At 70.2% G+C, this 223084-nt stretch carries 215 protein-coding genes, 1 tRNA gene and 1 other annotated feature (2 of these 217 cut by a window edge); of the genes, 97 read left to right on the top strand and 119 right to left on the bottom strand.

Annotated elements, in window-relative coordinates:
- Both ACO07H_RS00515 and ACO07H_RS00520 read left to right on the top strand, forming a co-directional pair.
- Nucleotides 1-143 carry the 3' portion of a TlpA disulfide reductase family protein gene (locus ACO07H_RS00515; RefSeq protein WP_422010003.1) on the top strand. The gene continues 346 nt to the left of window position 1, outside the view, so 143 of the gene's 489 nt are visible here — the last part of the coding sequence; its start codon lies off the left edge, out of view; the stop codon is at nt 141-143.
- 92 nt (nt 144-235) lie between these two features.
- On the top strand, nt 236-1231 hold the full coding sequence (locus tag ACO07H_RS00520; protein WP_422010004.1) for an N-acetylmuramoyl-L-alanine amidase-like domain-containing protein: 996 nt from the start codon (nt 236-238) through the stop codon (nt 1229-1231).
- A gap of 12 nt (nt 1232-1243) precedes the next feature.
- Here ACO07H_RS00520 and lipA read toward each other — a convergent pair whose 3' ends face one another.
- Nucleotides 1244-2227 carry a lipoyl synthase gene (gene lipA / locus ACO07H_RS00525; protein ID WP_422010006.1) on the bottom strand — a complete coding sequence of 328 codons (984 nt, stop codon included), beginning with the start codon at nt 2225-2227 and terminating at the stop codon, nt 1244-1246.
- Nucleotides 2224-2892 (bottom strand): lipoyl(octanoyl) transferase LipB, encoded by a 669-nt coding sequence (lipB, locus tag ACO07H_RS00530; protein ID WP_422010008.1) that lies wholly within the window; start codon nt 2890-2892, stop codon nt 2224-2226. The genes lipA and lipB overlap by 4 nt, the downstream gene beginning before the upstream one ends.
- A 56-nt stretch (nt 2893-2948) precedes the next feature.
- Between lipB and ACO07H_RS00535 the strand changes: the two genes are divergently transcribed.
- A complete protein-coding gene (locus ACO07H_RS00535) occupies nt 2949-3578 on the top strand; it encodes a tetratricopeptide repeat protein (protein WP_422010010.1) in 630 nt (209 codons plus the stop codon).
- Nucleotides 3579-3582: 4 nt separating this feature from the next.
- On the opposite strand, the gene ACO07H_RS00540 is transcribed toward ACO07H_RS00535, so the two are convergent.
- Genes ACO07H_RS00540 through ACO07H_RS00565 form a run of 6 tightly spaced genes read right to left on the bottom strand, consistent with a single transcriptional unit; the run spans nt 3583 to nt 7598 of the window.
- Nucleotides 3583-3885 carry a YbeD family protein gene (locus ACO07H_RS00540; protein WP_422010012.1) on the bottom strand — a complete coding sequence of 101 codons (303 nt, stop codon included), beginning with the start codon at nt 3883-3885 and terminating at the stop codon, nt 3583-3585.
- Between the two features lie 23 nt (nt 3886-3908).
- Nucleotides 3909-5066, bottom strand: coding sequence for a D-alanyl-D-alanine carboxypeptidase family protein (locus tag ACO07H_RS00545; protein ID WP_422010014.1), 1158 nt, complete (start codon nt 5064-5066; stop codon nt 3909-3911).
- Between the two features lie 21 nt (nt 5067-5087).
- Nucleotides 5088-5711 (bottom strand): alpha/beta hydrolase, encoded by a 624-nt coding sequence (locus tag ACO07H_RS00550; protein ID WP_422010016.1) that lies wholly within the window; start codon nt 5709-5711, stop codon nt 5088-5090.
- Complete coding sequence (locus ACO07H_RS00555) at nt 5708-6034, bottom strand: (2Fe-2S) ferredoxin domain-containing protein (protein ID WP_422010018.1); 327 nt, start codon at nt 6032-6034, stop codon at nt 5708-5710. Before ACO07H_RS00555 ends, ACO07H_RS00550 begins: the two co-directional genes overlap by 4 nt.
- Before the next feature lie 14 nt (nt 6035-6048).
- Nucleotides 6049-7149 (bottom strand): VanZ family protein, encoded by a 1101-nt coding sequence (locus ACO07H_RS00560; RefSeq protein WP_422010020.1) that lies wholly within the window; start codon nt 7147-7149, stop codon nt 6049-6051.
- 20 nt (nt 7150-7169) lie between these two features.
- Nucleotides 7170-7598, bottom strand: a complete 429-nt coding sequence (locus ACO07H_RS00565; RefSeq protein WP_422010022.1) for a CopD family protein — start codon at nt 7596-7598, stop codon at nt 7170-7172.
- A gap of 385 nt (nt 7599-7983) precedes the next feature.
- Between ACO07H_RS00565 and hemB the strand changes: the two genes are divergently transcribed.
- Together hemB and ACO07H_RS00575 are read left to right on the top strand one after the other, a co-directional pair.
- Nucleotides 7984-9000 carry a porphobilinogen synthase gene (gene hemB, locus ACO07H_RS00570; protein ID WP_422010024.1) on the top strand — a complete coding sequence of 339 codons (1017 nt, stop codon included), beginning with the start codon at nt 7984-7986 and terminating at the stop codon, nt 8998-9000.
- Between the two features lie 4 nt (nt 9001-9004).
- A complete protein-coding gene (locus ACO07H_RS00575) occupies nt 9005-10108 on the top strand; it encodes a magnesium transporter CorA family protein (protein WP_422010026.1) in 1104 nt (367 codons plus the stop codon).
- Between the two features lie 8 nt (nt 10109-10116).
- Here the strand turns inward: ACO07H_RS00575 and ybeY are convergent, their stop codons facing one another.
- Both ybeY and ACO07H_RS00585 read right to left on the bottom strand, forming a co-directional pair.
- The gene (gene ybeY, locus ACO07H_RS00580) at nt 10117-10560 is read right to left on the bottom strand and encodes an rRNA maturation RNase YbeY (RefSeq protein ID WP_422010028.1); all 444 of its coding nucleotides are present in this window, start codon (nt 10558-10560) and stop codon (nt 10117-10119) included.
- Nucleotides 10557-11525, bottom strand: a complete 969-nt coding sequence (locus ACO07H_RS00585) for a PhoH family protein (protein WP_422010030.1) — start codon at nt 11523-11525, stop codon at nt 10557-10559. Before ACO07H_RS00585 ends, ybeY begins: the two co-directional genes overlap by 4 nt.
- A gap of 89 nt (nt 11526-11614) precedes the next feature.
- On the opposite strand from ACO07H_RS00585, the gene ACO07H_RS00590 reads away from it, so the two are divergent.
- The 4 genes from ACO07H_RS00590 (at nt 11615) to ruvB (ending at nt 15428) form a co-directional block, all read left to right on the top strand.
- Nucleotides 11615-13027 (top strand): sensor histidine kinase, encoded by a 1413-nt coding sequence (locus tag ACO07H_RS00590; RefSeq protein ID WP_422010032.1) that lies wholly within the window; start codon nt 11615-11617, stop codon nt 13025-13027.
- A 25-nt stretch (nt 13028-13052) separates the two neighbouring features.
- A complete protein-coding gene (locus tag ACO07H_RS00595; protein WP_422010034.1) occupies nt 13053-13706 on the top strand; it encodes a response regulator in 654 nt (217 codons plus the stop codon).
- An 83-nt stretch (nt 13707-13789) separates the two neighbouring features.
- The gene (gene ruvA / locus ACO07H_RS00600; protein ID WP_422010036.1) at nt 13790-14359 is read left to right on the top strand and encodes a Holliday junction branch migration protein RuvA; all 570 of its coding nucleotides are present in this window, start codon (nt 13790-13792) and stop codon (nt 14357-14359) included.
- 10 nt (nt 14360-14369) lie between these two features.
- Complete coding sequence (ruvB, locus tag ACO07H_RS00605; RefSeq protein ID WP_422010038.1) at nt 14370-15428, top strand: Holliday junction branch migration DNA helicase RuvB; 1059 nt, start codon at nt 14370-14372, stop codon at nt 15426-15428.
- Between the two features lie 84 nt (nt 15429-15512).
- Here the strand turns inward: ruvB and ACO07H_RS00610 are convergent, their stop codons facing one another.
- The 10 genes from ACO07H_RS00610 to ACO07H_RS00655 form a co-directional block, all read right to left on the bottom strand.
- Nucleotides 15513-16526 (bottom strand): porin, encoded by a 1014-nt coding sequence (locus ACO07H_RS00610; RefSeq protein WP_422010040.1) that lies wholly within the window; start codon nt 16524-16526, stop codon nt 15513-15515.
- Nucleotides 16527-16679: 153 nt separating this feature from the next.
- Entirely contained in the window at nt 16680-17321 is a 642-nt protein-coding gene (locus ACO07H_RS00615; protein ID WP_422011633.1) for a histidine phosphatase family protein, read from the bottom strand.
- 2 nt (nt 17322-17323) lie between these two features.
- Entirely contained in the window at nt 17324-17647 is a 324-nt protein-coding gene (locus ACO07H_RS00620; RefSeq protein ID WP_422010042.1) for a DUF1840 domain-containing protein, read from the bottom strand.
- A gap of 32 nt (nt 17648-17679) precedes the next feature.
- Nucleotides 17680-19818, bottom strand: a complete 2139-nt coding sequence (locus ACO07H_RS00625) for a putative bifunctional diguanylate cyclase/phosphodiesterase (RefSeq protein ID WP_422010044.1) — start codon at nt 19816-19818, stop codon at nt 17680-17682.
- On the bottom strand, nt 19815-21110 hold the full coding sequence (locus tag ACO07H_RS00630) for an HD-GYP domain-containing protein (protein WP_422010046.1): 1296 nt from the start codon (nt 21108-21110) through the stop codon (nt 19815-19817). The genes ACO07H_RS00625 and ACO07H_RS00630 overlap by 4 nt, the downstream gene beginning before the upstream one ends.
- A gap of 255 nt (nt 21111-21365) precedes the next feature.
- Nucleotides 21366-22733, bottom strand: a complete 1368-nt coding sequence (locus ACO07H_RS00635) for a GH1 family beta-glucosidase (protein ID WP_422010048.1) — start codon at nt 22731-22733, stop codon at nt 21366-21368.
- Nucleotides 22734-22741: 8 nt separating this feature from the next.
- Nucleotides 22742-23560 carry a carbohydrate ABC transporter permease gene (locus tag ACO07H_RS00640; protein WP_422010050.1) on the bottom strand — a complete coding sequence of 273 codons (819 nt, stop codon included), beginning with the start codon at nt 23558-23560 and terminating at the stop codon, nt 22742-22744.
- Nucleotides 23553-24470: a carbohydrate ABC transporter permease gene (locus ACO07H_RS00645; protein ID WP_422010052.1), complete on the bottom strand. Its 918-nt coding sequence runs from the start codon at nt 24468-24470 to the stop codon at nt 23553-23555. The genes ACO07H_RS00640 and ACO07H_RS00645 overlap by 8 nt, the downstream gene beginning before the upstream one ends.
- Nucleotides 24467-25717: an ABC transporter substrate-binding protein gene (locus tag ACO07H_RS00650; protein ID WP_422010054.1), complete on the bottom strand. Its 1251-nt coding sequence runs from the start codon at nt 25715-25717 to the stop codon at nt 24467-24469. Before ACO07H_RS00650 ends, ACO07H_RS00645 begins: the two co-directional genes overlap by 4 nt.
- An 88-nt stretch (nt 25718-25805) precedes the next feature.
- A complete protein-coding gene (locus ACO07H_RS00655) occupies nt 25806-28295 on the bottom strand; it encodes a TonB-dependent receptor (RefSeq protein WP_422010056.1) in 2490 nt (829 codons plus the stop codon).
- 182 nt (nt 28296-28477) lie between these two features.
- Between ACO07H_RS00655 and ACO07H_RS00660 the strand changes: the two genes are divergently transcribed.
- On the top strand, nt 28478-30013 hold the full coding sequence (locus tag ACO07H_RS00660; protein ID WP_422010058.1) for a tryptophan halogenase family protein: 1536 nt from the start codon (nt 28478-28480) through the stop codon (nt 30011-30013).
- Here ACO07H_RS00660 and ACO07H_RS00665 read toward each other — a convergent pair.
- The 4 genes from ACO07H_RS00665 to ACO07H_RS00680 all read right to left on the bottom strand — a co-directional run bounded on the left by ACO07H_RS00665 (nt 30010) and on the right by ACO07H_RS00680 (nt 33000).
- A complete protein-coding gene (locus ACO07H_RS00665; protein WP_422010060.1) occupies nt 30010-30309 on the bottom strand; it encodes a chaperone modulator CbpM in 300 nt (99 codons plus the stop codon). The two genes, ACO07H_RS00660 and ACO07H_RS00665, sit on opposite strands and share 4 nt — an antisense overlap.
- Nucleotides 30299-31306 carry a DnaJ C-terminal domain-containing protein gene (locus ACO07H_RS00670; RefSeq protein WP_422010062.1) on the bottom strand — a complete coding sequence of 336 codons (1008 nt, stop codon included), beginning with the start codon at nt 31304-31306 and terminating at the stop codon, nt 30299-30301. Before ACO07H_RS00670 ends, ACO07H_RS00665 begins: the two co-directional genes overlap by 11 nt.
- Before the next feature lie 169 nt (nt 31307-31475).
- Nucleotides 31476-32504: a LacI family DNA-binding transcriptional regulator gene (locus ACO07H_RS00675; RefSeq protein ID WP_422010064.1), complete on the bottom strand. Its 1029-nt coding sequence runs from the start codon at nt 32502-32504 to the stop codon at nt 31476-31478.
- A 142-nt stretch (nt 32505-32646) separates the two neighbouring features.
- Nucleotides 32647-33000 carry an HU family DNA-binding protein gene (locus tag ACO07H_RS00680; protein WP_422010066.1) on the bottom strand — a complete coding sequence of 118 codons (354 nt, stop codon included), beginning with the start codon at nt 32998-33000 and terminating at the stop codon, nt 32647-32649.
- A gap of 102 nt (nt 33001-33102) precedes the next feature.
- On the opposite strand from ACO07H_RS00680, the gene ACO07H_RS00685 reads away from it, so the two are divergent.
- Entirely contained in the window at nt 33103-35130 is a 2028-nt protein-coding gene (locus tag ACO07H_RS00685; RefSeq protein ID WP_422010068.1) for a putative bifunctional diguanylate cyclase/phosphodiesterase, read from the top strand.
- Between the two features lie 132 nt (nt 35131-35262).
- On the opposite strand, the gene ACO07H_RS00690 is transcribed toward ACO07H_RS00685, so the two are convergent.
- From ACO07H_RS00690 to ACO07H_RS00700, 3 genes are all read right to left on the bottom strand, one after another.
- A tRNA-Leu gene (locus ACO07H_RS00690) sits at nt 35263-35347 on the bottom strand.
- Between the two features lie 54 nt (nt 35348-35401).
- On the bottom strand, nt 35402-36913 hold the full coding sequence (locus tag ACO07H_RS00695; protein ID WP_422010070.1) for an aldehyde dehydrogenase family protein: 1512 nt from the start codon (nt 36911-36913) through the stop codon (nt 35402-35404).
- 15 nt (nt 36914-36928) lie between these two features.
- On the bottom strand, nt 36929-38023 hold the full coding sequence (locus ACO07H_RS00700; RefSeq protein ID WP_422010072.1) for a saccharopine dehydrogenase NADP-binding domain-containing protein: 1095 nt from the start codon (nt 38021-38023) through the stop codon (nt 36929-36931).
- Between the two features lie 120 nt (nt 38024-38143).
- Here ACO07H_RS00700 and ACO07H_RS00705 point away from each other — a divergent pair, with 120 nt between their 5' ends.
- From ACO07H_RS00705 to ACO07H_RS00720, 4 genes are read left to right on the top strand one after another with little or no spacing between them, the layout of a single operon-like run.
- Entirely contained in the window at nt 38144-38608 is a 465-nt protein-coding gene (locus ACO07H_RS00705; RefSeq protein WP_422010074.1) for an Lrp/AsnC family transcriptional regulator, read from the top strand.
- A gap of 14 nt (nt 38609-38622) precedes the next feature.
- The gene (locus tag ACO07H_RS00710; protein WP_422010076.1) at nt 38623-39198 is read left to right on the top strand and encodes an NnrU family protein; all 576 of its coding nucleotides are present in this window, start codon (nt 38623-38625) and stop codon (nt 39196-39198) included.
- 8 nt (nt 39199-39206) lie between these two features.
- A complete protein-coding gene (locus tag ACO07H_RS00715) occupies nt 39207-39689 on the top strand; it encodes a GNAT family N-acetyltransferase (RefSeq protein ID WP_422010078.1) in 483 nt (160 codons plus the stop codon).
- 31 nt (nt 39690-39720) lie between these two features.
- Nucleotides 39721-40518: a substrate-binding periplasmic protein gene (locus ACO07H_RS00720; RefSeq protein WP_422010080.1), complete on the top strand. Its 798-nt coding sequence runs from the start codon at nt 39721-39723 to the stop codon at nt 40516-40518.
- 6 nt (nt 40519-40524) lie between these two features.
- Here the strand turns inward: ACO07H_RS00720 and ACO07H_RS00725 are convergent, their stop codons facing one another.
- Nucleotides 40525-41496, bottom strand: a complete 972-nt coding sequence (locus ACO07H_RS00725) for a 2-dehydropantoate 2-reductase (RefSeq protein WP_422010082.1) — start codon at nt 41494-41496, stop codon at nt 40525-40527.
- A 76-nt stretch (nt 41497-41572) separates the two neighbouring features.
- On the opposite strand from ACO07H_RS00725, the gene ACO07H_RS00730 reads away from it, so the two are divergent.
- Genes ACO07H_RS00730 through ACO07H_RS00740 form a run of 3 tightly spaced genes read left to right on the top strand, consistent with a single transcriptional unit; the run spans nt 41573 to nt 46958 of the window.
- Nucleotides 41573-43834 (top strand): C1 family peptidase, encoded by a 2262-nt coding sequence (locus tag ACO07H_RS00730; RefSeq protein ID WP_422010084.1) that lies wholly within the window; start codon nt 41573-41575, stop codon nt 43832-43834.
- 46 nt (nt 43835-43880) lie between these two features.
- Entirely contained in the window at nt 43881-44315 is a 435-nt protein-coding gene (locus ACO07H_RS00735) for a VOC family protein (RefSeq protein ID WP_422010086.1), read from the top strand.
- 42 nt (nt 44316-44357) lie between these two features.
- Entirely contained in the window at nt 44358-46958 is a 2601-nt protein-coding gene (locus ACO07H_RS00740; RefSeq protein WP_422010088.1) for a protein kinase domain-containing protein, read from the top strand.
- A gap of 13 nt (nt 46959-46971) precedes the next feature.
- Here the strand turns inward: ACO07H_RS00740 and ACO07H_RS00745 are convergent, their stop codons facing one another.
- The 9 genes from ACO07H_RS00745 to ACO07H_RS00785 all read right to left on the bottom strand — a co-directional run bounded on the left by ACO07H_RS00745 (nt 46972) and on the right by ACO07H_RS00785 (nt 55204).
- Nucleotides 46972-48225 (bottom strand): FCSD flavin-binding domain-containing protein, encoded by a 1254-nt coding sequence (locus ACO07H_RS00745; RefSeq protein WP_422010090.1) that lies wholly within the window; start codon nt 48223-48225, stop codon nt 46972-46974.
- Nucleotides 48222-48530, bottom strand: a complete 309-nt coding sequence (locus ACO07H_RS00750) for a c-type cytochrome (protein ID WP_422010092.1) — start codon at nt 48528-48530, stop codon at nt 48222-48224. The genes ACO07H_RS00745 and ACO07H_RS00750 overlap by 4 nt, the downstream gene beginning before the upstream one ends.
- Before the next feature lie 11 nt (nt 48531-48541).
- Complete coding sequence (locus ACO07H_RS00755; RefSeq protein ID WP_422010094.1) at nt 48542-49633, bottom strand: class I SAM-dependent methyltransferase; 1092 nt, start codon at nt 49631-49633, stop codon at nt 48542-48544.
- The gene (locus tag ACO07H_RS00760) at nt 49630-51705 is read right to left on the bottom strand and encodes a putative bifunctional diguanylate cyclase/phosphodiesterase (protein ID WP_422010096.1); all 2076 of its coding nucleotides are present in this window, start codon (nt 51703-51705) and stop codon (nt 49630-49632) included. The genes ACO07H_RS00755 and ACO07H_RS00760 overlap by 4 nt, the downstream gene beginning before the upstream one ends.
- The gene (locus ACO07H_RS00765) at nt 51702-52496 is read right to left on the bottom strand and encodes a uracil-DNA glycosylase (RefSeq protein WP_422010098.1); all 795 of its coding nucleotides are present in this window, start codon (nt 52494-52496) and stop codon (nt 51702-51704) included. The genes ACO07H_RS00760 and ACO07H_RS00765 overlap by 4 nt, the downstream gene beginning before the upstream one ends.
- Nucleotides 52493-52975: a ribosomal protein S18-alanine N-acetyltransferase gene (gene rimI, locus ACO07H_RS00770; RefSeq protein ID WP_422010100.1), complete on the bottom strand. Its 483-nt coding sequence runs from the start codon at nt 52973-52975 to the stop codon at nt 52493-52495. Before rimI ends, ACO07H_RS00765 begins: the two co-directional genes overlap by 4 nt.
- Nucleotides 52972-53664, bottom strand: coding sequence for a tRNA (adenosine(37)-N6)-threonylcarbamoyltransferase complex dimerization subunit type 1 TsaB (gene tsaB, locus ACO07H_RS00775; RefSeq protein ID WP_422010102.1), 693 nt, complete (start codon nt 53662-53664; stop codon nt 52972-52974). The genes rimI and tsaB overlap by 4 nt, the downstream gene beginning before the upstream one ends.
- A 96-nt stretch (nt 53665-53760) precedes the next feature.
- On the bottom strand, nt 53761-54270 hold the full coding sequence (locus ACO07H_RS00780) for a TspO/MBR family protein (protein WP_422010104.1): 510 nt from the start codon (nt 54268-54270) through the stop codon (nt 53761-53763).
- 127 nt (nt 54271-54397) lie between these two features.
- Complete coding sequence (locus tag ACO07H_RS00785; RefSeq protein ID WP_422010106.1) at nt 54398-55204, bottom strand: acyl-CoA thioesterase; 807 nt, start codon at nt 55202-55204, stop codon at nt 54398-54400.
- Between the two features lie 146 nt (nt 55205-55350).
- Here ACO07H_RS00785 and lepB point away from each other — a divergent pair, with 146 nt between their 5' ends.
- The 4 genes from lepB to ACO07H_RS00805 all read left to right on the top strand — a co-directional run bounded on the left by lepB (nt 55351) and on the right by ACO07H_RS00805 (nt 61121).
- Complete coding sequence (gene lepB / locus ACO07H_RS00790; RefSeq protein WP_422010108.1) at nt 55351-56037, top strand: signal peptidase I; 687 nt, start codon at nt 55351-55353, stop codon at nt 56035-56037.
- Between the two features lie 78 nt (nt 56038-56115).
- Entirely contained in the window at nt 56116-58860 is a 2745-nt protein-coding gene (locus ACO07H_RS00795; RefSeq protein WP_422010110.1) for a PAS domain-containing protein, read from the top strand.
- A 280-nt stretch (nt 58861-59140) separates the two neighbouring features.
- Nucleotides 59141-59746: a DUF4145 domain-containing protein gene (locus tag ACO07H_RS00800; RefSeq protein ID WP_422010112.1), complete on the top strand. Its 606-nt coding sequence runs from the start codon at nt 59141-59143 to the stop codon at nt 59744-59746.
- A 149-nt stretch (nt 59747-59895) separates the two neighbouring features.
- Nucleotides 59896-61121 (top strand): IS3 family transposase gene (locus tag ACO07H_RS00805; RefSeq protein WP_422010114.1). Its coding sequence is split into 2 segments (ribosomal slippage): nt 59896-60184 and nt 60184-61121, totalling 1227 coding nucleotides; the frame shifts between segments, so codons are not numbered across the junction.
- Nucleotides 60174-60290 (top strand) — a sequence feature (AL1L pseudoknot). Its footprint overlaps the gene before it by 117 nt.
- 188 nt (nt 61122-61309) lie before the next feature.
- On the opposite strand, the gene ACO07H_RS00810 is transcribed toward ACO07H_RS00805, so the two are convergent.
- Nucleotides 61310-62608 (bottom strand): ABC transporter permease, encoded by a 1299-nt coding sequence (locus ACO07H_RS00810; RefSeq protein WP_422010116.1) that lies wholly within the window; start codon nt 62606-62608, stop codon nt 61310-61312.
- Nucleotides 62609-62727: 119 nt separating this feature from the next.
- Entirely contained in the window at nt 62728-63663 is a 936-nt protein-coding gene (locus ACO07H_RS00815; protein ID WP_422010118.1) for an ATP-binding cassette domain-containing protein, read from the bottom strand.
- A gap of 137 nt (nt 63664-63800) precedes the next feature.
- Between ACO07H_RS00815 and ACO07H_RS00820 the strand changes: the two genes are divergently transcribed.
- Nucleotides 63801-64715 carry a lactate/malate family dehydrogenase gene (locus tag ACO07H_RS00820; RefSeq protein ID WP_422010120.1) on the top strand — a complete coding sequence of 305 codons (915 nt, stop codon included), beginning with the start codon at nt 63801-63803 and terminating at the stop codon, nt 64713-64715.
- A 21-nt stretch (nt 64716-64736) separates the two neighbouring features.
- Here the strand turns inward: ACO07H_RS00820 and ACO07H_RS00825 are convergent, their stop codons facing one another.
- The 6 genes from ACO07H_RS00825 to ACO07H_RS00850 form a co-directional block, all read right to left on the bottom strand.
- Nucleotides 64737-65873, bottom strand: coding sequence for an acyl-CoA dehydrogenase family protein (locus tag ACO07H_RS00825; RefSeq protein ID WP_422010122.1), 1137 nt, complete (start codon nt 65871-65873; stop codon nt 64737-64739).
- A 78-nt stretch (nt 65874-65951) separates the two neighbouring features.
- The gene (locus ACO07H_RS00830) at nt 65952-66428 is read right to left on the bottom strand and encodes a MaoC family dehydratase (RefSeq protein WP_422010124.1); all 477 of its coding nucleotides are present in this window, start codon (nt 66426-66428) and stop codon (nt 65952-65954) included.
- A 113-nt stretch (nt 66429-66541) separates the two neighbouring features.
- Nucleotides 66542-67207 carry an SDR family oxidoreductase gene (locus ACO07H_RS00835; protein WP_422010126.1) on the bottom strand — a complete coding sequence of 222 codons (666 nt, stop codon included), beginning with the start codon at nt 67205-67207 and terminating at the stop codon, nt 66542-66544.
- On the bottom strand, nt 67204-67833 hold the full coding sequence (locus tag ACO07H_RS00840; protein WP_422010128.1) for a LysE family translocator: 630 nt from the start codon (nt 67831-67833) through the stop codon (nt 67204-67206). The genes ACO07H_RS00835 and ACO07H_RS00840 overlap by 4 nt, the downstream gene beginning before the upstream one ends.
- Nucleotides 67834-67914: 81 nt before the next feature.
- Nucleotides 67915-69093 carry an acetyl-CoA C-acyltransferase gene (locus tag ACO07H_RS00845; RefSeq protein WP_422010130.1) on the bottom strand — a complete coding sequence of 393 codons (1179 nt, stop codon included), beginning with the start codon at nt 69091-69093 and terminating at the stop codon, nt 67915-67917.
- A 119-nt stretch (nt 69094-69212) separates the two neighbouring features.
- Nucleotides 69213-69455, bottom strand: coding sequence for a DUF3297 family protein (locus tag ACO07H_RS00850; protein ID WP_422010132.1), 243 nt, complete (start codon nt 69453-69455; stop codon nt 69213-69215).
- A 120-nt stretch (nt 69456-69575) separates the two neighbouring features.
- On the opposite strand from ACO07H_RS00850, the gene ACO07H_RS00855 reads away from it, so the two are divergent.
- The 4 genes from ACO07H_RS00855 (at nt 69576) to ACO07H_RS00870 (ending at nt 73114) form a co-directional block, all read left to right on the top strand.
- A complete protein-coding gene (locus ACO07H_RS00855) occupies nt 69576-71030 on the top strand; it encodes a M16 family metallopeptidase (RefSeq protein WP_422010134.1) in 1455 nt (484 codons plus the stop codon).
- 19 nt (nt 71031-71049) lie between these two features.
- Entirely contained in the window at nt 71050-72474 is a 1425-nt protein-coding gene (locus ACO07H_RS00860) for a M16 family metallopeptidase (protein ID WP_422010136.1), read from the top strand.
- Between the two features lie 77 nt (nt 72475-72551).
- Nucleotides 72552-72911, top strand: a complete 360-nt coding sequence (locus ACO07H_RS00865; RefSeq protein WP_422010138.1) for a hypothetical protein — start codon at nt 72552-72554, stop codon at nt 72909-72911.
- A 41-nt stretch (nt 72912-72952) separates the two neighbouring features.
- The gene (locus tag ACO07H_RS00870; RefSeq protein ID WP_422010140.1) at nt 72953-73114 is read left to right on the top strand and encodes a hypothetical protein; all 162 of its coding nucleotides are present in this window, start codon (nt 72953-72955) and stop codon (nt 73112-73114) included.
- On the opposite strand, the gene ACO07H_RS00875 is transcribed toward ACO07H_RS00870, so the two are convergent.
- From ACO07H_RS00875 to ACO07H_RS00895, 5 genes are all read right to left on the bottom strand, one after another.
- Nucleotides 73111-73695, bottom strand: coding sequence for a hemerythrin domain-containing protein (locus ACO07H_RS00875; RefSeq protein ID WP_422010142.1), 585 nt, complete (start codon nt 73693-73695; stop codon nt 73111-73113). The two genes, ACO07H_RS00870 and ACO07H_RS00875, sit on opposite strands and share 4 nt — an antisense overlap.
- An 85-nt stretch (nt 73696-73780) precedes the next feature.
- Entirely contained in the window at nt 73781-74455 is a 675-nt protein-coding gene (gene can, locus ACO07H_RS00880; RefSeq protein WP_422010144.1) for a carbonate dehydratase, read from the bottom strand.
- A complete protein-coding gene (locus tag ACO07H_RS00885) occupies nt 74452-75375 on the bottom strand; it encodes a pyridoxal-phosphate dependent enzyme (protein WP_422010146.1) in 924 nt (307 codons plus the stop codon). Before ACO07H_RS00885 ends, can begins: the two co-directional genes overlap by 4 nt.
- Nucleotides 75376-75377: 2 nt before the next feature.
- Entirely contained in the window at nt 75378-76568 is a 1191-nt protein-coding gene (locus tag ACO07H_RS00890) for an isovaleryl-CoA dehydrogenase (RefSeq protein WP_422010148.1), read from the bottom strand.
- A 107-nt stretch (nt 76569-76675) separates the two neighbouring features.
- Entirely contained in the window at nt 76676-77578 is a 903-nt protein-coding gene (locus tag ACO07H_RS00895; protein ID WP_422010150.1) for a LysR family transcriptional regulator, read from the bottom strand.
- A 105-nt stretch (nt 77579-77683) separates the two neighbouring features.
- Here ACO07H_RS00895 and ACO07H_RS00900 point away from each other — a divergent pair, with 105 nt between their 5' ends.
- Together ACO07H_RS00900 and ACO07H_RS00905 are read left to right on the top strand one after the other, a co-directional pair.
- Complete coding sequence (locus ACO07H_RS00900; protein WP_422010152.1) at nt 77684-78361, top strand: Bax inhibitor-1/YccA family protein; 678 nt, start codon at nt 77684-77686, stop codon at nt 78359-78361.
- 162 nt (nt 78362-78523) lie between these two features.
- Nucleotides 78524-79018 (top strand): exopolysaccharide biosynthesis protein, encoded by a 495-nt coding sequence (locus ACO07H_RS00905; RefSeq protein WP_422011635.1) that lies wholly within the window; start codon nt 78524-78526, stop codon nt 79016-79018.
- A 110-nt stretch (nt 79019-79128) separates the two neighbouring features.
- Here ACO07H_RS00905 and ACO07H_RS00910 read toward each other — a convergent pair whose 3' ends face one another.
- Complete coding sequence (locus ACO07H_RS00910) at nt 79129-81141, bottom strand: OPT family oligopeptide transporter (RefSeq protein WP_422010154.1); 2013 nt, start codon at nt 81139-81141, stop codon at nt 79129-79131.
- Nucleotides 81142-81238: 97 nt separating this feature from the next.
- Here ACO07H_RS00910 and icmF point away from each other — a divergent pair, with 97 nt between their 5' ends.
- The gene (icmF, locus tag ACO07H_RS00915; protein WP_422010156.1) at nt 81239-84529 is read left to right on the top strand and encodes a fused isobutyryl-CoA mutase/GTPase IcmF; all 3291 of its coding nucleotides are present in this window, start codon (nt 81239-81241) and stop codon (nt 84527-84529) included.
- A gap of 49 nt (nt 84530-84578) precedes the next feature.
- On the opposite strand, the gene ACO07H_RS00920 is transcribed toward icmF, so the two are convergent.
- A complete protein-coding gene (locus tag ACO07H_RS00920; protein ID WP_422010158.1) occupies nt 84579-85550 on the bottom strand; it encodes a transglycosylase SLT domain-containing protein in 972 nt (323 codons plus the stop codon).
- A gap of 61 nt (nt 85551-85611) precedes the next feature.
- On the opposite strand from ACO07H_RS00920, the gene ACO07H_RS00925 reads away from it, so the two are divergent.
- Nucleotides 85612-86208 carry a YdeI/OmpD-associated family protein gene (locus ACO07H_RS00925; protein ID WP_422010160.1) on the top strand — a complete coding sequence of 199 codons (597 nt, stop codon included), beginning with the start codon at nt 85612-85614 and terminating at the stop codon, nt 86206-86208.
- A gap of 36 nt (nt 86209-86244) precedes the next feature.
- Here ACO07H_RS00925 and ACO07H_RS00930 read toward each other — a convergent pair whose 3' ends face one another.
- A complete protein-coding gene (locus ACO07H_RS00930; protein WP_422010162.1) occupies nt 86245-87432 on the bottom strand; it encodes a GGDEF domain-containing protein in 1188 nt (395 codons plus the stop codon).
- A gap of 331 nt (nt 87433-87763) precedes the next feature.
- On the opposite strand from ACO07H_RS00930, the gene ACO07H_RS00935 reads away from it, so the two are divergent.
- Both ACO07H_RS00935 and ACO07H_RS00940 read left to right on the top strand, forming a co-directional pair.
- On the top strand, nt 87764-88231 hold the full coding sequence (locus ACO07H_RS00935) for a CreA family protein (protein WP_422010164.1): 468 nt from the start codon (nt 87764-87766) through the stop codon (nt 88229-88231).
- A 100-nt stretch (nt 88232-88331) separates the two neighbouring features.
- Nucleotides 88332-89489: a GGDEF domain-containing protein gene (locus ACO07H_RS00940; RefSeq protein ID WP_422010166.1), complete on the top strand. Its 1158-nt coding sequence runs from the start codon at nt 88332-88334 to the stop codon at nt 89487-89489.
- 7 nt (nt 89490-89496) lie between these two features.
- Here the strand turns inward: ACO07H_RS00940 and ACO07H_RS00945 are convergent, their stop codons facing one another.
- Nucleotides 89497-90336, bottom strand: a complete 840-nt coding sequence (locus ACO07H_RS00945; RefSeq protein WP_422010168.1) for a M15 family metallopeptidase — start codon at nt 90334-90336, stop codon at nt 89497-89499.
- Nucleotides 90337-90478: 142 nt separating this feature from the next.
- Between ACO07H_RS00945 and ACO07H_RS00950 the strand changes: the two genes are divergently transcribed.
- Nucleotides 90479-92080: an acyl-CoA dehydrogenase family protein gene (locus ACO07H_RS00950; RefSeq protein ID WP_422010170.1), complete on the top strand. Its 1602-nt coding sequence runs from the start codon at nt 90479-90481 to the stop codon at nt 92078-92080.
- A gap of 123 nt (nt 92081-92203) precedes the next feature.
- On the top strand, nt 92204-92380 hold the full coding sequence (locus ACO07H_RS00955; protein ID WP_422010172.1) for a hypothetical protein: 177 nt from the start codon (nt 92204-92206) through the stop codon (nt 92378-92380).
- A gap of 111 nt (nt 92381-92491) precedes the next feature.
- Here the strand turns inward: ACO07H_RS00955 and ACO07H_RS00960 are convergent, their stop codons facing one another.
- A complete protein-coding gene (locus ACO07H_RS00960) occupies nt 92492-93142 on the bottom strand; it encodes a response regulator (protein ID WP_422010174.1) in 651 nt (216 codons plus the stop codon).
- Between the two features lie 199 nt (nt 93143-93341).
- Here ACO07H_RS00960 and ACO07H_RS00965 point away from each other — a divergent pair, with 199 nt between their 5' ends.
- From ACO07H_RS00965 to ACO07H_RS00980, 4 genes are all read left to right on the top strand, one after another.
- Nucleotides 93342-93665: a BON domain-containing protein gene (locus ACO07H_RS00965; RefSeq protein WP_422010176.1), complete on the top strand. Its 324-nt coding sequence runs from the start codon at nt 93342-93344 to the stop codon at nt 93663-93665.
- A 127-nt stretch (nt 93666-93792) separates the two neighbouring features.
- Nucleotides 93793-94200: a response regulator transcription factor gene (locus ACO07H_RS00970; protein ID WP_422010178.1), complete on the top strand. Its 408-nt coding sequence runs from the start codon at nt 93793-93795 to the stop codon at nt 94198-94200.
- An 8-nt stretch (nt 94201-94208) separates the two neighbouring features.
- Nucleotides 94209-95639 carry a CHASE3 domain-containing protein gene (locus ACO07H_RS00975; RefSeq protein WP_422010180.1) on the top strand — a complete coding sequence of 477 codons (1431 nt, stop codon included), beginning with the start codon at nt 94209-94211 and terminating at the stop codon, nt 95637-95639.
- 111 nt (nt 95640-95750) lie between these two features.
- A complete protein-coding gene (locus ACO07H_RS00980) occupies nt 95751-96206 on the top strand; it encodes a hypothetical protein (protein ID WP_422010182.1) in 456 nt (151 codons plus the stop codon).
- Here the strand turns inward: ACO07H_RS00980 and ACO07H_RS00985 are convergent.
- Nucleotides 96203-98740 carry an EAL domain-containing protein gene (locus tag ACO07H_RS00985; RefSeq protein WP_422010184.1) on the bottom strand — a complete coding sequence of 846 codons (2538 nt, stop codon included), beginning with the start codon at nt 98738-98740 and terminating at the stop codon, nt 96203-96205. The genes ACO07H_RS00980 and ACO07H_RS00985 overlap by 4 nt on opposite strands.
- A gap of 209 nt (nt 98741-98949) precedes the next feature.
- On the opposite strand from ACO07H_RS00985, the gene ACO07H_RS00990 reads away from it, so the two are divergent.
- Complete coding sequence (locus ACO07H_RS00990) at nt 98950-99414, top strand: hypothetical protein (protein WP_422010186.1); 465 nt, start codon at nt 98950-98952, stop codon at nt 99412-99414.
- 9 nt (nt 99415-99423) lie between these two features.
- Here the strand turns inward: ACO07H_RS00990 and ACO07H_RS00995 are convergent, their stop codons facing one another.
- Entirely contained in the window at nt 99424-100836 is a 1413-nt protein-coding gene (locus ACO07H_RS00995) for a M28 family metallopeptidase (protein WP_422010188.1), read from the bottom strand.
- A gap of 70 nt (nt 100837-100906) precedes the next feature.
- Here ACO07H_RS00995 and fusA point away from each other — a divergent pair, with 70 nt between their 5' ends.
- Entirely contained in the window at nt 100907-102985 is a 2079-nt protein-coding gene (gene fusA / locus ACO07H_RS01000) for an elongation factor G (RefSeq protein WP_422010190.1), read from the top strand.
- Between the two features lie 48 nt (nt 102986-103033).
- Here fusA and ACO07H_RS01005 read toward each other — a convergent pair whose 3' ends face one another.
- Both ACO07H_RS01005 and ACO07H_RS01010 read right to left on the bottom strand, forming a co-directional pair.
- Nucleotides 103034-103198, bottom strand: a complete 165-nt coding sequence (locus ACO07H_RS01005; RefSeq protein ID WP_422010192.1) for a hypothetical protein — start codon at nt 103196-103198, stop codon at nt 103034-103036.
- A 63-nt stretch (nt 103199-103261) separates the two neighbouring features.
- Nucleotides 103262-103642 (bottom strand): glutaredoxin family protein, encoded by a 381-nt coding sequence (locus ACO07H_RS01010; RefSeq protein WP_422010194.1) that lies wholly within the window; start codon nt 103640-103642, stop codon nt 103262-103264.
- A 217-nt stretch (nt 103643-103859) separates the two neighbouring features.
- On the opposite strand from ACO07H_RS01010, the gene ACO07H_RS01015 reads away from it, so the two are divergent.
- From ACO07H_RS01015 to ACO07H_RS01030, 4 genes are all read left to right on the top strand, one after another.
- A complete protein-coding gene (locus ACO07H_RS01015; RefSeq protein ID WP_422010196.1) occupies nt 103860-104483 on the top strand; it encodes a hypothetical protein in 624 nt (207 codons plus the stop codon).
- 316 nt (nt 104484-104799) lie between these two features.
- Complete coding sequence (locus ACO07H_RS01020) at nt 104800-104991, top strand: hypothetical protein (protein ID WP_422010198.1); 192 nt, start codon at nt 104800-104802, stop codon at nt 104989-104991.
- A gap of 65 nt (nt 104992-105056) precedes the next feature.
- Nucleotides 105057-105293, top strand: a complete 237-nt coding sequence (locus tag ACO07H_RS01025) for a hypothetical protein (RefSeq protein WP_422010200.1) — start codon at nt 105057-105059, stop codon at nt 105291-105293.
- Nucleotides 105294-105361: 68 nt separating this feature from the next.
- Entirely contained in the window at nt 105362-106195 is an 834-nt protein-coding gene (locus ACO07H_RS01030) for an HDOD domain-containing protein (RefSeq protein WP_422010202.1), read from the top strand.
- Nucleotides 106196-106203: 8 nt separating this feature from the next.
- Here the strand turns inward: ACO07H_RS01030 and ACO07H_RS01035 are convergent, their stop codons facing one another.
- From ACO07H_RS01035 to ACO07H_RS01050, 4 genes are all read right to left on the bottom strand, one after another.
- Nucleotides 106204-107328, bottom strand: a complete 1125-nt coding sequence (locus ACO07H_RS01035) for a chitosanase (protein ID WP_422010203.1) — start codon at nt 107326-107328, stop codon at nt 106204-106206.
- A gap of 13 nt (nt 107329-107341) precedes the next feature.
- Entirely contained in the window at nt 107342-108292 is a 951-nt protein-coding gene (locus ACO07H_RS01040) for a hypothetical protein (protein WP_422010205.1), read from the bottom strand.
- Between the two features lie 4 nt (nt 108293-108296).
- The gene (locus tag ACO07H_RS01045) at nt 108297-108629 is read right to left on the bottom strand and encodes a hypothetical protein (protein ID WP_422010207.1); all 333 of its coding nucleotides are present in this window, start codon (nt 108627-108629) and stop codon (nt 108297-108299) included.
- Between the two features lie 99 nt (nt 108630-108728).
- Complete coding sequence (locus ACO07H_RS01050) at nt 108729-109397, bottom strand: TetR/AcrR family transcriptional regulator (RefSeq protein WP_422010209.1); 669 nt, start codon at nt 109395-109397, stop codon at nt 108729-108731.
- Nucleotides 109398-109521: 124 nt separating this feature from the next.
- Here ACO07H_RS01050 and ACO07H_RS01055 point away from each other — a divergent pair, with 124 nt between their 5' ends.
- The 8 genes from ACO07H_RS01055 to ACO07H_RS01090 are packed head-to-tail and all read left to right on the top strand — an operon-like array spanning nt 109522 to nt 116466.
- Nucleotides 109522-110838 (top strand): NAD(P)/FAD-dependent oxidoreductase, encoded by a 1317-nt coding sequence (locus tag ACO07H_RS01055; protein WP_422010211.1) that lies wholly within the window; start codon nt 109522-109524, stop codon nt 110836-110838.
- On the top strand, nt 110835-111611 hold the full coding sequence (locus tag ACO07H_RS01060) for a DUF1365 domain-containing protein (protein WP_422010213.1): 777 nt from the start codon (nt 110835-110837) through the stop codon (nt 111609-111611). Before ACO07H_RS01055 ends, ACO07H_RS01060 begins: the two co-directional genes overlap by 4 nt.
- A 2-nt stretch (nt 111612-111613) precedes the next feature.
- Nucleotides 111614-112870 (top strand): class I SAM-dependent methyltransferase, encoded by a 1257-nt coding sequence (locus ACO07H_RS01065; protein ID WP_422010215.1) that lies wholly within the window; start codon nt 111614-111616, stop codon nt 112868-112870.
- Nucleotides 112867-113427 (top strand): chalcone isomerase family protein, encoded by a 561-nt coding sequence (locus ACO07H_RS01070; protein WP_422010217.1) that lies wholly within the window; start codon nt 112867-112869, stop codon nt 113425-113427. Before ACO07H_RS01065 ends, ACO07H_RS01070 begins: the two co-directional genes overlap by 4 nt.
- Nucleotides 113428-113440: 13 nt before the next feature.
- A complete protein-coding gene (locus tag ACO07H_RS01075) occupies nt 113441-114712 on the top strand; it encodes an MFS transporter (RefSeq protein WP_422010219.1) in 1272 nt (423 codons plus the stop codon).
- Nucleotides 114709-115245, top strand: a complete 537-nt coding sequence (locus tag ACO07H_RS01080; RefSeq protein ID WP_422010221.1) for a DUF3833 domain-containing protein — start codon at nt 114709-114711, stop codon at nt 115243-115245. The genes ACO07H_RS01075 and ACO07H_RS01080 overlap by 4 nt, the downstream gene beginning before the upstream one ends.
- Before the next feature lie 5 nt (nt 115246-115250).
- Nucleotides 115251-116027, top strand: coding sequence for an SDR family NAD(P)-dependent oxidoreductase (locus tag ACO07H_RS01085; RefSeq protein ID WP_422010223.1), 777 nt, complete (start codon nt 115251-115253; stop codon nt 116025-116027).
- Nucleotides 116028-116031: 4 nt separating this feature from the next.
- Nucleotides 116032-116466 carry a nuclear transport factor 2 family protein gene (locus tag ACO07H_RS01090; RefSeq protein WP_422010225.1) on the top strand — a complete coding sequence of 145 codons (435 nt, stop codon included), beginning with the start codon at nt 116032-116034 and terminating at the stop codon, nt 116464-116466.
- Here ACO07H_RS01090 and ACO07H_RS01095 read toward each other — a convergent pair.
- Nucleotides 116463-116696 carry a DUF1653 domain-containing protein gene (locus tag ACO07H_RS01095; protein WP_422010227.1) on the bottom strand — a complete coding sequence of 78 codons (234 nt, stop codon included), beginning with the start codon at nt 116694-116696 and terminating at the stop codon, nt 116463-116465. The genes ACO07H_RS01090 and ACO07H_RS01095 overlap by 4 nt on opposite strands.
- Before the next feature lie 167 nt (nt 116697-116863).
- Here ACO07H_RS01095 and ACO07H_RS01100 point away from each other — a divergent pair, with 167 nt between their 5' ends.
- The 4 genes from ACO07H_RS01100 to ACO07H_RS01115 all read left to right on the top strand — a co-directional run bounded on the left by ACO07H_RS01100 (nt 116864) and on the right by ACO07H_RS01115 (nt 121318).
- On the top strand, nt 116864-117913 hold the full coding sequence (locus ACO07H_RS01100; protein WP_422010229.1) for a S66 peptidase family protein: 1050 nt from the start codon (nt 116864-116866) through the stop codon (nt 117911-117913).
- Between the two features lie 448 nt (nt 117914-118361).
- On the top strand, nt 118362-119249 hold the full coding sequence (locus tag ACO07H_RS01105; protein ID WP_422010231.1) for a tyrosine-type recombinase/integrase: 888 nt from the start codon (nt 118362-118364) through the stop codon (nt 119247-119249).
- Between the two features lie 22 nt (nt 119250-119271).
- Nucleotides 119272-120474, top strand: a complete 1203-nt coding sequence (locus ACO07H_RS01110) for an IS91 family transposase (protein ID WP_422010233.1) — start codon at nt 119272-119274, stop codon at nt 120472-120474.
- 211 nt (nt 120475-120685) lie between these two features.
- On the top strand, nt 120686-121318 hold the full coding sequence (locus ACO07H_RS01115; RefSeq protein ID WP_422010235.1) for a hypothetical protein: 633 nt from the start codon (nt 120686-120688) through the stop codon (nt 121316-121318).
- 130 nt (nt 121319-121448) lie between these two features.
- On the opposite strand, the gene dacB is transcribed toward ACO07H_RS01115, so the two are convergent.
- The 9 genes from dacB to ACO07H_RS01160 all read right to left on the bottom strand — a co-directional run bounded on the left by dacB (nt 121449) and on the right by ACO07H_RS01160 (nt 133256).
- A complete protein-coding gene (gene dacB, locus ACO07H_RS01120; protein ID WP_422010237.1) occupies nt 121449-122879 on the bottom strand; it encodes a D-alanyl-D-alanine carboxypeptidase/D-alanyl-D-alanine endopeptidase in 1431 nt (476 codons plus the stop codon).
- A 151-nt stretch (nt 122880-123030) separates the two neighbouring features.
- On the bottom strand, nt 123031-123975 hold the full coding sequence (locus ACO07H_RS01125; protein WP_422010239.1) for an ornithine cyclodeaminase family protein: 945 nt from the start codon (nt 123973-123975) through the stop codon (nt 123031-123033).
- A gap of 90 nt (nt 123976-124065) precedes the next feature.
- Nucleotides 124066-126957, bottom strand: coding sequence for a TonB-dependent receptor domain-containing protein (locus ACO07H_RS01130; protein WP_422010241.1), 2892 nt, complete (start codon nt 126955-126957; stop codon nt 124066-124068).
- A 234-nt stretch (nt 126958-127191) separates the two neighbouring features.
- Nucleotides 127192-128106: a S66 peptidase family protein gene (locus tag ACO07H_RS01135; protein WP_422010243.1), complete on the bottom strand. Its 915-nt coding sequence runs from the start codon at nt 128104-128106 to the stop codon at nt 127192-127194.
- Nucleotides 128085-129176 carry a serine hydrolase gene (locus ACO07H_RS01140; protein WP_422010245.1) on the bottom strand — a complete coding sequence of 364 codons (1092 nt, stop codon included), beginning with the start codon at nt 129174-129176 and terminating at the stop codon, nt 128085-128087. Before ACO07H_RS01140 ends, ACO07H_RS01135 begins: the two co-directional genes overlap by 22 nt.
- Before the next feature lie 73 nt (nt 129177-129249).
- The gene (locus ACO07H_RS01145; protein ID WP_422010247.1) at nt 129250-130494 is read right to left on the bottom strand and encodes a D-amino acid dehydrogenase; all 1245 of its coding nucleotides are present in this window, start codon (nt 130492-130494) and stop codon (nt 129250-129252) included.
- Between the two features lie 120 nt (nt 130495-130614).
- Nucleotides 130615-130767 (bottom strand): hypothetical protein, encoded by a 153-nt coding sequence (locus tag ACO07H_RS01150; protein WP_422010249.1) that lies wholly within the window; start codon nt 130765-130767, stop codon nt 130615-130617.
- A 135-nt stretch (nt 130768-130902) separates the two neighbouring features.
- On the bottom strand, nt 130903-132099 hold the full coding sequence (locus ACO07H_RS01155) for an aromatic amino acid transaminase (RefSeq protein ID WP_422010251.1): 1197 nt from the start codon (nt 132097-132099) through the stop codon (nt 130903-130905).
- A gap of 47 nt (nt 132100-132146) precedes the next feature.
- Nucleotides 132147-133256 (bottom strand): DUF2332 family protein, encoded by a 1110-nt coding sequence (locus tag ACO07H_RS01160; protein ID WP_422010253.1) that lies wholly within the window; start codon nt 133254-133256, stop codon nt 132147-132149.
- A 56-nt stretch (nt 133257-133312) separates the two neighbouring features.
- On the opposite strand from ACO07H_RS01160, the gene ACO07H_RS01165 reads away from it, so the two are divergent.
- Nucleotides 133313-133996 (top strand): Crp/Fnr family transcriptional regulator, encoded by a 684-nt coding sequence (locus ACO07H_RS01165; RefSeq protein ID WP_422010255.1) that lies wholly within the window; start codon nt 133313-133315, stop codon nt 133994-133996.
- 236 nt (nt 133997-134232) lie between these two features.
- On the opposite strand, the gene ACO07H_RS01170 is transcribed toward ACO07H_RS01165, so the two are convergent.
- A complete protein-coding gene (locus tag ACO07H_RS01170) occupies nt 134233-134721 on the bottom strand; it encodes a glutathione peroxidase (RefSeq protein WP_422010257.1) in 489 nt (162 codons plus the stop codon).
- A 162-nt stretch (nt 134722-134883) separates the two neighbouring features.
- Between ACO07H_RS01170 and ACO07H_RS01175 the strand changes: the two genes are divergently transcribed.
- Nucleotides 134884-135846, top strand: coding sequence for a hypothetical protein (locus ACO07H_RS01175; protein WP_422010259.1), 963 nt, complete (start codon nt 134884-134886; stop codon nt 135844-135846).
- A gap of 33 nt (nt 135847-135879) precedes the next feature.
- On the opposite strand, the gene lplT is transcribed toward ACO07H_RS01175, so the two are convergent.
- Nucleotides 135880-137172 (bottom strand): lysophospholipid transporter LplT, encoded by a 1293-nt coding sequence (gene lplT, locus ACO07H_RS01180; RefSeq protein ID WP_422010261.1) that lies wholly within the window; start codon nt 137170-137172, stop codon nt 135880-135882.
- A gap of 119 nt (nt 137173-137291) precedes the next feature.
- Here lplT and alr point away from each other — a divergent pair, with 119 nt between their 5' ends.
- Nucleotides 137292-138392 carry an alanine racemase gene (gene alr / locus ACO07H_RS01185; RefSeq protein WP_422010263.1) on the top strand — a complete coding sequence of 367 codons (1101 nt, stop codon included), beginning with the start codon at nt 137292-137294 and terminating at the stop codon, nt 138390-138392.
- Nucleotides 138393-138806, top strand: a complete 414-nt coding sequence (arfB, locus tag ACO07H_RS01190; protein WP_422010265.1) for an alternative ribosome rescue aminoacyl-tRNA hydrolase ArfB — start codon at nt 138393-138395, stop codon at nt 138804-138806. It begins immediately after the preceding gene.
- Here the strand turns inward: arfB and tet are convergent.
- Nucleotides 138803-139978, bottom strand: coding sequence for a Tet(A)/Tet(B)/Tet(C) family tetracycline efflux MFS transporter (gene tet, locus ACO07H_RS01195; protein ID WP_422010267.1), 1176 nt, complete (start codon nt 139976-139978; stop codon nt 138803-138805). The genes arfB and tet overlap by 4 nt on opposite strands.
- 62 nt (nt 139979-140040) lie before the next feature.
- Here tet and ACO07H_RS01200 point away from each other — a divergent pair, with 62 nt between their 5' ends.
- Nucleotides 140041-140679: a TetR/AcrR family transcriptional regulator C-terminal domain-containing protein gene (locus ACO07H_RS01200; protein WP_422010269.1), complete on the top strand. Its 639-nt coding sequence runs from the start codon at nt 140041-140043 to the stop codon at nt 140677-140679.
- 49 nt (nt 140680-140728) lie between these two features.
- Here ACO07H_RS01200 and ACO07H_RS01205 read toward each other — a convergent pair whose 3' ends face one another.
- Nucleotides 140729-141412 (bottom strand): DUF4197 domain-containing protein, encoded by a 684-nt coding sequence (locus tag ACO07H_RS01205; RefSeq protein WP_422010271.1) that lies wholly within the window; start codon nt 141410-141412, stop codon nt 140729-140731.
- Nucleotides 141413-141675: 263 nt separating this feature from the next.
- On the opposite strand from ACO07H_RS01205, the gene ACO07H_RS01210 reads away from it, so the two are divergent.
- Complete coding sequence (locus ACO07H_RS01210) at nt 141676-144375, top strand: GNAT family N-acetyltransferase (RefSeq protein ID WP_422010273.1); 2700 nt, start codon at nt 141676-141678, stop codon at nt 144373-144375.
- Here the strand turns inward: ACO07H_RS01210 and ACO07H_RS01215 are convergent.
- Nucleotides 144372-145310 (bottom strand): nucleoside hydrolase, encoded by a 939-nt coding sequence (locus ACO07H_RS01215; protein ID WP_422010275.1) that lies wholly within the window; start codon nt 145308-145310, stop codon nt 144372-144374. The genes ACO07H_RS01210 and ACO07H_RS01215 overlap by 4 nt on opposite strands.
- Entirely contained in the window at nt 145307-146083 is a 777-nt protein-coding gene (locus ACO07H_RS01220) for a fumarylacetoacetate hydrolase (RefSeq protein WP_422010277.1), read from the bottom strand. Before ACO07H_RS01220 ends, ACO07H_RS01215 begins: the two co-directional genes overlap by 4 nt.
- Nucleotides 146084-146117: 34 nt before the next feature.
- On the opposite strand from ACO07H_RS01220, the gene ACO07H_RS01225 reads away from it, so the two are divergent.
- From ACO07H_RS01225 to ACO07H_RS01235, 3 genes are all read left to right on the top strand, one after another.
- Nucleotides 146118-147125 (top strand): hypothetical protein, encoded by a 1008-nt coding sequence (locus tag ACO07H_RS01225; RefSeq protein ID WP_422010279.1) that lies wholly within the window; start codon nt 146118-146120, stop codon nt 147123-147125.
- Between the two features lie 43 nt (nt 147126-147168).
- The gene (locus tag ACO07H_RS01230; protein WP_422010281.1) at nt 147169-147441 is read left to right on the top strand and encodes a DUF3567 domain-containing protein; all 273 of its coding nucleotides are present in this window, start codon (nt 147169-147171) and stop codon (nt 147439-147441) included.
- 104 nt (nt 147442-147545) lie between these two features.
- The gene (locus ACO07H_RS01235; RefSeq protein ID WP_422010283.1) at nt 147546-149858 is read left to right on the top strand and encodes an ATP-binding protein; all 2313 of its coding nucleotides are present in this window, start codon (nt 147546-147548) and stop codon (nt 149856-149858) included.
- On the opposite strand, the gene ACO07H_RS01240 is transcribed toward ACO07H_RS01235, so the two are convergent.
- From ACO07H_RS01240 to ACO07H_RS01250, 3 genes are read right to left on the bottom strand one after another with little or no spacing between them, the layout of a single operon-like run.
- On the bottom strand, nt 149845-150363 hold the full coding sequence (locus ACO07H_RS01240; protein ID WP_422010285.1) for a GNAT family N-acetyltransferase: 519 nt from the start codon (nt 150361-150363) through the stop codon (nt 149845-149847). The two genes, ACO07H_RS01235 and ACO07H_RS01240, sit on opposite strands and share 14 nt — an antisense overlap.
- A complete protein-coding gene (locus ACO07H_RS01245; RefSeq protein WP_422010287.1) occupies nt 150360-150926 on the bottom strand; it encodes a helix-turn-helix domain-containing protein in 567 nt (188 codons plus the stop codon). The genes ACO07H_RS01240 and ACO07H_RS01245 overlap by 4 nt, the downstream gene beginning before the upstream one ends.
- Nucleotides 150927-150955: 29 nt before the next feature.
- On the bottom strand, nt 150956-151948 hold the full coding sequence (locus tag ACO07H_RS01250; RefSeq protein ID WP_422010289.1) for a questin oxidase family protein: 993 nt from the start codon (nt 151946-151948) through the stop codon (nt 150956-150958).
- Nucleotides 151949-151994: 46 nt separating this feature from the next.
- On the opposite strand from ACO07H_RS01250, the gene soxR reads away from it, so the two are divergent.
- The gene (gene soxR / locus ACO07H_RS01255; protein ID WP_422010291.1) at nt 151995-152450 is read left to right on the top strand and encodes a redox-sensitive transcriptional activator SoxR; all 456 of its coding nucleotides are present in this window, start codon (nt 151995-151997) and stop codon (nt 152448-152450) included.
- A gap of 77 nt (nt 152451-152527) precedes the next feature.
- Nucleotides 152528-153304 carry a ferredoxin--NADP reductase gene (locus tag ACO07H_RS01260; RefSeq protein WP_422010293.1) on the top strand — a complete coding sequence of 259 codons (777 nt, stop codon included), beginning with the start codon at nt 152528-152530 and terminating at the stop codon, nt 153302-153304.
- Nucleotides 153305-153693: 389 nt separating this feature from the next.
- Here the strand turns inward: ACO07H_RS01260 and ACO07H_RS01265 are convergent, their stop codons facing one another.
- From ACO07H_RS01265 to ACO07H_RS01275, 3 genes are all read right to left on the bottom strand, one after another.
- Nucleotides 153694-154869, bottom strand: a complete 1176-nt coding sequence (locus ACO07H_RS01265; protein ID WP_422010295.1) for a 2OG-Fe(II) oxygenase — start codon at nt 154867-154869, stop codon at nt 153694-153696.
- 254 nt (nt 154870-155123) lie between these two features.
- A complete protein-coding gene (locus tag ACO07H_RS01270) occupies nt 155124-156521 on the bottom strand; it encodes a putative 2OG-Fe(II) oxygenase (RefSeq protein WP_422010297.1) in 1398 nt (465 codons plus the stop codon).
- A gap of 200 nt (nt 156522-156721) precedes the next feature.
- The gene (locus tag ACO07H_RS01275; protein ID WP_422010299.1) at nt 156722-159595 is read right to left on the bottom strand and encodes a TonB-dependent receptor domain-containing protein; all 2874 of its coding nucleotides are present in this window, start codon (nt 159593-159595) and stop codon (nt 156722-156724) included.
- 343 nt (nt 159596-159938) lie between these two features.
- On the opposite strand from ACO07H_RS01275, the gene ACO07H_RS01280 reads away from it, so the two are divergent.
- Complete coding sequence (locus ACO07H_RS01280; protein WP_422010301.1) at nt 159939-161162, top strand: NAD(P)/FAD-dependent oxidoreductase; 1224 nt, start codon at nt 159939-159941, stop codon at nt 161160-161162.
- Nucleotides 161163-161387: 225 nt separating this feature from the next.
- Here ACO07H_RS01280 and pcaF read toward each other — a convergent pair whose 3' ends face one another.
- The 3 genes from pcaF to ACO07H_RS01295 form a co-directional block, all read right to left on the bottom strand.
- Nucleotides 161388-162593: a 3-oxoadipyl-CoA thiolase gene (pcaF, locus tag ACO07H_RS01285; RefSeq protein ID WP_422010303.1), complete on the bottom strand. Its 1206-nt coding sequence runs from the start codon at nt 162591-162593 to the stop codon at nt 161388-161390.
- 83 nt (nt 162594-162676) lie between these two features.
- Nucleotides 162677-164089 carry a 3-hydroxyacyl-CoA dehydrogenase gene (locus ACO07H_RS01290; RefSeq protein WP_422010305.1) on the bottom strand — a complete coding sequence of 471 codons (1413 nt, stop codon included), beginning with the start codon at nt 164087-164089 and terminating at the stop codon, nt 162677-162679.
- Nucleotides 164086-164883: an enoyl-CoA hydratase-related protein gene (locus ACO07H_RS01295; protein ID WP_422010307.1), complete on the bottom strand. Its 798-nt coding sequence runs from the start codon at nt 164881-164883 to the stop codon at nt 164086-164088. Before ACO07H_RS01295 ends, ACO07H_RS01290 begins: the two co-directional genes overlap by 4 nt.
- 117 nt (nt 164884-165000) lie before the next feature.
- Between ACO07H_RS01295 and ACO07H_RS01300 the strand changes: the two genes are divergently transcribed.
- The 3 genes from ACO07H_RS01300 (at nt 165001) to ACO07H_RS01310 (ending at nt 168647) form a co-directional block, all read left to right on the top strand.
- Nucleotides 165001-166062, top strand: a complete 1062-nt coding sequence (locus tag ACO07H_RS01300) for a sensor histidine kinase (RefSeq protein WP_422010309.1) — start codon at nt 165001-165003, stop codon at nt 166060-166062.
- Entirely contained in the window at nt 166059-166817 is a 759-nt protein-coding gene (locus ACO07H_RS01305; protein ID WP_422010312.1) for a LytR/AlgR family response regulator transcription factor, read from the top strand. The genes ACO07H_RS01300 and ACO07H_RS01305 overlap by 4 nt, the downstream gene beginning before the upstream one ends.
- Nucleotides 166818-166928: 111 nt before the next feature.
- Entirely contained in the window at nt 166929-168647 is a 1719-nt protein-coding gene (locus tag ACO07H_RS01310) for a M14 family metallopeptidase (RefSeq protein WP_422010314.1), read from the top strand.
- Nucleotides 168648-168666: 19 nt separating this feature from the next.
- Here ACO07H_RS01310 and ACO07H_RS01315 read toward each other — a convergent pair whose 3' ends face one another.
- A complete protein-coding gene (locus ACO07H_RS01315) occupies nt 168667-169533 on the bottom strand; it encodes a 23S rRNA (adenine(2030)-N(6))-methyltransferase RlmJ (protein WP_422010316.1) in 867 nt (288 codons plus the stop codon).
- Nucleotides 169534-169635: 102 nt separating this feature from the next.
- On the opposite strand from ACO07H_RS01315, the gene ACO07H_RS01320 reads away from it, so the two are divergent.
- Complete coding sequence (locus tag ACO07H_RS01320; RefSeq protein WP_422010318.1) at nt 169636-170721, top strand: alkene reductase; 1086 nt, start codon at nt 169636-169638, stop codon at nt 170719-170721.
- A 6-nt stretch (nt 170722-170727) separates the two neighbouring features.
- Here ACO07H_RS01320 and ACO07H_RS01325 read toward each other — a convergent pair whose 3' ends face one another.
- Complete coding sequence (locus ACO07H_RS01325; RefSeq protein ID WP_422010320.1) at nt 170728-172071, bottom strand: hypothetical protein; 1344 nt, start codon at nt 172069-172071, stop codon at nt 170728-170730.
- A 98-nt stretch (nt 172072-172169) separates the two neighbouring features.
- Between ACO07H_RS01325 and ACO07H_RS01330 the strand changes: the two genes are divergently transcribed.
- The 3 genes from ACO07H_RS01330 (at nt 172170) to ACO07H_RS01340 (ending at nt 175472) form a co-directional block, all read left to right on the top strand.
- A complete protein-coding gene (locus ACO07H_RS01330; RefSeq protein ID WP_422010322.1) occupies nt 172170-173090 on the top strand; it encodes a LysR family transcriptional regulator in 921 nt (306 codons plus the stop codon).
- A gap of 8 nt (nt 173091-173098) precedes the next feature.
- Nucleotides 173099-174061 (top strand): tripartite tricarboxylate transporter substrate binding protein, encoded by a 963-nt coding sequence (locus ACO07H_RS01335; protein ID WP_422010324.1) that lies wholly within the window; start codon nt 173099-173101, stop codon nt 174059-174061.
- Between the two features lie 124 nt (nt 174062-174185).
- Nucleotides 174186-175472 (top strand): PEP-CTERM sorting domain-containing protein, encoded by a 1287-nt coding sequence (locus ACO07H_RS01340; RefSeq protein WP_422010326.1) that lies wholly within the window; start codon nt 174186-174188, stop codon nt 175470-175472.
- On the opposite strand, the gene ACO07H_RS01345 is transcribed toward ACO07H_RS01340, so the two are convergent.
- Together ACO07H_RS01345 and ACO07H_RS01350 are read right to left on the bottom strand one after the other, a co-directional pair.
- Nucleotides 175432-176565, bottom strand: a complete 1134-nt coding sequence (locus tag ACO07H_RS01345; RefSeq protein WP_422010328.1) for a hypothetical protein — start codon at nt 176563-176565, stop codon at nt 175432-175434. The genes ACO07H_RS01340 and ACO07H_RS01345 overlap by 41 nt on opposite strands.
- Complete coding sequence (locus ACO07H_RS01350) at nt 176562-177125, bottom strand: MOSC domain-containing protein (protein WP_422010330.1); 564 nt, start codon at nt 177123-177125, stop codon at nt 176562-176564. Before ACO07H_RS01350 ends, ACO07H_RS01345 begins: the two co-directional genes overlap by 4 nt.
- A 99-nt stretch (nt 177126-177224) precedes the next feature.
- On the opposite strand from ACO07H_RS01350, the gene ACO07H_RS01355 reads away from it, so the two are divergent.
- Together ACO07H_RS01355 and ACO07H_RS01360 are read left to right on the top strand one after the other, a co-directional pair.
- Complete coding sequence (locus tag ACO07H_RS01355; protein ID WP_422010332.1) at nt 177225-178466, top strand: cation:proton antiporter; 1242 nt, start codon at nt 177225-177227, stop codon at nt 178464-178466.
- A complete protein-coding gene (locus ACO07H_RS01360; protein WP_422010334.1) occupies nt 178466-179596 on the top strand; it encodes a YbdK family carboxylate-amine ligase in 1131 nt (376 codons plus the stop codon). The genes ACO07H_RS01355 and ACO07H_RS01360 overlap by 1 nt, the downstream gene beginning before the upstream one ends.
- Before the next feature lie 89 nt (nt 179597-179685).
- On the opposite strand, the gene ACO07H_RS01365 is transcribed toward ACO07H_RS01360, so the two are convergent.
- Nucleotides 179686-180417 (bottom strand): hypothetical protein, encoded by a 732-nt coding sequence (locus tag ACO07H_RS01365; RefSeq protein WP_422010336.1) that lies wholly within the window; start codon nt 180415-180417, stop codon nt 179686-179688.
- Between the two features lie 480 nt (nt 180418-180897).
- Here ACO07H_RS01365 and ACO07H_RS01370 point away from each other — a divergent pair, with 480 nt between their 5' ends.
- Nucleotides 180898-181140 (top strand): DNA-binding protein, encoded by a 243-nt coding sequence (locus ACO07H_RS01370; protein ID WP_422010338.1) that lies wholly within the window; start codon nt 180898-180900, stop codon nt 181138-181140.
- Between the two features lie 119 nt (nt 181141-181259).
- Nucleotides 181260-181970, top strand: coding sequence for a Tn7 transposase TnsA N-terminal domain-containing protein (locus ACO07H_RS01375; protein ID WP_422010340.1), 711 nt, complete (start codon nt 181260-181262; stop codon nt 181968-181970).
- On the opposite strand, the gene ACO07H_RS01380 is transcribed toward ACO07H_RS01375, so the two are convergent.
- Both ACO07H_RS01380 and ACO07H_RS01385 read right to left on the bottom strand, forming a co-directional pair.
- Nucleotides 181959-182603: a hypothetical protein gene (locus ACO07H_RS01380; RefSeq protein ID WP_422010342.1), complete on the bottom strand. Its 645-nt coding sequence runs from the start codon at nt 182601-182603 to the stop codon at nt 181959-181961. The genes ACO07H_RS01375 and ACO07H_RS01380 overlap by 12 nt on opposite strands.
- Nucleotides 182600-183598, bottom strand: coding sequence for a thymidylate synthase (locus ACO07H_RS01385; protein WP_422010344.1), 999 nt, complete (start codon nt 183596-183598; stop codon nt 182600-182602). Before ACO07H_RS01385 ends, ACO07H_RS01380 begins: the two co-directional genes overlap by 4 nt.
- Nucleotides 183599-184141: 543 nt before the next feature.
- On the opposite strand from ACO07H_RS01385, the gene ACO07H_RS01390 reads away from it, so the two are divergent.
- Nucleotides 184142-186016: a phosphoenolpyruvate carboxykinase (GTP) gene (locus ACO07H_RS01390; RefSeq protein WP_422010346.1), complete on the top strand. Its 1875-nt coding sequence runs from the start codon at nt 184142-184144 to the stop codon at nt 186014-186016.
- A gap of 64 nt (nt 186017-186080) precedes the next feature.
- On the opposite strand, the gene ACO07H_RS01395 is transcribed toward ACO07H_RS01390, so the two are convergent.
- From ACO07H_RS01395 to ACO07H_RS01405, 3 genes are all read right to left on the bottom strand, one after another.
- Entirely contained in the window at nt 186081-186299 is a 219-nt protein-coding gene (locus ACO07H_RS01395) for a hypothetical protein (protein WP_422010348.1), read from the bottom strand.
- Between the two features lie 105 nt (nt 186300-186404).
- The gene (locus tag ACO07H_RS01400; RefSeq protein WP_422010350.1) at nt 186405-188162 is read right to left on the bottom strand and encodes a hypothetical protein; all 1758 of its coding nucleotides are present in this window, start codon (nt 188160-188162) and stop codon (nt 186405-186407) included.
- Between the two features lie 91 nt (nt 188163-188253).
- The gene (locus tag ACO07H_RS01405; protein WP_422010352.1) at nt 188254-188790 is read right to left on the bottom strand and encodes a DUF924 family protein; all 537 of its coding nucleotides are present in this window, start codon (nt 188788-188790) and stop codon (nt 188254-188256) included.
- 55 nt (nt 188791-188845) lie between these two features.
- On the opposite strand from ACO07H_RS01405, the gene ACO07H_RS01410 reads away from it, so the two are divergent.
- Nucleotides 188846-189607 (top strand): UPF0149 family protein, encoded by a 762-nt coding sequence (locus ACO07H_RS01410; protein ID WP_422010354.1) that lies wholly within the window; start codon nt 188846-188848, stop codon nt 189605-189607.
- Nucleotides 189608-189691: 84 nt separating this feature from the next.
- Nucleotides 189692-190426 (top strand): metallophosphoesterase, encoded by a 735-nt coding sequence (locus ACO07H_RS01415; protein WP_422010356.1) that lies wholly within the window; start codon nt 189692-189694, stop codon nt 190424-190426.
- 152 nt (nt 190427-190578) lie between these two features.
- Here the strand turns inward: ACO07H_RS01415 and ACO07H_RS01420 are convergent, their stop codons facing one another.
- On the bottom strand, nt 190579-191538 hold the full coding sequence (locus ACO07H_RS01420) for a DMT family transporter (protein ID WP_422010358.1): 960 nt from the start codon (nt 191536-191538) through the stop codon (nt 190579-190581).
- Between the two features lie 70 nt (nt 191539-191608).
- Here ACO07H_RS01420 and ACO07H_RS01425 point away from each other — a divergent pair, with 70 nt between their 5' ends.
- A complete protein-coding gene (locus ACO07H_RS01425) occupies nt 191609-192280 on the top strand; it encodes a hypothetical protein (protein WP_422010360.1) in 672 nt (223 codons plus the stop codon).
- Here the strand turns inward: ACO07H_RS01425 and glpD are convergent.
- Complete coding sequence (glpD, locus tag ACO07H_RS01430) at nt 192277-193755, bottom strand: glycerol-3-phosphate dehydrogenase (protein WP_422010362.1); 1479 nt, start codon at nt 193753-193755, stop codon at nt 192277-192279. The genes ACO07H_RS01425 and glpD overlap by 4 nt on opposite strands.
- Nucleotides 193756-193781: 26 nt before the next feature.
- Here glpD and glpK point away from each other — a divergent pair, with 26 nt between their 5' ends.
- Nucleotides 193782-195260, top strand: a complete 1479-nt coding sequence (gene glpK / locus ACO07H_RS01435; protein WP_422010364.1) for a glycerol kinase GlpK — start codon at nt 193782-193784, stop codon at nt 195258-195260.
- Between the two features lie 15 nt (nt 195261-195275).
- On the opposite strand, the gene ACO07H_RS01440 is transcribed toward glpK, so the two are convergent.
- A complete protein-coding gene (locus ACO07H_RS01440) occupies nt 195276-195593 on the bottom strand; it encodes a DUF805 domain-containing protein (protein ID WP_422010366.1) in 318 nt (105 codons plus the stop codon).
- A gap of 169 nt (nt 195594-195762) precedes the next feature.
- Here ACO07H_RS01440 and ACO07H_RS01445 point away from each other — a divergent pair, with 169 nt between their 5' ends.
- Nucleotides 195763-196158: a VOC family protein gene (locus ACO07H_RS01445; protein ID WP_422010368.1), complete on the top strand. Its 396-nt coding sequence runs from the start codon at nt 195763-195765 to the stop codon at nt 196156-196158.
- A 257-nt stretch (nt 196159-196415) separates the two neighbouring features.
- Complete coding sequence (locus tag ACO07H_RS01450) at nt 196416-197108, top strand: helix-turn-helix transcriptional regulator (protein ID WP_422010370.1); 693 nt, start codon at nt 196416-196418, stop codon at nt 197106-197108.
- 19 nt (nt 197109-197127) lie between these two features.
- Here ACO07H_RS01450 and ACO07H_RS01455 read toward each other — a convergent pair whose 3' ends face one another.
- The 9 genes from ACO07H_RS01455 to ACO07H_RS01495 all read right to left on the bottom strand — a co-directional run bounded on the left by ACO07H_RS01455 (nt 197128) and on the right by ACO07H_RS01495 (nt 204449).
- A complete protein-coding gene (locus ACO07H_RS01455) occupies nt 197128-197949 on the bottom strand; it encodes a LytR/AlgR family response regulator transcription factor (protein ID WP_422010372.1) in 822 nt (273 codons plus the stop codon).
- Between the two features lie 15 nt (nt 197950-197964).
- Nucleotides 197965-198366, bottom strand: coding sequence for a hypothetical protein (locus ACO07H_RS01460; RefSeq protein ID WP_422010374.1), 402 nt, complete (start codon nt 198364-198366; stop codon nt 197965-197967).
- On the bottom strand, nt 198363-199823 hold the full coding sequence (locus tag ACO07H_RS01465; protein ID WP_422010376.1) for a histidine kinase: 1461 nt from the start codon (nt 199821-199823) through the stop codon (nt 198363-198365). The genes ACO07H_RS01460 and ACO07H_RS01465 overlap by 4 nt, the downstream gene beginning before the upstream one ends.
- Before the next feature lie 238 nt (nt 199824-200061).
- Complete coding sequence (locus ACO07H_RS01470; RefSeq protein ID WP_422010378.1) at nt 200062-200631, bottom strand: YceI family protein; 570 nt, start codon at nt 200629-200631, stop codon at nt 200062-200064.
- 43 nt (nt 200632-200674) lie between these two features.
- Nucleotides 200675-201211 carry a YceI family protein gene (locus tag ACO07H_RS01475; protein WP_422010380.1) on the bottom strand — a complete coding sequence of 179 codons (537 nt, stop codon included), beginning with the start codon at nt 201209-201211 and terminating at the stop codon, nt 200675-200677.
- A gap of 9 nt (nt 201212-201220) precedes the next feature.
- On the bottom strand, nt 201221-201757 hold the full coding sequence (locus ACO07H_RS01480; RefSeq protein ID WP_422010382.1) for a cytochrome b: 537 nt from the start codon (nt 201755-201757) through the stop codon (nt 201221-201223).
- Between the two features lie 105 nt (nt 201758-201862).
- A complete protein-coding gene (locus tag ACO07H_RS01485; RefSeq protein ID WP_422011637.1) occupies nt 201863-202723 on the bottom strand; it encodes a DMT family transporter in 861 nt (286 codons plus the stop codon).
- Between the two features lie 119 nt (nt 202724-202842).
- A complete protein-coding gene (locus tag ACO07H_RS01490; RefSeq protein WP_422010384.1) occupies nt 202843-203562 on the bottom strand; it encodes a site-2 protease family protein in 720 nt (239 codons plus the stop codon).
- Entirely contained in the window at nt 203562-204449 is an 888-nt protein-coding gene (locus tag ACO07H_RS01495) for a DUF2167 domain-containing protein (RefSeq protein ID WP_422010386.1), read from the bottom strand. Before ACO07H_RS01495 ends, ACO07H_RS01490 begins: the two co-directional genes overlap by 1 nt.
- Before the next feature lie 175 nt (nt 204450-204624).
- On the opposite strand from ACO07H_RS01495, the gene ACO07H_RS01500 reads away from it, so the two are divergent.
- Nucleotides 204625-205131, top strand: a complete 507-nt coding sequence (locus ACO07H_RS01500) for a DUF4440 domain-containing protein (protein WP_422010388.1) — start codon at nt 204625-204627, stop codon at nt 205129-205131.
- Between the two features lie 58 nt (nt 205132-205189).
- On the opposite strand, the gene ACO07H_RS01505 is transcribed toward ACO07H_RS01500, so the two are convergent.
- Complete coding sequence (locus ACO07H_RS01505) at nt 205190-208735, bottom strand: indolepyruvate ferredoxin oxidoreductase family protein (RefSeq protein WP_422010390.1); 3546 nt, start codon at nt 208733-208735, stop codon at nt 205190-205192.
- Nucleotides 208736-208950: 215 nt separating this feature from the next.
- On the opposite strand from ACO07H_RS01505, the gene ACO07H_RS01510 reads away from it, so the two are divergent.
- From ACO07H_RS01510 to ACO07H_RS01525, 4 genes are read left to right on the top strand one after another with little or no spacing between them, the layout of a single operon-like run.
- Nucleotides 208951-209448: an Lrp/AsnC family transcriptional regulator gene (locus tag ACO07H_RS01510; RefSeq protein ID WP_422010392.1), complete on the top strand. Its 498-nt coding sequence runs from the start codon at nt 208951-208953 to the stop codon at nt 209446-209448.
- A gap of 43 nt (nt 209449-209491) precedes the next feature.
- On the top strand, nt 209492-211090 hold the full coding sequence (locus tag ACO07H_RS01515) for a GNAT family N-acetyltransferase (protein ID WP_422010394.1): 1599 nt from the start codon (nt 209492-209494) through the stop codon (nt 211088-211090).
- 25 nt (nt 211091-211115) lie between these two features.
- Nucleotides 211116-212003: an EamA family transporter gene (locus tag ACO07H_RS01520; protein WP_422011639.1), complete on the top strand. Its 888-nt coding sequence runs from the start codon at nt 211116-211118 to the stop codon at nt 212001-212003.
- Nucleotides 212004-212013: 10 nt separating this feature from the next.
- Nucleotides 212014-212688 carry a hypothetical protein gene (locus ACO07H_RS01525; protein WP_422010396.1) on the top strand — a complete coding sequence of 225 codons (675 nt, stop codon included), beginning with the start codon at nt 212014-212016 and terminating at the stop codon, nt 212686-212688.
- Nucleotide 212689: 1 nt separating this feature from the next.
- Here ACO07H_RS01525 and ACO07H_RS01530 read toward each other — a convergent pair whose 3' ends face one another.
- Complete coding sequence (locus ACO07H_RS01530) at nt 212690-213484, bottom strand: isocitrate lyase/PEP mutase family protein (protein ID WP_422010398.1); 795 nt, start codon at nt 213482-213484, stop codon at nt 212690-212692.
- Nucleotides 213485-213667: 183 nt separating this feature from the next.
- Here ACO07H_RS01530 and ACO07H_RS01535 point away from each other — a divergent pair, with 183 nt between their 5' ends.
- The 4 genes from ACO07H_RS01535 to ACO07H_RS01550 all read left to right on the top strand — a co-directional run bounded on the left by ACO07H_RS01535 (nt 213668) and on the right by ACO07H_RS01550 (nt 218234).
- Entirely contained in the window at nt 213668-214036 is a 369-nt protein-coding gene (locus tag ACO07H_RS01535; RefSeq protein ID WP_422010400.1) for a methylglyoxal synthase, read from the top strand.
- A gap of 25 nt (nt 214037-214061) precedes the next feature.
- Complete coding sequence (locus ACO07H_RS01540; RefSeq protein ID WP_422010402.1) at nt 214062-216206, top strand: putative bifunctional diguanylate cyclase/phosphodiesterase; 2145 nt, start codon at nt 214062-214064, stop codon at nt 216204-216206.
- A gap of 61 nt (nt 216207-216267) precedes the next feature.
- The gene (locus ACO07H_RS01545) at nt 216268-216432 is read left to right on the top strand and encodes a hypothetical protein (protein ID WP_422010404.1); all 165 of its coding nucleotides are present in this window, start codon (nt 216268-216270) and stop codon (nt 216430-216432) included.
- A gap of 89 nt (nt 216433-216521) precedes the next feature.
- Nucleotides 216522-218234 carry an NAD(P)/FAD-dependent oxidoreductase gene (locus tag ACO07H_RS01550; RefSeq protein WP_422010406.1) on the top strand — a complete coding sequence of 571 codons (1713 nt, stop codon included), beginning with the start codon at nt 216522-216524 and terminating at the stop codon, nt 218232-218234.
- An 18-nt stretch (nt 218235-218252) separates the two neighbouring features.
- Here the strand turns inward: ACO07H_RS01550 and ACO07H_RS01555 are convergent, their stop codons facing one another.
- Genes ACO07H_RS01555 through ACO07H_RS01575 form a run of 5 tightly spaced genes read right to left on the bottom strand, consistent with a single transcriptional unit; the run spans nt 218253 to nt 221355 of the window.
- Nucleotides 218253-218831 (bottom strand): transglycosylase domain-containing protein, encoded by a 579-nt coding sequence (locus ACO07H_RS01555; RefSeq protein ID WP_422010408.1) that lies wholly within the window; start codon nt 218829-218831, stop codon nt 218253-218255.
- Nucleotides 218828-219844: an SRPBCC family protein gene (locus tag ACO07H_RS01560; RefSeq protein ID WP_422010410.1), complete on the bottom strand. Its 1017-nt coding sequence runs from the start codon at nt 219842-219844 to the stop codon at nt 218828-218830. Before ACO07H_RS01560 ends, ACO07H_RS01555 begins: the two co-directional genes overlap by 4 nt.
- Complete coding sequence (locus tag ACO07H_RS01565; RefSeq protein ID WP_422010412.1) at nt 219819-220733, bottom strand: fatty acid desaturase; 915 nt, start codon at nt 220731-220733, stop codon at nt 219819-219821. The genes ACO07H_RS01560 and ACO07H_RS01565 overlap by 26 nt, the downstream gene beginning before the upstream one ends.
- The gene (locus ACO07H_RS01570) at nt 220730-221107 is read right to left on the bottom strand and encodes a c-type cytochrome (RefSeq protein ID WP_422010414.1); all 378 of its coding nucleotides are present in this window, start codon (nt 221105-221107) and stop codon (nt 220730-220732) included. The genes ACO07H_RS01565 and ACO07H_RS01570 overlap by 4 nt, the downstream gene beginning before the upstream one ends.
- Entirely contained in the window at nt 221104-221355 is a 252-nt protein-coding gene (locus ACO07H_RS01575; RefSeq protein ID WP_422010416.1) for a hypothetical protein, read from the bottom strand. Before ACO07H_RS01575 ends, ACO07H_RS01570 begins: the two co-directional genes overlap by 4 nt.
- 26 nt (nt 221356-221381) lie before the next feature.
- Here ACO07H_RS01575 and ACO07H_RS01580 point away from each other — a divergent pair, with 26 nt between their 5' ends.
- On the top strand, nt 221382-221663 hold the full coding sequence (locus tag ACO07H_RS01580; RefSeq protein WP_422010418.1) for a DUF427 domain-containing protein: 282 nt from the start codon (nt 221382-221384) through the stop codon (nt 221661-221663).
- Here the strand turns inward: ACO07H_RS01580 and ACO07H_RS01585 are convergent, their stop codons facing one another.
- Complete coding sequence (locus tag ACO07H_RS01585; protein WP_422010420.1) at nt 221664-222767, bottom strand: murein transglycosylase A; 1104 nt, start codon at nt 222765-222767, stop codon at nt 221664-221666. It abuts the gene before it with no gap.
- Between the two features lie 113 nt (nt 222768-222880).
- Nucleotides 222881-223084, bottom strand: the end of a protein-coding gene (locus ACO07H_RS01590) for a site-specific recombinase (protein ID WP_422010422.1). Its footprint extends 1773 nt past the window's final position; 204 of the gene's 1977 nt are visible here — the last part of the coding sequence; the start codon falls outside the window, past its right edge; its stop codon occupies nt 222881-222883.

A 223084-nucleotide genomic window follows, 5' to 3' on the forward strand; every position in this document is an offset into this window, starting at 1 on the left:
TGGCCAACGCGTTCGGCCAGGTGCAGATGACGCCGACGACCTTCCTCATCAACAAGCGCGGCGAGATCGTCAAGCGCTACATCGGCGAACCCGACTTCGCCGCGCTGCACGCGCTCATCGAGAAGCTGCTCGTCGAGGCCTGACGCCCGCCGCACACGCGACTTCCGTTCTCGCGTTATGGGCGCTGCACAAGCTCTCATGGCCGCAACGCCCGCCGGCGGCTGACACTGCGGCCATGACCAAGACCCTTGCCGCCCTGGCCGTCACGCTGCTGCTGGCCGCCTGCGCCCACCAGCCTGCCACCGTCACGCCACCGCGCACCGAGCCCACCGCGGCACAACTGGACGCGGCGCGACGCGTCGGCCTAGCCGCTCCTGAACTGTCCGATCTGCTGAACAAGCCGCTGTACCGCATGCAGCCCGCCGAGGTCGGCCGCTTCCTGGCCTGGCAGCAGCTGGACCAACCCCTGCTGCGCCAGCGCATCGCGGCGCTGGCGCGCAAGAACATCGGCCAGCCCTACGAGCTCTTCCTGCTGGGCGAGTTCCCGTACGAGACCTACGACAGCCAGCCGCTGTTCGACCTGACCAAGAGCGACTGCGTCGTCTTCGCCGAGCACACCTACGCGATGGCGTTGAGCGCGTCCTGGGAGGAGTTTTTCTGGGTGCTGCAGCGCATCCGCTACCGCGACGGCGTCATCGGCGTGGCCACGCGCAACCACTACACCGAAGCCGACTGGAACATCGCCAACCGCTGGCTGGTGACCGACGTGACCCGCACGCTGGGTGCGCCGACGCAGCCCTACCACCAGCGCATCGACCGCCAGAACTTCCTGCGCAAGCAGTTCAAGATCGAGCGCGACATCGCGGTCCAGCCCTTCGACGACGTCTACATCGCCAAGCAGGACGTGGCCGCCATCGAAGCGCAGCTGCAGGACGGCGACTTCGTCAACGTGATCTCGGCCCGCGGCAGCGATGCCTGGGCCTCGCATGTGGGCCTGATCGTCACCGGCGCCTACGGCTCGCGGCACATCCTGCATTCGGCCGAGCCGCAGGTGCGCGAGGAGACGCTGCAGGGTTTCATCGCCCGCCTGGGCGAGCGCGACGCACGCCAGGCCGGGCAGAACAAGGCGGCGCTGGCAGGCTTCAAGTTCCTGCGCCTGAACGACGCGCCGCAGGTGCCGCCGATGGCGCCGCAGCCGCGGCCCGCACGGCCGGCGGCCCTCGGCGGCTGATCAAGCGGCTGATCAGGCCGCGGTGGAGGCCGCCGTCGGGTTCAGCGCCGCGTGGGCCTGCTCGTCCGCGTGATAGCTGCTTCGCACCATCGCCCCGACGGCCGCGTGCGTGAAGCCCAGTTCGTAGGCTTCCTGCTCGAACTGCTTGAACTGCGCCGGCGTCACGTAGCGGCGCACCGGCAGGTGGTGGCCCGAGGGCGCCAGGTACTGGCCGATGGTGATCATGTCGATGTCGTGCGCACGCATGTCGCGCATGACCTGGCGGATCTCGTCGTCCGTCTCGCCCAGGCCCACCATGATGCCGCTCTTGGTCGGCACGCCCGGCACTTCCGCCTTGAAACGCTTGAGCAGGTCCAGGCTGAACTGGTAGTCCGACCCCGGGCGCGCTTCCTTGTACAGGCGCGGCGCAGTTTCCAGGTTGTGGTTCATCACGTCCGGCGGCGCGGCCTTCAGGATGTTCAGCGCGCGATCCGCGCGGCCGCGGAAGTCCGGCACCAGCACTTCGATCTGCGTCGCGGGGCTGAGCGCGCGGACCTGGGTGATGCACTCGGCGAAATGGCCGGCGCCGCCGTCCTTCAGGTCGTCGCGGTCCACGCTGGTGATGACGACGTACTTGAGCTTGAGCGCGGCGATGGTCTTGGCCAGGTTCAGCGGCTCGTCCACGTCCAGCGGGTCCGGCCGGCCGTGGCCCACGTCGCAGAACGGGCAGCGCCGCGTGCACTTGTCGCCCATGATCATGAACGTGGCCGTGCCCTTGCCGAAGCACTCGCCGATGTTGGGGCAGCTCGCCTCCTCGCAGACCGTGTGCAGCTTGTGCTCACGCAGGATCTGCTTGATCTCGTAGAAGCGCGTGCTGGGCGAGCCGGCCTTGACGCGGATCCAGTCGGGCTTCTTCAGCACCTCGGCCGGCACGATCTTGATCGGGATGCGGGAGGTCTTGGCCTCGGCCTTTTGCTTGATCGTCGGGTCGTAGGTGGTCGTGTCGGACATGGTCATGACGTGAACTGTGCCGAGAGCCGCTCGGCGAGCCGCCCGGCCGCGGTCGGCCAGTCGGTGAAAACCCCGAGTTTATCGAGGGATGTGGTTTGCAGCCCTTCGTAGCCGCAAGGATTGATGCGCAGGAAGGGTTCCAGGTCCATAGCGACGTTCAGCGCCAGGCCGTGGTAAGTGCAGTGGCGGCTGACCTTGATGCCCAGGGCCGCCACCTTGGCCAGGCCCCTGAAGGCGTCTTTCGGGTTCGCCGGACCGGCCAGCGCCGCGTGGCTGCCGGGGTCGTCCGGGCGCACGTAGATGCCCGGCGCACCACCGACGCGCAGCCCCGTCACGCCGTAGCTGTCCAGCGTCTGGATGAGGGCCGTCTCCAGGCGGAAGACGTATTCCTTGACGAAGATGCCCAGCCGGCGCAGGTCCACCAGCGGGTAGGCCGTCACCTGCCCGGGACCGTGATACGTGACCTGGCCGCCGCGCTCGGTGGCGACGACCGGGATGTCGCCCGGCAGCAGCAGGTGCTCCGGCTTGCCGGCCAGGCCTTGCGTGAAGGTCGGCGGGTGCTCGCACAGCCACAGCTCGTCCGGCGTGTGGGCGTCGCGGGCCGCCGTGAAGGCGCGCATGGCCTCCAGCGTGGGCAGGTAATCGACCCGCCCCAGGGTCTTGACGATCATGCAGGCATCATAGGCAGGCGCTGTAAGCCCTGCCCTCTTCAAGCCGACTCGCCTTCATGAAAACCTTGCTCGCCGCCCTGCTGCTGTCCTCTGCCGCGCTCGCCCATGCGCAATCGCTGGAACAGGCGCTGACCGCCTACGACGAAGGCCGCAATGCGGCGGCTGCCAAGGGCTTCGCGGCGCTGGCCGCGAAGGGCGTCCCGCTGGCCCAGTACAACCTGGCGATGATGCACCTGCGCCGCGAACTGCCCAAGGCCAGCGATGCGCAGGCGTGGACGCTGCTGAACCGCGCCGCCGCCCAAGGCTCGGCCCTGGCCGAGCATGCGCTCGGTCAGATGATCGAGCAGGGTCGCCGCGGCAAGCCGGTGCCGGCCCAGGCCTGCGACTGGTTCGAGCGCGCCGCCGAACATGGCCAGGCCGACGGCGCGCTGGACATCGCCACCTGCTACTACCTCGGCCGCGGCCGCACGCAGGACATGGCGCAGGCCCACCGCTGGTACCTGGAAGCCGCCAAGGCGGGCGACGTGGGCGCCCAGTACCTCGTCGCGTCGATGTTCGAGACCGGCCTGGGCGTGGAGGCCGACGAGCGCCTGGCGCGCTACTGGTACGACGTGGCGGCGAAGAACGGCGACGACGCGGCCAAGGCCAAGGTCCGGGCGATGGACGTCGCGGCGAACGCGACCTGACCGGTCAGAGGACCACCTTCACCATCGGGTGCGTGGTCAGCGTGCGGTAGATCTCGTCGAGCTGCTCGCGGCTGGTCGCCGTGATGGTGATCGTCAGGCCCAGGTAGTTGCCACCCTTGCTGGGCCGGTGCTCGATGGTCGCCGGATCGAAGCCGGGGTCGAACTGCAGCGCCACCGAGGCGATGGCGTCGGCGAAGCCGTCCACGTGCGCGCCCATCACCTTGATGGGGAACTGCGACGGGTACTCGATCAGCGACCGTTCGGGCGGGACGTCAGGCAATTCGGGCAGGTCGGGCGGCAGGTTCATGGCGGTCTCTCCGGTCTCTGCGGTCACTTGATCCACAAGCGGATCGAGTCCCAGGCGCGGCCCACCAGGCCGGCGACGGGCACGGACTCCTGCACGATCAGCGGGAATTCGGCGACCGGCGCCCCGCTCGTCGTCGTGACCTTCAATGTGCCGACGCGCTGGCCCTTGTTCAAGGGCGCCACCAGTGGATCGGTGCGTTCCACCTGCGTCTGCAGTTTGCTGCCGTCGCCGTGCGGCACGGCCACGAAGACCGCGTCGGCCGCGCCGAGCTTGGCTTCCTTGGACTCGCCCTTCCACACCGGCACGGTCGCGATGGCCTTGCCGGCATCGAAGATCTTGACCGCGTCGAAGGCCGTGTAGCCCCAGTTCAGCAGTTTCTGGCTCTCGCTGGCGCGCGCTTCCCTGGACGAGGTGCCCATGACGACCGACAGCAGCCGGCGACGGCCATTGGGGAAGTCGCGGTTGGCGCTGGCCACCAGGCAGTAGCCCGCCGCATCGGTGTAGCCGGTCTTCATGCCGTCCACGGTCGGGTCGCGGCGCAGCAGCAGGTTGCGGTTGTCCTGGCGGATCTTGTTGAAGGTGTAGTCGCGCTGGGAGTAGTAGGCGTAGTACTCGGGGAAGTCCGTGATGATGTGGGCCGCCACGGTGGCGATGTCGCGCGCGCTGCTCTTGTGGCCCGGCTCGGTCATGCCGGTCACGTTCTTGAACTCGGTGTTCTTCAGGCCCCAGGCCTGGGCCTGGCGGTTCATCAGCTGCACGAAGGTCTCGACGCTGCCGCCCACGCCCTCGGCCAGCGCCACGGCGGCGTCGTTGCCGCTCTGGATGATGAGGCCGCGCAGCAGTTCGTCGACCTTGGGCGTCATCGTCGTGTCGATGAACATCAGCGAGGGGTCGCCCTTGCGCTCGTCCCAGGCGCGCTTGGACACGGGCAGTGTCTGCTCCAGCGTCAGCTTCTTGTCGCGCAGCGCACCGAAGACGACATAAGCCGTCATCAGCTTGGTGAGGGACGCCGGGTCCTGCGGCGCATCGGCATCACGCTCGGCCAGCGTCTTGTGCGCGGCCAGGTCGATCAGCACGTAGTTGCGCGCGGCGATCTCGGGCGGCTGCGGGGCCTGGGCCTGCGTGGTCAGGCTGGAAGTGGCAAGGAGAGCCGCAAAAAGGGAAGCAAGCAGTCGTTTCATCGGATCAATTCGAGCGCGGCGTCAGCCCTTTGCGGGATCGAAGGCGCGCACCACCAGGGTCTTGAGCAATGGCAGCTGCCCATGAAAAAAATGGCCCACGCCGGGCACGACGGTGACCGGCAGGCTTTGTGGCCGCGCCCAGTCGAGCACGGCAGAGAGGGGGACGACATCGTCGACCTCGCCGTGGATGACCACGGTGTCGGCCGGCACGGGAGCGGTGTCGAACCGGCTCGTGGCAGGGCCCACGAGCACGAGGCGTTGCGCCGGTTCGGTCAGCGCCTGCGCAGCCCGCGACGCGACATAGCCGCCGAACGAGAAGCCCGACAGGATCAGCGCCTCGCCGGGCGCGCGCACGGCGGCCAGCACGGCCAGCGCGTCATCGACCTCGCCGCGGCCCTCGTCCCAGCCGCCTTGCGATTGCCCGATGCCGCGGAAGTTGAAGCGCACGGCGCGCCAGCCGAGATGGATGAAGGCACGCGCCAGCGTCTGCACGACCTTGTTGTCCATCGTGCCGCCCTGCGTGGGGTTGGGGTGGCAGATGAGCGCGGTGCCGACGGGCGCGGCACCGTCCGCCGGCAGGTCGATCGCGACCTCGATCTGCCCGGCCGGACCGGGAACGAGGCGCTTCTCGGTCTGCGCGTTCATCGGCCGACGGCGTCCGGCAGCACCAGGCGCGCGACAACCTGGCCGTCACGCAGATGGCTTTCGACGATCTCGTCGAGGTCGCTCTGGTCGACCCAGGAGTACCAGACGGCCTCCGGGTAGACGACCGCCACCGGCCCGCCCGCGCAGCGGTCCAGGCAGCCGGCCTTGTTGATGCGCACGCCGCCCTTGCCGGCCAGGCCCAATTGCTTCACGCGGGACTTGCAGTGGTCGAACGCGCCTTGCGCGTCGTGGTCGCCGCAGCTCGCCTCGCCGTTGGTGCGCTGGTTCAGGCAGAAGAAAACGTGGCGCTGGTAGTAACTCATCGCGATGGATTCTCTCACTCGGGTTTCTGGACCAGGCGGGCGGCGAGCCAGACCAGCGCGATGAAGGGCCAGGTCCAGGCCAGCCAGCGCGTCAACCCGTAGAAGTTGATGAAGCGGCCCTGCTCCCAGGCCTGCATGTTCAGCGTCAGGTAGGGGTCGGCGGGTGCGACGCTGATGAGGCCGATCAGCGCGCACAGCACGAAGAGACCGAGTGCCGCCGCGACGCGCGAGGGCAGCAGGCAGGCCAGCAGCGCCAGCACCAGCCCCAGGCCCACGCCGGGGCGCGTCGCGTCGCTGAGCCAGGCCCAGGCGTGGTCGGGGCCGAAGGCCATGGCCGTCGCCGTGGCCGTGCCCAGCAACCCCAGCAGCACCGCGCCAGCCGCCAGCGCCAGGCGACGCAGCCCGGGGCGGGCCACTGCGATCATCAGCAGCACCGGCGAGAGCAGGCCCAGCCCGATGGCCAGCGCCGCCAGGCCGGGCGGCAACTCGTGCTCGACGGCGACCGCGTCGCCCCAGGACAGCGCCCAGGGCGTGCCAGCGAGCGCGTCGACCAGGGATTCACGCCACCACGGCAGCCACTGGCCCAGGCCGAAGGGCAGCGGCGTCGGGTACAGCAGCGCCAGCGGCCACAGCGCCAGCAGCGCCAGTGCCGGCGCGCTGCTCGTGCCGAACCAGTGGTCGCGCATGTTCTCCCAGCGCTGCAGGCCGCCCAGGCCGTTGAGGATCAGGCCGAAGGCCGCGCCCAGCGTGCTGCCGGCGCTGTTCAAGGCCCAGTCGGACAGCGAAGGCACGCGGCCGGGCACGAAGAACTGCAGCGACTCCATCAGGAACGACAGCAGCGGCCCCGGCAGCAGGCCGAGCAGCAGCGCGGTGCGCAGCCCCCAGCCGGATCGCATCGCTGCGGCAAAACCGAGCAGACCCAGCGGGATGTAGCCCAGCAGGTTGGCCTCGACGTCGAACGCCCAGAAGCGCTTGGGCCAGGGCAGGTCGAGCAGCCACGGCAGGCCCATGCCCGGCGGCCAGCGCCAGGGCCAGAACGGGTAGAGGCTGGCGTAGAAGATCAGCCCGATGTGGGCCAGCAGCAACCAGGTGGCGGAACTCTGCCGGCGCTGCATCGCTGGCCCCGAGCGGCGGCTCAAAAGGGCTTGACCGTCGCCAGCACGACGATGGCCGCGAACAGCACCACGGCGCTCTCGTTGTAGACGCGGAACCACTTGTGGCTGCGGCGGTTGGACATGTCCTCGAAGCTGCGCAGCAGCCGGCGGTTCATGTGGTGCAGCCCGATGACGACCACGACCAGCGCCAGCTTGGCATGCAGCCAGCCGCTGCCGGCAAAGCGCGTGGCGCCGAAGCCCAGCCACACCCACAGGCCCAGCAGCAGCGCGACGCCCATCAGCATGGTGCTGAAGCGATGCAGCTTGTGCGCCATCAGCAGCAGCCGTTCGCGCTCCGCATGGCTGTCGGCCGGCACCATGGCCAGGTTCACGAAGATGCGCGGCAGATAGAACAGGCCAGCGAACCAGGCGGCGACGAAGACGATATGAAAGGCTTTGACCCAGAGCATGGGCACATTATGGAAGCCGCTCCGCGCCCACGTTGTCAGCCGGGGCCTTGCATGGCCAGGCCTCGCGTGCCGCAGGCGCGCGGACGGGCGTCGTGGCATCGAGCCGTCAGGCTCGCGGCGCACCGCGCCGGGCGGCTCGCAAAGCGAGACGCATGCCACGTGACCGGCAAAAAAAACCCCGGCTCAAGGCCGGGGCGGGAAAGCCTTATCGCTGTCATCACGCTAAGGCTCCTGCTCAGGGAGGAAAAGCAGGGAACGACCACCTTGCGGCTATCATTCAGGCACAAGTTTAGCGCGCCCGAGCGGTAGCGTCACGAATAAATGACGCGGGATGTGTCGTCCATCACGCGTCGGGCCGCGTCCCCCGCAGCCTGAGGATTTCGACGTGCCCCGCTCCGTTTCCACGCCCCCCGCCTTTCCCGCGGCACGCCCGCGCCGGCTGCGCCGCGACGCCTTCACGCGTGCGCTGGTGCGCGAGCACGCGCTGCGGTCCAGCGACCTGATCCTGCCCGTGTTCATCCATGAGGGCGAGGACCGCCTGGACGCCGTGGCCTCCATGCCTGGCGTGTCGCGCCAGAGCCTGGATCACCTGCTGCGCACCGCCGAACAGTGCGTCGAGTTGGGGGTGCCGGTGCTGGCCCTGTTCCCGGTCATCGACGCGTCCCTGAAGACGCCCGACGGCGCCGAAGCACTGAACCCTAACGGCCTGGTGCCACGCGCCGTGCGCGAGGTAAAAAAACATTTCCCGCAGCTCGGCGTGCTCACCGACGTGGCACTGGACCCGTTCACCAGCCACGGCCAGGACGGCGTCCTCGACGAGTCGGGCTACATCTTGAACGACGCGACGGTCGCGATCCTCGCCAAGCAGTCGCTGGTGCAGGCCGAGGCCGGCGTGGACATCGTCGCACCCAGCGACATGATGGACGGCCGCATCGGCGCGATCCGCCAGGCGTTGGAGGCCGCCGGCCACATCCACACGCGCATCATGGCCTACAGCGCCAAGTACGCGAGCGCCTTCTACGGCCCGTTCCGCGACGCAGTGGGGTCGGCCGCCAACCTGGGCAAGGCCGACAAGAAGACCTACCAGATGGACCCCGGCAACAGCGACGAGGCGCTGCGCGAGGTGGCGCTGGACCTGGCCGAAGGCGCCGACATGGTGATGGTCAAGCCCGGCATGCCGTATCTGGACATCGTGCGGCGCGTGAAGGACGAGTTCCGCGTGCCGACCTTCGCCTACCAGGTCAGCGGCGAGTACGCGATGCTCAAGGCGGCGGCAGCCAACGGCTGGCTGGACCATGACGCCGTGATGATGGAGTCGCTGCTGGCCTTCAAGCGCGCGGGCGCGGATGGCGTGCTGACCTACTTCGCGCTGGACGCCGCGCGCGTCTTGAAGAAGGGCTGACCGCGTGCGGGTCTTCCACATCGAGGCCGATGGCTTTCGCGAGCTGCCGGCGTTGCCCGACACGCTGCCCGAGCGCGGCTTCCTGTGGATAGGCTATGGCCGCCGCGAGTTCGAGGTGGGCGAGCTGGCGGCCCAGCAGGCGCTGTCGCGCTGGGGCTGCGGCAACATCGTCGACCTGCATGTGTCGGACCTGATCAACAACCAGTTGCCCTCGCACTTCGACTACACGTCCTGGTACGACATGCTGGTGTTCCGGCGGCTGGCCGCGGCACCCGGCAGCCAGGACCTGTTCGTCGACGACGAGCACGGCACGCTGGCCTCGGCGCAGCGCGCGCTGCGCGCCATCGACACCAGTCCGGTGGGCTTTGCCGTCTTCGACCGCGTGCTGATCACCGTGCACCCGACGGACTGCCAGGTGCGCGAGTTCTTCGCGCAAAAGCTCGGCCGGCTGACCGAGGGCCGCGAGAAGCGTGACTCGCGCGGCGGCGCCCGGCTGCCGACGAGCCCGGCGGACCTGATGCTGCGCATGGTCAACCACATGGTGGACAGCTACCTGGAGCTGCGCCGCCTGCTGACGCGCCAGCTCGCGACACTGCAGCGCGTGCTGCTGGACCAGAACAGCGAGTTCAACGACTGGCCGCTGCTGCTGGAAAGCCGCGACGCGCTGCACCGGCTGGAAGACACCTGCGAAGACCAGCGCAGCGCGATCCAGGAGTGGATAGACGCGCTGGATGAATGGCCCACCGACGGCGACCCGCACGTGACGCGCGAGCGCGAGCTGCTGCGCGTGCGCTCGCGCGATGTGCTGGAGCATGTGGAGCGGGTGCTGACGCATGTGCGCCGGCTGGAATCGTCGGCCGAATCGGCCGTGCAGATGCACTTCAGCGCGCTGGGCCACCGCACCAACAGCATCATGCGCACGCTGACCGTACTGACGGCGATCTTCCTGCCGCTGAACCTCATCACCGGGGTGTTCGGCATGAACTTCGAGTGGATGCCGCTGATCAAGAACGCCAACGGCTTCTGGGACGCGGCGCTGCTGATGCTGGGCGTGGCCATCGGGCTGTGGGCCCTGTTCAGGCGCAAGCGCTACCTGACCAACCGCTGAGCCGCGGCTCAGCCGCGCTGGTAGGGGTCGGCGAAGCCCAACCCGGCCAGGATCTCGGTCTCGCGGGCCTCCATGCATTCGGCCTCGTCATCGGCCTCGTGGTCGTAGCCCTGCGCGTGCAGCGTGCCGTGGACCAGCAGGTGGGCGTAATGGTCGAGCAGCGGCAGGCCCATCTCGGCCGCCTCCCGCTCGACGACGTCGGCGCAGATGACGAGGTCCGCGCCGACGACCGGCTCGTGCGCGTAGTCGAAGGTCAGCACATTGGTCGCGTAGTCCTTGCCGCGGTACTCGCGGTTCAGCGCGCGGCCTTCCTCGGCGCCGACGATGCGCACGGCGATCTCGCCCGGCAGCTCCAGCGCGGCGCGGATGAAGCGCTGCACCTTGTGGCGCGGCAGCAGCGCCCGGTGGCGGGGGTCGGCGAACTGCAGGGACAGGCTCAGCTCGGGCTTCATGCGTCGCGCCCTTCGTGCTTGGCGCGCGCCTCGTAGGCCTCGACGATGCGCGCCACCAGCGGATGGCGCACCACGTCGGCGCTGGTGAAGCGCGTCATCGCGATGCCCTTGACCTTGGCGAGCACGCGCTCGGCATCGACCAGGCCCGACAGCACGCCGCGCGGCAGGTCGACCTGGCTGGTGTCGCCGGTGACGACGCAGCGGCTGCCGAAGCCGATGCGGGTCAGGAACATCTTCATCTGCTCGGGCGTGGTGTTCTGCGCCTCGTCGAGGATGACGAAGGCATGGTTCAACGTGCGGCCGCGCATGAAGGCCAGCGGCGCGACCTCCAGCTGCCCTTTCTCGAAGGCCTTGGTGACCCGGTCGAAACCGAGCAGGTCGTAGAGCGCGTCGTACAGCGGGCGCAGATAGGGGTCGACCTTCTGCGTCAGGTCGCCGGGCAGGAAGCCCAGGCGCTCGCCGGCCTCCACCGCAGGGCGGGTCAGGATGATGCGTTGCACCGTGGAGCGCTCCAGTGCGTCCACCGCGCAGGCCACGGCCAGGAAGGTCTTGCCGGTGCCCGCCGGGCCGAGGCCGAAGGTGATGTCGTGCGACAGGATCTGCTGCAGGTACTGGTGCTGGCGCGGCGTGCGGGCCGACAGGTCGGCGCGGCGCGTGCGCAGCACCAGCGGGTCGTCGCCGCCCGCATCGGGCGCCAGCGGCTCGACCGGCGCGTTGGCCTCGACGAGAGCGAGCTGCAGCGTCTCGGCCGGCAGCGGCCGCCTGGCGCGCTCGTACAGGCCTTCGAGCAACGTCCTGGCGCGCTCGGCCGCGGTCTTGGGGCCGTCGACGCGGAACTCGGCGTCGCGCCGGCTCAGCCTGACGCCCAGCGCGGCCTCGATCTCGTGCAGGTTGGCGTCCAGGCTGCCGCACAGGCGCGCCAGGCGCGTGTTGTCGGCGGGTTCGAGGGAGAAGCGCAGGATCACGGTGGGTCGGCAAGAGTGGCCGCGGATTGTCGCTGGTGCGTGCATTCCCCGCCCTGCGCGGCCCGGCCGCTCCCGCACAATGCCGCCCCATGATCCAGCTGACCGCGCCCCAGGCCCCAGCGCTCGGGCGCCTGCCCCTCGTCCTGCTCTGCGCAGCCCTGCTGTGCCCGGCTGCCGCGCAGGCGCAGACGGTGACGCCCAGCCTGTACTGGGCGGCGACGCTGCACGGCTGGGCCGCCGCCATGCTGGCGCTGATGGCCACCGCGGTTGGCGTCGTCTCCAGCCTGCACCACCGCGAACGGCCCGCCAGCTTTCTGGTCGGCATGATGCTGAGCTGGGTGGTGCTGCGTGCCGCCACCGCGCCCGGCGCTGCGGGGCTCAGGCCGCTGTTGATGACGCTGCTGGTGCTGTGCGGCGTGCAATACCTGCTGCGGCAGATGAACTGGAAGCGCAGCTGGATCGACCATGCGTTGCTGATCCAGTGCCTGGTGGTGCCGGCCAGCCTGCTGGTCACCGGCGGCCAGGTCGTCGTGCTGGGCACGCTGTGGCACGTGGTGCTGGGGCTGGAGCTGGTGGTGGCGATGGGCTGGGCGCTGTGGTTGCGCCGCCAACGCCAGCAGTCCGCCGTGGACGACGCGCCGGGCGGCGACTTCCACCTGATGGCGGCCCTGCTGCTGCCGACCATGCTGGCCCTGGTGGCCGAGATGCTGCTGGCCGCCGTCAGCGAGACGCTGTGGTGGACGGCGTCGCCCTGGCTGGGACTGATGCTGCCGGTATTGATGCTGGGGCTGGGCCTGCAGTTGCTGAACAACGTCGCGCATGCCCGCGTGGACGCCGAGAAGCGTGCTGCGTCCCTGGAGCAGCGCATGGCCGAGCGCATCGCCGAGGTGGAGCGCAACCACGCCCAGCTCGCCGAGCAGAAGCTGGAGCAGGTCACCGAGCGCGAACGCAAGCGCATCGCCGCCGACCTGCATGACGACCTGGGCGCCAAGCTGCTGACCATCGTGCACACCAGCGAGTCCGACCGCATCTCGACGCTGGCGCGCGAGGCGCTGGAGGAGATGCGGCTGTCGGTGCGCGGCCTGACGGGCAAGCCGGTGCACCTGATCGACGCGTTGGGCGACTGGCGCGCCGAGGTGGTGTCGCGTCTGGGCCAGGCCAACATCCTGGCCGAATGGAAGTCGCCGGCCGAGGATGTGGAGCACACGCTGCAGGCGCGCTCCTATGTGCAGACGACGCGCATCCTGCGCGAGTCGGTCAGCAACATCATCAAGCACAGCGGCGCGACGCACGCCACCATCTCCTGCGCAGTCCAGGAGGGCGACTTCATCCTGACGATCCAGGATGACGGCCAAGGCATTCCGACGGAACTGGACGGACGGTTGGACAGAGGCCACGGCATGGCGAGCATGAAGTCACGCGCCAAGCAGATGCATGGCCAGTGCCTGGTTGAATCCGGCCCCGGCTGGGGTACTGTGATCCGTCTGACCATCCCGCTCTGAACAGCGCTCTGAATTCGAGGCCCCCATGAACCACATCCTGCTGCTCGAAGACATCCCCGAAATCCGCGCCTGGCTGAAGGCGCTGGTCAAGCAGGTGTTCGCCAACGCGCAGATCACCGAGTGCTCCCGCGTGCAGGACGCGCTGTCGCTGGTCAACGGCCAGCGCTTCACGCTGGCGCTGCTGGACCTGGGCCTGCCCGACGGCTCCGGCGTCGACGTCATCGCCGCGCTGCGCGAGAAGCAGCCCGAGGTGCAGTCGGTCATCGTCACCATCCACGACGACGACGAGCACCTGTTCCCCGCGCTGCAGGCCGGTGCCTTCGGCTACCTGCTGAAGGAGCAGTCGCGCGAGCTGCTGGTCGAGCAGCTGCAGCGCATGAGCCAGGGCGAGCCTCCGCTGTCGCCGTCCATCGCGCGCAAGGTGATCGCCTACTTCGCCGCGCAGGTGAAGAAGCCGACCTCGCCGCTGTTGCATGAGGTGTCGCTGACCGACCGCGAAACCGAGGTGCTGCTGCGGGTGGCCAAGGGCTTCACGCTGCCCGAGATCGGCGTGCAGCTGGGCCTGTCCCGCCACACGATCGCCGACTACGTGAAGCAGATCTACCGCAAGCTCAACGTGAGTTCGCGCGCCGAGGCTGCACTCGAAGCGCAGCGCCTGGGTTTGTTCGGGCGGAATTGATGGCCTGGGGATGGGCCAGCGTGCGTGGCGCGCAGGTCCGTCCGCCCCTGACTCCGGACCGGCCCGGCCCGGATAATGGGCCGATGATTGGAAGACTCAGCGGCGTCATTGCCGAGAAATCGCCGCCTCAGATCGTCATCGACGTGGCGGGCGTGGGCTATGAAGTGGACGTGCCGATGAGCACCTTCTTCAACCTCGGCGGCCTGGGTGACCGTGCCGTGCTGCTGACCCACCTCGTCGTCCGCGAGGACGCCCACCAGCTCTTCGGTTTCCTCACGCAGGAAGAGCGCGGCACCTTCCGCATGCTCATCAAGATCAGCGGCATCGGCCCCAAGATGGCGCTGGGGTTGCTGTCGGGCCTGTCCGTGCCCGAACTGGCCCAGGCAGTGTCGCGCCAGGAAGCCGGCCGGCTGACCAAGGTGCCCGGCGTCGGCAAGAAGACCGCCGAGCGGCTGCTGCTGGAGCTGAAGGACAAGCTTGGCCCCAACCTCGCGCTGCCGGCCACCATCGCCAACGATGCGCAGGCCGACATCCTGCAGGCCCTGGTCGCGTTGGGCTACAGCGAAAAGGATGCGGCCTCGGCGCTGAAGGTGCTGCCACCGGACGTGGGCGTCAGCGACGGCATCAAGCTGGCGCTGAAGAAACTGTCGTGAGCGTCACGCCATGAGCATCCAGACCGACGACTTCGCGCCCGCACCGCGCCTCGTGAACGCGGCGCCCGAGTCCAGCCGCGAGGAGGCGATGGAACGTGCGCTGCGGCCCAAGCACCTGGACGACTATGTCGGCCAGGTCAAGGCGCGCGAGCAGCTGGAAATCTTCATCGGCGCGGCCCGAAAGCGCCGCGAGGCGCTGGACCACGTGCTGCTCTTCGGCCCGCCGGGGCTCGGCAAGACGACGCTTTCGCACATCATCGCCGCCGAACTTGGCGTCAACCTGCGCCAAACTTCCGGCCCTGTGCTGGAGAAGCCCAAGGACCTGGCCGCCATCCTGACCAACCTCGAGAAGAACGACGTCCTCTTCATCGACGAGATCCATCGCCTGAGCCCGGTCGTCGAGGAAATCCTCTACCCGGCGCTGGAGGATTACCAGATCGACATCATGATCGGCGAAGGCCCGGCGGCCCGCTCCATCAAGCTGGACCTGCAGCCCTTCACGCTGGTCGGTGCGACGACGCGCGCCGGCATGCTGACCAACCCGCTGCGCGACCGCTTCGGCATCGTCGCACGGCTGGAGTTCTACACGCCGGCCGAACTGCAGCGCATCGTGACGCGCTCGGCCGGGTTGCTGGGCGCGCCCATCGACGCCGACGGTGCGCTCGAGATCGCCCGCCGCTCACGCGGCACGCCGCGCATCGCCAACCGGCTGCTGCGCCGGGTGCGGGACTACGCCGAGGTGAAGGCCGACGGCCGCATCGTCGCCGGCATCGCCGACAAGGCGCTGGCGATGCTGGACGTGGACCCGCTGGGTTTCGACCTGATGGACCGCAAGCTGCTGGAGGCCATCTTGCACCGCTTCGACGGCGGCCCGGTGGGCCTGGAGAACGTCGCCGCCGCCATCGGGGAGGAGGCCGGCACGATCGAGGACGTCATCGAGCCTTACCTGATCCAGCAGGGTTTCCTGCAACGCACGCCACGCGGCCGCATCGCGACGCTAGCCGCCTACCGGCATCTCGGCCTGACGCCGCCGCGCAGCCAGGGCGCACCGGACTTGTTCGGCGAATGACGCTGCTGCCACCGTCACGTCGTAGGCGGCGCAATCAAGAAAAAAGCGCCCCGCAGGGCGCTTTCTAGTGTCCGATCCGATGAATCAGAAGTTGTGGCGGACGCCCACAGCCAGCGAGTCGAAGTCGCCGCCCTTGTTCGGCAGCTTCTGGTCGATGTCGGTGTAGAAGGCGTAGATCTTGGTGCGCTTGCTGAGGTTGTAGTTGTAACCCAGCGTCCACTGCGACGCGCCAGCGGTGCGGAAGCTGTCGCCCGTCATGCCATTCGCGCTGGCGGAATCGCCACCCGCCTTGGTGCCACCGATGTTGAAGTGGAACTCCGACTGGCCCAGGCTGTACATGGCCGACACACGGCCGATGTTGCGGGTGCGGAAGCCGTCCACCTTCTCGCTCTGGAAATAACCCGTGACCAGGACGGGGCCGAACGCGTAGTCGGCTTCCAAGCCATAGGTCTGACGCTTCGCGCCGCTGCCGATCTGGCCAGCGCCGATGTAGCGGCTGGCTTGTGCGTATGTGCCGGCGATGTGCAGACCGTTCACTTCGTAGTTCAACGACAGGTCATAGGCGCGCGGGCCGGATCCTTCGCCGGCACGCACGGAACCGATGAAGTTGAAACCGCCGACCGTGGGCGAGAAGTAGCCGACCTTGTTGGTGCGGACGCCGAAGCCGAAGTCGGAGAACAGGGCGTCGGAGGACGTGCCCGTGTCGTGGTTGTGGTTGCTGGTACGGTCGACCGTCGAGAAGTACGAATCGGGGAACCAAGTACCCAGGCGAACGGTACCGAAGGCGCCGCTCAGCTCAACGTTGGCCTGGCGCGACCAGAACATCGTCGAAGGGCCGCCCAGGGTCTGCACGGTACCCGTATCCGAATTCAGGCCGTGTTCGAGATTGAAGCTCGCCTTCAGGCCGCCACCCAAGTCTTCCGTGCCGCGCAGGCCGAGGCGCGAAGAGTTGTTCTGAACAGCCACCTTGCGGTCCTGGTTGCCGAACTTCTGGCTTTCGACGGAGGTGTTCAGGCGACCCCACAGGGTGACGGAGCTTTGAGCGAAAGCCGGAGCTGCAACAGCAGCCAGGGCGGCGACGAGTGCGATCTTCTTCATCGTGTGCCTTTGCAGAGGGGGGTTGCGGCGGGTTGACGGCCCGGCCTTGGGGGACAAGTAAAGGTCAGTATAGAAGCGGGTTTACGCTGGCCCGCCTCGACCGACGCGTGGATGCAACAGTGGACTAGGGGCCCGGCAAGGGATGGACGCGCCTCAGGCGGCGATGTCGTCGGCGCTCAGGCCGGCCAGATGGTGGTCGTCGTTCCACCCGATCAGCGTGAAGCCATCGCCCGTCGCGAGCAGTCGGTTGATGGCCGCATTGCCGAGTTGCCAGCTGCGCGGCGCATCCAGCGCCACGCGGGTCGCGGCCCGGTAGAGGCAGTCCAGCACGCCGCCATGCGCTACCAGCGCGATGCTCTGACCGGCGTGGGCCGCGGCGGCGCGGCGGGCGGCGTCCAGGCAGCGGGTACTGAAGGTCGTCAGGCTTTCGCCGCCACCGACGGGGAAATCGGGCTCGCGGCGGCGCCAGCGGGCCGCATCATCGGGGTAGCCCTGGCTGATCTCGTCCCAGGTGAGCCCCTCGAAGCGCCCAAAGGCGCGCTCGCGCAGGGACGGGTCCAACCGGACCGGCAGCCCCTGTACCGCCGCCACGGCCTCGGCCGTCTGCCGCGCCCGGCTGAGATCGCTGGCATAGATGGCGGCCAGCGGTTCGTCTGCCAGCGCCTGCGCCAGCCGCCCGGCCTGCGCCAGGCCCAGCGGGCTCAGCGCAATGTCGGTGTGCCCCTGGATGCGCGTCGCACGGTTCCAGGCGGTCTCGCCATGGCGGATCAGGATCAGCCGGGTCGCCTGTTCCAGCACTAGACGCCCCAGACGACGTCGGCGTTCTCCTTCAGGCTGCGCTGCATCAGCTCGCGCAGCGGCCAGGCGCGCTGGCGCAGCGACACGCCTTGCCGACGCGGCTCCGGCTCGCCGGCGGCCTTGGCCGCATCCACGCCTCGCTGGAACTGTGCCTCGTCGTCGGCGACGCCTGCCTCGAGCGCCTGGATCAGCCCGGGCAGCGCCCCGGCTTCGAGGATGCCTTGCGGCGCCGGCGAGCGCCCCAGCAGCCGCAGCACGGCATCGCCCGATTCGGCCATCATGACGACGTCGGCACCAGCCTTGGATTTGAAGCGGTAGAGCATGGCCGCATTGTGCGCGCGGCTGGCCACGGGTGTCAGCCGTTGCCCGCCAGGCCGAGCCAGCCGGACACGGGCGCATCGGCCACAGGACGGCGCGGGCGCACACGCTGCTCGAACTCGTCGGGCCGCAGCGGCGGCGCGAACAGGTAGCCCTGGAACTCATGGCAGCCGGACTGGGCCAGGAAGTCGCGCTGGGCTTCGGTCTCGACGCCCTCGGCAATGACCTGCAGGCCCAGCGCCCGGCCCATCTGCACGATGGCGTTGGCGATGCCCACATCGCTGGCGTCGCCGGGCAGCCCCTGCACGAAGCTGCGGTCGATCTTCAGCCGCTGGATGGGGAAACGCTTCAAATAGGCCAGCGACGAGTAGCCGGTGCCGAAGTCGTCGATGGACAGCGTGACGCCCAGGCTGGCCAGCGACCGCATGCGGCGCAGCGCCTCGTCGGCATCGCCCAGCAACACGCCTTCGGTCAACTCCAGTTCCAGCATGCTGGCGGGCAGCATGGCATCGCGCAGCGTGCCGGCGACGGCCTCGACGAAGCCGGCCTGATGGAATTGCAGCGCCGACACGTTGACGGCCACCGGCATGCGCAGGCCGCGGCTGAGCCAGTGGGCCGCCTGCGCCACGGCCTCGCGCAGCACCCACTCGCCAATGGCGATGACGAAACCGCTTTCCTCGGCCAGCGGAATGAATTCGGCCGGCGAGATGTCGCCGCGCTGCGGGTCGCGCCAGCGGATCAGCGCCTCGGCGCCGATGACGCGATCACTGCCGAGTTCCACCTGCGGCTGGTAGTGCAGGCGGAAGCGCCCTTCCGCCAGCGCCTGCCGCATGGCATGGTCCAGCCGCATGCGCGACAGCAGGTCCACCTCCTTGCGCGGCACGTGGAAGCGGAATCCGGCCCGGCCGCTCTCCTTGACCCAGTGCATCGCCCGCTCGGCGCTGGCCATCAGTTCGTCGGACGATCCGCCGTCCCCCGGGTAGAGCGCGATGCCGCAACTCGCGGTGACGGTGAAGCTCAGCGTGTCGAAGCTGAAGGGCTGGGCCAGCAACTGCTGCACGCGGCGCGCTGCGGCCTCGGCCTCGGCGGCCTGGGCGCCGTCGATGAGGATGGCGAATTCATCGCCGCCCAGTCGGGCCAGCGTGTCATTGACGCCCACGGCGCCGCGCAGCCGCTCGACGACCTCGCGCAGCACACGGTCGCCATAGCTGTGGCCCAGCGTGTCGTTGATCTGCTTGAAGCGGTCCAGATCCAGGTGCAGCAGCGCGAAGGACGGCGGCACTTCGCCCGCGGCGACCTCGGCCATCTGCTGCAGGATGCGGTCGGCCAGCGCGCGGCGGTTGGGTGCGCCGGTGAGTGCATCGGAGCGGCCCAGCTCCTCGATGCGCTGGTGGGCGGCGAGTTTTTCACTGAGGTCGCGGAAGGAGAAGACGCGCCCGATGGGTTCGCCGCGGCTCATCTGCGGCAGCGACACCTGCTCCAGCACGCGGCCGTCGGCCAGGCGCAGCATGTCGCTGGAGCGCATCAGCGGCGCGTCCAGCAGCGCCTCGATGCGCAGCCGGTACTGCTCGCCGTCGCGCATGACGCGCTGCAGGCTCAGCCACAGGCCGGCGTCGCCCGGCTCGTGCAGCAGGCCGCCGGGCAGGTCCCAGAGCTTGGCGAAGCGGCGGTTGAAGCTGCGCACGCGGCCGGCCAGGTCGACGACGAGGATGCCGTCGGCCGTGGATTCCAGCGTCGCGCGCAACTCCGCCAGCAACGTCTCGCGCTCGGCCTCGGCGCGGCGGCGACGCGTCTGGTCGTACAGCAGCACCAGCCAGTAGCGGCTGCCGTCGGGCAGGTGGATGGGGCTGATCGAGCGGCTGACCCAGCGCGGCTGGCCGTCGGTGTGCGTCAGCACCGTGTCGGAGCGGATGCGGGCGAACGGGTCGCGCTCGGCGCCCTGCCAGAAGGCTTCGTCTTCGAGGGAGCCGCACAGCAGCGCCGGCGACTGTCCGAGGGCGCGTTCGGGCTTGAGCCCCAGCAGCCGCAGCGCCGCGCGGTTGATGCCCGTGACCACGAGGCTGTCGCCATCCACCAGCCAGGCCGGTTCGGGCAGGCTTTCCAGCAGGGCGCCGACCAGGGGCGGCGCCTCGGGGATGCGAGGCAGGTGCGCAGGCGCCTCGCGGCTGGCGTTCACGCGGCCAACTCCCCCGGCCCGGTACTGACGGCGTCGAAGAAGTAGGCGATGCGGGCCCGCGGGCTCAGATAGTCCAGCGACGCGCGCGGCAGGAACTGTGGCTTCAGGCTGCGACGGATGCCGAGGTCGGGCATCTCTTCAAGATTCAGGACCAGGGCCTCTTCCTTGGGCACCTTGACGTCGTGGACCATGACGCGGGGCTTCAGCGGCCGCGCCGAGTTGACGGACACGACCAGCGCGTAGCGGTCGTCGGTGAGCTGCACCGTGGAGCCCGGCGGATAGACGCCCATCATGCGGATGAAGGCGTTCAGCATGGTCGCGTCGAAACGGTTGCGGCCTTGCGCGAACATCAGCGACAGCGCCTCGTGCGGCGTCATCGCCTTGGACGTGAGCAGCGGATTGCACAGGCCGTCGAAGCGGTTGACCAGCGCGACGATGCGCGCACCCGTGCTCATGCGGTCCATGTTGATGCGCTGCGGGAAGCCGCTGCCATCGGCGTGCTCGTGGTGCTGCGCAATGATGAGCAAGGGGCCAGGCGCCAGGCCCATGGCCTGCGCGATGGCCACGCCCTTGGCGACGTGCTGCTGGTAGGCCTGGGTCTCGGCGGCCGTGAAGCTCTCATCGCGGTGGCGCAGGCGCGGTGCGATTTCCAGCTTGCCGACGTCGTGCAGCAGCGAGCCCACGCCGAGGTCCATCATCTCGTCGCGGCCCAGGCCGAAGGCGCGGCCCAGCAGCAAGGCAATGATGCAGACGTTCAGCGCGTGCGCGGTGGAGCGGTCGCCGGCCGACTCGTTGAGCAGCCGCATGTTGAGGTCGCCCTCGACCAGCATCTTGTCCAGCAGCGCGGCGGTCAGGCCTTCGGCATGGCCGCGGGCCTGGTGCGGGTCGGAATGCACCTGCTCCATGACGCTGCGAAATCCTTCGGTGGCCTCGCTGTACTGCGCCTCGCACAGGCGCAGCGCCTCGCGCTGGGCGGCCAGCGCCAGGCGGTGGGCTTCGCGCGCCAGGTCCTCGGGACTGGGATCGTTGGCCGCAGCCGGCCCGGTCGGCGCGGCCGCTTCGGCTTGGGCGGCGGGCGCCGTCTCGGGCTGCAGCGACAGGTCGCTCTTGGCCGGGCTCCAGCGCACCTGGGTCAGGCCCAGGCGGCGCAGGATGAGCAGTTGATCGCTGGACGCGATCTTGAAGCTCGACAGCGGGAAGGGATGAGACATCCAGCCCAGGTCCAGATGAATGAACATCCCGACCGTCAACTGGTTGACATCGATCAGTGGATCGCTGGTTCTGTCCTGCATTCGCTCATACCCGCAACGGGCACCCCTCGACCCGGCCCTGCTCCGGCACCACGGCCCGGACCACGGAACGGCCTCCTGACAAATCTCAATTCGGTTTTTTCGCCCGCGGCACTCAGGGAATATTGCCCTTGCCTTGGCGCAGCGCGGAGCTTAGCGCCTGAACGTGACCGATTTTCCGTTGCTTTCTCGGGGCAAACGCGAAGGAATGCATGCAATGCGGCCCACCGTCGAGCCGCGGATGAGCCGCGGGAAGCCTCAGCGTTTCGCGCGATGGTGCCCGATCAGGCTGTGATACCAGTGCGCGCTGTCCTTGGCCAGGCGCTGCTGCGTCGCGTAGTCGACGTGGAAAAGGCCGAACCGCTTCGTGTAGCCGGAGTTCCACTCGAAGTTGTCGAGCAGGCTCCAGTAGAAATAGCCCCGCACGTCCACGCCCAGGCCCATGGCCGTGGCCAGCGCCTGCAGGTGGCCCGACAGGTAGGCGATGCGTTCGGCGTCCGGCACATGGGGCTGGGGAAGGGCGACGACGCGGTCGGCGTTGGCCATGCCGTTCTCGGTGATGTAGATCGGCGGCGGCGAGTACTCGCGGCCCAGGCGCACCAGGTGGGCGGCGAACACCTCGGGCACGACTTCCCAGCCCATGTCCGTGAAACCGCGCCGGCCCGGCCCCTGGGCGGCCTGGCCGGTCGCGCTGATCAGGTTGCGCGTGTAGAAGTTGACGCCCAGGAAGTCCAGCGGCTGGCCGATGCGGGCGAGGTCGCCGGGCAGGATCCGCGGCGCGTCGGCGCCGACGTGCTCGATGACGTCGGCCGGGTAGGCGCCGCGGAAGATCGGGTCCATGTACCAGCGCACGTTCAGCCCGTCGTCGATGCGCGCGGCGCGGCGGTCGGCCTCGCTGGGCGTCGCCGGGAAGGACGGCGTGTGGTTCAGCACGATGCCCAGCTTCGCCGTCGTCTCGGCCCGCATCGCCGCGATGGCGTCGCCGTGCGACAGCATCAGGTGATGCGACACCTGCAGGCTCTCGGCCCGGCTGGTGTGGCCGGGCGCGAACTGCGCGGTCTCGTAGCCCAGCGTGGCCGTGCACCAGGGTTCGTTGTGCGTGGCGATGCTGGCCAGGCGGCTGCCGAAGCGGCGCGCCACCTCGGCGGCGTAGTCGGCGAAGCGCGGCGCGATGTCGCGCGACAGCCAGCCGCCGATGCGCTCATGCAGCGCCTGCGGCAGGTCCCAGTGGTAGAGCGTGGCGTGCGGCTGCAGGCCGGCTTCGAGCAGCGCGTCGATGAGCCGGTCGTAGAAGGCAAAGCCGGCCTCGTTCCAGGCGCCCTCGCCCAGCGGCTGCACGCGCGGCCACGAGAAGCTGAAGCGGTAGGCGTCCAGGCCCAGGCCGCGCATCAGCGCGATGTCGTCGCGGAAGCGGTGGTAGTGGTCGCAGGCGGTGTCGATGTCGGACGCGTCCTTGATGCGGCCGGGCTGGCGGCAGAAGGCGTCCCAGATGGACGCGCCCTTGCCGTCCGTGAAGGCCGCGCCCTCGATCTGCGCGGCGCTGGTGGCGGCGCCCCAGATGAAGTCGCGCGGGAAGGCACTGGCCAGGGCGGCGAGGTCGAGGTGTTCGGGGTCGAGAAGATGCATGGTGTGGGCTACTTGACCGCGCCGGCCGCGATGCCGGCGACGAGCTTGCGGGCGCTGAAGAGATAGACGATGAGCAAGGGGAGCAGGGCCAGCGCGCTGCCCAGCATCAGCGCCCCCCACTCGGTGTTGTTGGGGCTCTGCATGGCGCGCAGCGCCAGCGGCAGCGTGTAGTTCTCGACGGACCGCATGACCACCAGCGGCGCCATGAAGTTGTTCCAGCTGGCGATGAAGGTGATGAGCGCCAGCGTGCCTAAAGCGGGGCGCAGCAGCGGCAGCACGACGCTCCAGAACGTGCGCCATTCGCCGGCGCCATCCATGCGCGCCGCGGCCAGCAACTCGCGCGGCACCGCCTGCAACGCGGCCTGGCGCATCAGGAACACGCCTAGAGCGCCGCAGCCGGCGGGCACGTACAGCGCGCGCGGCTGGTCCAGCCAGCCCAGCCACTGCATGACCATGAAGCTGGGGATCATGTTCAGGAAGCTGGGCACCATCATCGTGCCGAGCACGACGGTGAAGAGCTTGTCGCGGCCGCGGAACTGCAGCAGCGCGAACGCGTAGCCGGCGGCCGAACACAGCACCAGGTTCAGCACCGTGGTCAGGGTGGCGACGTACAGCGAGATCGCCAGGTTGCGCCAGAACGGCAGCGCGGCCAGCAGCAGCTCGAAGTTCAGGCCCGCCGCGTCGCCGAACCCCAGCGGCGGCGGCACGTTGAAGATGCTGTTGCGCTGGTGCGTGGCGAAGACGAAGGTGAACCAGATCGGCGCCAGCACCAGCAGCGCGCCCAGCGCCAGCACGGCCCACGTCACAACCGGCGGCCGGCTACGCATGGCCACCGCCCTTGCCGAACAGCCGCGCGTTCAGCCAGGCCAGCGCGGCGATCAGCGCGAACAGCGCCCAGGACAGCGCCGACGCGGTACCGAAGTCGCCGTCGTTGAAGGCGGTCTGGTACATGAAGATGGCTGCCGTCATGACCGAACGGGCCACGCCCTTCTCGGTGTCGACCAGGATGAACGGCTCCTCGAACAGTTGCAGCGAGCCGATCAGCGTCAGCGTGACGGCGAAGAAGATCATGGGCCGCAGCTGCGGCAGCGCGATGCTCCAGAACTGCCGCCAGGGCGGCGCGCCGTCCAGCCGCGCGGCCTGGAAGATCTCGTCGTCCAGCGTCTGCATGGCGGTCAGGTACAGCACCAGGTTCCAGCCCAGGTAGCGCCAGAACACGACGAACGCAACGGCGGGCTTGGTCCAGGCTGAGTCGCCCAGCCAGTCCGGCAGGTGGGCGGCATCCAGGGGCAGCCAGGCACCGACCAGCGGCAGCCGCGTCAGCTCCGCCAGCGCCACGTTGATGAGGCCGTAGTCCTTGGAGTACAGCGTCATGAAGATCAGCGCGATGGCGACGCTGGACGTGATGTAGGGGACGAAATAGGCGCCCACCAGCAGGTCGCGCCCCTGGTGCACCCGGCGGTGGATGAAGAACGCCATCGGCAGCGCGACGAGGTGCTGCGGCAGCCCGGCCGCGAGCGCCAGCCACACCGTGTTGCCCAGGCCCTGGATGAACCACGGGTCCGTCAGGCCCATTGCATAGTTCTCCAGGCCCACCCAGCGCAGGGCGGCCAGGCCTTCGGACGGCTCCCACTGGTGGAAGGACAGCCACAGCGAGAACAGCAGCGGGAACAGGCCGAAGACGGCGAACAGGATGAAGAACGGCGCCACGAAGGCGTAGGGCGCGAGCCTGTTCATCTGCGGGTTCTGCGAATGACGAGGGCGCGGGCTTCGGCCAGCGCCTCGGGGATGGGGCGGCCCTGCGACACGACGTCCTCGAACGCCGAGCGCACGATGGCGGTGGCCAGCGCGTCGTGCTTGTGCACGGGCGTGGCCGGCACGCGGTGGGCGATGTCGCGCCACAGCTGGCGGGCGCGCTGGCCGCCGAGGTAGGCGATGGGCTCGTCCATGACCGGGTCGTCGTGGGCAGCCAGCAGCGCCGGGAAGGCGTCCAGCACGCGCAGGCCTTGCAGCTGCGTCGCGCGGTCGAACACCATCTGGCGGATGAAGGCCCAGGCCGCGGCCTTGTTGGGCGCGTGCCTGGGGATGGCGTAGAAGCTGCCGCCGTAGCTGGCCACCAGGCCGCCGGGCAGCGGTGCGCTGCGCCACAGGCCGGCCTGCGCCGGCGCCAGCCAGTTCTTCAGGTGGCCGGCCAGCCAGCAGCCCATCATCTGCGTGGCCACGCGGCCCTGGCGGAACGCGGCGCCCCATTCGTTGCCCCAGGACGGCGCCTTCAGGTCCAGGCCCGCGCGACGCACGGCCAGGCCCAGTTCGAAGGCGCGCTGGAAGCGCTCGTTGCCCACCAGCACCTCGCCGCCGCGGCCGAAGTAGATGCCCTCGCCGTCGGCCAGGCCCACGCGCAGCAGGATGTCGCGCAGCTCCGCGGCGTCGGTCAGCAGCGCGGCGCCGGTGGCACGCTGCAGCTGCCGGCCGGCCTCGATGTAGCCCGGCCACGAGCCGGTCAGGTCGGCTTCCCTGAGCCCGGCGCGCTCCAGCAGGTCCAGCCGGTACAGCAGCGTGCCGGGGCCGATGTCCGCGGGCATCGCGATCAGCGCGCCCTGCGGCGAGCGGCCCTGGGTGACGGCGAAGCGCGGCAACGCGCCGAGCAGCGGACCGGCGTCGTAGGGGGCGCCGAGCAGGTCCTCCAGCCCGCCGCCGGATGCGAACTTGCCGATGAAGCGCAGGTCCAGCGCCATCACGTCGGGCTGGCCGCTGCCGGTGGCCAGCACGGCGCTCATCGCGTTGTGGTGGTCGGCATAGTTGCGCGACACCAGGCGCAGCGGCGCCTCGGGGTGGGCACGGTCCCAGGCGGCCTGCGCGGCCTTGGCGGCGCGGTCGAGGTCAGGAAAACTCGCCACCGTCAGCGGCGCCACGGCAGGCTGCGCGGCGGCCGGCAGGGACAGCGCCAGTGGCGCGGCCAGCAGCGTGCGGCGGGAGACAGGCATGGAGAAAAAGCGGGCGGGCGCCATCAGAGGAGGAGACGTTGGGGCGGCCCGCCCGGGGCCGAAGGGGACAACGAGGGGTCGGCCGGCCTCAGAAATCCGTGCCGACGTTGACGCCGACCGTGCGCGGCGGCTTGTACTGCGCGGTGAAGATGCCGCCCGCGCCGCCACCGGCACTGGTCTTGACCTTGCCGTCCGTCACGTTGCGCACGAACACGTCGGCGTACCAGCTCTTGGCCTGGTAGCGCGCGCCCAGGTCCAGCCGGGCATAGGACTTCTGCAGGTCGCCATCGGTCACGCCGCCATACAGCGCCGGGTTGTAGCGGGCGTTGCCGGAGGCCAGGTTGAACACCGACAGGTAGCTCTTGGTCTCGTAGTGCAGGGCCATGCGCGGCGCCAGCGTGGTCTCGCCGCTGAGGTGGAAGCTGTGTTCCCACAACAGCGTGGCGCTCAGGCGCGGCGCGTGCGGCATCTCGTTGCCGGTCACGTCCAGGCAGTTGCTGCTGATGTAGCCGCTGCTGGGCACGCCGGGTGTGTTGTAGGCGCGCGGGTCGGTGCAGGCGGGCAGCGAGTAGTCGTTGGAGAAGCCGACCAGCTCGCCCAGCTTGCTCTTGGTGAACGCGCCGGAGAGGTGCACGCGGTCGTCGGCCGTGGGCTTGACGGCGATCTCGAACTCCAGCCCGCTGACCTTGGCGCCCTTGGCGTTGGAAAAGCCGAAAAAGCGCGCGCCGGTGGGGTCGATGGCTGGTGCGCCGAACTGGTAGTCGCGGAAGTTCAGGTGGTAGACCGCCGTGTTGAACGTCATCGCGCCGTCCAGCAGCGTGGCCTTGTAGCCGACCTCGTAGCTGGTCAGGTTCTCCGGCTTGTAGCTGGCGCCCCGGTCCTGCAGGCCGCCGGACTTGTAGCCGGTGGCCACGCTCGCGTAGACCATGTTCGTCTTGTCGATGTCGTAGCTCAGGCGCGCGAGGTAGGTCGCCTTGCTGCCCGAGTAGCGGCCGTCGTTGACGTCGCCCTGGCCGAAGCCGCAGCCGCCCTTGAGGTCGGGGCCGCCGGTGTCACAGCCCGGGTCCACCGGCACGGCGGGGAACGCGGGGTCATAGGCCCAGCCGTGGCCGCGACCGTTGATGTTCTCGCGCACGTCGTGCGTGTAGCGCACGCCGCCGGTCAGGTGCAGCGCATCGCTGACGTTCCAGGTCGCCTGGCCGAACACGGCCTTGCTGTCCACCGTCTCCTTGGGCTGCACGAAGCTGCCCTGCCAGCCGATGGTGCCTTCCTGCGTGCCGTTGAAGATGGGGATGTCGAAGCGGATGCCGTTGTTCTCGGCGCCGTAGTACAGGCCCAGGATCCAGTCCACGTCGTGCTGGCCGGTGGACTGCAGTTGCAGCTCGTGGCTGTGCGAGCGGTACTTGCTCCAGTTGGTGCGGTCTTCCTGGAAGCCCGCCCCGCCGGTGGCGAAGCTCGTGGGCGAGCCGCCCTGGCCCATGTCCTGGTCGAAGGTGCCGGAGCCCGAGAACTTGCTGACGCCGGCCACGTACGACAGGCGCACGGTGCTGGACAGGTCGTAGTCCAGCCGGCTGCGGATGACGTCGGAGTTGCGGTTCAGGTAGGGCGCGGTGTCGATCAGCGCGGACCAGAATTTCTGCCCGGGGCGCGGGTTCTGCACCAGCGCCATGGACGGCGTGCCGCGGTCCTGGAAGCGCTCGTACGAAACATCCCAGTGCAGTTCGGGCGTGGGCTGCCAGGCGAAGCTGACGCGGGCGCCGGTCTGGTCCTGCGCGCTGTACTTTTTGCCGCCCTGCACGAACAGGTTGTAGTTGATGGGCTTCCACTGCGCGAGCGTGTTGGTCGGGCTGGCGGCCAGCCAGGCGGCCTGCTGCTGCGCGACCGTGTAGCGCACCGGGTTCTGGTAGTCGACGTAGCCGTCGTGCTGCTCGTGCGCGAAGGCGAAGCGCACGGCCATGTCGTTGCCCAGCGGCACGTTGAAGCTCGCACGCGCGCCCAGGCGGCCGAAGTTGCCCATGCCAACTTCGGCGTTGCCGGACTGGGTCTTGAGCTGCGCCGGGGCGGTCTTGAAGTTGACCGCACCGACCGTGGAATTGCGCCCCCACAGCGTGCCCTGCGGGCCGCGCAGCACTTCCACGCCGGCCATGTCGAACATCAGCGCGGCGGCGCCCTCGGGGCGGGCCGTGTAGACGCCGTTGACGAACAGCGCCACCTCGGGGTCGGCGTACTCGGTCTTGGCCGTATCGTTGCCGATGCCGCGCAGCGTCATCGTCGTCACGCCGTGGTCGCCCTGGGCGGTGGCCTGCAGGCCCGGCACGAGGTGGACGATGTCCAGGATGGTCGTCATGTGCGCGTCTTCCAGCGCTTCGGCGCTGATCGCGGTGACGGCCACCGGCGTCTTCTGCAGCGAGGTGGTCTTCTTCGTCGCGGTGACGATGACCTCGGGCAGCTTGGTGGTCTCGGTGGCAGCCTTGGCGGTCTGCGCCCACGCCGGCGCGGCACCGGCCAGCAGGGCCAGCACCGCAAGTTGGATGGGGGTACCCAGGGCCGAGCAGGCCGGGCGATGGCAGCGATTCATGGTGTCTCCTAGCTGGTTTGTTGCGCTGGGCGCGCTGGATTCGTCGATCCAGTGAAAGCATCTTGCCCGACCGTTGACAACGCTGTCAACACAAAAAGACAACGTTGTCTTGTTTCCCGCTACCATCTCCCAGGAGACATCCGGGAAAGTCCCAGGTCCTTGATACACAAAGGAAATCGCGCATGACAGCGGTTCGCAGCATCCTCGTCGTCGGCGGCGGCAGCGCCGGCTGGCTGGCCGCGGCCTACCTGGCCCGCACGCTGGGCGTGGGCGACGCCGCCGGCCCGCGCATCACGCTGGTGGAGGCGCCGGGCATCCCGACCATCGGCGTCGGCGAAGGCAGCTTCCCGTCGCTGCGCGGCACGCTGGCGGCCATCGGCATCCCGGAGGACCGCTTCATCCGCGAGGCGAACGCGACGTTCAAGCAGGGCATCCGCTTCGACCACTGGGTGCGCCGCCCCGGTGAGCCGGGCGCGGACCACTACTTCCACCCCTTCAGCCAGCCCAGCCAACGCCCCGGCGGACCCGAGCTGCTGCCCTACTGGCTGCTGGGCGCGGCCGAGGGCAGCGCATTCGCCGAGGCCGCGACGCTGCAAAAGCGCGTGGCCGACGCATCCCGGGCGCCCAAGCGCGTGACCGATGCCGACTACCTCGGCGCGCTGAACTACGCCTACCACTTCGACGCCGGCCGCTTTGCCGCGTTGTTGGCCGACGAGGCGCGGGCGCTGGGCGTCTCGCACATCGCCGCGACGGTGGAACGCGTGGAGGTCAGCGACGGCGGGCTCATCACCGCCGTGCACACCCGCGAGGCCGGCGCGCTGCGTGCGGACCTGTATCTGGACTGCACGGGCTTTCACGCGGCGCTGATCGGTGGCGCGCTCGCCTCGCCGTTCAAGAGCCTGGCCGACCGCCTGTTCGTCGACCGCGCCCTGGCCATCCAGGTGCCCTACCCGCGCGCCGATGCACCGATCGCGTCGTCCACGATCTCCACGGCTCAGACGGCGGGCTGGATCTGGGACATCGGCCTGCAGCAACGCCGCGGCATTGGCCACGTCTATTCGAGCCGCCACATCGACGACGGGCAGGCCGAGGCGCAACTGCGCGCCTACATCGGCCCGGCGGCCGACGGCATCAGCGCGCGCCGGCTGGATCTGCGCATCGGCTACCGCGAGACGCAATGGCTGGGCAACTGCGTGGCCGTCGGGCTGTCATCGGGCTTCATCGAGCCGCTGGAAGCGTCGGGCCTGGGCCTGGTGGAGGCGGCCGTCTACCTGATCGCCCACCTGTTCCCGCACGACGGCCAGTTCGACGCCGCGGCGCGCCAGTTCAACGCGCAGATGCGCACGCGCTACGAGCGCATCGCCGACTTCGTGAAGCTGCACTACGCGCTGAGCCAGCGCCCCGAGCCGTTCTGGCGCGACAACGCCGACGCGGCCACGCGCTCCGGCCTGCTCAGCGAACAGCTCGCGATGTGGCGCACGCGCGCGCCGCACCGGCTGGACTTCATCACCGACCTGGAGATGTACCCGCCGTCGAGCTGGCAGTACGTGCTGTACGGCATGGAGTACGCAACGGCCCTCGCGCCCAACGCCGCCGCATGGCCACGGGCTGCCGAGGCGCGGCAGGAGTTCGCGACGCTCAGGCAGCTCGCCCCGCGCGCGATCGCCGACCTGCCGGCCCACCGCGCGCTGGTCGAGCACCTGTGCGCGCGCGGCTAGCGGGGCTGACGCAGCGAGCGCAGCCGGTGGACTTCCTCGATCAGGTCCACCACCAGCGCCGCCAGCTCCGGGTTGGCGTCGAAATCGCGCTCGAGGGCCAGCAGGCGGCGCGCGCGGTGCAGTTGCGGGCTGGCGAAGCGGCGCGCCGCGCCTTCACCGCTGCAGCAGACCAGCAGCCCGGCGTCGAGCCGCTCGTGCAGCCAATCGGCGTCCACACCGCAGGCACACGCCAGCTCTTCCAAACTCAGCGCGTGCTCGTCGATGACGAGGCCGACCAGCACGGGGTCACCGGCCATGGCTCGCGTCGTCCGCTGCGGCACGCGGCTGGAAGCGGGTCTCCAGCGTCGCGGCCATGGACTCGTAGGCCTGGCGCGCGCCCGCCAGCGTGGACGGCGGCAGCACCACGGCCACCTCCAGCACCAGGTCGCCGGCCGGCTCGCCCTTCAGCCCCTGCCCACGCAGGCGCAGGCGCTTGCCGTGCGGCGTGTCTGGCGGCACGCTCACGCTGACCCGCCCGCCGGGCGTCGTCGTGGCCACCTCGGCGCCCAGCGCCGCCTCCCAAGGTGCGAGCGGCAACCGGTCACGCACATCACGGCTGTCTGTGGGGTCGGCGCCGTGCTGCTTGAACTGGATTTCCAGGTAGAGATCCCCGGCGGCCGCGCCGCCACGGCCCGCCGAACCCTGCCCGGGCAGGCGGATGTGCTGCCCGGCCTGGATGCCCTTGGGGATCTGCACCTGCACCTGGCGCAGCGCGACGGCGCGGCGGCCGTTCTCGTCGGGCGCCAGCGTCCGCACGGTGACGGCGCGGACGGCGCCAGCGACCGAATCCGCGTCGTCGATGACCAGCCTGACATGCTCGTCGGCACCGCGCGCGGGCTTTGCATCGGCCGGCTCGGCCTGCGCCGCGCGACCGAACATGCTGGTGAAGAAATCGGTGAAGCCTTCGCCCTCGCCGCGGCGCCCCGCCGTGGGCTCGCCATCGAACTGGAAGCCCTGTTGCCAGTCGCCGGGCATCTCGCGCGCCGCACCGGGCTGGCCGTCCGAGAGCTGGCCCGCCTTGAGCTGGCGGCGCCGCACGCCGTCGTAGGCAGCCCGCCGTTGCGGGTCGGACAGCACCTCGTAGGCCTCATTGACCCGGGCCATCGCGGCGTGGGCGGGCGTCGTCGGGTTGATGTCCGGGTGGTGCAGGCGCGCCAGACGCCGGTAGGCCTGCTTGATCGCCGGCGCGTCGGCGTCGGCAGCCAGCCCCAACACCTGGTAATAGTCCTCGAAACGCACGGCAGCGAACCGCATCACCGCGGTCGGGCAAGGCCGATGTCGCATCGCGGGGCACTGCCCCTGGGGTCGGGAGGTCTCATCGCCGCGCTCCGTGCCGTGGAGCCCCGACTTTGAATTTGCCGCGCACCTGCCGCCATCGGACGGCACCGCCTGCGCGGACCCACCGCGTCCTACAGGTCGCCCGTCAGCGCGCCCGCGTCGAGTCCCGCACGACCAGTTCGTGCGGCAACACTTGGTGCAACTCGGGCTCCGCCGGTGAGGCCCCGTCAGGGCGTTGCGGGGTGACCAGCATCTCGACGGCCATGCGCGCCATCTCGGCCACGGGCTGGCGCACGGTGGTCAGCGGCGGCCACACCAGCGCGGCGGCAGGCGAATCGTCGAAGCCGGTGATGGACAGTTCGCCGGGCACGCTCAGGCCCAGGCGCTGCGCCGCAGCCAACACGCCCAGCGCCATGTCGTCGTTGCTGGCGAACACGGCCGTGGGTCGCTGGCGGCGGCTGAGCAGCTGGTGGGCCGCATCACGGCCGCTGGCGAAGGTGAACAGTCCGGGCTGGATCAGCTCGGGGTCCGGCTCCAGGCCGTGCGAGCGCAGCGCGTTCACGTAGCCCTGGTAGCGCAGCGCGCTGGCCGACTGGTCGGCCGGCCCCGTGATGAACGCGATGCGCTGGTGCCCCAGGCTGAGCAGCAGGTTCGTGATCTCCTCGGCGGCATGCACGTCGTCGATGCGCACGGAGGGCACGCCCTCGACATCGCGCTCGGGGGACATCAGCACGCACGGCGTGCCGCTGTCGCGCAGCGCGGCCAGCACCTCGGGGTTGTCGCACAGCGGCGGCGTCAGGACCATGCCGTCGGGCCGCAGCGCCATGACCATGCGATCGATCTGCTGGCGCAGGTCCGGCGCATCGTTGTGCAGCGATTCGACGACGAGGTGATAGCCCAGCTCGCGGCAGCGCAGCGTCGCGCCCTGCTGCACGCTGGCGACGAAGCTCGCGCTCGGGTCGTAATACAGCAGGCCGATCAGGAAGGAGCGCCCGCCGGCGAGGCTGCGGGCCGACTGCTTGGGCCGGTAGCGCAGCGCCTCCACCACCTTGAGCACCTGATCCCGGGTGCTCTCGTGCACACCAGGTTCATGGTTGAGCACGCGCGACACCGTCTTGATCGACACGCCCGCCTCGCGGGCCACGTCGACGATGGTGGGGCTGCGGATGTTCATGCCCCTCGTCCAAGGCAAGCCTTGGACGGTCCCCCGAGGGGACGGCGATGCTTGCAGGGGTTACCCCACAAGCACATCGCCAGACGGGCCGGCTTGGGAGCGGCCCGGCGCTCGGCCCGATGGCGACTCATGGAAACAGAAGTTACTTCTTCTTGGCCTTGGCGGCCGGCTTGGCAGCAGCCTTGGCGGCGGGCTTGGCAGCGGCCTTCTTGGCGGCCGCCTTGGGGTCCACGGCAGCCTTGAAGCCAGCGCCGGCGGTGAACTTGGGCAGCTTGGCGGCGGCGATCTTGATCTTGTCGCCGGTGCTGGGGTTCACGCCGTTGCGGGCGGCACGTGCGTGCTGCTTGAAGGAGCCGAAGCCGGGGATCGACACCGCACCACCCTTTTTGACGGTGGTGACGATGGCGTCCAGCAGGGTCTCGAGGACGCGGCCAGCTTCGGCCTTGCTCAGCTCGTGCTTGGCGGCCAGGTGTTCGATCAGATCGGTCTTGTTCATGCGGGGGGTCTCGTCCAAAACGCGCCCGAACGGCTCGGGCGGCGAGATTGTGGCGCATACAGTCGGGCCAGAGCCCCGTATCCATCGCCAATGTCACCGCCTGTGCACTTTGCCTCGCTGCTCGACGCCCTGCCCCAGCAGGTCTGGAAGGCTGACGCGCAGGGCCGCCTGCTGTGGATGAACGCGCGCCTGGCCGAAGCGCTGAATCGCCCGGCGCTGCCGGTGCCGCTGGTGAACTGGCTGCATGCCGACGACCGCGACGCCTTCGCCGAGCGCTGGGCCGCGGCGCAGCGGCAGCAGCGATTCGAGATGGAGTACCGGCTGGGCAACACCTGGATGCTCGCGCAGGCGCAGCGCCTGCCGGAATCGCCGCTGTGGCTGGGCACGCACACCGACATCACGGCGCGGCGCGCGGCCGAGGCCCGGCTGAACGAACACGACGAGGTCTGGAAGCTGGCGCTGGAGTGCAACGGCGACGGGGTGTGGGACTGGCACGTGCAGGCCGGCATCGAGAACTACTCGGACCGTTACCTGCGCCTGTACGGCTTCGAGCCGGGCGACGTGGAAGCGACGCCCGAAGCGTTCGATGCCCGCACCCACCCGGACGACCTCGCGCAAATGGACAAGGACCGCGAAGAGCATTTCTCCGGCCGCACCGCCGTCTACCGCAACGAGCACCGTGTGCTGGCCAAGGACGGCACGTGGAAGTGGATCCTGAGCCGCGGCATGGTCATCGAGCGCGACGCCGCGGGCCAGCCGCTGCGCATGGTCGGCACGCACACCGACATCACCGACCGCAAGCGCCAGGAAGCGCTGGTGTGGCAGCAGGCGCGCGTGGACGCGCTGACCGGCCTGCCCAACCGGCGCTCACTGCGCGAGCGCATCGAACGCGCGTTGGCGCTGCGCGAGATGCGCGGCGAGGCGCTGGCGGTGATGTTCGTGGACCTGGACCACTTCAAGGAAGTGAACGATTCGCTGGGCCACGACGTCGGCGACGCGCTGCTCGTGCAGGTGGCCGCACGGATGCAGGCCTGCATGCCCTCCGGCGGCATCGTCGCCCGCATGGGCGGCGACGAATTCACCGTGCTGCTGGCCACGCGGGACGCAGCCGCAGCGGTCGAGCGCGTGGGCCAGGCGTTGCTGGAGACCCTGTCATCGGCGTTCGACGTGAGGGGCGAGCGGGTCTATGTGTCCGCCAGCATCGGCGTGAGCCTGGCGCCGCGCGACGGCGTCGAGATCGAGGCGCTGTTCAAGCACGCCGACCAGGCGCTGTATGAGGCCAAGGGCGCCGGCCGCAACCGCATGAGCCTGTTCACACCGGCATTGCAGGAGGCCGCACAGCGCCGTGCACGGCTGGCGGCCGAGCTGCGCGAAGCGCTGCCGCTGCGGCAGTTCAGCCTCGTCTACCAGCCCATCCTGTCACTGCGCGCGCTTGACGCACCGCCGCGCAAGGCGGAAGCGCTGCTGCGTTGGACGCACCCGCAACTCGGCGCCGTCAGCCCCGCGCATTTCATCCCGGTGGCGGAGGCCAGTGGCCTCATCGTGGACATCGGCGACTGGGTCTTCCGCGAGGCCGCGGCGCAGGCCCTGGCCTGGCGGTCGGCGGGGCATGCAGCGTTTCAGATCAGCATCAACAAGTCGCCGGTGCAATTCCTCAGCGAACGCAGCCACCGGCTGCGGCCGGACTGGATCACGCACCTGCGTGGCCTCGGGCTGCCGGGCGACGCACTGGCGGTGGAGATCACCGAAGGACTGCTGCTGGAGCGCGACGAGGCCGTGGCAGCGCGGCTGCGCGCGCTGCGCGAGGCCGGGCTGTCGATTTCGCTGGATGACTTCGGCACCGGCTACTCGTCGCTGGGCTATCTGCAGCACCACGAGATCGACACGGTGAAGATCGACCGCAGCTTCGTCGCCGGGCTCGATGACGGCGGCAAGGCGCTGGCGCTGTGCCGGGCCATCGTGACGATGGCGCATGAGCTGGGGATGGAGGTCGTCGCGGAGGGCGTCGAAACCGAGGCGCAGATGCTCGCCCTGAAGGACATGGGCTGCGACTGGGGGCAGGGGTGGTGGTTCGGCAAAGGGGTGGCTGCCGGTGAGTTTGAGCGGAGGTGGTTTTCTGAGACCGCTTAAGGCTAGGCTGGCGCCACGACGCCTTTGACGCGTTCCGCGTCCCACCAGGCGCTGCGCGCCAGCGTGGTCGAGTCCTCTCCTGGGCACCAAAGCAAAAAGGCCAGCGCTTTCGCGCTGGCCTTTTTCTTTGTTTGGTGCCCAGGAGAGGACTCGAACCTCCACGGAGTTACCCGCTAGTACCTGAAACTAGTGCGTCTACCAATTCCGCCACCTGGGCTTTCAGGGAGGCCGGACTATAGCCCAACTTTCACGGCGTCCGGGCCAATCACGGTCAGATGTCGAACTTGACGCCCTGCGCCAGCGGCAACTCGCTGGAGTAGTTCACCGTGTTGGTCGTGCGGCGCATGTAGGCCTTCCACGCGTCCGAACCGCTCTCACGCCCGCCACCGGTTTCCTTCTCGCCGCCGAACGCGCCGCCGATCTCCGCGCCCGACGTGCCGATGTTGACGTTGGCGATGCCGCAGTCGCTGCCCGCGGCGCTCATGAAGGCCTCGGCCTCCCGCAGGTCCGTCGTGAAGATCGCGCTGGACAGGCCCTGCGGCACGCCGTTCTGCAGCGCGATGGCCTCGTCCAGCGTCGAGTACTTCAACGTGTAGAGGACAGGCGCGAAGGTCTCGTGGCGGACGATCTCGCTTTGCGCCGGCATGCGCACCAGCGCGGGCGCGGCGTACCAGGCGTCGGGGAAGCGCTCGGCCAGCGCGCGCTCGCCGCCCGTCACCTCGCCGCCCTGCTCGCGCGCGGCGCGCAGCGCGTACTGCATCGCGTCGAAGGCCTGCGCGTCGATCAGCGGGCCGATCAGCGTGCCCTGCTCCAGCGGCGAGCCGATGGGCAGTTGCGCGCGGGCGCGCTCCAGGCGCTCGACCAGCGCTTCGTGGATGCTCGCGTGCGCGATGACGCGGCGCGTCGTCGTGCAGCGCTGGCCCGCCGTGCCGTAGGCGCCGAACAGGATGCCGCGCACGGCCAGGTCCAGGTCGGCGCTGGGCGTGACGATGATGGCGTTGTTGCCGCCCAGTTCCAGCAGGCAGCGGCCGAAGCGCGCTGCCACGCGAGGTCCGACGGCGCGGCCCATGCGCGTGGAGCCGGTGGCGCTGACGAGCGCGACACGGGTGTCGTCCACCATCACTTCGCCCACGTCAGCGCGGCCGATGATCAGCTCGGACAGGCCTTCAGGCGCGGCGTTGCCGGCGGCGCGGTAGCGTTGCAGCGCACGCTGGAACAGCGCCTGCGTGGCGAGCGCCGTCAGCGGTGTCTTCTCGCTCGGCTTCCAGACGCAGGCGTCGCCGGCCACCAGCGCCAGCGCCGAGTTCCAGGCCCACACGGCGACGGGGAAGTTGAAGGCCGAGATGATGCCGACCACGCCCAGCGGCAGCCACTGCTCCATCATGCGGTGGCCGGGGCGCTCGCTGGCGATGGTCAGGCCATGCAGCTGGCGGCTCAGGCCGACGGCGAACTCGCAGATGTCGATCATTTCCTGGACTTCGCCCAGGCCTTCGCTGGTGACCTTGCCGGCCTCGATCGAGACCAACTGCGCCAATTGCGTTTTGCTCGCGCGCAGCTCTTCGCCGAACAGGCGCACCAGTTCCCCGCGCTTCGGGGCGGGCACCACGCGCCAGGCCTTGAAGGCGGCATGCGCGCGGCCCACGGCGGCCTTCATGTCGGCGGCGCTGGCGGTGGGCAGCTGGGCCAGCACGCTGCCGTCGATGGGCGAACGCACGGTCAGGTCGCCGGTGTCCGGCAGGTGGACGCCCAGGGCGTCCAGAACGGAGAGGGTCTGTTGCTTCATGCGGTCATTCTCCGATCAGGAAATGGACTCGACCTGGCGCGACTGCTGGTAGGCCTTGCCGAAGCGGTTGGCCAGGAAGTCCGGCAGCTTGACCTCTTCCTGGCGCACGAAGCCGCGCTGCGGCAGCCTGCCTTCGCGGAACAGGTCCACCGCGGCGCAGATGCCGGCGGCGGTCGTGATCTGGATGGCGGAGAGCGGCTGCGCGCCGTCACGCGTCGCGAAGATCTTGCGCGCGAAGACCTCCTGCAGCAGCACGCCGTTCTTCTGGCCGGACACGGTCACGAAGACCAGCACCACGTCCTGCATCGTCGCGGGCATGCTCTTTCGCATGATGTCCTTCAGGTTGCCCTGGTCGCCCTTCAGGCCCAGGTCGCCCAGCAGGAACTGCATCAGGTCGCGGTGGCCGGGATAGCGCACGGTCTTGTAGTCCAGGTTGCGCACTTTGCCCGCCCAGGTCTCGCATAGCGTGCCCAGGCCGCCGGAGGTGTTGAAGGCCTCGTACTCGGTGCCGTCCAGGCTGAAGTGCTCCAGGCCCTCCAGCGGCAGCGCGGCGATGGTCTCGCCCTCGTGGATGGCCTCGCAGGGGTGGCAGTACTCGTTGATGAGGCCGTCGACCGACCAGGTCAGGTTGTACTTCAGCGCATTGGTCGGGAAGGCCGGCAGCGCGCCGACGCGCATCTGCACGTCGCGCACCGAGTCGAAGCCGCTGGCCAGGTGGTGGGCGACGATGCCGATGAAGCCCGGCGCCAGGCCGCACTGCGGCATGAAGGCGGTCTTGGCGCCTTCAGCCATCGCCTTGATGGCCTTGGTGGCGGCCACGTCCTCGGTCAGGTCGAAGTAGTGGCAGCCGCACTCCAGCGCCAGCTCGGCGGCCGTGATGGCCAGGTGGTAGGGCAGCGCGTTGACGACGGCGTCCTTGCCGCGCAGCTGGGCGGCCAGCGCCACGCGGTTGTCGCTGTCCACCTCGGCCGTGGCGATGCCCTCGGCGGCCAGCGTCTTCAGGTAGCCGGCGTTCTTGTCGAGCACGGTGACCTGGTAGTCGCCGGTGGCGTGCAGCAGGCGGGCGATGGTCTGGCCGATGTGGCCGGCGCCGAGCAGGGCGATCTTCATGGGGGGCTCCAGGCAGGGTTTCAGTTGGGCCGCACTCTAGGCAGGGTCGACGACGAAAGAAAGCGCTACTCCGACGAAATCAATTGCTTAACGGACGATTCGTCGCGATGATTTGTCGTTATGAATGACTCAAGGGTAAATCCGGGCCCGCTGGCGGACGCCCTCGACCGCCGCCTGATCCTGCTGCTGCAGGCGAACGCCCGCGACAGCACGGCCACGCTGGCGCGCAAGCTGGGCGTGGCGCGCACCACCGTCGTCGCGCGGCTGGCGCGGCTGGAGGCCAGCGGCCGCATCGTCGGCTACACGGCGCGGCTGGGCGGTGATGAGGCCGGCCGCAGCGTGCAGGCCTTCGTGGGCATCACCGTCAGCCCCAAGGCCGGTCGCGAGGTGGTCAAGCGCCTGTCGGAACTGCCCGAGCTGCGCCAGCTGGCCTCCGTCAGCGGCGAATTCGACTACATGGCGCTGCTGCGCGCCGACACTACGGCTCGCCTGGACGCGCTGCTCGACGACATCGGCGAGATCGACGGCGTGCTGCGCACCAACAGCTCGGTCGTGCTGGCCTTGCGTGTCGACCGCCAAACCTGAACCGGAGACCCTCCATGACCTGGCTTGCCCTCGGCCTCGCCCTCTTCCTCGGCATCCACCTGACCCGGGCGCTTGCGCCGCAGTGGCGCGCGGCGCAGATCGCCCGCCTCGGCGACAAGGGTTGGAAGGGCGTCTACAGCCTCACGTCCGCCGTCGGCTTCGGCCTCATCCTCTGGGGCTTCTCGCAGGCGCGGCGCGAGCCCGTTGTGCTGTGGCCGCACGTGCCGTTCGGTGTCAATCACCTGACGGCGCTGCTGATGCTGGTGGCGGCCGTCCTGATGGCGGCGGCCTATGTGCCGCGCAACCACATCAAGGCGAAGCTCAAGCACCCGATGACGCTGTCGGTCAAGGTCTGGGCGTTCGCCCACCTGATCGTCAACAACACACTGGCCGACGTGATGCTGTTCGGCAGCTTCCTGGTCTGGGCCATCCTCGTGTTCCGCGCGGCGCGCCGCCGGCCCGCGCCGCCGGTGGCGCCCGGCACGGCGGCCGGTACCGCTGCCACCGTCGTGGTCGGTGTGGCGCTGTGGGCCGTGTTCGCGTTCTGGGCGCATGCGGCGTGGCTGGGCATCGCGCCTCTGAGCCGGTGACAAGGCCGGTGATCCGTCCGGTCGCCGCGGCGGACGAAGCCGCCTTCATCGCCGCCGCACGGGCCAGCCGCCGGCTGCATCGCCCGTGGGTGCAGGCGCCCTGCGACGCCGACGCGTTCGCCTGCCATCTCGCCCGCTTCGACGGGCTGGCCCACCACGGCTTCGTCGTCGTGGCAGAGGGTGAACTCGCCGGCGTCATCAACCTCACCCATGTCGTCATGGGCGCCTTGCGCAGCGGCTACCTGGGCTACTACGCCTTCGCCGGTTTCCAGGGCCGCGGGTTGATGACGCAGGGCCTGAACGGCGTCGTGCGCCATGCATTCACAGACCTGGGCCTGCACCGCGTGGAGGCCAACATCCAGCCGGGCAATGCGGCGTCCATCGCACTGGCCAAGCGCTGCGGCTTCCAGCTCGAAGGCTTTTCGCCCCGATACCTGAAGATCGCCGGGCGCTGGCGAGACCACGAGCGCTGGGCGCGGATCAAAGGCTGACGTGACTGCGCGCGGCATAGACTCGCCGATGATGACCCACCGCTCCCGCCCACCGCGTCGCCGCTGGACGCGCCCGCTGGCGGCGCTGCTCGGGCTGGCGGCCATGGCTGCCACGGCACAGGCCGAACCCATGACCGCCTGCGGCGAGCCCGGCCTGGGCCCGCCGTGGCTGTACCGCACCCCCGGCCAGCCGCAGCAGCTCAGCGGCTTCCTGGTGGACCTCTGGACCCCGCTGTTCGCCAAGCTGGGCGTGGAGTTGACGCTGATCGGCAACCTGCCCTTCAAGCGCTGCCTGCGGGCGGTCGAGAGCGGTGAGATCGACTTCGCGCTCGCGGCTTACCGCGACGATGAACGCGCCCGCACGCTGGCCTTCTCGGCCCCGTACAAGACCTTCACACCGCAGGTCTTCTACCGGGCCACCAAGCCGCTGCAGGTCGCGGGTCGCGCCGACCTCAAGCGCTGGCGCGGCTGCGGCAAGAATGGCGCCAGCTATGCGCACTACGGCCTGGGCCCCGGCGACCTGGACCAGGGTGCCCGCAACGACCAGCAGCTCATCGACAAGCTGCTGGTGGGGCGCTGCGACTACTTCGTTGAGGAGCTGGAAGTCATCGCGCAGCTGGAGCTGGGCAAGGTCGACCACCTCGCCACGCCGGGGCTCGCGCATGCGCCCGTGCCGGACGTGCCGGCGCCCGCCTTCCACGTCGTCGCGGCACGGGGCAGCGCCGCGGCCGCGCTGCTGCCGCGGCTGGATGCCGCGTTCACCGAAGCATTGCGCAAGGGCGAGGTCGCCAGGCATTGGCGGCGCCACGCCGGCCAGTTGCCTTACTGAAGCGCGTCAGCTGCGGCAGCGATCCATCAGCCGCGTCAGGCCCAGCAGTGCATCCAGCATCGGCGTGGCCACGCCCACCTGCTGCGCCAGCTCGCGCGGTGCGGCCAGCAGCGCGTCCGTCTCGATGGCCCGGCCCGCCTCGATGTCCTGCAGCATGGACGTTTTGAACGCGCCCAGCGAGCGGGTGATGACGTGCCGGTCCTGCGGCGTCTGCGCGATGGGGCAGCCCACCCGTTCGCCGATCAGCGCGGCCTCGCGCATGATGGCCGTCGTGAACTCGCGCACCAGGTCGTCGGCCAGGATGCGGTCGGTCGTCGCGCGCGTCAGCGCCGACACCGGGTTGGTGGTCATGTTGCCCCACAGCTTGTAGAACACCTCGCGCTGGATGCTGTCCACGGCCTCGGCGCCGAAGCCGGCGCGCGCCAGCAGCGCGGCCAGTTCGGCGACCGAGCTGCTGCCGCCACCCACCGCCTCGCCGATCAGCAGGCCGTTGCCCATCACGTGCTGGATGCAGCCCGGCGCCGTCGTGAAGCAACTCGCATGCACGACGCAGCCGATGACGCGCTCGGGCGGGATGGCCGCGGCGATGCGGCCCTCGGGGTCCACGCTGGTCAGCGCCAGGCCCGGCACCGGCAGGCCGGCCGTGAACCACCAGGGCAGGCCGTTCAGCGCCGTCAGCACCCGCGTGTGCGGCCCGCACAGCGCCGCCACCTGCCCGGCCACGCCGGCGATGGCCGGGCCCTTGACGGCCAGGATCACCAGGTCCTGCGGCCCCAGCTCGGCCGGATCGTCGCTCACGCGAAGCGGCGCCTGCAGCAGGCGGGCGCCGCTGTGCAGCCGCACCCCGTGCTCGCGCACGGCTGCCAGCGTGTCACCGCGCGCCAGCGCGGACACCCGCAGGCCGTCCACCTGCTGCAGCCGCGCAGCCAGCCAGCCGCCGATGGCCCCGAGGCCGACGATGCAGACGTCCTTCAACATGGGGACCAGTCTCGCATGCACGCTTGTTACGGACCGGGCCCGCGGCCATCATCGGCGCCCAAACCAGGAGACCGCCATGGCCACCCAGACCCGGACGACCGCCACGAAGAAGGCCGCCACGAAGGCCGCAGCAAGGAAGGCCGCGGCCAACACGGTGCCCCAGCCCACGCTGGACGCCCGCCCCGACCGGCTGGACCTGCGCGACCTGCCTTACCGTGCGCCGCTGCGCTCCCTGCCCGCACGCTGGCCGCGCGACGAGGACCTGAAGCGGCTGCTGCCCGCCTACGTGAAGGCCGGCCGCATCCTGAACCAGGGCAACGAAGGCGCCTGCACCGGCTTCGGCCTGGCCTGCGTGACCAACTACCTGTACTGGCTGCGCCATATCGGCACGCCGCGCGCCAAGGCGCCGCCGCTGGTCAGCCCGCGCATGATCTACGAGCTGGCCAAGCTCTACGACGAGTGGCCGGGGCAGGACTATGAGGGCTCCTCCTGCCGCGGCGCGCTCAAGGGTTGGTACAAGCACGGCATCTGCAGCTGGGACCTGTGGCCCTACCCCCTGAACGAGGCCAAAGAGGGCCTGTTCGTGCGGCCCGCGGCCGGCTGGGACGAGGACGCCACCGGGCGGCCGCTGGGCGTGTACTACCGCGTCGACAAGCGCAGCGTCGTCGACATGCAGGCCGCCATCTACGAGATCGGCGCCGTCTACGTGTCGGGCGACGTGCACGACGGCTGGAGCGTGGACGAGACGGCCATGCCGTCCAACCACGGCCAGTTGCCGCGCATCCAGCGCATGGACAAGAAGACCGGCGGCCACGCCTTCGCGCTGGTGGGCTACAACGAGCACGGCTTCGTCGTGCAGAACAGCTGGGGCACCGGCTGGGGCGCCAGCGGCTTCGCCATCCTCGGCTACGAGGACTGGGTCACCAACGGCAACGACGCCTGGGCGATGGCGCTCGGCGTGCCGCAGGACCTGTCGGACCTCAAGGCGCGCAAGCCCAAGGCCGGCGCGCGCGCTGCGGGCGCCAAGGCGGGCCAGGCCACGCGCGCGGCGGGCGGGTTTCGCGTCGCGGCCGGCCGCGGCCTGGCGGACGTGGGCGCCACGCTGTGTTTCGGCGACAACCCGCGCGACGACCCGTGGCCCTTCAACCACGCGTTCGACCACACCCCCTACCAGCCGCTGCGCACGGCCCAGGCCTACACGCACACGCTGGTCTCCGGCAATGACGGCCAGCTGATGTCCACCGACTTCACGCGCGCCCGCGGCGACCGCGAGGGCCTGGCGCGCGAGCTGGTCGTCGAGCGGCCGCTGGCGTGGTTCAAGGCGGGCAAGGACCAGACGGTCCGGCTCGTCGTCTACGCCCATGGCGGGCTGAACGCCGAGCTGGAATCCATCCAGCGCATCCGCGTGCTGGCGCCCTACTTCCTCGCCAACGGCATCTACCCGCTGTTCCTGACATGGAAGACCGGTCCGGGCGAAACGCTGAAGGACATCCTCGAAGACCTGCAGCACCGCATCATCGCCGGCGGGGAGCGCAGCGAGGGCTGGCTGGACCGCCTGCGCGAGGCCGCGGCCGAAGCCAAGGACCGCGCCATCGAGGCCGTGGGCCGGCAGTTCGCGCGCGGCATCTGGAGCGAGATGCGCGAGAACGCCGCGGGCGGCGCCGTGGACGACCATGTGCTCGACCTCGCCGCCCGCATGCTGCGCGAACTGCGCGACATGCTGGCCAAGTCGGGGCGCGAGCTGGAGGTCCACCTCGTCGGCCACTCGGCCGGCACCATCCTGCTGGGCCATCTGCTGGGCCGGCTGGGCGGCGCGAGCCCGCTGTGCATCGCCTCGTGCGAGCTGCATGCGCCGGCCTGCTCCAGCGGCTTCGCGGTGCAGCACTACGGCGCGGCCGACCAGGCCGGCGTGCTGTCGTTGAACCAGCTCTGGCTCAACGTGCTGACCGACGCCAACGAACGCGCCGACGGGCTGCCCTCGGCCGACCGCGACATCTACGGCAAGTCGCTGCTCTACCTCGTGTCGCGCGCGCTGGACGACGTGCGCAAGCAGCCGCTGCTGGGCATGGAGCGCGCGCTGATGCCGCCCGACGCCGCCTGGTCGCAGGAGCAGTGGGCCGCCGCGCCCAATGCCGACGTGGCCGAATGGCTGAAGCTGTGGCCCGGCGGCCAGCTACTGAGGACCATCGCCAAGCCCAAGGTCCGCACCACCAAGACGGGCGACCAGATTCCCGCCAGCCACGGCAGCTTCGACAACAACATCGAGCTGATGACCGGCACGCTGGAGCGCATCCGCGGCGGGCCGGTCGTCGCGCCGCTGGAGTGGCTGGACTACTGAGCCCCTGCACCGCGCCGGCAGCGGCCACTGCGCCGAGAATCGCGGCATGAAATACCTGCACACCATGGTCCGCGTCCATGACCTGGACGCGTCGATGAAGTTCTACCGCGACGCCCTCGGCCTCGTCGAGGTGAAGCGCTCCGAGCACGCCGCCGGCCGCTTCACGCTGGTCTACCTGGCCGCGCCCGGCGACGAGGATGCCCAGGTCGAGCTGACCTTCAACTGGCCCGATGCCGACGGGAAGGCGGAGGTCTACACCGGCGGCCGCAACTTCGGCCACCTGGCCTACGCGGTGGCCGACATCTACGCCGCCTGCCAGCGGCTGATGGACCACGGCGTGACGATCAGCCGCCCGCCGCGCGACGGCCGCATGGCCTTCGTGCGCTCGCCGGACGGCATCTCCGTGGAGCTGCTGCAGGCCGGCCCGGCGCTGGCGCCCGCCGAGCCGTGGACGTCCATGCCCAACATCGGCGCGTGGTGACGCCCGCCGCCAGCCCGCTCCAGGCCACGCGCGCCTAGCGCCATGCCACCCGGACCTGGCGACGCGCAGGCGCTGCCCGGCCTGCGGCTGGGTGCCTGGGCACTGCAGCGCAAGATCGGCCAGGGCGGCGTCGGCCAGGTCTGGCTGGCGCGGCGGGCCGACGGGCTCTATGAGGGCCAGGCCGCCATCAAGCTGCTGCACGTGGACGGCGATGAGGCGGCCGTCGAGAGCCGCTTTGCGCGCGAGCGCGCCGCGCTGGGCCGGCTCAGCCACACCGGCATCGCCGCGCTGCTGGATGCCGGCGCGCAGGGCTCGCTCGCCTACCTGGTGCTGGAGTTCGTCGACGGCCTGCCGCTGGCCGAGCATGCCCGCCGGCATGGCGCCACGGTGGCTGCGCGCGTCGCGCTGCTGCTGCGCGTGGCCGAGGCGGTGGAGCACGCGCACGCCCGCCTCGTCGTGCACCGCGACCTCAAGCCGGCCAACGTGATGGTCACGGCCGACGGCGCGCCCAAGCTGCTGGATTTCGGCCTCTCGGCCCAGCACGACGCGATGCCGCACGGCGCGAACACCGGCCCGGCGCGCACGGGCCTCACGCCCGGCTATGCCGCACCGGAGCAGATCAGCGACGACGACACCGGCACGTCCGTGGACGTGTTCGCGCTCGGCGTCATGCTGTTCGAGCTGCTGACGGGCAGCCTGCCCTTCGGCCACCACGGCCTGGGCCGTGCCGGGCTGGAGCACGCCGTGCTGCACCAGCCGCCGCAGCGCATCGCCGCGCTGCTGAACACCGCGCCAGACACGGCTGGCCCGGGCCGGCCCCGCGACGCGCGGCGGGCCCGCGGCGACCTGGAGGCCATCGCCGCCAAGGCCATGCGCAAGGCACCGGGCGAGCGCTACGTCGGCGTGCACGCCTTCATCGAGGACCTGCGGCGCTGGCAGCAGCAGCACCCCGTCGCGGCACGTCGCCACGACGGCTGGCGCCATCACGCGCTGCTCTGGCTGCGCCGCAACCTGCTGCTGGCGGGCCTGGCCACGCTGGTGCTGCTGACGCTGGCGGGCGGCCTGGCCGTCAGCACCTGGCAATGGCGCACGGCCGAGGCCGCCCGCCAGCGCAGCGAGAACGTCACGAACTTCCTCAGCGAGCTGCTGTCGCACGACGACCCCGGGCGTGCGGGCCGCACGCCCACCGTGCTGGAGCTGCTCGACGAGAGCCGCAGCCGCGTCGACACCGAGTTCGCCGACGACCCCGGCACCCGGCAGCGGCTGCTGGAGGTGATGTCGCGCACCTACATGGCGCTGAACCGCTTCGACCACGCGCTGCCGCTGGGCGAGCAATGGCTGGCCCTGGCCCGCCAGCAGCACCGCGACGACGAGGCGCCGGTGCTGCTGGCGCGCCTGAGCCTCGGGCAGGTGCAGCAGATCACCGGCAACCACGAAGCCGCCATCGCGCTGCTGGAACCCATCGCGGCGGCGCTGGCCCGGCAGTTCGGGCCGGACAGCGAGGAAGTGCGCCAGCAGCAGTTCATCCTCGCGGCCGACTACATGCACAGCCAGCGCCTGGCCGACGCCGAGCGCGCGCTGGAGCGCGTGCGCGTGCTGACCGACAAGCTGCACCCGGGCGACGAGTACGAGTACGCCGACTACATGGTCAACCTCAGCGTGCTGCGCCAGCGCCAGGGCCGCATCCCCGAAGGCCTGGCCGTCATCCGCCAGACGCGGCCGATCTGGCAGAGCACCAACCCGCGGCTGGGCCTGCAGCTGCTGGTGCTGCGCCGGGCCGAGGTCTCGATGATGGGCCTGACGGCGGAGTTCGACGGCCTGGACGAACGCGTCGGGCCGCTGGTGGCCGACATGCGCCGCGCGCTGGGACCAGGCAACGACCTGGGCCTGTCTGCGCTGACCGCCTATGCGCTGTCGCTGCAGCTGCAGGGCCGCCATGCCGACGAGGTGCGCACCCGCCAGGCGCTGCTGGCCAGCGCGAGCGACGACGGCCTGCCGGCGCAGTCGCTCGTCCCTTTCCGGGCCGAACTGCTGCAGGCCCAGGCCCGCATCGGCCGGCCCGACCGCGCCGCCATCCTCTCCCAGGTGAGCGCCGCGGCGGCGCTGCCCGCCGGCACCCGCCGCGCCCGCAGCCTGTTGGCACTGGCCGAGGCCGCACTGGCCGCAGGCGACACGGCGGCAGCCGCGGCGGCGGTCGCGCGACTGCGCGAACAGCCGGTGCCGGCGATGTTCGGCGCAGCGAACGGGCCCTACGCCAAGGTCGAGGGCCGGCTGGCCCGCGCGCAAGGCGACCTCGCCCGCAGCCGCGAGTGGCTGCAGCAACGCGCGGCCGGTGCGCAGGCGCAGCGCAATGCCGGCGCCGTGCAGACCTGGGCCGCCTGCCTGGACGCCGCGCTGACTGCCCTGCTGCAGGGCGACACCGAGGCCACGGGGCAGCTGCTGGCCCAGGCCGGTGCCGAGCGGCCGGCCCGGCTGCCGGACGGCCATCCGCTGGACCTCGTCACCCGCTGGCTGACGGCGCGCCTTGAAGCCGGCCGCGACGACCGCCCCGACGTGCGCGCCGCCTGGGCCGCGCTGGCCGCCGCGCGCGGCCCCGGTGTGGCGGCGCCGACGCTGGGCAGCCTGGGCGGGCTGTTGCCTTGAGGCCGGACGGTTCCTAGAGCGCCAGGCTGTCGGCCCAGATGTTCTCGGCCCAGCCCTGTGCGTAGGCGCCTTCGCGCTCGCTCGCGGCCGGCGACAGGCCACCCGCGCCGGGCACGGCCTTCATCGTCTTCTCGGCCGCGTCGTACGCGTGCACCGACGCGACGTGCATGGCCTCGGTCGGCGTGACGAAGCTGTAGCAGGTGTTCATCACCACGGGCGACGGGTTCACCGGCTCGCCCTTGAGCAGCTGCAGCACGGCCGCGGCGGCGAGCTTGGCCTGCTGGTTGGCCAGGTGGCCGGACTTGGGCATCGCCGACGCGGACATGATCGCGTCGCCCACCACGTGCACGCCCGGTGCGGCCTGGGCCTGCAGGGTCAGCCAGTCGATGCCCACCCAGCGGCGGTTGGCGTTCGCGAAATCGCGCACCAGGTCGCCCGCGCGCTGGGGCGGGACGAGGTTCAGCACGTCGGCCTTCACGTCCTCGAACTCGAAGCGCGCCGTGCCGTCGGCCAGCACCTCCTGCAGCTCGGCGTTGGGCCGGTACTCCAGCATCCCGGCGTGGTGCTGCACGAAGGCGCGCTCGAACAGCGCCTTCTTGCTCTGGATCTCGGGGTTGGCGTCCAGCACCAGCAGCTTGGCGCGCGGCTTGGCACGCTTCAGGTAGCCGGCGATCAGGCAGGCGCGCTCGTAGGGCCCGGGCGGGCAGCGGTAGGGCGCCTTCGGGATGCTCATCAGCACGACGCCGCCGTCGGGCAGGGCTTCGAGCTGGCGGCGCAGCGCGGCCGTCTGCGCGCCGGCCTGCCAGGCGTGCACGGCGCGGCCGCTGTCCAGCGCCGCAGCGAGGCCGGGTATCGCATCGAGCATGAAAGAGATGCCCGGCGCGACGATGAGGCGGTCCCAGGCCAGGCGGCTGCCATCGGCCAGGCGCACGGTCCGGCCCACCGGGTCGATGGCCACGACCTCGCCGCGCACGCGCCTCACGCCCTGCGCCTGAAGGCCCGCGTAGCCATGGCTGATGCTGGCCAGGTCGCGCGCGCCGGCGATGACGAGGTTGGACATCGGGCACGACATGAAGCGCTCGTGGCGCTCCACCAGCGTCACGTCCACGTCCGCGCCGCCCCACAGCTTGAGGTAGCGCGCGGCCGTCGCGCCGCCGAAACCGCCACCCACGACGACGACGCGGCCCAGCCTGGCGCCGGCCGGCGTGCTCGCGCAGCCCGCCAGTGCCAGGCCACCGGCGGCGACCAGGGAGCGCCGCGCGATCATGGCCCGGCCTGCGCAGCGGGCAGCGACGAAAAGTAGGTGGCCACCAGGCGCAGTTGCGCCTCGGTGTAGCCCTTGACGATCTGCGGCATGACCGTGCCCGGCTGTGCGCCGCGGCGGTAGTCGGCCAGCAGCGCCAGCATCAGGTCGGCCTTCATGCCGGCCAGCGGCGGCATCAGCGGCCCGCGCGCGCGGCCGTTCGTGCCGTGGCAGTTGGCGCAGGTGGCCGCGAGGTTGCGGCCGGCGTCCAGGTCCTGCGCCAGCGTCGGGCCGGCGCACAGCAGCAGCGTCAAGCACCAGGCTTTCATCACCACCCCTTTCAGAGTCTGTGGGATCGGTCTCCGCGCTCAAAACCCATCGCCTCGAAGGCCGCATCCTGCGGCGCGAAGCCGATCACCTTGAACAACTCGCCCATCTCGTGCTCGGCCAGCAGGCGGTGGGCCATCGCGCGCTCGGCCAGTGACGCCTCGGCCAGCAGCGCGGCGATGCCGCAGTTGAGCAGGAAATGGGCTTGCGTGGTGTAGCCCAGCACGGCAAAGCCGGCGTCCTGGCCCGCCAGCGCAATGCCCGTGAAGTTGACGTGGGCCGTGATGTCCTTGTCGCCCACCGACACCAGCGGGTCGGCATCGGCCCTGTGCGCCTGGTGGCACATCAGCGTGCCGCCGCGGCGCTGCGGGTGGTAGTACTCGGCCTCGGGGAAGCCGTAGTCGATGAAGAAGGCGGCGCCGCGCCTGAGCGTGCGCGCCAGCGTGGCGATGAAGGCTTCGCCCTGGCGGTGGATCTCGGTGACGGTGCCGGGCGCGAAGCCGCCCTGCCCCGGGTCAAGCAGCGGTGGCCGCAGCGGCGAGTCGCGGTCCTCGAACGCGAACGCCTGGCCCGCCGACACGACACCGCGCTCGCGCCACACCTGGCCGTCGAACGCGAGCAGCTGCACGGGCATCGCGTCCAGCACCTCGTTGCCGACGACGACGGCCTCCAGCGCCGCGGGCAGTTCGTCCAGCCATTCGACGCGGTCGCCCCAGGCCGCCAGCCGCTCGCGCTGGCGCTCGCGCAGCTCCGCCGACAGCTCGACGATGCGGTAGCAAGCCAGCCCCGCGCCGAGCGCATCCAGCTCGGCGATCAGCTGGGCGGCCAGCGCGCCCGAGCCGGCGCCGAACTCGACGACATCGCGGCAGCCGCTGTGCGCCAGCGCCTGCGCGACCTGGCGCGCCAGCGCGCGGCCGAACAGCGGCGACATCTCGGGCGCGGTGACGAAGTCCGAGCCTTCGCTGGGCATCGCGCCGAACTTGCGGCGGCCGCCCGCGTAGTAGCCCAGGCCGGGCTCGTACAGCGCCGTCGCCATGAAGCGGTCGAACGGCAGCCAGCCGCCTGCGGCGGCGATCTGCTCGTGCAGGCGCTGCGGCAACGTCATCGCGTGCGCACCCAGGCCTCGAACGCCGCGGCCGGCATCGCCGCGCCCACCAGGTCGCCCTGGAACTGCTGGCAGCCCCAGCCCGCCAGCAGCTGCCATTGGGCCGTGTTGCGCACGCCCTCGGCCGTGACCGCCAGGCCCAGCCCCACGGCCATCTGCACGATGGCGCGGGTGATGGCCTGCGCGCCCAGGTCGTCGGGCAGCCGGGCGACGAAGCTCTGGTCGATCTTGAGCTTGTCCAGCGGCAGTTCGGTCAGGTGGGCCAGCGAGGTGTAGCCGGTGCCGAAGTCGTCCACCGACACGGTCAGCCCCAGCGCGCGCAACTGCGACAGCGTGGCGGGCGCGTGCTCGATGTCGTCGATCAGCATGCGCTCGGTCAGCTCCAGCTCCAGCCATTGCCCCTGCGCGCCGGTCTCGGCGAGCACGCGCTTGACGGTGTCGGCAAAGCCGTCCAGGTGGAACTGCATGCGCGACAGGTTCACGGCGATGCGCATGGGCCCCAGGCCGTTGCCGACGCCGTGCTCGCGCCAGCGCCGCGCCGTGTCTGCCGCCTCGCGCATCACCCATTCGCCCAGCGCGAGCATCAGGCGGTGGCGCTCGGCCACGAAGATGAAGCTGTCGGGCGACAGCAGGCCGCGCCGCGGATGGCGCCAGCGCAGCAGCGCCTCGGCGCCGGAGAGCCGGCCCGTCGCCGCGTCGACCTGGGGCTGGAAGAACAGCTCGAACTCATTGCGCGTGAGCCCCTGCGCCAGCTCGGCTTCCAGCACGAGGTCGGCATAGGCCGTCTCGGCCAGCGCCGCCTCGAAGAACTGGTAGGTCGCGCGGCCGCGTGACTTCGCGCGGTACATGGCCGTGTCCGCATGCTGGATCAACTCGTCCGCCTGGCGGCCGTCGTCGGGGTAGACGGCCACGCCGATGGACGGCGTGACCGACAGCGCGCGGCCGTCGGCCTTGACGGGCACCTCGACGACGGACAGCAGCGCCTCCAGCACGACGAGGATGTCGGCGCGGCTGCTCAGGTCGGTCAGCAGCACGACGAACTCGTCACCGCCGAAACGGCCCACGAGGTCGCTCGCGCGCAGCGCACCGGTGAGCCGCTCGGACACGGTCACCAGCACCTGGTCGCCCTCCAGGTGGCCGAGCGAGTCGTTGACGCGCTTGAAGTTGTCCAGGTCGATGAACAGCAGCGCCAGCAGCTCGCCCTTGCGCTCGGCGCGCCGCAGCATCAGGCCCATGCGCTCCATGAACGACGCGCGGTTCAGCAGCCCCGTGAGACCGTCGTGATGCGCCAGGTGCTGGATGCGGGCCTCGCTGTCCAGACGGTCGCGGATGTCGCGCACGACGGCCATGCGCAGCGTCTCGCCTTCCAGCTCGATGGTGCGCATGATGAGCTCGACCGGCAGGCGCGAGCCGTCACGGTGCTTGATGGCGGTCTCGTAGCGCAGCTCCTGGCTCTGCAGCATGACCTCGCGCACCTTGGCCAGTTCGTCGTCCGCCACGAAGGCCAGCACGTGCTGGCCGATCAGCTCGTCGGCCGACCAGCCCGTCATCGCGCACAGCGGCGGGTTCACGTCCGTCATGCGGCCGTCGCGGTGGAACAGGATGCCTTCGACCGTGGCCTGCATGAACTTGTCCAGCCGCGCCTCGGACTCGCGCAGCCGCCGCTCGGCCCGCCGGTGGTGCGTGATGTCGTAGACCAGCACCCAGCAGCCCTGCAGCACGGCGGCGGCGTCGAACTGCGGGATCAGGTGGATCTCGAGAAACGCCGACCCGCCGTCGGGCTGCGCCAGCTCGCGCTCGTAGACGACGGGCTTGAGCTCGCGCACCAGCTGCTCCACCCACACGCGGACCTCCTCGTAGGCCTGGGCGCCGACGATGTCGCTGAAGTGCTTGCCGACGATGGCGTCCTGCGTGAGCCCGAAGGCCCCGGCATAGCCGCGGTTGGCGAACAGGCAGCAGTGGTCCGCCGCGCCGTACAGCGCGATCCATGCGGGCACGTGGTCGGCCAGCATGCGAAAGCGCGCGGCGTCCAGCGCCAGGCGCTCCAGGTCCAGGGGTGGGGTCGCCGTCATGGGCTTGCCGTCGTCCGGCGGGCCAGGCACAGGTCGTCCCAGGCACCGGCCTTGTCGGCCGGCGAGCGCAGCAGGTAGGCCGGGTGGTAGGTGACCACCACGGGCAGATCGCGCCACGCATGCACGCGGCCACGCAGCCGGCCCAGCGGCTCCGCCAGGCCCGTCAGCCGGCGCGCGGCCTGCAGGCCCAGGGCCAGCACGACGCGCGGGCGCAGCAGCTCGACCTGGCGTGCCAGCACGGCCTCGCAGGCGTCCAGCTCGGCCGGTTGCGGCGCACGGCCACGCGGCGGCCGGCACTTGACGATGGGGGTGACGAAGGCGGTCGCATCAGCGCCGCTGCGGCGCTGGCCAGCGGCCAGCAGCATGCGGTCCAGCAGCCGGCCGGCATCGCCACCCAGGGCTTCGCCGCTGGCGTCGTCGGCGTCGTCCGGCGGGTCGGTGACCACCAGCCACGGCGCCTGCGGCGCGGCGCCCACGCCGAACACGGCGTGGCGGCGCTGCTCGCACAGGCCGCAGGCCCGGCAGGCGGGCACGGCCTCGCGCAGGGCCGGCAGGTCCAGGCCGGCAAAGCCCGAAGGCGCACCCGCCGCGACCGGCGGCGCCACGGGCGCGGCGACGCGCAGCACGGCGGGCGGCGGCGCGGCCACGACGATGGGCTCGGGTTCCGGCGCCGGCTCGGCCGGCGCACCGGCAGCGGCGGCAACGGCGGCGGCGTCCCCTGCCTCGCGCACGGCGGGCAGCCGGTAGCCCATCTCGGCGAGCATCGCCCGCTGGCGTCGATCCCAGCTCATGCGGCCACCGACAGGTTCATCAGGATGGCGTCCTCGCGCTGCCCCTGCGGCATCGGGTAGTAGGCGCGGCGCCTGCCGGCTTCCGCGAAGCCGTAGCGCCGGTAGACCTCGCGGGCGCGCTCGTTGCTGGTGCGCACTTCCAGCCAGATCTCCGTCAGCCCGCTGCGGCGGCACTCGGCCCCCAGCCGGTCCAGCATCAGCACGGCCAGGCCGCGCCCCTGCCAGGCCGGCGCGACGGTGATGTTGAGCAGGTGAAGTTCGTCCACGCCCGGCATCGCGACCCAGTAGCCCAGCAGCTCGGCACGCGGCCCGCGCAGCACCTCGGCCGGGTAGTCGGCCGCCAGCGAGTCGACGAAGTTGCCATGCGTCCACGGCATCGGGTAGGACTGGCGCTCCACGGCGATGACCTCGGTCAGGTCGGGCACCCGCATCGGCGCGGCCTCCCACGGCGGCTGGCCGCGCTCCAGCAGTGCGCTCATGCCCGCTGCTCTCGCTCGGCCGTCGTGAAGGCGACCTTGTCGCGCACGTAGACCGGCAGCGCCTCGGCGGCGTCCAGCGTGGCGCCGCGCTGCCAGGCGGCCCGTGCCAGCGCGCCCAGCGCCTCGGCGCGCGAGCGGGCCTGCGGCCAGGCCGTCGCGGCATCCGGCAGCGCGCCCAGCGCCTCGGCATAGGCCGTCAGCGCTGTGCCGGCCACCGCGGCCGGCGTGCCCCAGTGCGCCAGCAGCGCCTCGGGGCGGTACAGCGCCGGGGCCTCGATGGCCTGCCAGGCGCCGTCGGTGAATCGGTAATGCGCCGCGTAGATTTCGCCGATGCGCGCGTCCATGGCCACCCAGACGTCGTCACCCGCGCCCTGCCCACGCGCGTCCTCGGCCACCAGCATCAGGCTGTCGATGGCCAGCACCGGCTTGCCGAGCCCGAAGGCCAGCCCCTGCGCCACCGCGCAGGCGGTGCGCAGCCCGGTGAAGGCGCCCGGCCCCTGGCCGAAGGCGATGGCATCGAGGTCGGCCATCCGCAGGCCCGCGCCGGCCAGCAGCGCCTTGACCTCCGGCAGCATGCGCGCCGACGCCTGCGCGCCGCCCTGGGCCTCGAACACCTGCGTCTGCCCCGGCGTCACGAGGGCCAGGGCCATCGTGTCGGTGGAGCTGTCGAGGGCCAGGAGAAAGGGCATCGGGGCAGTTTACCGTCGGGGTTGGGGCCTGACGGCCGGTCAGCGCCCCCCCCGGCGCGGCCATCGAAGCGCCCTCAACGCCCCATCAACCTGCCCTCAAAGCACGCCGGGATTGCGCTGCCAGACCGCCCAGGTCAGCGCCGACGCGAAACTGACCCAGGCGAGATAGGGCAGCAGCAGCACGCCCGCCCGCCTGCGGATGCGCCAGAACGCCTGGGCCGTCAGCGCGACGAGCGCCCACAGGACCAGAACATCCACGAACGCCATCGCGCCTTCATGGCTGGCGAAGAACAGCCACGACCACAGCGCGTTCGCGACCAGCTGCGCGACGAAGAGCGCCAGCGCCCTGGAGCGGCCCGGGGCGCTGCGTTGGCGCCACACCAGCCAGGCGGCCATGCCCATCATCAGGTACAGCACGGACCAGACCGGGCCGAAGACCCACGGCGGCGGCGCCCAGTCCGGGCGGCTGAGCGCCAGGTAGAAGTTCTTCGCATTGGATGATGCGACAGCGCCAGCCGCGGCCGCGACGAACGTGACCGCCAGCCAGGCCAGCAGGCCCGGCACGTCGGACCACGTCGATTTCCTGGGGGTGAACAGTTTGTCCATGGCGACTCCGATGAGGCATGACGGTAACCCCTCGCGCGCCCTGCGGGGCGACGGCGCGGGCGCGCAACGCCGGTAGGTGCCCGCCTACGGCCAGCCCGGCGGCCGGCGGCGCCTCACCCGGGCGACCTCATTCCCGGTAGTAGACCAGCTGGTGCGTGCTGGCCAGCAACTGGCCGGCGTCGCTCCAGACCTCGGCACTCTGGTCGAAGTAGCCGTGGCGGAAGTTCAGCGCGCGGGCGCTGCCCAGCACGTGGCGGTCGCCTTGCGCGGTCAACTGCGCGGCGTCGGCATGGAAGAAGCTGGTCAGCGTGACGGTGCCGATCAGCGCCGGCGCGCTGCGGCGGATGAAGATGCGCGGGAAGAAGCAGTCGCACAGGCTGGCCAGCGACGCGAAGTCCAGCAGCCGCGGCGGCTCGTCGCGCACCCAGAGGCGGCTGAGTGAATGCGGGCGCTCGCGGCCGTCGAACACCGGCGTCTCGCCGGGTGCGAAGCGCATGTCGTAGCGCTGCGTCCAGCCTGGGCGGCCATCGACGGGCGCACAGGCGAGCGTGGCGGCGGCGGGCACGTCGGCCGGCATCACCGCCTCGGGCGCCGACCAGGTGTCGCGCCGCTGCGCGAACACGGCCGTGCCGGTGGCGGCGATGCCACCGGCCTGCGTGAGCTGCAGCAGCCAGTGCTGCGTGGAGCGGTTGGTGCGCGCCGGCCGCGCCTCGATCTCGAAGCCGCCGTCCGCCAGCGGCGCCGCGAAGTTGACGGTCAGGCTGATCGGGTCGCCCAGGCGATCGGGGTGCTGCAGCGCCGCGTTCAGCAGCGCCGCCGCCGTCACGCCGCCGTAGGGGCCCACCATGTTGGCGTAGGCCGGGTGCGTGGCCCCGCCGAAGCGGTGCCCGCCCAGCGGCGAAAGGCGGATGGCGTCGTCGAAGTCGTGCGGCATGGCGCCATTCTGGGCAGCGGCGGTCCGGCGCGCTGTCGCCTCAATGACGGCGCCATCCAGGCGGCCCGGCTGCCACTCATGCACGCCGGCCGGCTGTTCGCCCGGCCGATGCGCGCCGCGCGCCATGCCGCCCGCACGATGGCGGCATGGACCTCCGACACACCCTGCGCGACAACCGCGGCTTCCTGTTGTTCCTGCTGAGCTTCGCGCTGCTGCGCACGGCAGTGGCGGACTGGAACCCCATCCCCTCGGGCTCGATGCGGCCCACGCTGCTGGAGGGCGATGTCGTGCTCGTCAACCGTCTGGCCTACGACTTGAAGTTGCCGCTGACCGATGTCGTGCTGCTGCACCTGGGCGAGCCGCAGCGCGGCGATGTCGTCACGTTCAGTTCGCCGGCGGGCGGCACCCGGCTCATCAAGCGCATCGTGGGGCTGCCGGGCGACCGCATCGCGATGCGGGACGACGTGGTGGTGCTGAACGGCCGGCCGCTGGCGTACCGCGACGCACAGACCCGCGGCGAGGCCATCGCGCCGGGCTGGGTCGTGGACGCCGTGCGCCAGACCGAGACGCTGGACGGCCGCGACCACGCCGTGCAGTTGCTGCCCGGGCTGCCCGCACGGCGCAACGTGGCCGAGACCACCGTGCCGGCCGGCCACTACTTCGTGCTGGGCGACAACCGCGACAACAGCGAGGATTCCAGGTTCATCGGCACCGTGCCGCGCGAGCGGCTGATCGGCCGCGCCCACCGCGTGCTGGTGTCGGCCGACTGGCTGGGTGAGGACGGCTGGCGCATGGCGCCGCGCTTCGGCCGCTGGGTCAGCACGGTGCGATAACAGCGCCAGGAGCGGCCCCTAAGATGGCCGCCGATGAACGTTTCGCGGTGGTCGGCATTCGAAAGCGGGGGCGGCGCCATGGGCGCCCGGCTGCGCGCTTTCGACTGGGCCGCCACGCCGCTGGGGCCCATCAGCCACTGGTCCGCCGCGCTGCGCGTGACGGTCGACCAGATGATGACGTCCAAGTTCCCGGCCTGCCTGTTCTGGGGCCCGGACCTGATCGCCGTCTACAACGACGGCTACCGGGTCATGCTCGGTACCAAGCCCGAGGCGCTGGGCGTGCCGCTGCGCGTCACCTGGGCCGAGGTTTGGGAGCAATTGCAGCCCATCGCGGCCAAGGCGCTGGCCGGCGAATCGACGTTCGTCGAGGACTACCTCGTGCGCATCGTGCGCGGCGGCAGCCTGCAGGACGCGTGGTTCACGTTCAACTACGGGCCGGTGTTCGACGAGCACGGCCACATCGTCGGCATGCTGGACACGGTGGTGGAGACCACCGGCCAGGTGCTGGCGCGCACGCGGCAGCAGGCCATGCTGCAGCAGATGCCGGGCTTCGCCGCCCTGCTGGGCGGACCCGACCACGTGTTCGAGTTCGTCAACGACGCCTATGTGGAAATCTCCGGGCCGCGCCAGTTCATCGGCCGCCCGGTGCGCGAGGTGTTCCCTGAACTGGCCGGCCAGGGCTTCTACGACAAGCTCCACGAGGCCTACGCCACCGGCACGCCGTTCCGCGCCAACGCACTCCCCATCGCACTGGACCGCGCGGACGGCCACCGCTTCATCGACCTGCTCTACGAGCCCGTGCGCAACGCGGCCGGCCAGGTGGAAGGCATCTTCGTCGGCGGCTATGACGTGACCGACCGCGTGGCCGCCGAGGCGCGACTGAAGGCCCTGAATGCCGACCTGGAGCAGCGTGTGGCCGAGCGCACGCTGGCACGCGGCCGGGCGTGGGACGTGAGCCCCGAACTGCTGGCAGTGCTGGGCCCCGGCGGGCGCTTCGAGATGGTCAACCCGGCCTGGTTCAAGACGCTGGGCTGGACGGAGGCGGAGCTGACCGCCGCAGAGTTCAGCCACTTCGTGCACCCCGACGACCTGCAGGCGTCGCACGACGCGTGGCGCGACGCGACCCGCCGGCCGGTGCTGCAGTTCGAGAACCGCTACCGCACCAAGGACGGTGACTGGCGCTGGCTCTCCTGGGTGGCAGTGCCGGAAGACGGCAAGGTGTACTGCATCGCCCGCGACGTCACGGTCGACAAGGCGCAGCGCGCCGCGCTGGACCAGCGCACCGCCGAGCGCGACGTGCTGGCGGCCATCGTGCAGACCACCGACGTGTTCGTCCAGGTGCTGGACCTGGACTTCCGCTTCCTGGCCATCAACGACGCCAACGCCCAAGAGTACGAGCAGCGTTTCGGCTTCCGGCCTGCCGTCGGGGACAGCCTGCCCGACCTGCTGGCGCAGACGCCCGAGCACCGCGACACGGTGCTGGCGCTGTGGCGGCGCGCGCTGGCCGGCGAGACCTTCGTGCAGCAGGCCGAGTTCGGCTCGCCGCAGCGGCGCACGTATGAGATGAAGTTCGACGTGCTGCGCGACGAGCACGGCCGGCAGATCGGTGCGTTCCACATCTCCACCGACATCACCGACCGGCTGCGCGAGCAGCGCACGCTGGCGGACATGCAGGAAGCGCTGCGCCAGGCGCAGAAGATGGAGGCCATCGGCCAGTTGACCGGCGGCATCGCGCACGACTTCAACAACCTGTTGGCCGCCATCAGCAGCAGCCTGCAGGTGATCGACCGCCGCGTGCAGGCCGGCCGCGTGGACGACCTGGGCCGCCTCATCGACATCGGCGAGCGCTCGGTGCGCCGCGCCGCGGCGTTGACGCAGCGGCTGCTCGCCTTCTCGCGCCGCCAGACGCTGGACCCACGCGCCACCGACGTGCAGCAGCTGATGCGCGGCATGGTGGACCTGGTGGAACGCACGGTCGGCCCCGCGGTGCATGTCGTGATGGACGCCTGCCCCGACCTGTGGCCCGTTCGCGTGGACGCCCCGCAGCTCGAGAACGCATTGCTGAACCTGTGCATCAACGCGCGCGACGCGATGCCGGACGGCGGCACCATCACCGTGTCGGCGCACAACGCCGTGGTGGACGCCCGCCAGGCCGCCGAGCAGAAGGGCCATCCCGGCGACTACGTTTGCCTGTGCGTGCGCGACACGGGCACTGGCATGACGCCGGCCGTGATGCAACGCGTGTTCGACCCGTTCTTCACCACCAAGCCGCTGGGCCAGGGCACGGGCCTGGGGCTGTCGATGGTGCACGGCTTCGTGCACCAGTCCGGCGGCCACATCCATGTCGAATCCACCGTCGGCGAGGGCACGCTGCTGTGCTTGTACCTGCCGCGCCATGCGGGTGCGGCGGATGCCGACGAGCCCGCCGCCACCGCCGCCCGCGCCGCGACGGGCACGGGCGAGACCGTGCTGCTGGTGGAAGACGAGGAGGCGCTGCGCGACCTGATGCGCGAGACGCTGGAAGATGCCGGCTACCGCGTGCGGGTGGCCGCCGACGGCGCGGCCGGGCTGGCCGTGCTGCAGGCCGGGGCACGCGTGGACATGCTGGTCACCGACGTGGGCCTGCCCGGCGGCATCAACGGCCGCCAGCTCGCCGACGCCGGCCGCGCGATCCAGCCGACGCTGCGCGTGCTGTTCGTCACCGGCTACGCCGACACGGCCGCCGCCGGCGCCAGCGGCCTGCTGGACGACGGCATGGGATTGATCACCAAGCCGTTCTCGCTGGCCGCGCTGGTCGCCAGGCTGCGCGAGATGCTCGGCTGACGCCTGGCGGGCATTTCCACCGTTGCACCGGGCGTGAGTGGCGGGCAGAGTTGCGCGGATGAGCGCCGCTTTCCACCGAATTCAACGTCACCCCGTGCCGGGAATGCCTGACGAATTTTTTCTGCGGCACCAGGTCTTGGCGCGAAGCCAGGGGCTTGGTTAAGCCGCAGCCGGTGGAGTAATGCAGCACGGCGCGCTGAATCAACCAAAATTTAGGCGTCACATGCAATCAACGAAGGCGCACTGCAACGAGTGCTCGGGTGAACGAAACCACGAGGTGATGCACACCACCAAGTCTTCATGGTCCGACAACGACAGTGGTGTATCCAGTGGAGACCAGTACGAAATGATTCGCTGTCTCGGCTGCGAGTCCGTTAGGCTGAAACACACCAACTGGTTCTCTGAAGACGACGGAGTCACGGTCCGGTACTACCCACCAGCAATCTTCCGCAGACAGCCTGACTGGTTCGGCGAGCTTTGGCTTGATCTAGGTGCGGAAGACGACTTTGTCGAAAAGCTCCTGAAGGAAATCTACGTCGCACTTCAGAACAACCTACCGAGCCTTGCAGCAATGGGCGTGCGAGCGCTCCTTGAGAAGGTGATGATCTCCAAAGCGGGTGACCTGGGAACCTTTGGTGCAAACATGGCGCAGTTCGAGAAACTTGGCTATGTCTCTCGAGTCCAGCGCGAGCGACTAGAGGCAATCCTGGAAGTCGGGCATGCCGCTATACATCGCCTCTTTGTTCCCAAGACCACCGAAGTTGTCACCCTCATTGATATCGCTGAGCACGTCATCGAGAGCGTCTACCTTCATGAAGGTAAGGTCAAAGAAGTCAAAAAGAGGGTTCCGCCAAAGAAGAAGGCCACGGCACCGCCCAAAGAGTAATGCCTAATAACCCTTCTCTGGAGCGGACTCGCACCGGCACGGCACTTGGCCCGCTTCCTGGAGTGGTTCATCATCCGTCCAGCGGGCCAAGCGCCACACTGAATCGCCCCGGGTATCGAGGAGGCTCAACACTCTGAGAGGATTGAGCCATGAGCAAGTCGAACAAGTTCTCGCCCGAAGTGCGTGAGCGCGCGGTGAGGATGGTGCAGGAGCACCGAGGGGAGTACCCGTCGCTGTGGGCGGCCATCGAGTCCATCGCGCCCAAGATTGGCCGCGTGCCACAGACGCTGAACGAATGGGTCAAGCGCGCGGAGGTTGATGCCGGCGTGCGCGAGGGCGTCACAACCAGTGAGGCTCAGCGCGTGAAGGAGCTGGAGCGAGAGAACCGAGAGCTGCGCAAGGCCAACGAGATCCTGAAGCTGGCCAGCGCGTTTTTCGCCCAGGCGGAGCTCGACCGCCGCATCAAGTCCTGAAGGCCTTCGTCGACCGGCATCGCCAGCAGTTCGGGGTCGAGTCGATCTGCAGCGTCTTGCAGATCGCCCCGTCGGCGTATTGGCGCCATGCGGCTCGTCAGCGCAACCCGGTGCTGTGCTCACGTCGCGCGCAGCGTGACGCGAGCCTGGTGCCTCAGGTCCAGCGCGTATGGCAGGCCAATATGCAGGTCTACGGTGCCGACAAGGTCTGGCACCAGCTCAACCGCGAAGGTGTAGCGGTGGCGCGCTGCACCGTCGAGCGGTTGATGCGCCAGGAGGGCTTGCAGGGCGTGCGCCGAGGCAAGGCGGTGCGCACCACCGTCCCTGACCCCAAGGCGCCATGCCCGCTGGATCGGGTCAACCGTCAGTTCCGTGCCGAGCGGCCCAACCAGCTCTGGGTCTCGGACTTCACCTACGTCTCGACCTGGCAAGGCTGGGTCTACGTGGCGTTCGTGGTGGACGTGTTCAGCCGGCGCATCGTGGGCTGGCGCCAGAGCAGCTCGATGCACACCGAGTTCGTGCTCGACGCGCTGGAGCAGGCGCTGTATGACCGCAAGCCATCCGACGACGGCAGCCTGACACACCACTCCGACAGGGGCTCGCAATACCTGTCCATTCGCTACAGCGAGCGCTTGGCCGAGGCCGGCATCGAGCCTTCAGTGGGGTCCAAGGGCGACAGTTACGACAACGCCCTGGCCGAGACCATCAACGGCCTGTACAAGGCAGAGTTGATCCACCGACGCGGGCCGTGGAAGACCAAGCAGGCAGTGGAGCTGGCAACGCTGGAATGGGTCGCTTGGTTCAACCACCACCGATTGATGGAGCCTCTGGGCTACGTCCCGCCGGCCGAGTTCGAGGCCAACTACCATCGACAACGCGCTGGTCAGGCCGCGACCGTCTGACTTAAACCAACAGGCCTCCGCGGAACCCGGGGCGATTCACACCGGCGCTCGCCGCTCATCTCAAACGTTGAGCCTCAGTCTTCAGCCGGGTCATCGGGCCTCCTGCCGCTTCCGCCACGGGTCGGCCACCTGCCGGTCGCGCGCATGGGCAACCGATGGCGTCCCGCCGTGAAGCGCCCAGCCGCCCCTCACTCCTCCCAGCGAAAGCGCCACACGGCCACGACGGCGAACACGGCGGCGAACCCCAGCATCACCGCCGCCGGCAGCAGCGCCTGCGCGAACGGCTGGCCGCGCCAGGTCATCGCGTCCAGCGCATCGACCGCCCAGCGCGTGGGCACGGCCAGTGACAGCGTCTGCAGCCATTCCGGGAAGATGAAGGCCGGCACCCACGCGCCGCCCAGCATGACCATCAGCAGCGTGGCCAGGATGGCCAGGCCGCGCGTGGCCTCCGGCGTGCGGCCCAGCGCGGCGACCAGAAGGCCGAAGCTGGCCGTCAGCAGCGAGAAGCACACCAGCACCAGCACGAAGCCCGCCGGGCTGCCCAGTACGCGCACGCCGAACGCGGCGATGGCGACCGCGTAGATGACCGTGAAGACGACCATCGAGATCAGCGCGCTGGCCGCCACGCGGCTGCCGATGAGCTGCAGGCGTGACAGCGGCGCCGCGCGCAAGCGCTTCCACAGCCCCAGCCGGCGCATCAGCAGCAGGCCCACCGCCATGTCCACGCCGCTCATCAGGATGAACTGCACGCCCATGCCGGCAAACGCGTGCGCGTAGCTGTTGTAGGCGACCGGCGCCGCGTTCGCGCCGGCCTGCACCGCCTCGATCTCGCGCGTGGTGTAGGGCAGGGACAGCCCGCCCGCCTGCGGCGCCGACGCCCCCTGGGCCTGCGGCAGCGCGGCCTCGCGGCGCTGCACCGCGCCGATGCTGTCGAACATGCGCACCAGCTCGGCGCGGCGGTCGGTGTCCAGCGCCGTGTCCTTCTCGACCTCGCGCCGCATGTCGGCCATCGCCGGGCTGCTGGCGCTGAACGTCGCGCGGCTGACCTCCTGCATCAGCGTCTGCGCCAGCAGCCCGCGCACCACGGCCAGCGCGCTGGACTGGGACGGGTCGTAGTGCAGCGCGATCTCGGGCTTGGGCGCGGCGCCGAACAGCGCCGCGCCGGCCCGCTGGCCCAGACCCTGCGGCAGCACGGCCACCGCACGCAGCGTGCCGGCGCGCACCTGGGCGACGGCATCGGCCTCGTCGGTGACGGTGGTCTTGAGCAACGGCTCCGCCTGCAGCGCCGCCACGACGCGCTGCGACAGCGGGCTGTGGTCCAGGTCCACCACGCCGATGGGGATGCCGGCCATCTTGCTGCCGGTGCCGAACAGGCTGCCGAAGAAGGCGGCGATGAGGATGGGCGCGACCATGCTCATCAGCACGGCGCGGCGGTTGGAGAAGTGCAGCTTGATTTCGGCCCGCACCAGGGCCAGGAGAGCATTCATGAATCAACCTCTGGTGGCATCAAACAGATCCAAACCCAGCGACTGCCGCAGAACCGGCTTTGCCGGGCTGCTGGCAGTGCCCCCTTTGAGGGGGCCGGCGTCAGCCGGTAGGGGGTGGGCTAATCCCGCAGGGCGCGGCCGGTGAGTTGCAGGAAGACGTCTTCCAGCGTGGCGCGCGCCGAGGCCAGGCCGCGCACGCGGATGCCGCGCTCGGCCAGGGCCGCCAGCAGCGGTCCGGTGTCACGCGCGATGTCGGCCACGCTGACGTCCAGCCGCTGGCCCACGCGCCTGATGTCCGCAAAGCCCGCCAGGCCCTGCAGCGCCGCATCGTCGGGCTCGCCGTCGATCTCGACGTGCAGTTGCTGCGCGGCCGGCAGCAGCGCGTAGAGCTGGGCCTGCGTGCCGCTGGCGACGACGCGGCCATGGTCGATGACGACGATGCGGTCGGCCAGGCGTTCGGCCTCTTCCATGTAGTGCGTGGTGTAGATCAGCGCCTTGCCGGCGCGCTTGAGCATTTCGAGGTTGTCGAAGATGGCGTTGCGGCTTTGCGGGTCCACGCCGGCGGTGGGTTCGTCGAGCAGCAGGACTTCGGGGTCGTGGATCAGCGCGCAGGCGATGTTCAGGCGCCGCTTCATGCCGCCGGAGAAGGTCGAGGGCTTGTCGGCGGCGCGCTCCGACAGGCCCACCATGGCCAGCACCTCGTCGGTGCGGCGCTTCAGCACGTCGGGCGCCATGCCGTACAGCGCGCCGAACAGCTGCAGGTTCATGCGCGCCGGCAGCTCCTCGTACAGCGCGATGTCCTGCGGCACCAGGCCGATGCGGCGCTTGTAGGCGGCCTCGTCGCTGGCCAGGCTGACGCCGCCGGACAGCGTCACCGTGCCGGCATCCGGCGCCGTCAGCCCGCAGATCATGCCCACCGTCGTGGACTTGCCCGCACCATTGGGCCCGAGCAGCCCCAGCACCTCGCCTGGGCGCAGGCCCAGGCTCACATCCGCCACCGCCACCCGCTCGCCGTACGCCTTGCGCAGGCCACGGGCCACCAGCACTTCGTCCATTCGCTTCTCCTTGAACCTGGGCCGCATGCTAGGGACGGCCCGGCCGCGCACCAACGGCAAGCGACGGATGGCGAGCAGAAGGCGCCAATCGACAGACGCGGGATGTCGCGCGTGCCGCCGGGCGCCATACTGCCGCCATGGCAACACGACGCGTGGGCATCATCGGCACCGGCTGGGTAGGCACCAGCGTCGCGTTCTCGACGCTGATGGCCGGCCATGCCGCGGAGCTGTGGCTGCACGACGCCCGCGACGCGGTGGCCGAAGGCGAAGCCATGGACCTGGCCGACGGCGCCGCCTTCTACCCGCGCTGCGCCGTGCGCGCCGTGCCGCTGGCGGCGATGCGCGAGGCCGACGTGGTCGTCGTGGCCGCCGGGCGCAATGGCCGCCCGGACGAGAGCCGGCTGGACCTGCTGCGCGACAACGCGCGGCTGGCCGCCGACATCGGCAGCGCGCTGGCGGGCTTCGGCGGCGTCATCATCGTCGTGGCCAATCCGGTGGACGTGCTGACCCGCGTCATCGCCGCAGCCAGCGGCCTGCCGGCCGCGCGGGTGTTCGGCACCGGCACGCTGCTGGACAGCTCACGGCTGCGCGAACGGCTGGCGCTGCGGCTGGGCGTGGCGCCGGTGTCGGTGCATGCGCAGGTGCTGGGCGAGCACGGCGACTCGTCGGTGATGCACTGGTCGGGCGCGCGCATCGGCGGCGTCGCGCTGCGCGACTGGCCGGGCTGGAGCACGGCCGACGAAGCCGCCATCGCCCACGCGGTGCGGCGCGCGGCCTACGAGGTCATCCGCCGCAAGGGCGCCACCAACCACGCCATCGGCCTGGTGGCAGCCGAGCTGGTGGGTTGCGTGCTGCGTGACGAGCGCCGTGTGCTGCCGGTGTCGCGGCTGCAGGACGGTGCGCTCGGGCTGCACGGCGTGGCGCTGTCGCTGCCGACGCGGGTGGGCGCCGGGGGCGCCGGGCCGGTCGTCGAGCCGGCGCTGGACGCCGCCGAGCGCACGGCGCTGTCGGCATCCGACAGCGTGCTGGCCCAGGCCTTCGCGTCGCTGTAGCCGCGGGCGGCTCAGCCGGCTTCAACCCGCTGCCAGCGCGCGGCCGATGAGGATCTTCTGCACCTCGCTCGTGCCCTCGTAGATCTGCGTCACGCGCACGTCGCGGTAGATGCGCTCCACGGGGAAGTCGCTCAGGTAGCCGTAGCCGCCGTGAATCTGGATAGCCTGCGAGCAGACCTTCTCGGCCATCTCGCTGGCGAACAGCTTGGCCATCGCGGCCTCCTTCAGGCAGGGTCGGCCGGCGTCCTTCAGGCTGGCCGCATGCCAGATCAGCTGGCGCGCGGCCTCGATCTGCATGGCCATCTCGGCCAGCATGAACTGCACCGCCTGGTGCTCGAAGATGGGCTTGCCGAAGGTGACGCGGTCCTGGCTGTAGCGCAGCGCCGCCTCGAACGCCGCGCGCGCCATGCCCACGCTCTGCGACGCGATGCCGATGCGCCCGCCCTCCAGGCCCGACAGCGCGATCTTCAGGCCCTGGCCCTCCTCGCCGAGCCGGTTGGCCGCCGGCACGCGGCAGTTCTCGAACAGGATCTGCGCCGTGTCGCTGCTGTGCTGGCCCATCTTCTCCTCGATGCGCGCGACCGTGTAGCCAGCACTGTTCGTCGGCACGACGAAGGCGCTGATGCCCTTCTTGCCGGCCGCCTTGTCGGTCACGGCCATGACGATGGCCACGTCGCCGTGCTGGCCGCTGGTGATGAACTGCTTGACCCCATTGAGCACGTAGTCATCGCCATCGCGCACGGCCGTGGTCTTGAGGCCACCAGCCTCGGAGCCCACATGCGGCTCGGTCAGGCAGAACGCACCCAGCATGTCGCCGCGCGCCAGCGGCTTGAGGAAGCGCTGCTTCTGGTCGTCGTTGCCGAAGGCCATCAGGATGGAGCACACCGGGCAGTTGTTGACGCTGACCACCGTGCTGGTGCCGCCGTCGCCCGCGGCGATCTCTTCGAGGATGACCGCCAGGGCGAGGTAGTCCAGCCCCGCACCGTCCCATTCGGCGGGCACGGCGACGCCGTAGCAGCCCAGCGCGGCCAGGCCCTTGAGCTGCTCGGCAGGGAAATGATGGGCCTTGTCCCACGCGGCGGCATGGGGCGCGATCTCGGCCTGCACGAAGGCGCGGATGGCGTCTTGCACGGCGAGGTGGTCTTCGGGTAGCAGCATGTCGGGCTCGACCTCTGGATTGGCGGTGGCGCCATTGTCCTTGCGCCAGACCCGCGCGGCCTCAGCGCCGAGCGGCGATCAGGCCCGGCCGCCCTTCAGCAGCAGGGTGCCCCGGCCCACCACGCAGGGGTGGGCGTTGCGCACCGTCGCACGACCGTCCACATGGGCCAGCCAGCCGCCCAGCGACGCGCTCCATTCCACCGTCGCCACATGCCAGCGCAGCACCAGCTCCTGCTCCGCGAACACCGGCGCCTTGAAGGCGAAGTTGAAGTTCAGGCACAGCAGCTCGCGCTGCTGGCCATCGTCGCTGCGCGAGAAATGGCTGGCCACCAGGCCGATCATCTGCGCCGTGGTCTGCTGGCCGCTGGCGATGATCTCGCCGTGGCGGGCGCGCTGGGCGGCCTGCACGTCGTGATGCAGCGGGTTGGTGTCGCCCGTCAGCCGGGCAAAGGTGGCGATGTCCTCGCGGGTGAAGCGGACGATGCGCTCGCAGGTCTCACCCACCTGGATCAGCACGATGGTCGACGACGGGGCCTTGGGAACGGCGATGTCCATGGCGGGTACTTCTTGCTTGTTGGCTTCGTCAGAACACCCTGGCTCGCCCCGACACGGAGCGAGCCGGGCGAGGGCCCGGCCGTGAGATTAGCGCAGGCCGACCCGCCGCCGTGTCACCAATCCAGGCGTTGCCCGTCGTAATTGAAGAAGCTGCCCGTGTCTGCCGGCTTCACGCTGGCCAGCACGGTGCGCATGCCGGCGATGCTGGTGGGCGCGTCGATGTCGGCGCCCGAGCCGCCCATGTCGGTCTTGACCCAGCCGGGGTGGAAGCTGATGACGGTGGCCTTGCCCGCCAACACCAGCGAGGCGTCCTTCATCACCGAGTTCACCGCTGCCTTGGACGCGCGGTAGAGCCAGCCGCTGGTGCTGGTGCGCAGCGCGATGGAGCCCATGCGCGACGAGATCAGCGCCAGGCGCGCGCCGGACGCGAGGTGGTCGGCGATCTGCGCCAGCACGCGCATGGGGCCCAGCACGTTGGTGCGCATGACGGCGTCGAAGTCGTCCGCCGTGGGTGCATCCAGCGCGTCGGCGCGCGGGCCGAAGACCCCGGCGTTGATGACCACCACGTCGAAGCGCTCGCCGTCGATCTGCCAGGCCAGGCCGGAGACGCTGGCGGCGTCCAGCAGGTCCAGCTTCAGCGGCTTGGCACCCAGTTCCGTGAGCCGGGCCGCGCCGGCGTCGTCGCGCACGGTGGCGGTGACGCGCGCACCGGCAGCGCGGTACTGGCGGACGAATTCGAGACCCAGGCCGCGCGAGGCACCGATGATGAGGACGTTCATGGTGGGGTCAGTGCCAGTTTGGCGGCCAGGGCCGTGAAGAGCCCCGCGCCGCCGAGGTTGAGGCCGCGCGCCACCCAGGGGCGCGGCGTGCTGCGACGCAGCGGGGTGACGAGAGCGACCAGCGCCAACAGGAACAGCAAGCCCTGCACGATGAACCAGGCGCCGAGAAACAGGAAGGCCAGCGTCTTGTCCGGCGCGTCCGCCGCGATGAACTGCGGCAGCAAGGCGAGGAAGAACAGCGCCACCTTGGGGTTCAGCGCGTTGGTGAAGAAGCCCTGGCGCGCGGTGCGCCACAACGACACGGGTGCCGCGCCCGGGGCCGCTGCCGGCGCAGGCCTCAGCCCCGCGCGCGCCATGCCCCAGGCCACGTAGAGCAGGTAGGCCGCCCCCGCGTACTTGACGACGGCGAACGCCTCGGCCGAGGCCGCCAGCAGCGCCGCCAGGCCGAAGGCCGCCGCACCGGTGTGCAGCACGCAGCCGGCCATGATGCCCGCGGCCGCCGCCACGCCCTGGCGCCAGCCGCCGCGCAGCGTGCTGGCGACGGCGTAAGCCATGTCCACGCCCGGCGTGGCGTTCAGCACGAACACCGTCGCGGCGAACAGCGCCAGATCGTGGGTGCCGAGCATCATCGCCCGCCGGGCCGCCCCAAGGGCGATGGCGCCCCCTCGGGGGGCAGCGAACAAAACGCGCGTGGCGGCGTCATGCCGTCAGAGCAGTTCGACGGCCAGCGCCGTCGCTTCGCCGCCGCCGATGCACAGCGCCGCGACGCCCTTCTTCAGGCCGCGCTTCTTCAGCGCGCCCAGCAGCGTGACGACGATGCGCGCGCCGCTGGCGCCGATGGGGTGGCCCAGCGCCACGGCGCCGCCGTGCACGTTGACGATCTCGTGCGGCAGCTTGAAGTCGGCCATCGCCGCCATCGTGACGGCGGCGAAGGCCTCGTTGACTTCCCACAGGTCCACCTGGCCTGCCTGCCAGCCGGCCTTGGTGAGCGCCTTCTGGATGGCGCCCGCGGGCGCGGTGCTGAACCATTCGGGCGCCTGCGCATGCACGGCGTGGCTGGCGATGCGGGCGACCGGCGTGAGGCCGCGCGCCTGGGCGGTGCTCTCGCGCATCAGCACCAGCGCCGCGGCGCCGTCGGAGATGCTGGAGGACGTGGCGGCCGTGATGGCGCCGTCCTTCTTGAACGCGGGCTTGAGCGTGGGGATCTTGTCGAGCTTGGCCTTGAAGGGCTGCTCGTCGAACTTGACGACGGTGTCGCCCTTGGCGCCGCTGATCGTCACCGGCGCCATTTCCCAGTCGAAGCTGCCGTCCTCGTTGGCGGTCTTGGCGCGCTGCGTGGACGTGATGGCGTACTGGTCCATGGCCTCGCGGCTGAAGCCGTACTTGGCCACGCACTGTTCGGCGAACACGCCCATGGCCTTGCCGCGCTCGTAGGCGTCTTCCAGGCCGTCCAGCGCCATGTGGTCGTACATCTGCGCCACGCCGTACTTCACGCCCTTGCGCGCGAACATCAGGTGCGGCGCGTTGGTCATGCTCTCCATGCCGCCGGCCACCATGACCTCGGCCGAGCCGGCCGCCAGCATGTCGTGGGCGAACATCACGGTGCGCATGCCGGAGCCGCACATCTTGCTCAGCGTCACGGCGCCGGCCGAGTCCGGCAGGCCGGCGCGACGCAGCGCCTGGCGGGCGGGCGCCTGGCCCTGGCCGGCCATCAGGCAGTTGCCCATCAGCACCTCGTCGACGGCGTCGCCGGGCACGCCGGCGCGCGCCACCGCAGCCTTAATGGCCACGGCGCCCAGTTCCCAACCTGCGAGGCTGGAGAAATCACCCAGCAGGCCGCCGATGGGCGTGCGGGCAGCGGAAACGATGACGATGGGGTCGGACATGGCGGTGCTCCGTGGATTGATTCAGGTCCGCCATTCTGAGCGATCAATTGACGTGCGCGTCAATTGCCGCCCAATGCCGCAGTCGCCCGGGTGGGCTTGGCGGTCATGCCGCCGGGGGCTCAGCGGTAGAAGGCCTCGACCTCGCCCTTGAGCTTGATGCACAGCGGCCGGCCCTTGCGGTCCAGCGTCTTGCCGGCGGGCACCTTGACCCAGCCTTCGCTGATGCAGTATTCCTCCACATCCGAGCGCTCCTTGCCGTTGAAACGGATGCCGATGTCATGCTCGAAGACGGCGGCGACGTGGTGGGGGCTGCGCGGGTCGGCGCTGAGGTGGTCGGGCAGCGGGGGGCGGGTGTCGGTCATGGAGATTGAGGCAAGAATTGCAGCCGCCGATTGTCGCCGCGCCGGGTTAACCCGCCGTGCCATGCGGCACCCGGTGCGCAAGCCGCGACACTCGCGGCCAGAACCCTTTCAGGAGGACCCATGTTGAAGACCACCCGCCGCACGGCGCTGAGCGCGCTGGCCGCCGCCGGCCTCGCCCTCGCCGGCACGTTCGCCACCGCCGCGCCCGCCGCGACCGCCACCGCCACGGCAGCCGACCGCTGGCAGATCCCCGTGCACGTGAAGACCCTGGCCAACGGTCTGACCGTCGTCGTCTCGCCCGACACCAGCAGCCCCACCGTGGGCATCAGCGTCGTCTACAAGGTCGGCATGCGGCTGGAACCCAGGAACCGCACCGGCTTCGCCCACCTGTTCGAGCACCTGATGTTCCAGGGCACGCCCAAGGCGCCCAAGGGCGTGTTCGACAAGGTCATTACGTCCGGCGGCGGCAACAACAACGGCTCGACCCGCCCCGACTTCACGAACTACATCGAGACGGCGCCGTCCTCGTCGCTGGAGTCCATGCTGTGGCTGGAGGCCGACCGCATGACGATGCTGGACCTGAACCCGGTGTCGCTGAAGAACCAGCAGGACGTGGTGAAGGAGGAGATCCGCGTCAATGTGCAGAACCAGCCCTACGGCGGCTTCATGTGGCTGGACATCTCGGCGCTGGCCTTCGACAAGTGGGAGAACGCCCACGACGGCTACGGCAGCTTCGTCGACCTGGAGAACGCCAACCTCGACGACGTGCGCGCCTTCCACCGTGATTTCTACGGCCCGAACAACGCGGTGCTGTCCATCGCCGGCGACGTGACGCCCGCGCAGGGCTTCGCGCTGGCCGAGAAGTACTTCGGCAAGATCCCCGCCCGCCCCACGCCCAAGCCCAGCGATTTCACCGAAGGCCTGAACACCAAGGAGCGCCGCCTGACCCAGCCCGACAAGCTGGCCCAGGTGCCCGCCGTCGCGGCGGCGTGGAAGCTGCCTGGCCGCGGCAGCAAGGACCAGGCGCCCTTTGCCGTGCTCGGCCAGTTGCTGGCCGGCGGCGACGCGTCGCGGCTGTACCAGGGCCTCGTCAAGGGCCGTGAGCTGGCGCTGAACGTGGATTCGCTCTACGGCCTGACCGGCGTCTGGGAATACGACGGCCCCAGCCTCTTCACCGTGTTCGCCCTCTACAAGCCCAACACCACGGCCGACGCGCTGCTGGCCGGGGTGGACGAGGAGATCGCCCGCATCGTCAAGGAAGGCGTCAGCGACGCCGAGCTGAAGAACCTGAAGACCGCGCTGCTGGCCGACTGGTACAACGACGTGGAGATGTTCCTGCGCCGTGCCGACCGCCTGGCCAAGCTGCAGGCGCTGTGGGGCGACGCCAACGTCGTCAACCAGGTGCCGGGCTGGATCGCCGCCGTGACCTCGGCCGACGTGCAGCGCGTGGCTGCGGCCTACCTGACGACCGCCAACCGCTCGGTCATCGACCGCAAGCCCGTCGCGATGCTGCAGGCCCAGGCCGCCGCCCAGCCTGCGTCGCAAGCGGCCTCCCAGGCCGCGCCCAAGCCCTGATGCCGAAGGAACGATGACGATGAAAACCGCTAACTCCGCCTTCCGCCTGGCACTGGTCGCCGCCGCCTGCGCGCTGGCCGGCGCCGCCCAGGCCGCCACCGTGGCCCTGCCCGCCGAGCTGCCGCCGTTCGGCCAGGACAAGCCGCTGACCGTCCCCCAGATCACGCAGCAGACGCTGCCCAACGGCCTGCAGGTCTGGGTCGTGCCGCGCACGGGCATCCCGCGCGTGGACTTCGTGCTGGCCGTGCGGGGCGCCGGCTTCGGTGCCGACACGGCCGACGAGCCCGGCCGCGCCAAGCTGCTGGCCGGCCTGCTGTCCGGGGGCACCGCCAAGCTCAGCTCCAAGCAGATCGCCGAGGCCGCCCAGGCCATGGGCGGCGCGGTCGCTGCCAGCGCCAGCAACGACGGCATCAGCATCTCTGCCAACGCACTGGCCTCGCATGCCGGCGAGATGGCCCGGCTGCTGGCCGACGTGGCGCGCAGGCCGGCCTTCCCCGACAACGAGGTGCAGCTCGCCAAGACCAATGCGCTGCAGGGCCTGAAGTCCAGCAGCGCGCAGCCGGGCTTCCGCGCCGCCAAGGCGCTGGACGGCGCCATCTACGGCAGCCATGCCTACGGCCGCACGCAGGAGACGGAAGCCGCGATCAACGGCGCGACGGCTGAAGGCCTGCGTGCCGAGCATGCGCGGCGTTTCCGCCCCGACCGCGCGTTGCTGGTCGTCACCGGCCGCATCGACGCGGCGCAGGCGATGAAGCTCGCCCGAGAGGCCTTCGGCGACTGGAAGGCCAGCGGCGACGCGCCGGCCGAACTGGCAGCGCCGCCCGCCACCATGCCGGTGCAGCGCCTGCTGCTGGAGCGCCCGGGCAGCGTGCAGTCCACGCTGCGACTGGGCCGCCCCGGCATGGCCGCCAGCGGCGACGAGCAGGTCGCGCTGCGGTTGACGAGCACCATCCTGGGCAGCGGCTTCTCCAGCCGCATCAATCAGAACCTGCGCGAGGAGAAGGGCTACACCTACGGCGCGCGCGCCGGCGGCGTGTCGTCGCGCGTGGGCGGCGCCATCACCGGCGGCGCCGACGTGCGCAACGAGGTGACGGGCGCATCCATCACCGAGTACATCAGCGAGTACCGCCGCATCGGCGCCGAGCCGGTGCCCGAAGCCGAGATGGCGATGAACAAGCGCTACATGGCCGGCAGCTACCTCGTCAGCACGCAACTGCAAGGCTCGGTGGCTCGGCAGTTGGCGGGCAACTGGCTGGTCGGCCTGCCGGCAGACTTCCTCGGCAGGTTCGTGCCGGCGTTGCAGAAGGTCACGCCTGCCGAGGTGCAGGCCGTGGGCAAGAAGTACTTCAACCCGGACGAGCAGAGCTGGGTCGTCGTCGGCGACCCCGAGAAGATCGGCGAGCAGTTGAAGGCGTTCGGCGAGTTCAAGGTCTACAAGCCTTGAGCGAACGCGCGGGCGCCGGCAATCGAGGCCGGTGCCCGCGCCAAACGGTCAGACCCCATGGAGACACGATGCAACTGATGCGTTCCGCGTTGACCGTGGTGGCCGCGCTGCTGACCTTGCCGGTGCCGGCACAGCCCGCGCCGGCGGCCACGGTGTGCGAGGTGGCGCCCCCGGCTGTCCCCAAGGTCGACTGGTCCGGCCGGGCGGCGTACCAGGCGAAAGCCGTCGTCAAGGACGGGCGCGTGATTCAGGTCGAGATCCGCGCACTGACCGCCGGCGTGGAGCGCCGGGCGCAGCGTGCGCTGGTGACCGCGATCCAGCAGGCGCTGCGCGATGCGCCCTGCCAGCCCGGCGATCACGAGTTCGAGCAGCGCTTCACGTTCGACATCCCGCCGTCGGCGCCGGCCGCCAGCCAGGCCGCCAGCACTGCGGGTTAGCCCGCCCTGGCGCCTCGCCGCGACGGCCCCAGTTGCGGGCCATGTTCTTCTTTCTGCATCCCAGATCTGTGGTCGACCGCCGGCCGGTGGCCGAACAGTCCGTGCAGGTGCGGACGCCGGCCCTGCCCGTGCTCACCGAGGCCGGCGCGCGCGCCGTGACGCCGCTGCGGCAGCTGCCTGGCGACAAACGACCGGCCGGTTAGCGCGTGCGCCGCGGCGCACTCCTGCCGCGCAGCTGCGCACCGGCAGTTGCGCTGCCGCGCGTGGCGGGCTTGTCGGCCGCGGCCCTGGCGGGCTTGACCAGGCCGGTCTCGTCGGACACGGCCACGGTCTGGAACTCCGCCGCGTAGTGCTTGCGCATGCGCACCAGCTCGCGCTTGTACTTGCCCGCGAGCTGCTGCTTCTTCGCGTCGGTCAGCAGCCGGCCGGCGACGTGGAAGAACTTGGATTCCTCTTCCTTCAGGTGGTGGCGCACCTTGAAGCTCAGCTGCTTGGCGGTCGCGATCCAGCCGTCCTGCTGCTTGTCGCGCACCGACAGGTCTTCCAGCAGTTCGTCCACCTGGTGGTGCTCATGCAGCGCGTGGCGCGACGAATCGAGCCCACCGTCTTCCATCAGCAACGGCACATACAGGTACCGCTCCTCGGCCGCCGCGTGTGACATCAACTCGACCTTGAGCTGCAGGAACAGCAGCTGGCGCGCGGCCATGTCGCCGCGCGACGCGGTGAGCTTTCGGCACAGGTCGCGTTGCAAGTCGTGGCTTTCGCGGATGGCGTCGAAGATCATGCGGGGCTCCCTGTTCAAACGGATCGCGCATGGTGCGGCAGCACGCGCTGTCGCGTCTGTCAGACTGGGCCGCTTCGGCGCGCCGTCAGGCTGCCGCGGCGTAGCGCGCCTTGACGATGCCCAGCGCGCGCCGGTAGGCCGGCTCCACATCGGCGGGCGCGCCGGCGGTGAGCGCCAGGTCTTCCAGCAGGCCGTTGTGCAGGCCGTAGACCCAGCCGTGCACCACCACCTCCTGGCCGCGCTCCCAGGCGTCCTGCACCACGGTGGTGTGGCAGGCGTTGCGCGCCTGCTCCAGCACGTTCAGCTCGCACAGCGCATCGACACGCTGCGGCTCGGGCACGCCGGCCAGCCACTCGCTGTGCATGTGGCGCACGTCCTGCACGTGGCGGATCCAGTTCTCCACCAGGCCCACGCGCATGTCGTACAGCGCCGCGCGCACGCCGCCGCAGTTGCTGTGGCCCACGACGATGATGTGGCGCACCTTCAGGTGGTCCACGGCGAACTGCATGACCGACAGGCAGTTCAGGTCGGAGTGCACGACGACGTTGGCGACGTTGCGGTGCACGAACAGCTCGCCCGGCAGCAGGTCCACCAGCTCGTTGGCCGGCACGCGGCTGTCGGCGCAGCCTATCCACAGGTATTGCGGCGTCTGTTGCTTGAGCAGGCGCGAGAAGAAGCCGGGCTCGCGGGCTTCCGTGTCGGCGGCCCAGCGCTTGTTGTTGTCGAGCAGGTCCTGCAGCTCGTTGGTGTTCGTCGTCATGCCGGTATTGTCGCGGCGGCGGCCCAGTCGCGCAGCAGCGCCAGCGAAACGCCCATGCCGCCGCAGACTTCGACCAGCACGCGGCGGTAGGCGCGGGCGTGGCGGTCCACGGCCGCCAGGGCCGCGCCGCAGGCGGGCTCGACGAGCACGCGTTGCGCGTCGGCGAAACGCAGGCAGGCGGCGGTGGCCTCGGCGTCGCTGACCTGCACGGCGAGGGTGGGGTGCGAGCGTGCGCGGGCGAACGCTTCGGCCGCCACGCGGCGCGCGCCCAGCGACGTCGCGATGGACGTGATCGCGGGCAGGGTCACCCGTTCACCGGCCGCCAGGCTGGCCTGCAGACTGGCGGCGCCCTGCGTTTCCACGGCGATGACGGGCACGTCGGTCAAGCCGTGTCGCCGCAGGCCTTCGACGATGCCGCAGAACAGCCCGCCACCGCCGACGGCCGTGACGACCGCATCGAACCCCAGACCGGCCTCGACCACCTCGTCGATGAGCGTCGAATGCCCGGCCCACAGCAGCGGATGGTCGAAGGGATGCACATAGGCCGCGCCGCGCTCGGCGGCGAGCGTCAACGCAAAGTCGTGCGCCTCGTCCCACACGGCGCCATGGCGCAGCACCTCGGCGCCGCGCGCTGCCAGCCGCTCCGCCACCGCCGCACTGCTCGTCAGCGGCAGCACGATGGCCACCGGCAGACCGAGCGCGACAGCCGCGTGCGTCGCCGCGAAGCCCGCGTTGCCGCCGGAGGCGCAGACGATGGCGTTCGCGCCTTCGGCCGCCGCTTGCTGCACCAGCCGCCCCACGCCGCGCAGCTTGAAGCTGCCGCTGGGCTGCAGCGCGTCCATCTTCAGCCACACCTCGGGGTGGTCGAACAGGCCGGGCGCCGCGCGCAGCAGCGGGGTGTCGACGTGCAGCGGGTCCACGCTCACATCGTCTCGGCAAACAGCTCGCGGCCGATCAGCATGCGGCGGATCTCGCTGGTGCCGGCGCCGATCTCGTAGAGCTTGGCATCGCGCCACAGGCGGCCCAGCGGGTATTCGTTGATGTAGCCGTTGCCGCCGAAGATCTGCACGCCCTCGCCGGCCATCCACGTCGCCTTCTCGGCCGTCCACAGGATGACCGACGCGCAGTCCTTGCGCACCTGGCGCACGTGCTCGGCACCCAGCATGTCCAGGTTCTTGGCCACCGTGTACGCGAAGCTGCGCGCGGCCTGCAGCACGGTGTACATGTCGGCCACCTTGCCCTGGATGAGCTGGAACTCGCCGATGCTCTGGCCGAACTGCTTGCGGTCGTGGATGTACGGGACGACGTTGTCCATCACCGACTGCATGATGCCCAGCGGCCCGCCGGTCAGCACGGCGCGCTCGTAGTCCAGGCCCGACATCAGCACCTTGGCGCCGCCGTTCACGGCGCCCAGCACGTTCTCGGCCGGCACCTCGACGTTGTTGAACACCAGCTCGCCGGTGTGCGAGCCGCGCATGCCCAGCTTGTCGAGCTTCTGCGCGATGGAGAAGCCGGGCATGCCCTTCTCGATCAGGAAGGCCGTCACGCCGCGCGCGCCCAGCTCGGGTTCGGTCTTGGCGTAGACCACCAGCGTGTCGGCGTCGGGGCCGTTGGTGATCCACATCTTGGTGCCGTTGAGCAGGTAGTAGTCGCCCCCTGCGCCCGATTTCAGCTCGGCGCGCAGCTTCATGCTCAGCACGTCGGAGCCGGCGCCGGGCTCGCTCATGGCCAGTGCGCCGACATGCTCGCCGCTGATCAGCCTGGGCAGGTACTTCGCCTTCTGCGCCTCGTTGCCGTTGCGCTTGATCTGGTTCACGCACAGGTTGCTGTGCGCGCCATAGCTCAGGCCCACCGACGCGCTGGCACGGCTGATTTCCTCCATCGCGATCATGTGGGCCAGGTAGCCCATGTCCGCGCCGCCGTACTGCTCCGGCACGGTGATGCCCAGCACGCCCAGGTCGCCCATCTTGCGCCAAAGGTCCATCGGGAACTGGTCACTGCGGTCGATCTCGGCCGCACGCGGCGCGATCTCCTCGTCGGCAAACGCGCGCACCGCGTCGCGCAGCGCGTCGATGTCTTCGCCGAGTTGGAAATTGAGTCCGGGCAGATTCATGGGAGGTCTCCTGTGCGCCCGTGCGGCAGCCTGTCGTGCAGGACCGCGGGCGCTTTGATGGGCGTCTTGATTGACGTGAACGTCAACTGTAGCAAGCAGACCCGCCGTCAGCCGGCCTGCGCGTCCTGGACCGCCTGCGGCAGCAGCCGGCGCACCAGCGGGTGCGCGATCTTCTTGTCGGTGCCGACGGCGTAGAAGGCCTCCTCGACGCCATCGCAGTCGCCCACGCGCACCAGGCCGTCGTGCTCCACCAACTTGTCGCTCATCAGCGAAGCAGCCGGGAACACGCCCATGCCCGCGGCGCCGAAAGTGGCCAGCAGCGCACTATCCTCGAACTCGCCGGCGATGCGTGCGCGCACACCCTGCCGCTCCAGCCACTGGTCCATGCGTGCGCGCACCGCGGCGTGCGACGTGGGCAGCAGCAGCGGCACATCGGCCAGCGACGCGGGGTAGTCGCGCATGGCCGCTGCTGCCCATTGCGGCGCGGCGAACCAGGCCATCGGCGAGCTGCCCAGCGCATGGCTGTAGACGCGCAGGTTGGGGTTGGGGGGCGCGGGGCGGTCGGCCAGCACCACGTCCAGGCGGTGCAGCGCCAGGTCGCCCAGCAGGTCGTCGAACTCGTCCTCGTGGCACAGCAGGCGCAGGTGCGGCGTGTCGATGATGGGCTGCAGCAGCCGGTGCACGACCAGCTTGGGCAGACCGTCGGAGATGCCCACCACCAGCCGCACGGACGGCGAGGTGGCCGCATCGCGCACGCGCTCGGGCAGCGTCTCGCCGATCTGGAAGATCTGCTCGGCCAGCTCCAGCGCCGCCTGGCCGGCGTCGGTCAGCGCCAGGCCGCGGCCGGCGGGCTTCAGCAGCGCCGCGCCCAGCGCGTGCTCCAGCTCGCGCACCTGCGTGGAGACGGTCTGCACCGACAGACCCAGCTTGGTGGCCGCGCGGGTCAGGCCGCCCTCCTTGGCGACGGCCCAGAAGTAGTACAGGTGGCGGTAGCTGTAGGTCATGCTCATGGTGAACGCAGCAAGTTATCACGAAGAAATACTTCCTGATTCTCTGCTTTTATTTGATGGCTGCGCTGGTTAGCCTGCGCGTGTTTCTCTCTTTGGAGGTCTGCCATGCAAACCCGTCCTGCCGCCATTGCCGTCCCCTACGGCGCCGCCGTCGACCGAGGCACGGCGCACCGCGTGCTGCGCAACACCTACGCGCTGCTGTCGATGACGTTGCTGTTCAGCGCCGCCGTCGCGTGGGCCGCCGTGGCCTTCGCGCTGCCCGCACCGGGCATCATCCTGACGCTCGTCGCCTACTTCGGCCTGCTGTTCGGCATCCACAAGCTGAAGAACAGCGGCATGGCGGTGGGCCTGGTGTTCGCGCTGACTGGCTTCATGGGTTGGACGCTGGGCCCGCTGCTGACCCGCACGCTGGCGCTGCCGTCCGGCGGGCAGGCCGTCATGCTGGCGCTGGGCGCCACCGGCGCCGTGTTCCTGGCGCTGTCGGCCTACGCGACGACCACCAAGCGCGACCTGTCGTGGATGGGCGGCTTCCTGTTCGCCGGCATGATCGTCGCGGTGCTGGCCGGCCTGGCGGCGGTGTTCTTCGAGATCCCCGCGCTGGCGCTGACGGTTTCTGCCGTCGTGGCCCTGCTGTCGGCCGGCCTGATCCTGTACGAGACGCAGCAGATCGTGAACGGCGGCGAGACCAACTACGTGCTCGCGACCGTCAGCCTGTTCGTGTCCATCTTCAACCTGTTCACCAGCCTGCTGCACCTGTTCGGCTTCGCTGGTTCCGATGACTGAGTGCCCCTCGCCCAGTCCTGCGGCGCTGAACGCGCGCCAGGGCTGGTCGGTCCCCCGAGGGGACGGCGATGCTTGCGGCATTGAGCCGCAAGCACATCGCCAAACCGGCCGGCTTGGGAGCGGCCCTGCGCTCGGCCGAATCCAGGAGGTCGGCTCGTGAGCATGATGCGCGAGCTGGCCGCCCGGCTACGCGCCACCTCCGGCGCGCTGCCGCCCGGCCCGGTGCCGCTGGCCACGCTGGCCGAGGCCCACGGCGGCGCCTGGCAGGCCAGCCTGCTGGTGCTGCTGGCGGCGCCCTGCATGCTGCCCATCCCGGGCGTGGGCGTGGTGCTCAGCGTGGGCCTGGCGCTGCTGGGCCTGATGCTGCTGCGCCCGCAGCAGCATCACCAGTTGCCGGCGCGGCTGGGCCGGCTGACGCTGCCGCGCGAAGGCGCCACGCGCAGCCTGGCGCTGCTGGCGCGCTTCTACGACGGCATCTGCCGCCTCACCCGCCCGCGCATGCCCGCGCTGGCCGGCCCGCACGCGCGCTGGTGGTTGGGGCCGATGACGGTCGTCATGGCCGTGCTGATCTTCCTGCCCATCCCGTTCGGCAACCTGCTGCCGGCCGTGGCACTGATGCTGGCCGGCGTCGCGCTGGCCGCGCGCGACGGCCGATGATGCTGGCGTCGCTGGGCGTCGGCGCCAGCGCGCTGGCCTCCTCGGTCGCGCTGATGGCGCTGGGCTGGCAGGCCTGTGCGGCGCTGCTCGGCCTCAGCTGACTTGGACCGTCAGGGCTGCTTGCTCAGCAGCCAGCGATAGAGCCCGAAGCCGATGCCGGCGAAGGCCATGAAACCCACCACCTGGCCGGCGGTGGCGAAGCTGTCGCCCACCAGCGCCAGCGGCGCGCCCTGGCCCGAGAACACCACGACGGCCGCGAGGATGACGCCCAGCAGACTCTCGCCGACGATGAGACCGGAGGCCAGCAGCACGCCCAGCTGCCGGGTCGCTTCCGGGTCGCGCTTGGCGCGTGCGGCGCGTTCGAACAGCCAGCCCGCCACGGCGCCGACGACGATGGTCAGCGTGCTGTTCAGCGGCAGGTAGATGCCCAGGCCTACAGCCAGCGGCGCCAGATGAGCTTTGCCGCCCGAGCCGCGCTTCAGCGCCTCGTCGACGGCGATGCAGATGCCGCCGATGACGGCGCCGATGCCGATCAGGTTCCAGTTCAGGTCGCCCTGGATGACGCCCTTGGCCAGCGCCGAGATCAGCGCGGCCTGCGGCGCGGCGAGCGCGGTCTTCGGGTCCACGCCGGGCACGCCGGCAAAGCCGTAGGCCCTGTTCAGCAGGTCCAGCACCGGCGGGATGACGAAGGCGCCGGCCACCACGCCGATGATGAGCGCGACCTGCTGGCGCCAGGGCGTGGCGTCCACGAGCTGGCCGGTCTTCAGGTCCTGCAGGTTGTCGTTCGAGATGGTCGCCACCGCGAACACGACGGCCGTGACGAACAGCGCGAACGCCACGAGCGCCTGGCCGCTGGAGGCCGGCAGCAGCGGCTTCACGACGAGGGCCAGCAGCAGCGACACGCCGATGACGACCAGGATGCCCACGCCCGACAGCGGGCTGTTGGACGAGCCGATCAGGCCGGCCATGTAGCCGCACACGGCGGCGACGAAGAAGCTCATCAGCAGCACGTACGCCACACCGCCGACGACGAGCAGGCCGAGCTGGTCGCCCAGGCCCGCGGACGTGGCGAAGCTGGACAGCATGAAGCCGATGGGCAGCATGCAGGCCAGCGTGATCAGGCCCACGGTGCCGATGGGGATGTCGCGCTCGGTGCGCGGCAGCGTGTCCGCCTTGCCGGCCTTGCGCACGCGTGCGGCCATGGCCGCCGAGTGCAGGCCCGAGACGACCGGCTTGGCGAGCTTGACCAGCGTCCAGATCGCGGCGACCGCGATGCAGCCGGCGCCGATGAAGCGCACCTGCTTGCTCCACGCGAACAACGCCGTGGCCTCGGCTGCGCCATCCACGCCCGACGTCAGGAAGGGCACGCCGCCCAGCCAGGCGATGCAGGCCCCCACGAGGATGGCAATGCCCACCCACAGGCCCACGAGATGGCCCACGGCCAGCAGCGCGAAGCTGAAGTTCAGGTCGTAGCCCGTCGTGCCACCCTTTTCACCCGGCAGCCGGAAATACTGCGCCAGGTTGGCCGCGAACAGCTGCGTCGCCACGACGATGCTGAAGCCCGCCGACACGACGGCGCCGGCGATGATGGCCGCCAGGCCCTGGCGGTTGCTCTCGCCACCGTCGCTGGCATGGCCCACCTTCAGCACCTCGGCGCAGGCCACGCCCTCGGGGTAGGGCAGCGGCGAGTTCGTCACCAGCGCGCGGCGCAGCGGGATGGAGTACATGACGCCCAGCGTGCCGCCCAAGGCGCACAGCGTGACCGACATCCAGTACGGGAAGCCGCTCCACCAGCCGATCATGACCAGGCCGGGCAGCACGAAGATGATGGACGACAGCGTGCCGGCAGACGACGCGATGGTCTGCACGATGTTGGTCTCGCCGATGGAGTTGCCCGCCGCGCGGCGCAGCAACGCCATGGCGATGACGGCGGCCGGGATGGAGGTCGCGAACGTCAGGCCGGCCTTCAGGCCGAAGTAGACGTTGGCGGCCGTGAAGACCAGCGTGATCAGGATGCCCAGCACGATGCCGCGCAGGGTCAGTTCGGTGCCGAGCTTGGGCGTTGCGGTGTGGGACACGGGGGGCGGGCCGGAGTTTGGGATGGGGGAGGATGATGCCCTCATTCCCGCGCCGGGCGGATCGGGGCCGTCCCGCGCCCGCCTCAATTGACGTTAACGTCAATTGGCGACCTAAAATCGCGCCAGATCAAGGAGACAAGCCATGACCGATCTCGCCGCCGACTACAAGGCACTGGCCGAGTACCGCCCGACCCACAAGGTCCGTTTCGTCACCGCCGCCAGCCTGTTCGACGGGCACGACGCGGCCATCAACATCATGCGCCGCATCCTGCAGGGCATGGGCGCCGAGGTCATCCACCTCGGGCACAACCGCTCGGTGGACGAGGTCGTCACCGCGGCGCTGCAGGAGGATGCGCAAGGCATCGCCATCAGCTCCTACCAGGGCGGGCATGTCGAATACTTCAAGTACATGGTGCAGTTGCTGCGCGAGCGCGGCGGCGCGCACATCCAGGTGTTCGGCGGCGGCGGCGGCGTCATCGTGCCGGCCGAGATCCGCGAGCTGGCCGAGCACGGCGTGCGCATCTTCAGCCCCGAAGACGGCCAGCGCATGGGCCTGGCCGGCATGATCGGCGAGATGGTCATGAAGGCCGACCAGGACTTCAGCGTGCACGCGCCCAAGGCCCTGTCCGCCATCACCGGCCACACCGAAGCCGCCTGGCGCTCGCTGGCCCAGTTGCTCACCGCACTGGAGAACGGCAAGGCCGACGCGGCCATCGTTGATGAACTGCGCTCGCAGGCTTCGGGTCGCAAGACGCCCGTGCTCGGCATCACCGGCACCGGCGGCGCGGGCAAGTCCAGCCTGACCGACGAACTGATCCGCCGCCTGCGCCTGGACCAGGGCGACGCCTTGCGCGTGGCGCTGATCTCCATCGACCCCTCGCGCCGCAAGAGCGGTGGCGCATTGCTGGGCGACCGCATCCGCATGAACGCGATCTCGCCATGGGGCCAGGGTCCGCGCGTCTTCATGCGCTCGCTCGCCACCCGCGACTTCGGTTCGGAAATCTCCCCGGCCCTGCCCGACGTCATCGCCGCCGCCAAGGTCGCGGGCTTCGACCTCGTCATCGTCGAGACGAGCGGCATCGGCCAGGGCGATGCGGCCATCGTGCCGCTGGTCAGCGTGCCGATGTACGTGATGACGCCCGAGTTCGGCGCCGCCAGCCAGCTCGAGAAGATCGACATGCTGGACTTCGCCGAGTTCGTCGCCATCAACAAGTTCGACCGCAAGGGCTCGCTGGACGCGCTGCGCGACGTAGCCAAGCAGGTGCAGCGCAACCGCGAGGCGTTCAACGTGATGCCGGACACGATGCCGGTGTTCGGCACCATGGCCAGCCGATTCAACGACGACGGCGTGACGGCGCTCTACCAGGCGCTCAAGGCCCGCCTGGGTGGGCTGGGGCTGAAGTTGACCGAAGGCCGCCTGCCGTTGGTCAACACACGCCACAGCACGCACCAGACGCCCATCGTGCCGGCTTCGCGGGTGCGCTATCTCGCCGACATCAGCGACACCGTGCGCAGCTACAAGGCCCGCGCACGCAAGCAGGCCACGCTCGCCCGCGAGATCCAGCAGCTGGAAGCCAGCCGCGCGATGCTGGAGGCCGCCAACCCCGACAAGAACGGTGCCCGCACCGCGCTGGCGGACCTGGCCGAGCACCGACGCGCCAAGCTCGATGGCGATGCGCGTCAGTTGCTGCAGCAGTGGCCCGACATGGTCAAGGCCTACGCCGGCGACGAGTACGTCGTGAAGATCCGCGACAAGGAGGTCCGCACCGCGCTGGTCACGCAAAGCCTGTCGGGCACCAAGATCCGCAAGGTCGTGCTGCCGACCTACGAATGCCACGGCGAGCTGCTGAAGTGGCTGATGCTGGAGAACGTGCCCGGCAGCTTCCCGTACGCGGCCGGCGTGTTCGCCTTCAAGCGCGAGGGTGAGGACCCGACGCGCATGTTCGCGGGCGAAGGCGATGCCTTCCGCACCAACCGGCGCTTCAAGCTGGTCAGCGAAGGCATGCCGGCCAAGCGCCTGTCCACCGCCTTCGACTCGGTGACGCTGTACGGCGCCGACCCCGCGCCGCGGCCGGACATCTACGGCAAGGTCGGCAACAGCGGCGTCAGCATCGCCACGCTGGACGACATGAAGGTGCTGTACGACGGCTTCGACCTGTGCAGCCCGACCACGTCGGTGTCGATGACCATCAACGGCCCGGCACCCAGCATCCTGGCCATGTTCATGAACACGGCCGTCGACCAGAACCTGGCCAAGTTCAAGGCCGACAACGGCCGCGACCCGACGGCCGACGAAGCCGCCAAGATCAAGGACTGGGTGCTGGCCAATGTGCGAGGCACCGTGCAGGCCGACATCCTGAAGGAAGACCAGGGCCAGAACACCTGCATTTTCTCGACCGAGTTCTCGTTGAAGGTGATGGGCGACATCGCCGAGTACTTCGTGCACCACAACGTGCGCAACTTCTACTCGGTGTCGATCAGCGGTTATCACATCGCCGAGGCCGGCGCGAACCCGATCTCGCAGCTGGCGCTGACGCTGTCGAACGGCTTCACGTTCGTGGAGGCGTATCTCGCGCGCGGCATGCACATCGACGACTTCGCGCCCAACCTGTCGTTCTTCTTCAGCAACGGCATGGACCCCGAGTACACGGTGCTGGGCCGCGTCGCGCGGCGCATCTGGGCCATCGCCATGCGCGACCGCTACGGCGCGAACGAACGATCCCAGAAGCTGAAGTACCACGTGCAGACCTCGGGCCGCAGCCTGCACGCGCAGGAGATCGCCTTCAACGACATCCGCACCACGCTGCAGGCGCTGATCGCCGTCTACGACAACTGCAACTCCCTGCACACCAACGCCTACGACGAGGCGATCACGACGCCCACCGACGAGAGCGTGCGCCGCGCCATGGCCATCCAGCTCGTCATCAACCGCGAGTGGGGCCTGGCCAAGAACGAGAACCCGAGCCAGGGTGCCTTCATCATCGACGAGCTGACCGAACTGGTCGAAGAAGCCGTGCTGACCGAGTTCGAGCGCATCAGCGAACGCGGCGGTGTGCTGGGCGCGATGGAGACCGGCTACCAGCGCGGCCGCATCCAGGAAGAGTCCATGCACTACGAGATGCTCAAGCACACCGGCGAGTACCCCATCATCGGCGTCAACACCTTCCGCAACCCGAAGGGCGAGACGGTGCCGGAGCACATCGAGCTGGCGCGTTCGACGGACGAAGAGAAGCAGAGCCAGCTCTCACGGCTGGCCGAGTTCCAGGACCGCCACGCGGCCGAGGCGCCGGCCATGCTGGCGCGCCTTCAGCAGGCCGTCATCGAGAACAAGAACGTGTTCGACGTGCTGATGGACGCCGTGCGGGTCTGTTCCCTCGGCCAGATCACCGACGCGCTGTTCGAGGTGGGCGGTCAGTACCGGCGCAGCATGTAGGCAGCCGCCGCGCGTCGGCAGGCAGGCAGGTCCCGGAGGGACGACACCGTCAGCCGCCGCGCAACCGCAACAGCATGGGGGACGGCGGCACGATGGCCGCATCGAAGGGGTGCTGGCGCTGCCCGCCGATGGCCGCCATGATCTTGCGCACATACAGCCGCGTCTCCGCATACGGCGGCACGCCCAGGTAGCGGTCCACGGCCTTCTCGCCGGCGTTGTACCCGGCCAGCGCCAGCGCGATGTCGCCTTCGAAGTAGGCCAGCAGCCAGCGCAGGTAGGCCATGCCGGCGCGGATGTTCTGCGCCGGGTCACGCAGCTTGGTCGCCTTGAAGCGCAGCGCCGTGTCGGGCAGCAACTGCATCAGGCCCTGCGCGTTCTTGGGCGACTGCGCCAGCGGGTCGAAGTTGGACTCGGCCGCCATCAGCGCCAGCACGAGGGCGGGCGACAACTTGTACTCGGGCGCGACGAGGTTGACGAAGGTGACGACGGCCGGCGGTGCATTGGGCGGCGGCGGCATCGCCGGGATCATCTGCACCCTGGGAGCGCGCGGCGCTTGCGCGGCCTGCGCCAGCGGCAGCGGGTCGGCCTCCGGCGGGCGCAGGCAGGGCGGCGGATCGCCCAGCGGCGTGCCGCCCATCGCGTCGAGCATGTTCTGCGCCTGCGCCATGCCCTGCTCCGCTGCGGCGGCGAACATGTGGGCGGCCTCGGCATCATTGCGCTGGATGCCACGCGCATTCGTCAGCATCCAGCCCAGGCTGTACTGCGCCTCGGCGTCGCCGTAGCGCGCCGCACGGCAATACAGCTTGGCCGCAGCCACCTCGTCGCGCCGGATGCCGTCGCCATACTCCAGCGCCTTGGCCTCCTGGCGCCAACGCTCCACCTGAGCCGGCACCACCGGCCCGCGCTCGCCGGGCGGCATGGTCGGGCGGGGCAGTTGCTCCAGCGTCAGCGTGGGCGGTTGTTGGGCGGCAGCCGCGGTGGCGATCAGCGCCAGGGCCAGCAGCAGGGTTCTCACGGACACGGCAGGGGGATGATCGGACGGGGTGCAAGTCTAGACTGCCACCCTCGAACTGGAGCCCGCCATGGCCACGCCGGACCCACGCATCGACGCCTACATCGCCGCCGCCCCCGACTTCGCGCAGCCGGTGCTGCTGCGGCTGCGCGAGGACGTGCATGCCGCCTGCCCGGATGTCGTCGAGACGATCAAATGGAGCCGCCCGCACTTCACGCTGGACGGCAAGCTGCTGTGCGGCATGTCGGCCTTCAAGGCGCACTGCACCTTCAGCTTCTGGGCGCGTGAGGGCATCCCGCCCGGCCGCACGGGTGCGATGGGGGACTTCGGCCGCATCACCGGCCTGGCCGATCTGCCCTCGCGCACCGAATTGCGCCGGCAGATCAAGGCCGCTGCCGCGCTGCTGCTGGCCGGGGCGCCACGCGCCGGCAAGCCGGACCGCACCCCACGGGCGCCGCTCGACATGCCCGACGACTTCGCCGCCGCGCTCGCCCGGCTGAGGGCCGCGAAGCAGCACTACGACGCTTTCCCGCCCGGCAAGCAGCGCGACTACCTGGAATGGGTGCTGGAAGCCAAGCGTGAGGAGACGCGCGCCAAGCGCATCGCCCAGGCCGTGCAATGGCTGGCCGAGGGCAAGTCGCGCCACTGGAAGTACGAGGGCTGTTGACCCGACCGAGTTTCAAACCCGCCGGCAGCCCACCAGTCAGCCGACGACGGCCTGCAGCGTCGAGTTGCGCATCCAGTCGTCCGCCACGACGACGCGGTTGCGGCCCTTCTGCTTGGCCTGGTACAGCGCCTTGTCGGCCAGGTGCATCAGCGTCTCGGGCGTGTCGCTGCGCGAGGCCTCGGCCACTCCGGCCGACAGCGTCACGCGCAATGGCCGGCCGCCATCGCCCTTGAGCTCCAGCGCCTCGACCGCCAGGCGCACCTGCTCGGCCAGGTGACGCGCACCGGCCACGCCGGTGGCGGGCAGCACCAGGCCGAACTCCTCGCCGCCCAGCCGGCCCAGCACGTCCGAGCCGCGCAGCCGCGCGCGCGCGCAGGCGGACACGTCGCGCAGCACCTGGTCGCCCACCGCGTGGCCGTGCTGGTCGTTGACGCGCTTGAAATGGTCCAGGTCCAGCATGACGAAGCTGACAGGCTGGCCTTCGCGCCGGCTGCGCTCGAGCGTGTGCGCGAGCAGCGACACCGCGGTGCTGTGGTTGACCGCGCCGGTCAGCCCGTCGACGCTGGCCAGCTCGCGCATCTGCCCGGCCACGCGCTCGAAGCTGGCCAGCACGAAGCTGAAGCCGGCCGCCAGCACGGCCATGAAGGCCAGCATGAAGATCGCGCCGCTCCAGGCCAGGGCCATCTCGTCGTCGGTCTGGCCATGCAGCCCATACAACGCATGGCCTGCGCGCGCCCACAGTGCCGTGCAGGCCAGCAGCAGCATCAGCGCGACGACGCGGAACGTCAGCTCGCCGCGCCAGCCGCGGCGCAGCGCGGCCACCGTGGCCGGCAGCAGCAGCAGCGCCATGGCCGCCGACAGCGTGGCCACACGCACCGGCGTGGCCACGTCGAGCACGGCCGGCACGGCCAAGGCTGCGAGTGCGAACAGCCAGTTGTGCCAGACCGGCAGACCCCGGTTCAGCAAGTGCCGGTACACGGCAGCCGTGAGGCCGGCAATGCCGATCATCAGCAGCAGGTTGCCGCCCAGCAGCGGGATCCAGCCGGGCAGCCAAGGCCGCAACGCGAAGAAGGCGAAGCCGGCACAGAACGGGCCGGACGCCCAGGCCAGCTGACGCAGCTCCCCGCGGCTCAGCGAGCCGCGGCCCGCCAGCCAAAGCTGCAGCGTCAGCAGGCCGAAGCCGACGACGAGCATCAGCACCAGAGTGGGCACGTGAAGCGACATGCGGGGCGGCAGCCTGGACGTTGTTTCACGCCAGTGTAGGCAGCCACGCAGCCGCGCAGCGCCAGGGTCTGCGCCGATGGCGCCGCAGCGCGAGCGCGGCTCCAATGCTTGGTGTGATCGCCCCTGCACTGCCTCCGGCCCTGTGCCTGCGGAACCTGCAAGACCGAAACAGCGGCAAGCGAGCGCGCCGCTGAGCGGCTACCAGTCGCTGCGACTGAAGAATCCCGGGCCGGCGCCGCTGGCCGTCGGTGGCCAGCCGCTGCCTTTGGCGACTGACATCGCCATGCGCGTGCAGCCAGGCACGCTGAGCGTGGTTCGATAGACTGGGCCGATGAAGCACGCCACCACCCTCTTGTTGCTCGCCGCCACCGCACTCGCCCGCGCCGAGCCCATCGGTTCGGTCGATACCGCCTTCAAGCTCATCGGGCCCGACCACAAGATCGTTGTCGACGCCTACGACGACCCCAAGGTGCAGGGCGTGGCCTGCTATGTGTCGCGCGCCAAGACGGGTGGCATCAAGGGCGCCATCGGCCTGGCCGAGGACAAGGCCGAGGCCTCCATCGCCTGCCGCCAGGTCGGCCCCGTCACGATCAAGCAGCCGCTGCCGCCGCAGGAAGAGGTGTTCAACGAACGCATCTCCCTGGTCTTCAAGCGGTTGCGCATCGTGCGCATGGTGGACGCGCAGCGCAACACGCTGGTCTACCTGACCTACTCCGACCGACTCATCGACGGCTCGCCGCAGAACAGCATCACCGCCGTGCCGGTGGCCCGCGAGACGCCCATCCCGGTCAAGAAATGAGCGAGGTCGAAGACCGCCAGGTGACCGGGCGCCGGGCCGCTCCCGCACGGGCCCGCATCCCCTCGGGGAACAGCCCGGCGTACTCGACAGGCGAGGCGCCATGACATTCACCGAGGCGCTGTTTGCGCTGATGCCCATGCAGGCGCTGGCCACGGCGCTGGTGCAGCTCACGCTGATCGGCTGGCGCGACGCCAATCCCGGCGGTCGCTGGTCGCAGGTCGGCATGGTGGCGCTGGCCCTGGGGCTGACGCTGGTGAGCCCTGCGGTCGGCGCGCATTTCGGCTCGGTGCACGGCCTGCGCAGCGTGGGCGTGGCAGCCATCAGCGTGGGCCTGTCGGCGCTGTGGTGGACCTTGGGCCTGTGGCTGGCGCCACGCCCCGGACGACGCGTGATGATGGCCGCGCCGCTGGCGCTGGCGCTGGGCCACGCGCTGCTGTGGCAGGCGCCGGCCAGCGCGCAGACGCTGGCCGACCTGGTGCTCGGCGCGCAGCTCGCCTGGCTGGGTGTGGCGCTGACGATGCCCGGCCGCCACCACGTGCTGCAAGGCCTCAACAGCCGCCGGTGGCGCCTGTTGGGGCTGGCGGCCGTGCTGCCGCTGCTGGCGGCGCTGCTGTGCCGTGCGACCGTCACGCTGCTGCATGACCCCGCACCCTGGGCCGACCTGCTGCTGGCGCTGGCCGGCCAGCTCGCGCTGCTGCTGAGCCTGCCGATGCTGCTGCTCGCCTGGCGCAGCCAGACCGAGGCCGAGCTGGCCCGGCTGGCGCAGACCGACGGGCTGACCGGCCTCATCGACCGCACGGCGTTCGCCAAGCGCTCGGTGGACCTGATCTCGATGGCGCGCCGCTTCGACGAACCGCTGGCGCTCGTCGTCATCGAACTGGACGACTTCGCGACGCTGCAGGCCGAGCGCGGGCCGGACTTCGCCGACCGGGCGCTGGCGCTGTTCGCCAGCTGCGTGCAGGCGCAGATGCGCCTGGGCGACCTGGCAGGCCGCGTGGCCGGCGAGCAGTTCGGCGTGCTGATGGCGCGCTGCCACACGCAAGGCCCCGCCGCGCTGGACCAACGCCTGCGCCGCTGCCTGAGCGAGCGCACGGCCGCGGAGCTGGGCATGAGCCTGTCCTTCAGCGGCGGCTGGGCGCGGCTGCGCTCCGGCGACCGCGGCCTGGCCGACCTGCAGCGCCGCGCCGAGACCGCGCTTTACGAGGCGCGGCGCGCTGGCCGTGGCCGGCTGTTGGCCGAGCCAGGCCTCGGCGACTGAAGCCGTCTCAGGGCAGCGCCGCAGCCCACTGGCTGACCAGACCCTTGCCGGCCTCGAAGTGCATGGCGTCCTCCACGCCGAACGCCGCCCCCCAGAACCAGCCGTGGCGGTTGAAGAGGGGCGCGATCAGCGTCAGCCCGTACTGCACCTTGTCGTCCCCCTGGACATCCAGCACGCCGTTGAGCGTCAGGTCGATGGCCGTGCCCCAGGAGTGGTTGGAGATGGCCGTGGCCGATCCGCGCACCAGGCGGCAGCACAGCATGCCCGCCGTGCCGAGGACCGCATAGGCGGCCGGCTGCTCGGCGCGGATGTCGGCCATGACGGCCTTGAGGCTGAGCACCGCCGGCACCAGGCCGGTCACGCGGAAGGGGCCGACCGTGTCGGTGACGAGGTTGCGCCGCAGCTTGGGCAGCGTGGGCATCTGGCACAGCGAGCTGTAGCCGCCGGCGACCAGCGGCGTGCCCAATGCAGACAGCATGAAGCTGTTGCCGGCCGACGTGAGGCCCGCGTTCAGCGTCGCCGGGTCCGGCCGCGGCACCGGGCGCAACAGGTCGGCGCCGGCAGCCGGAGCGGGTGCCGGCGAAGGCCCCGGCACGGCCGGCAGCGGCGGGCCGAAGCTGGCGGCCAGGTGGCGCCAGGTGTTGCCGCCCGGGTCGACCCGGCCATCGGGGCTGGACAGGAAGCCGCTCTGGTACTCGCGCAGCGCCGCGATGGTCTTCGCATCGCAGGTGCCCGAGGGCGTGCCGATGGCCGTGTAGCCGCGGGCCACGAGCAGTTGCTGCACCAGCAGCACGTCATCGCGGCGGTTCACGCCGCCTTGGCCGACGGAGGCTGAGATCGTGGGCATGGCAGACCCTCCAGTTGAGTGCCGCGGATTCTGTCGCCGTGCCCCACCGGGGCGAATCCTGAAGGCAGAGGATGCCCCCGGGTCAGTTCTCATCGCGCGGCCATGACGCATGATGGGCACCGGCTCATCACCGGCACGCACCATGCCCCAGACCGACACCCCCGCCAACCTGGTCGACGAGTGGCTGGGCCACAACCTGCTGACCACCGACCCCGCCCTGGTCGCCGCGCTGCACGACGCGGCGCCCCAGGCCGTCGCGCCGTTGACGCAGTACGGCGCGCACCTGGGCAGCATGGAGGTGGCGCAGCTCGCGCGCGACGCCAACCGCTTCGGCCCCACGCTGCGCCAGCTCGATGCCCGCGGCCGGCGCATCGACCTCGTCGACTTCCATCCGAGCTGGCATGCACTGCTGGCGCTGTACCGCAGCCAGGGCCTGGTGGGCGACGTGTTCGCCACCGACACGCCGGGCCGCTGGTCACATTTCGCGGCAGGCTGCTACCTGCACGGGCAGGTCGAGGCCGGGTCGCTGTGCCCCGCGACGATGACACAGGCCGCCATTCCCGTGCTGCGCCAGCACCCCGAGCTGTTCGCGCCGCTGCGCGACAAGCTGTTCACCCGCGAGCACGACGCGCGCGAGGCGCCCATCGCCGACAAGGCCTCGATCTGGGTCGGCATGGGCATGACCGAGAAGCAGGGCGGCTCCGACCTGCGCCGCGTGACGACCGAAGCCGCCGAGCAGGCCGACGGCAGCTATGCCATCACCGGCCACAAGTGGTTCTTCTCCGCGCCCGGCAGCGACGCGCACCTGGTGCTCGCGCGCACCGGGGCTGGCCCGACCTGCTTCTGGCTGCCGCGCTACACACCGGACGGCGCGCGCAATGCCATCCAGGTGATGCGGCTCAAGGACAAGCTCGGCAACCGCAGCAACGCCAGCAGCGAGGTCGAGTTCCACGGCGCCTGGGCGCAGCGGCTGGGCGACGAGGGCCGCGGCATCCCGACGCTGATCGAGATGGCCGGCTACACGCGGCTGAACTGCGTCATCGGCAGCGCGGCGCTGCTGCGCGCCGGGCTGGTGCAGGCGCTGCACAACGCGCGGGAGCGCCACGCCTTCGGCCGGCGGCTCGCGGAGCAGCCGCTGATGCAGACCGTGCTGGCCGACCTGGCGCTGGAGAGCGAGGCCGCGATGCGGCTGATGCTGCGGCTGGCGCGCGGCTTCGAGCAGGACGAGCCCGGCTGGCAGCGGCTGATGACGCCGGCCGCCAAGCTGTGGGTCTGCAAGCGCGCCGTCGAATGCACCGGCGAGGCCATGGAGCTGCTGGGCGGCAACGGCTACGTGGAAGACGGCGTGCTGGCGCGGCTGTACCGCGAGGCGCCGGTCAACTCGATCTGGGAAGGCTCGGGCAACGTGATGGCGCTGGACGTGCTGCGTGCCGTGGCCCGCGAGCCCGACGTGGCGCTGGCGCTGCTGGACGGGTTCGCCGCCAGCCCCGATGCGCCCGTGCAGGCCGAGGTGCGCCTGCTGCGCCGGCTGCTGACCGGCGACCCCGCCGCGCTGCAGGCCCAGGCGCGTCGCGTGGCCCAGGGCCTGGTGTTGTGCGCGCAGGCGCTGCTGATGCGGCAGCAGTCGTCCACCGACGCGGCGGACGCCTTCGTCTCGACCCGGTTCGGCGGCAGCGGCCACCTGCTGGGTACCGTGGCCCTGCCGCAGGCGGCGCGGTTGCTGGACGCCGCGTTGGCCGGCTGAAACGGCGGGCGTTGTAGGCCTAATCCGACGGCCCATGTCGCCACCGGCCGATAGGCCGTGCGGGTACCGCCGGGGATGCTACGGTCAACCTTCAGCCGGAGCCCAGTCATGGTCAATGACGCGATGCAAACCCAGGACCTGTCATCGGAGCAGCGCCCGCAGCGCCCGCTGCTGTCGGCGCTGACGCGCTGGTGGACGCCTGCCGCCGCACCTGTGGACCATGTGCTGGGCTATGAGTCCGCCCAGCCCTGGATGCTCGGTGACGACACGGCTTTTGAACCGGGCCACTGGGCGAACTGACCGCCCGCGGCACGCCGCCATGACGTGATCGCGTCCGTCAAGGCGGTCGCATGAAAGCCGTCGAATGAGGGGCGGCCGGATGACCGCGAACCCGCAGCCACGCGGGTCGCTCTACTGGATCAGGCCGTTCTTCAGCGCGTAGTACGTCAGGTCGCTGTTCGTCTGCAGCTTGAGCTTCTCGAGCACGCGGGTGCGGTAGGTGCTGACTGTCTTCACGCTCAGGAACAGCGCCTCGGCGATGTGTCCCACCGTCTCGCCCTGGGCCAGCCGCAGGAAGACCTGGAACTCGCGCTCCGACAGCGCTTCATGCAGCGGCTTGTCGGGCATCGCGCCTGAACCGCCATGGCCCACGACGCTGTCGGCCAGTTGCTCGGCCACCGCCGGGCTGATGTAGCGGCGCCCGCGCGCGACCAGGCGGATCGCGTTGGCGATCTCCTCGGGATCGCACTCCTTGTTCAGGTAGCCGCTCGCGCCCTGGCGCAGCAGCGTGGTCGCGTAGTGCGCCTCGGGAAAGCCGCTGAGGATGAGCACTGGCAGTTCGGGGAAGCGCGCCTTGATGGCCGCCAGCGCATCGACGCCGCTCTGGTCGGGCATCGAGATGTCCAGCAGCAGCACGTCCACCTCGCCACCACGCGCCATCTCCAGCGCATCGTGGCCGCTGCCACCCTCCCCTGTGACGCGCAGGTCGACATGGTCGGACAGGTACTGGCGCAGGCCGGTGCGCACGATGGCGTGGTCGTCAACGATGCCGATGCGGATCATGGGCTGAAGCGGTTGTATGGGGTGCTGCCAGCGTAGCAGTGCGCCACGCGGTGCGCGATTGCTGCCCGTCCTACAACGGCGCAGGCGGCGTCCGACAGCGAGCCGCGATGCGGGACTAGGCGGCGCGTCAATCCCCAAGGCGATAGTGCATTCCAGCGGCCAAGTGGTCGCCTTTTGAAAATGTTGAAAGGAGATCCAAATGCTCAACAAATCCATCGTCTCTGTTGCCGTCACCACCGCCCTCGTGGCCACCTTTGCTGCAACCAGCGGTTGCGCCGTCACCCGTGACCAGGAAACTGTCGGCGCTTACATCGACGACGCGACGCTGACCACCCGCGTCAAGTCCAAGTTCGCCGCCGACCCGACGGTCAGCGCGATGTCCATCAGCGTCGAAACGCTGAAGGGCACCGTGCAGCTGTCCGGCTTTGCCAAGAGCACGGCCGAACGCTCGGTGGCCGAGAAGCTCGCCCGCGAAACCTCCGGCGTCGTCGGCGTGCGCAACGACATCGTCGTTCGCCCCTGAGCGATCTCAGGGCTTCTCCCTAGGAGAAGTCCTACACGCCGACGCGCTGCAGATCCAGGCGGCGTGTCCCGGAAGCGGTTCATACTTGATCCCCATCCACGCGACTGCCGCCTTTCCACGTCGGGCCATGCCAGCACTCAAAGCCTTCATCGTCGAAGACAGCCCGGTGATCCTGGAAAACCTGGTCGCCACGCTGGAAGAGCTGGCGCAGGTCGAGGTCGTCGGATCGGTGCCGGACGAAGCCGGTGCGGTGCGATGGATGAGCCGCGATCCCGACGCCAATGCCGACCTGTTCATCGTCGACGTGTTCCTGCGCTCCGGCACGGGACTGGGCGTGCTGCAGGCCGCCCAGCAACTCGGCGTGCGTGCACGGCGTGTCGTGCTGACCAACTACGCGACCGATGAAATGCGCCGCCGCTGTGCAAGCCTCGGCGCGGAGCGGGTGTTCGACAAGAGCCACGAGCTGGACGACCTCATCACCTACTGTGCCGAACTGGCCGAGCAGGCCGGCACCCCGCCCGCCGCAGCCAACTGAGGCGCCGGTTGCTGATCCGCCTGCATCCCCTGCTGGATTCCGCACGCCGCAACCGCGGCGTGGCCATCGGCCTGGTCACGCTGGCGGCGTCCGCCGTCATGGGTGTCAGCGAGGCAGCGTTCTGGGGTGCCGATGAGGCGCTGAACAAGTCCGAAGCCCGCCACCTGGCCCGCAACGACGGCCTGCGGCTGCGCGAACTGCTGACCGATGCCGAGACCTCGCAGCGCGGCTTCCTGCTGACCGGGCGCGAAGACTACCTCGGGCCGCTGCAGACCGCCGTGCGCGAGCTGCCCGACGTGCTGACGCGGCTGCGCGGCCAGTACGCCAGCTCCGAATGGGAGGTGCTGGTCGTCGACGCCAGCCGCCGCGCGAACGAGAAACTGTCGGAGCTGCAACTCGTCGTCAAGCTCTACCGCGAAGGCGCCTCGACCGCGTGGCAAGGGCTGGTCGAATCCGACATCGGCCGCGAGAAGATGCAGGCGGTGCGCGACGCCGTCTCGCAACTCGACCACCACGAACTCGCCCAGATCGCCCGCGAGCGCGAGGCCGTCTACCGCTCGCTGACCTGGGGGCGCCTGGGCGTTCACGGGCTCACGCTGATGAGCCTGATCGGCCTGGCCATCTTCCTGCGCCGCAACGAAGCCCTGCATTCGGCACGGCGCGAGCATTCGCAGGCGCTGGCCCAGGAGCGCGACCGGCTGGACCGCGAGGTGGCGCGCCGCACCGCCGAGCTGACCGAACTGGCGCGACACCTGCAAACCGTGCGCGAGGACGAGCGCGCCCACCTGGCCCGTGAGCTGCACGACGAACTCGGTGCGCTGCTGACGGCCGCCAAGCTGGACGTCGCGCGCATCCGGCGCATGACGCGCACCACCGCGCCCGAGATCGACGAGCGCCTGCTGCACATGGCGGAGCTGCTCGACCAGGGCATCGCGCTCAAGCGCCGCATCATCGAGGACCTGCGCCCCTCGGCGCTGTCCAACCTGGGCCTGATCCCGGCGCTGGAGATCCTGACGACCGAGTTCGCGCAGCGCTCCGGCCTGCAGCTCAGCCTGGAACTCACCGAAGCCGCCAACGCCGATGCGGCCGACCGACTGGCGCTGTACCGCCTCGTGCAGGAAGCGCTGACCAATGTGATGCGCCACGCCAAGGCCAGGAACGTGCGCGTGTCGCTGGGCGAGGCCGACGGCTGGCTGCAGCTCAGCATCCGCGACGACGGCCAGGGCTTCAGCCCCGACGCCGTCGGCGCCGGCCACCACGGGCTGATCGGCATGCGCTACCGCATCGAAAGCCTGGGCGGCACCTTGCAGCTGCTGTCGTCCCCCGGCCGGGGCACGCTGGTGCTGGCGCGGCTGCCCGCCCGGCCACAGGCGCCGCCCGAGCCCGAGCCGCCGGCGACCGTGCCCGGGGCGCTGGGCGGCCCGGCCGCGGCTTCCTGAAGTCCTACACGCCGAATCTGGCTGGACCGACACGCCGCGGTCGCGGTGACATCCACACTGCCGCCGTGCTCCGTCAGGAGCGGTCTGCCCAGCGTGCGCGAGGAGAGCCCGATGCAATTCCCCAGATCACTGCATGCCGATGGCTGGCACATCCGCCTGCCGCTGCGACGCGCGCACCCGCACATGCCGCTGGCCGCGCATGACGCTGCCGCCGACACGGCGCCGCCGCGTTCGCGCCGCGGCGTGCGGGTTCTGGCCGCCGTCGTTGCACTCGGTGCGCTGCTGGCCAACGCAGGGCTGAACGCTGCCGACGACCCGCGCCCGCTGGATGTGCAGCTCAGCGGCGCGATGCGCCAGGCCGGCGAGACGCTCAGCCGTTGGCAGGACACGCTTGCACGCGGCCTGCAGGTGTCGCTGCGCGCCGTGGCCGATGGCCGGGACATGCAGCCCAAGCCACCTGCCCAGGCCAACGTGTTCGCACAGGCCGAGCCGGGCGTGGCGGACCACGACCACCAGCAACCGGCGCGCGCCGACCTGGCGCCGCGCCAGTTGCAACCCACCCGCTAAAGAGGCATCGCCGCCGACGCGGTCGCCTCCACCACAGTCAGCAATTCGGCCAGCGGCTGGGGGCGGTGCAGCAGGAACCCCTGCACGTCGTGCACGCCCATGCGGGCCAGCTCGCCCAGCACCTCGGGCGTCTCCACGCATTCCGCAATGGTCGAGATGCCCAGCGTTCTCGCCACGTCGACAAAGCTGCGCACGGCGGCCTGGTCCAGCGGGTCCACGAGCAGATGCCGCACGAATTGCCCGTCGATCTTCAGGATGTCGATGGGCAGCGCCTTCAGATAGCCGAACGACGACGCCCCGGCACCGAAGTCGTCCAGCGCAATGCGCACACCCAGCGCCCGCATCTGCTGGATGAAGCGGGCCGCCACGTCGAGCTGCGTGATGACGGCCGTCTCGGTGATCTCCAGGCACAGCGCCGACGCGCGCTGCGCACCCAGCGAGGTCAGCAGCGTGCGCGCCTCCTCGTGGAAGGCGGCGTCCTGCAAGGTCAGCGCGGACAGGTTGACGGCCAGCGACGCAATTTCCGGCGCGCCGCGACGCTGCAGCAGCGCCACCGCCTGGCGCAGCACCCAGCGGTCCAGCCGCGGCGCGAGGTGAAAGCGCTCGGCCGCCGGGATGAAGGCGCCCGGCAGCACGCGGGTGCCGTCGCGCTCGCGCAGGCGCAGCAGCAGTTCGCCGCGCAGCCGGCCGTCGTCGGCTTGGCCGCGTACCGGCAGCACACGCTGCAGGTCCAGCTCGAAGCGGTCTTCGTCCAGCGCCTGCTGCAGCCGCGTGGCCCAGCGGTGCTCGCTCTGGTGGGCGCGCAGCGTGGCGTCGTCCGGCGCCCAGACCTGCACGCGGTTGCGGCCCTGCTCCTTGGCGATCATGCAGCAGGCATCGGCCTCGCGCAGCGCCGCCTCGGCGTCGGCCCAGCGACCGTCCAGCGGCGCGACGCCGATGCTGGTGCCGATGCGAAAACGCTGCTCGCCGTGCACGTAGCGGTACTGGTCCAGCGTGTCGCACAGCTTCTGCGCCACGTGCAGCGCTTCGTCCAGCGAGCAGTTCTCCAGGATGGCCGCGAATTCGTCGCCCCCCAGGCGGGCGACGGTGTCGCGGCCGCGCACGCCGGCCTCCAGCCGCTTGGCCACCTCGCGCAGCACCGCGTCCCCGGCGGCATGGCCGCAGTGGTCGTTGACGAGCTTGAAGCGGTCCAGGTCGAACGCCAGCAGCGCATGGTGGCTGCCGTCGCGCTGCGCGCGCTCGAAGGTGCGCGCCAGCCGCTGCTGGAACTCGCTGCGGTTGACCAGGCCGGTCAGCCCGTCGTGGCTGGCGCGCCAGCGGATCTCGTCGAACTGACGGCGCTGCTGCGTCACGTCGCGGAAGACGAGCACCGCGCCCAGCACGTGGCCATCGGCGTTGCGGATGGGCGCCACCGAATCGTCGACGGCGCGCAGGTCACCATCCCGGCCCACCAGCACGGCGCCGGCCGGCAGGCGCGTGGGCCTGCCGGTCGCGAGGCATCGCTGCACCGGATCGGGCAGCACTTGCTGGTTGTCCTCGCGCTGCGCGCGGAAGACGACGCGCGCCGGCTGGCCGCGCGCCTCGGCCGCCGCCCAGCCGGTCAGACGCTGCGCGACCGGGTTCAGCCACGTCACGCGGCCCAGCGCGTCGGTCGTCAGCACGGCGTCGCCGATGGACTGCAGCGTCACCTCCAGCAGCTCGCGCTGCTCTTCCAGCTGCTGCTGCAGCCGCCGCGATTCGCTGACATCCCAGCAGACGCCGGCCAGCCGCAGCGGCCGGCCGGCGGCGTCGCGCAGCACGCGGCCGCTGATGCGCAGCACGTGCTCGCTGGCGTCGACCCAGCGCACGCGCCATTCGCCTTCCAGCGGCGCGCGGCCCGCCAGCGCGGCGCGCAAGGCGTCCAGCGCCGGGCGCCGATCCAGCGGGTGCAGGCGCGCACGCCAATGCTTCAGACCGAGGCCGCGGCCATGCGGCGCCTCGCCGTGCAGGCGCCACATCGCGTCGTCCCACACCAACTCCCCCGCGCGCAGGTCCAGGTCCCAGACACCGATGCCGCCGCTGTGGGTCGCCAACGCCAGCCGGTCCAGCGCCTGCTCCAGTTCGGCGCGCACCCCGGCCGCGTCGGTGACGTCCTGCATGACGACGGCGACACGGTGCGCATCGTCCTCGTCGGGCCCGCCGACGACGCGCAGCACACGCCGCCCGCGCTCGCCGGCGTCGCAGGGCAGCTCCACATCCCAGCGTTCGCCCCGGGCAGCCGCCCGTTGCAGCGCCGCGCCCAGCATGGCCGCGCCATCCGGACCGAAGCGTTGCAGCACCGCAGCGAGCGTCGGCACCTGCCGGGCCGGCAGGCCCAGCAGTTCGCAGGCGGAATCGGACAACGTCAGGCGCTCGGTGTCCGCCTGCCATTCCCAGGCTCCCACGCCGGCCAGGCGGCTGCTGCGCTCCAGGAAACGCGCGTTCTGCGCCAGCGCGACATGCGCGGCCATCACTGCGGCTGCAGCCGGTTCCTGCCCGAGCAGGGGTTCGTTCATCAAGCATGCTCCTGCGCCAAGACCCGGCAGATTGCCGAACAGCATGCCGCGATACCGTCGGTTCCTCAGGCAACCACTTGTAAGACAACGCCGCATTCGCAACCGGCACGGCTCGTCCTACAGTCGGCGCTGCCGCACGCTGACAACCGACGACCGGTCAGCCGCGTTCACTGGACACAGCGGCACACGCCGCGCTGCCAGGAGAAACCATGAACGCCCATCCCCCCCTGACCCACGTGCTCGCGCCCGCGCTGCTCGCACTGGCCGGCGCGGCCGCCGCGCCTGCGGCCCAAGCCGCCGACGTGGGCGTGTCCATCGGCTTCAGTCAGCCGGGCGCCTATGGCCGCGTGGACATTGGCCGCTTCCCCCAGCCGGTACTGGTCGCGCCGCAACCGGTCATCATCGGCCGGCCGGCCTACCGTGAACCGGTCTACCTGTGGGTGCCGCCGGCCCACCGCCGCGACTGGCGCCACAACTGCTACCGCTACAACGCCTGCGGCGCGCAGGTCTACTTCGTGGAGGACAACTGGTACCGCCACAACGTGGCCGTCCGCCAGGACCGCCGCGAACGCCATGGCCCGCCGCCGGACCGTCGCCACGACCGCGATGACCATCGCGACCGTCATGACCACGACGATCGCCGTGACGACGACCGCCGCCACGACCACCGCTGATCGCGCGCTTCAGCGCCTGGGGAGCGGGAAGCTCGCCAGGCCGGCGTAGCCCTTCTTCGACACGGCCTGCACGCCGAACACGACGTTGTCCTTGGACACCGGCAGCGTCACGCGCGTGGCGCGGCCGACGTCCTTGGACTGCTGCCACGCGGCCGAGTCGGTGTCACGCCAGACGATGCGGTAGCCGGCCACCTCGGGGTCGTCGCTGGGCTGCCACTCCAGCGTGGACTCGTTGGTCAGCTCGCGGGCATCCAGCCGCACGTCCTTGACCGGCGCGGGCGCCCAGGCCAGCGTGGCCAGGCCCGCCAGGTTGGCACGCGCCACATCGGCGACGTAGCCGAAGTCGACGAACTCGGGCAGGTCGCCGTAGACGACGCCGTTCTCGGTCCTGGGGTTCTGGTGCTGGTGGGCGAAGTTTTCGAACGGCTCGCTGAAGCGCACCGCCGCATAGCCGCGCTCGAGGAAGGGGAGGTGGTCGCCGCCGCGCAGGTAGCGGTCGCGGCGCTGGATGAGCTGCACGGTGAAGCCGGGCATCGCGCTTTCAGCCGCGGCCTTCAGGTGGCGGCCGAGCTGGTGGGTGGGCAGGTCCTCGCTGCCGCCGGCTTGCAGCAGCGGCAGCAACTCGGCCTGCATCGCGGCGATGGACCGCGCGTCCGCGTCGCCGGGCGGGCGGTTGGCCTGAGCGGCCGTCAGCAGCCGCACCAGCGGGTCCAGCCCGTCGGCGAACAGGCGCAGCCGCTTCGGGTCATGCTGGCCCGCGTCGCCGCGCGAGCTGCCGACGATGTCGTTGGTGATCATGGCTTCGACGTTGACGTTGGCCGCCCGCGCCTCGCGCGCCCACTGCGCGGCGCCCAGCAACCCCTGCTCCTCGCCCGGCACGGCCATGAACACGATCGTGGCGTCGAACTGGCGCCTGGCCATGACGCAAGCCAGCTCCATGACCGCGGCGGTGCCGGAGGCGTCGTCGTTGGCACCCGGCGCCTCGCCCAGCGAATCCATCACGTCGCTGTTGCGCGAGTCGTAGTGGCCGCTGACGACGAGGGTGCGGCCCTTGGACGCGCCGCGGCCGGGCAGTGTCGCCACGACGTTGACCAGCTCGGTCGGCTGGTTCACGCGGTTGCCGGCGGGCTCGATGAAGCTCTGCTCCTCCACCTGCAGCCGCCCGCCCGCCGACTTGGCGCAGGCCGACAGCTCCGCGGTGATCCAGCGCCGTGCGGCGCCGATGCCACGCGTGTCGGAGCCGATGTCCGACAGCGTGTGGCGCGTGCCGAAGCCGACCAGCTTGCGGATGCGCGCCTCGATGCGCGCCGGGCTGACCTCGGCCAGCATGGCCTGCAGCTCGTCGGCCGGTGCGCGGTCGGTCTGGGCCTGGGCCGTGGCGGCGAGCAGGGCGATGGAGAGGGCGGCGAGGCGGGCTTGCATGGAAATCATTCTGCCCTTGCCGTGCCGCCACGCTTCTTCTACGCTGGTTGCCCGACACGAGGAGAGTCCGATGAGCGCCAGCCTGGATTCACGAGTGAGCAAGATCCGAACGGTCGCGCTCGTCGGGCCCGCTGCGGCCGGCAAGACGACGCTGCTCGAAGCGCTGCTGCAGCACGCCGGCGCCATCCCGCAGGTCGGCAGCATCGAGCGCGGCAGCACGGTCTCGGACCACGACGCCCTGGAGAAGCGCCTGGGCCACTCGCTGCAGTCCAGCCTCGCGCATTTCACACACGACGGCCTCCGCGTGCACGCCATCGACACGCCCGGCGCGCCGGATTTCGTCGGCCAGGCATTGCCGGCGCTGGAGGCGGCGGACACGGCCCTCGTCGTCATCAACGCGCAGAACGGCATCGAGCTGATGGCCCAGCGCATGCTGGCCTCTGCCGGCGAACGCGGGCTCGCCAGGCTCATCGTCGTCAACAAGATCGATGCGCCCGGCGTGGACCTGGCCGCGCTGCTGGCGCAGGTCCGCGAGGTGTTCGGCAAGGAATGCCTGCCGCTGAACCTGCCGGTCGACGGCGCCAAGCGCGTCGCCGACTGCTTCTTCGCGGCCCGTGACCTGACAGGACGGGAGGCCGATTTCTCATCCGTCGCCGACGCGCACCGCGCGCTGGTGGAGCAGGTCGTCGAGGTCGATGCCGCCTTCGTCGACCGCTACCTGACCGACGGCGACGTCGACCCGAAGGAGCTGCACGCGCCGCTGGAACAGGCGCTGCGCGAGGGCCACCTGATCCCGGTGTGCTTCTGCTCGGCGCGCACGGGCGCGGGCATCGGCGAGCTGCTGTCCGTCATCGAGCTGCTGATGCCCAACCCGGCCGAAGGCAACCCGCCGCCGTTCCTTCTCAATCCGCTCGCGGGCAAGGGCAGCGAACCACAGCCCTACCCTGCCGCGCCGGACCCGACCGCCCATGTCCTGGCCCACGTGTTCAAGATCGTGGCCGACCCCTACCTGGGCAAGATGGGCGTGCTGCGCGTGCACCAGGGCCGCATCGCCAAGGGCGGCCTGCTGTTCGTGGGGCATGCCCGCAAGCCCATCCGCGTGGGCCACCTGTTCATGCTGCAGGGCGCCAGGCATGTGGATGTGGACGAGGCCCTGCCCGGCGACCTGTGCGCCATCGCCAAGGTGGACGACATCGCCTTCGACGCCGTGCTGCACGACGCGCAGGAGGACGAGCACATCTACCTGAAGCCGCTGGACTTTCCGACCCCGGTGCACGGCGTCGCCCTCAGTCCTGCGCGCCGCGGCGACGAGCAGAAGCTGTGGGAGGTGCTGTCCCGCCTGGTCGACGAAGACCCCTGCCTGCGCATCGACGGCAACCACGAGACGCACCAGACGCTGGTCTACGGCCTGGGCGAATTGCATCTGCGCCTGCTGCTGGACCGGCTGCGCGAGCTCTACAGGGGCGAGATCGTCACCGCGCCGCCGCGCATCGCCTACCGGGAAACGGTGTCCGCGCCGGCCCAGGGCCACTATCGCCACAAGAAGCAGAGCGGCGGCGCCGGGCAGTTCGGCGAGGTCTACCTGCGCGTGGAGCCACTGGCGCGCGGCGCCGGGTTCGAGTTCATCGATGCCGTCAAGGGCGGCACCATCCCGGGCCAGTTCATGCCGGCCGTCGAGAAGGGCGTGCGCTCGGCGCTGGCCAGCGGCGTCATCGCCGGCCATCCGCTCGTGGACCTGCGCGTGACGGTCTATGACGGCAAGCACCACGCCGTCGACAGCAAGGAGATCGCCTTCGTCACGGCCGGCCGCCGCGCGCTGATGGACGCCGTGCGCGAAGCCCGGCCGCTGGTGCTGGAGCCCATCGTGCAGGTGGGCATCACGGCGCCCGAACATGCCATCGGCGACATCACGGGCGACCTCGCCGCGCGACGCGGCCAGGTCAACGGCACTCGCGCCGCAGTGCCCGGCAGCCTCGTCGTGCAAGGCCTGGCGCCGCTGGCCGAGCTGGCCAACTACCAGTCGCGGCTGAATGCGATGACGGCGGGCGAAGGGCGCTACACGCTGCTGCTGTCGCACTACGAGGCCGTGCCGCCGAACATGCAGGCGGCACTGGTGGGAGCCTATCGCCCGAGCAATGATCCTGATTGATCGGGCCGCTGTAAAAAACAAGACTCCTTGCGGAGCCTTGTTATTCGTTCAACCCATCATGCACTCAAGCATGCACTCCTGATATTCCGGCGACCCGCGGGGGCCGGCAAATTCAATACAGGCGCGGTTGCAGAAATAGAAGTCCGGCGGATAAGCAAATGCGGCAGTAACCGCCGAGGAAAGAAAAACTGCAATTGCAATGATCTTTTTCATAACGCTCCTTGATTGTAGTTAAATTTGGCGTTTAAGCGCACGCCAGCAGCGCATTCAAAACTGTCAATGGCCACTGTTCGAGGCTCCCAACGCATCATCAAGCTCCTCGATCCAAAAGCCCTGCACGCGGCGATTCCCTATCAGCGTTGCCGGCACCGGCCCACCGCCAAGTTTCGCGTGTTGAGCCGCGGCCTCCGCAGAGTTTTGTACATCGGCAAAGACGTAGCGAACACCCTTCTTGTTAAGATATTCGCGAGTCTGGCGGCAAAAACTGCAGTCCTGTGTTCCATACACGATCGCACGGACGTCGGCTGCAGGGAAATAGGCGGCGTAATCGCCCAACTGATGGCGCACCTGCATTTTCATATGCACTCTTGGGGCGGCATATCCAACCATCAAGCCGGCCAATATAGCACCAACAAGTAAGGAGGAATTTTTGCTCAACATATTCTTCCACATGCAGATTGCAAATAGATTTCGAATCGAAACATGACCGACGCTTTTATGACGCTTAGTCTACAGATTAGATGGTTATCCAATATCCCCAAGCGCAGGGACAGGAGAACCCCAATGAGTTGATCCGTCAACGTCGGCGCGTCACTGGACGGCGCGCGTTTGCAGAGTGACGGCGCCAGCTAAAGATCGATTTATCATCCAGCCCATGTCCGCCGCCCCCCGCGACGTCGCGCAGATCCGATTGGACAACGCGATGCGGCTGTTCGAAGAGTTCGTCAGCGCCACCGTCAAACACCCCGATGCCACCGTCCTGCGCGGCCTGGAGCGGCGCTTTGCCGAACGACTGCAGATCCAGCCCAGCTACTGGAGCCAGATCAAGGGCCGCTCGCGCCAGATCGGTGAGCGCCTGGCGCGGCAGTTTGAGCAGCTCTGCCACAAGCCGCCGGGCTGGATGGACCTGGATCACCTCGATGCGGGCTCCGGGCCGTCCCAAGGCCGCGAGCCGACGTCCACGGCGGGCGGCCCCGGCATGGACAGGCGCGCCCTCGCCGGAGCGTCAGCGCCCGCGCAGGCGGGGGGCAGCAGCGACAGCCTGCCGCAGGACGACGACGAGCGCTTCATCGTCGGCCTGGTGCTGACCTACTACCGCCGCCACCCGCAGCGCGCCCGCACGCGCCTGCTGGACCTGCTCGGCGAGGTGCTGACCCCTGCCGCCACGCCAGCACCCCCGCCGGCCACCAAGCCCGCCGCACGCACGCCCCAGGACGAACTGGACGAGTGGCGCAGGCTGCAGGCCGGCATCGCCCCGCTGAAGCCCAGGAAGCGCTGAGCACCACTCGGCACTCACGAACCGCAGATCGATCTGCTCATCCGTGAGTGGACGCAAGGCGGGCCCCACGTTAGGGGGTGTTGGATAAAAGCCGCTTGCGCAAGAGCAACGTTTGTTTATCATTTGCGCAAGTCTTGTTGCTGAAGTCCCCCGCAACAGGGCGAGGTCGCACACCCCGATAGCCTCCAGCCGCCCGGCCCGCCTGCCTCGAAGCGCACGCCCCGGACAACCCCTTTGTCACCGCAAACGCTGACCCGCCCGGGTCGAGCCGCTGCATTGCCCGTCGCGCCGCGCGCGGCACCCACCGGAGCACGCCATGCCCCAGTTCACCTCTCCCCGCCCCCTGCAACTGACCCTGCGCAAGCCGCGCAATCCGCTCGTCGCGCCGGCGCTCAAACGCCAGGCCGGCCGACACCAGAGCCCCAAGGACGCCCAGGCCAAGCGCCAGCAAGCCCGCCTGGACCTGCGGCACCTGCTGCGCGAACGCTTCCCGGACGACAGCCCCTGACACGCGAGCACCGCCCGCGCCCTCATCCATGTCATGAGGGCCGGCCAGGTGCCAAGGAGACCCTCATGAGATTGATCGAATTGCGCGGCCCCGACGCCGCCGAAACCCACGCTGCCTGGGCCCGCCGCTGGCGCCGCATCAAGCGCGCCGCCCGCGCGATCCGGCTGGTGTTCTCGCCGGCCTACCGCCGCCGCCGCGCCCGCAACCAGCTGGAGTTCTACGCCGAAGCCGGCGCGCCCGAAGGGGCGCTCTACATCGACGGCCAGTTGAGCGCCCAGTTGGAGGGCGTGCGCAGACTGTGAACTGAGCCGCAAACAGGGGTCGCATGTGATGAACATGCGACCCCGCTTCGTCCTAGGATCGGCAGACCATGGCTGATCGCCTGCGACTGACTGCCCCGCTGCCCGCGCTGGATGCCTGGGTGCAGGCCTTTGCCCGGGCCGAAATCCCCGTGCTGGCCGAAACCGCGGAGTCGCTGGAGCACATGCGTGCCACCGAGGACGACGTGGACGCCAACAGCCTGGGCGAGATGATCGCGACCGACCCGCTGATGTCGCTGAAGGTGCTGGCGCACGCCAGCGAGCAGCGCCGCGGCCGGTTGATGACCGACGCCGAGACGGTGACCTCCGCGCTGGTGTTGATGGGCATCACGCCGTTCTTCCGCGATTTCGGCCCGCAGCCCACGCTGGAAGACAGCCTCGCTGACCACCACGAAGCACTGCTGGGCCTGTCGCGCGTCATGCAGCGGGCCGAGCGCTCGTCGCGCTTTGCGCTGGGTTTCGCGGCGCACCGGGCCGACCCGGACGCGGCCGTCATCCACAGCGCCGCACTGCTGCATGACTTCGCCGAGATGCTGCTGTGGGTGCACGCGCCGGCGCTGGCGCTGCAGATCGCCGCGCTGCAGGAGGCCGACCGCGCGCTGCGCAGCGCCGCGGCGCAGCGCCAGGTGCTGGGCATCGAACTGGCCGACCTGGAGCAGGCGCTGATGCACCACTGGCACCTGCCCGAACTGCTGGCGCGCATCACCGACGACAAGCAGGTGCGCAATCCCAAGGTGCGCTGTGTTTACCTGGCCGTCAGGCTCGCGCGCCACACGGCGCGTGGCTGGGACGACGCCGCCCTGCCGGACGACCTGCACGACATCGCCGAGCTGCTCAACCTCAGCCAGGAACACACGCTCAAGCTGCTTCGCGAGTTCGACTGACGCGGGCGTCAGGCGGCCAGCGTCGCGATCAGCGCCACATCGGCCATGCCGGTGGCGGCCAGGCCGTGGGCGATCTGGTATTCCTTCACGCTCCGCTGCGAGGTCTGGCCGAAGACGCCGTCGGCGACGATGTCCAGGCCTTGCTGCGACAGGCCGAGCTGCACCAGGCGCACGTCCAGGCCGCGCTGCAACGGGTCCGCCAGGCCCACCACGCGGCTGCCGGGCTGCGGGCCGTCGTAGCAGTTGGGCGGCGTGGCGTTCAGGCTGGCCAGCGAAATCTCCTGCCCACGCACGACCAACGGCAGCGGCAGGCCCCAATAGCCCTGGTCGATGAGGCGCTGGAAAGCGTCCATGCGGTACACCGTGGGCCGCAGGCTGGGGTTGCTGTTGCCGGCCATCCAGGCGCGACGCGTCCTCACGTAGGCCGCCACCCAGGCGGCCTCGCCGAGCGCATCGACGCTGCCCTGCTCGTCGTTGACACGCTTGCTCAACGGCGCCCAGGAGCCGTGGATCAGGCTGTCGTAGACGACGGCGACACCGAGCGCGGTGCGCAGGCCGAGCCGGCGCGCCGCGGCCAGCGCGGGCGTCCAGTAGACCTCGTCGAAGAACGCGTCCTGCGTCTCGCGCATGACATGGTCGTCGGCGCAGGCCCGCAGCAGGTTGTGCAGCAGCGCGTCCACGTCCACGCTGGGGGCCTGTTGCTGGAGGGCGGGCAGCCAGGGCTGCAGCCGCGTGCCGAAGCGCGCACCGGCGTTCGCGCAGTAGCGCGCCAGCAGCTCGTACAGGTTGCCCGAGGTCAGCGAGGTCTGCGACCGGCCATAGGTCAGGCGGCCCTTGTCGTTGGCCATCACCGTGACCTGGCCGTAGTCGCCCAGCACGCGGCCGGTCTCGAACAGGTTGACGATGGCACGTGCCGTCAGGCCCTGCGTGGGCGTGAGGCTGGCCGCAGGCGGTGCCGCAGCAGCGGCGGCCAGCGGCGCGGCGACGGCGGCAACGGCAGCCGGCCACTCGTAGCTCAGCGTGCACAGGCCGTTGGCGGCGGGCGTGCAGCCCAGCACGCGGTAGCCGGCGGCCTCGAAGCGCTGGCGGAACTCATCGCAGCGGTCGCACGGCACGTTCATGGAAGTCGGCATGGCGGTCTCCTCGTCATTGCGGCTGGGCCAGCGCGCAGGTGCGTTGCTTGTGGAAGGCGAGTGCGTCACCGAAGGCGTCGCTGTCGCCGACCCGCAGCGACAGCAGCTCGCCATACAGTCGCCGCTGCTCGGCGATGCCGGTGGCCGCGCGGATGCGCGTGGCAGCGCCAGCATCCGGGAACAGGCCCAGGTCCTCGGCGTTGTTGACGACACGGCCGAAGGCGCCCTCGGGCACCCTGCCGGCGCAGGCCAGCACGTCCAGCGCCAGCCGGCCCTGCCGGCGCTCGCGTTCGTTGAAGGCCGCCACGTCGCCCATCGCGGCCTCGGCGTTCTTGCGGAACAGGCTGCGGATCTCGGGCCGCGCCGCCAGCGCCTCGGCCGCCTTGCCGGTGGCGAAGTACTGGGTCACCGCCAGGTTCGCCTTGGCGTCGGTGGCGACCGCGCGCGCACCGGCATCGCTGTCGATGCTGGCCAGCACCGCGGGATGGCAACTGGCGCTGACCGGCACGATGGCCAGCTCCTTGCGCTTGTAGCCCAGCGTGAACGCGTTGGGCAGTCCGGCGCTCTCGGAGAAGCCGACCTTGAGCCCCAGCGTCGTGCCGGTGGCGAAGAACAGCGGCGGACCGGCGCGCCCGTCGTCGCAGCGCGAGGCTGGGCCGGGCGGCGGCGGGGTGCCGTCCTGCAGCACCAGCGCCGCGGCCGGCCCGCCGGCGAAGACCTGCTTCACCTCGCGGCTCAGCCCCTTGCCGCTGGTCTGCAGGTAGCCGGTGACGGGATACACCACGCCGTCGTCCGCCCGAGGCCCGGCATAGCCCTCGGCGCGGTCGAAGGCAATGCTGATGCTGGCGGGCGTCGCATCGGCGTCGATGATGCTCAGCGACGTCTTGGTCACGAAGACCGCGTCGCGGGTGGCACAACCGGCCAGCAGGCCGGCGACGAGGACGAAGACAAGGCGGCGCGGCATGACATCACTCCTTGGTCGTGGCGTGCGGGGGCTGCGGCTGGGGCTGCAGGGCCTGCATGGGGTCCAGCAGCAGGTCGCGGCGCAGCAGCGCGTCCTGGCGGATGGCGGCCAGCGTCATGTCGCTGTAGCCCAGCACCAGGCCGCCACCCAGCCGCGTGCCCTGCGTGAGCGCCACGCCCACCGTGCGCAGGCGCAGGCTGTCCGCCGCGACGTCGCCAACCGCGGGTGGCAGCGTCAGCGCGACGAAGCCGACGATGTGTCGCGTGCCGTCCGCATCGACGCTGAGGTGCGAGCAGCCCGTCAGGGCCAGGGGCAGCAGCAAGCAGGCAAGGCGCATCGTGGCTCTCCGCAGGGGAGCGCCACCATAGACGCCGCACTGCAGGGCCGCGACCTTAATGCTGTGGACGATCCGCCTGCGGCGGCTGTGTTCTGCGTGCTAGGCGGGCCGCCAGGCCGGCAGCGTCGCCGAGCCGTGCCCGGACAGGCCGTCGAAGGTCGTGGACAACACCCAGGCCAGGATCTGCTCGTGCGTGTACTGGCCGGAGTCCTTCAGCAGCGCGACGACCGGGTCGCAGGCGCGCGCGAACAGCGTGTAGAGCACGAGCTCGGGCGGCAGCTGCGCGTTGAGCTGCCCGCCGGTCTGGGCTTCGGTGATCCAGATGCTCAGCCGGTTGCTGAGCGCGATCAGCCGGTCCATGTAGGCGTCGTTGGACTGCAGCGACGCACTCAGGCTGGAGTTGTGAGCCGGCAGCGACGGCATCTCCGCGTCCAGCTGCGTCTGCATCGCCCAGCGCACGACCGCCTTGAGCTGCTCGATGGCGGGCAGCGGCCGGCCGACTTCTGCCGCATGGTCCGCATGGCTGCGCAGCGTGTCGACAAAGGCCAGCGCCCGGTCCAGCACGCCCACCATTGCCGCGCCGGCCAGCTCTTCCTTCGACGTGAACAGCTTGTAGAGGCTGGCTTTGGCCAGGCCCGCCTCGGCCGCCACTTCGTCCACCGTCATCGCGTCGTAGCCCTTGCTGGCCAACAGGCGGTTCACGGCGCTGACGATGGCGTCCTGGCGTACGCGCTGCAGTTGGTCTCGGATCGAAGGACGGGCACCCATGGGGCCATTCTAGACCGGCAAGGGCTTGTCACAAACTTGTTGGTGCATTTTTCATACTGCTGAGTTATGGTGTGAACTAATCAGTTCAGATTTCGATCTGGCAAGTTCAAACCAGAGGTGCTCCATGCGTCGAATCGCAGTCGTCGGGTCAGGAATCGCAGGCTTGTCCGCGGCATGGCGCATCGCGACAGCCCCCGGCGGTCACCAGGTCACGCTGTTCGAGGCCGATGACCGCCTGGGCGGCCATGCGCACACCGTCGACCTCACGCTGGGCGGCGTCACGCATGGGGTGGACACGGGCTTCCTCGTCTACAACCAGCGCACCTATCCGCTGCTGACGCGGCTCTTCGCGGACCTGGGCGTGGAGACGGCGGCCTCGGACATGTCGTTCTCGGTGCAGGTGCCCAAGCCGGACGGCTCCGGGCTGGAGTGGAGCGGCAGTTCGCTGCGCACCGTGTTCGCGCAGCCGCGCAACGTCGTGCGGCCCAGCTTCTGGCGCATGCTGGCAGAGATCGTGCGCTTCAACCGGCTGGCGACCGAGCTGGCCGAGCGCGGCAGCGACGCCACGCTGCAGGGCGCCATCGGCGACTTCCTGGACGAACACCGCTTCGGGCAGGGGTTCCGCGAGGACTACCTGCTGCCGATGATCGGCTGCATCTGGTCCTGCCCCACCGACCAGGCGCTGAAGTTCCCGCTCAGCACGCTGATCCGCTTCTGCCACAACCACGGGCTCATCCAGATCGCCGACCGGCCACAGTGGTACACGGTGCGCGGCGGCTCACGCGAATACGTGCGGCGGCTGGCGGCGCGGCTGCCGGACGTGCGCGTGAGCACGCCCATCCTCGGCATCCAGCGCGCCGCGCACGAGGTGCGGCTGCTGACCTCTCAGGGCAGCGAGGTCTTCGACGGCGTCATCCTGGCCTGCCACAGCGACCAGGCGCTGGCGCTGCTGGACCCCGGCGCCAGCGCCGACGAGCGCGCCGTGCTCGGCGCCATCCGCTACCAGCCCAACACCGCCGTGCTGCACAGCGACGCCAGCGCGCTGCCGCAGCGCCGCGCCGCCTGGGCGGCCTGGAACTACGAACGCGCCAGCGACGCGGCCCGCGAGCAGTCGCAGGTCTGCCTGCACTACCTGCTCAACCAGCTGCAGCCGCTGCCCTTCGAGCAACCCGTCGTCGTGTCGCTGAACCCGGTGCGGCCCATCGCCGATCACCTGGTGCACCGTCGCTTCGACTACAGCCACCCGGTGTTCGACCTGGCCGCCATGCAGGCCCAGGGGCGCATCGGCGCGCTGCAGGGCCGGCAACGCACCTGGTTCTGCGGCGCCTGGTGCGGCTACGGCTTCCATGAAGACGGCCTGCGCGCGGGCTTCGAGGCCGCAGACGGCGCCCTGGCCGCGCTGAACACGCGGGCGCCACAGCCCGAACGGAGCGCGGCATGACGCTTTCCGCCCGGCCGCTGATCGGTGTCGGTGCCGTGTGGCACAGGCGCCTGCGGCCTGTCGTGCACGAGTTCCGCTACGGCACCTACTTCCTGCTGCTGCCGCTGCGCAGCCTGCGTGCGCAGCCCGCCGCTGAACTCAACCGCAACCGCCGCGGCTGGCTGAGCTTCCACGACCGCGACCACGGCGAAGGCGGCGTCGACGCGCTCGACTGGTTCGACCAGCTGCTGGCCCGCGAAGGCATTGCGGATGCCGACGGCGAGGTCTGGCTGCAAACCTTCCCGCGCGTGCTCGGTTACGCCTTCAAGCCCGTCAGCTTCTGGTATGCGCACCGCGACGACGGCTCACTGGCCGCCGTGGTGGCCGAGGTCAACAACACCTTCGGCGAGCGCCACCTCTACCTGCTGGCGGGGCCGGACCTGGCCTGGGGCCGCGAGCAGACCGCGCAGAAGGTCTTCCACGTCTCGCCGTTCTGCGCGGTCGAGGGGGACTACAGCTTCCGCTTCGAGCGCCAGACCGACGCCGCCGGCGTGCCCGCCCACACGCTGGCGCGCGTGGACCTGCACGACGCGCAAGGCCCGCTGCTGCAGACCAGCGTGGCCGGTGCGCTGGCCCCGCTGAACGCCGCCAGCATCCGCCGCGCCTTCTTCGGCATGCCGTTCATGACGCTGGGCGTCGTGGCGCGCATCCACCTGCACGCGATCCGTTTGTGGACGAAGCGCGCACCTTATTTCTCCAAACCCCGCGCGCCCCAGCATTTCGTGAGCCGATAAGCATGAGCAACCCATCCGCACTCACCGCCGCCCCCCAACTGACCCAGTCGCCCGCCGCCGCCCGCCGCGTGCTGCGCCTGCTCGAACGGCTGCCCATCGGCCAGTTGGAGCTGCGGCTGCCCGACGGCAACCTGCTGCGCCTGCCTGCCGACGCCGCACCCCATCAGGAGCACCACGGCGTGCTGCAGCTGCACGACTGGGCGATGTTCGAACGCACGCTCAAGTCGGGCGACATCGGCTTCGCCGAGAGCTTCATCGCCGGCGAATGGGACAGCCCCGACCTCGCCCAGCTGCTGCGCCTGGTGCTCGCCAACCGCGATCACATCGAGGGCGTCATCTACGGCAGCTGGTGGGGCCGGCTGGGCCACCGACTGCGTCACCTGATGCGCCGCAACTCCAAGGCGGGCAGCGAGCGCAACATCCACGCGCACTACGACCTGGGCAACGACTTCTACCGCCTGTGGCTGGACCCGAGCATGAGCTACAGCTCGGCGTGGTTCGAAGGCCGCGACCCGAGCGGCGCGGACCTGCTCGCCGCGCAGCAGGCCAAGACGCACCGCGCACTGCGCGAGGCGGGCGTGACGCCGGGCGCGCGCGTGCTGGAGATCGGCTGCGGCTGGGGCGGCCTGGCGGAGATCGCGGCGCGGGACTTCCGCGCCCAGGTCACCGGCATCACGCTGTCGGCCGAGCAGCTGCGCTGGGGGCAGGCGCGCATGCGCGACGCCGGGCTCGACGAGCGCGTGCAGCTGCAATACCTGGACTACCGCGACCTGCCGGCGCGCCACGCGGCCGAGCCGTTCGACGCGGTCGTGTCCATCGAGATGTTCGAGGCGGTGGGCCACGAGTACTGGGCCGGCTACTTCCAGTCGCTGAGCGCCTGCCTGAAGCCGGGTGGCCGCGCCTGCATCCAGAGCATCACCATCCGCGACGACCTGTTCGACCGCTACCGCCGCTCGACCGACTTCATCCAGCAGTACATCTTCCCGGGCGGCCTGCTGCCCAGCCCGTCGGCCTTCGAGGCCGAGGCGCGCAAGGCCGGCTTCATCGTCGAGAACCGGCTGGCGTTCGGCCGCGACTACGCCGAGACGCTGCGCCGCTGGCGCGACGCCTTCATGGCGCGCCTGGACCTCGTGCAGCGCCAGGGCTTCGACCGGCGCTTCCAGCGCATCTGGCAGTTCTACCTCGCCTACTGCGAGGCCGCCTTCGACACCGGCAACACCGATGTCATGCAGTTCACGCTGCGAAAGCCTGGCCCATGAAAACCGACCGCCGCTCCCTGGCCCGCATCGCCGCCGCCGCAGCCCTCAGCCCACTCGCCATGTCCGACGTCATCGCCGAACCCCAAGCGCCCACCGAGCTGCGCGCGCTGCTGCCGCAGACCCGCCTGCAGGGCTCCGGCGTGCTGCGCTTCTTCGGCCTGCGCGTGTACGAGGCGCGGCTGTGGACGGCGCCGGGCTTCGAGGCCGACGGCTACGAACGCCATGCCTTCGGGCTGGAGCTGGTCTACGACCGCAAGCTCGAAGGCGCGGCCATCGCCGAACGCTCCGTCGCCGAGATGCGCCGCGTCGGCAGCTTCGACGACGCGACGGCCAAGCGCTGGCTGGCGCTGATGCAGCGCGCCTTCCCCGACGTGGTCGCCAACGACCGCCTGCTGGGCTTCAACGACGGCAAGGGCGAGGTGCAGTTCTTCCACAACGGCAAGCCGACCGCGCAGACGACGGACGCCGAGTACGCCAGGCTCTTCTTCGGCATCTGGCTGGCCCGGCAGTCGTCGGCGCCCGCCTTGCGCGAATCGCTGCTCGGCACCACGCGCTGAACCCGGCGCCGCCATGACCGCATCCACCGCCCCCGGCTTCGACTTCAGCTGGCGCCGCGGGCTGGCCTATGGCGTGCTGGGCGCGCCGCTGGCGTTCGTGTCGCTGCCGCTGTACGTGAACCTGCCCTACCACTACGCATCGGTGGTGGGCGTGCCGCTGGCGACGCTGGGCGCGGTGATGCTGGCCGTGCGCCTGCTGGATGCGGTCGTGGACCCGGCGCTGGGCCGCCTGGCCGACCGGCTGTTCCGGCGCGGCGCCGGTACCGCCTGGCGCGCCGCCGCGCTGGGCAGCCTGGTGCTGGCGCTCGCGTTCGCGGCGCTGTGGCGGCCGCCGGCAGGCGCCGTGCTGCCGTGGCTGGTCGCCGCGCTGATGGTCTGCACGCTGGCCTACAGCGGCGTCAGCATCCTGCACCAGAGCTGGGGCACGCGCTGGGGCGGCGGGCCGGAGCTGCGCGCCCGCGTGGCCGGCTGGCGCGAAGGTTTCACGCTGGCCGGCGTGCTGCTGGCCAGCGTGCTGCCGACCTGGCTGGGCTGGACGGCCACCAGCGCCGCGCTGGCGGTGCTGTTGGCCGTGGGCCTCGCCGGCCTGCAGGGGCTGACCCGCGTGCGTGCGGCAGAACCCGTCACGGCCGCCGGGGCGGGTGCATCACCCTGGCAGCAGCCGGCCTTCCGCCAGCTGCTGGCCGTGTTCATGCTGAACGGCATCGCCAATGCGATCCCGGCCACGCTGCTGCCCTTCTTCATCGCCGACCGGCTGCAGGTGCCCGGCTGGCAGGCGGCGCTGCTGCTGGGCTACTTCGGCGCCGCCGTGATTGGCCTGCCGCTGTGGGTGCGCGCCGCCGGGCGCTGGGGCGTGGCGCCGGTGTGGCGCGCCGGCATGGCGGCCAGCGTGCTGGCGTTCACCGTCACGCCGTGGCTGGGCGCAGGCGACGGCGCTGCCTTCATGGCCGTGTGCCTGTGCAGCGGCCTGGCGCTGGGCGCGGACCTGGCGCTGCCCGGCGCGCTGCTGACCGGCGTCATTCACCAGGGCGGCAGCGGCTGCCGTGACGAAGGCGTCTACCTGGGCTGGTGGACCTGCGCCACCAAGCTGAACCTGGCGCTGGCCGCAGGCCTGGCGCTGCCGCTGCTGGCCGCCGCCGGCTACCGCAGCGGCGGCACCGACCCGGCCGGCCTGCAGGCCCTGGGCTGGGCCTATGGCGGCCTGCCCTGCCTGCTGAAGCTGGCCGCCGCCGCAGCGCTGTGGCGCGCGGAACGCATCAACCCAAGCTGGAAGGAACGCGGATGAACAAGACGACACGTCGAACGGCCCTGCTCGCCACCGCAGCGCTCGCGCTGGCCGGCTGCGCCGGCCCCACCGTGCAGGACTACGCGGCCGAATCGCCGACGCTGGACCTGCGCACCTTCTTCAACGGCAACCTCACCGCCAAGGGCCTGTTCACGGACCGGTCCGGGCGCGTCGTCAAGCGCTTCACGGTGGCGATGACGGGCCGCTGGGAGGGCGACAACGGCACGCTGGACGAGCACTTCCAGTACAGCGACGGCACGACGCAGCGGCGCCTGTGGCGCCTGAAGGCGCTGGGGGGCGGCCGCTACAGCGGCACGGCGGACGACGTCGTGGACCCCGCCGAGGGCGCCGCCGCCGGCAACGCCTTCCACTGGACGTACACGCTGGCGCTGCCGGTGGACGGCCGCGTCTGGAATGTCGCGCTGGACGACTGGATGTTCCTCGTCGACGACCGCACCATCCTCAACCGCTCCGCGATGAGCAAGCTCGGGCTGCACCTGGGCGACCTGACGCTGGTCATCGCCAAGGACTGAACGACATGGCACTGAATCCGACACTGCAGGACTGGCAGGGCCGCTGGGTGTGGATCGTCGGCGCGTCGTCGGGCATCGGCCGGGCGGCGGCCGCGGCACTGCACCGGCAAGGCGCCCGCGTCATCGTCTCGGCGCGCGGGGCCGACGCGCTGGACAGCTTCGCCCGCGAGCACCCGGGCAGCGTCGCGCTGCCGCTGGACGTGACGCGGCACGACGACATGCGCGCCGCCGCCCAGGCCGTGCAGCAGCACGCACAGGGCGCGCCGGCGCTGGTCATGTACTGCGCCGGCCACTACCACGCGCTGCGCGCCACCGGCTTCGACCATGCCGACATGCTGCGCCACCTGGACGTCAACTACACCGGCGTGCTGCACCTGCTGGACGCCGTGCTGCCGATGCTGATCGGCGCCGGCAGCGGCCACCTCTGCCTGGTCGGCAGCGTGGCCGGCTACCGCGGCCTGCCCAACTCGCTGGGCTACGGACCCACCAAGGCGGCGCTGAACAACCTGGCCGAGAACCTCTACCTGGACCTGCACCCGCTGGGCCTGGGCGTGTCCATCGTCAACCCGGGCTTCGTCGAGACGCCGCTGACGGCGCAGAACCAGTTCCACATGCCGGCGCTGATCTCGCCGGACGAGGCCGCCGGCCACATCCTCAAGGGCTGGGCCAAGGGCCGCTTCGAGATGAACTTCCCGCGCCGCTTCACGGCCTGGATGCGGCTGCTGCGCTGCCTGCCCGACAGCTGGTACTTCGCCGCCGCCAGCCGCGTCACGGGCGCCTGAGCCCATGACCTCGGACGCCCGCACCGCCCGCCTCGTGGACGCCTATGCGCGCCTCACGCGCGACAACCTGCCCGCGCTGCTGGCGCTGTACGACGAACAGGCCGCGTTCAAGGACCCGTTCAACGACGTGTGCGGCCGCGACCGCATCGCGCGCATCTACGTGCAGATGTTCGACGAGCTGCGCGAGCCGCGCTTCGTCGTGCACACCGCCGTCTGCGAAGGCGACGACGCGGTGCTGACCTGGACCATGCACTTCCTGCGCGAGGCCGGTGCGCCCATGACCATCCGCGGCGCGACGCACCTGCGCTTCTCGCCGGCCGGCTTGGTCAGCGTGCACCGCGATTACTGGGACGCGGCCGAGGAGCTGTACGCCCAGCTGCCCGTGCTGGGCTGGCTGATGCGCGCGCTGCAGCGCCGTCTGGCGACGCGCCAGCCCTAGACCGGCGCGAAGCGCGGCTGCTCGACGCCGTCGACGACCACGCTGCCGACGAACATCCCGTGCGGCCGCACCCACCAGCCGCTGTCGTCGTACAGCGGCCGGTACACGACCAGCGGCTCCCGCGTCTCGCTGTGGCGGGCGACGGCCAGCACCTCATACTCGCCGCCCTTGTAGTGGCGGTAGCGGCCGGGTGCGAGGGGCGGCAGGGTGGGCAGGTCGGAGGTGCTCATGCCTGCATTGGACACGCCCCCGGCGCACCGCTGCGCCGGGGCGCGCTGCCCGGAGGCCGCCCACCGCAGGCGTTAACGCGGCGGCATGGCTGCCGGCGCGATTGGCATCCGCCACCGGCGCGGGCCACGCACACAATGCAGCGCGATCCACGCTGCCCGCCCACGCCATGCCCACCTCCCGCCGCCAACTCCTGCACCTCAGCGCCACCGCAGGCCTGCTCGCCGCCCAGGCGGGCCAGGCCAGCCAGGCTACCGCGCCGGCCGCCGGCCCGCTGCGCGCGCGCCGCCTGCGCCCCGGCGACACGCTGGGCCTGGTCAGCCCCGCCAACGCCACCTTCGAGCGCGAGCCGCTGAAGATCGCCATCGAGTCGCTGCAGGCGCTGGGCTTCAAGGTCAAGCCCGGCCAGTTCGTCTCGGCGCGGCGGGGGCCCTTCGCCGGCACCGACGAGCAGCGCGCCGCCGACATCAACGCCATGTTCGCCGACGACGCGGTGGCCGGCGTCATCGCCATGACCGGCGGCTCGGGCTGCAACCGCATCGTCGACAAGCTGGACTACGAACTGATCCGCCGCAAGCCCAAGTTCTTCGGCGGCTTCAGCGACCTGACCAGCCTCGTCAACGCCATCCACCAGCAGACCGGCCTCGTCACCTTCCACAGCCCGGTGGCCGCGTCGGAATGGAACGACTACTCCGTGCAGGCCTTCAAGGGCGTCGCGATGAACGCCGAGGCCGCCGTGCTGCGCAACCCGGTGGTCAAGCCGGCCGACGACCTCGTCGCCCGCGAGGAGCGCATCTCGACGATCCGCCCCGGCCGCGCGCAGGGGCCGCTGGTGGGCGGCAACCTGACCGTGCTGGCCTCGCTGGCTGGCACGCCCTACTTCCCGGACTGCCGCGGCGCAATCCTGTTCCTGGAAGACATCAACGAGTACATCTACCGCATCGACCGCTGTCTCTCCACGCTGCGGCTGTGCGGCGCGTTCACGCAGGTGGCCGGCGTCGTGCTGGGCCGCTTCACCAAATGCGAACCCGGCGACGGCTACGGCAGCCTGACGCTGGACGAGGTGTTCGACGACTACCTCCTGCCGCTGAACGTGCCCGTCTACCGCGGCGCGGCCATCGGCCACATCAAGCGCAAGCTGACCGTGCCGGTGGGCGCGCCGGCGGAGATGGATGGTGAGGCCGGCACGGTCCGGCTGCTGGCGCCGGCGGTGGTGTAGTCACGTGAGGCAGCGGGCGGCTTGCTGCCGCCATGGCCAGCCGATCACCAAGCGGCCTCGCTTGACCCACGCACCTGCGCAGGTCGTGGCGTGCGCGGCGGCGCGCATGGCCGTCTTTGCCAAGTGCGCCCTAACATGCCGCTGGCGGCACCCCTGAGCGGCTTCTGCGCGACGAAACTTGTCACAACACGCCGCTTTTGTCGGAAATTTAATGACCGTTTCGCCCGTCAATTTCGTGAGAAATCTTTGATGAATCAACCAGTTGCCGCAGGCTCGCGAGCATGTTTGATGGCGCAGCGTGCTTGCTTGAACAGCACGCCGTGTCTCCCGAGAACACGTTGAACTAAACCGCTGACGCGGTGGTTTTCCGGCTGGGAAGCCGGTGAGGTTTGAGCGGCGTACCTTGACTGAGGCGGGCATGTGCCCGAGCGGATCAAGGAGAGCCGACATGGCTGCCATCACCCCAAGCTCGATCAGCCCGCTGCGTCAGCGCATGCTCGACGCACTGCAGTTGCGCGGCATGGCGCTGCGGACTCAGGAGACCTACATCGACGCTGTGGCTCGCCTGGCGAGGCACTACCGCCGCAGCCCCGAGCTGCTCACTGCCGAAGAGGTGCAGGCCTATCTGCTTTACCTGCTGCGCGAGCGCCATCTCGCCCGCGCCAGCCTGAACCTGTACGGCTGCGCATTCCGCTTCCTCTACCGCATCGTGCTGCAGTCGCACGAGCAGTTCCAGATTCCGCTGGGCCCGGCGCCCCACGCCCTGCCCGAAGTGCTCGCCCGCGAAGAACTTGCGCGGCTGTTCGAGTGCGCCAGCCACGCCAAGGCGCGCAGCTTCCTGAGACTGGCCTACGGCACCGGACTGCGCGTGTCGGAGCTGTGCCACCTGCGCGTCGAACACATCGACAGCCACGCCGACCGCATGTGCATCCACGTCGTGCAGGGCAAGGGCGGCAAGGACCGCCTCGTGCCGCTGAGTCCCGACACCCTGGCCGTGGCGCGTGCCTGGTGGCAGATCGCCCGGCCACGCGGCTGGCTGTTCAGCACCCTGCGCGATGCCGAGCAGCCCTTGGACATCGGCATGGCCCAGCGCTGGTACCGCCGCGCCTGCGCTCACGCCGGCATCACCAAGCGCGGCGGCATCCACACCCTTCGCCACTGCTACGCCACGCACCTGCTGGAAGCCGGCGTGGACCTGCACAACCTGCAGCAGTGGCTCGGCCACAGCCACATCAGCACGACCATGCGTTACCTGCACCTGGCCCGCCCGGATGCGCCCGACCTGGCCCGCCGCCACCCCCTGGCCCTGTTGAGCACGCTGCCCACGCTGCACTGAGCGCGGCCCCGCCGAGCCGGCCATGGCCACCACGCTGGCCGAAGTGCTGCGCCGCTTCGGGCCCGAGTACCTGCGCATGCACACACCGAGCAGCGCGCAGGCCCGTGCCTGGCGCGCCATCGTTGCCTGCCGCACGCCGGCCCTGGGTGGTGAACGCCTGCGCTGCGACGGCTGCCACGCCGAACACTGGCGCTGGCACAGCTGCCGCAACCGCCACTGCCCGCAGTGCCAGAGCCGCCAGCGCGATGCCTGGCGCGCCGCGCGCTTGGGCGAGTTGCTCAACGTGCCCTACTGCCACCTTGTCTTCACCCTGCCGCACGAACTCAATGCGCTGGCCGCCACCCACGCGCGCTGGGTTTACGACACGCTGATGCACGAGGCCGCCGCCACGCTCAGCGACTTCGCCGCCAACCCGCGCTGGCTTGGCGGCACGCCCGCCTTCACGCTGGTGCTGCACACCTGGACACAGGACCTGCGCCGGCACCTCCATGTGCATGCGCTGATGGCTTGCGGTGCGCTGCGCCAGGGTGAGGGCGGGAGCTCGGCGATGACCTGGATCACGCCCACCCGCAGCGAGCGCTTCCTGTTCCCGGTGCATGCGCTCAGCCGCGTCTTCCGAGGCAAGTTCATGTCTGCGCTGCAGGCGGCTGAACAAGCAGGCAAACTGCCCCGCGACCCCGCCGATGCGCGTCAACGCCGCGACCGTCAAGCGGTCCTGCGCCGTCACGACTGGGTCGTCTATGCCAAGACCCCGCTGACCGGTCCGGCCGCGGTGCTGGACTACCTCAGCCGCTACACCCACCGCACAGCCATCGGCAACGAGCGCCTGGTGGACATCCAGGACGACAGCGTGCGGCTGCGAGTGCGGGCCGACAACCACGGCGGCAAGCGCACGATCGCCATGCCAGGCCAGCAGTTCATCGGCCGGCTGCTGCAACACGTGCTCCCCGGCGGCTTCAAGCGCATCCGGCACTACGGGCTGCTGGCGCCGTGCGCCAAGACCGAGCGGCTGGCACAGGCGCGGCGGCTGCTGGCCATGCTGGCGGCCAACCCACGAGCCCGGGAGGACGCCAGCGCCTTCATGCAGCGCGTGGCCGGCATCGAACTCAACACCTGCCCCCACTGCCAAGGCCGATGGCGCGTGGTGGAGCAGCGCAGCGCAGACATGCCGGCGCTCGCCGCGATGCTGCAGGTGCCGCATGCGGGTTGCCGGGGGCCGCCATGATCGCCGGCGGTCGGAGCTGGGGAGTGAGCAGGCGCGGTGATGGCGCCGGCGCCAAGCCGTGCCCGCAGCGGGCGAGCCCGCCGCGCACCCAGTGTCGCCCGCGGATGGGCGCGCTTGGCAAGGCGTCGCGGCGGCCGGACGCAGCCAGGGGCGCCGGCAGTGGCATTTGCAGGCCCGGCCAGGGTGAATCCGCACTGGGCCCACAGGGGCGTTGAACCTTACATTCCCCTTTATCTCAACGACTGCCGCCCACCTCGGGGCGGCGGTTCAGTCCAACAGGTTTATCCGCCGCTGCCATGCCTGCACGTCTTCCAACCTCGCCTGGGCGGCGGATAAACGCTATTCGTTAGACCCCATGAATGCAATTCTTGACGCCGCGAGCACTTGGTTCTTCGAGTCAGCGAACCATGCTTTGAATGGTTCGCTGGAAGTCAGTCTGGTCGAGGGGATCAAGGGCTCGGAGCGGCAATTTGTTGAGGTGGGGGAGGATCGACTAGGCCCATATTTCCCGGTCACGGTGGAGCCGAAAAGCCGATGTGTGCTCGTAGAGTTCCCGGCGTGCAAAGCCTTCTTTGTGTACGACGAGTCGTTCGATCAACCAGATCCTGGCCTTGAGAAGAAGCAAGGCCGAGTTCTCTTTGAGGCTTCGTCATCGTCCTTCCGAACCTTCGTCGAGTCGAGAACTTCTCTCGCGAAGCTGGCGGAATCGCCGGCCCTGGAGTTCGTGCTCTGCTGCGAGGACAGAATCATCCACGTCCTGGCGGACGCCACACCGACGGTTCACTTGTTGAGTCGGGCACCAGATCTTCAGGTAGAGAGAACGCAAACATGGTCGGCAAGCTAGTGGTTGCGGTGCTGGGGTCTAACCAGTCGCTCGAGCGGACTCGCGTCGGCAAGCCGCCGCTCGCGACTCAGCTTCAACGTTGAGCGCGCTCAACAGCGCGGCATGACCGTGGCCCTGGCCGCCAGCCCCCTCACCGCTGCCCCGCCACCCATTCCACCAACGCATCCAGCACCGGCCTTCCCTTGGCGCCAGCCTGCGGGTGGTTGACGAGGCCGACGAACACCCAGAGCCGGCCCGACGCGTCGGGCACGAAGCCGGCCAGGCCCACGGCGTCGCGCAGGGTGCCGGTCTTCAGGCGGGCGCGGCCGTGGGCGGGGCTGTCCTTGAGGCGGCGCGACATCGTGCCGTCCAGGCCCGCGATGGGCAGCGTGCCCAGCAGCTCGGGCGCCTGCGCACCGGCCTGGCCCGCGCGCAGCACGCCGGCCAGCAGCGCGGGGCTGACGCGCTCGCTGCGTGACAGGCCTGAACCGTTGTCCAGCACCAGCGGCGCGGTGTCCACGCCATGCGTGGTGAGCCAGTCGCGCACGACGCGCTCGGCGGCCACCAGCGTCGCTTCGCCCGGCTGCGCGGCCTGCGCGCCCAGCTGCAGGTAGACCAGCCGCGTCAGCGCGTTGTCGCTGCTCTTCATGACGCCGCGCAGCACCTCGGCCAGCGGCCGGCCGCGGTGGCTGGCCAGCACGACGGCGCCGGCCGGGGCGGCGGCCTCCACGTCGCCCGGCCCCATCGTGCCGCCCAGCTCAGTCCACAGCTGGCGCACGGCATGCGTCACCAGCCATTGGCGGTCCACCAGTTGCAGCGGCGCACGCTGGCGGCAGCCGGCGGGGAAGGCGCCGTGCAGCGCCAGCCGCCGCGCGTCGCCCTCGGCCGTCAGCGCGGCAGGCTTCCAGTCCTCATCCCAGTCCTTGCAGGCGCGGGCGGACAGCGTCATCGCACTGGCATCCACCGTCAGGCCTTGCAGCGCCGGCAGGCTGCGCACGGCCACGCGGCCATCGGCCGCCTGCAGTTCGTAGTCAAGCAGGCTGCCGTTCAGGTGCAGCGCGTCGGGGATGACGTTGTAGGCGAACTCGGGCGCCTCGTCGAAGGGCGGCAGGCCGATGTCCAGGCGCGTCGGGTTGAACAGCGTGCGGTCCACGACCAGGCCGCCGCGGATGTCGCGCACGCCACTCTCGCGCAGCTGGCGCAGCAGCCACCACAGCGCCGGCCAGTCGAGGTCGGGGTCGGCGCCGCCGCGCAGGATCAGCGGGCCGTCGATGACGCCGTTGCGCGCCGGCGCCGCCGCCAGCAGCTCGGTGCGGCCGCGGTGGTTGATGCCCAGGGTGTCCAGCGCCACGGTGGCGGTCACCAGCTTCATCGTCGAGGCCGGCGCCATCGCGTCGTTCGCCCGGCGCTGCAGCGCGGGCCGCGAGCCGTCCAGCGGCTGCAGCACGAAGCCCAGGCTCTCGGCGGGCAGGCCGGCCTTGTCCAGCGCGGCCTGCACGGGGTCGGGCACCGGGGCGACGGTGACACAGCCTGCCAGCAGCAGCGCCAGACCCGCCGACAACGCGACCCACCGCGATGACATGGTTCTCGGGCCGAGCGCCGGGCCGCTCCCAGGCCGGCCCCGTGGGCGATGTGTTGGCGGCTCGATGTCGCAAGCATCGACGTCCCCCCGGGGGACCGGCTGGGGTCGCGCGCGTTCAGCGGTGCGAGACCGGGCGAGGGGCAGCGTCATTTCAGCAGGCTCCCAGCCGGTGGGCCACCAGGCGGGCCAGCGCCACGTCCTCCAGGCCGATGCCGACGCTCTTGTAGACGACGATGTCCTGCGCGCCGCGCGGGCGCGGGGTCACGATCAGCTCGCCCAACTCGGCCACGCGCTCCGGCGCGACGGTGCCCGGCGCGGCCAGGATCAGGTCGCCCGCCTCCTGCTGCGCGGCGGTGTGCCATTCGACGGCGACGAGCGCGGCGCGGCCCAGCAGCGTGTCGTCCAGCTCGCGCGCCTTGGCGGTGCTGGACCCCACGGCGGCGACGAAGGCGCCGGGCTTGACGCGGGCGCCGTCGAACAGCGGCACGGGCGAGCGGGTGGCCGTGGCGATGACGTCGGCCTCGGCGGCGGCGGTGGCGGCATCCACCGCGCGCGCGGGCAGGCCGAGCATGGCCTCGATCTCGCGGGCGAAGTCTTCGCCGCCGCTGCGCGCGCACACCAGCACCCGCTCGAAGCGGCGCACCTGCGCCAGCGCCTGCACGTGCGCGCGGCCCTGGATGCCGGCGCCGAACACGGCCAGCGTCTTCGCATCGGGCAGCGCCAGCAGGTCGGCCGCAACGGCGCTGGCCGCGGCGGTGCGCAGCCGCGTGAACTCGTTGGCCTCCAGCGTCGCCAGCGCCTCGCCGGTGGTGGCCGAGAACAGCGTGACGACGAAGTGGTAGCGCCCGTTGCGGGCCGAATAGACCTTGGTGCCGAGCACGGCGGGCAGGTCGCCGTCGGCCGTGGTGTCCGCCTCGAGGATGGCGCCCATCGCGCTGATGGCGAGACTGGCCCCGCCGATGGGCGCCGTCGCGCGGTGGCGGGCCAGCACCTGGGCCTGGCCGCGGCCGTGCTGGGCGAAGGCGGCACGCAGTGCGGCGATGGCGCCGGGGAGGTCGAGGACGGCGGCGACCTGGGCTTCGGTGATGGACTGCATGGCTGAGGACAGAAGGACGCCGCGGCGCGTGTGCGGGTCGGAAGATGAAAAAGCCCCCGTGAGGGGGCTTGGGCAAGAGGCCGGAAAAGCTTACTCCGTGGCCCAACGGAACGCGATGCCCCAGGTGCGACCGCGCGGATCCGCGACGCGAGGATCCCAACCGGCGCCGGCGGCGCTGTCGATGTTGTGCCAGGTGAACGGCGGCTGCTTGTCGGTCAGGTTGATGACGGTGCCGGTCACGGTCAGGCCCTTGATGCCGCTATAGCTGCCCACCAGATTGAACGTCGAGTAAGCGTTCACCGTGCGTGTGTAAGGCTGGTTGGTCGTGTAGTTGGCGCCGCCGGCAGCCAGAGGGCCGCGGTTTTGGTCTTCGTAGCGGTCACGGTAGATGCCAGACAGCGTCACGTTCCACGGGCCGGTGCGATAGCCCAGGCTGGCGTTGACACGCCAGGGCAGGTAGAGCGTCGTGTTGTTCCACTTACCCACGTACTCGATGACGGGCGCGTTCTCGCGCGTCTGCTCCTTGGCGCTGATCATCTTCGTGCCGTTCAGCGACGCGGTGAAGCGGCCGTCCAGCGCGTCAAACATCTGTACCAGGCCGAAGTCCACACCCTTGGTTTTGCTGCCGGCGGAATTGACCCAGCCAGCCTGGATGTATTGGACGATGTTGGTGGCCGGATCACGAACGAAGTAATCCTTGTAGACGTCGTAGTTTGAGATCATCTCGCTCGTGCTCAACTGGCGGATTCGATCGCTCATGCTGATCTGCCAGTAGTCCACGGTCGCCTGGAAGTCCTTGTTGGGCGCGAACACGAAGCCGGCGGTGGCCTGGCGGGACGTCTCGGGTTTCAAGGCCGGGTTGCCGCCCGCGCGATAAGGCATGCTCAGGCGGGCGCATTGCGAAGCGTCGGTCGGGTTGTTGACATCCGCACACAACACTGGATCGCGGAATTGCCCCGTCAGTTGGGACTCGACCACGCCCTGGTTGATCTGCTGCGGCGTCGGCGCGCGGAAGCCGGTATTGGCCGAGGCCCGCAGCAGCACCGTTTCGATGGGCTGGTATTTGACGCCGATCTTGGGGTTCGTCGTGCCGCCGATGACTTGGTAGCGGTCGTAACGCGCTTGCAGCGTGACCTCCATGTCTTTGATGGGGCGCGTCACCAATTCGCCGAACACGGCACCTACCTTGCGCGACAGGCTGGGCGACGAGCTGTTGCCCGGGCAGCCGAACGTCAGTGCGGCGTTGTCGTAGGTCGCCAGCGTCGTACCGGTGATGCTGTCGACGCAGAGGAAGCCCGTCGAGCCCGAGAACGCATAAGACTCCTGGCGCGCGTTGACACCAAGCGCGAACTCCACCGGACCGGCAAGGAAATTGCCTATCGGGCCGGATATCGTGGCGTCAAACTGTTTGACGCTGGTCTTGCCGTCGTAGATCTTGCCACGCATCTGCATGGCTTCGAAGGCAGCGACGACGTCTGCTGTCTGAGTCTGACCTGCCGTGATGAACGGGTTGTACTTGCCTGACGCGAGCAAATCCACCAGCTTCTTCGTGTTGGGGAAGCCATTGATCAGCGTCGCAGAACTCTTGGATTCGCCATAGCCGGCGCCCACGGAGTAGTCCAGTTCACCGATGCTGCCTTCCAGCGCCGTCTGTACGCGCAGATTCTTCGTCTCGTTCTCACGGACTCGCAGACCGAGGTCGTTCAGGAAGTTGACGCGATAGGCAATGGGCAGCGTCGGATCGAACTGAGCCGCGTTCACCAACTGCTTCATGTTCAGGTAGTACGGGCTGGTGGGGTAGAGCAGCGTGTTGGACCTCACGCCGCTTGCCGAAACCGTGTTGCCCGTGCTGATCTGTATCGACGAGTATTCGCCGCGGTTCTTGACGTCCGACGCCAACACTTCGACGGAGGCTCGATGGTTGTCGTTGATGTTGAACGTGCCACGCAGCATGCCGTTCACGGAGTCCTGCGGCGAGCTCAGCATGTAGTTTCGACCGTAGTCGCGCGCGCATCGATAGGTCGCGTTGGCCTTGGTGTAGCCGAGCAGATCCCAGATCTGGATGTTCGGCGCCATGGGCACCTGGTTAGGGATGGACTCGCACTCGCCGCGGATGGCGAGCAGGTTCAGGTTGGTGTAGCGAGTGGTGTCGCCAGTGTTGCCTACCATCGTGCCCGCAGTGCCCAGTGCCGTGCCCGTTTGGTTGATGATGTTGGCGTGGACTGAGCTCGAGCTGTCGGGCGTGAGGAACAGGTCGGGCTGGTAGCCCGTAGCCCAGGAACGATCCGTGCCGCGCAGAATGCGCTTGTTGTCCACCGTCAACGTGGCCATCAGATTGAAACCGTCACGAGTCAGATCGCCCCAGCCGAAGGAGCCGGACAGCCGAGCCGTCTGGCCCCCCCCCGACGCCTCCGGGGTGAAATAGCTGCCACTCAACGACGCACCCTGGTAGCTTGTCTTCGTGATGAAGTTGATGACACCACCGATGGCGTCTGTGCCGTAGATGGCTGAGGCACCGTCCTTGAGCACCTCCACCCGTTCGATGGCATCCATCGGGATGGAGTTCAGGTCCACCGCACCGCCGCTCATGCCGTGCGTGGCAATACGGCGGCTGTTGAGCAGCACCAGCGTGCCGTTGGGGCCAAGGCCGCGCAGGTTGGCGAAGTTCGCTCCGCCATAGGTCTTTTCGCCGTCACCGCCGAACACCGCGTTGTTGGTGACCTGGTTGGTCTGGCCGCCAACGTTGGCGGCCAGGCTGTCGACGATCTGGTCGATGCTGGTCAGGCCCAGTTGGCGGATCTGCGTGGCCGTCATCACCTCGATGGGCATGGCCTTCTCGTCGGCCAAGCGCTTGATGCTCGAACCGGTGATGGTGATCTTCTCAAGCTTCTGTCCGGGCTGTGCGTCGCCGGCCGCTTGGGCCAGCGACGCTCCGCTCAAGCACAGCAGCGTTGCTGCACAGGCGATTCGAGTCAGCTTCATCATGTACTCCTGCAAAGAAATGCGTTGACACGATGATTGCCACAGCCCGAGCGGCGCACCAGAGGGACGTTCCTCGGTCGTGGCTTTCAACACGATCACGCTTTGCGAACGTGGCATAACCTGCGTGAATGGGGTGGCGCCCTCCGACCGTGCCCAGCGACGGCGGCAACAGGGCCGCGCCCGCTCGACGCGCTGCCAACCGCTCAGTTGCGGGCAGCGACAGAACGGCTCATTTCAGGCCAGGGTCAACGTGCCGGCCGCGACGTCCATGTCGGCGACGACGCCCAGCGGCAGCGGCCGGTTGGGCTGGCCGTGGCCCGACGGCCAGCCGGCCAGCACGGGGCAGCGCAACGTCGGCAGGTGGTCGGCCAGCACGGCGTCGGGCGGCTCGGCGCCGCTGACGCTGCCCAGCACCAGGCCGGCGATGCGGCCCAGCACGCCCGACAGGCGCAGCTGCGTCAGCATGCGGTCCACGCGGTAGGGTTCTTCGCTGATGTCCTCGATGAACAGCAGCGCGCCGTCCACGTCGGGCAGGTAGGGCGTGCCCAGCAGCGCGCAGAACATCGCCAGGTTGCCGCCGATCAGCGTGCCGCGTGCGCGGCCGCCGTGGTTGAGCGGGTGCGGGGCGGCATGGCCGATGACATCGCCCGAGCGCCAGCCGCGCGCCAGGCGGTCGAACAGCGCCTCGGTGTCGGCCGCCGATCCCGGCAGGCCCCAGTCGCTGGCCGGCATGGGCGCGTGCAGCGACGCGATGCCGGCGCGCGTGCGCAGCGCATGCAGCACGGTGAGGTCGCTGTAGCCGATCAGCAGCTTGTCAGCCGCCGCCAGCCGGTCGAGGTCGAGGCCGTCGAGCAGGCGGATGCAGCCCGAGCCGCCGCGCAGCGCGAGCACGGCGTCGAACCGCGGGTTGCCGAAGGCCGCCTGCACGTCCGCCAGCCGCACGTCGTCGGGTGCGGCGAGGAAGTCCAGCGGTCCGTGACCCTGTTGACTGCCGAAGCAGCTCGGCAGCAGCGTGGGCGCATAGCCGCGCTCACGCAGCCAGCCTTCGACCGGATCGAGCCGGCCGGGTCGGGGCGGGCCGGCCGGCGCGATGACGGCGATGCGGGCGCCGCGCGGCAGCGGCGGGATCAGGAATGGGTGGTCAGCCATGCGTGGATGCTCGCGCCCAGCGCCGGCAGCTTCCACGTGGTCGCCGCATCGGGGTGCGGCGCGTAGCGGCTGCCGAGGCTGGTGGTGATCGCGATCAGGTAGTGGAGGTCGCCGTCGTGCACGATGCCGGCGTCGGCGCTGTAGTTCTGCGTGTTGCCGGTCTTGTGCGCGAAGCGCGCCGTGCCCGGGATGCCCGGCACCCAGCCCGGCAGCGCGCGCAGCGACTCGCTGTTCAGGATGTGGTGCAGCTGCTGCGCGTCCAGCGCGCGGCGGATGACGGCGCGGCTGGCGTCGCTGACCAGCGGTGGCTGAACAGGCGCGTCGGCATCCACCCGCCACATCAGCCGCAGCGCGTCCCAGGCCGTCATCTGGATCTGCCCCACGCCCGAGCCGGCGCCATTGCCCCAGCCGCCATCGGGCTGGGTGTTGGCGATCATCAGGCCCGGCAGGCCTTGCGCAGCGAACAGATCGTGCAGCTCGTTGTGCACCTCCACGCCGCCTTCGCGTCGGATGGCGCCGCGCGCATGCAGGTGGGCCACCAGCGCCGACGTCGCCTCGTTGCTGCTGACGGTGATCATGTCGAACAGCCAGTCGCCCACGGGCCGGGTCTTGTCGGCGTAGAGCAGGGGCAGCGCCCAGTCGCTGCGGCCGGCGTCCACGAGCCGGCCGATGCCGACGGCCACCATCGTCTTCAGCAGCGACGCCGGGTACGGCGCGACGAACCGCGGCCCGCTGCCGAACCAGGCGGGGAAGTCGATGCGGGACCAGTCCGAACCGGGCAGCCACGCGTAGGAATCGCCGGCCGCGTTGCGCACGTCGGCGTGGAAGCGGATGTTGCCGACGGCGCCGAACTCTCCCGCGAAGTGCGCCACCAACCCCTGCGGCTGCTCGCGCGAGAACAGCACGTTGGCGCAGACCGGCGCGCCGCCACGCGGGAACACCGCCACGGCCAGGTCGATGCTCGGGTGCCAGCCCAGCGGCGCACCGTGCTGCAGGCCGTCGGCCGTCGTCTCGAAGCGCTGCGCCAGCACGGCCGCGCGCAGCGCCTGGGCGAGGTCGTCGGGCGTCATGGCAACAGCGCTTGGCCGCCCGGAGCCGCCGAGGCCCCCTCGGGGGGCAGCGAGCGGAGCGAGCGTGGGGGTTTCATAGGCTCAGGCCGTCCAGCGGCAGCGGGCTGGCGCGACCGGACACCAGCTCGGCGACGATGTTGGCGGTCGCGAAGGAGAACGTGAAGCCCAGCGCGCCATGGCCCACATTGAGCCACAGCCCGGGCACGCCGCTGGCGCCCAGGATGGGCGCGCCGCTGGGCGTGGCAGGGCGCAGGCCGGCCCAGGGCGTCGCCTGGTCGTAGTCGGCCGCGTTCGGGAAGGTGGCGCGCACGGAGCGCTGCAGCGAGGCCAGCCGCCCGGCGTCCAGGCGTGCGTCGTCGCCGACCAGGTCCACCATCGCGGCCACGCGCAGTTGCTGGCCGATGCGGGCGTAGAGGATCTTCTTCTCGAAGTCCGTCACGCTGACCTCGGGTGCGCGGTGCCCGGCGGTGATGGGCGCGGTGAGGCTGTAGCCCTTCAGCGGGTACAGCGGCAGCCGGATGCCCAGCGGCTCGGCCAGCGCGCGGCTGTGCAGGCCGGCGGCGAGGATGACGGCGTCGGCGCCGACCTCTCCGGCATCGGTGACCACCCCGGTCACACGGTCCTGCGCATCGCGTTTGAACCCGGTGACGCGCTGCGCCAGCCTGCCGCGGAAACCGTTGTGGGCACTCAAGCGCGCGTACAGCTCGCCGCAGAAGGCGTGGCAGTCGGCCACCGCCTCGCCGGCCGTGAAGATGCCGCCGGCCAGCGTCGCCTCGGTGTCGGCCAGCGCGGGCTCCAGCGCGACGCAGTCGTCATGCGACAAGGCCTGCTCGGCGCCCCCGGGCTGCACACGCGACGCCACCCGCGCGAACTCGGCCGCCTTGCGGTACATGACCAGCTTGCCCGGCGTGCGCAGCGCGATCGCGTCGCCCAGACCGGCCTCGGCGTGCAGGCGCTGGAAGGAGGCCTGGCTGTAGGCGCCCAGCGCCAGCAGCCGCGCGGTCGTGAGCCGGTTGACCGGGCCGCGGCAGTTGCGCAGGAAGGCGATCAGCCAGGACCACTGCGCCCAACTCGCCTCGGGCTTGAAGCGCAGCGGGCCGTCGGGGTCCAGCAGCCAGCGCAGCGCCTTCAGCGGCACGCCGGCATCGGCCAGCGGCGACACATAGCGGTAACTCAGCTGGCCGCCGTTGGCGCGGCTGGCGCCCAGCGCCACCTCGCCATCGCGCTCGACCAGCGTCACGCCATGCCCGCGCTCCAGCAACGCCCAGGCCGTGGTCAGGCCCACCACGCCGCCGCCGATCACCACGCAATGCTTCATCCTGCCGCTGAGACTCTCATGTAGCGGCGCAGGTTAAGAGAGGGGTTGGCGCGCTGCCAATGAAAGCCAGGGCGCCACCCATAACCGGCGGGCATCCGCCCGGCGACCATGGATCGCCCCTCAGAGCCCCGGCGTGGGCTGGCTGCGGCGCTGGAAGAAGCTGTCGAAGACGCCGCGGTACTGGCGCCGGCTCTCGGCGGTCAGGTCGGTGAACACCGGTATCGCGCAGCATGGCGGCGCCGTCGGCGCGTGCCGAGCATGGCGTCGATTCATGCGCGCTGCCGGGCAGGCGGCGCTGACCTCAGTCGATGAGGCGGTCCGACGGCCGGGCGCCGGCCGACAGGGCGCACGCGAGCGCCACGATGGCCGGGCAGTGCCGCCAAGGGCGGCCAAGGGCCGCGTTGCCTGTCAGCCGCCCAGCACGGCCGCCATGGCCGCGGCGGTCGTCTCGACGTTGCGCGTGTTCAACCCCGCCACGCACATGCGGCCCGAGCGCAGGATGTAGACGCCGAACTCGTCCTTCAGCCGGTCTGCCTGCCCGGCCGTCAGGCCGGTGTAGCTGAACATGCCGCGCTGGGTCAGGAAGTAGCTGAAGTCGCGGCCCGGCAGCCGGGCTGCCAGCACGTCGTGCAGTTGGCGGCGCATGCCCTGGATGCGCTCGCGCATCTGCGCCACCTCGCCCTCCCACATCGCGCGCAGCGCCGGGTCGGTCAGCACCTTGGCGACCACCTGGCCGCCATGCATGGGCGGGTTGGAATAGTTGCGGCGGATCATGAACTTCATCTGGCCCAGCACGCGGGCCGCCTGGCCAGCGTCGGGGCAGACCACGCTCAGGGCCCCGCAGCGCTCGCCGTACAGGCTCATGCTCTTGGAGAAGCTGTTGGCGATCAGGAAAGGCAGGCCTTCGTCGGCCAGCAGGCGCGGCGCGAAGGCGTCTTCCTCGATGCCGTCGCCATAGCCCTGGTAGGCCAGGTCCAGGAACGGCAGCAGGCTGCGCTCGCGGATGACGGGCACGAGCGCGCGCCACTGGTCCTGCGTCAGGTCCACGCCGGTGGGGTTGTGGCAGCAGGCGTGCATGACGACGACGCTGCGCATGGGCAAGGCCTTGAAGAACGCCAGCAGCGCATCGAACTTCAGCCCGCCGGTGGCGGGGTCGTAGTAGGGGTAGCTCTCGCAGGTGTGGCCCGAGCCCTCGAACACGGCGCGGTGGTTGTCCCAGGTCGGGTCGGACAGGTAGATGTGGCTGTCGGGGAAGTAGCGCTTCAGGAAGTCCGCGCCGACCTTCAGGCCGCCGCTGGAGCCCACGCCCTGGATGGTGGCGATGCGGCCGGCCTGGATCGCCGGGTGCTCCGCGCCGAACAGCAGCGCCTGCACCGCGCTGCGGAAGTTGGCCGCGCCTTCCATCGGCAGGTAGGGCCGCGGGCCGGCGGCCTCGACGACGGCCAGCTCCGCGGCACGCACGGAGGGCAGCATCGGGATGCGGCCGTCGTTGTCGAAGTAGATGCCGATGGACAGGTTGATCTTGTCGGCGCGGGGGTCCTTCTGGAAGGCCTCGTTGAGGCTCAGGATGGGGTCGCCGGCGTAGGCATCGACGTGCTCGAACATGGGTCAGGGCTCCGGTGGGGAAGCCGCGATTATCCGAGGTGCGCCCGTCAGCCGGCCCAGGCCACCCAGCGGCCATGCGGATGCGACCAGCCCAGCACCTGCTCGTCGATGGCGCCTGCAGCGGCCCGGCGCAGCGTCCAGAGCGTGGCCGACGCCGCCGTCTCGTCAGGCGGGAGCGCGGGCAGCGGCGGCACGGTGGCGTCGCGGGCACTCAGGGCTGGCAGCTCACCGGCGACCCACGCCAGGCCGTGGCGCAGCGCCAGCCGGTCCGCGGTGGCGCGCAGCCGCGCGAGGTCGGCGCTGCCCAGGTAGTACAGCACCCAGCTCGTCAGCAGCACCGGCTGCACGCCGGCCGGCAGCCCGACCAGCCAAGGCTCGATGGCGGCGATGCAATCGTCGGCCGCGTGCAAGCGGTGCGGCAGCTGCCGGACCTGCGCGGCCGCGCGCGCCAGGCGCTCGCGCCGGGTGGCGTCGTGCGGCCAGAGGCACGCCTGCAGCCAGCGCAGGCGCGCGGGGTCGGTGACATCGACCGGCGCCGGGTCCAGACCGTCGCGCTGCGCGAGCTGCCAGTCGCCCGCGTCGGGCAGCGGCGCGGCGCCCAGCCAGCGCGACTCGATCTCGGCGCGCACGCCATCGCGCGGGGCGCCGCGATCGTGGCAGGCGCCATCGTCGGCGCGATAACGCAGCGCGTACTGGTCCACGCCGAGGTTGAGGCCGGCGCTGCAGCCGAAGTCCAGCAGCGCCAGCCGGCGCCGGCCGGTGGCGCGGGCCACGGCGCCCAGGGCCGGCCAGATCGCGGCGCCTCGGGCGACCTCGTTGGTCTGCGTGGCGCCATGGCGCAGGTGCTGCACGAGGGTGGGCCACTCGCGTTCGAGGCAGCCCGCCAATGCCGCGGCCAGGCCCGCGTCGGGCGCGCGCTCGCCGCCCGCGCTGCGGTAGTAGGCCGCGAGCCCGGGCGCTGCGCCGGCCAGCACGCGCTCGTGCAGCGCCGCGAGCAGCAGGTTGGCCTTGCGCTGCTCGGGCGGCGCCTCGGCCAGCAGCGCGAGCGCCCACGCGCTGCCGGCTGCCACGGCGCACAGCGCGGCGTACAGCGGTTCGCGGCTGCATTCCTCGCGGCCGAAGCGGCGCAGCAACTCGCCCAGTTCCTCGTGTGTCATGCCGCCAGCATAGGCAGGCACGGCGGCGTCTTGTGTCGGCCAGCCGACAATGCGCCATGCCCGGGAAAGACGCCCACAACGACACGCCACGGCGCGTGCTGGACGCCAACTTTCCCGACCTGGCGCTGCCCGCCGCCGTCGCCGCCCGGCTGCCGGCGCTGGTGCACTGCCGCCGCCTGGCCAGCGGGCGCAGCCTGTTCGTGCCGGGGCATCGCCCGACCGCCTTCTACGCGGTGGCGGCCGGCGAAATCGAGGCGCGCTTCACCGGCCTCGACGGCACGGTGTCGGTCATCGAACACGTCGGTGCGCCGCGCCTGTTCGGCCTGGCGGCGTTCGCGGCCGGGCAGCCGACGGAGTATGAGGCCGTGGCGCGCGGCGCGAGCGAGGTGCTGGTCATCGGCCGCGAGGCCTATGTGCTGCTGATGGACGAGATGCCGGGCTTCGCGCGGGCGCTGCTGGCCGAGTTCGCGCGCCGCCACGACGGCACGCTGCGGCTGCTGCAGGCGGCGCGGCACCAGAGCGCAGCCGAGCGCTTCGTGCTGGCGCTGGCCCAGCTGGCGCGCGAGCGCGGCCGTGCGGCGGGCGACGGCTGGCTGGAGGTGACGGCCACGCAGGCCGAATTGGCGCGGCTGGCCCACCTGTCGCGGCAGACGGCCAACGAGTTGCTCGCCAGCGCGGAGGCCGCGGGCCGGGTGCGCCGCGGGCGCGGACACTGGCTGTGGCGCGGCGACCGCGAGTAGCAGATCAGTGTCTCCGCGCGGGCCGAGCGCCGGGCCGCTCCCAAGCCGGCCCGCATTGGCGATGTGCTTGCGGCTCAATGCCGCAAGCATCGCCGTCCCCTCGGGGGCTGAGGCCGGACACATGGCGCCCAGTGGGCGCGATGTGCCTGCCGAAGGGCTGCGGCACTGCCGCAGCGCGGTCTGCAAGACCGATCAGGCCGACCCGTGTTCAGCGGAGAGGGCCTGGGCGAGGGGCATCATTTCACCAGTGCCGCCTCGATGTCGCCGCGCATCTTCTCGGGCGCGTCGTTGGGCGCATAGCGCTTGATGACCTGGCCGTCGCGGCCGACGAGGAACTTGGTGAAGTTCCACTTGATGGCCTCGGTGCCGAGGAAGCCGGGCTTCTCGCTCTTCAGGAACTTCCACAGCGGGTGGGCCTCGCTGCCGTTGACGCGGGTCTTGGCCATCATCGGGAAGCTGACGCCGTAGTTCAGCTCGCAGAAGCTGGCGATCTGGTCGTTGCCGCCCGGGTCCTGCCCGCCGAACTCGTTGCTCGGGAAGCCGATGACCACGAGGCCCTGGGGCCCGTAGTCTTCCCAGAGCTGTTCCAGGCCCTTGAACTGCGGCGTGAAGCCGCATTCGCTGGCCGTGTTGACGATCAGCAGTACCTTGCCGCGCTGTGCCGCCAGGTCCGCGGGCTCGCCGCGGATGGAGACGGCCTGGAAGTCGAAGACGCTTTCGCTCATGGGCTCCCCCTAGAAAGGGCGCCCATACTACCGCTGTATAAGCCCCAGGGTTTGTAGCATGGCGCCCGGCGCGCGGCTGGCCGTCCAATCGCGCGAACTCAGGCTCCCGCCCTGCCGGGGCGGGCCGTCGGTCAGCAACCTCAGTCACCCCCACCCACGTCCATGGATCACCTGGCTTGCTACACCCCGGCCGATCTCGCCGGCGGCACACCGCCCGACTTCGACAACTTCCGCTGGAAGCTGCTGGCCCAGGGCGACTCGTGGTTCTCGAACGCGCGCGCCAAGCTCAACGCCCACGCCAACCTGCTGCAGGAGCTGGTCTTCAAGAGCAAGGCCATGACGGTGAACTGCGCCGGCACGGGCAACGCGCTGTCGCACATGGTGGACCTGCAGTCCAGCCCCGAGTTCGTGAGCCTGCTGGCCGGGCCCGGGGCGCGCACCTGGGACGGCATCCTGCTGTCCGTGGGCGGCAATGACCTGATCGCCGCCGCGCGCACGCCGGCGCAGGACGGCAGCGGCGAGGCCATCCCGCTGGAGCTGCGCCTGCTGCGCCGCCAGACCGAGTGGGGGCCGCCGTCTGCCGGCGTCGCCCGCTACTTCTCCGAGCCGGGCTGGACCACCTACGCCGACTACCTGCGCGCCAACGTCAGGCACCTGCTGAGCCTGCGCAACCAGGGGCCGTCGGCCGGCAAGCCGGTGTTCATGCACTGCTATGCGGTGCCCATGCCTCGCCCGGCGGGCGCCGAGACCAGCGACGAGCTGGGCGCCAGCGGCCCGTGGCTCTACCCGGCACTGAAGTCCTACGGCGTGCCCAGCGCCGACTGGGCAGCCGTCAGCCGGCTGATGGTGTTCCACCTGGCGCAGCTGCTCAAGGGCATGGCGGCGGACAAGGAGGCCTTCCCCGGCCTCTTCATCTTCGACTCGACCGCCGTGCCGCTGGCGCTGGCCGCACCGGGCTCCACCGGCATCAGCGGCGACTGGCACAACGAAATCCACCTGAACCACAGCGGCTGCTTCAAGATTGCCCGCGCCTGGAGCGAGCACATCGAGGCCGTGCTGGAAGGCAAGCACCTGATCCAGCCCACCCCCAGCCGCAAGGGCCGCGGATCAAGCATCAGTTCTTGAGTTGATCGGCCGGCGTCAGCCGGTGGGGGGGGGCTATCTGTCCACCGGCTTCAGGTCGTCGCTGCGGGCCAGGTCGAGCAGGTGCTCGACCTCGGCCTTGTGCGCCACGAGGTTGCGCTGGTGCCAGCGCCGGATCCACCACATCGTGCCGGCCACGACGACACCGAAGATCGTGATCGCGCCGAACGCCGACAGGCCGAAGCGCGTCATCGCCGTGTAGAACGCGCCCAGGCCGAGGATGCAGGCCTGCTCGTTGAAGTTCTGCACCGCGATGCTGCGCCCGGCGCCCATCAGGTTGTGGCCGCGGTGCTGCAGCAGCGCGTTCATCGGCACCACCATGTAGCCGCCGATGCCGCCCAGCAGGATCAGGAACGGCGCGGCCACCCAGACGTTGCTGATGACGTTCATGAAGATGACCAGCAGACCCATCGCGATGCCCAGAGGGATCACCGAGGTGGCCTTGTCGAGCCGGCAGTAGACCGACGCGGCCACCGCGCCCACCGCTGTGCCGATGGCGACGACGCCCACCAGCGACGACGCCTGCTGTGTGCCGTAGCCCAGCGCCGCAGCGGCCCAGGCCAGCACGATGTAGCGCAGGTTGCCGCTGACGCCCCAGAAGAGGGTCGTCGTCGCGAGCGAGATCTGGCCCAGCTTGTCCTGCCAGAGCCGGCTGTTGCAGGACGAGAAGTCGCGCACCAGGCCCAGCACGCTGTGCGCCACGGGCTGCAGCGGCGCCGACGTGCGCGGGATGCGCAGGTTGAAGAGTGCCGCCAGCACGTACAGCGCCACGAGGCTGGCGATGGCCGCCTCGGGCGGCGTGTCGATGCCGGTGTCGACCATGGGCACGTCGATCTGCAGCAGCAGGCCCGACACATGGTCGCCGATGAGCTGCCCGCCCAGCAGCACGCCCAGGATGATGGACGTGATGGTCAGCCCCTCGATCCAGCCATTGGCCTTGACGAGCTGCGACGGCGGCAGCAGTTCGGTCAGGATGCCGTACTTGGCGGGCGAGTAAGCCGCCGCACCCAGGCCCACGATGGCGTAGGCCATCAGCGGATGGGCGCCGAACAGCATCATCAGGCAGCCGATCACCTTGATGCTGTTCGCGAAGAACATCACCTTGCCCTTGGGCACCGCATCCGCGAAGGCCCCGACGAAGGGCGCCAGCACGACATAGAACAGCGCGAACATCGGCACCAGCGCGGCGCGCTGCCACTCGGCGGCGCCGGAGGACCGCAGCAACTCGACGGCAGCGACGAACAGCGCGTTATCAGCCAACGAGCTGAAGAACTGCGCCGACATGATGGTGTAGAAGCCACGTTTCATCGGGCGGGGGCGCAATCCTGAACTGTCTCTGCTTGTAGGCCGATAAACGGGGACGGCGCGGGTTTATAGCATGCGCACCCTTCACGAAGCCTTGCTCTCAGGCACGCGAAAATGCCGGCATGCCGCGTCCCATCGAAGCCCTGATCCATCCCGAAGCCCTGGCGCACAACCTCGCTCGCGCCCGCGCGCGGGCGCCGAATGCCCGCGTGTGGGCCGTCGTCAAGGCCAACGCCTATGGTCATGGCGTGGAACGCGCCTTCGAGGGCCTGCGCGCGGCCGACGGCTTCGCGCTGCTGGACCTGGCCGAGGCCGAACGGCTGCGCGCACTGGACTGGCGCGGCCCCATCCTGCTGCTGGAGGGCGTGTTCGAGCCGCGCGACCTGGAGCTGTGCTCGCGGCTGAAGCTGTGGCACGCCGTGCACTGCCAGGAGCAGATCGACTGGCTGGCCATGCACAAGACGCACGAGCCGCACCGTGTCTTCCTCAAGTTGAACTCGGGCATGAACCGGCTGGGCTTCCCGCCCGCCGCGTTCCGCGCCGCCTACGCGCGGCTGGAGGCGCTGCCGCAGGTCGACGAGATCGGGCTGATGACGCATTTCTCCGACGCCGATGCGATGCGACAGGGCATCGACGGCATCGCCCACCAGCTGGCCGCCTTCGAGGCCGCCGCCGACGGACTGGCCGGCGAACGCACCATCGCCAACAGCGCCGCCACGCTGCGCCACCCCGGCCGCACGGCAGCCGACTGGGTGCGCGCGGGCATCATGGTCTACGGCGGCGTGCCGGACTTCCCCGAGCACGACGCCGCCCACTGGGACCTTCGCCCGGCCATGACGCTGCGCTCCAAGGTGATCGGCGTGCAGCAGGTGCAGCCCGGCGACACCATCGGCTATGGCAGCACCTACACGGCCGAGCGCGCACAGCGCGTGGGCATCGTCGCCTGCGGCTATGCCGACGGCTACCCGCGCCACGCGCCCACCGGCACGCCCATCCTGGTGGACGGCCAGCGCACGCGCACGCTGGGCCGCGTGTCCATGGACATGCTGGCCGTGGACCTGGATGCCTTGCCCGGCAGCGGTTTCGGCAGCGAGGTCACGCTGTGGGGCGAGGGGCCGCACGGCAGCCGGCTGCCCATCGACGAGGTGGCCCGGGCCGCCGGCACCATCGGCTACGAGCTGATGTGCGCCGTGGCACCGCGCGTGCCCGTGCGCAGTGCCTGAATGACTGCGAAGCTGAGCTGGTCGCCCCAGCCGGGCGAGCTCGACTTCGACGCCATCCGCGCCAGCGGCCCGGGCGGGCAGAACGTCAACAAGGTGTCCAACGCCGTCCACCTGCGCTTCGACATCCGCGCATCCAGCCTGCCCGAGGCGGTCAAGGCGCGGCTGCTGGCCTGGCCGGACCAGCGCATCACGGCCGACGGCGTGGTCGTCATCAAGGCCCAGGACTCGCGCAGCCTGGAGCGCAACCGGGCGGACGCGGTGGCGCGGCTGATCGAACTCGTGCAGGCCGCCGCGCACGTGCCCAAGGCGCGGCGGGCGACCAAGCCGACCTATGGCTCGACGCAGCGGCGGCTGGAAGGCAAGGCCAAGCGCAGCGGCATCAAGGCCGGGCGCAGCGGCAAGTCCGACTTCTAAGCCCCGCGTGCCCGCCGGCTGAACAGCAGCGGCAGCGCGAGCAGGTACAGCGCCGCCGCGGCGATCCAGACGCTGCCCGGCCAGTGCGGCCGCGTCTCGGCGAACGCGGCGGTGACGACCAGCGGCCCGCCGACGCCGATCAGGCTGGCGATGCTGGCCAGCGTGCCTTGCAATTCGCCTTGCCGCTGCTCGTCCACTTGGCGCGCCAGCACGGCCTGCAGCGCGGGCAGGGCCAGCCCGCCGGCGGCGAACAGCGGCAGCAGCGCGAACGGCATCCAGCCCGCCGTGGCCACGCCGATCAGCACGAAGCCCAGGCCGTCTGCCGCCATACCGGCCAGCAGCGCACGCTTCTCGCCCAGCCTGGCCACCATCGGCCCGGTGACGAAGGCTTGAGAGATGGCGTGCAGTGCGCCGTAGCAGGCCAGCGACAGACCCGCCACCCAGGCGCTCCAGCCGTAGCGGTCCTGGCCGTACAGGATCCACAGCGACCCCGGCACCTGCGACGCCAGCGCGATCACCGCGAACACGCCCACCAGCGGCAGCAGTGGCGGCTTGCCCTGGAGCCGGTGCAGCGACGCGAATGCGTTGAGCTTGCCGGCGTCCAGCTGGGCGGTGCGGTTCTGGTTGGACTCGGGCAGCGACCGCCAAGCCACACCCAAGTTCAGCGCGTTCATCACCGCCGCGGCGACGAAGGGCGCGCGCAGCGACCATTCGCCCAAGGCGCCGCCGAGCAACGGCCCGACGACGAAGCCCAGGCCCATGGCCGCGCCCATCTGGCCGTAGCGCCTGGCGCGGTCGGCCTCCGGCGTCACGTCGGTGATGTACGCGGTGCCGACCGCCATGCTGGCGCCCGTGATGCCAGACAGCACGCGTCCGACGTACAGCCAGGCGAGGCTGGGCGCCATCGCCATCAGCACATAGTCGGCCGCAGCGCCCGCCAGCGAGGCCAGCAGCACCGGCCGGCGGCCGAAGCGGTCGCTCAGCGCACCCAGCACCGGCGAGAACAGGAACTGCATGCCCGCGTACACCGCCAGCAGCGCGCCGTAGTGGTGGCTGGTGACCTCGGCCCCGGCCAGCTCACGCAGCAGCCCGGGCAGGATGGGGAATACCAGGCTCATGCCCACCGCATCCAGCAGCAGCGTGATCAGGATGACGGTCAAGGCTCGGCTCACAACAGATTCCCTATCATTGATAGAGAAGATTGTGCCGCAGCATCTCTATCATTGCTAGAGACATGAACACTCCCGACCGCCCGCCCCGCCTCAACCGCGACGACGTGCTGCGCGCCGCGCTGGCGTTGTTGAACGAGGTCGGCATCGACGCCCTGAGCACCCGCAAGCTCGCCGAGCGGCTGGGTGTGCAGTCGCCCACCTTGTACTGGCACTTCAAGAACAAGGCGGCGCTGCTGGACGCGATGTCCGAGGCCGTCGTGCTGGACAACCACCCGCAGGTGGACCCCATGCCCGGCCAGCATTGGCGGGACTGGCTGCGGGCCAGCGGCCACAGCTTTCGCCGTGCGCTGCTGGCCTACCGCGACGGCGCGCGCCTGCATGCCGGCACGCGGCCGGGCGCCGGGCATTTCGAGTCCATCGAGGCGCGCTTGCAGCTGCTGTGCGCCGCCGGCTTCGAGCCCGGCCCCGCCACGCAGTTGATGATGTCGATGGGCCGCTTCGTCGTCGGCTGGGTGCTGGAGGAGCAGTCCGCGCAAGCGCCCGACGCGCCGCCCTCCCCCCTGGCCGCCACGCCGGACGCGGCACAGTACCCGCTGCTGGCCGCTGGTTGGGCGCAGACGCTGGCCGGCGACCCCAACACGGTGTTCGACCGCGCCCTGTGCCTGCTGCTGGACGGCGCGCAGGCGCAGCTCAAGCGCTAGCTAGGGCCTGTCAACACGACGGGAGCAGGCCACGTTGTATTAGCAGGCCTCAGCCCAGGCCGCCAAAGACCTTCTTCAGGATCGCGCTGCCGGTGCCCACCGGGTCCCGGCGGATCTTCTTTTCTTCCTCGCCGATGATGCGGTACAGGCCATCCAGCGCCTTGCCCGTCACGTATTGCTGGATGTTGGCGTCGTCGCCCCTGACCAGGCCGAAGCCCGCGGCCTTCTTGGCCACGGCGTTGTACTTGTCGGCGAGCGACACCTTCTGCGTCGCCTGCGTGACGATGGGCAGGAACTGCGCCTGCAGCGGCTCTCTCGTCTTGCCGGCGAAGAACTGCGTCACCGAGTCGTCGCCGCCCTTCAGGATGCGCAGGCCGTCCTCCACGCTCATGTCCTTCACGGCCTTGACGAGCAGCGGCTTGGCCGCCGGCACCGCGGCTTCGGCGGCGCGGTTCATTGCCGTGACAAGCTCGTCCAGCTTGGCGCCCTGGCCGGTGGAGCGCAGCAGCCGGGCGGCATCCTTCAGGTAGCCAGGCAGCTCGATCTTCACGAGCGGGTTGCCCAGGAAGCCGTCCTGCCTGCCCAACAGCCCCACGGCCGAGTTCGCGCCGCGCTCCAGCGCGGCACGGATGCCGGCATTGGCGTCGCCCTCGGTGAGGCTCAGCGCCCAGGCCGGACGCAGCGGCAACAGCCACGCGGGGGCGCTGGCAAGAACGATTCGGCGGCGTGGCATGGCGGGCTCCGGTCAGGATGGAGCGCCCATCTTGCCACCGGGCGCAACCACCGGCCCCGCGCTTGCGCTGCGTCAAGGGACTCGCGGCCCGGGCATCTTGCATGGGTGCAGGCACCTGGCGTGCGGCAATATGCTCAACCCGCTGCCGCGCAGCGTCGCGGCGCATGTCACGGTACTGATCGGGGCCGACCAGGGCCTGTTAACACGACGGGAGCAGGGCGCAGGCTTTCTGGTCACAACCCGAAGGCCCTAGAGTCCCACGCATGGACAACCATTTCCTGACCCCTCTGTTCATGCCTGGTTCGGTGGTCGTCTTCGCCGGCCCGCCGGACGAGCCCGAGCGCCAGACCCGCCAGGCCCGCGTGCTGCGCGCGGCGCTGGCACAGGCGCCAGGTGTCAGCCCGCCGCAGTTCCTGCACGGCGAGACGACCGGCACGCTGGGCGATCTGGCGCGATCGCGGGCCGACCTGGCCATCATCGCGCTGCCGGTCGAGGAGATCGCCGGTGCGTTGGAGATCGCCGGCCGCATCGCCTGCCGCTCGGCGCTGATCGTCAGCGACGGCATCGAGCCGGGACAGGCGGCCCAGCTCAAACGCATCGCGCGCCGCGAGGGCGTGCACCTGCTGGGGCCCAACTGCCTGGGCTTCCAACGCCCGCACCTGAACCTGAACGCGAGCGCCGCCGGCCCGCTGGCGGCCCAGGGCTCGCTGGCGCTGGTGTCGCAGTCCGGCGCGCTGACCGCGGCCATGCTGGACTGGGCGCGGCAGAACCAGGTCGGCTTCAGCCAGGTCGTGTCCCTGGGCCCCAACGCGGCCGTGGACCTGGCCCAGGTGCTGGACTTCCTGGCCGCCGATGCGCGCACGCAGAGCATCGTCGTCTATCTGGAAGGCATCTCCAGCGCGCGCCGCTTCATGAGCGCGCTGCGCTCGGCGGCGCATGCCAAGCCGGTGGTGGTGCTCAAGGCCGGCCGGCGCAGCGCCGGCAACGAGGCGGCGCTGACCCATTGCCGCGCCATCGTCGGCAGCGACGACGTGTTCGACGCCGCGCTGCGCCGCGCCGGCGCGGTGCGGGTGCGCAGCTTCGTCGAGCTGTTCTCGGCCGCCAAATGCCTGGCCGCGCGCTACCGCCCGGTGGGCAAGCGCCTGGCCATCGTCACCAACGGCGGCGGCCCCGGCGTGCTGGCGGCGGACTGGGTCAGCGAGATCGGCCTGCAGCTGGGCAGGCTGTCGCCCGAGGTCGCCCGCGCGCTGCAGCCGCGCCTGCCCGAGCTGGCCTCGCTGGCGGACCTGATCGACCTGTCGGCCGCGGCCACGCCCGAGCATTTCCGCGCCGCGCTGGAGGCCGCCGCGCAGGACCCGGCCGTGGACGGGCTGCTGGCCATCTATGCGCCGCAGATCGGCTCGGACGCCACCGAGACGGCCCGCGCCGTTGTTGCCGCCAAGGCCGCCACGGCCAAGCCGCTGCTGGGCTGCTGGATGGGCGACGCCTCGGTGCAGGAGGCGCGCCGCGTGCTCAACGATGGCTCCATCGCCAACTTCCGCACCCCCGAGGCGGCGGTGGGCGCCTTCGGCAACATCGCCTCGTTCTACGCCAACCAGCAACTGCTGCTGCAGACGCCGCCGCCGATGTCCAGCCTTGCGCAGCCGGACGTGGAGGCCGCGCGCCTGCTCATCGAGAGCGTGCTGGCCGAACGCCGCCGCACGCTGACCGAGATGGAGAGCAAGGCGCTGCTGGCGGCCTTCCACATCCCGGTCACGCAGACGGTGCTGGCACGCAGCGCCAACGAGGCCATGATGCTGGCCACGCAGATGGGCTTCCCCGTCGCGCTGAAGATCGACTCGCCCGACATCGCCCACAAGAGCGACGTGCAGGGCGTGGCGCTGAACATCCAGAGCGGCGCCGCCGCGCGCGACACCTACAACGAGATGGTCGCGCGTGTGAAGCGCCTTCAGCCTCGGGCGCGCATCAACGGCGTCACGGTGCAGAAGATGGCCCGCGCCCGGCGCGGCCAGGAAGTCTGCGTGGGCCTGGTGACGGATGAGGCCTTCGGGCCCACCATCGTCTTCGGCGCCGGCGGCACGATGATCGAGCTCATCGCCGACCGAGCGATGGAGCTGCCGCCGCTGAACCAGTTCCTCGCGCGCCGACTCATCGAGCGGGCCCGCGTCGCCGAGACGCTGTCCGAGGGCTGGGGCGGCGGCGCGCCGGCCGACCTGGAGGCGCTGGAGCGCGTGCTGCTGCGCGTCAGCGAAATGGTCTGCGAGTTTCCGCAGCTGCGCGAGATGGACATCAACCCGCTGATCGTCGACGAGAGCGGCGCCGTCGCGGTGGACGCGCGCATCGTGCTGCAGCCGGGCCCGCAGGCCGGCAGCCCGCGCGCCTTCGACTATGCGCACCTGGCCATCCTGCCCTACCCCGCGCGCTTCGAGCAGGTCTGGCCGCTGGCCGGCGGCGGCGAGGTCACCGTGCGGCCGGTGCGGCCCGACGACGCGCAAATGCTGCAGGAGCTGGTGCGCGGGCTCAAGCCCGAGAGCCGCTACTTCCGCTTCGCCAGCGCGATCAGGGAGCTGCCGCCGGGGCTGCTGGCGCGGCTGACGCTGATCGACTACGACCGCGAGATGGCGCTGGTGGCCGTCTACCGCGAGCGCACCGCGCGCGACGACGGCGGCTTCGACGAGCGCGAGCGCATCGTCGGCGTGTCGCGCATCATCACCAACCCCGACCAGACCAGCTGCGAGTTCAGCCTGCTGGTGGCCGACGACTTCGGCGGCAAGGGCCTGGGCTCGCGGCTGATGGAGGGCATCACCGACGTGGCCCGCGAGAAGGGCCTGGCCGACATCGAGGGCCTGGTGCTGAGCAACAACACCGACATGCTCAAGCTGATGCGCGGCCTGGGCTTCACGGCCAAGCCCTTCCCGGAGGACCCGGACTTCAGGCTGGTGACGCGCTCACTGCAAGGCTAGAGGCGCGCCAGCCGCTCGGTCAGCAGCGCGAAGAAACCGTCGGCATCGACGTGGCGCAGCACGTGGGCGTTGGCCGGCAGGCCGGTGACGGCCCACCAGTCGATGACGGTCATGCCGCGCGTCAGCTCGCTGTGCGTCTCGATGCGCACATTGCAGTCGCGCCCGGTGAACAGCGCCGGGGCCAGCAGCCAGGCGATGACGCAGGGGTCGTGCAGCGGGCCACCGTCCTGGCCGTACTTTTCCTCGTCGTAGCGCTCGAAGAACTCCATCCAGGCGGCCACGGCAGTGCCCACGCGGCTGCCCAGGGCGCGGATGCGCGCGATGCGCGCGGCGGTCGTCAGCGCCTCGTGCGTGACGTCCAGCGGCGCCATCGTGATCGGCACGCCGCTGGTGAACACCTCGTGCGCGGCCTGCGGGTCCACATAGATGTTGAACTCGGCGGCCGGCGTGATGTTGCCGCCCTCGAAGAAGCCGCCGCCCATCAGCACGATGCGCTTGATGCGCGGCGCGATGTCCGGCGCCTGGCGCAGCGCCAGCGCGATGTTGGTCAGCGGCCCGAGCGGGCACAGCGTCACCGTGCCGGCCTCGCGCTCACGCAGCGTCTGGACGATGAAGTCCACCGCGTGGCGCGGGTCCAGCGGCAGCGTCGGCTCGGGCAGCTCGACGCCGTTCAGGCCGTTGTCGCCGTGCACGTGCTCGGCCGTCACCAGCGGGACGCCGTTCAGCGGCGTATCGGCGCCGGCGCAGACGGGCACGTCGCGCCGGCCGGCCAGCTCCATGACGAGGCGGGCGTTGCGCGCCGTCAGCGCCAGCGGCACGTTGCCGGCCACGGCCGTGATGCCCAGCAGCTCCAGCTCGGGCGAAGCCGCCGCCAGCAGCAGCGCGATGGCGTCGTCCTGGCCGGGATCGGTGTCGATGATGATGGGCTGGCTCATGCAGGCGTGTGTCCGAGGTCGATATCGATGGCGCCGAACAGGCTGGTGAGCCCGTCGGCCGATTTGAGGTCCAGGTGCAGGCTGTCGCCCGGCGCGAGCGGCACGTCCAGCGCGCCGAGCGCAACGCCCACGGCCTGGCCTGCCCGCAGCGCGCGCAGGCGGGCCAGGCGCGCGAGCGCATCGCCCGGCGTGGCACCGATGTCGCGCGGGTCCAGCTTGCTGCCGTTGTGCAGCGCCACCAGGCGCGCCTGCAGGCGGCCCGCCTGCCAGGCCTGGCCCAGCTCGTCGGGCGTGACGGCGAGCGGCGCGCAATGCGTCGCGATCAGTTCGCCATCGATGCGCCAGTCCACGGCCAGCGTCAGCAGGCGCAGGGCGTCCAGCGCCGACGCCGCGTCGCTCGCCGCCTGCAGGTCACCGGCCATGCCCAGCAGCGCCGGCTCGCCGGCGGCGGTGGCACGCAAGGGCTGGTGCGGCCCGAGGAACTGCCCGGCGTCGCGTCGCACGCCGCCTTGGTCATCGACGACCGCCCAACCGTGCGCGCGCGGCAGCGGCGCCAGGCACTTGTCGGGCTCGAACGGGAAGGCATGGCGCAGCTTGCCGTGGTTGAGCTGCACGGCAAGGTCTTCAAGCTGCGGCGCGACGAAGCCCCAGTCGTCGAGCAGTTGCTGCAGGCGGGTGGCGATGCCGGTGGCGTAGTGGGCTTGGGTCAGGTCGCGCGACACGACGACGAGGTGGCCATCGCGCGAACCATCGGCGTAGCTGGCAAGTTTCATGGTCAGGGCTGCGGGGTGATGGCAGCATTGTGCGATGCGCGCCCGTCCCATCCCGCCCCGCGCCGCCGCCACTGTGCTGGTGGCGAGCCTGGTCGCGCATGGCGCGCTGCTGGGCGGCGGGCGCGCGACCGAGGACAAGGCCAGGTCCGCGCGCGCCGTCAACGTGTCGATGCTGCTGCCGCCCACAGCGCCGGTGGTCGTGCCCGAGCCCGTGGCGCCTGACGCGCCCCCAATGACGCCCCGGATGGCGCCTTCGCCCGCCCCGACCGCGGACAAACCACCGCCGCCCACCATCGACGCGCCGGCCGCGCCGGCAGCACCCCTGCTGCGACTGGCGGGCCCGGCGTCGTGGCGCTACCAGTTGCGCCAGGGCGGCCAGGATGGCGAGGCCTTGCTGGACTGGCAGCCGCAGGCCGACGGCCGCTACAGCCTGCGGCTGACGCGCCGCATCGGCGACCGCGCACTGCCCGCGATGGAAAGCCTGGGCCGCACGGGCAGCGCCGGCCTGGCGCCGGAGCGCTTCGCGCTGCAGCGCGGCGGGCAGGACCGCCAGGCCATCAACTTCGATGCCGAGGACCGGCGGGTCAGCTTCTCGGCCAGCCCGGCGCAGCTCGAATTGCCGGACGGCGCCCAGGACCGGCTGTCCTGGTGGCTGCAGCTCGCCGCACTCGTGCAGGCCTCGCCCGTGCCGGGCGGGCGCTGGCGCGTCTGGGTGGCCGGGCTGCGCGGCGAACTGCGCGAATGGACGTTCGAGGCCATCGACGGCGAGGCCGAAGACGCCGGCACGCTGCACCTGCGCCGCCAGCCGCTGGGGCCCCACGACCCGGGCGTCGAGCTGTGGCTGGACCCGGCAGCAGCTACTGGCCCGTGCGGCTGCGCCAGGGCGACCCCGAAACGCGGGGCTACGAAATCCGCCTGCCGGACGCCGCCCGCGAGGGCCAGCCTCCCACGTGAACTCCTGACGCTTCCTACACGGCGTAGGCGCGTTGGACGACCCGAACAGCGCCGCGTTCTGCCAGTATCTGCACAGACCGGCGCTTGAAACGCCGCTCTGCACCCGCAGTTGAAGCCCCGAGGAGAACACCATGCACATGCTTTACAACTCCGACAGCTTCATCGTCGTCCAGTTCGACGTGCCACTCATCGAAGCGCAGGTCGGTCCGCAGCTCAACCGCGGCGGCTTCGAGATCGTCGACAAGTTCGCCCGCAAGGAAATCTTCATCGAAGGCGCCCTCGCGGAATCCTTCCAGCAAGGCGTCCAGGCCCTCATCGACGAGGGCCAGCCCTCGGAGGACGACCTCGACGCGTTCATCGAACGCTATGCCGTCATGGGCCAGCAACCGGTCGTGATGCACTGAACGGTTCGAACAACTTGTGGCCGTGGTGACGCATTGATTCGTCCTCAAGCCTGATACAAGATGGGTCAGCGCCGGCTGCTTCAGGCCGGTCAAGGAGCCCATCGATGGTGAAGCGAGCCGCCGCAGAGACAGCCTCCCGGGCCGCCGCCCGGGTGCTGCCCTCGCCCGGCCTGGACAGCGCCCCGGTGCTGGACCGCATGTGTTCTCAGTTCGTGCTGACGCTGACCGTGCGGCACGCCGGCCGCTTCAACCTGCGGCGCGACTTCAACGGGCTGCTGTCCTTCACCGGCCGCCACCTCGTCTGGCCGGCCCGCGTGCTGCAGCGGCTGCGCGGCTATCTCGCCCAGCGCTGTGTCGGCAACGAGTTGTGGCGCGGCCATGACGCATTGAGCGACGAGGCCTTCCTGGATCGCTTCGGGCAGTGGAGCGGGCCGTTCTCCGAAGGCACGCTGTTCTTCTACCTCGACGAGTACGTCAAGGACGCGCCCAAGGACATGATGGCGCTGCTCGCCACGACCTGCGAGCACCTGGACCGCCAGCTCAAGCGCGAGTCCACGCTGGTCGAGAAGAACATCGCCGCGCTGGGCACGCTGCTGCAGCTCAACCCCGCCGAGCGCGCCATCCTGCTGTATGGCACGCTCGCCCGCTACCAGCGCGAGCTGCGCGGCGCGCTCGTCGAGTTCAAGGTCAACACGGCGCAGGAGGCATTCGCGGCCATCGCCGCCGTGGCCGGCGTGGACGAACGCGAGGTGGCCGAGGCGCTGCGCGCCGGCTCGCGGCTGGAACGCATCGGCATGGTCGAGAACCTGATCTCGGAGCACAACATCACCGACCTGGCCGACCTGATGAAGGTCAGCGACCAGCTGCCGCCGGTGCTGATGCGCGAGTACCAGGGCCCGCACGACCTGATGGCCGTGTTCACGCGGCCCGCCACGCGCAGCACGCTCGCGTGCCAGGATTTCCAGTTCGTCGCCGACGACCTGGGCCTGCTGCAGGGCCTGCTGCGCCAGGCGGTTGCCACGCGCGCGGCCGGCGTCAACGTGCTGCTGTACGGCCCGCCCGGCACGGGCAAGACCGAGCTCGCCAAGGTCGCCGCCACGGCGGCCGGGCTGGACTTGTACGAGGTCGAATATGCCGACCGCGACGGCAACTCGCTGTCCGGCCGCGACCGCTACCGCTCGCTGCAGATCAGCCAGGTGTTCCTGAAGGCCAGCGCCAACGTGGCGCTGCTGTTCGACGAGGTGGAGGACGTGTTCCCGCCGCTGTCCAGCGACACGGCCTCGCTGCTGAGCCGGCTGGACGCCAGCGGCGAAGGGGCGCCGAGCAACTCGGTCAGTGGCAAGGCCTGGGTCAACCAGATTCTCGAAACGAATCCGGTCCCGGTCATCTGGGTGACCAACCGCATCGAGCAGATCGACCCGGCCTTCCGCCGGCGCTTCCAGTACCACCTGGAGCTGAAGTCGCCGCCGCCTGGCGCGCGCCGCGGCCTCGTCGCCAAGGCGCTGGGCAACGTGCCCATCAGCGAGGCCTTCATCTCCAAGCTGGCTGAACGCCCGGGCCTGACGCCGGCGCAGATCCGCACCGCCGTGCGCTTCGCCCAGTTGGCGGGGTCGGCGGAGGATGCCGAGAAGCTCATCGAGCGTCAGCTCGCGAATGCCGACAAGGCGCTGGGCCGCGACGATGCGGCCAGCGTCGCGCGCCCCTGCGTGACGCGCTACGCGCTGGACCTGCTGAACTGCGAGAGCCGCTTCGAGATCCCGCGCATCGTCGAGGCGCTGCGCCGCAAGGGCCGCGGCCAGCTGTGCTTCTACGGCCCGCCGGGCAGCGGCAAGACTGCGCTGGCCGAACACATCGCCCAGCGCCTAAGCCGGCCGCTGATGGTCAAGCGCGCCAGCGACATCGCCAGCAAGTTCGTCGGCGAGACCGAGCAGAACATGGCCCGCATGTTCGAGACGGCGCAGCTTGAGGGCGCCGTGCTGCTGCTGGACGAGGCCGACAGCTTCCTGCGCAGCCGCAAACACGCGGAGCGCAACTACGAGGTCAGCGAGGTCAACGAGATGCTGGCCGGCATGGAGCGCTTCAGCGGCCTGTTCATCTGCACCACCAACCTGTTCGACGACCTGGACGAGGCCGCGCTGCGGCGCTTTGCGTTCAAGATCCGCTTCAAGGCGCTCAAGCCCGAGCAACGCCTGGCAATGTTCGAGCGCGAGGCCGGCGCGGCGCCGGACGACGAGCAGCGCTCACGGCTGGTGGGGATGGACTGCCTGACCCATGGCGACTTCGCGGCCGTGAGAAATCAGGTCGAGATCCTCGGCGAGGCGTTCACGCCGGACGAGTTCCTGGCGCAGCTGGAGGCGGAGCATCGGGCGAAGCCGGAGGTGAGGGAGCGGCGGGGCATCGGTTTCAGAGCGGCTTGAAGTAGTAAGTCGTCGAACACGGCTCGCCCTCCGGCATCAACGCGTAGTTCGGAACATCCCCCGCCCTCTGCCAGCCCAGCCGCTCGTAGACCCGCGACGCGTCGCTGCCCGTGACGGTGTCCAGCACCAGCGTCGTCCTGCCCAGCCCGCGCGCGCGCGCCTCCAGCGCCCGCAACAGCCGCTCGGCCACGCCCTGGCGGCGCATGCGGCGGTGGACGAGCATCTTGCCGACGTCGGCGCGGTGCGGCTGGTTGTCGGGCATGTCGATGACCAGCGACAGCGTGCCGCAGATGCGGCCGGCCTCGTCCTCGGCGACGAACAGGTGGCGCTCGCCCGCAGCGACGCCGGCGGCCACCTTGCGCCAGAAGGCCTGCGGGCGGCCTTCGGCCAGCGGCAGCATGAAGCCGACCGACGCGCCGCCCTCGACGCAATCGCGCAGCACGCCGGCCAGTTCATCCACGCGGGCCAGCGCCTCGGCGCCGTCGAGTTCACGAATGGTGGTCATGGCCGGGTTCCGGTGAGGGCGACGAGATAGCGGGCCGGCTGGGTGCCGGGGTTGTGGAAGTGGATGGGCGCATCCAGCCGCATGGCCAGGCAGTCCCCGGCATTGAGCTGCCACTGCTGCGCACCATGGCGGATGTCCATGCGGCCGTCGATCATCCAGACGAGCTGATGGATGTCGGCGTCACGCGCCGCGGTCTCGAACGCCACGCGCTGGCCAGCCGGGAAGATGACGTCCACCAGCTGCAGCGGCGACGCGCCGGGCGGCGACACGTTGCGGCGCCGATAGCCGGACGCCGGGTCGTCCCAGACGGGCTGTTCGGCCACGCGCGCCAGCGGCTCGGGCGCGGCGCGCGGCGACGCGGCCTCGAACATCGACGCGACGCTGACGCCCAGCGCGCTGGAGAGCTTATCCAGCACCACCGCCGTGGCGCTGCTCTGACCACGCTCGATCAGCGAGATGTTGGAGCGGCTGACGCCGCTCTTGTGGGCCAGGGCGTCGAGCGACAGGCCGGCGGCTGAGCGCAGTTCGCGCAGGCGGCGGCCAATGCGTTGGGTGACATCCATTCATCCACTTTAATAGATATTTTGCTCCATTAAAGTGGAATTGCGCGCTCAACAGCGCAACGCCATTCAGCCGCGGGCCAGCGACGGCCCAGACGCCACGCCGCATGGGTGAGCTTGATGACGTGCGCATCGGCCTGTTCGCAGGCAGCTGAGATCAGTGTCGGCCAGGGACGGCTGGGCGGATGCCCTTGTGTCCATGAAGGCGCGACGCCACTGGCCAGCAGGCCGGCCGCCGCGGCCCCACTGAAGCTGCGAGACAGTTCGCGCACAGGCCACCAAGGCTGCAGCACCGTCATCGCATGACAGGCCGTCAGCAGGTGCAATACGGTGAAGTTGCCGGTGGCGGCGTAAGTGCGAGCGGCCAGCAGGGCCAGGTCGCGGAGAGTGTCCGGACCTTGGTGCAGGCGCCCGGCGGTGGCGGCGAACCCCGGCATGGCACTCCAGGCCTGCATGCGGTCGGCGATGAGGCCGCCGGCGATGGGCACAGGCCGAGGCAGTTCGCCGAGCGCCTGCAGCCAGTCCGGCAGCGCCAGCGGCGGGCCGGCACGCATCGTCGGCAACGGCATGAAGTGCGCGGCCCAGTGCGCCAGGCCGGCCGCCAGTTCGCCGTCATGGCCGGCGAGCACGGCGTGGCCGGTGCGGATCAGGCCGTGGAAGGCGATGGCGCCCGCACCGGGCAGCAGCAGCGCGAGCGCCTCGCTCAATGCGTCGCGCCAGCCCAGCGCGGCGATGCGTGCAGCGAAGTGGGCGCGCCACGCGGAGTCGCTGTGCGGCCGGCCCAGATCACGCGCGATGTCGATGCGAGCCGGCCGTGCGCAGTTGCGGGGCTCAAGCAGGACCTCCTGCGACTCGGTGAAGGCCTGCAGCCGCTCGGCCGAGGCGCCCAGCTCCAGCAGGGCCTGCTGAGCCATGGGCAGGTGGTTGCTCAGGCGACCCCGGTAGGTGGCGGACAGCGCCTGGCCGGCATCGAGCAGCTGGTGCAATTGCGCGAGCGTGGCAGGAGCGGGTGCAGGTTTCATCATCGGCGTCTCGTGGGAACATGGCGCCATGCTCGAACTTGAAGTGAACTTGAAGTCAAGTGCCGCACCGCTGTCCATCGGTCAACTGGCGAAGCGGGCCGGCGTGGCCGCGAGCGCGCTGCGCTTCTACGAGGCCGAAGGGCTGCTCACCGGCAGCCGCAGCACGGGCGGGCACCGCCAGTACCCACGGCATGCGCTGCGCCGCGTGGCTTTCATCCGCGCGGCGCAGTCGGTGGGGCTGACCTTGCCGCAGATCAAGGCGGCGCTGGCCACGCTGCCCGACGGTCGCACACCGACCAAGGCCGACTGGACGCGGCTCTCGGCCAGTTGGGCGCCGCTGCTGGATGCCCGCATTGCGGCCCTGCAGCAGTTGCGCGAGCGGCTCATCGGCTGCATCGGCTGCGGCTGCCTGTCGCTCAAGTCGTGCGCGCTGTACAACCCGCAGGACGAAGCCGCCGCGACTGGGGCCGGCGCCAGGCTTCTGCGCGTCGAAACGCAACGTTGACCCTTGGGCGACGGCCGCCTATCAGTTCCCGGCGAAAATACCGGGTTGACCCGCCACTCCGAACCCAGCGAGCGCCCATGAGTGCCTTCAACGAAGAGACCGTCCTGACCGTCCACCACTGGACCGACCGCCTGTTCAGCTTCACGACCACGCGTGACCAGGCGCTGCGTTTTTCCAACGGCCACTTCACGATGATCGGCCTGAAGGGCGAGAACGGGAAGCCGCTGCTGCGCGCCTACAGCATCGTCAGCGCGAACTACGAGGAGAACCTGGAGTTCCTCAGCATCAAGGTACCGGACGGCCCGTTGACGTCGAAGCTGCAGCACATCAAGCCGGGTGACAAGATCATCGTCGGCCGCAAGCCCACCGGCACGCTTCTGATCGACTACCTGCTGCCCGGCAAGAACCTGTACCTGCTGGGCAGCGGCACCGGCCTGGCGCCGTTCATCAGCATCGTGCGCGACCCCGCCACCTACGAGCGCTTCGAGAAGGTCGTCATCGTGCACGGCGTGCGCGAAGTGGCGGAGCTGGCGTACCACGACCATCTGGCACATGACCTGCATGTACACGAGTTCCTCGGCGAGTTCGCCAGCGAGCAACTGCTGTACTACCCGACGGTCACGCGCGAGCCGTACAAGAACATGGGCCGCATCACCGATCTGATCCAGACCGGCAAGTTGCAGGCTGACCTGGGCCTGCCCCCGCTGAACCCGCAGGACGACCGCATCATGCTGTGCGGCAGCCCGGCGTTGCTCAAGGACATGAAGGCGATGCTGGAGGTGCGCAACTTCAAGGAAGGCAGCACCACGACGCCGGGTGACTACGTCATCGAGCGCGCGTTCGTCGAACAGTGACGGCGCGCAGTGCGGGTACGGCGCAAGTGGCGGATGCGCCGGGCCTGGCGTCCGCTGCCCGAGGCAAATGCTGATTGTCAAATCAGCACGGCGCAGGGCCAAGGTCTGCCACGCAATGGCCTCGTCATGACGACCCAGCAGGCACGGCACCTGGCACTGTTCGTCCCGACAGGATGGAAACGCTGCAAAACAGCGCCCTCACCAAAGTCTTTCGACGCGCTTTTCGTCACCACACCCGCTGGCCACAACATCCCGACTCCGGGCCGCTGGATTCCGGTGTCACTTGACATCACTCACCGCTGCTCTGGCGACGTCGGCAGTCGGCCGAGACGTTTCACTTCGGCCCTCTGCCGCGCCATCATGGATGCGGCCCAGGCCGGGTCACCGCCTCAGCCGCAGTTGCCCGTCTGATCTCGGTCCCGTATCCACTTAGACAACAGATATTTCATGCCCTGCGTCGGCGGCCTGCCGGCATGCAGAGTCAATGGGTCGATCAGCCCATCCGGGCCGACGTTGTCCCAAGCGAAGGCATCACCCACGCCACCACGAAGCTCTAGCCCGAGTCGAGGGAAGCCGGTAGTGCCGCCCTCGAATCCATCATTCAGGTAGACAACGCAGGTGGCGACCCGCTGCCCCCAACGTTCGAGGTCGGCGCGCGTTGATGTGTGCTCCGGGTCTATCCAGTCGCAATGCGGCAGGTACTGCTGGCCAACCTGGTATCGGAGCAGCGCGAAACCCTCCCCGTTCTCTGCGGGGTGTCCGAGCGCCGCTGCCACGCGCAGGTCCAGGCTTTGAACGACCGCGTCGGCCTCAAGCAAGCCGAGCTTCGCAGCATCGTTCGATCGGATCGGATCGACCGCAGATTGGCCGTCCAGACCAACAATACGGGCCGGCCGCAACAGCGGCAAGCCCTTCAGGGCGATGTAGATGCACTCGTCCGGAGACAGCAGCCTCGGCAAGGCGACGATGCGCGGCTGTTCGTGGCGCGTCTCTGCCGCCGACAAAGCCCGCTCGTGCGGCCAGACAACGCGGGACCGGACGACATCCCAGTCGAGAAGCAGATGGGGCGCGCATGGCGGCAGACGTTCGATGAACATCCTGGCGACAGGCTCGCCCCCTGCCGCAGCAACCTGCAGCAACGCCATACGCACCGTGGAGTGTTCTGGGACGTGAGGGATCAGCATCGCCAATTGCATGGCTGCCCGTGGCTCGCCACCTCGCGCGGCCTCCAGAAGAAGCGACAGGACTTGCGCGAAATCACGGGCCACGCCGCCCGCGCCCGCCGCAACAAGCTGGGCGTACAACGTACGGGCGGGAAGGTGCCCGAGGACTGCCGCGTCGCGCACCCGCACCACCGCAGTCGCCACGTCCACCGGCCCCGCCAACCCGACGAGGTCCCAGATACCGAGTTGCAGCAGCGCGGGCAAGTGGCCGGCCTGCGCTGCCCTTTGAAGCAAGCTGCGGGCGCCATCGGCGTCCCCGGCGCCGGTGCGCGCCTGCGCTTCGCTGAACAATTGCGCGGAGTCCGCGTGATCGGGGGTGATGGAATCGGACGCGACTGCCATGTATCCAGGCTCTTCCCACATTGGAGCGATGGTATCGGCGGATGGCGAGGCGAAGCGGATCACAACAGCGGTCTTCTGCCAATACCGCTTCCCGCGGATAACGATGAGGCTCAACGCGTGCGGACTGCCCGCGCAAACCTATCTGATTTGTGCAGGCGTAGTCGCGCGCGTGGTACGAGGCTGCCGAGCCAAACCGCAAAACAGCGGACGGCTTGACCGAAGTCGCCTTATCTGCCGCAGCGGCTCACGGGATGTCAGGCAGGCAGCAGATCGCAGGCAACCGTCAGACGGGGTAGTTCACCACGGAATGGTTCGGTGCCATGCCACATGTACGAAGGAAATAGCACCAGCCGTCCCGGTTCAGGGCGCACCCAGTGTTCAGCCTCCATGTCCCAGCCGACCGGAATCCCGGGCTTGCCGAATCGCAGCCAGCCCTCGCGCCCGCCCGCACCGACGACCGCCGGCAATTCGATATGGCAGGCCGTTGACACCCAACCTTCCTGGTGCACATGGTCGACATGGTGCCCGCCCGGCCACAGCCAGACCGACCAGTCGCCTTGGATCCGGGCCTTGCCGGCATTGCGACGACACAGCGGATCGCCACCCTGCCCCAAGCGATCCAGATGGCGCTTGATCGGCGCCATCAAGGCACCGGCCAGGGCCGACAGCGCCGGGGTGGGGCGAGAAAGGACATGTGGCAACTGGCTGCCGCCACGCACGGAATGGCCAAAGGGGTGGGCACGAAAAGGATGAGCGGCCTTCAATTCGTTCGCAAGATCGGCAATGTAGGCATCCAGACTGACCCAGCCCAAGGGTGGGGAGAGACGGTAGGACGCGACCAAGCGCTCATAGTCATACAAGTCGTGGTAGCGGGCATCGCCTGTCAGCCGCCAGGCGGTCGCCTGCAGCGCGATCGCATGCTGGTTCAGGGGCTGCGCAGCGACAAGATGGCCCGCTGCCTCGCTGGCCCCCGGACCGTCGCCAACGGCGAGGCGCGCCCGCGTGAGCGCCTCGATCGCGCCTGGATCCCCCGGGGCCGCCCGCAGACAGGCTTCGGCCAGGGAAATCGCCGCGTCTGGCCTGCCCAGCAGCGCCTCGAGATGCGCGGCATAGCCCAGCACCACCGGCGTGCAGCCAGCACGCACGACCAGCGGCTCCAAAGATGCACGCGCGCTCCGAACATCGCCCATCTTTTCCTGCGCCTGGGCCTTGACGAAGGCGAGCATAGGATCGGCGTCCGCCCGGCCCTCGGCTTGCCTCAGCCCCACCAGCGCATGCTCGCTGTCGCCGGTCGACATCCAGGCCAGCTGGGCTGCCTCGAACTGGGCCGCCAGCAGGTTCGGGCGCAGCGCCAGGGCCCTACGATAGCTTTCGGCGGCTGAAGCGAGATCGAGCAACCCGAGCTCAGACCGCGCCCGCACGAGCCAGGTTTCGGGCGCGTCCAACCCCGCACCCAGCGCCGCCTTTGCAAAGACAAGCGCCTCGTCGTGCCTGCCGAGATCACCGAGGGTCGCCGCCAGGTTGTGCTGCGCCACGGGCTCGGCCGGATACCAGCACTGAGTTTGGCGATAGAGACTCAACGCCTGCGCCATCTGCCCGGCGGCCTTCAGTCGGCCGGCTTGCTGCAACAGGTCCATCAGTGTCGGATGCATGGCCTACCTCAGCGGCCCAGACCGTCGTTCGCGGGAGCCGCCTTGTGCGCCGCTCACAGGCACAAAAATCAGTGGGCCGCAGGTTCCGCCCGCTCAGCGGGACCTCTTTGTCGGGGCTGGGTTGTCCAACAAAAAAGACGGCGGGATTTCGGTCCCGCCGCCTTCCGACATGCGCCAGTGACGCTGTCCAGTGCTCGCGATCAGAACTTGGCGTTCAAACCAACGAAATAGCGCCTGCCGAGCACGTCAAACGTCGACGGGTCGGTGTTGGCCTGGATGTTCGGCGTGTACAACCTGGGTTGCTGGTCTGTCACGTTCGACACGCCGGCTCGCACTGAAATGTTCGACGTGAGCGCGTAGCGCGCCGAGAGGTCGTGGTACCACGTCGCTGCAGTGCCCGTGTTCGACACAGGCGACCCACCGGTGACCGTGTTGGCATGAACCATCTTGCCAATATAGCGATTGGTCATCTGCACGCTCAGACCGCCCAATGAATAGATGGTGGTCAGGCTCGCGCGCCATTTCGGCGAAGCCGACGCGGTAGTCGAGCCGATCGTGCCGACAAAGTCGTTGACGGGGTCGACCGAAGTGGTCTGCGACGTGTTCTTCTCGGTCCAGGTCGCAAGAAGGTTCCACCTCAGCGAACCGAGTTGTTGGAGGCTGAGCCCATAGTCGAGGCCCAGATCGACGCCGGAAACCTTCGTGAACGCTTGATTGCGGCTGAGTTGCTTCAAGTTGATCACACCACCGTCATTCGCATTGCGACTAAAGAGTTGGCACCACCCATTGGTCGCGCTGAAAGTGGGATTGGCGCCGTCACGGTTGAAGCAGCGCTGGACAATAGTCGTTGCATCGACAGACCCAATCACGTCTTTGAGATCGATGGACCAATAGTCGATCGTTGCCGATAGGTCTTTGGTGGGTTGCAGCACGAGACCGGCCGTGAACGATTTCGACTTCTCAGGCATCAGACCAGGATTGCCGCCCGTGATACCGGTTGCCTGACCACTCGGCTGTACGTAGGACGCGCCACCCGCGACAGCCGACTGGGCCGTGCACAGGGCTCGCACCTGGGCGGCGCTGGGGCCGTTGCGGTAGGTGGCCGCAATAGCACCGGTCGTGTTGCAAGGATCGGAGTTGGTGAAGGTCGGGAAGTTGTTCAGTTGCGGCGCAAAGAGTTCGTTCACGTTCGGCGCCCGAACGGCCGTCTGAGCACCGCCGCGAAAGCGAACTGTGTCATTGACCGACCAGTCCACCATCAGCTTGTAGCTGGAATCTCGGCCGCTGATGTTGCTGTCCGATACCCGCCCGCCCACCGTCGCAGAGAGCTGCTTCACAAAGGGCTTGTTGCGCAGGAGCGGAATGACCGCCTCTGCAAACACGTCCTTGAAGTCCAGCTTGCCCTTCACAGGCAGTTGCTCGTTGAAGCCAGCGACCTGCCCGGGTTGCAGCCCGGAGTCCGGCTTGAAGTCAAAGCTAAGCGCCCGATAGGCCGCCCCGAAGACCGCATCCAGGCTGCCGGCCGGCAGTTGGACAACTGGCCCCGTGACCGTACCTTCAACCACTTTCTGAATCACAGTGGTCAGGTTCTTCGCCTCCAGGCCGATATACGACTGGCACTCTGCGGAGAGTACTGTCGGACCAAACGGGTTGAAGCCGCCCGCGCAGAGCGAGGCGCCGCCATCGGCGGCGTTGAGCATCGCTTGCACACGGGTGATGCGCACGTTGCCGCCCTGGGTTTCATTCTGAACAGAACGACCGTAGGACCCGTAGACGTCATAGGTCCAGTCATTCAGCAGCCCCAAATCGCCGGTTGCACCAGCGACCGATTGCCAGACATCGTGCGTGTTAAAGGACGTGCGACCGCCCAGCGAGTTGAATCGCTTGTTCAAGCCGACCGTTGCCGTTGGGTTGGCGCGGGCCGCCAGCAAGGCCTTGGCTTCAGCGCTCAAGAACGGGTTGGTCACCGGCACAGTGAAGCCGGTGCCCGGTGTCGGCGCCAATTCCGATTGAGCGTTGTAATTGGTGAACTGGAATGAGGCGTAGGGCCGGAAGTTCTTGTTTACGTCGTAGTTGAGGGCCGAATACATCGACCAACGCTCCATCGGCAGAACAAGAGCGTTGTCCGGCTCGAAGTTGTATGAGAAGGTGTCCGGAAAGAAATTCTGGGCGATGGCGCTTTCCGGCCCGCGGTAGTTGACGACATTTCTTGCCGAGTTGCCAGCAACGCCGGTGCAGAAGAGAGTTCCGTCCGGATTGACACCAAACCCGGTCGACCCACCGTTGGTGTTGCACTTGTCGGCACCGAAGATGGCATTGACAGCAGCCTGCGACGGCGTGTTGGTTCCAACCAAAAGTGAACCGCCCGGGAAGGTGCCGGTGGTGGTCGACGCCTGGGCTGAAAAGGCACGCGCTCCCTTGTAGATGGAGTCACGCTTGAAGTACCCCCCGCCGAACACGGCCGAACCGCGGCCACCGTCGAATGTGCCGCCCATGGTCAGCGACGCCGAACTCTCCACGCCGTCGCTGCGCTCCGTCATGCGGTGTTGGGCATCCAGTTCGAGGCCCTTGAAGTTCCGCTTCATGATGAAGTTGACGACGCCCGAAACCGCATCCGCACCGTAGGCCGTCGCGGCGCCGCCGGTGATCACTTCAATCCGTTCAATCAGGGAGGTCGGGATGGTGTTCGTGTCGACCGTGCCGCCACCCGTAGAGCCCATGGCGCGTCGGCCGTTGATCAGCACTAGGTTCCGGCCAGAACCGAGCCCGCGCAGATCGATAAATGCTCGGCCGTTGCTGGAGGGATTGTTGGACTGCGAGCTGATGCCGGCCGTGACCGACGGCAGGGTGTTGAGGAACTGCTCGACCGTCACAACGCCGCTCTGCCGGATCTCCTCCGCGGTCACCGTCACGATCGGGCTTTCCGACATCGCGTCGGACTTCTTGATGCGCGAGCCTGTGATCTCGATTCGCTCCAGCTTCTGGGTGTCCGCCTCCTGGGCGAATGCGGTGACGGCACCGAGCGTGCCGATCATCGCGAGCGCTGCGGCGCTGCGGGCATTGCGTTTGAACATGGCTGCTCCTTCGTGGGGACGTTCTCAACGATGTGTTGGAGGGTGACTTTCGGAAACACGCACCCTTGCGGGTAGGCGTCTTTTCGCGGCGCGAGTCTGGCGACTGCGGGCGTGAAGGCCGATCCGGGTAGCCCCTAATAGACTGACCATTTGCCCGTCAAGCTCCTTTACACACTAGAAACGTGGCGATTTCAGTTTGCTGACAGGCCCATGTAGGACGACACCGCGTTGTCACATGACCACACAAATCCGAAACGCTTGGTGTGCTACCAGTCAAGACGTCGAACCGGAGGCCACCCGTACCCTCCCTAGAATCCGCGCCCACACCACCCATGGACAGTCATTGAGCGCCGCCGACACCCCCCTGCCCACTCCCTTGCGCTGCGACGCGCTCGTCATCGGCGCCGGCCCCGCCGGCAGCGCCTGCGCGCGCCTGCTCGCCGGTGCAGGCCTGGATGTGCTGCTGGTGGACCAGCACCCGCCAGGGCGCGACAAGACCTGCGGCGACGGGTTGATCCCGGACGCCCACCAGGCGCTGGCCCGGCTGGGCCTGCTGGAGGAGGTCATGCGGCGGGCGCAACCGGTGAGCCATGTGGGTTGCATCGGCCCGCGCGGCGGCCGCATCGACGTGCCCGGCTCGCTGGCCGTGCTGCCGCGGCGCGAGCTGGACGCATTGCTGCTGCAGGCTGCCCAGGACGCCGGCGCCCGCTTCCAGCAGGCGCGTTTCGAGGCGCCGCTGGAACAGGACGGCCGCGTCGTCGGGGCCCGGCTGAAGCAGGGCGACGGGTGGGTGGAGGTGTCGGCCCGGTGGGTCGTGCTCGCGACCGGCGCCGTGCCCAAGGCGCTGACCGCCGCCGGCATGTGCGAGCGCCACACGCCCAGCGGCGTCGCGCTGCGGGGCTACGTGAAGGCGCCGCAGATGGTCGGCAAGATCCGGTCGCTGGAAGTCGTCTGGGACAAGTCGGTGCAGCCCGGCTACGGCTGGATCTTCCCGGCACCGGACGGCCACTTCAACATCGGCGTCGGCGTGACCGACTCGCACCGGGACCTCAATGGCAAGGGTCAGAAGAAGGACGTCAACCTGCGCGCCATCTTCGACGCCTTCGTCGCCAAGTACGCGCCCGCCGCCGAGCTGATGCGCGTGGGCGAACTGGTGGGTGAACTGAAAGGCGCGCCGCTGCGCTGCACGCTGTCCGGGGCGAAATGGACGCGCCCGGGCCTCATCGTCACCGGTGAGGCCGCCGGCAGCACCTATTCGTTCACCGGCGAGGGCATCGGCAAGGCCATGGAGACCGGCATGCTGGCAGCCGACGCCATCCTCACTCATGCCGACGACGACGCCGCCCGCGCAGCCTACGAGGCCGGCCTGACGGCACTCAAGCCCAAGTTCGACCTCTACGAACGCGCCAACCGCGTCAACGCCCACCCCTGGCTGGCCGACCTGCTGATCTGGCGCGCCAGGAAGAGCCCGCGGCTGCTCAAGCGCATGAGCGGCGTGCTCAACGAGACCAGCAACCCGGGCAACCTGGTCAGCCTGAAGGGCCTGTCCCGCCTCTTCTTCGACTAGGCGCGGTCGGTGAGGGCCGAGCGCCGGGCCTGCCATGGACCAGAGGCCCATGGCCTTGCGTAGGCACAAGCAGTCCGCAGGGACTGCTTGTGTCCGACTTCAGTTCGCCAAGCCGGCCCGCGTTGGCGATGTGCTTGCGGCTCTATGCCGCAAGCATCGCCGTCCCCTCGGGGGGCCGCCCAGGGTTGCGCGCATTCAGCGCCGCACCCCTGGGCGAGGGGTGCCTCAAACGCGCTCGACAATGAGCGCAATGCCCTGCCCCACGCCGATGCACATCGTGCACAGCGCGTAGCGGCCGCCGCTCACTTCCAGCTGGTTGATCGCTGTCGTCACCAGGCGCGCACCGCTGGCGCCCAGCGGGTGGCCCAGCGCGATGGCGCCGCCGTTGGGGTTGACGCGGGCGTCGTCGTCCGCCAGCCCCAGGTCGCGCAGCACGGCCAGGCCTTGCGCGGCGAAGGCCTCGTTCAGCTCGATGACGTCCATCTGCGCGAGCGTCAGGCCCGTCAGCGCCAGCACCTTGCGCGTGGCCGGCGCCGGGCCTATGCCCATGATGCGCGGCGCCACGCCGGCCGTCGCCATGCCGACGACGCGGGCGCGCGGCTTCAGGCCGTGGCGTGCGGCCTCGGCCTCGCTGGCCAGCAGCAGCGCGCAGGCGCCGTCGTTGACGCCGCTGGCATTGCCGGCCGTGACCGAGCCGTCGGGCCTCACGACGCCCTTCAACTTCGCCAGCGCCTCCAGGCTGGTCTCGCGCGGATGCTCGTCCAGCAGCACGCGCACCGGGTCGCCCTTCTTCTGCGGCACCTCGACGGGCACGATCTCGCGCTCGAAGAAGCCGCGCTTCTGCGCCGCGATCGCCTTCAGCTGCGAGGCCAGCGCCATGCGGTCCTGCGCCTCGCGTTCGATGCCGAAGTCGCTGGCGACGTTCTCGGCCGTCTCGGGCATGGCGTCCACGCCGTACTGCGCCTTCATCTGCTTGTTGACGAAGCGCCAGCCGATGGTCGTGTCATACACCGCGTTCGCGCGGCTGAAGGCGCTCTCGGCCTTGGGCATCACGAACGGCGCACGGCTCATGCTCTCCACGCCGCCGGCGATCATCAGCCCGGCCTCGCCAGACCGGATGGCGCGCGCGGCCGTGCCGATGGCATCCAGGCCCGAACCGCACAGCCGGTTCACGGTGCTGCCCGGCACGTCCACCGGCAGGCCGGCCAGCAGCGCGGCCATGCGGGCAACGTTGCGGTTGTCCTCGCCGGCCTGGTTGGCGCAGCCGTAGATCACGTCGGCGACCTGCGCCCAGTCCACGCCCGGGTTGCGTGCGATCAGCGCCTTGATCGGCAGCGCGCCGAGGTCGTCGGTGCGGATGGAGGACAGCGCGCCGCCGTAGCGGCCGAAGGGCGTGCGGATCGCGTCGCAGATGAGGGCTTCAGTAGGCATGTGGACCCCTTGTCCGATGAGTACATCGGCCGATCCCCCGAGGGGATGCCGGGCCGGCTTGGGGCGGCCCGGCGCTCGGCCCGTTATTTCAGGTACGCAGAGACGCGGTAGCGCTCGCCCCGGTGGTGTTGGTCGAGCCGGTCCAGCAGCGCGGCGACGGCGCGGCGGTCCCAGCGGGCCAGCCATTCGAACGGGCCGGCCGGGTAATTGACGCCCAGCTTCATCGCCGCGTCGGCGCCGGCCTCGTCGCAGACGCCCTGGCTGACGGCGTCCGCCGCCTCGTTGATGAGCATGGCGATGGTGCGCGCGACGATGAGGCCGGGCACGTCGGCGATGGCGCGCGGCGCCAGGCCCAGCACCGTCAGCCACGCCGCCGTGGACGGATCGCCGGCATAGGCGATGTCGCCCGAAGTCGCCAGCGGCAGGTCGAACACCGCCGTGCTGCGCGACAGCTCGGCGGCGCGTCGGCCGTCGGTCTGGCGCAGCTGGCGGCCGTCGATGCTCAGGCCGGTCCAGTCGCTGTCCAGCTCGCGCGCGGCGTCCGGCAGTGCGGCGGCGAAGCGGTCGGCCACCGGCCCCTTGCCGTGCACGACGACCTGCGCCGCCGTCGGGGCAGCGATGGCCACGGCCGGCAGCGCAGGCGCGCCCTCGGGGTAGCGGTAGAAGCCGCGCCCGCTCTTGCGGCCCAGGAAGCCGGCATCCACCAGCTCCTGCTGCACCAGCGAAGGCGTGAAGCGCCGGTCGAAGAAGTTGGCCGCGAAGACCGAGTTCGTCACGGCGAAGTTGGTGTCGTGGCCGATCAGGTCCATCAGCTCGCACGGCCCCATGCGGAAACCCGCGGCGCGCAGGACCGCGTCGATCAGCTCGGGCGCCGCCACGCGGTCCTGCAGCAGCATCAGCGCCTCGGCGTAATACGGCCGGGCGATGCGGTTGACGATGAAGCCGGGCGTGGACCGCGTGTGCACCGGTGTCTTGCCCCAGCGCGCGGCGAGGTCGAAGACGGCCTGCGCCACGGCCAGGTCGGTGCCCAGGCCGGACACCACCTCCACCAGCTTCATCAGCGGCACCGGATTGAAGAAGTGCATGCCCACCAGCCGCTCGGGCCTACGCATGCCGCGCGCCAGAGCAGTGACAGAGATGGACGAGGTGTTGGTCGCGATGACGGCCTCGTCGGGCAGCAGCAGCTCCAGCTCGGCGAACAGCGCCCGCTTCACGTCCAGGTTCTCGACGATGGCCTCGACGACCAGGTCGGCCGTCGCCATCACGTCCACCGGCGCGATGCGCGCGAGCGTTGCCTGCGCGGCGTCCGCCGTCAGCTTGCCCTTGGCGACCAGGCCGTCGAAGGTCTGCGCCAGCTTGGCCTTGGCGGCCTCGGCCGCGCCGGCACGGGCGTCGAAGAGGTCCACGGCATGGCCGGCCTGGGCCGCCACCTGGGCAATGCCGGCGCCCATCAGGCCGGCCCCCACGACGAGGATGCGGGAATCGTTCAGAGTCATTCGGCAGAGGTCCAGTGGGGCTTGCGCTTGCCGAGGAAGGCGGCGAAACCCTCGCGGGCCTCGGCCGTCGTGCGCACGCGGGCAATCGTTTGGGCGGTCAGCTCGCGCACCTCGGCCGTGACGGAGCCGGGCGCGAGCTGCGCGTAGAGCTGCTTGATCTCGGCCTGCGCCTGCGGGCCGCAGGCGAGCAGGTCGGCCAGCATGGCGTCGACGGCGGCGTCCAGCCCGTCGGCCGGCACCACCTGCTGCACCAGCCCCACGCGCTGCGCCTCGGCGGCACCGATGCGGCTGGCGGTCAGCGCCAGGCGTCGCGCTTCGCGCAGCCCGACCGCGTTGACCAGGTGCGGGCCGATGACGGCCGGCAGGATGCCCATGCGCGCCTCGCTGACCGAAAAGCTGGCGGCGTCGGACGCGATGGCCATGTCGCAGGCGCACACCAGGCCCACGCCGCCGCCGAGCGCGGCGCCCTGCACGCGCGCGAGGGTGGGCTTGGGGCACTCGGCGATGCGCGCCAGCATGGCCGAGAAGCGGCGCGCGTCGGCGAGGTTGTCGTCCTGCGACGCGGCCGCGGCGCGCTGCATCCATTGCAGGTCGGCGCCGGCGCTGAAGTGCTTGCCGGTGCCGGCCAGCAGGACGGCGCGCACGGCGGTGTCGCGGCCCAGTTCGGCAAAAGCGGCATCGAGTTCAGCGATCAGCACCTCGTCGAAGGCATTGAACACGGCCGGGCGGTTCATCGTCAGCACGGCCACGCCATCGGCGCGGCGCTCGAGGTCGAGGGAAGTCCAGGCAGGCATCCCGGCATTCTGCACTTTTCCCGACCGAGCGGTCGGCTCAGCCATTCATGCGCCCGGGACCGCCGTTCGCCGCATGGCGCAGCGTGAGGCCGGCAGCGCCACCTAGACTCGCCCGCCATGCCGTCCCTGCTCGACACCCTGCATTGCCGCCAGTGGTTCTACCCCGGGCCGATCCGCGTGTTCACGCCGGAGGAAATGGCCAAGGCGGGCATGCAGCCCTGGCCGGTGGCGGTGGACAGCTATGTCGCGCTGAACCTGGTCACCATGCTGCCCGCGCTGCTGTTCACGCGGCAGGGCACCGGCTGGGCCACGGCGCTGATGTGGTGGGGCTTCTGGTGCGCGCTGGCCCTTGTGACGCTGGCGTTGTCGCGCCTGCTGTGGCGCCATCCCACGCGCCGGCGGCTGAACCTGTACTGCTACGGCACCGCAGTGGCGGTGCTCGCCGTCGCGCTGGGCCTGATTCACCAGGGCGAACGCGACTGGGTGCAGCGCGAGAACATCACCTTGATCGCCGCCATGACGGGCGTGCTCAGCGCCTGGTGGATGCTGACGGTGTTCCGCGTGCAGCAGATCGAGGCGCGGCTGCGCGAGCTGGCCGACCAGGACGCCGCGCTGCGCCTGCAGACGCGCCTGGCCGCCGCGCAGATCCAGCCGCACTTCCTGTTCAACACGCTGGCCTCGCTGCAGCACTGGGTGGACACCGGCGACGCCCGCGCCGCGCCGCTGCTGCGCGACTTCACGGCCTACCTGCGCGCCACGCTGCCGATGTTCGAGCGCGAGCTGCAGCCGCTGGCCGACGAGGTCGAGATGGTGCGCCGCTATCTGGCCATCATGCAGGCGCGGCTGGGCGCGCGGCTGGGCTTCACCCTCGACGTGCCAGCAGGCTTGCAGGCCCAGGTGCCGCCGGGCATCGTGCTGACGCTGGTGGAAAACGCCATCGCCCACGGTGTCGAGCCGCAGCTGCGCGGCGGCCAGGTCGCCGTCGCTGCCCGGCACGACGGCGCGCAGCTGGTGCTGACGGTGCACGACGACGGCCCCGGCCTCGCGCCCGGCTGGGCCGAAGGCGTCGGCCTGGCCAACACGCGCCGGCGCCTGGTGAACGCCTGCCCCGCCGCGACGCTGACGCTCGCCGACACCCACCCCGGCTGCACCGCCACCCTGACGATCCCGACCCCATGACCCCGACCACCGCCCTGATCGCCGACGACGAAGAAGCGCCCCGCGAACAACTGCGCGCCGCCCTGGCCCGCCTGTGGCCCGAGCTCGACATCGTCGCCGCCAGCAGCAATGGCGCCGAAGCCTGGGACGACTGCCTGGCCCTGGAGCCCGCCATCGCCTTCCTGGACATCCGCATGCCCGGGCTCACCGGCCTGGAGGTCGCGCGCCGGCTGTCCGCACTGGCCGCGCCGCCACTGATCGTCTTCGTGACAGCCTTCGACGACCATGCGCTGGCGGCCTTCGACGCCGGCGCGGTGGATTACGTGCTGAAGCCGGTCGACGACGAGCGGCTGGCGCAGGCGCTGACACGCGTGCGCGCCCGGCTGACCCAACCCGCGCCCGACACGTCGGCGCTGCAGCGCCTGCTCGCCGGCCTGGCCAGCCCGCGCGCAGCGACGCGCCCCATCCAGGCCAGCGTGGGCCGCGAGGTGCTGCTGATCCCGCCCGAGGAGGTCGTCTACTTCGAATCCGACCAGCGCTACACCCGCGTCGTCCACCAGGGCGGCGACGCGCTGATCCGCACGCCGCTGCGCGAGCTGCTGGCCCAGCTCGACCCCGACCAGTTCTGGCAGATCCACCGCAGCGTGCTCGTCAACAGCCGCTGCATCGCGCGCGCCATCCGCATCGACGAGGGCACCATGGTCGTCACGCTGCGCGGGCGCGACGAGAAGCTGCCCGTGTCGCGGCAGTTCCAGGCCCTGTTCAAGGGTCAGTGAGCCGTCGCCCTGGGCAAACCCGGGGGGTGACAGCGCGGCGTGTTACCAACAATCCGCGCCATCCCAGACGCCCCTGCTCCTTGGGGCCGCACACCCAGGACCGACGCCGCCATGCCCAGCCCACTGCCCAGCCCGCGCTTCGACCATTTCTACCGCTACGACGAGCTGACGGCACTGCTGTTCGCCTACGCCGAGGCCCGGCCCAACCTGGTGTCGGTGCGCTCCATCGGCAAGAGCTTCGAGCAGCGCGACATCTGGGTGGTCGTCGTCACCAACCTGGCCAGCGGCATGGACGTGGACAAGCCGGCGATGTGGATAGACGGCAATATCCACGCCGCCGAGCTGACGGCCTCCACCACCTGCCTGTACTACCTGCACCAGCTGCTGAGCCTGCACGGCGGTACGTCCGCCGAGTCGGCCCAGGTCAACCGCCTGCTCGATACGCGCACGCTGTACATCGTGCCGCGCCTGAACCCCGACGGCGCCGAGCTGGCGCTGGCCGACCGCCCGCGCCACATCCGCAGCTCCACGCGGCCCTATCCGTACACCGAGGAGCCGGTCGACGGCCTGACGCAGGAAGACATCGACGGCGACGGCCGCATCCTGACCATGCGTGTGCCGGACCCGCATGGCGGCTACAAGAAGCACGCCACCGAGCCGCGCCTGATGGTGGCGCGCGAGCCGGGCGAGTCCGGTGGCGAGTACTACCGGCTCATCCCCGAGGGCTTCATCAAGAACCATGACGGCCTGACCGTGCGGCTGAACCCCGACCGCGAGGGACTGGACCTGAACCGCAACTTCCCCGGCGAATGGCGCCAGGAGTTCCAGCAGCTCGGCGCCGGCCCCTACCCGACCAGCGAACCCGAGGTGCGGGCCATGGTGGAGTTCATCACCGGCCACCCCAACATCGGCGCGGCGATCAGCTACCACACGCACAGCGGCGTGATCCTGCGCCCCTGCGGCACGCGCAGCGACAAGGACATGACGCCCGAGGACCTGTGGACCTTCCAGCGCTTCTCGGCGCTGGGCGAGAAGCACAGCGGCTACCCCGCCGTCAGCATCTACGAGGAGTTCCGTTACCACCCCAAGGACGTCATCACCGGCACGCAGGACTGGGTCTACGAACACCTGGGTGCGCTGTTCTGGGTGGTGGAGCTGTGGTCGCCGAACAAGGAAGCCGGCATCGAGGGCTACAAGTGGATCGACTGGTTCCGTGACCACCCGGTGGAGGACGACCTCAAGCTGCTGAAGTGGAGCGACGAGCACTGCGGCGGCCAGGCCCACGTGGACTGGGCGCCGTTCCAGCATCCGCAGCTGGGCGCCGTGGAGATCGGCGGCTGGGACAAGATGAACTACTGGCGCAACCCGCCGCCCGCCCTGCGCGAGCGCGAGGCGGCGCGCTTCCCGGCGTGGATGACGCAGATCGCCATGAGCCTGCCGCGGCTGGAGCTGGTGCGCACCGAGGTGCGCGCGCTCGGCCCCGACACCTGGCGCGTGCGCCTGGCCGTCGCCAACGCGGGCTACCTGCCGGCCTACGTGACGCAGCGCGCGCTGGAGCGCAAGACCGTGCGCGGCGTGATGTTCGAGATCCACCTGCCCGCGGGCGACCCGACGGTCAGCCTGGTCAGCGGCAAGGAGCGCATGGAAGGCCCGCAGCTCGAAGGCCATGCGCCCAAGCAGAGCCAGCTCGCCTTCCTGCCGGCCAGGCAGATCACCGGCGACCGCGCGGTGGGCGAGTGGGTCGTGCGCGCGCCGGTGGGGACGCGGCTGGCGCTGTCGGCCAGCGCGGAGCGCGCGGGCGTGGTGCGCACGGAAGTCGTGCTCGACTGAGGACCGAGGGCGGAAGGCCTCAGGCGGCCTTCTGTTCCAGCACGTAGTTCGCGCCGTCGTACTGGCCCAGCTTCTCCACCAGCAGCGGCAGGCACTCGGCCAGCTCGTCGTGCAGCGTGAACGGCGGGTTGGCGATGAACATGCCGCTGCCCAGCATGCCCAGCCCCTTGCCGTCCGGGCGGTCGGCGGGCGCGGCCACCGTCAGCCGGACATGCAGCCAGCCCTTCTTGGCCGCAGCGTCGGCACTGCCCTTCAGGCGCGCCGCGAGCTGGGTCGATTCCAGCAGCTGCAGCTGCGGATACCAGACCATGACGACCGTGTCGGGCGCGCGCTCCAGCGCCTCGCGCAGCGCCGCCAGCACCTTGCCGTAGTCGCTCTTGATCTCGTAGGACGGGTCCATCAGCAGCGCCGCGCGGCGCGTGGGCGACGGCAGCTCGGCCTTGATGGCCGCGAAGCCGTCGGTGTCGCGCACCTGGGTCTGCGCCCGGGTGTCGAGGTAGCTGGCGAGGATGCGGTGGTCGGTGGAGTGCAGCTCGTAGGCGCGCAGCCGGTCGGTCTCGCGCAGCAGCAGGTTGGCGATGGCCGGCGAGCCCGGGTACTGGCGCAACTGGCCGTCGGGGTTGAAGGCGCGCACCAGGTCGATGTAGTCGGCCAGCGGCGCGGGCAGGTCCTTGCGGTCGTAGAGCCGGGCGATGCCTTCGCCATACTCGCCCTTCTTCTGCGCGTAGCGGCCCTCGACCGAGTAGCCGCCGGCGCCGGCATGGGTGTCGATCAGCGTGAAGGGCTTGTCCTTTTCGGCCATGTAGCGCAGCACGCGGGTCAGCACCAGGTGCTTGAGGACGTCGGCATGGTTGCCGGCATGGAAGGCGTGGCGGTAGGCGAGCATGGGGGGATTGTCGCTAACACACCCCCCATCAACCCCGCACAACCCGGGAAAGGGCCGCGAGGCTAGCCTTGCGGCCGTCGTTTCCCACCCCATATCGCCCGCATGCCTACTCTTTTCGACCCCGTCCGCTTCGGCGACATCCAGCTCGCCAACCGCGTCGTCATGGCGCCGCTCACCCGCAACCGCGCCCCGGCGCAGACGCCGCATGCGCTGCAGGTCGAGTACTACCGCCAGCGCGCCGGGGCCGGCCTCATCATCACGGAAGCCACGCAGATCCGCCCCGACGGCCAGGGCTATTTCGACACGCCCGGCATCCACACGCCCGAGCAGATCGCCGGCTGGAAGCAGGTGACGGACGCCGTGCATGCCGAGGGCGGCAAGATCGTCGTGCAGCTCTGGCACGTGGGCCGCATCTCGGTGAACAGCCTGCAGCCGGGCGGCGCCAAGCCGGTGTCGTCCACCGCGCGCGCGGCCAAGACGCGCACCTACGCGGCCCACGGTGACCTGGTGCCGACGGCCGAGCCGCGGGCGCTGGCCACCGACGAGATCCCGCAGCTCGTCGCCGACTACGCGCAGGCCGCGAAGAACGCCATCGCCGCCGGTTTCGACGGCGTGGAGGTGCACAGCGCCAACGGCTACCTGCTGGAGCAGTTCCTGCGCGACAGCGCCAACGACCGCAGCGACGCCTATGGCGGCTCCATAGAGAACCGCGCGCGGCTGCTGGTCGAGGTCATGACGGCCGTGGCCGGTGCCATCGGCGCGCGCCGCACGGCGCTGCGCCTGAGCCCGGTCACGCCGGCCAACGACATCGGCCAGGACAGCGACCCGCAGGCGCTGTTCAACCACGTGGCGGACCGGCTCGCGCCGCTGAAGCTGGCGTTCCTGGAGGTCGTCGAAGGCGCCACCGGCGGCCCGCGCGACAACGCGCCGTTCGACTACGACGAGCTGCGCCGCCGCTTCGCCGGCCCCTACATCGCCAACAATGGCTACGACCGCCAGATGGCGCTGGACGCCGTCGCCAGCGGCCATGCGGACGCGGTGGCCATTGGCCGGCCGTTCATCGCCAACCCCGACCTGGTCGAGCGCATCCGTGACGACCTGCCCTGGGCTGCGCCGCAGAAGGAGACCTTCTACGGGGGCGGCGCCGAGGGCTACACGGACTACCCGGCCGCGCGCCAGGCGGCCTGAGCCCGTTCACCCGCCGGCCGCGGCCCGCTGCCGCGCCGGCACCCGCGTGTCCAGCGGCTTGACGCGATAGCCGGGTTCGAAGCGGCAGGTCGAGCCCAGCGTCGCCTGGGCCTTCTCGCAGCCGGCGGCGATGCTGTCGGCTGTCGGCTTCTTCCCCTGCGTCGTCCAGGCCGACAGCGCTTCCAGCAGCGCGGCGTAGGTCGGGTCGCTGAGGTAACTGTGGTCGCGGTCGCCGGTGTAGGTCTGCACCAGCGTGTCGGCGTGCCCGGCCGCGGCCATGGTGCGGCCGAAGCTGTCCTGCAGCTCGACCATGGCCGTCGGGTCGTGGATGGCGTGCACCGTCAGCACGGGCACGCTGATCTGGCCGGTCAGGTCGGCGTCCGCCGCCAGTGTCGCCACGGCCTGCGGGTCGGCGGCGTAGCGCAGCACGCCGGCGTTCAACGCCGCGTCGTCGGCCGAGCCGCTGTAGACCGCGCCGATGTTGCCGAACGGGCTGGCGCCGCCGGTGCGCTTTTGCGTGATGTCCTGGAAGTGCCAGGTGGCCCAGTGCAGGTGCGACACGATGCTGCGCTCCGGGATGCGGATCACGTCGACGATGGTTTTGACCCGGGCGCTCTGCGCCGGCGTGCGCTCGGCGGCGGGCTTGTCCAGGCCCAGGCAGGCGTCGATGCGCTGGTTCAGCTCCGTCGCCTTCAGCGCCGAGTGGGCCGGCAAACCGATGTCCAGCGGGTATTGCGGCTCGCTGGCCAGCGGGTGGTTGTGGCACAGGGATTGGTAGACGACGCGCAGGTCCAGACGGAAGTCGTAGCTGCGCGTGCCGCCGCCCAGCACGCCGGAGGTCAGCAGCACGGCGTCGTAGGGCTTGCCGGCGTCGAACAGTTCGGCGCCCTTGGCGGCCACGCTGGCACCCCAGGACTGGCCGTGCAGGTAGACATGTTTCGGCTTGGCGACCTGCGCGACGAACAGCTGGCGCAGCCGCTCGGTGTCCTGCGCCGCAGCCGTGACGGCCACGCCGCCCTGGCGGTAGCTGGACGCGGCCCAGGCATAGCCCAGCCGCGGCATGACGGACCAGCGCTCCAGGTCCTCGGCGACGCGCTTGGCCGTGGGCGCGCCAAGGAAGGGGCCGCCGTGCGCATGCAGGACGAGATCGCCATTCCAGGGGCTGGGCAGGGCGATCAGGTAGTAGGCGCCAGCGCTGTCCTGCCCCGCGAGGCACTTCGTCGTGTTGCCGACGCCTGCTGGGCAAGGCACCACCTGTGGCGCCGCTTCGGCCGGCATCTGCGGGTCGGCTGCTGCGCCGAACGCCCACCCCACCAACGCCCACGCCACACCCGCTCGCCTGCTCGTCATCCGCCGCTCCTGATGCTGTTTGGAATCCGGGCAGACCTTAGTGACCGGATTCCATACCGTCAAATAGACTGAATTTCATGAATTCAGACGTTTGAAGTATGGACCTGCGACACCTGCGCTACTTCGTGACGGTGGCCGAGACCGGCCACATGACGCGCGCCGCCGGGCTGCTGGGCATGCAGCAGCCGCCGTTGAGCCAGCAGATCAAGGCGCTGGAGCAGGAACTGGGGTTCACGCTGCTGCATCGCCACCCCAAGGGCGTGAGCCTGACCGATGGCGGCCGGCAGTTCCTCGACGAAGCCCGACGGCTGCTGCGCGACTTCACCGACATGCGGGACCGCATGGAGCGCCTGGCGGGCGGCCATTACGGCCTGCTGACCATCGGCTTCACCAGTTCGGCCGGCGCCCATGCGTTCACGCCCGCGGTGCTGCGCTCGTGGCGCCGCGAGCAGCCGGGCATCGCGCTGACGATGACGGAGGACAACGCCGCCGGTCTGATCGAGGCCATCACCAAGGACCGGCTGCACTGCGGGCTGCTGCGCGTGCCGGTCTCCAGGCCGGAAGGCGTCAGCTTCGAGACGCTGCTGTCGGAGCCCGCGCTGCTGGCGCTGCCACTGGACCACCGGCTGGCCGGCGTGCCGCAGGCCGCCACCACGCCCGTGCCGCTGGGCGAACTGGATGGCGAGGACCTCATCCTCGTGCGCCGCCCCGGCGCGCCGGGCCTGTACGCCAACCTGCTGGCCTTGTGCGAGCGCGACGGCGTCAAGCCGCGCAGCTGCATCGAGGTGGAGCGCATGATGATGAACCTGAATCTGGTGGCGGCGGGCGCGGGCATCTCCATCGTGCCGGCGTCCATGCGCGGCATCCACGCCGCCTCGGTCGTGTTCAGGCCGCTGGCAACGGCCGCGCAGGTCGAGGCGCCGCTGACGCTGGCCTACCGCACCGAGGACCCGGCCGGGCCGACCGCGGCGTTCATCGCGCTGGCCCGCCGCATCGCGGCGTCGTTCACCGATGCCTGAATCCGGCGATGCGTAGGCGCACGCTGCTCCTGTTCGGCAGCGGCCTGGGCAGCGCCGCCGCCGCACCAGGCCCGGCCGAACCGTGGCCACGGCGCCCCATCCACCTCGTGGTCGCCTACCCGCCCGGCGGCGTCAGCGACGAGACGGCGCGGCGGCTGGCACACTTCATGAGCGCGCGGCTGGGCGTGCCCGTGCTCGTCGAGAGCCGCCCGGGCGCCGGCGGCATGGTGGCGCTGGAGTGGCTGTCCCACGCCGCGCCCGATGGCCACACGCTGGCCTATTGCGCCATCTCGCCGCTGGTCTTCGCGCCCGCCGCCAGGCCCACGGGCAAGCCTGCCGCGTTCCCGCTGTTCGGCATCGTGCCCGTCGTCAGCCTGATGGACACGCCGGTGCTGGTACTGGCGCACCCGTCGTTCAAGCCATCGACCTTTGCCGAGATGATCGCCGCAGCCCGGGCCGCGCCCGGCCGGCTGCGCTGGGCCACGTCGGGCCACGCGACCGTGGGCCACCTCGTGCTGGCACAGGTGCGAGCCGCCGCGGGTGTGGACATCATCCACATCCCCTACAAGGGCGGCGGGCAGCAGTTGACCGACGCGCTGGGCGGGCAGTTCGAGTTGCTGTCGTCCAACGTCGCCGCGCAGCAGCTGCAGTTCGTCCGCGAGGGGCGGCTGAAGGCGCTGGCCATCGGCGCGCCGGCCCGGCTGCCGGTGCTGCCCGGTGTGCCGACGCTGGCGGAGCTGGGCTACCCGGCCGCCAACCTGGTCTCGACCTTCGGGCTGTTCGCCCCGCGCGGCACGCCACCGGCACCGCTGCGGGTGATCAACGCGGTCGTCAACGAAGCGCTGCATCAGCCAGAGTTCCGCTCCCGGCTGCTGGACGTCAGCAACCTGCCGACCGGCGGCAGCGCAGCGGACTTCCTGGCGCGCATCACCAGGGAGCACGACCGTGCGCTCATGGCGCCTGCCGACTGACCGGCGCCGCCATTCATATTCAAATCATATGAAAAACGCCATCGTCAGATATTTGACGACTGGCACCGGTCTCCCTACCGTTCGGGCCGTTCCAGACGCATTCCCAAAACAACGGAGACACCCCATGCACAAGCGCCTTCTCGCGCTGGCCCTGGCGACCTCGCTGGCCACGCTCGCCGGTCCGGCCCTCGCGGCCGACCCCATCAAGATCCTGTTTGTCGGCAACAGCTACACCTTCGGCCGCGTCGACCCGGTGATGAGCTACAACGCCGCCGCCGTGCACGACCTGACGGCCGGCTTCAACGCCATCAACCCGAGCGGCACCAACAGCTATCCCATCGGCACGCCGGGCCAGGGCAGCTTCGAGCCGCACCCGTGGGGCGGCGTGCCGGGCATCTTCAAGAAGATGACCGACGAGGCCGGCCTGAACTACGACGTGTCGCTGTCCACGCGCAACGCCGCTTCGCTGCGCGGCCAGTTCCTGGACACGGCCAACTCGGACTGGAAGCTGCGCGAGAACGTCGCCACGCAGAAGTGGGACGCCGTCGTGCTGCAGGAGCAGAGCGACGCTGCGCTGCCGGCCGGCCGCGGCAAGAACGCCAACCTGGCGGCCTTCAACGCCTACGCCAACCAGTTCGAGAAGTTCATCCACAACGGCGCCGCGCAGACCTACACCGAGACACAGCTGTACGGCAGCCTCGCCGCCTGCATGGCCACGGGCCTGTCGCAGGGCAGTTGCAACACGACGCGCAACATCGCCGCCAACCCCAACGCCAGCGCCAACACCAAGGTCTATCTGGAGCAGAGCTGGGCGCGGCCCGACATGGTCGAGGCGCACAAGATCACGACGCCCGACATCACCAGCGCCGACGGCCGGCCCATCGTCGACACCAGCAGCGCCGGCGGCAACGCGACGCTGTACTACAACACGCTGGCCGAGATGACGGCCGACCTGCACAACTCGTTCTACAACCGCGCCACGACCAACCCGGGCTTCGCCGGCGTCGTGCCGGTGGGCGATGCGTTCCAGCTTGCCGTCAACCAGGGCCTGGCGCAGGGCAGCGGCTTCTATGGCGCCGACGGCACCTTCGTCGAAGGCGCGACCGGCCAGCTCAACCTGTGGTGGCTGGACCGCACGCATGCCAGCAAGTACGGCAGCTACCTGTCCGCGCTGACGCTGTTCGGCAGCATCACGGGCCTGGACCCGCTGGGCCTGGGCGCCGCCGAGCAGGCCGCCATCGACCTGGGCATCGATTCGGCCACGGCGCTGGCGCTGCAGCATGTGGCCAGCGAGCAGCTCGGCTTCACGACCGCCGTGCCCGAGCCGCAGACGCTGGCGCTGATGCTGGCCGGCCTGGGCCTGGTCGCCGTCAGGACTGGAAGGCGCCGGGCTGACGCGCCGGCCCGCTGAGCGCGACCGTCGTGTGCGGGTGGCGGTATTCGCGCGACGGCATCAGCCGCGCGCCGCCACCCTCGCCCGCATCCACCGCCTTGCCGCGCAGCGCGGAGCCGGGCTTGAGGCGGAAGTCCTCGCGTGCGGCGCGCACGAACTCGTCCCAGTCGGCCGCGAAGTTGGCCTGCCGTTTCCAGTAGCCGTCCGCCGCCAGCCTGGGCCCGCCGACGAACAGGTTGTTCACCAGCGCCACCTCGGCCTGCTGGGCCTTCACGCGCAGCCAGATGCCACCGCTGGGCAGCTGGTCCACCAGCGTGTTGTTGACGAGGTAGAGCGCCTGCTTCTCCCACGTCGCCCCCTCGGCGCCGAAGGAGATGACGTGCGGGTTCTCCGTCGTCGAGCTCTGCATGATGAGGTTGCCCATGACGACGGCGACGCCGCCATTGGGGAACTCCAGCTCGTAGCTGGCGCGGCCGCCGATCTCGTCGCTCAGGCGGTTGTAGAGGATGTGGTTGAGCGCCGCGCGGCTTTTCAGCAGATGGCCCAGCATGCCGTGGTGGAAGTAGCTGCCGGTGACGGCCAGGCGCTTGATCGCGCCGACGTACAGGTTGTGCGTCAGCCCTGCGCGCGGCAGGATGGTGCCGAAATCGCAGTCGACGATGTCCAGCTCGATGCCTTCGTCGTTGGCCGTCATCAGGCCGTTCTCGTTGTCGCGGAACCCGCAGTCCACCAGCGTCAGCGAGCCCGCCTCCAGCCGGATGCCCGCGCCGTTGCGGTCGGGCACCGCGCACCCCATGAAGTCGAAGCCCTCGATGCGCTGGCGCCGGCCACGCGTGACGAAGATGGCCTTGCCCTGCGCGTGTGCGCCGGCCGCCACCATCTGCACGCGCCCGCCGACCGCGCGCAGCGTCAGCTCGTGCTGCGGCCACGTGGCGACGTCGGCGACGTACTCGCCCGCATCCACCTCGATGAGCATGCCGTCCCTGGCCTCGCGGGCCGCGGCCGCGAGCGTCTTCACGGCGCGCCGGGGGCCGACCTGAAGCACCGGCCCGGCATGCGCGGCGAGCGGCATCCAAGCCGCTGCGGCAAGCAGTTCGCGACGCCGCGTCATGCCTTCCTCATCCGGGCCTTGAACAGTTCCACGACGCCCACCTCGCGCACGCCCGGCCGCAGCTCGAAGGCCTCGCCTGCCGTGACCGTGCCCTCGCGTTTCACGGCCAGGTAGAAGCCGCAGTAGCCGCTCTGCACCATCAGCTTGGCGGCCTGGCCGAAGCCCATGTGCGCCGTGAACTTGAAGCACGGGTAGCGCGGCTCGGAGACGATGAGCTCGCAATCCGCAAAGCGCAGCACGTCACCCAGCCAGACCTTGCTTTCCAGCAGGCCGGTGATCGTCAGGTTCTCGCCGAGGTCGCCGGGCTGCAGGTCGCCGGCAACCTGGGCCTGGCCCCGCACCGTGGACCAGAACGCGTAGTGCTCCTGCGGGTAGGCGTACACCGCCTTGGCCAGCCCGCCGTGCACGGTCGGGTCGGCCTGCTCGTCGCCTGCCAGGCCCAGCGGCCCGACGGCCACGGCACCCGCGCGGCTGCGCTTGCGGATGGCCGAGTCCAGGGGCTGGCCGGAGGTCGCGACGAAGTGTTCGACGCGGGCGGTGTTCACGCTGACGACTTGCATCAGCGCATTCTCACGCTTGAGGTACGGTAGGGGCCTCGGCCTACAGGGGTGTTCGTGGCACTCATCTAGGCTTCTGAAACGATTCGTGAGAGGGGACGCATGATTGCACTGGACAGTGGCGCCAGGTTGTGGGCAGGGCTGGTGGTCACGCCATCCAGCGCACTGATGTTCATCGTTGGCGTGCTGCTGGCCGGTGCGCTGGTCGGCGAGTTCATTGCCGCCACGACGCGCCTGCCGCGCGTGGTGGGCTACACATTGGCGGGCTTCGTCGCGGCGGCGTTCGGGCATGGCGTGACGATGCCGCTCAGCGGTGCCGCGCAGGTCGTCACCGACCTGGCACTCGGGCTGCTGCTGTTCGAGATCGGCGCCCGCGTGCACCTGCGCTGGCTCAGGCGCAACCCGGGCCTGGCGCTCACCAGCGTCGCCGAGGCCTTGCTGAGCGCAGTCGCGGTCGCGGCCGTGCTGCGCCTGTTCGACGTCGGCTGGCAGACCGCCATCGCCTGCGCCATCATCGCGATGCCCGCGCCGGCCGCCGTGTCGGGCCGCGTCGCGCTGGAGCTGGGCGCCGCGGGTCAGGTCACCCAGCGCGCCTCGGTGCTGACGGCGCTGAACACCTTGTACGCCGTCGTCGCACTGACCTTGATGCGCACCTGGTGGGCGGCGGACGATGGCCGCAGCCTGTCACAGGCGCTGGCGGGCCTGTCCATCTCCATGCTGACGACGGTCGGCCTGGCCGCGTTGCTGGCGGTGGCGGTCTTTCTTGCCGCGCGCCGGCTGGACCTGCGCAACGAGAGCGCGGCGCTGCTGGTGTTCGGCCTGGTCGCCTTCGCCATCGTGGCGGCGCGCGCCATCGGCGTGTCCACGCTGCTGATGCCGCTGCTGGCGGGCCTGCTGCTGCGCAACACGAGTGAGCGGCCCTGGGTGTGGCCGCGCCACTTCGGCACCTCGGGCGGCGCGCTGGTGCTGATGCTGTTCGTCATCGTCGGCTCGGCCTGGTCGCCCAAGATCCTGGTGGCCGGCGGCTTCGCGGCGCTGGCGCTGCTGGCCGCGCGCTTCATCGCCAAGACCGTCGCCATCGTCGCACTCACGCCCATGGCCAAGGCCAGCTGGCGCCAGGGCCTGGCGCTGTCGATCTCGATGACGCCGCTGTCGGCCACGGCGCTGGTCATGCTCAGCGAGCTGATGCGTGCCGAACCCGAACTGGCCGCGGGCGCGGTGCCCATCATCCTGGCCAGCATCGCCGTGCTGGAACTCGCGGGGCCCATCGCGGTGCAGATCGCGCTGCGCCTGGCCGGTGAGCTGCCGCCGCCGCAACGACGCCAAAAGAAGGAGGGCCGTTGATGAGCCTGGGCGCATTCTCAAAATCGCAGCCGCTGACGCTGGGCGTCGAGCTGGAACTGCAGATCGTCAACACCGACGACTACGACCTCGCGCCCGTGTCGGGCGACCTGCTGCGCCTGATGGAAAAGCGCAGCATCCCCGGCAACGTGACGCCCGAGATCACCAGCAGCATGATCGAACTGTCGACCGGCGTGTGCACCGGCTTCGGCCAGGTGCTGTCGGAGCTGGGCCAGATCCGCGATGCGCTGGTGGACTGTGCCGAGCAGCTCGACGTGAGCCTGTGCGGCGGCGGCACCCATCCCTTCCAGCACTGGAAGCGCCAGCGCATCTTCGAGACGCCGCGATTTCACGAGCTGTCGTCGCTGTACGGCTACCTGTCCAAGCAGTTCACCATCTTCGGCCAGCACGTGCACATCGGCTGCCCGAGCGCCGACGAGGCGCTGGTGCTGCTGCACGGCATGAGCCGCTTCATCCCGCACCTGATCGCACTGGCCGCGTCGTCGCCCTTCGTGCAGGGCGAGGACACCGGCTTCGACTCGGCGCGGCTGAACTCGGTGTTCGCCTTCCCGCTGTCCGGCCGCGCGCCGTTCGTGCAGACCTGGGCCGACTTCCAGACCTATTTCACCAAGATGACCCGCACCGGCGTCGTCTCGGGGATGAAGGATTTCTACTGGGACATCCGCCCCAAGCCCGAATTCGGCACCATCGAGGTCCGCGTGCTGGACACGCCGCTGACCATCGAGAAGGCCGCGGCCATCGCCGGCTTCATCCAGTGCCTGGCGCGCTGGATCACGGTCGAGAAGCCGTTCAAGCTCAGCGAGGACGACTACCTGCCCTACACCTTCAACCGCTTCCAGGCCTGCCGCTTCGGCCTGGACGGCACCTTCGTGGACCCCGAGACCGGCGAACACCGCGTGCTGCGCGAGGACCTGATCGCCGTGCTCGCCAAGCTCGACACCCATGCCGGCGACCTGCGCGCTGAAGCCGCGCTGCAGTACCTGCGCCGCGAGATCAACGGCGCAGGCTTAGGCGCGGGCAACGACGCGACCTGGCTGCGCCGCATCGAGGCGGACCATCAGCTGCTGCCCGAGGTGGTGCGGCGCGCGTCCAAGCGCTGGCACGGGCGCTGAGGCGCTGACATCCGTGACGGCATGGCAGGAGGCCTGGCGCTGCTGACGCCGGCGCGCGCGCCCCGCAGCCAGCATGCGCAACCGGGCGTTCAGTCCCGAAGTCCGCGCCGCCACACCCGGTCGGCGGCCTCGAACACCGAGCCGCCTTCCAGTACCGCCGGGCTCTCGGTCAGCGCCAGCCAGACCAGCGTGTCGTGGTGGCTGCCCGGGATCAGCGCGGCGGAGCGCTCCTTGACGAGCCAGGCATGCAGCCGGGCATACAGCTCGGGGTGGTGCTCGCGCGTCCACGCCAGACCCACGAGGTCGCCGTAGCCCTCCTCCCGCCGCGTCGAGCGCATGTCCAGCCATGCCTGGCGCAGGTCCGCGCTGAGACTGTCCGGCACCCGCGGCGCGACGAAGCCGGCCGGCATGCTGTACCAGGCCCCGTCGAGATAGCGGCGGCAATGGCCCAGCTCATGCGCGGCCATCAGCTCCAGCGCCGCAGCTCGCAACGCTGGGTCAAGGGCATCCACCTGCCGCTGGCCTTCCGGGTTGCCGCGCACCGACAACACCAGCTTGCATCGCCCGTCGACGAACCCCAGCGCCATCGGCGCCTCACCGGGCGCGTCCTGCGGCTGCACGACCAGGTCGAGGGGCAGCGCGAGCACGCTGCGCGCGTGCTGGACGACAGGCGCCATGGCCTGCAGCCAACGCGTCTCCAGCGGCGTCAGGTCCGCGGCGGGCGCGCCTTGCGTCGACGCGACAGACAGCGCGGCCAGGGCGATGGACAGGTGACGCAGCACGGCAAGACTTTCGTTGCCCTGCATCTTGGACGCCCGCACGCCGCTGCACCTCAGGGCTGGACAGGCCGAACGTGAACTAAGAGACCTGAAGCGCGTGCGTTACATCGCAATCGTGACAAATGGAGCCGCTTGAGTCGCCCAGCACCACGGCTGTCGAAGTTCCTTGAGTGCCGGACCGCTTCGACGGGGCGTGATAAGGACTTAGAGAACGGCCAACCGCTTCGATGCTAAACCGCGTGTTCCTTGAGTCTCGAACTTTGCCGGATTCCGTTCTTTGAGTTCTGAACTTTTCCAGCGTCGCGCGCGGCTCGCCTCAAGCCTGGACGTATTCAGCGAATTTGAATAATCTTTTGAGCAGGGTTACCGGGGTGTGGGGCGGAGTAAATAGCGCAAGATATATTCAATGCACCACAACCCTTTGAATGACATTCAAGATATTCGCATCTTTCTGCTGATTCAATAAATTTGAGTCAAAGCAGCAAATAGTTGTACAGTCCGCCCGCCAAAGGAATGGGCTGTATGCAACGGATCAACGAAACCGATTTGAACCGCGTAAAGGAAGAATTCTTCCTGCGCGGGGAAACAGTCGCACGTTGGGCTGAGAGAAACGGCTTCTCATCGAGCGCCGTCTATCAAGTTCTCTCAGGCAGATGTCAGGCCCGGCGCGGTGACTCTCACCGCATCGCGGTCAAGCTTGGTCTAAAGCCAGAGCCCTCCGAGTCAAAGGTGAGCATTCACCAACATGAGGAGGCCGCCATGTAGAAAAAAGAACGCCGACCAATCTCACGACGGGCCGGCGCTCCAGGGCTGTCGAAACAACCCACTAGCACTGCAAGTTTCTACGCCGCCGCGCCTGTCGTCAAGTACCCGACTTCGTCGGGATGGACTTCTTTTGCCAATTTTCCGGCATGAAGCCAGCGCGCACCGTCATCACTCGATCTCCGCACCGAACCGTTGGCGCCATTCACGCCACATGGTTTCAGCCTGAGGCTATCCACCACGAGTCTGATCTGGAAGCAGAAGCCGTACGGCATCTGCTTTTAGCGCCGACCGTGCGTCGAATAGAACATCAGGCAGCGAAGCTCACCTATTTCGACGGTACCGCTGAGCGAACCCACATCCCCGACCTGCGGCTTACTGAGGATCGCCGCAAAGCCTTCGTCGAGGTCAAGCCTGCAAAGTTCGTCGCCAAGCATCGGCTCAAGTTCGACGCCTGCGCGGCGCTGCTGAAAAACAGCGGAATCGACTACTTCGTCTGCACTGAAGAACACATCGGCGAGCGCGGCGAGCGAGCACAGATGCTGCTTGAACTTGCAAAGCGCATGGCGCCATCCGATGCGCTGAACTCGCTGGTGGCTTGGGTGCGAGACAAGCGCCGGGTGGATGTGGATGAAGCACTGGCTGCGGGGTACAGCGAACACCTGATTGGCCACGCTGTGGGACGGCGTCTCGTCATCACAGACCCCTCGCTTTTACTTGCTCCAGGAAATTGGCTCAGCACACAGGAAACTGCGGATGAGCTTCCCAGCATTGAACAGTGGCTTGGCTGTTCGCCATGGCCGCCACGGCCAGCGGCCACATCAAAGCCCTAGCCAACCCTCCTCGCGCGCCGTCGGCCTTCTTGCCTGCGAGCCAGCGCAAGGCGCTGCTATGCGGATGAACTCTCGTACGACGGCACTGCCGTTGAGGATGAGCACCCGAATGTCCGACGCCATGATGGTCTTCACCAGCGATGGGGTGCCGAGCTCGATGAGTTGGGCCCGTTCGCTGTTCGACAGCGACGACCACTTCTCTGCGGTCGCGAAGGGCACCAGATCAAGATGGCAAGCCTTGACCCCCAGGCTCGTGTAGTAGGAGGCGCCGGTACCGACAAGGAGCTTTTCAAGCCGCTTGAACCACTGGTCATAGGGGTTGCCGTAGAAGTAGTTTTCGCAGGCTTCCCATACGCTGCGGACACCCCGTGCCGCTACGTCGCCCCAGCTGCGCGCCTTCAGCGTCGTCAGCGACTCGAAGCGATGGTTGGGGGCATGCAATTCGCGACCGTGACGGTCGACGAACTCCAGATTGCTGGGGTTCAGGCCCAGCGTGGCCACACGGCTGTTGACGGGGTCCCCGAAGGCGAGAACCGGTGATGCCCAAGGAATCGCCCCGAGTTCGATGGGCCGACCCCCATGAAGCAAGTCAACGAGGCGATCAACCTCATTGAGCAGCTTGGTGTTGCTCATTGCTTTGCTCCCGCGCCGTTCTGGCGATTTTCAGCGGCATCCAGTCGAGCCACCAAGAACATCTTGTAAACGTCGGAATGAAGCTGGCCCTTGAGGCCGGCCAGCATGTCCGTGTCGCCAGCCTTGCTTGCCTTGTAAGACAGCAGCAGCCTAGCCAGGTCCTTCCAATAGGCGTCAACATCGGCGGCCTGAACGGCTGCGTGGACGTCTGTGCCGTCATTGAGGCGCACAGACTGCTCAATGCTGCGCAGCCACTCAATCCCAGCTTTCGGGTCGCCCGCCGGCATCGGAGGCATGTGAATCGGGTCTTGCCAGCCCTCCTTGAGGTACTGAGCTGCGGATTCGAAGTGATCCTTGTACAGATGCAGGCTGCCTGCGCAATGCTTGTACTCACCCAGCTCGGCGCCGATGGCCCGGGCTACGAACTCTTGAAGCATGGTGAAGGAAAAGATGTCGTGCGGTAGGCCCAGGAAAGCGTCGTTCGACCGCATGGCAACGAACATGTGCAGGCGACCGTCTCGCACCAAGAACTGCAAGGTGCACGTGCATGGGATCGACTTGAAGCGTTCTGTGATGTCGGTGGCGTCGAAGAGCTGAATTACGGCGCGCCGCGAAGTACGGTCCTTCTCAAGCAACTGGATGACGTTCTGCAGTTGGTTGAGTCCACGCCACGCCTGAAGGCGATCGCCATACCCGCTGCGTACCGTCACGCCGTCGTCGGATTCGTCCGGGAATCGTGGACCGGGAACGTAGTAGTTGATGAAGTCGAGCCGGCTATCTTTGGATAGATACCAAAGGAACTCGCCCAGTGCGCTGTAGATCTTGCCCTTGGACTCCGTCCTGCTAACGCGGGCAAGCGGGTTGGTCAAATGCAGACCCCATCCAAAGACCTCGCTGAAATCTCCACGTGAAGCGGTGACGATCTTTTCGTCGGTAAGTAGCACTTGGAAGACGTCCCGCAAGAGGCCGTCAAGCGTGTCCTTCTGGACGTACATCTAACCTCCCTGGCTCGGTCTTTGCCGATAGCCTGCAGCTTGTATTGTCGCCGCAGCAGCATTTGCCGCCCTTCAAGGGGATGCCCGGATACGGCCAAGCGAGATAGCGGTGGTCCGCTAGACATCAAACAGCGCCCGCCTATGCGTGGGAGCCTTCAAGCCTCACCTGGTTTCTGAGCGTCTCCCCGATTCGAGCACGCGGGTCGTACTGTCAGCAGGTGCGTGCTGTAGGGACTGCTTCCACTCAGAAAGTTCAGAAATGAGTGAACAAAGTTCAAGATTCAACGAACTTCGACAACGGCCAAGTTACCAGCAATTTCATGTCGCTTCTCACGAACGCTGGTGCTTCCGTCCCGTCGCCAGCGCACGGGACCCGCCGCCGCATGGGTTTATTCCGGTTTTGCATGACCCCACCGATCCCGGTGGTTACGGCGTGATTACATTGGATTCGACAATCCACCTCCCCGCGCTCGCCAGGTTCGGTGTGCTTGGGCCAGCTCAGCCGGCTGCCCCAAACACATTCCCATGATTGGAGCTTTCACGATGAACCAACCCGCCATGCAGGGATTGCGGCTGAGCCTGCCTGCCTATGTGAAGCACGCCCGGCTGATCGCCTGGGTGGCCGAGATCGCGGCGCTGACCGAAGCTGCCGACGTCTACTGGTGCGACGGCAGCGAGGAGGAGTACCGACGCCTGTGCGACCAGCTGGTCGCCGCCGGCACCTTCAAGAAACTGAACCCCGAGCTGCGCCCCGGCAGCTATCTGGCCAACTCCGACCCCAGCGACGTGGCCCGCGTGGAAGACCGCACCTTCATCTGCTCGGCGAACAAGGAAGACGCCGGCCCGACCAACAACTGGATGGCCCCGGCCGACATGCGCGACCTGCTGCAGACCGGCGAGCAGGCCCTCTTCAAGGGCTGCATGCGCGGGCGCACGCTTTACGTCGTGCCGTTCAGCATGGGCCCGCTGGGCAGCCCCATCGCCCACATCGGCGTGGAGCTGAGCGACAGCCCGTACGTGGCCGTCAACATGCGCACGATGACACGCATGGGCCGCGCGGTCATCGAGCTGCTGGGCACCGACGGCGACTTCGTGCCCTGCGTGCACACCGTGGGCGCACCGCTGGCCGAGGGCCAGACCGACGTGAGCTGGCCCTGCAACCCCACCAAGTACATCGTCCACTACCCCGAGACGCGCGAGATCTGGAGCTATGGCTCGGGCTACGGCGGCAACGCGCTGCTGGGCAAGAAGTGCTTCGCGCTGCGCATCGCTTCCACCATGGGGCGTGACCAGGGCTGGCTGGCCGAACACATGCTGGTGCTGGGCGTGGAGAACCCCCAGGGCAGGAAGTACCACGTCGCCGCTGCCTTCCCGAGTGCCTGCGGCAAGACCAACTTCGCGATGCTGATCCCGCCAGCCGCCTTCGCCGGCTGGAAGATCACCACCATCGGCGACGACATCGCCTGGATCAAGCCGGGCGCCGACGGCCGGCTTTATGCCATCAACCCCGAGGCGGGCTACTTCGGTGTGGCGCCGGGCACCAACTCGCACACCAATCCCAACTGCATGGCCAGCCTGGCCCGCGACGTGATCTTCACGAACGTGGCGCTGACGGACGACGGCGACGTGTGGTGGGAGGGCATGACCGACACGCCGCCGGCCCACGCCATCGACTGGCAAGGCAAGGACTGGACGCCCGAGATCGCCAAGGCCACGGGCGCCAAGGCCGCCCACCCCAACGCCCGCTTCACCGTCGCCGCCACCAACAACCCGGCGCTGGACGAGAACTGGGACAACCCGGCCGGTGTCGCCATCGACGCCTTCATCTTCGGTGGCCGCCGCTCCACCACCGTGCCGCTGGTGACCGAGGCGCGCGACTGGACCGAGGGCGTCTACATGGCCGCGACCATGGGCTCGGAAACGACCGCCGCCGCGGCCGGCCAGCAGGGCGTCGTGCGCCGCGACCCGTTCGCGATGCTGCCCTTCATGGGCTACAACATGGCCGACTACTTCCGGCACTGGCTGGACCTGGGCGCCAGGCTGGAAGCCTCCGGCGCCAAGCTGCCCGCCATCTACTGCGTCAACTGGTTCCGCAAGGGCGCCGATGGCAAGTTCGTCTGGCCCGGCTATGGCGAGAACATGCGCGTGCTGAAGTGGATGCTGGACCGGCTGGAAGGCCACGGCGGCGGCAGCGAACACGTGTTCGGGGTGACACCGGGCTACACCGACCTGAACTGGGACGGCCTGGACTTCTCGCAGCAGCAGTTCGACACCGTCACCCGCATCGACGCCGCCGAATGGCAGGCCGAGATGAAGCTGCACGACGCGCTGTTCACGCAGCTCGCCCAGGGCCTGCCGGCCGCGCTGCCGGCCGTCAAGGCGCGCATCGAGGAGCGCCTCGCCAAAGAAGCGGGCTGACCCACGTCCACCGCACTTGAAAACGGGCGCCCGCGGCGCCCGTTTCTCATGCGAGCCGCGACGCTCAGCGGCGCGTGCCGAACACCAGCAGCAGCCCGCCGATGGCGATGGCGCCCACGCCCAGCCACACGGGCACGTTGACCTGTTCCTTCTCCTTGGCCGAGACCTCCAGCGAGCCCAGCTTCACGACGGTCTTGTCCTTGGTGTAGCTGAAGCCGCCGAACGCGAGGGCGGCGGCACCCGCCACGAGCAGCAGGATGGCGATGATCTTGGTGGCACCCATGGGTGTTCTCCTTGTTGGTGAGGCCGTCAGGCTAAGGGCGCCGCTGCATTTGTAACGGTGAGCAAAGACGCAAGCCGCTGTCAGACGGCGCCGACAGATGGGGCCTCACGGGTAGTCCTTGAGCGTCGCCGTGTTGCTGCCACCCTGGCAGCGTGCCGGCTCGCCCGCGTCGTTGATGACGCGCTCGATGCTGCCCTTGTCCGCCAGGCACACGGTGATCATGTGATGCAAGCGCACGCCGGGCGCCTTGCTTGGGTCAGGCACCTCGATGGCACGGTCCAGCACGACGTCCGGCTTCAGGAACACGCTGTACACGCCCAGGCCCCAGGCCTCGTGTCGGGTCACCGAATCCGCCACCTTGTACGCCGCAAAGCCCCGGCCCGTGGCGCTGCGCCACTGCGGCTGCGTCGGCGGGTCGTACGGGATCTCGGACTGGTAGAAGTACACCCGCCCGCCGTTGCCCTGCCAGACGACCTGTTCCTTCTGGAAGTGCTCGACGAACAGGCCGTAGATGGTCACGTCCTCGCCGCTGACCCACAGGCCGTGGGCAGACGGGTTGCTTGTCCAGCCGACGCCCTCGCCATGGTCGGCGCGCCAGATCCAGGTGTGGTCCACCAGCGTGTCGTGTGCATTGATGCGCAGCGCCGTCGTCACCTGCCCCGCGGCCGCGCCGCCGACGCGGAAGAACAGGTCGTGCAGCACGGTGGGGTCCGCCCTGTGGCGGCGCTTGGCGCCCTCGGGTGCCACCTCCATCAGCACGCCGGAGTCGGCCTGGCCGGCATCGAGGAACAGGCCGGCGACCGTCAGCCCGTCCACGTCCGCCGTCTTCACGAGCGGCTGGCCGTTGTCCGAGCGCAGCGTCGGAAAGCCGATGCCCAGCACCACCGTGCCGGCGCGGTTCACCTGCAGCGTCTCGGTCAGCAGGTATTCGCCCGGTGTGAACAGCAGGTGCCTGCCGGCGGCAAGCTGCGCGTTCAGGGCCGCCGCCGTGTCGCCCGGCCGGGCGATGTGGAAGCGGCCGATGGGCAGCGTGCGGCCGGGCGCCGCCTTGGCACCGGCCCAGGACACGCCCGCGCTGTCGCGCCGCAGCGCCGGCACGCGCACGGCGTAGCGGCCGGCCGCATCGACGAAGAGATAGGGCTTCTCGCGCACCAGCGGCGTCTTGTCGACCTTCGTGTAGCGCCGGCCCGGCGTCGGAAACTCGCCCGCCGGTGCGCCGTGCACGCCGACGAACACCATGTTCCAGTTCGAGCCCACCCAACGGCCCCACTGGCTGTTGCGCGAGATCCACTGCTGCTGCGTGGCGGAGTTGACCTGGCCGTCCACCCGCACGTCCGAGAACCAGCCGCCGCTGGCCCAGCCGTTGTGCTGGTTCAGGCGGATGTTGCCGCGCACATGCATGCGCCGCAGCGGGACGGCCTGCGACACGGCCCACTGCATGGTGTTGTCGCCGATGCCCAGCGTGGGCGTCACGGCGAAGTTCTCGGCGCCGCGCCAGAAGTTCTGCGTCGCGTTGTCGCCGTCCAGGAAGGCGGTGGAGCGCAGGTCGCCGATGACGTGCACGTCGCCCGGCCGCGCGCCCAGCCCCAGCACCTGCGTGTAGAAGCCCACCGGGATGCGCAGGTTCTGGTAGGTGCCCGGCTTGAGCAGGATGGCGTCGCGGCGCGGGCCGAAGTGGTTGGGCTGCTGGGCCGCGTAGATGTCGTCGATGCGCTGCTGGATGCCGGGCGTGGCCGGGTCCAGCACATGCACGTGGGGGCCGAAATCGGGGGCTGCTGCGTCGGCCGCGCTGGCCGGCGCCGCCAATCCAGCGGCCAGCACGCTGCCCGCCATCACCTGCATCGCCATCGTCTTGCACCGCATGCTTGCCTCTTCCTCGCCAGTGGGCTGGCTGTCATGGACGCTGGAATCGGTTCCAACGACCCGCGATTTGAGCACGGCGGCGGGCCAGGCCTCAGAAGCTGGAGCCGGGCTGCTGCAGGAATTCCGCCTCCTCGGGCGTCGACGCGCGGCCCAGGATGGCGTTGCGGTGCGGGTAGCGGCCGAAGCGGTCGACGATGGCCCGGTGCTTCAACTCGAACGCGTGCGTCTGGGCCGGCGCGCGCTCGCGCATCAGCGGCTCGCCGACCGCGTGGATGACCGCGGACTCGCTGTGCATGTAGGGCATGTAGAGGAAGGCGCGCTGCTCGACGGGCAGCGCCAGGTCGGCCCCCGCCGCCACGGCCTCTTGCGCCAGCGCCAGCGACAGCGGGTCGGCGGCGAACGCCAGCGGCGTGCCGCGGTGGATGTTGCGGGAGAACTGGTCCAGCACGATGACCTCGGCGAGCCGGCCGGCGGGCGTCGCGCGCCAGCCGAACAGCTCGGCGCGGCAGGCCTGCCGGTGCAGCGCCCCGAAGCGCTGGCGGACCAGGTCGTCGAAGGCCGGATCGACCTTCCACCACTGGGCGGGCTGCGTCTCGCGGAACCAGAAATCGAAGAGGTCGTCGTGCATGGTGCCGGCACGATAAGCGTTTTGCGCCGCGCGGCCCAGCCGCGACAATCCGCCCATGAGCACCCAAGACCTCACCGACGCCGAGTTCGCCGAACTCGACGAACTCCTCGCCGCGACGCCGGCACCGCTGCAGCCGCTGGACGCCTCCATGCTCGACGGCTACCTGTGCGGCGTCATCGTGCAGCCCCGCCTCATCGAGCCCGACGAGTGGCTGCCCAACATCTTCGACTACGACGGCGGCCTGCTGCCCGAGGCCGTGGACGCCGGCTGGCTGGACAAGCTGACCCAGCTCGTCGAGCGCCGCCACGCGGCACTGAACCGCAGCCTGGTGGAGGACGGCTGGTTCGATCCCGTCATCCTCGAGGTGGACGAGTCCGACGCGCCCGAGCCGCTGCCGGACGACGCCTCCGACGAAGACCGTGCGGCCCGCGAGAGCTACGACGCGCTCGGCCCGCTGTCGCGCGCGCTGATGCCCTGGGTCGCGGGCTTCCAGCACGCGGCGCTGTGCTTCCCCGAGCTGGCCGACATGCCCAACGACGACGTGGCCGCCGCGCTGGCGCGGCTGTACCGCCACCTGCCGGCCGAGACGGCCGAGGAGAAGGAAGTCGTCGCCACGCTCAACCGCGAGCACCCGCTGAAGGACCTGGACGACGCCATCGAGGAGCTGGTGGTCACGGTGGCCGACCTGGCCGACCTGACCGAGACCGAGCGCTACCGCGTCGACACCATCCGCCGCGACACGCCCAAGGTCGGCCGCAACGACCCCTGCCCCTGTGGCTCGGGCCGCAAGTACAAGGTCTGCCATGGCAGCAACTGACGACGTGCGGGACCGGCCGCGGGCGCACAGCGCCGGGCGCCGCCCCGCGCCGGCTTGAGGCTGCAACTGCTCTCGGACCTCCACATGGAGACCGAGAGCTACGAACCCACCCCGGCGCCCGGTGCCGACGTGCTGGTGCTGGCCGGTGACATCGACACGACCTGGCGCAGCTTCGAGTTGTTCCGCGGCTGGCCGGTGCCCATCCTGTTCGTGCCCGGCAACCACGAGTACGACCGCCGCGACGTGGACGACGCGCGCGTGGCGCTGCGTGCGCATGTCCAGCCGTTGGGCCTGCGCATGCTGGACGACGAGGCCGCGGTGCTGACGGACACGCAGGGCCGGCGCGTGCGCTTCATCGGCAGCACGCGCTGGTGCGACTTCGACGCCTTCGGCCCTGCGGGGCGCGACCGTGCGATCCGCGCCGGCGGCTATTTCCAGAAGGTCATGCAGGCCAGCCGCCATGGCCAGCCCTTCGATGCGCCCGCCGTGCGCGAGCTGGCGCTGGCCAGCCGCGCCTGGCTGGCGGCGGAGCTGGCCCGCATCGGCGACTGGGACGCCACCGTCGTCATCACGCATTTCGCGCCCAGCCTGAAGAGCGCCGACCCACGCTACGGCCGCCAGCCCGGCACCGCCAGCTTCTGCAACGACGACGAAGCCCTGCTGCCCGGTGCCCAGCTCTGGCTGCACGGCCACCTGCACTGCCGGCACGACTACCGGCTCCACGGCGCCCGCGTCGCCAGCAACGCGCGCGGCCATGTGAAGCGCGGCGAGGCCGACGGCTTCGACGGCATGCGCGTCATCGAGGTGTTCGACGCCTGAGCCGGGTTCGCGGTCGGGCCGAGCGCCGGGCCGCTCCCGGGCCAGCCCGTCGAGCGCTGTGCGGGCCGGTCGATCCGGCTCGCATCGCCGTCCCCCCGGGGGACCGACCAGGGTTGCCCGCGTTCAGCGGGGCAGCACTGGGCGAGGGGCGCTCATTTCACCGGCTTGATGCGCAGCGCCCACAGCACGCCGGCCACCAGCAGCGCAATGCCCGCCAGCGTCGCCGGTGGCGGCCAGCGGCCGTTCCACGCGAACGCATAGGCCAGCGCCGCCAGCGTCTCGAAGACGATGAGCTGGCCCGACAGTGACGTGGGCAGGCGCTGGCTGGCCTCGTTCCAGCACAGCGTGCCCAGCCACGACGAGCACAGGCCGATGGCCGCCATCAGGCCCAGGTAGGCCAGCGGCCGCTCGCCGAACGGGAAGGCGTAGTCCGCCGGCAGCAGCGTGCCCGGCGCGGCCAGATGCACAAGCCCCAGCAGCGCGGCGCCCGCCAGCGCCATGGGCAGCGTGACCAGCCCCTGCGCGGTGGCCCAAACGCGTGGACTGCGATCCCCATGCGCGCGCAGCCAGTCGGCGTTGCGGATCGGGTACCAGGTCCAGCAGGCCACGGCGAAGACGGCCAGCAGCGCCCCCTCGCCGTAGCGCCGTAGGTCGCCAGCCCGCGACTGCAGCGTCAGCAGCTCGTCGCGGTTGACGAGGGCCAGCCCGGCGGCGATCAGCGCCAGCGACGGCGCCAGCTTCGCCCACGGCAGGTGGCCGTCGCGCACCCGGTTGCGGTGGTTGGCACACAGGGCGATGACGACCGGCAGCGTGCCGATGATCATGGTCGGCAGCGGGGCGCCGGCGCGCTGGATGGCGGCCGACAGGAAGAGGTAGTACAGGAAGTTGCCGACCAGGCTGAGCCGCGCGGCCTCCCACCAGTCGGCGGGCTGCAGGCTGCGCAGCGCGCGGCGGTCCAGCAGCAGGGCCAGCGGCACGGCGATGAGGCCGAAGGCGAGGTAGCGGCCCACGGTGAGCAGGGCGGGCGCATAGCCAGGCAGCATCACCGGCGCCACGAACACCAGCCCCCACATCAGCCCGGCGGCGAGGGCGAACAAAAGACCCAACAACATCACGGCATCATCGGCCATGCGGGGTACCGGTCCTTCTGAAAGTCATGAAGGCTGGCTAACCTGCGCGGCCATGCGCCGCACCCTCGCCCTGATCCTCGCCGCCGCCGCCTGCCCGGCCGAGGCGGCCCGGCCGATGCAGACCGAGGACGCACCCGTCATGCAGACGCGTGCCTGCGAGCTCGAAAGCGCCTCTGCCGACTTGCGCAGCGACGGCCAGCACGCGCGCCGCAGCTATGCGCAGCTGGGCTGCGGCATCGGCTGGCACAGCGAGGTCGCCGTGCAGGCGGCACGGCCGCAGGAGCTGGCGCTGGGCGGCAAGACGCGGCTGGCCGCCATGCCGTGGTGGGGCGGCGAGGCGGCATTCAGCATCGCCTGGAACCTGGCCCACCACCACGCCGACGCCCGCTGGCGGCGCAGCAGCACCAGCCTGCTGCTGGCGGCCACGGCGCCCCTGTCGCGCGACTGGGTCGTGCATGGCAACCTGGGCCACCTGCGCGACCAGGCGCTGCACCGCCGCAGCATGACGTGGGCACTCGGCGCCGAGCACAACGGTCTGGGCGCCGAAGGCCGCTGGCAGCCGATGTTCGAGGTCTTCGGCGACGACCGCGGCCAGCGCTGGGCCCATGCGGGACTGCGCCTCACGCTCGTCCGAGACCAGCTCTGCGTGGACGGCTCGCTCGGCAGCCGGCTCGGTGTGCGGGGCGAGCGGCTGGCGACGCTGGGCGCGGTGTTCGCCTTCTAGGTTTTCGCCAACCAGTCCGCGACCGCGCCGCGCTCTGCCGCGGTGTAGTGCAGGCCCAGCTTGCTGCGCCGCCACAGCACGTCGTCGGCACTGCAGGCCCACTCCTGGTCCACCAGATGGCGCAGTTCGGACTCGAACAGGCCCGGCGCGATCTCGGCGCCGGCCGGCGCGGCCAGCAGTGCCCGCGCGCCGCTGCCGTAGGCGCGCGCGATGCGGCGAACGGCGGGGCGGCCCGGGTGGCGGGTCTGCAGCTCGGCGGCGAAGGCGTCGATGTCCACGCCATGCACGCCGAGGTCGCCACCGGGCAGGCGGGCGCTTGCCGTCCATGCCTGCCGCGCGTCGCCCAGCAGTTCGCCGAGCTGCGTCGCGCCGTCCTCGGCGAGCTTGCGGTAGGTCGTCAGCTTGCCGCCCCAGACGTTCAGCAGCGGCGCGCCGCCGCGCGCGTCCGCCTCCAGCAGGTAGTCCCGCGTGACGCGGGAGGCCGAGCCGCCCTCGTCCAGCAGCGGGCGCACGCCGGCGTAGCTCCACAGCACGTCGGCGGGCGTCACCGGCCGGGCCAGGTAGCGGCTGGCCTGCTCGCATAGGTAAGCGGTCTCGGCCGCGTCGATGGCGGCGTGCGCAGGGGGTTCCTCGTGCTCGGGCAGCTCCACGTCGGTCGTGCCGATCAGCGTGAAGCGCTGCTCGTAGGGAATGGCGAAGAGGATGCGGCCGTCGGCGTTCTGGAACAGGTAGGCATGGTCGTGCGTGAAGCGCTGGGCCACGACGATGTGGCTGCCCTTCACGAGGCGCAGGCCGCGCGCCGGCAGCGCCTGGCCGTCGACGCCGCGCGCGTGGTCGCGCAGGAAGCGCTCGGCCCAGGGGCCGGCCGCGTTGACGAGCGCGCGGCTGCGCAGCCGGCGGCCATTCGCCAACGTCACCTGCCAGTCCGCTTCGCCACGCACCGCCTCGGTGACGGCGCAGCGCGTCAGCACCTCGGCGCCGCGGTCGCGCGCATCCTGCGCGTTCGCGACGACCAGCCGCGCGTCATCCACCCAGCCGTCCGAGTAGGCGAAGCCGCGCGTGAACTCGGGCTTCAGCGGCGCACCGTAGACCGAGCTGGTCAGCGTCAGCCCCCGTGAGCCGGGCAGCAGCTCGCGCCGGGCCAGGTGGTCGTACAGGAACAGGCCGAGCCGGATCATCCAGGCCGGGCGCAGGTGCGGCGCGTGCGGCATCACGAAGCGCAGCGGCTGGATCAGGTGCGGCGCGCTCTTCAGCAGCAGCTCGCGCTCCTGCAAGGCCTTGCGAACCAGCGAGAACTCCCAAGTCTCCAGGTAGCGCAGCCCGCCATGCACGAGCTTGGTGGACGCCGACGAGGTGTGCGCGGCCAGGTCGTCGCGTTCGGCCAGCAGCACGCGCCAGCCGCGGCCGGCGAGGTCGCGGGCCAGGCCGGCGCCGTTGATGCCGCCGCCCACCACCACCACGTCAAAATCGTCCATGCAACCACTCTAAGTGAACCAAGGCCATGGACGCACTGCTCGCGCTGGACCAGGGAACCTCCAGCTCACGCGCGCTGGTCTTCGACCGCTCGGGCCGGCTGCTCGCGCTGGCGCAGCGCGAGCTGACGCAGCATTTCCCGCAACCGGGCTGGGTGGAGCACGACGCCGAGGAGATCTGGGCCGGCCAGCTCGCCTGCGCGCGCGAGGCGCTGGCGAACGCCAGGGCGAAGGCGCCCGTGAACGTGGCCGCCATCGGCATCACCAACCAGCGCGAGACGACGGTGCTGTGGGACCGCGCCACCGGCCGGCCGCTGCACCGCGCGCTGGTCTGGCAGGACCGCCGCACGGCGCCGCTGTGCGAGCAGCTGAAGGCGCAAGGCCTGGAGCCGCTGGTGCGCGAACGCACGGGCCTGCTGCTGGACCCGTACTTCTCCGCCACCAAGCTGCGCTGGCTGCTGGACCACGTGCCCGGCGCGCGCGACCGCGCCGCACGCGGCGAGCTGGCGTTCGGCACCATCGACAGCTGGCTGCTGTGGCAGCTGACGGGCGGCCGGGTGCACGCCACCGACGTCAGCAACGCCTCGCGCACGCTGCTGTTCGACATCCACCGGGGCGTATGGGATGCCGAGCTGCTGGCCGCGTTCGATATCCCGCCGCAACTGCTGCCCGAGGTGCGGCCGTCCGCCGGCGTCTTCGGCCACGCCGAGGCCTTCGGCATGCCCATCGCCGGCATCGCGGGCGACCAGCAGGCGGCGCTGTTCGGCCAGGCCGCGCTGGCGCCGGGCCAGGCCAAGAACACCTACGGCACCGGCTGCTTCCTGCTGATGCACACCGGCACGCAGGCTCGCACCTCCACACAGGGCCTGGTGACGACGCGCGCCGCGCAGATCGACGCGACGGCACAGTACGCGCTGGAAGGCAGCGTGTTCGTCGGCGGTGCGGTCGTGCAGTGGCTGCGCGACGGGCTGCGCGCCATCGGCGGCAGCGGCGAGGTGCAGGCGCTGGCCGAGAGCGTGCCGGATGCCGGCGGCGTGATGTTCGTGCCGGCCTTCGCGGGCCTGGGCGCGCCCTACTGGCGGCCCGATGCGCGCGGCGCGCTGCTGGGCCTGACGCGCGGCACGACGCAGGCGCACATCGCCCGCGCGGCGCTGGAGAGCATCGCCTTCCAGAGCGCCGCCGTGCTGGCTGCGATGAACGCCGACGTGGGCGAGGCCGCGCGCCTGACGGAGCTGCGCGTGGACGGCGGCGCCAGCGCCAACGACCTGCTGATGCAGTTCCAGGCCGACTTGCTGGGCATCCCGGTGCTGCGCCCGCGGGTCATCGAGACCACGGCGCTGGGCGCGGCGCTGCTGGCCGGCCTGGGCACGGGGCTGTACGCGTCACCCGACGAGGTCGGCGAGATCTGGCAGCTGGACCGGGCGTTCGAGCCGCGCATGTCGCGCGACGAGGCGGGCGCGCGGCTGGCGCAGTGGGACCGGGCCGTGCGGCAGGTGCTGGCGGCCTGACGCCTCTCAGCGTCGTCAGGCGACCAGCACGTCGTCCCTGCTCTCCTGGGCCAGCAGCACGATCAGCACGATGCCGCCGACGAAGGGCACCAGGCCGATCAGCACCCACCAGCCGCTGCGCCCGCTGTCGCGCAGGCGGCGCACCGCCGCGGCCAGCGACGGCAGGAACGTGCCCAGCGCCACCAGGTAGTAGGCGACGTTGCCGATCACCGCCGCCACGCAATAGACGATGACGAGGAACAGGAAGAACCACCAGTACTCCGAGCGGCTGGCGCGGCCCGAGAAGTCGGCGTACTTGCTGAAGCAGGTGCGGATGGAATCCTGGAACGTCATGGCGGGGCCTCTCCCTGGGCGTGCGACTGAAGGCCCCATGCTAGGGCCGCCGTGCGGCGCCCACACTCGGTGTCGCCCCCCGGTCCCGCGGTCGGGTGGCGGCCCTGCTGACATGCGCTGACAGGCCACCCGCGGCAGGATGCGGGTTTTCAATCCACGAAAGCCTCGCATGAACTTCGCCTACACCATCGTCTACGTGCCCGACGTGAGCGCATCGCTCGCCTTCTTCGAGCGCGCCTTCGGCCTCAAGACCCGCTTCCTGCACGAGAGCGGCGCCTATGGCGAGGTCGACACCGGTGTGGGCGGCGCGACGTTGGCGTTCGTGGACCACGAGACGGCCCGCGACAGCGTGCAGCACGACTATGTCCAGGCCCACGCGAGCCCGCAGCCGCTGGGCATGGAACTGGGCTTCACGGTCAGCGACGTGCAGGCCGCCTACGACCGCGCCGTGGCCGCCGGCGCACGGCCGCTGGCCGCCCCCGTCACCAAGCCCTGGGGCCAGACGGTGGCCTACGTGCGCTGCCCGGACGGCAGCCTGGTCGAGCTCTGCACGGCGATGGGCTGAGCCTGCCCGCTGGCGGGGCGGCTTCGCCCTGCGGCGGGGCGCGCGCTGCTGGCGACATGGAGCTGGCCGGGCGCCAGAGACGCGAACGGCGCACTGACGAAGCCCAGCGTGGCCAGGTCGGCCCCGTGGGGGCCGCGAGCATGGGAGGCGTAGAGGGCCATGGCGGTGTCGGGCGGGTTGGCGAGTGGCAAGGCAAGTGGCAGCAGTCTTTTGCAAGGGCCGTGCCCGCCTGCGCGAACGCATCACAATGCCGCCCCATGCGCCGCGCCGACCGCCTCTTCCAGATCGTCCAGCTCATCCGCGGGCGCCGCCTCACGACGGCGGACTACCTGTCGCAGCGGCTGGAGGTGTCCATGCGCACCGTCTACCGCGACATCGCCGCACTCGCCCAGCAGGGCGTGCCCATCGAGGGCGAGGCCGGCGTGGGCTACCGCATGCGCGCCGGGTTCGACCTGCCGCCGCTGATGTTCAGCAAGCAGGAAGCCCAGGCCCTGGTCGCCACCGTGCGCATGGCCGAGTCGCGCCTGGATGCGGCGCTGGCGCGCCAGGCCGAGAACGCGCTGAGCAAGATCCTCGCCGTGCTGCCGCTGGACGCGCGCGCCGCGGCCGAGAGCCTGGCGCTATACGCCCCGCTGCCGGCGCTGGACCCGGCCACCAGCGCGCACCTGACCGCGCTGCGCGAGGCGACCGAGGCGCGGCGCAAGCTGAAGGTGGGCTACCTGGACCTGGGCGGTGTGAGGAGCGAGCGCGTCGTGCGCCCGCTGGCCTGCCTGTTCTGGGGCCCGGTGTGGACGCTGTCCGCCTGGTGCGAACTGCGCGGCGACTTCCGCAGCTTCCGCGTCGACCGCATCGAGACGCTGCAGGCGCTGGACACCTTCCGCGACGAGCCGGGCAAGACGCTGGCCGACATGAACCGCAAGCGCGAGGCGCAGGAGGCGGGCGGGGCCTGAAGGCCGCCGCCGCCGGGGATCACATGCCCTTGAAGAGGTGCGTGTAGCTGCGGCTGACTTCGAGCTTCTCGGTCAGGCCGCGCACGCCCACCAGTTGGCGGCCGCGGAAGTCGCGCGTGATGCCGTCGATGGCGCGCGCGTTGACCAGCGTGGAGCGGTGCACCTGCCAGAACAGCTGCGGGTCCAGCTCGTCCACCAGCTCCTTGATGGGCTTGCGGATCAGCGCCTCGACCTTGGCGGTCTGCACGCGGGTGTACTTCTCGTCGCTGATGAAGAACAGCACGTCCTCCACCGGGATCATCTGGATGGCCTGGCCCACCGTGGCCTGGATCCACTGCAGGTAGCTGGGCTTGCCGGCAGCGCCGCTGACCTGGGCGCTGAGCTTGTGCAGCAACTGCTGCAGCGGTGCCGACGAGGTCTCGACCGTCTCTGCCCCGTCGCGCTGGGCCAGGCGCTTCTTGATGCGGGCCACCGTCAGCTGCAGCCGCTCGCGCTCGGCGGGCTTGAGCACGTAGTCGGCCACGCCCTGCTCGAAGGCCTCCACCGCGTACTGGTCGTAGGCGGTGATGAAGACGATCTCGGGCACCAGCCAGTCGTCGTCCTCGGGCAGCTGGGCGATCTGGCGCGCCGCGTCCACGCCGGTCAGGCCGGGCATGCGGATGTCCAGGAACACCAGGTCGGGCTTGTGCTCCCGGGTCAGCTCCACCGCCTCCAGGCCGTTCTTGGCCTCGGCGACGATGTCCAGCTCGGGCCAGACCTCGGTCAATCGGCTGCGCAACTGCTCGCGCATCAGTCGTTCGTCATCCGCCAGCACGGCGCGCACACGGGTATTGCTGCTCATGACCGAGATGCTAGTTCAGACCGGCTCCGTCCTGGCCGCATTCATCGAACGGCGGCGGTTGCGCAGCACCACAAACAGCAGCAGGCCGAACAGGATCAGCGGCGAGCCGAGCACGGCACCCACGCCCAGCAGGCCGAACAGCACCAGCCCGAGCACGCCGCCCACGATCAGCAGCGGCAGCGCCAGGCCCAGCAGCAGCGCCAGCGGCACGACGACGAGGCAGACGATGCCGGTCACGAGCAGGCCGATGCCGGCACCCAGCCAGTCGCCGAAGTCGTTGCCGAGGAACAGCTCGTCGTCGTTCAGCGTGATGTGGAAATCCGGCCCGCCGTGGTGCAGCAGCGCCCAGCCGCCGAACAGGGCCAACAGGGTCATCAGCGCGACGCCGATGAACAGGATCTTGAACAAGGTCTTCATGCGGTGGCTCCTTCTTCGTTGCGGCTGCGGTAGGGCACCGTGATGGTCACGACGGTGCCGGTGGGTTGGTTTTCGGTGACGGTGACGCTGGCGCGGTTGCCGTGCAGCAGCTGCAGGCGCTCGCGGATGTTGGCCAGGCCAACGCCGGTGCCGCTGGTGGCGGCGCGGCCGAACCCGAGGCCGGTGTCGGCCACGGTGACGGCCAGCTTGCCGTGCACGATCTCGGCCTTGACCGTCAGCTTGCCGCCCTCGGCCTTGGGCTCCAGCCCGTGCTTGATGGCGTTTTCGACCAGGCCCTGGATCATCATGGGCGGGAACTCGGCGGACATCAGGCCCTCGGGCACGTCGATCTCGGTCTGCAGCCGCTCTTCCATGCGCACCTTCAGGATCTCCAGGTAGGGCTTGATGACGGCCAGCTCGCGGCTGAGGTCGCGCACGGCGCCGCTGGCGTTGGCCTCGCGCATGGTGGGCATGGAGGCGCGCAGCAGGGCGATGAGGTTCTTCTGCATCTGGCTGGCGCGGGGCGGGTCGGTCTCGATCAGGTGGTCGATGGACGCCAGCGTGTTGAACAGGAAGTGCGGCTCCACCTGCGCCTGCATCGCGGCCATGCGGGCCTCGACGACCTGGCGCTTCAACGCCTCGGCCTCCGCGTTCTCCGTGGCCTGCGCGGCCTTCACCTCGGCTTGGATGCGGCCCTTGTACATGGCCTTGATGACGGCAGACGCCAGCACCCACAGGATGGCCAGGTCCTCCAGCGAATCGCCCATGCGGATGACGGTCACGCGGCGGCGCCCCGGAGCTTCGTTGGTGACCTCCTCCACGGCCTGCTGCAGCGCCTGGCGGGCCTCGGCGGCGGCGTCCTGCGCCTCCTTGACCTGCTCGGCGTCGCGCTTGAGCTGGCCGAGCTGCTCCTTGGCCTGTTCGAGGGCACTGCGGATGTCCTCGGGCTTGGCGCTCTTGGGGAAGTCGATGGCGATGGTGGGCCCGCCGTCGGCATGCTCTTCGGCGCCGTCGCCGTCGGCACCCTCCGCGGCGGACGCCGCACTGGCCGCGGAAGATGAGGCAGACGCGGAGCGGACCGGCTGGATGCGCACGCCGCGCTCGTCGACCTTGACCTCGTAGTGGATGCCGTCGTCCTTGCGGGCGTCCCGGTCGGTCGCCTTGCGCGCCCTTTCCTCGGCCTTCTTGACTTCCGCTTCGAGCCGGGCCTGGCGGCGCGCGGCACCGCGGTCGCGGTCCTCCACCTGCTCGCTGATGCGCCAGGTGAAGGGGGGCAGGTTCTTCAACACGTTCACACCGATCAGCAGCGCCAGCGACAGCAGCACGAAGCGCTTCCAGCTGATGCCCACCAGCCAGCCCGCGTAGATGTGGAAGTAGCGCACCACCGCGGTGGCCAAGCGCTGCCAGCGCTCGATCCAGAGCTTTTGCTGGGGGCTGGGGGTGAAGGAGGGCGTCATCGCGGTCTGTCGTCGTTGGAGGCCACTGTACGCAAGCGTTGCGGGCGGCGTGGTGCCGGAGCGACGCGCCGGCCCCGGCCGTGGACGAACTGCAGGGACGGGCGACAGGCCGGGCGGCGCGGCATGACACCGCGGTGAAACGCCCGGCAATCGTTCACGCCTGGCAGCCCCGGGATGGCGCCCGCCCAGCAAAAAGCCCGCCGGATGGCGGGCTTTGCAAGGCGGGAGCCTGCAGTGCTTACTGCTTGACGGCTTCGACCTGGATCAGCAGACGCACGGCGTCGGGGATGTTGGGCACGCCGTAGGTGATGCCCCACTGGCTGCGCTGGATGGTGGTCTCGAAGTCGCCGCCGCAGACTTCACGCTTGAGCATGGGGTTCTGGTAGCAGTTGAAGTTGGTGGCCGTCAGCGTGACCGGGTTGGTCTTGTCGCGCAGCGTCAGCTCGCCGGTCACCGTCGCGACCTTGTCGCCGTTGAACGTGAACTTGTCGCCGACGAACTTGGCCGTCGGGAACTGCTCGGCGGCGAAGAAGTCCTTGCTCTTCAGGTGGCCGTCGAACGGGGCGACGCCGGAGGAGATGGAGTTCATGTCCAGCGTGAACTCGACCTTGCCGGTCTTGGCCGCCTTGTCCAGCGTGATCGTGCCTTCCTTCTTGTCCCAGCGGCCGCGGACGGTGCTGGTGCCGAAGTGCTTGGCTTCAAAGATGACGGCGGTGTGCGTCGGGTCGATCGCGTAGGTCGCGCTCTGGGCCTGGGCGGCGCCGGCAGCGGCGGCCAGCAGGGCGGTGATCAGCAGGGCTTTCTTCATCGGGGGAATCTCCAGGGGGGTAAAGGGAAGGAGTGGTGAGAGGTTACAGGCCAGAGAAAGCCAGTTTGAACTTGACGGTCACATCGTTGGCGACGACCGAGGTGTCGGCCCAGTCGCCGTCGCCGATCTTGAAGTCCAGGCGCTTGATGGGCACGGCGCCGGCGGCCACGCCGTTGGCCAGCGTGATGGGCACGACGATGTCGCGCGTGGCGCCCTTGATGGTCAGCTTGCCGGCCACGTCGTACTTGCCGGCGCCGGTGGCCTTGATGCCGCTGGACACGAAGGTGGCCTTGCCGTTGCGCTTGGTGTCGAACCAGGGCGCGCCGGCCAGTTCCTTGTCGTAGCTCGGGTCACCGAGCGACACGCTGCCCAGGTCCACGGTGAAGGCGATCTTGCCGGTCTCGGGCTTCTTGGGGTCGAAGTCGAGCTGCGCGTCGAACTTCTTGAAGCGGCCCTCGACGGGCACGCCCATCTGCTTGAAGCCGAACACGAGTTCACTCTTGTCGGGCTGCAGCGTGGCGGCGTGGGCGGTGGTCAGCGCGCCGACGGCGAGCAGCAGGGTGGGGAGCAGGTGCTTCATGGGGTCCTTTCAGGCGCGGCCGGGCCACATGCGTGACAGCAGGCCGTCGCGGTCGATGAACTGGTGCTTCAGCGCCCCCGCCACGTGGGCCAGCACGAGCGCGGCGAGGCCATAGGCGGCGAACTTGTGCAGGGTCTTGAAGGTCTCGGCGAGTGCTTCGTCCTTGCCGATGAGGTCGGGCAGCGGCAGCACGCCGAACCAGACGATGGGGTAGCCGGACGCCGAACTGAACGCCCAGCCGAACAGCGGCACGGCAAAGAACGCGGCGTACAGCAGCCCGTGCGTCACGTGCGCGGCCCGGGCCTGCCAGGCGGGCATGGGGGCGTCGGCGGGCGGACGGTGCGTCAGGCGCCAGAGCAGGCGCAACGCGGAGAACGCCAGGATGGTGACGCCGGCCCATTTGTGCCAGTTGTAGAGCTTCAGCCGCGTCGGCGAGAACGGCAGGCTGGTCATGTACAGCCCGACACCGAACGCGCCGACGATGGCCAGCGCCAGCAGCCAGTGCAACGCGATGGCGACGGGGGTGTAGCGGGTGGCAGGGCTCATCATGGGCTCGCAGTGTGTGCCCCGACGGCCCAGGTTCGGTTCATCGGGGTTGTTGCCATTGTTCAGCGATTTTGAACACTTACACCCCCCGGGGGTCAATCCTCTTCAGCGAGCACCCCGCTTCAGCCCGACGAGGAACACGCCACCCAGCACCAGCACCGTGCCCGCGGCGATCCAGGCGTTCATCGGCTCATCCAGGATGACGTAGCCCATCAGGAGGGTGCTCATCGGCCCCACCATGCCGACCTGCGCGGCCAGCGGCGCGCCGATGCGGGCGATGGCCAGCATGACCATCAGCACCGGCGCGACGGTGCAGGCCGTGGCGTTCAGCACCGACAGCCAGAACACCGGCTCCGGCACCCACGCGGCGGACAGCGGGCGCAGCAGCGCGAACTGCGCGATGCACAGCGCGCAGGCGACCGTGCTGGCCAGCCCGGTCAGCCGCAGCGCGCCCAGCCGCTGCACGACGCGGCCGCTGAGCGCCAGGTAGATCGCGTAGCTGACCGCACTGCCGAACACCAGCGCCGCGCCGATGGCGGTGGCAGGACCTTCGAAGCTCAGTTCATGCGCGAACACCGCCACGACACCGGCGTAGCTGATGCCCAGCGCCACCACCTGCCGCGCCTGCAGCTTGTGATGGAAGAACACCACCGACAGCAGCAGCACCAGCGTCGGGTTGAGGTACAGGATGAGCCGCTCCAGGCTGGCGGTGATGTAGGCCAGGCCGGCGAAGTCCAGGTAGCTGGCGAGGTAGTAGCCGGTGAAGCCCAGCACGAGGATGTCGCGCCAGTCGCGTGCCGTCAGGCGCGGCTTGCCGCGGCCGGCCCACCCGGCCAGCAGCAGGAACAGCGGCAGCGCCAGCAGCATGCGCCACATGAGCAGCGTGACGGCATCGACGCCATGCCGGTAGGCCAGCTTGACGATGATGGCCTTGCCGGAGAAGCCGATGGCGCCCAGCATGGCCATCAGCAGGCCGGGCCAGAGGTGGCGCGGGTTCACCGCGCGGCAGGGACGCAAAGCATGAGCCAGTCTAGGGTGGCATTCCTGCGCGTGCCGCGAAGCAAGGCCGCGCGAATTCGGGAGCGTCAGCGCTGCACGTGGGCCAGCATCTCGTGCACGTCGTGGCACATGACGGCCAGGTAGGCGGCCAGCACCAGGTAGTAGGTCGCGTACTCCCATTTCACCGCCGCAGGCACCGTGTAGTAGGCCTGCGCCTCGGGGCTGTCGGCGCGGTGCTTCCAGGCCTTGACGAGCTGCGGCCAGGCGAGCAGCGCCATCAGGATCAGCATGGGGCTGGGCCGCCAGAAGAACAGCGCCACCAGCATCGGCGCGCCCAGCAGCCAGATGCGCGGCGACAGCACGGCCGTGATGCGGCCGCCGTCGAACGGCGACAGCGGGATCAGGTTGAACAGGTTCAGGAAGAAGCCGCTGTAGGCCACGGCCAGCAGCCAGTCGGCGTCCCAACTGCGCGCCATCAGGTAGGCCACCGTCGCGCCGACGCTGCCCAGCAGCGGGCCGGCCAGGCCGACGAACGCCTCGGTCTTGGCGTCGTGCGGCAGGTCCTTCAGCGCCACCCAGGCGCCGACGAAGGGGATGAAGGTCGGCGCGCCGACGTTCAGGCCCTTGTAGCGCGCGGCGATGAAATGGCCCATCTCGTGCACGAACAACAGCACGATGAAACCGGCCGCATAGCGCCAGCCGAAGATCCAGGCGTACACCACCAGGGAGATCAGCATGGTGCCGCCGGTGGTCAGCAGCTTGCCGAACTTGGCGCCCGACAGCGCCAGCGCGAGGAGCTTCAGCATCAGGCGGCGGGGCCGTTCGGCTTGTCGCGTTTGAAGAACTTCGCGAATGCAGCGCCGCCGCCGACGACGGCGATGAAGATGACCTTCGCGAACTTGGCGACGAAGGCGAAGATGACGGCCAGCAGGCCCAGCTTCTTGGCGCCCACGCCCAGCACCAGCGCGGCGAGGCCGTATTCGGCGACGTGGTCGGTGGCCGAGTCGAAGTCTTCGTAACGCTTGCCCTTGTCGAACGCCAGCGCGCCCAGCAGCGCCTTGGCATCGGGCTTGTGCGCCGGCAGCTCCTTCAGGTCGGTGACGAAGTTCAGGCTCAGGTAGCCCTCGCGGCCCAGCGCGTAGGTGTTGTAGTTGACGCCCTGGTCGGCGCCTGCCGGCGCGCCCTTCTCCTTGGACGCCATCGCCCACACCAGGCGGTGCGTCGTCGCTTCGTAGGCAGGCTGCTCGGCCCAGCCGGTGATCTCCAGCGGCGCCACACCCATCTTCTTGCGCTCCTCGTTGGCCGACTCGGTGCCTTCCTTGTAGCTGGCCAGCAGGTCGTCGGCCTTCCACTCCTTGGCGTCGCCGTCCTTCACGTAGCCCGAAGCGATGTAGCGCAGCGTGGCGAACCACTGCTGTTGGCCCTGGGGAAAGATCAGCCCGGTCAGCTCGCTGTGCTCGCCCGGGTTGCCCATCGCGGTCAGCAGCTTGCCGGCCTGCGGCTGCGGGATGAAGACGCGGTCGGCCGGCAGGTGCAGCGTGGCCTGGCCGGCGATGGCGATGTCGGCCGGGCCGCTCCTGGCTGCGGCCTTGGCCTCCGCCCAGGCAGGGTGCTCCGGTGCGTCGGCCGCCTGCACGGCCAGCCCGAGGCACAGGCTCAGGGCGGCCAGCAGGCCGCGCACGATGTTCTTCATGTTCTCTCCCTGCAACAACAAGGGTCGCAGTCTAGGCAGGCTGAGGCCTCACTTCGTTCAGGGAATGCCCCGCGACGGGCAGATTCACGCCCGGCATGCCCATTGGCGTTAGTCCGCATGCAGCGGCCCGTGGCTCATCGTTCAATCCGCGCCACGAGAACAGGGAGGGTTGGACATGGACAAGGTCTGCGAGGTGCGCCGGCCGATCATCGTCGCGGTGTGCCTGCTGCTGGCGGCCGTCAGCGGCTGCACGACCCGGCCCCAGGTGCCCGCGTCGCCGCCGCCGCACTGCGAGCAGCTCGGCAGCGACTGCATCGGTGAGCTGATGCACGCGCTGGAGGACTGGAAGGACGCCTACAACAGCCGCGACCCGCGGCGCCTCCAGCAGCTGTATGCCCCGGGCGCGCTGATCACCGACGACGAATATTCGGCCGTCCCGCTGTCCGGCGACGCGCTGCCGGTGTTCTTCGACGACATGGCGCAGCGGCCGACGGCGCGCATGCGCTGGATCATCGGCAACCTGAGGCTGTTCGGCGAGACCGCCGTGCGTTCGGGCGAGTACGAGTTCACCGAGGAACTTGCCGGCCAGGCGAGGGAGAAACCGGCGCGTTACAGCTTCGCCTACCAGCGCATCGACGGGCGCTGGCTCATCGTGCTGCAGCACTCGACAGTGAGGCCCTGAAAAGACCAACCCCGCAGGCCGGCATGACGCCGGCCTGCGGGGCTGTGTCAGGCAACGCTCAGACCTTGGCCAGCAGCGCGTCCCACTTGGCGCGGGCGACCTGCTCGTGGCGCGCCTTCACGTGGCCGTAGCCGCGGATGTCTTCGGGCACGCGGGCCAGCTCGACAGCGTTCGCCAGCGACTCGGCGGTCAGCCCGGCCAGCGCCTGGTCGATGCCGGCGCGGTAGTCGGCGATCCAGCGGCGCTCCATGCGGCGCTCCTCGGTGTAGCCGAAGATGTCGAACGCCGTGCCGCGCAGGCCCTTCAGCTTGGCCAGCAGGCCGAAGGCCGGGCGAATCCAGGCGCCCATCTGCTGCTTGACCAGCTCGCCCTTGGCGTTCTTCCTGGCCAGCAGCGGCGGCGCGAGGTGGTGCACCAGCTTGTAGTTGCCCTCGAACATGCCGGCCACCTTCTCGGCGAAGCCCATGTCGGTGTGCAGGCGGGCGACCTCGTACTCGTCCTTGTAGGCCATCAGCTTGAACAGGTAGCGGGCCACGGCCTCGGTCAGCGTGGTCTTGCCGCCCAGCTTGGCTTCCGCGGCACGCACCTTGTCGACGAAGGCCTGGTACTCGGCCGCATACGCTGCGTTCTGATAGCCGGTCAGGAAGTCCACGCGCTTGGTGACCATCTCATCCAGGCCCTGGCGCTTGACGAGCTGGATGACCTGCTGCGCGGCGTACAGCGACTGCACGGCCTTCAGGTCGTGCGCGCAGCGGCGGCCCCATTCGAAGGCGACCTTGTTGTTGTCGATCTGCACGCCGTTGAGCTCGATGGCGCGCATCAGCGCGTCGTAGCTCAGTGGGATGCGGCCCTGCTGCCATGCGTAGCCCAGCATCAGCGGGTTGGTGTACAGCGAATCGCCCACCAGCTTGACGGCCACGTCCTCGGCGTCGAAGGAGCCCAGGTGGTCCGGCCCCACCGCGGCGCCCACGGCCTGTTCACAGGCAGCGCCGGGGAAGCTCCAGTTGGCGTCGTTGACGAGCGTGGCCGTCGGCGAGCCGTGCGTGTTCAGCGCCACGTAGGTGCGGCCTTCACGCATGACGGCCAGCGTGGCCTTGTTGGCGGCGACGATGGCGTCGCAGGCGATGACGAGGTCGGCCTCGGCGGTGCCGACCTTGGTGCAGTGGATCGCGTCCGGGCTGTTGGCGATCTGGATGTGGCTCCAGGTTGCGCCGCCCTTTTGCGCCAGGCCCGCGGCGTCCTGCGTGATGACGCCCTTGCCTTCCAGGTGCGCCGCCATACCCAGCAGCTGACCGATGGTGATGACGCCCGTGCCGCCCACGCCGGCCACGACGATGCCCCAGGCCGTCTCGGGGTTGGGCACGACGGGCAGCGGTAGCTGCGGCAGCGCGGGATCGGACGGGCTCTTGCGGCTGTCCTTCTTGGGCTTCTTCAGCTCACCGCCCTCGACGGTGACGAAGCTCGGGCAGAAGCCCTTCACGCAGGAGTAGTCCTTGTTGCAGGTGTTCTGGTTGATCTGGCGCTTGCGGCCGAAGTCGGTCTCCAGCGGCTCGATGGACAGGCAGTTGGACTGCACCGAGCAGTCGCCGCAGCCCTCGCAGACCAGCTCGTTGATGACGACGCGCTTGGCGGGGTCCACCATCTTGCCGCGCTTCCTGCGGCGGCGCTTCTCGGTCGCGCAGGTCTGGTCGTAGATGATGGCCGTGGTGCCTTCGATCTCGCGGAACTGGCGCTGGATGTCGTCCAGTTCGTCGCGGTGGTGCACCGTCACCCCCGGCGCCAGGGCGACACCCTCATATTTCGCCGGCTCGTCGGTGACGATCACCAGCTTCTTCACGCCTTCCGAGATCACGCTGTTCATGATCTGCAGCACCGTGTGGCCTTCGGGGCGCTCGCCGACCGTCTGACCACCCGTCATCGCGACGGCGTCGTTGTAGAGGATCTTGTAGGTGATGTTCACCCCGGCGGCGATGCTCTGGCGGATGGCCAGGCTGCCGCTGTGGAAGTAGGTGCCGTCGCCCAGGTTGGAGAAGATGTGCTTCTCGTTCGTGAACGGCGCCTGGCCCGTCCAGGGCACGCCCTCGCCGCCCATCTGCGTGAAGGTGGCGGTGCTGCGGCCCGGCATCCACGTGACCATGTAGTGGCAGCCGATGCCGCCCACGGCGCGCGAGCCCTCGGGCACGCGGGTGGAGGTGTTGTGCGGGCAGCCGGAGCAGAACCACGGCGTACGGTCGGCGCCGCCGGCGGTCTTTTCCTCGGCCTTCAGCGCGGCTTCCTTGGCGTCGATGACCGCCATGCGCGCATCCAGGCGGGCGACGATGTCGGCGTCCACGCCCAGCTTCTTCAGCCGCTTGGTGATGGCGCGGGCAATGAGGGCCGGCGTCAGGTCGGCCTGCGGGCGCAGCAGCCAGTGCTCACTGGGGTTGGGCACGCTCCACTCGCCGCCCTCGCCGCCGTCACCGGCGTCGAACTTGCCGAGCACGTTGGGCCGCACGTCGGCGCGCCAGTTGTAGAGCTCTTCCTTGACCTGGTACTCGATGATCTGGCGCTTCTCCTCGACGACGAGGATCTCCTGCAGGCCGCGGGCGAATTCGCGCGTGATCTGCGCCTCCAGCGGCCACACCACGTTGACCTTGTGCAGCCGGATGCCGATGCGCCGGCAGGTCTCGTCGTCCAGGCCCAGGTCGTGCAGCGCCTGGCGGGTGTCGTTGTAGGCCTTGCCGCTGGTGATGAGGCCGAAGCGGTCGTTCTGGCCCTCGATGACGTTGTAGTTCAGCCGGTTGGCGCGGATGTAGGCCAGCGCGGCGTACCACTTGTAGTTCATCATCCGCGACTCCTGCTCGAGCGGCGGGTCCGGCCAGCGGATGTGCAGGCCGCCGGCGGGCATCTGGAAGTCTTCCGGCAGGATGATGTTGACGCGGTCGGGGTCCACGCTGACCGAGGCCGACGATTCGACGATCTCCTGGATGGTCTTCATGCCCGCCCACACGCCGGAGAAGCGGCTCATCGCGAACGCGTGCAGGCCCATGTCCAGGATGTCCTGCACGCTGCTCGGGAAGAAGGTCGGGAAGCCGACCGCCTTGAACACGTGGTCGCTCTGGTGCGCGGCGGTGGAGCTCTTGGCGATGTGGTCGTCGCCCGCGATGGCGATGACGCCGCCGTGCTTGCTGGTACCCGCCATGTTGGCGTGCTTGAACACGTCGATGCAGCGGTCCACGCCCGGGCCCTTGCCGTACCACAGGCCGAACACGCCGTCGTACTTGGCCTTCTCGGGGAACAGGTCCAGTTGCTGCGTGCCCCACACGGCGGTGGCGCCCAGCTCCTCGTTGACGCCCGGCTGGAAGACGATGTTCTGCTTGGCCAGGTGCTTCTTGGCTGCCCACAGCGCCTGGTCGTAGGTGCCCAGCGGCGAGCCGCGGTAGCCGCTGATGAAGCCGGCGGTGTTCAGCCCGGCCAGCGCGTCGCGCGTGCGCTGCAGCATGGGCAGCCGCACCAGCGCCTGCACGCCGCTCATGAAGGCACGGCCGGCGTCCAGCGCGTATTTGTCGTCGAGCGAGACCGTCTGCAGTGCGCGCAGGATGTGTTCGGGCAGCGGGGCGTTCATCGAGGAGCTCCTGGTGGGATGCCAGCGCGCACGGCCCTTGTGAGGCGGCGGCGCAAGGGAGGTGGCCAGTGTGGCCGAATCCTTCAGTGTAGGGAAAGGCGCCCGCTGGGTGCTTTCTAAATGACGCTGGCGAATCCACGTTCAAGCAAGATTCTTGCTCCGACACGTCAAATTCGTTTCAAATCACATCCCGCTTTCGCTGATCAGGGCAAACCATGAGTTCCGCCGACAGCGCGCCGGCCGCGCTGGACCGTTACCACATCGCCATCCTGGCCGAGCTGCAGGGCGATGCCCGGCTGCCCAACGCCGAGCTGGCCCAGCGCATCGGCCTGTCGTCCGCCCCCACCTGGCGGCGCGTGAAGTGGCTGGAGGAGCAGGGCTACATCACCGGCTACCGCGCCGAGATCGACCGCCGCAAGATCGGCCTGGGCGTGCTGGCCTTCGTGCGCGTGGACGCCGAGCGCAGCGCGGGCGAGGCCACCAAGGTGCTGGAGGAGGAGATCCGCCGCCTGCCTGAGGTCATCGCCTGCCACTACATCTCCGGCACCGGCACGTTCGAGCTGCAGGTCATGGCGACGGACCTGGATGCCTTCTCGCGCTTTTCCATCAACACGCTGCTGAAGCTGGCCAACGTCAAGGACATCCACACCAGCTTCTCGCTGGGCGAGGTGAAGGCCGGCGGCGCGCTGCCGCTGGGCCACCTGAAGGGCTGAGGGCCCGTCGCGCCTGTCCCGCCAACGGCGCCAGAATGGCCCGATGCCGCTGGTCTACAAGATTGCCACCACCGAGGCCGAGTTCGAGGCCATCCACCGCCTGAACTACCGCACCTTCGTCGAAGAGATTCCGCAGCACCCGCCCAACCCGCAGCGCCGGCTGGTGGACCGCTTCCACGACGAGAACACCTATGCGGTGGCACTGGACAGCGACGAGCTCGTCGGCATGATCGCCGGCCGCGCACGGCGGCCCTTCTCGCTGGACGGCAAGCTGGCCGACCTGGACGCGCACCTGCCGCAGCATCAGCGCGCAATGGAAGTGCGGCTGCTGGCCGTCGCCCCGGGCTGGCGCAAGGCCAGCGTGTTCGCGCGCCTGGCCGGTGTGCTGGGGCGCGAGTTCCGCGACCAGGGCTGCGACCTGGCGCTGATCTCGGGCACCACGCGCGAGCTGAAGCTCTATGCCCACCTGGGCTTCCAGCCCTTTGGCCCGCGCGTGGGCAGCGGCGACGCCGTCTACCAGCCGATGTGGCTGCGCCTGCCGGACTACGCCGAGCGCGTGGCCCACCTGGAGCTGAGCGCCAGTGACGAGGCGGCCTCCTTCCTGCCCGGGCCGGTGCCGCTGTCGGCGGCCGTGCGGGCGGCCTGGCGCGCCGAACCGGTGTCGCACCGCTCGGCCGAACATCTGCGGCGCGTCGAACGCGTGTGTGACCGGCTCCAGGCCATGACCGGTTGCGCTGGCGCGCTGCTGCTGCCGGGCGGCGGCACGCTGGCCAACGACGCCGTCGCGGGGCAGATCCACCAGCGCGGCAAGCACGGCAGCAAGAACGGCAACGGGGGCCTGGTCATCACCAACGGCGAGTTCGGCGAGCGGTTGGCCGACCATGCGCGGCGCTGGCAGTTGCCGCACCGGACGATGTCGCTGGCCTGGGGCGAGGCCATCGACGCCCAGCGCCTGCGGGCCGTGCTGGCCGAGCAGCGCCCGGCCTGGGTCTGGGCCACGGCCTGCGAGACCTCGACCGGCATGCGCAACGACACCGCCCTGCTGCGCGACGCCTGCGCCGAGGTGGGCGCCGCGCTGTGCCTGGACGCGGTCAGCGCCTTGGGCCTGCAGCCGCTGGACCTGCGCGGCGTCTGGCTGGCCAGCGGTGTCAGCGGCAAGGCCCTGGGCAGCTACGCCGGGCTGGCCCTGGTGCTGCACGACGGGCAGCTGATGCCGGGCGGCGAGCTGCCGGCCGCGCTGGACCTGGGCGCCATTGCACGCGCGCACGGCGTGCCATCCACGCAAAGCTCCAACGCCGTGGCCGCGCTGGAGGCCGCCTTGGCCATCGACTGGCCCGCGCATTGGCAGGCCACCCACGCGGCCGATGTGCAACTGCGCGAGGCCTTGCGGGCTCTGAGCCTGCCGGCGCTGGTGCCCGCGCCTCACGCCCAGCCGGGCGTCATCACGCTGGCCCTGCCGCGCGGCGTGGACAGCCAGCGGCTGGGCCAGCGCCTGGCCCGCGTGGGCTGCCGCATCGCCTGGCAGAGCGCCTACCTGCGCGAGCGCAACTGGGTGCAGGTCTGCCTGATGGGCGCCTGGCGGCCCGCTGCGCTGGAGGTGCTGCCGGCGCTGCTGCGGCGCTATGCCGGGGCCATGCACTAGGCTGCGCCCGATGCCTACCGCCACCCTGCCCCTGCGCCATGTGCTGCTCGCCCTCGCCGTCGTGGCGATCTGGGGCAGCAACTTCGTCGTCATCAAGTACGCGCTGCACGTCATGCCGCCCATGCTGCTGGCCGCGCTGCGCTTCGCGCTCGCCTTCGTGCCGGCCTGCTTCTTCCTGCCGCGGCCGGCCGTGCACTGGCGCAACCTGGCCGCCTACGGCCTGTTCGTCGCCGTGGGCCAGTTCGGGCTGCTGTACCTGGCGATGGGCCACGAGATCTCGCCGGGGCTGGCGTCGCTGGTCATCCAGACCCAGGTGTTCTTCACGCTGCTGCTGGCCGTGCGCCTGGCCGGCGAGCGCGTGCAGGCATCGCAGTGGCTGGGCCTGGCGCTGGCGGTCGTCGGCATCGCCATCATCGTCATGCACACCGACGGCACCACCACGCCGCTGGGGCTGGCCATGGTGCTGGCGGCCGCGTTGTCGTGGGCCTGCGGCAACCTCGTCGGCAAGCGCGCCGGCCCCGTGAACATGCTGGCCTACATCGTCTGGAGCAGCGCCTTCGCGGTGCCGCCGCTGCTGGTGCTGGCCTGGTTCGTCGACGGCCCGCAGCAGATCGCCGCCGCGCTGGCCAACGCCGACGCCGGCACCTGGGCCGCCGTGCTGTGGCAGACGGTGGGCAACACGCTGTTCGGCTACGGCTGCTGGGTCTGGCTGCTGGCCCGCCATCCGGCCGGCCGCATCGTGCCGATCGCGCTGCTGGTGCCGGTGTTCGGCATGGGCGCCAGCAGCCTGCTGCTGAACGAGACGCTGCCGGCCTGGAAGCTGGTCGCCGCGGCGCTGGTGCTGGGCGGTCTGGCGATCAACCTGTTCGGACCCCGGCTTTTGCGGCTCCGGCCCGGGCCCGCCAAGCCCTAAGCTGGGCGGCATGAAGCGCCGTGCCCTGCTCCTGCTGACCGCCGGCCCGCTGCTGGCGGCGGGCGCGGCGCAGGCCGCGCCGCCCGCGGTGCAGCTGCTGGTGGAGTGGCGCTGGGTGGACAGCAGCCTGGCGCCCGCGGCCCAGGCCGCCGTGCGGGACGGCGCCGTCGTCGTCGGCACGGCCGGGTCGTATTCGCCGCGCGGACCGGGCGCCGTCACCTCGACCGCCACGCCGCCGGCACCGCCCGTCCAGCGGCTGGTCGTGCTGAACGGCCAGCAGGCCGGCCTGCGGCTGACGACACGCGAGCCGCTGCAGTGGGTGGAGGCCATCGTCGAGCTGGACACGTCCGCCACATCCGGCCCATCCGCCACCTCCGCCACGCCAGGCGGCGCCCGGCCGCGCATCTACGCCAGCCCGCGCCAGGGCGAGCGCCGCAGCACGCAGGGCATCCTGCTGACACCCAGCTGGCCCGGCGGCAGCGCACCGGTGCGCGTGGCGTTCGCCGTGGACGACTCGGACGGCGGCCATCTGCAGTCCACAGTGCAGTTGCCACTGGCGCGCTGGCAGAGCGTGGCCCGCACCGGCACCGCCGCCCCGGCCGCGCCGCGCGGCACGCTGAGCACGCACGACGCGGCCGGTCAGCCGGAGCGCGAGCTGCAGCTGCGGGTCAGCGTGCAGCCCTGAATCAGCGCTGGCTGGCGCCCAGCAGGCCGTTGATCTCGGGGTACGGCGCGGCGCCGTCGAACAGCGCATCGCCCGCCCCCTGCGCCAGGAAACCCGCCGCCGCCCGCGCCGCACGGCCCCAGGCCGCTTCGGCGATCGCACTGCCGGCGCTGAGGCGGCGCACGCCCAGGCGCTGCAGTTCGGCCAGGCTGGGCATCGCGGCGCGCGCCATCACGTTCAGCGGCAGCGGCTGGCCGGCCACCAGCGCCTCGATGTCGGCCGCGGCCGTCACGCCGGCCGCGAACAGCCCGTCCGCACCCGCCGCCGCGTAGTCGCGCGCCCGCAGCAACGCCTCGGCCACCTCGCGGCCCGGCGCCAGGCGCTTCAGCCAGACGTCGCAGCGCGCGTTGATGAACACATCCACACCCGCGTGGGCCGCCGCAGCCTTGATCGCCTCGATCTTGCGGCACAGCAACGCCGGCGTGCCCGCGCCGTCCTCGATGTTGATGCCCACCACGCCGGCCTCCACGAACTGCAGGATGTGGCCTGCCACCGTGGCCGGGTCGTCGCTGTAGCCGGCCTCGCTGTCGGCCGACAGCGGCACACGCGCCACGCGGGCGATGCGACGCAGCGCCGCGGCATGCTCCGTGATGGGCAGGTGGTGGCCATCCGGGTAGCCCAGCGCCCAGGCCAGCCCGGCGCTGGTGGTGGCCAGCGCAGGCACGCCCAGCGATTGCACGAGCACGGCGCTGCCGGCGTCCCAGACGTTGGCGATCTTCAGCAGGTCGGGGCCTTGGTGGAGCTGGCGGAAGTTCATGGCGTTGCGGTGGTTGGCTGGTCAGGTGGTCATGTTGCCGGCGGGCGCTGCCAGCGCATGACAGCAGCACGACGGGTTCAGGGTCGTAACAAGACGGTGCCTGCGTGGCAATGTGCCAAGTCTTGCCCAGTTGGCGCATCGCCATGCGTGTAACGTCAATCTTTTGCAGACCGCTCCACTGGCATGAAGCTCGCACTGATCGCACACGACGGCAGGAAGGACGCCATGATCGCCCTGGCCGGTGATTTTCTGCCGCTGCTGCGCCGCTGCCGGCTCGTCGCCACCGGCACGACCGGCACGCGCCTGACCGCGGCGCACGGCCTCGTCATCGAACGCATGCTGAGCGGCCCGATGGGCGGCGACCTGCAGATCGGCGCGCGGCTGGCCGTGGGTGAGGTGGACGGCGTCATCTTCCTGCGCGACCCCATGACGCCGCAGCCGCACGAGCCCGACATCAACGCCCTCGTGCGCGCCTGCGACGTGCACGACGTGCCCTGCGCCACCAACGTCGCCACCGCCCGGCTGCTGCTCACGCGCTGGAGTGGCGAGTGACGCCGGCGCCGGCGCTGGCCGCACGATGACCATCGCCGGCAAGCCGATGGCCCGGCTGTCGCGGCGCCTGCTGATCCGCACGCGGCTGGGCACCGCCTTCGGGCTGCTGCTCCTGCTGTTGCTGGCGCTGGCCGCGCTGTCGGTGTACCGGCTCAACGACCTGTCCAGCGCGCTCAACCACATCGTGGACGACCAGGCCGTCATCCGCGATTCGGTCAATGAGATCAACCGCAACGCCGAGTCCGTCGCGCGCAAGCTGCTGGTGCTGATGAGCCCCGATGCCGAGCTGCGCGTGGCGGCGTATCCCGAGATCGCCGCCGCCAACGCGCGGCTGGACGATGCCATGCAGCGGCTGGCCCTCGTGCTGCCGCCCGGCGCGCGCAGCGAGCGGCTGGCCGAAGTCACGCGCAGCCTGGCCGACTACCGCGCCAGCTACCGCGATGCGCGCGACCTGATCGAAGGCGACGACTTCCTGGCCGCACGCGCGCTGCTGGGCAGCGACACCGAGGCGGCGCTGTCGCTGTTCGCCAGCGCCGTCCACCAGCTCGCGGCCAGCGAGGAGCGCGCCGGCACCGCCCAGGCACGCGAGCTGCGCGACCAGATCGACGCCGACCGCACCGGCGTGCTCGCCTTGTGCCTGGCCGCGCTGGTCGGCGGTGCGCTGCTGGCGGTGGGCGTCGCGCGCTCCATCCTCGGGCCGCTCAAGCGCGCCGAGGACGGGGCGGAGCTGATCGCCCAGGGCCAGTACGGCCACCGCATCGAGGTGGATTCGACCGACGAACTGGGCCACATGGCGACCGCCATGAACACCATGGCCGCGGCCGTGGGCGAGCGCGAGGCCCGCCTGCGCCGCCTGGCCGACGTGGACCTGCTGACCGGCCTGCCGCAGCGCGCCCGCTTCATCGCCGACGGCGACCGGCTGCTGGCCAGCCTGCCCGAGCGCGAGCAGCTGGCGGTGCTGATCTGCATCGACGTGGACCGGCTCAAGGCCGTCAACGGCGTGCTGGGCTTCGACGCCGGCGACGCGCTGCTGCAGGGCGCCGCGGCCAAGCTCGCCGGCCTGTTCGAAGGCGTGGCCGCCTACGGGCGCCTGGCCGGCGGCACCTTCGCCGCGCTGGCGCCCGTGCTGCGCCTGGAGCATGGCGGCGTGCTGGCGGCCCAGTTGCGTGAGGAGGTGGAGCACAAGCTGAGCTGGCAGGGCCAGGCGCTGGACCTGTCCGTGTCGCTGGGCGTGGCCCACTGGCCGGAGCACGCGGCCGACACCGAGACGCTGCTGCGCCGCGCCGAGCAGGCCATGTTCGAGGCCAAGCGGCTGCACCAGCCAGTCGCCATCTTCAACCCCGGCACCGAGGCCGCGCGGGCGCTGCACCTGAGCCTGCTGTCCGACCTCGCCACGGCCATCCAGCAGGACCAGCTGCGCCAGTTCCTGCAACCCAAGCGCTGCCTGAAGACCGGCCGCATCACCGGCGCCGAGGCGCTGGTGCGCTGGCACCACCCGCAGCGCGGCTGGCTGCCGCCGGGCGACTTCATCCCGTTCGCCGAGCGCAGCGGCCGCATCCGCCAGATCACCGACTGGATGCTGGCCCGCGCCATCCGCACGCTGGCGGCCTGGGCCGCCCAGGGCCGCGAGCCGCTGTGCATCGCCGTCAACATCTCGACGCTGGACATCCAGGACCAGACCCTGCCCGCCCGCCTGGCCGCGATGCTCGCCGAGCACCGAGTGGACCCCAGCCAGCTGCAGCTCGAAGTCACCGAGACCGGGCTGATGTCCAGCGGCACCGACCCCATCGCGGTGCTGCACGCGCTGAAGAGCTGGGGCGTGCGGCTGGCCATCGACGACTTCGGCACCGGCCAGTCGTCGCTCGCCTACCTGCAGCACCTGCCGGTGGACGAGCTGAAGATCGACCGCAGCTTCGTGCAGGACGTGGACCGCGACGCGCGCCGCCAGGCGCTGCTGAAATCCATCGTCAGCGTGGGCCAGGGCCTGGGCCTGACCGTGACGGCCGAGGGCGTCGAGAACGAGGACGAACTGGCCGTCATCCGCGCCTGCGGCTGCGACCTGGTGCAGGGCTTCCTGCTGGCCCGGCCCATGGACCTGCCGGACTTCGAGGCGTGGCGGGCCCAGGCGGGCGCGGCCCCGCTTTTGCCTGCCGCGCCCAACAGGCTTTAGAATCCGCCCCTTTCGTCGTTTTGCCCCTGCAAGCGGGCTTTTGTTTCACTGGAGAGCCATCATGGGCAACAAGATCGTCACCGAAGCGGATCGCCGCGCCACCCCCCGCCCCGAAGCCCCCAAGGGCGTGACGTTCACGGCCGGCAAGGGCCAGCTGAGCAGCCTGGAGCGCGGTGCGCACACCCGCTCCAAGAAGAACCCGGGCAAGCGCCCGCATTCGGGTTGAGTCTTCAGGCTCACGCCTGACGATCCCGATGAACAGGCCCTGACGGGCCTGTTTTGTTTTGTCGGCTAGACACTGACCTGACGACTGCCATGATCCGCATCACCGAACTCCGCCTGCCGCTGAACCACGCCGAGAGCGAGCTGCGCCCGGCCGTGCTGGCCCGCCTGCAGCTCGCCGACACCGAGCTGGCCGACGTGCACGTCTTCCGCCGCGGCTACGACGCGCGCAAGCGCAGCGACATCCTGCTCGTCTACACGCTGGACTGCACGCTGGCCGCGGGCCGGGACGAAGCCGCCGTGCTGGCGCGCTTCGCCGGCGACCACCACATCCGCGCGACACCCGACACCGGCTACCACTTCCTGGCCCAATTTGGAAAAGGTCGGGGCGAGTACACCGGCCCGCGCCCAGTCGTCGTCGGCTTCGGCCCCTGCGGCCTGTTCGCCGCGCTGATCCTGGCGCAGATGGGCCTGCGCCCCATCGTGCTGGAGCGCGGCAAGTCCGTGCGCGAGCGCACGCAGGACACCTGGGGACTGTGGCGCGAGCAAAAGCTCCACCCCGAGAGCAACGTGCAGTTCGGCGAAGGCGGCGCCGGCACCTTCTCCGACGGCAAGCTGTGGAGCCAGATCACCGACCCGCGCCACCTCACGCGCAAGGTGCTGGCCGAGTTCGTCAAGGCCGGCGCGCCAGACGAGATCCTCTACGTCAGCAAGCCCCACATCGGCACCTTCCGGCTGGTCAGCATGATCATCAAGATGCGGGCCGACATCGAGGCGCTGGGCGGCGAGATCCGCTTCCAGCAGAAGATGACGGACCTGCTGATCGAGGGAGGGGCCGTGCGTGGCGTGCAGCTGGAATCCGGCGAGCAGATCGACACCACGCACGTCGTCATTGCGCTGGGCCACAGCGCCCGCGACACCTTCCAGATGCTGCATGCGCGCGGCGTGCACATGGAGGCCAAGCCCTTTTCCATCGGCTACCGCATCGAGCACCCGCAGAGCCTGATCGACGCGGCCCGCTTCGGCCCGAACGCCGGCAACCCCATCCTGGGCGCGGCCGACTACAAGCTCGTGCACCACGCGAAGAACGGCCGCTCGGTCTACAGCTTCTGCATGTGCCCGGGCGGCACCGTCGTGGCGGCGACCAGCGAGCCCGACCGCGTCGTCACCAACGGCATGAGCCAGTACTCGCGCAACGAGCGCAACGCCAACGCCGGCATCGTCGTGGGCCTGACGCCCGAGGACTACCGGCAAGACGGCAAGCGCGACGGCAGCCCCGTGAATCCTCTCGACGGCATGGCCTTCCAGCGCCTCTGGGAAAGCCGCGCCTACGAGCTGGGCGGCGGCGGCTACCTGGCGCCGGGCGCGCTGGTGGGTGACTTCATCAAGCGCCAGGTCAGCCAGGCCTTCGGTGACGTGGTGCCCAGCTACAAGCCCGGCGTCACGCTGACCGACCTGCAGCAAAAAGGCCGTGGCTCGCTGCCCGCCTACTGCCTGGACGCCATCCGCGAGGCCCTGCCGGCGTTTGCCCGCCAGATCCGCGGCTTCGACCGGCCGGACGCGGTGCTGACCGGCGTGGAGACGCGCACGTCCTCCCCGCTGCGCATCAACCGCGGGCGGGACTACCAGAGCGTCAACGTGCGCGGCCTGTTCCCGGCCGGTGAAGGCGCGGGCTATGCGGGCGGGATCATGTCGGCCGGCGTGGACGGCATCGAAGTGGCCGAGGCGCTCGCGGCTGACCTGCTGGGCATGCCGGATGCGCCGGTGCTGCAGGGCAAGGGGGCGAAGGCGGGTGGGCAGGTATGAGCCGCGACCCGGGCCGCCTCAGGGCGCAGCCGGCGTCTTCAGGAGCCGCTGAACGCGACGCTCATACATGTCTGATCGCACCACGTAAGCCGATGGTGACCAGGCGATGGCCACCAGCCTTGCAGCCTGCTCGGTGTTCACGCGCTCCAACGGCCGGTTGAATTCTCGCTGTGCGGCAGCCGCATACCCGCGCACCTGGTGGCCCATGTACGACGTGGCCAGCAACGTGCTGGCGATCTCCGCATCCGTCAGATGTCGAGGCAACAGCAATTTCAGGCCCCATTCCATCGACATCCGCCGCAGCGAGCCCATGCGTTGATCTGCATCGAGCAGGTCCGAGGCGGCGTACCGAGCCACCTGATCGACGATCCGGTCACCGTGAGACCGCCTCAACATGTCAAGCAGCAGCTGTGGCGGCTGACGCTCACCGGGCGCGGCAGTCTCCAAGCGGCGCTGGATGAGGTCAGTGGCAGGCCGGACGACCAGGACGTCGAAGACCAGGACGCCCGATGCCATGGCGACAACCAGCGCCGCCATGAAACGTCCCACACGCCACAGCCGTGGCGCCGTCGGTGCGGGTGTCCCGTCAATGGTCATGTCGCCCTCCCCTGCAGCTGCCGGTGTGCCAGCGCCTCCGCGCGCCGCGCATACAGCCGAAGCGCCACGGCCTCGAAGTCGCCGATCAGCCAGCGCGCCAGCGGCTCCGCATACCAGTTGAACTGCGTCGTGACGCGATAACTCATCGCCACCCTGAGCCGCGTGCCGGCGCCCTCGGGCTGCAGCGTGTAGACGGTGTCGATCAGGTCGAAATGGCGCCCGCCGATGCGCACGTGATCGTCCATTGCGCGCGGTGGAAACGAGTCGGCGGAAAAACGGTAGGTCCAGCGCACACGCTGCGCCGGCTGCCAGTCGGTCGAGACCTGATCGAAGCGGATGCCGCGGCCCATCTCGACATGGCGCACGAGCGTCTTTCCGTCCTGCTGCGTCACGCCGGACAACGGCAGCGGCACGCCGATGCGGTACATCCAGCCGTCCGCCATCTCCTCGGGACCGATCGCGGGCATGTCCATCAACTGCGCCCAGACCTGCTCCGGCGAGGCCGCGACGAAACGCTCGCCCTGGAGGTTGCCGAAGCGGTCCGGCAGCGGCAGCGGTGCCTCGATGCCGGCCGCCAGCAGCGGCAGCGCCGCGAACGCGCTCACGCTGGCCCGGGGCCAGCGCGTGGCACGGCAGATCCATCCCATGGCCAGGCCGCCGATGCCGCCCACCAACGCCAGCAACGGCACGATGAGGATGGCGCAGATCAGCCCCTCCCAGAGGATGGCCAGCGTGCCGAGCACCAGGAAGACATTGGCCAGGAAGCCCGACCGGAAGTGATAACCGACGGTATGGCGTTCGCTGCGCTCGGCCACGTAGACCGTCACCGCGCCCACCGCGAAAGGCACGATGCCGATGAAGCTGAACATCATCGGGTAGAGCCCGAAGGGGAGGTGCGCCTCCGCCAGTCCGCGCGCGGCGAGTCCAAAGGCCACGCCCACGGCCAGCGGCCAGACGCGCGAGAACGGCAGCCTGACCTTGGGACGCTCAGGCGATGGCGGCAGGTCGTTCATCGGTCGCAAGTTCCTGCGTTGAATCGGTCGTCGTCATCCGGGCAAGACCCGGCACTTTCAACTGCCAAACCAGCCCGACGCGAGCCAGGCCGCGCAGCGCCCACCAGCCCGGGTCCCACTCGCCGGGCCGCACGCCCAGGCACGCCGAGCCGGGGTCGGCATGGTGATTGTTGTGCCAGCACTCGCCCATCGTGATCAGCGACAGCCAGGGGAGGTTGCGCCCCTGCACGGCCACGCCTGGCAGCTGCACGGGCTGGCGGCCGTGGTTGTGCGCGAAGTAGCCGATCAGCCAGTGCCCCAGCACGCAGGCCGACACGCGCGCGCAAAGGCCCCACCACACGAAGCCCCAGCCGCCCAGCGCCCACAAGGGCAGCGCCGTGAGCAGCACCTGCAGCATCCACGTGCGCTCCAGCACGAGCAGCACCGCATCGCGCGACAAGCCGCGCGAATCGTCCAGCGGCGGCGGGTCAGCCAGCATCAGGTCGCAATGCATCTGCCACCAGCCGTCCTGCAGGAACGGCATGCCGTGGCGCAGGTAGGGGTGGCAGTCCGAACGGCGCTGGGCCAGGTCGCGCAGGTCGTGCTGGCGCTTGAGGCCCAGCGGGCCGGCCAGGCCCACCTGCACGCCCCACCACACCAGCACGACCTCCAGCCAGCGCGGGCAGCCAAAGCTGTTGTGGATGAGCTTGCGATGGCTGCCCAACGTGTGACCGAGCAGCAGCGTCAGCAGCGTGAGCCCGACGAACAGCGCGAAGGTCGCCATGCCCAATGTGGGGATGCCGCCCACGACGGCACCGAGCAACATGGCGGTCAGCCACAGCGACTTGACCGGCGCGTAACGCACACGCCCGGTCATCACATCGCCAAGCCGCGCGCCGGCCTCGTTCATGGCGCCGAGGCCGCCAGGTAGGCCAGCAGGTCCGCCACCTTGCGCTCGTTCATGCCCACGCCCCAGAAACGCATCTTGGTGCCGGGCACGACGGCGCCGGGGTCGCGCAGGAAGGCGGTGAGCGTGGCCTCGTTCCACACCAGGCCGGCGGCCTTCATGCCGGGGGAATAGGCATAGCCGGGCGACGTGCCGGCCTTGCGGCCCACCAGTGCATTGAGCTGCGGTCCGAAGCCGTGGCGGGCCGCCGGGCCCACGGCATGGCAGTTGGCGCAGGCGGTGAAGACCTTGCGGCCTGCCGACGCGTCGCCCGCAGCCGCCGCCAGCGGCGCGAGGCCGGCCAAGGCCAGGGCCAGCGCCAGGCCGCGCGGGCTCATGGCTCGGCCCCTGCGGCGGGCATCAGCTCGATCAGCTCCTTGGCGAACGCCAGCGCCTCCTCATGCGCCTCGAAGTGCATCTCGTTGTTCAGCTCCACCACCTCACCGTCCGGCCCCTTGTGCACCACCGACCAGCCGCCCGCGCCGCCGTCGATGGCGAGCACGCCGAACTGCCCGGGCTGGAGATCCCGGGCGCTGCCGCCGGTGACGACGATGTCGCGGCCGAGGTGGGAGTGGTAGCGTCGCATCCAACCCATTCTCACGGAGACGCGCGATGAAAGCAGTCTGGAACGGCATCACCCTGGCCGAAAGCGACGACACGGTGGTCATCGAAGGCAACCACTACTTCCCGGCCGAATCGCTGAACACCCAGTACACGACGTTCAGCAACCACGTCAGCCGCTGCGCCTGGAAGGGCGAGGCGAAGTACCTGAGCCTGCTGGTGAACGGCGAGATGAACACGGACGCCGTCTGGTACTACCCAGACCCGCTGCCCGCGGCCGCCGAGATCAAGGGCCGCTACGCGTTCTGGAAGGGCGTGAAGGTCACCGACTGATCAGGGCGTGAGGCCCTGCGGCAGCAGCGCCCACAGCCGCAGCGGCTGCTTCGTGCGGCCGGCCAGCTGGGCGGCCTCGTCGCCCCAGCCCCAGAAGAAATCGGCCCGCACGGCGCCCTGGATGGCGCTGCCGGTGTCCTGCGCCAGCACCAGTCGGCGCATGGGCGTCGTGGACCACGGCTGCGTGCTGTCCAGCCACAGCAGCGTGCCCAGCGCGACATGCGTGCGGTCGACGGCGACGGAGCGGCCGGGCGTCAGCGGCACGCCTTGCGCGCCCCTCGGGCCGGTGGCCGCATCGGGCAGCGCCTCCTCGCGGAAGTAGACGACGCGCGGGTTGACGGCCAGCGCGTCGCGCACGCGGCCCGGGTTGCGGCGCGCCCAGTCGCGCAGGCCGGCCAGGCTCGCGTCGCGCACCTCGCCGCGGTCCAGCAAGGCCTTGGCGACGGACTCGAAGGGCTGGTCGTTGTGGCCGGCGAAGGCCACGCGGCTGAGGCGCTCGGCGCCGTTCGCGTCGCGCGTGACGAGGCGGCCCGAACCCTGGATCTGCAGTTGCAGCAGCGCGAACGGGTCGTCCACGTAGGCCAGTTCCAGCGCGGCGAAGCCCGGGTGGGCCTCGATGTCGCGTCGCGGCGTACGCCGCATCTGCGGGTCGGCCGGCAGCGCATGCAGCGGCCACTGGAACGCGCCCTGGCGCGTGCGGCTGGCGACGAGCTGGGGCTCGAAATAGCCGGTCAGCAGCCCGGTCGTGCCGCCAACCGCGTCATTCAGTTGCCAGGGGCGCAGGTGCTTCATGAGGAACAGCGTGGCGTCCAGCGCATCGGCGGGCGACTGCAGCGCCGCGCGGGCGCAGAACTCGGCCCAGCCCGGCGCGGGCCGCTGGCAGTTGCCCAGCAGCGCCGGCCAGGCGGCCAGCAGGTCGTCGCTGCCCCAGCCAGGCAGGTCCTTCCAGTCCGCGGCGACCCAGCGCGCGGCCGGCCGGGGTGCGGCGGGCACCACCGGTGCGGCGCCGACCGGGGGCGGCAGCGGCGGCCGAGCCGGTGGCGTGGAGCAGGCGGCCAGGCTTCCTAGAATCGCCGCCAGTCCCCCACGCGCCCACCACCCCATGCTGCTGCTCATCCTCGAAGCCCTCGGCGCGCTGCTGATCTTCGTCTTCATCATCTGGTGGACCATGTTCTCGGGCCGCAACAAGGGCGAGCGCCGGGACGATTAGCCCGCCGTCAGGGCGTCCACTCGCGCGGCGGCACGAGGAAGCTCATCGGCTCGCGGCGCAGCCGCTCGCGCACGGCGGCGTACACGCGCTTGCGGTCGGCCAGCTTGATGCCGCGCGAGCGCAGCGCCACCTTGAAGGCGCACAGGAAGCTGACGCCGACGTTGAGCATGCCGATGCCGGCGATGCAGAGCACGCAGGACCAGAACGCCCA

The sequence above is a fragment of the Roseateles sp. genome (genome assembly GCF_965229315.1).
Taxonomy (GTDB): Bacteria; Pseudomonadota; Gammaproteobacteria; order Burkholderiales; family Burkholderiaceae_C; genus Pelomonas.

Coding starts and splice junctions, on each gene's coding strand:
- ACO07H_RS00520 (WP_422010004.1), top strand. CDS start 236: ATGACCAAGACCCTTGCCGCCCTGGCCGTCACGCTGCTGCTGGCCGCC.
- lipA (WP_422010006.1), bottom strand. CDS start 2,227: ATGACCATGTCCGACACGACCACCTACGACCCGACGATCAAGCAAAAG.
- lipB (WP_422010008.1), bottom strand. CDS start 2,892: ATGATCGTCAAGACCCTGGGGCGGGTCGATTACCTGCCCACGCTGGAG.
- ACO07H_RS00535 (WP_422010010.1), top strand. CDS start 2,949: ATGAAAACCTTGCTCGCCGCCCTGCTGCTGTCCTCTGCCGCGCTCGCC.
- ACO07H_RS00540 (WP_422010012.1), bottom strand. CDS start 3,885: ATGAACCTGCCGCCCGACCTGCCCGAATTGCCTGACGTCCCGCCCGAA.
- ACO07H_RS00545 (WP_422010014.1), bottom strand. CDS start 5,066: ATGAAACGACTGCTTGCTTCCCTTTTTGCGGCTCTCCTTGCCACTTCC.
- ACO07H_RS00550 (WP_422010016.1), bottom strand. CDS start 5,711: ATGAACGCGCAGACCGAGAAGCGCCTCGTTCCCGGTCCGGCCGGGCAG.
- ACO07H_RS00555 (WP_422010018.1), bottom strand. CDS start 6,034: ATGAGTTACTACCAGCGCCACGTTTTCTTCTGCCTGAACCAGCGCACC.
- ACO07H_RS00560 (WP_422010020.1), bottom strand. CDS start 7,149: ATGCAGCGCCGGCAGAGTTCCGCCACCTGGTTGCTGCTGGCCCACATC.
- ACO07H_RS00565 (WP_422010022.1), bottom strand. CDS start 7,598: ATGCTCTGGGTCAAAGCCTTTCATATCGTCTTCGTCGCCGCCTGGTTC.
- ybeY (WP_422010028.1), bottom strand. CDS start 10,560: ATGAAGCCCGAGCTGAGCCTGTCCCTGCAGTTCGCCGACCCCCGCCAC.
- ACO07H_RS00590 (WP_422010032.1), top strand. CDS start 11,615: ATGATCCAGCTGACCGCGCCCCAGGCCCCAGCGCTCGGGCGCCTGCCC.
- ACO07H_RS00595 (WP_422010034.1), top strand. CDS start 13,053: ATGAACCACATCCTGCTGCTCGAAGACATCCCCGAAATCCGCGCCTGG.
- ruvA (WP_422010036.1), top strand. CDS start 13,790: ATGATTGGAAGACTCAGCGGCGTCATTGCCGAGAAATCGCCGCCTCAG.
- ruvB (WP_422010038.1), top strand. CDS start 14,370: ATGAGCATCCAGACCGACGACTTCGCGCCCGCACCGCGCCTCGTGAAC.
- ACO07H_RS00610 (WP_422010040.1), bottom strand. CDS start 16,526: ATGAAGAAGATCGCACTCGTCGCCGCCCTGGCTGCTGTTGCAGCTCCG.
- ACO07H_RS00620 (WP_422010042.1), bottom strand. CDS start 17,647: ATGCTCTACCGCTTCAAATCCAAGGCTGGTGCCGACGTCGTCATGATG.
- ACO07H_RS00630 (WP_422010046.1), bottom strand. CDS start 21,110: ATGCAGGACAGAACCAGCGATCCACTGATCGATGTCAACCAGTTGACG.
- ACO07H_RS00635 (WP_422010048.1), bottom strand. CDS start 22,733: ATGCATCTTCTCGACCCCGAACACCTCGACCTCGCCGCCCTGGCCAGT.
- ACO07H_RS00640 (WP_422010050.1), bottom strand. CDS start 23,560: ATGCGTAGCCGGCCGCCGGTTGTGACGTGGGCCGTGCTGGCGCTGGGC.
- ACO07H_RS00645 (WP_422010052.1), bottom strand. CDS start 24,470: ATGAACAGGCTCGCGCCCTACGCCTTCGTGGCGCCGTTCTTCATCCTG.
- ACO07H_RS00650 (WP_422010054.1), bottom strand. CDS start 25,717: ATGCCTGTCTCCCGCCGCACGCTGCTGGCCGCGCCACTGGCGCTGTCC.
- ACO07H_RS00655 (WP_422010056.1), bottom strand. CDS start 28,295: ATGAATCGCTGCCATCGCCCGGCCTGCTCGGCCCTGGGTACCCCCATC.
- ACO07H_RS00660 (WP_422010058.1), top strand. CDS start 28,478: ATGACAGCGGTTCGCAGCATCCTCGTCGTCGGCGGCGGCAGCGCCGGC.
- ACO07H_RS00665 (WP_422010060.1), bottom strand. CDS start 30,309: ATGGCCGGTGACCCCGTGCTGGTCGGCCTCGTCATCGACGAGCACGCG.
- ACO07H_RS00670 (WP_422010062.1), bottom strand. CDS start 31,306: ATGCGGTTCGCTGCCGTGCGTTTCGAGGACTATTACCAGGTGTTGGGG.
- ACO07H_RS00675 (WP_422010064.1), bottom strand. CDS start 32,504: ATGAACATCCGCAGCCCCACCATCGTCGACGTGGCCCGCGAGGCGGGC.
- ACO07H_RS00680 (WP_422010066.1), bottom strand. CDS start 33,000: ATGAACAAGACCGATCTGATCGAACACCTGGCCGCCAAGCACGAGCTG.
- ACO07H_RS00695 (WP_422010070.1), bottom strand. CDS start 36,913: ATGAAGCAACAGACCCTCTCCGTTCTGGACGCCCTGGGCGTCCACCTG.
- ACO07H_RS00700 (WP_422010072.1), bottom strand. CDS start 38,023: ATGAAGATCGCCCTGCTCGGCGCCGGCCACATCGGCCAGACCATCGCC.
- ACO07H_RS00705 (WP_422010074.1), top strand. CDS start 38,144: ATGAATGACTCAAGGGTAAATCCGGGCCCGCTGGCGGACGCCCTCGAC.
- ACO07H_RS00710 (WP_422010076.1), top strand. CDS start 38,623: ATGACCTGGCTTGCCCTCGGCCTCGCCCTCTTCCTCGGCATCCACCTG.
- ACO07H_RS00720 (WP_422010080.1), top strand. CDS start 39,721: ATGACCCACCGCTCCCGCCCACCGCGTCGCCGCTGGACGCGCCCGCTG.
- ACO07H_RS00725 (WP_422010082.1), bottom strand. CDS start 41,496: ATGTTGAAGGACGTCTGCATCGTCGGCCTCGGGGCCATCGGCGGCTGG.
- ACO07H_RS00730 (WP_422010084.1), top strand. CDS start 41,573: ATGGCCACCCAGACCCGGACGACCGCCACGAAGAAGGCCGCCACGAAG.
- ACO07H_RS00735 (WP_422010086.1), top strand. CDS start 43,881: ATGAAATACCTGCACACCATGGTCCGCGTCCATGACCTGGACGCGTCG.
- ACO07H_RS00740 (WP_422010088.1), top strand. CDS start 44,358: ATGCCACCCGGACCTGGCGACGCGCAGGCGCTGCCCGGCCTGCGGCTG.
- ACO07H_RS00745 (WP_422010090.1), bottom strand. CDS start 48,225: ATGATCGCGCGGCGCTCCCTGGTCGCCGCCGGTGGCCTGGCACTGGCG.
- ACO07H_RS00750 (WP_422010092.1), bottom strand. CDS start 48,530: ATGAAAGCCTGGTGCTTGACGCTGCTGCTGTGCGCCGGCCCGACGCTG.
- ACO07H_RS00755 (WP_422010094.1), bottom strand. CDS start 49,633: ATGACGTTGCCGCAGCGCCTGCACGAGCAGATCGCCGCCGCAGGCGGC.
- ACO07H_RS00760 (WP_422010096.1), bottom strand. CDS start 51,705: ATGACGGCGACCCCACCCCTGGACCTGGAGCGCCTGGCGCTGGACGCC.
- ACO07H_RS00765 (WP_422010098.1), bottom strand. CDS start 52,496: ATGAGCTGGGATCGACGCCAGCGGGCGATGCTCGCCGAGATGGGCTAC.
- rimI (WP_422010100.1), bottom strand. CDS start 52,975: ATGAGCGCACTGCTGGAGCGCGGCCAGCCGCCGTGGGAGGCCGCGCCG.
- tsaB (WP_422010102.1), bottom strand. CDS start 53,664: ATGCCCTTTCTCCTGGCCCTCGACAGCTCCACCGACACGATGGCCCTG.
- ACO07H_RS00780 (WP_422010104.1), bottom strand. CDS start 54,270: ATGGACAAACTGTTCACCCCCAGGAAATCGACGTGGTCCGACGTGCCG.
- ACO07H_RS00785 (WP_422010106.1), bottom strand. CDS start 55,204: ATGCCGCACGACTTCGACGACGCCATCCGCCTTTCGCCGCTGGGCGGG.
- lepB (WP_422010108.1), top strand. CDS start 55,351: ATGGACCTCCGACACACCCTGCGCGACAACCGCGGCTTCCTGTTGTTC.
- ACO07H_RS00795 (WP_422010110.1), top strand. CDS start 56,116: ATGGGCGCCCGGCTGCGCGCTTTCGACTGGGCCGCCACGCCGCTGGGG.
- ACO07H_RS00800 (WP_422010112.1), top strand. CDS start 59,141: ATGCACACCACCAAGTCTTCATGGTCCGACAACGACAGTGGTGTATCC.
- ACO07H_RS00810 (WP_422010116.1), bottom strand. CDS start 62,608: ATGAATGCTCTCCTGGCCCTGGTGCGGGCCGAAATCAAGCTGCACTTC.
- ACO07H_RS00815 (WP_422010118.1), bottom strand. CDS start 63,663: ATGGACGAAGTGCTGGTGGCCCGTGGCCTGCGCAAGGCGTACGGCGAG.
- ACO07H_RS00820 (WP_422010120.1), top strand. CDS start 63,801: ATGGCAACACGACGCGTGGGCATCATCGGCACCGGCTGGGTAGGCACC.
- ACO07H_RS00825 (WP_422010122.1), bottom strand. CDS start 65,873: ATGCTGCTACCCGAAGACCACCTCGCCGTGCAAGACGCCATCCGCGCC.
- ACO07H_RS00830 (WP_422010124.1), bottom strand. CDS start 66,428: ATGGACATCGCCGTTCCCAAGGCCCCGTCGTCGACCATCGTGCTGATC.
- ACO07H_RS00835 (WP_422010126.1), bottom strand. CDS start 67,207: ATGAACGTCCTCATCATCGGTGCCTCGCGCGGCCTGGGTCTCGAATTC.
- ACO07H_RS00840 (WP_422010128.1), bottom strand. CDS start 67,833: ATGCTCGGCACCCACGATCTGGCGCTGTTCGCCGCGACGGTGTTCGTG.
- ACO07H_RS00845 (WP_422010130.1), bottom strand. CDS start 69,093: ATGTCCGACCCCATCGTCATCGTTTCCGCTGCCCGCACGCCCATCGGC.
- ACO07H_RS00850 (WP_422010132.1), bottom strand. CDS start 69,455: ATGACCGACACCCGCCCCCCGCTGCCCGACCACCTCAGCGCCGACCCG.
- ACO07H_RS00855 (WP_422010134.1), top strand. CDS start 69,576: ATGTTGAAGACCACCCGCCGCACGGCGCTGAGCGCGCTGGCCGCCGCC.
- ACO07H_RS00860 (WP_422010136.1), top strand. CDS start 71,050: ATGAAAACCGCTAACTCCGCCTTCCGCCTGGCACTGGTCGCCGCCGCC.
- ACO07H_RS00865 (WP_422010138.1), top strand. CDS start 72,552: ATGCGTTCCGCGTTGACCGTGGTGGCCGCGCTGCTGACCTTGCCGGTG.
- ACO07H_RS00870 (WP_422010140.1), top strand. CDS start 72,953: ATGTTCTTCTTTCTGCATCCCAGATCTGTGGTCGACCGCCGGCCGGTG.
- ACO07H_RS00875 (WP_422010142.1), bottom strand. CDS start 73,695: ATGATCTTCGACGCCATCCGCGAAAGCCACGACTTGCAACGCGACCTG.
- can (WP_422010144.1), bottom strand. CDS start 74,455: ATGACGACGAACACCAACGAGCTGCAGGACCTGCTCGACAACAACAAG.
- ACO07H_RS00890 (WP_422010148.1), bottom strand. CDS start 76,568: ATGAATCTGCCCGGACTCAATTTCCAACTCGGCGAAGACATCGACGCG.
- ACO07H_RS00895 (WP_422010150.1), bottom strand. CDS start 77,578: ATGAGCATGACCTACAGCTACCGCCACCTGTACTACTTCTGGGCCGTC.
- ACO07H_RS00900 (WP_422010152.1), top strand. CDS start 77,684: ATGCAAACCCGTCCTGCCGCCATTGCCGTCCCCTACGGCGCCGCCGTC.
- ACO07H_RS00905 (WP_422011635.1), top strand. CDS start 78,524: ATGATGCGCGAGCTGGCCGCCCGGCTACGCGCCACCTCCGGCGCGCTG.
- ACO07H_RS00910 (WP_422010154.1), bottom strand. CDS start 81,141: ATGAGGGCATCATCCTCCCCCATCCCAAACTCCGGCCCGCCCCCCGTG.
- icmF (WP_422010156.1), top strand. CDS start 81,239: ATGACCGATCTCGCCGCCGACTACAAGGCACTGGCCGAGTACCGCCCG.
- ACO07H_RS00925 (WP_422010160.1), top strand. CDS start 85,612: ATGGCCACGCCGGACCCACGCATCGACGCCTACATCGCCGCCGCCCCC.
- ACO07H_RS00930 (WP_422010162.1), bottom strand. CDS start 87,432: ATGTCGCTTCACGTGCCCACTCTGGTGCTGATGCTCGTCGTCGGCTTC.
- ACO07H_RS00935 (WP_422010164.1), top strand. CDS start 87,764: ATGAAGCACGCCACCACCCTCTTGTTGCTCGCCGCCACCGCACTCGCC.
- ACO07H_RS00940 (WP_422010166.1), top strand. CDS start 88,332: ATGACATTCACCGAGGCGCTGTTTGCGCTGATGCCCATGCAGGCGCTG.
- ACO07H_RS00945 (WP_422010168.1), bottom strand. CDS start 90,336: ATGCCCACGATCTCAGCCTCCGTCGGCCAAGGCGGCGTGAACCGCCGC.
- ACO07H_RS00950 (WP_422010170.1), top strand. CDS start 90,479: ATGCCCCAGACCGACACCCCCGCCAACCTGGTCGACGAGTGGCTGGGC.
- ACO07H_RS00955 (WP_422010172.1), top strand. CDS start 92,204: ATGCAAACCCAGGACCTGTCATCGGAGCAGCGCCCGCAGCGCCCGCTG.
- ACO07H_RS00960 (WP_422010174.1), bottom strand. CDS start 93,142: ATGATCCGCATCGGCATCGTTGACGACCACGCCATCGTGCGCACCGGC.
- ACO07H_RS00965 (WP_422010176.1), top strand. CDS start 93,342: ATGCTCAACAAATCCATCGTCTCTGTTGCCGTCACCACCGCCCTCGTG.
- ACO07H_RS00970 (WP_422010178.1), top strand. CDS start 93,793: ATGCCAGCACTCAAAGCCTTCATCGTCGAAGACAGCCCGGTGATCCTG.
- ACO07H_RS00980 (WP_422010182.1), top strand. CDS start 95,751: ATGCAATTCCCCAGATCACTGCATGCCGATGGCTGGCACATCCGCCTG.
- ACO07H_RS00985 (WP_422010184.1), bottom strand. CDS start 98,740: ATGAACGAACCCCTGCTCGGGCAGGAACCGGCTGCAGCCGCAGTGATG.
- ACO07H_RS00990 (WP_422010186.1), top strand. CDS start 98,950: ATGAACGCCCATCCCCCCCTGACCCACGTGCTCGCGCCCGCGCTGCTC.
- ACO07H_RS00995 (WP_422010188.1), bottom strand. CDS start 100,836: ATGCAAGCCCGCCTCGCCGCCCTCTCCATCGCCCTGCTCGCCGCCACG.
- fusA (WP_422010190.1), top strand. CDS start 100,907: ATGAGCGCCAGCCTGGATTCACGAGTGAGCAAGATCCGAACGGTCGCG.
- ACO07H_RS01005 (WP_422010192.1), bottom strand. CDS start 103,198: ATGAAAAAGATCATTGCAATTGCAGTTTTTCTTTCCTCGGCGGTTACT.
- ACO07H_RS01015 (WP_422010196.1), top strand. CDS start 103,860: ATGTCCGCCGCCCCCCGCGACGTCGCGCAGATCCGATTGGACAACGCG.
- ACO07H_RS01020 (WP_422010198.1), top strand. CDS start 104,800: ATGCCCCAGTTCACCTCTCCCCGCCCCCTGCAACTGACCCTGCGCAAG.
- ACO07H_RS01025 (WP_422010200.1), top strand. CDS start 105,057: ATGAGATTGATCGAATTGCGCGGCCCCGACGCCGCCGAAACCCACGCT.
- ACO07H_RS01030 (WP_422010202.1), top strand. CDS start 105,362: ATGGCTGATCGCCTGCGACTGACTGCCCCGCTGCCCGCGCTGGATGCC.
- ACO07H_RS01035 (WP_422010203.1), bottom strand. CDS start 107,328: ATGCCGACTTCCATGAACGTGCCGTGCGACCGCTGCGATGAGTTCCGC.
- ACO07H_RS01040 (WP_422010205.1), bottom strand. CDS start 108,292: ATGCCGCGCCGCCTTGTCTTCGTCCTCGTCGCCGGCCTGCTGGCCGGT.
- ACO07H_RS01045 (WP_422010207.1), bottom strand. CDS start 108,629: ATGCGCCTTGCCTGCTTGCTGCTGCCCCTGGCCCTGACGGGCTGCTCG.
- ACO07H_RS01050 (WP_422010209.1), bottom strand. CDS start 109,397: ATGGGTGCCCGTCCTTCGATCCGAGACCAACTGCAGCGCGTACGCCAG.
- ACO07H_RS01055 (WP_422010211.1), top strand. CDS start 109,522: ATGCGTCGAATCGCAGTCGTCGGGTCAGGAATCGCAGGCTTGTCCGCG.
- ACO07H_RS01060 (WP_422010213.1), top strand. CDS start 110,835: ATGACGCTTTCCGCCCGGCCGCTGATCGGTGTCGGTGCCGTGTGGCAC.
- ACO07H_RS01065 (WP_422010215.1), top strand. CDS start 111,614: ATGAGCAACCCATCCGCACTCACCGCCGCCCCCCAACTGACCCAGTCG.
- ACO07H_RS01070 (WP_422010217.1), top strand. CDS start 112,867: ATGAAAACCGACCGCCGCTCCCTGGCCCGCATCGCCGCCGCCGCAGCC.
- ACO07H_RS01075 (WP_422010219.1), top strand. CDS start 113,441: ATGACCGCATCCACCGCCCCCGGCTTCGACTTCAGCTGGCGCCGCGGG.
- ACO07H_RS01080 (WP_422010221.1), top strand. CDS start 114,709: ATGAACAAGACGACACGTCGAACGGCCCTGCTCGCCACCGCAGCGCTC.
- ACO07H_RS01085 (WP_422010223.1), top strand. CDS start 115,251: ATGGCACTGAATCCGACACTGCAGGACTGGCAGGGCCGCTGGGTGTGG.
- ACO07H_RS01090 (WP_422010225.1), top strand. CDS start 116,032: ATGACCTCGGACGCCCGCACCGCCCGCCTCGTGGACGCCTATGCGCGC.
- ACO07H_RS01095 (WP_422010227.1), bottom strand. CDS start 116,696: ATGAGCACCTCCGACCTGCCCACCCTGCCGCCCCTCGCACCCGGCCGC.
- ACO07H_RS01100 (WP_422010229.1), top strand. CDS start 116,864: ATGCCCACCTCCCGCCGCCAACTCCTGCACCTCAGCGCCACCGCAGGC.
- ACO07H_RS01105 (WP_422010231.1), top strand. CDS start 118,362: ATGGCTGCCATCACCCCAAGCTCGATCAGCCCGCTGCGTCAGCGCATG.
- ACO07H_RS01110 (WP_422010233.1), top strand. CDS start 119,272: ATGGCCACCACGCTGGCCGAAGTGCTGCGCCGCTTCGGGCCCGAGTAC.
- dacB (WP_422010237.1), bottom strand. CDS start 122,879: ATGTCATCGCGGTGGGTCGCGTTGTCGGCGGGTCTGGCGCTGCTGCTG.
- ACO07H_RS01125 (WP_422010239.1), bottom strand. CDS start 123,975: ATGCAGTCCATCACCGAAGCCCAGGTCGCCGCCGTCCTCGACCTCCCC.
- ACO07H_RS01130 (WP_422010241.1), bottom strand. CDS start 126,957: ATGAAGCTGACTCGAATCGCCTGTGCAGCAACGCTGCTGTGCTTGAGC.
- ACO07H_RS01135 (WP_422010243.1), bottom strand. CDS start 128,106: ATGGCTGACCACCCATTCCTGATCCCGCCGCTGCCGCGCGGCGCCCGC.
- ACO07H_RS01140 (WP_422010245.1), bottom strand. CDS start 129,176: ATGACGCCCGACGACCTCGCCCAGGCGCTGCGCGCGGCCGTGCTGGCG.
- ACO07H_RS01145 (WP_422010247.1), bottom strand. CDS start 130,494: ATGAAGCATTGCGTGGTGATCGGCGGCGGCGTGGTGGGCCTGACCACG.
- ACO07H_RS01150 (WP_422010249.1), bottom strand. CDS start 130,767: ATGAATCGACGCCATGCTCGGCACGCGCCGACGGCGCCGCCATGCTGC.
- ACO07H_RS01155 (WP_422010251.1), bottom strand. CDS start 132,099: ATGTTCGAGCACGTCGATGCCTACGCCGGCGACCCCATCCTGAGCCTC.
- ACO07H_RS01160 (WP_422010253.1), bottom strand. CDS start 133,256: ATGACACACGAGGAACTGGGCGAGTTGCTGCGCCGCTTCGGCCGCGAG.
- ACO07H_RS01165 (WP_422010255.1), top strand. CDS start 133,313: ATGCCCGGGAAAGACGCCCACAACGACACGCCACGGCGCGTGCTGGAC.
- ACO07H_RS01170 (WP_422010257.1), bottom strand. CDS start 134,721: ATGAGCGAAAGCGTCTTCGACTTCCAGGCCGTCTCCATCCGCGGCGAG.
- ACO07H_RS01175 (WP_422010259.1), top strand. CDS start 134,884: ATGGATCACCTGGCTTGCTACACCCCGGCCGATCTCGCCGGCGGCACA.
- lplT (WP_422010261.1), bottom strand. CDS start 137,172: ATGAAACGTGGCTTCTACACCATCATGTCGGCGCAGTTCTTCAGCTCG.
- alr (WP_422010263.1), top strand. CDS start 137,292: ATGCCGCGTCCCATCGAAGCCCTGATCCATCCCGAAGCCCTGGCGCAC.
- arfB (WP_422010265.1), top strand. CDS start 138,393: ATGACTGCGAAGCTGAGCTGGTCGCCCCAGCCGGGCGAGCTCGACTTC.
- ACO07H_RS01200 (WP_422010269.1), top strand. CDS start 140,041: ATGAACACTCCCGACCGCCCGCCCCGCCTCAACCGCGACGACGTGCTG.
- ACO07H_RS01205 (WP_422010271.1), bottom strand. CDS start 141,412: ATGCCACGCCGCCGAATCGTTCTTGCCAGCGCCCCCGCGTGGCTGTTG.
- ACO07H_RS01210 (WP_422010273.1), top strand. CDS start 141,676: ATGGACAACCATTTCCTGACCCCTCTGTTCATGCCTGGTTCGGTGGTC.
- ACO07H_RS01215 (WP_422010275.1), bottom strand. CDS start 145,310: ATGAGCCAGCCCATCATCATCGACACCGATCCCGGCCAGGACGACGCC.
- ACO07H_RS01220 (WP_422010277.1), bottom strand. CDS start 146,083: ATGAAACTTGCCAGCTACGCCGATGGTTCGCGCGATGGCCACCTCGTC.
- ACO07H_RS01225 (WP_422010279.1), top strand. CDS start 146,118: ATGCGCGCCCGTCCCATCCCGCCCCGCGCCGCCGCCACTGTGCTGGTG.
- ACO07H_RS01230 (WP_422010281.1), top strand. CDS start 147,169: ATGCACATGCTTTACAACTCCGACAGCTTCATCGTCGTCCAGTTCGAC.
- ACO07H_RS01235 (WP_422010283.1), top strand. CDS start 147,546: ATGGTGAAGCGAGCCGCCGCAGAGACAGCCTCCCGGGCCGCCGCCCGG.
- ACO07H_RS01240 (WP_422010285.1), bottom strand. CDS start 150,363: ATGACCACCATTCGTGAACTCGACGGCGCCGAGGCGCTGGCCCGCGTG.
- ACO07H_RS01245 (WP_422010287.1), bottom strand. CDS start 150,926: ATGGATGTCACCCAACGCATTGGCCGCCGCCTGCGCGAACTGCGCTCA.
- ACO07H_RS01250 (WP_422010289.1), bottom strand. CDS start 151,948: ATGATGAAACCTGCACCCGCTCCTGCCACGCTCGCGCAATTGCACCAG.
- ACO07H_RS01260 (WP_422010293.1), top strand. CDS start 152,528: ATGAGTGCCTTCAACGAAGAGACCGTCCTGACCGTCCACCACTGGACC.
- ACO07H_RS01265 (WP_422010295.1), bottom strand. CDS start 154,869: ATGGCAGTCGCGTCCGATTCCATCACCCCCGATCACGCGGACTCCGCG.
- ACO07H_RS01270 (WP_422010297.1), bottom strand. CDS start 156,521: ATGCATCCGACACTGATGGACCTGTTGCAGCAAGCCGGCCGACTGAAG.
- ACO07H_RS01275 (WP_422010299.1), bottom strand. CDS start 159,595: ATGTTCAAACGCAATGCCCGCAGCGCCGCAGCGCTCGCGATGATCGGC.
- pcaF (WP_422010303.1), bottom strand. CDS start 162,593: ATGCCTACTGAAGCCCTCATCTGCGACGCGATCCGCACGCCCTTCGGC.
- ACO07H_RS01290 (WP_422010305.1), bottom strand. CDS start 164,089: ATGACTCTGAACGATTCCCGCATCCTCGTCGTGGGGGCCGGCCTGATG.
- ACO07H_RS01295 (WP_422010307.1), bottom strand. CDS start 164,883: ATGCCTGCCTGGACTTCCCTCGACCTCGAGCGCCGCGCCGATGGCGTG.
- ACO07H_RS01300 (WP_422010309.1), top strand. CDS start 165,001: ATGCCGTCCCTGCTCGACACCCTGCATTGCCGCCAGTGGTTCTACCCC.
- ACO07H_RS01305 (WP_422010312.1), top strand. CDS start 166,059: ATGACCCCGACCACCGCCCTGATCGCCGACGACGAAGAAGCGCCCCGC.
- ACO07H_RS01310 (WP_422010314.1), top strand. CDS start 166,929: ATGCCCAGCCCACTGCCCAGCCCGCGCTTCGACCATTTCTACCGCTAC.
- ACO07H_RS01315 (WP_422010316.1), bottom strand. CDS start 169,533: ATGCTCGCCTACCGCCACGCCTTCCATGCCGGCAACCATGCCGACGTC.
- ACO07H_RS01320 (WP_422010318.1), top strand. CDS start 169,636: ATGCCTACTCTTTTCGACCCCGTCCGCTTCGGCGACATCCAGCTCGCC.
- ACO07H_RS01325 (WP_422010320.1), bottom strand. CDS start 172,071: ATGACGAGCAGGCGAGCGGGTGTGGCGTGGGCGTTGGTGGGGTGGGCG.
- ACO07H_RS01330 (WP_422010322.1), top strand. CDS start 172,170: ATGGACCTGCGACACCTGCGCTACTTCGTGACGGTGGCCGAGACCGGC.
- ACO07H_RS01335 (WP_422010324.1), top strand. CDS start 173,099: ATGCGTAGGCGCACGCTGCTCCTGTTCGGCAGCGGCCTGGGCAGCGCC.
- ACO07H_RS01340 (WP_422010326.1), top strand. CDS start 174,186: ATGCACAAGCGCCTTCTCGCGCTGGCCCTGGCGACCTCGCTGGCCACG.
- ACO07H_RS01345 (WP_422010328.1), bottom strand. CDS start 176,565: ATGACGCGGCGTCGCGAACTGCTTGCCGCAGCGGCTTGGATGCCGCTC.
- ACO07H_RS01350 (WP_422010330.1), bottom strand. CDS start 177,125: ATGCAAGTCGTCAGCGTGAACACCGCCCGCGTCGAACACTTCGTCGCG.
- ACO07H_RS01355 (WP_422010332.1), top strand. CDS start 177,225: ATGATTGCACTGGACAGTGGCGCCAGGTTGTGGGCAGGGCTGGTGGTC.
- ACO07H_RS01360 (WP_422010334.1), top strand. CDS start 178,466: ATGAGCCTGGGCGCATTCTCAAAATCGCAGCCGCTGACGCTGGGCGTC.
- ACO07H_RS01370 (WP_422010338.1), top strand. CDS start 180,898: ATGCAACGGATCAACGAAACCGATTTGAACCGCGTAAAGGAAGAATTC.
- ACO07H_RS01375 (WP_422010340.1), top strand. CDS start 181,260: ATGGACTTCTTTTGCCAATTTTCCGGCATGAAGCCAGCGCGCACCGTC.
- ACO07H_RS01380 (WP_422010342.1), bottom strand. CDS start 182,603: ATGAGCAACACCAAGCTGCTCAATGAGGTTGATCGCCTCGTTGACTTG.
- ACO07H_RS01385 (WP_422010344.1), bottom strand. CDS start 183,598: ATGTACGTCCAGAAGGACACGCTTGACGGCCTCTTGCGGGACGTCTTC.
- ACO07H_RS01390 (WP_422010346.1), top strand. CDS start 184,142: ATGAACCAACCCGCCATGCAGGGATTGCGGCTGAGCCTGCCTGCCTAT.
- ACO07H_RS01395 (WP_422010348.1), bottom strand. CDS start 186,299: ATGGGTGCCACCAAGATCATCGCCATCCTGCTGCTCGTGGCGGGTGCC.
- ACO07H_RS01400 (WP_422010350.1), bottom strand. CDS start 188,162: ATGCGGTGCAAGACGATGGCGATGCAGGTGATGGCGGGCAGCGTGCTG.
- ACO07H_RS01405 (WP_422010352.1), bottom strand. CDS start 188,790: ATGCACGACGACCTCTTCGATTTCTGGTTCCGCGAGACGCAGCCCGCC.
- ACO07H_RS01410 (WP_422010354.1), top strand. CDS start 188,846: ATGAGCACCCAAGACCTCACCGACGCCGAGTTCGCCGAACTCGACGAA.
- ACO07H_RS01415 (WP_422010356.1), top strand. CDS start 189,692: ATGGAGACCGAGAGCTACGAACCCACCCCGGCGCCCGGTGCCGACGTG.
- ACO07H_RS01420 (WP_422010358.1), bottom strand. CDS start 191,538: ATGTTGTTGGGTCTTTTGTTCGCCCTCGCCGCCGGGCTGATGTGGGGG.
- ACO07H_RS01425 (WP_422010360.1), top strand. CDS start 191,609: ATGCGCCGCACCCTCGCCCTGATCCTCGCCGCCGCCGCCTGCCCGGCC.
- glpD (WP_422010362.1), bottom strand. CDS start 193,755: ATGGACGATTTTGACGTGGTGGTGGTGGGCGGCGGCATCAACGGCGCC.
- glpK (WP_422010364.1), top strand. CDS start 193,782: ATGGACGCACTGCTCGCGCTGGACCAGGGAACCTCCAGCTCACGCGCG.
- ACO07H_RS01440 (WP_422010366.1), bottom strand. CDS start 195,593: ATGACGTTCCAGGATTCCATCCGCACCTGCTTCAGCAAGTACGCCGAC.
- ACO07H_RS01445 (WP_422010368.1), top strand. CDS start 195,763: ATGAACTTCGCCTACACCATCGTCTACGTGCCCGACGTGAGCGCATCG.
- ACO07H_RS01450 (WP_422010370.1), top strand. CDS start 196,416: ATGCGCCGCGCCGACCGCCTCTTCCAGATCGTCCAGCTCATCCGCGGG.
- ACO07H_RS01455 (WP_422010372.1), bottom strand. CDS start 197,949: ATGAGCAGCAATACCCGTGTGCGCGCCGTGCTGGCGGATGACGAACGA.
- ACO07H_RS01460 (WP_422010374.1), bottom strand. CDS start 198,366: ATGAAGACCTTGTTCAAGATCCTGTTCATCGGCGTCGCGCTGATGACC.
- ACO07H_RS01465 (WP_422010376.1), bottom strand. CDS start 199,823: ATGACGCCCTCCTTCACCCCCAGCCCCCAGCAAAAGCTCTGGATCGAG.
- ACO07H_RS01470 (WP_422010378.1), bottom strand. CDS start 200,631: ATGAAGAAAGCCCTGCTGATCACCGCCCTGCTGGCCGCCGCTGCCGGC.
- ACO07H_RS01475 (WP_422010380.1), bottom strand. CDS start 201,211: ATGAAGCACCTGCTCCCCACCCTGCTGCTCGCCGTCGGCGCGCTGACC.
- ACO07H_RS01480 (WP_422010382.1), bottom strand. CDS start 201,757: ATGAGCCCTGCCACCCGCTACACCCCCGTCGCCATCGCGTTGCACTGG.
- ACO07H_RS01485 (WP_422011637.1), bottom strand. CDS start 202,723: ATGGCCATGCTGGGCGCCATCGGCTTCTCCGGCAAGGCCATCATCGTC.
- ACO07H_RS01490 (WP_422010384.1), bottom strand. CDS start 203,562: ATGCTGAAGCTCCTCGCGCTGGCGCTGTCGGGCGCCAAGTTCGGCAAG.
- ACO07H_RS01495 (WP_422010386.1), bottom strand. CDS start 204,449: ATGAAGAACATCGTGCGCGGCCTGCTGGCCGCCCTGAGCCTGTGCCTC.
- ACO07H_RS01500 (WP_422010388.1), top strand. CDS start 204,625: ATGGACAAGGTCTGCGAGGTGCGCCGGCCGATCATCGTCGCGGTGTGC.
- ACO07H_RS01505 (WP_422010390.1), bottom strand. CDS start 208,735: ATGAACGCCCCGCTGCCCGAACACATCCTGCGCGCACTGCAGACGGTC.
- ACO07H_RS01510 (WP_422010392.1), top strand. CDS start 208,951: ATGAGTTCCGCCGACAGCGCGCCGGCCGCGCTGGACCGTTACCACATC.
- ACO07H_RS01515 (WP_422010394.1), top strand. CDS start 209,492: ATGCCGCTGGTCTACAAGATTGCCACCACCGAGGCCGAGTTCGAGGCC.
- ACO07H_RS01525 (WP_422010396.1), top strand. CDS start 212,014: ATGAAGCGCCGTGCCCTGCTCCTGCTGACCGCCGGCCCGCTGCTGGCG.
- ACO07H_RS01530 (WP_422010398.1), bottom strand. CDS start 213,484: ATGAACTTCCGCCAGCTCCACCAAGGCCCCGACCTGCTGAAGATCGCC.
- ACO07H_RS01535 (WP_422010400.1), top strand. CDS start 213,668: ATGAAGCTCGCACTGATCGCACACGACGGCAGGAAGGACGCCATGATC.
- ACO07H_RS01540 (WP_422010402.1), top strand. CDS start 214,062: ATGACCATCGCCGGCAAGCCGATGGCCCGGCTGTCGCGGCGCCTGCTG.
- ACO07H_RS01545 (WP_422010404.1), top strand. CDS start 216,268: ATGGGCAACAAGATCGTCACCGAAGCGGATCGCCGCGCCACCCCCCGC.
- ACO07H_RS01550 (WP_422010406.1), top strand. CDS start 216,522: ATGATCCGCATCACCGAACTCCGCCTGCCGCTGAACCACGCCGAGAGC.
- ACO07H_RS01555 (WP_422010408.1), bottom strand. CDS start 218,831: ATGACCATTGACGGGACACCCGCACCGACGGCGCCACGGCTGTGGCGT.
- ACO07H_RS01560 (WP_422010410.1), bottom strand. CDS start 219,844: ATGAACGACCTGCCGCCATCGCCTGAGCGTCCCAAGGTCAGGCTGCCG.
- ACO07H_RS01565 (WP_422010412.1), bottom strand. CDS start 220,733: ATGAACGAGGCCGGCGCGCGGCTTGGCGATGTGATGACCGGGCGTGTG.
- ACO07H_RS01570 (WP_422010414.1), bottom strand. CDS start 221,107: ATGAGCCCGCGCGGCCTGGCGCTGGCCCTGGCCTTGGCCGGCCTCGCG.
- ACO07H_RS01575 (WP_422010416.1), bottom strand. CDS start 221,355: ATGCGACGCTACCACTCCCACCTCGGCCGCGACATCGTCGTCACCGGC.
- ACO07H_RS01580 (WP_422010418.1), top strand. CDS start 221,382: ATGAAAGCAGTCTGGAACGGCATCACCCTGGCCGAAAGCGACGACACG.
- ACO07H_RS01585 (WP_422010420.1), bottom strand. CDS start 222,767: ATGGGGTGGTGGGCGCGTGGGGGACTGGCGGCGATTCTAGGAAGCCTG.